General features: G+C 58.5%; 209 protein-coding genes and 4 tRNA genes (2 of these 213 cut by a window edge). 103 read left to right on the top strand and 110 right to left on the bottom strand.

The window, feature by feature from the left end; genetic code table 11:
- The 4 genes from IB250_RS20615 to IB250_RS20600 all read left to right on the top strand — a co-directional run.
- Positions 1–194, top strand: the end of a protein-coding gene (locus IB250_RS20615) for a DUF1780 domain-containing protein (protein ID WP_008008717.1). It extends 433 nt beyond the left edge of the window; only the last 194 of its 627 coding nucleotides appear in the window; its start codon lies off the left edge, out of view; its stop codon occupies positions 192–194.
- A gap of 153 nt (positions 195–347) precedes the next feature.
- A complete protein-coding gene (locus tag IB250_RS20610; RefSeq protein WP_123497141.1) occupies positions 348–521 on the top strand; it encodes a DUF3094 domain-containing protein in 174 nt (57 codons plus the stop codon).
- A gap of 60 nt (positions 522–581) precedes the next feature.
- On the top strand, positions 582–1,880 hold the full coding sequence (locus IB250_RS20605) for an NAD(P)/FAD-dependent oxidoreductase (RefSeq protein ID WP_192345403.1): 1,299 nt from the start codon (positions 582–584) through the stop codon (positions 1,878–1,880).
- A gap of 316 nt (positions 1,881–2,196) precedes the next feature.
- A complete protein-coding gene (locus tag IB250_RS20600; RefSeq protein ID WP_123497137.1) occupies positions 2,197–2,598 on the top strand; it encodes an EF-hand domain-containing protein in 402 nt (133 codons plus the stop codon).
- A gap of 107 nt (positions 2,599–2,705) precedes the next feature.
- On the opposite strand, the gene IB250_RS20595 is transcribed toward IB250_RS20600, so the two are convergent.
- The 7 genes from IB250_RS20595 to rluD all read right to left on the bottom strand — a co-directional run bounded on the left by IB250_RS20595 (position 2,706) and on the right by rluD (position 7,815).
- Positions 2,706–2,782, bottom strand: a tRNA-Pro gene (locus IB250_RS20595).
- 95 nt (positions 2,783–2,877) lie between these two features.
- Positions 2,878–2,953: transfer RNA gene (locus tag IB250_RS20590), tRNA-Lys, on the bottom strand.
- A 5-nt stretch (positions 2,954–2,958) separates the two neighbouring features.
- Positions 2,959–3,035: transfer RNA gene (locus IB250_RS20585), tRNA-Pro, on the bottom strand.
- 9 nt (positions 3,036–3,044) lie between these two features.
- Positions 3,045–3,120, bottom strand: a tRNA-Asn gene (locus IB250_RS20580).
- Positions 3,121–3,436: 316 nt separating this feature from the next.
- Complete coding sequence (clpB, locus tag IB250_RS20575; protein WP_192345402.1) at positions 3,437–6,001, bottom strand: ATP-dependent chaperone ClpB; 2,565 nt, start codon at positions 5,999–6,001, stop codon at positions 3,437–3,439.
- A 129-nt stretch (positions 6,002–6,130) separates the two neighbouring features.
- Positions 6,131–6,856 (bottom strand): peptidoglycan editing factor PgeF, encoded by a 726-nt coding sequence (pgeF, locus tag IB250_RS20570; RefSeq protein ID WP_192345401.1) that lies wholly within the window; start codon positions 6,854–6,856, stop codon positions 6,131–6,133.
- On the bottom strand, positions 6,853–7,815 hold the full coding sequence (gene rluD, locus IB250_RS20565) for a 23S rRNA pseudouridine(1911/1915/1917) synthase RluD (protein ID WP_007901932.1): 963 nt from the start codon (positions 7,813–7,815) through the stop codon (positions 6,853–6,855). The genes pgeF and rluD overlap by 4 nt, the downstream gene beginning before the upstream one ends.
- Before the next feature lie 151 nt (positions 7,816–7,966).
- On the opposite strand from rluD, the gene IB250_RS20560 reads away from it, so the two are divergent.
- From IB250_RS20560 to IB250_RS20545, 4 genes are all read left to right on the top strand, one after another.
- Positions 7,967–8,989 carry an outer membrane protein assembly factor BamD gene (locus IB250_RS20560; protein ID WP_123497129.1) on the top strand — a complete coding sequence of 341 codons (1,023 nt, stop codon included), beginning with the start codon at positions 7,967–7,969 and terminating at the stop codon, positions 8,987–8,989.
- A 136-nt stretch (positions 8,990–9,125) separates the two neighbouring features.
- Positions 9,126–9,359, top strand: a complete 234-nt coding sequence (locus tag IB250_RS20555; protein ID WP_192345400.1) for a PP0621 family protein — start codon at positions 9,126–9,128, stop codon at positions 9,357–9,359.
- Positions 9,349–10,938: a sensor histidine kinase gene (locus IB250_RS20550; RefSeq protein WP_192345399.1), complete on the top strand. Its 1,590-nt coding sequence runs from the start codon at positions 9,349–9,351 to the stop codon at positions 10,936–10,938. Before IB250_RS20555 ends, IB250_RS20550 begins: the two co-directional genes overlap by 11 nt.
- A 2-nt stretch (positions 10,939–10,940) precedes the next feature.
- A complete protein-coding gene (locus tag IB250_RS20545) occupies positions 10,941–12,281 on the top strand; it encodes a sigma-54-dependent transcriptional regulator (protein WP_192345398.1) in 1,341 nt (446 codons plus the stop codon).
- 127 nt (positions 12,282–12,408) lie between these two features.
- On the opposite strand, the gene thiO is transcribed toward IB250_RS20545, so the two are convergent.
- The 7 genes from thiO to IB250_RS20510 are packed head-to-tail and all read right to left on the bottom strand — an operon-like array spanning position 12,409 to position 19,174.
- The gene (thiO, locus tag IB250_RS20540; protein WP_192345397.1) at positions 12,409–13,509 is read right to left on the bottom strand and encodes a glycine oxidase ThiO; all 1,101 of its coding nucleotides are present in this window, start codon (positions 13,507–13,509) and stop codon (positions 12,409–12,411) included.
- A gap of 55 nt (positions 13,510–13,564) precedes the next feature.
- The gene (locus IB250_RS20535; protein WP_192345396.1) at positions 13,565–13,966 is read right to left on the bottom strand and encodes a type IV pilin protein; all 402 of its coding nucleotides are present in this window, start codon (positions 13,964–13,966) and stop codon (positions 13,565–13,567) included.
- Between the two features lie 14 nt (positions 13,967–13,980).
- The gene (locus IB250_RS20530; RefSeq protein WP_192345395.1) at positions 13,981–17,088 is read right to left on the bottom strand and encodes a pilus assembly protein; all 3,108 of its coding nucleotides are present in this window, start codon (positions 17,086–17,088) and stop codon (positions 13,981–13,983) included.
- Positions 17,078–17,539 (bottom strand): PilX N-terminal domain-containing pilus assembly protein, encoded by a 462-nt coding sequence (locus IB250_RS20525; protein WP_192345394.1) that lies wholly within the window; start codon positions 17,537–17,539, stop codon positions 17,078–17,080. Before IB250_RS20525 ends, IB250_RS20530 begins: the two co-directional genes overlap by 11 nt.
- Positions 17,540–17,550: 11 nt before the next feature.
- The gene (locus IB250_RS20520) at positions 17,551–18,258 is read right to left on the bottom strand and encodes a PilW family protein (protein ID WP_192345393.1); all 708 of its coding nucleotides are present in this window, start codon (positions 18,256–18,258) and stop codon (positions 17,551–17,553) included.
- Entirely contained in the window at positions 18,255–18,704 is a 450-nt protein-coding gene (gene pilV, locus IB250_RS20515; protein ID WP_192345392.1) for a type IV pilus modification protein PilV, read from the bottom strand. The genes IB250_RS20520 and pilV overlap by 4 nt, the downstream gene beginning before the upstream one ends.
- Positions 18,701–19,174 carry a GspH/FimT family pseudopilin gene (locus IB250_RS20510; protein WP_123497111.1) on the bottom strand — a complete coding sequence of 158 codons (474 nt, stop codon included), beginning with the start codon at positions 19,172–19,174 and terminating at the stop codon, positions 18,701–18,703. The genes pilV and IB250_RS20510 overlap by 4 nt, the downstream gene beginning before the upstream one ends.
- Positions 19,175–19,305: 131 nt before the next feature.
- On the opposite strand from IB250_RS20510, the gene IB250_RS20505 reads away from it, so the two are divergent.
- Entirely contained in the window at positions 19,306–19,854 is a 549-nt protein-coding gene (locus tag IB250_RS20505) for a GspH/FimT family pseudopilin (protein WP_192345391.1), read from the top strand.
- Here IB250_RS20505 and ispH read toward each other — a convergent pair.
- The 6 genes from ispH to murJ form a co-directional block, all read right to left on the bottom strand.
- Entirely contained in the window at positions 19,831–20,778 is a 948-nt protein-coding gene (gene ispH / locus IB250_RS20500) for a 4-hydroxy-3-methylbut-2-enyl diphosphate reductase (RefSeq protein ID WP_007901894.1), read from the bottom strand. The genes IB250_RS20505 and ispH overlap by 24 nt on opposite strands.
- A 191-nt stretch (positions 20,779–20,969) precedes the next feature.
- The gene (fkpB, locus tag IB250_RS20495) at positions 20,970–21,407 is read right to left on the bottom strand and encodes an FKBP-type peptidyl-prolyl cis-trans isomerase (protein ID WP_177318839.1); all 438 of its coding nucleotides are present in this window, start codon (positions 21,405–21,407) and stop codon (positions 20,970–20,972) included.
- 7 nt (positions 21,408–21,414) lie between these two features.
- On the bottom strand, positions 21,415–21,927 hold the full coding sequence (gene lspA, locus IB250_RS20490) for a signal peptidase II (protein ID WP_007901890.1): 513 nt from the start codon (positions 21,925–21,927) through the stop codon (positions 21,415–21,417).
- Positions 21,920–24,751, bottom strand: a complete 2,832-nt coding sequence (ileS, locus tag IB250_RS20485) for an isoleucine--tRNA ligase (protein ID WP_192345390.1) — start codon at positions 24,749–24,751, stop codon at positions 21,920–21,922. Before ileS ends, lspA begins: the two co-directional genes overlap by 8 nt.
- Complete coding sequence (gene ribF / locus IB250_RS20480; RefSeq protein WP_192345389.1) at positions 24,752–25,702, bottom strand: bifunctional riboflavin kinase/FAD synthetase; 951 nt, start codon at positions 25,700–25,702, stop codon at positions 24,752–24,754.
- A 129-nt stretch (positions 25,703–25,831) separates the two neighbouring features.
- Entirely contained in the window at positions 25,832–27,370 is a 1,539-nt protein-coding gene (gene murJ / locus IB250_RS20475) for a murein biosynthesis integral membrane protein MurJ (protein WP_192345388.1), read from the bottom strand.
- A 387-nt stretch (positions 27,371–27,757) separates the two neighbouring features.
- Here murJ and rpsT point away from each other — a divergent pair, with 387 nt between their 5' ends.
- Complete coding sequence (gene rpsT, locus IB250_RS20470; protein WP_007901883.1) at positions 27,758–28,036, top strand: 30S ribosomal protein S20; 279 nt, start codon at positions 27,758–27,760, stop codon at positions 28,034–28,036.
- 184 nt (positions 28,037–28,220) lie between these two features.
- Here rpsT and IB250_RS20465 read toward each other — a convergent pair whose 3' ends face one another.
- From IB250_RS20465 to rplU, 5 genes are all read right to left on the bottom strand, one after another.
- The gene (locus IB250_RS20465; protein WP_063342478.1) at positions 28,221–28,685 is read right to left on the bottom strand and encodes a CreA family protein; all 465 of its coding nucleotides are present in this window, start codon (positions 28,683–28,685) and stop codon (positions 28,221–28,223) included.
- A gap of 12 nt (positions 28,686–28,697) precedes the next feature.
- Complete coding sequence (proB, locus tag IB250_RS20460) at positions 28,698–29,816, bottom strand: glutamate 5-kinase (RefSeq protein WP_032830120.1); 1,119 nt, start codon at positions 29,814–29,816, stop codon at positions 28,698–28,700.
- A 123-nt stretch (positions 29,817–29,939) separates the two neighbouring features.
- The gene (gene cgtA / locus IB250_RS20455; RefSeq protein WP_192345387.1) at positions 29,940–31,163 is read right to left on the bottom strand and encodes an Obg family GTPase CgtA; all 1,224 of its coding nucleotides are present in this window, start codon (positions 31,161–31,163) and stop codon (positions 29,940–29,942) included.
- Positions 31,164–31,356: 193 nt separating this feature from the next.
- Complete coding sequence (gene rpmA / locus IB250_RS20450; protein WP_007901871.1) at positions 31,357–31,632, bottom strand: 50S ribosomal protein L27; 276 nt, start codon at positions 31,630–31,632, stop codon at positions 31,357–31,359.
- A 35-nt stretch (positions 31,633–31,667) separates the two neighbouring features.
- The gene (gene rplU, locus IB250_RS20445; protein ID WP_007901869.1) at positions 31,668–31,982 is read right to left on the bottom strand and encodes a 50S ribosomal protein L21; all 315 of its coding nucleotides are present in this window, start codon (positions 31,980–31,982) and stop codon (positions 31,668–31,670) included.
- A 240-nt stretch (positions 31,983–32,222) separates the two neighbouring features.
- Here rplU and IB250_RS20440 point away from each other — a divergent pair, with 240 nt between their 5' ends.
- The 3 genes from IB250_RS20440 to IB250_RS20430 all read left to right on the top strand — a co-directional run bounded on the left by IB250_RS20440 (position 32,223) and on the right by IB250_RS20430 (position 34,180).
- Positions 32,223–33,191, top strand: a complete 969-nt coding sequence (locus IB250_RS20440; protein ID WP_030129461.1) for a polyprenyl synthetase family protein — start codon at positions 32,223–32,225, stop codon at positions 33,189–33,191.
- 183 nt (positions 33,192–33,374) lie between these two features.
- On the top strand, positions 33,375–33,716 hold the full coding sequence (locus IB250_RS20435; RefSeq protein ID WP_010467527.1) for a zinc ribbon domain-containing protein YjdM: 342 nt from the start codon (positions 33,375–33,377) through the stop codon (positions 33,714–33,716).
- A gap of 206 nt (positions 33,717–33,922) precedes the next feature.
- Positions 33,923–34,180, top strand: coding sequence for a hypothetical protein (locus IB250_RS20430; RefSeq protein ID WP_095632313.1), 258 nt, complete (start codon positions 33,923–33,925; stop codon positions 34,178–34,180).
- Positions 34,181–34,310: 130 nt separating this feature from the next.
- Here IB250_RS20430 and IB250_RS20425 read toward each other — a convergent pair whose 3' ends face one another.
- The 3 genes from IB250_RS20425 to IB250_RS20415 form a co-directional block, all read right to left on the bottom strand.
- Positions 34,311–34,928 (bottom strand): FKBP-type peptidyl-prolyl cis-trans isomerase, encoded by a 618-nt coding sequence (locus tag IB250_RS20425; RefSeq protein ID WP_007901858.1) that lies wholly within the window; start codon positions 34,926–34,928, stop codon positions 34,311–34,313.
- A gap of 130 nt (positions 34,929–35,058) precedes the next feature.
- Positions 35,059–35,355, bottom strand: coding sequence for a DUF6482 family protein (locus IB250_RS20420; RefSeq protein WP_007901853.1), 297 nt, complete (start codon positions 35,353–35,355; stop codon positions 35,059–35,061).
- A 211-nt stretch (positions 35,356–35,566) separates the two neighbouring features.
- On the bottom strand, positions 35,567–36,055 hold the full coding sequence (locus IB250_RS20415; protein ID WP_007901849.1) for a TIGR00645 family protein: 489 nt from the start codon (positions 36,053–36,055) through the stop codon (positions 35,567–35,569).
- Between the two features lie 160 nt (positions 36,056–36,215).
- On the opposite strand from IB250_RS20415, the gene IB250_RS20410 reads away from it, so the two are divergent.
- Complete coding sequence (locus IB250_RS20410; RefSeq protein WP_192345386.1) at positions 36,216–38,045, top strand: hypothetical protein; 1,830 nt, start codon at positions 36,216–36,218, stop codon at positions 38,043–38,045.
- Positions 38,046–38,050: 5 nt separating this feature from the next.
- Here the strand turns inward: IB250_RS20410 and IB250_RS20405 are convergent, their stop codons facing one another.
- Together IB250_RS20405 and IB250_RS20400 are read right to left on the bottom strand one after the other, a co-directional pair.
- Positions 38,051–38,392, bottom strand: coding sequence for a hypothetical protein (locus IB250_RS20405; protein WP_007901845.1), 342 nt, complete (start codon positions 38,390–38,392; stop codon positions 38,051–38,053).
- A gap of 316 nt (positions 38,393–38,708) precedes the next feature.
- The gene (locus tag IB250_RS20400) at positions 38,709–41,147 is read right to left on the bottom strand and encodes a Lon protease family protein (protein WP_123497091.1); all 2,439 of its coding nucleotides are present in this window, start codon (positions 41,145–41,147) and stop codon (positions 38,709–38,711) included.
- A gap of 265 nt (positions 41,148–41,412) precedes the next feature.
- On the opposite strand from IB250_RS20400, the gene IB250_RS20395 reads away from it, so the two are divergent.
- The 4 genes from IB250_RS20395 (at position 41,413) to IB250_RS20380 (ending at position 44,989) form a co-directional block, all read left to right on the top strand.
- Entirely contained in the window at positions 41,413–41,901 is a 489-nt protein-coding gene (locus tag IB250_RS20395; protein WP_038981477.1) for a DUF3015 domain-containing protein, read from the top strand.
- Positions 41,902–42,008: 107 nt separating this feature from the next.
- Positions 42,009–43,862: a DUF4105 domain-containing protein gene (locus IB250_RS20390; RefSeq protein ID WP_192345385.1), complete on the top strand. Its 1,854-nt coding sequence runs from the start codon at positions 42,009–42,011 to the stop codon at positions 43,860–43,862.
- Positions 43,863–44,067: 205 nt separating this feature from the next.
- Complete coding sequence (locus IB250_RS20385) at positions 44,068–44,424, top strand: hypothetical protein (RefSeq protein WP_192345384.1); 357 nt, start codon at positions 44,068–44,070, stop codon at positions 44,422–44,424.
- A 70-nt stretch (positions 44,425–44,494) separates the two neighbouring features.
- On the top strand, positions 44,495–44,989 hold the full coding sequence (locus IB250_RS20380) for a GreA/GreB family elongation factor (RefSeq protein WP_192345383.1): 495 nt from the start codon (positions 44,495–44,497) through the stop codon (positions 44,987–44,989).
- 187 nt (positions 44,990–45,176) lie between these two features.
- On the opposite strand, the gene ettA is transcribed toward IB250_RS20380, so the two are convergent.
- Positions 45,177–46,841 (bottom strand): energy-dependent translational throttle protein EttA, encoded by a 1,665-nt coding sequence (gene ettA / locus IB250_RS20375; protein ID WP_008072328.1) that lies wholly within the window; start codon positions 46,839–46,841, stop codon positions 45,177–45,179.
- Between the two features lie 273 nt (positions 46,842–47,114).
- On the opposite strand from ettA, the gene IB250_RS20370 reads away from it, so the two are divergent.
- From IB250_RS20370 to IB250_RS20350, 5 genes are all read left to right on the top strand, one after another.
- Entirely contained in the window at positions 47,115–50,963 is a 3,849-nt protein-coding gene (locus tag IB250_RS20370) for a bifunctional diguanylate cyclase/phosphodiesterase (protein WP_192345382.1), read from the top strand.
- A 253-nt stretch (positions 50,964–51,216) separates the two neighbouring features.
- Complete coding sequence (gene glyA / locus IB250_RS20365; protein WP_007895259.1) at positions 51,217–52,470, top strand: serine hydroxymethyltransferase; 1,254 nt, start codon at positions 51,217–51,219, stop codon at positions 52,468–52,470.
- 277 nt (positions 52,471–52,747) lie between these two features.
- Positions 52,748–54,061, top strand: coding sequence for a C4-dicarboxylate transporter DctA (locus IB250_RS20360; protein ID WP_192345381.1), 1,314 nt, complete (start codon positions 52,748–52,750; stop codon positions 54,059–54,061).
- A 53-nt stretch (positions 54,062–54,114) separates the two neighbouring features.
- The gene (locus IB250_RS20355) at positions 54,115–54,819 is read left to right on the top strand and encodes a FadR/GntR family transcriptional regulator (RefSeq protein WP_008072332.1); all 705 of its coding nucleotides are present in this window, start codon (positions 54,115–54,117) and stop codon (positions 54,817–54,819) included.
- Positions 54,820–54,845: 26 nt separating this feature from the next.
- On the top strand, positions 54,846–55,553 hold the full coding sequence (locus tag IB250_RS20350; RefSeq protein ID WP_192345380.1) for a GntR family transcriptional regulator: 708 nt from the start codon (positions 54,846–54,848) through the stop codon (positions 55,551–55,553).
- A 130-nt stretch (positions 55,554–55,683) separates the two neighbouring features.
- Here IB250_RS20350 and yjiA read toward each other — a convergent pair whose 3' ends face one another.
- From yjiA to IB250_RS20335, 3 genes are all read right to left on the bottom strand, one after another.
- Positions 55,684–56,655 (bottom strand): GTPase, encoded by a 972-nt coding sequence (yjiA, locus tag IB250_RS20345; RefSeq protein WP_192345379.1) that lies wholly within the window; start codon positions 56,653–56,655, stop codon positions 55,684–55,686.
- 161 nt (positions 56,656–56,816) lie between these two features.
- On the bottom strand, positions 56,817–57,014 hold the full coding sequence (locus IB250_RS20340; protein WP_007895266.1) for a YbdD/YjiX family protein: 198 nt from the start codon (positions 57,012–57,014) through the stop codon (positions 56,817–56,819).
- A 14-nt stretch (positions 57,015–57,028) separates the two neighbouring features.
- Positions 57,029–59,095 carry a carbon starvation CstA family protein gene (locus IB250_RS20335; protein WP_192345378.1) on the bottom strand — a complete coding sequence of 689 codons (2,067 nt, stop codon included), beginning with the start codon at positions 59,093–59,095 and terminating at the stop codon, positions 57,029–57,031.
- Positions 59,096–59,253: 158 nt separating this feature from the next.
- On the opposite strand from IB250_RS20335, the gene IB250_RS20330 reads away from it, so the two are divergent.
- The gene (locus IB250_RS20330; protein WP_192345377.1) at positions 59,254–59,622 is read left to right on the top strand and encodes a PilZ domain-containing protein; all 369 of its coding nucleotides are present in this window, start codon (positions 59,254–59,256) and stop codon (positions 59,620–59,622) included.
- A 129-nt stretch (positions 59,623–59,751) separates the two neighbouring features.
- On the opposite strand, the gene radA is transcribed toward IB250_RS20330, so the two are convergent.
- From radA to katB, 3 genes are read right to left on the bottom strand one after another with little or no spacing between them, the layout of a single operon-like run.
- Positions 59,752–61,119: a DNA repair protein RadA gene (radA, locus tag IB250_RS20325; protein ID WP_007937264.1), complete on the bottom strand. Its 1,368-nt coding sequence runs from the start codon at positions 61,117–61,119 to the stop codon at positions 59,752–59,754.
- Positions 61,120–61,164: 45 nt separating this feature from the next.
- The gene (locus IB250_RS20320; protein ID WP_192345376.1) at positions 61,165–61,719 is read right to left on the bottom strand and encodes an ankyrin repeat domain-containing protein; all 555 of its coding nucleotides are present in this window, start codon (positions 61,717–61,719) and stop codon (positions 61,165–61,167) included.
- A 57-nt stretch (positions 61,720–61,776) separates the two neighbouring features.
- Entirely contained in the window at positions 61,777–63,318 is a 1,542-nt protein-coding gene (gene katB, locus IB250_RS20315) for a catalase KatB (protein ID WP_192345375.1), read from the bottom strand.
- A gap of 285 nt (positions 63,319–63,603) precedes the next feature.
- On the opposite strand from katB, the gene mscL reads away from it, so the two are divergent.
- A complete protein-coding gene (mscL, locus tag IB250_RS20310; RefSeq protein ID WP_007895273.1) occupies positions 63,604–64,017 on the top strand; it encodes a large-conductance mechanosensitive channel protein MscL in 414 nt (137 codons plus the stop codon).
- 44 nt (positions 64,018–64,061) lie between these two features.
- Here the strand turns inward: mscL and IB250_RS20305 are convergent, their stop codons facing one another.
- Positions 64,062–64,838, bottom strand: coding sequence for a ferredoxin--NADP reductase (locus tag IB250_RS20305; protein WP_192345374.1), 777 nt, complete (start codon positions 64,836–64,838; stop codon positions 64,062–64,064).
- Positions 64,839–65,129: 291 nt separating this feature from the next.
- On the opposite strand from IB250_RS20305, the gene IB250_RS20300 reads away from it, so the two are divergent.
- Together IB250_RS20300 and IB250_RS20295 are read left to right on the top strand one after the other, a co-directional pair.
- Positions 65,130–65,837: an autoinducer binding domain-containing protein gene (locus IB250_RS20300; RefSeq protein WP_192345373.1), complete on the top strand. Its 708-nt coding sequence runs from the start codon at positions 65,130–65,132 to the stop codon at positions 65,835–65,837.
- 191 nt (positions 65,838–66,028) lie between these two features.
- Entirely contained in the window at positions 66,029–67,153 is a 1,125-nt protein-coding gene (locus IB250_RS20295; RefSeq protein ID WP_192345372.1) for a methyltransferase, read from the top strand.
- Between the two features lie 72 nt (positions 67,154–67,225).
- On the opposite strand, the gene IB250_RS20290 is transcribed toward IB250_RS20295, so the two are convergent.
- The 3 genes from IB250_RS20290 to IB250_RS20280 are packed head-to-tail and all read right to left on the bottom strand — an operon-like array spanning position 67,226 to position 69,895.
- Positions 67,226–67,393, bottom strand: coding sequence for a DUF2474 domain-containing protein (locus tag IB250_RS20290; RefSeq protein WP_162830918.1), 168 nt, complete (start codon positions 67,391–67,393; stop codon positions 67,226–67,228).
- A 51-nt stretch (positions 67,394–67,444) separates the two neighbouring features.
- Positions 67,445–68,452: a cytochrome d ubiquinol oxidase subunit II gene (cydB, locus tag IB250_RS20285; RefSeq protein ID WP_192345371.1), complete on the bottom strand. Its 1,008-nt coding sequence runs from the start codon at positions 68,450–68,452 to the stop codon at positions 67,445–67,447.
- Between the two features lie 3 nt (positions 68,453–68,455).
- Positions 68,456–69,895 carry a cytochrome ubiquinol oxidase subunit I gene (locus IB250_RS20280; RefSeq protein ID WP_192345370.1) on the bottom strand — a complete coding sequence of 480 codons (1,440 nt, stop codon included), beginning with the start codon at positions 69,893–69,895 and terminating at the stop codon, positions 68,456–68,458.
- 544 nt (positions 69,896–70,439) lie between these two features.
- Between IB250_RS20280 and IB250_RS20275 the strand changes: the two genes are divergently transcribed.
- The 3 genes from IB250_RS20275 (at position 70,440) to IB250_RS20265 (ending at position 72,390) form a co-directional block, all read left to right on the top strand.
- Positions 70,440–71,678, top strand: coding sequence for an MFS transporter (locus IB250_RS20275; protein ID WP_192345369.1), 1,239 nt, complete (start codon positions 70,440–70,442; stop codon positions 71,676–71,678).
- A 131-nt stretch (positions 71,679–71,809) separates the two neighbouring features.
- A complete protein-coding gene (locus IB250_RS20270; RefSeq protein ID WP_192345368.1) occupies positions 71,810–72,088 on the top strand; it encodes a type II toxin-antitoxin system RelE/ParE family toxin in 279 nt (92 codons plus the stop codon).
- A gap of 14 nt (positions 72,089–72,102) precedes the next feature.
- Positions 72,103–72,390 carry a HigA family addiction module antitoxin gene (locus IB250_RS20265; protein WP_192345367.1) on the top strand — a complete coding sequence of 96 codons (288 nt, stop codon included), beginning with the start codon at positions 72,103–72,105 and terminating at the stop codon, positions 72,388–72,390.
- 6 nt (positions 72,391–72,396) lie between these two features.
- Here the strand turns inward: IB250_RS20265 and IB250_RS20260 are convergent, their stop codons facing one another.
- Positions 72,397–72,948 (bottom strand): DJ-1 family glyoxalase III, encoded by a 552-nt coding sequence (locus tag IB250_RS20260; protein WP_192345366.1) that lies wholly within the window; start codon positions 72,946–72,948, stop codon positions 72,397–72,399.
- Between the two features lie 67 nt (positions 72,949–73,015).
- Positions 73,016–73,471, bottom strand: coding sequence for a DUF4879 domain-containing protein (locus tag IB250_RS20255; protein WP_192345365.1), 456 nt, complete (start codon positions 73,469–73,471; stop codon positions 73,016–73,018).
- A 226-nt stretch (positions 73,472–73,697) separates the two neighbouring features.
- Here IB250_RS20255 and IB250_RS20250 point away from each other — a divergent pair, with 226 nt between their 5' ends.
- The 5 genes from IB250_RS20250 to IB250_RS20230 all read left to right on the top strand — a co-directional run bounded on the left by IB250_RS20250 (position 73,698) and on the right by IB250_RS20230 (position 78,641).
- Positions 73,698–74,993: an NCS2 family permease gene (locus tag IB250_RS20250; protein WP_007895297.1), complete on the top strand. Its 1,296-nt coding sequence runs from the start codon at positions 73,698–73,700 to the stop codon at positions 74,991–74,993.
- Positions 74,990–76,069 carry a tRNA (uridine(54)-C5)-methyltransferase TrmA gene (gene trmA, locus IB250_RS20245; protein WP_192345364.1) on the top strand — a complete coding sequence of 360 codons (1,080 nt, stop codon included), beginning with the start codon at positions 74,990–74,992 and terminating at the stop codon, positions 76,067–76,069. Before IB250_RS20250 ends, trmA begins: the two co-directional genes overlap by 4 nt.
- A 181-nt stretch (positions 76,070–76,250) precedes the next feature.
- Positions 76,251–77,162, top strand: coding sequence for a LysR family transcriptional regulator (locus tag IB250_RS20240; RefSeq protein WP_192345363.1), 912 nt, complete (start codon positions 76,251–76,253; stop codon positions 77,160–77,162).
- 178 nt (positions 77,163–77,340) lie between these two features.
- Complete coding sequence (gene aroQ, locus IB250_RS20235) at positions 77,341–77,781, top strand: type II 3-dehydroquinate dehydratase (RefSeq protein ID WP_123498635.1); 441 nt, start codon at positions 77,341–77,343, stop codon at positions 77,779–77,781.
- Positions 77,782–77,786: 5 nt separating this feature from the next.
- On the top strand, positions 77,787–78,641 hold the full coding sequence (locus IB250_RS20230; RefSeq protein WP_192345362.1) for a shikimate dehydrogenase: 855 nt from the start codon (positions 77,787–77,789) through the stop codon (positions 78,639–78,641).
- 95 nt (positions 78,642–78,736) lie between these two features.
- Here the strand turns inward: IB250_RS20230 and IB250_RS20225 are convergent, their stop codons facing one another.
- Both IB250_RS20225 and quiC read right to left on the bottom strand, forming a co-directional pair.
- The gene (locus IB250_RS20225; protein ID WP_192345361.1) at positions 78,737–79,414 is read right to left on the bottom strand and encodes a TetR family transcriptional regulator; all 678 of its coding nucleotides are present in this window, start codon (positions 79,412–79,414) and stop codon (positions 78,737–78,739) included.
- Between the two features lie 103 nt (positions 79,415–79,517).
- Positions 79,518–81,419, bottom strand: coding sequence for a 3-dehydroshikimate dehydratase QuiC (gene quiC / locus IB250_RS20220; RefSeq protein WP_192345360.1), 1,902 nt, complete (start codon positions 81,417–81,419; stop codon positions 79,518–79,520).
- 493 nt (positions 81,420–81,912) lie between these two features.
- Here quiC and IB250_RS20215 point away from each other — a divergent pair, with 493 nt between their 5' ends.
- A complete protein-coding gene (locus IB250_RS20215) occupies positions 81,913–83,250 on the top strand; it encodes an MFS transporter (RefSeq protein ID WP_192345359.1) in 1,338 nt (445 codons plus the stop codon).
- Here the strand turns inward: IB250_RS20215 and IB250_RS20210 are convergent.
- Positions 83,240–84,181: a DMT family transporter gene (locus tag IB250_RS20210; RefSeq protein ID WP_192345358.1), complete on the bottom strand. Its 942-nt coding sequence runs from the start codon at positions 84,179–84,181 to the stop codon at positions 83,240–83,242. The two genes, IB250_RS20215 and IB250_RS20210, sit on opposite strands and share 11 nt — an antisense overlap.
- 136 nt (positions 84,182–84,317) lie before the next feature.
- Positions 84,318–85,094 carry an IclR family transcriptional regulator gene (locus tag IB250_RS20205; RefSeq protein ID WP_192345357.1) on the bottom strand — a complete coding sequence of 259 codons (777 nt, stop codon included), beginning with the start codon at positions 85,092–85,094 and terminating at the stop codon, positions 84,318–84,320.
- A 244-nt stretch (positions 85,095–85,338) separates the two neighbouring features.
- On the opposite strand from IB250_RS20205, the gene IB250_RS20200 reads away from it, so the two are divergent.
- Together IB250_RS20200 and IB250_RS20195 are read left to right on the top strand one after the other, a co-directional pair.
- Positions 85,339–86,232, top strand: a complete 894-nt coding sequence (locus IB250_RS20200) for a neutral zinc metallopeptidase (protein ID WP_123498621.1) — start codon at positions 85,339–85,341, stop codon at positions 86,230–86,232.
- Entirely contained in the window at positions 86,232–87,191 is a 960-nt protein-coding gene (locus IB250_RS20195; RefSeq protein WP_192345356.1) for an alpha/beta fold hydrolase, read from the top strand. The genes IB250_RS20200 and IB250_RS20195 overlap by 1 nt, the downstream gene beginning before the upstream one ends.
- Positions 87,192–87,332: 141 nt before the next feature.
- Here IB250_RS20195 and IB250_RS20190 read toward each other — a convergent pair whose 3' ends face one another.
- The 3 genes from IB250_RS20190 to IB250_RS20180 all read right to left on the bottom strand — a co-directional run bounded on the left by IB250_RS20190 (position 87,333) and on the right by IB250_RS20180 (position 89,467).
- The gene (locus IB250_RS20190) at positions 87,333–87,926 is read right to left on the bottom strand and encodes an HAD family hydrolase (protein ID WP_192345355.1); all 594 of its coding nucleotides are present in this window, start codon (positions 87,924–87,926) and stop codon (positions 87,333–87,335) included.
- Entirely contained in the window at positions 87,923–88,792 is an 870-nt protein-coding gene (gene tesB / locus IB250_RS20185; RefSeq protein WP_123498615.1) for an acyl-CoA thioesterase II, read from the bottom strand. Before tesB ends, IB250_RS20190 begins: the two co-directional genes overlap by 4 nt.
- Before the next feature lie 105 nt (positions 88,793–88,897).
- Positions 88,898–89,467, bottom strand: coding sequence for a GNAT family N-acetyltransferase (locus IB250_RS20180; RefSeq protein WP_192345354.1), 570 nt, complete (start codon positions 89,465–89,467; stop codon positions 88,898–88,900).
- A 90-nt stretch (positions 89,468–89,557) separates the two neighbouring features.
- Between IB250_RS20180 and IB250_RS20175 the strand changes: the two genes are divergently transcribed.
- Positions 89,558–90,478 (top strand): histone deacetylase, encoded by a 921-nt coding sequence (locus tag IB250_RS20175; protein ID WP_008070042.1) that lies wholly within the window; start codon positions 89,558–89,560, stop codon positions 90,476–90,478.
- A gap of 281 nt (positions 90,479–90,759) precedes the next feature.
- Positions 90,760–92,001, top strand: coding sequence for a TIGR03862 family flavoprotein (locus tag IB250_RS20170; RefSeq protein WP_192345353.1), 1,242 nt, complete (start codon positions 90,760–90,762; stop codon positions 91,999–92,001).
- 96 nt (positions 92,002–92,097) lie between these two features.
- Here the strand turns inward: IB250_RS20170 and IB250_RS20165 are convergent, their stop codons facing one another.
- Positions 92,098–93,432: a DEAD/DEAH box helicase gene (locus IB250_RS20165; protein WP_192345352.1), complete on the bottom strand. Its 1,335-nt coding sequence runs from the start codon at positions 93,430–93,432 to the stop codon at positions 92,098–92,100.
- Positions 93,433–93,510: 78 nt separating this feature from the next.
- Positions 93,511–94,437: a drug/metabolite exporter YedA gene (yedA, locus tag IB250_RS20160; protein ID WP_123498607.1), complete on the bottom strand. Its 927-nt coding sequence runs from the start codon at positions 94,435–94,437 to the stop codon at positions 93,511–93,513.
- Between the two features lie 163 nt (positions 94,438–94,600).
- Here yedA and IB250_RS20155 point away from each other — a divergent pair, with 163 nt between their 5' ends.
- The gene (locus IB250_RS20155) at positions 94,601–95,053 is read left to right on the top strand and encodes an Lrp/AsnC family transcriptional regulator (RefSeq protein WP_123359120.1); all 453 of its coding nucleotides are present in this window, start codon (positions 94,601–94,603) and stop codon (positions 95,051–95,053) included.
- A 173-nt stretch (positions 95,054–95,226) separates the two neighbouring features.
- Here IB250_RS20155 and IB250_RS20150 read toward each other — a convergent pair whose 3' ends face one another.
- The 3 genes from IB250_RS20150 to IB250_RS20140 form a co-directional block, all read right to left on the bottom strand.
- Complete coding sequence (locus tag IB250_RS20150) at positions 95,227–95,838, bottom strand: PolC-type DNA polymerase III (protein ID WP_192345351.1); 612 nt, start codon at positions 95,836–95,838, stop codon at positions 95,227–95,229.
- A 21-nt stretch (positions 95,839–95,859) separates the two neighbouring features.
- The gene (locus tag IB250_RS20145; RefSeq protein ID WP_095633876.1) at positions 95,860–96,339 is read right to left on the bottom strand and encodes an NYN domain-containing protein; all 480 of its coding nucleotides are present in this window, start codon (positions 96,337–96,339) and stop codon (positions 95,860–95,862) included.
- 142 nt (positions 96,340–96,481) lie between these two features.
- Positions 96,482–97,234, bottom strand: a complete 753-nt coding sequence (locus IB250_RS20140) for a DUF2076 domain-containing protein (protein WP_192345350.1) — start codon at positions 97,232–97,234, stop codon at positions 96,482–96,484.
- Between the two features lie 178 nt (positions 97,235–97,412).
- Here IB250_RS20140 and IB250_RS20135 point away from each other — a divergent pair, with 178 nt between their 5' ends.
- The 4 genes from IB250_RS20135 to IB250_RS20120 all read left to right on the top strand — a co-directional run bounded on the left by IB250_RS20135 (position 97,413) and on the right by IB250_RS20120 (position 101,419).
- The gene (locus IB250_RS20135) at positions 97,413–98,087 is read left to right on the top strand and encodes a YciC family protein (RefSeq protein WP_192345349.1); all 675 of its coding nucleotides are present in this window, start codon (positions 97,413–97,415) and stop codon (positions 98,085–98,087) included.
- 74 nt (positions 98,088–98,161) lie between these two features.
- The gene (locus IB250_RS20130; protein WP_192345348.1) at positions 98,162–99,244 is read left to right on the top strand and encodes an endonuclease/exonuclease/phosphatase family protein; all 1,083 of its coding nucleotides are present in this window, start codon (positions 98,162–98,164) and stop codon (positions 99,242–99,244) included.
- 769 nt (positions 99,245–100,013) lie between these two features.
- Complete coding sequence (locus IB250_RS20125) at positions 100,014–101,051, top strand: type II toxin-antitoxin system RnlA family toxin (RefSeq protein ID WP_192345347.1); 1,038 nt, start codon at positions 100,014–100,016, stop codon at positions 101,049–101,051.
- Positions 101,048–101,419: a type II toxin-antitoxin system RnlB family antitoxin gene (locus IB250_RS20120; RefSeq protein ID WP_192345346.1), complete on the top strand. Its 372-nt coding sequence runs from the start codon at positions 101,048–101,050 to the stop codon at positions 101,417–101,419. The genes IB250_RS20125 and IB250_RS20120 overlap by 4 nt, the downstream gene beginning before the upstream one ends.
- Before the next feature lie 646 nt (positions 101,420–102,065).
- Here the strand turns inward: IB250_RS20120 and IB250_RS20115 are convergent.
- Complete coding sequence (locus tag IB250_RS20115; protein ID WP_192345345.1) at positions 102,066–107,390, bottom strand: ATP-binding protein; 5,325 nt, start codon at positions 107,388–107,390, stop codon at positions 102,066–102,068.
- A 430-nt stretch (positions 107,391–107,820) separates the two neighbouring features.
- On the opposite strand from IB250_RS20115, the gene IB250_RS20110 reads away from it, so the two are divergent.
- Complete coding sequence (locus IB250_RS20110) at positions 107,821–107,976, top strand: hypothetical protein (RefSeq protein ID WP_192345344.1); 156 nt, start codon at positions 107,821–107,823, stop codon at positions 107,974–107,976.
- Positions 107,977–108,183: 207 nt separating this feature from the next.
- On the opposite strand, the gene IB250_RS20105 is transcribed toward IB250_RS20110, so the two are convergent.
- Both IB250_RS20105 and IB250_RS20100 read right to left on the bottom strand, forming a co-directional pair.
- Entirely contained in the window at positions 108,184–109,044 is an 861-nt protein-coding gene (locus tag IB250_RS20105; protein ID WP_192345343.1) for an HNH endonuclease, read from the bottom strand.
- Positions 109,041–110,609: an AAA family ATPase gene (locus tag IB250_RS20100; protein WP_192345342.1), complete on the bottom strand. Its 1,569-nt coding sequence runs from the start codon at positions 110,607–110,609 to the stop codon at positions 109,041–109,043. The genes IB250_RS20105 and IB250_RS20100 overlap by 4 nt, the downstream gene beginning before the upstream one ends.
- Before the next feature lie 328 nt (positions 110,610–110,937).
- Here IB250_RS20100 and IB250_RS20095 point away from each other — a divergent pair, with 328 nt between their 5' ends.
- Positions 110,938–111,966 carry a beta family protein gene (locus IB250_RS20095; protein WP_192345341.1) on the top strand — a complete coding sequence of 343 codons (1,029 nt, stop codon included), beginning with the start codon at positions 110,938–110,940 and terminating at the stop codon, positions 111,964–111,966.
- Here IB250_RS20095 and IB250_RS20090 read toward each other — a convergent pair.
- Entirely contained in the window at positions 111,950–112,540 is a 591-nt protein-coding gene (locus tag IB250_RS20090; protein WP_192345340.1) for a sce7726 family protein, read from the bottom strand. The genes IB250_RS20095 and IB250_RS20090 overlap by 17 nt on opposite strands.
- Before the next feature lie 487 nt (positions 112,541–113,027).
- Here IB250_RS20090 and IB250_RS20085 point away from each other — a divergent pair, with 487 nt between their 5' ends.
- From IB250_RS20085 to IB250_RS20060, 6 genes are all read left to right on the top strand, one after another.
- The gene (locus IB250_RS20085; RefSeq protein WP_192345339.1) at positions 113,028–114,065 is read left to right on the top strand and encodes an ImmA/IrrE family metallo-endopeptidase; all 1,038 of its coding nucleotides are present in this window, start codon (positions 113,028–113,030) and stop codon (positions 114,063–114,065) included.
- A gap of 5 nt (positions 114,066–114,070) precedes the next feature.
- The gene (locus tag IB250_RS20080; RefSeq protein WP_192345338.1) at positions 114,071–114,742 is read left to right on the top strand and encodes a hypothetical protein; all 672 of its coding nucleotides are present in this window, start codon (positions 114,071–114,073) and stop codon (positions 114,740–114,742) included.
- Positions 114,743–115,299: 557 nt separating this feature from the next.
- Positions 115,300–116,208: a hypothetical protein gene (locus IB250_RS20075; RefSeq protein WP_192345337.1), complete on the top strand. Its 909-nt coding sequence runs from the start codon at positions 115,300–115,302 to the stop codon at positions 116,206–116,208.
- A 10-nt stretch (positions 116,209–116,218) separates the two neighbouring features.
- Positions 116,219–117,289, top strand: a complete 1,071-nt coding sequence (locus IB250_RS20070; RefSeq protein WP_192345336.1) for a trypsin-like serine peptidase — start codon at positions 116,219–116,221, stop codon at positions 117,287–117,289.
- Between the two features lie 11 nt (positions 117,290–117,300).
- Complete coding sequence (locus IB250_RS20065) at positions 117,301–119,406, top strand: S8 family serine peptidase (protein ID WP_192345335.1); 2,106 nt, start codon at positions 117,301–117,303, stop codon at positions 119,404–119,406.
- Positions 119,407–120,591: 1,185 nt separating this feature from the next.
- Positions 120,592–121,926 (top strand): alkaline phosphatase D family protein, encoded by a 1,335-nt coding sequence (locus IB250_RS20060; protein ID WP_192345334.1) that lies wholly within the window; start codon positions 120,592–120,594, stop codon positions 121,924–121,926.
- Between the two features lie 373 nt (positions 121,927–122,299).
- Here the strand turns inward: IB250_RS20060 and IB250_RS20055 are convergent, their stop codons facing one another.
- Both IB250_RS20055 and IB250_RS20050 read right to left on the bottom strand, forming a co-directional pair.
- Entirely contained in the window at positions 122,300–123,313 is a 1,014-nt protein-coding gene (locus IB250_RS20055; RefSeq protein ID WP_192345333.1) for an MBL fold metallo-hydrolase, read from the bottom strand.
- Positions 123,314–123,578: 265 nt separating this feature from the next.
- A complete protein-coding gene (locus IB250_RS20050) occupies positions 123,579–123,905 on the bottom strand; it encodes a helix-turn-helix domain-containing protein (RefSeq protein ID WP_192345332.1) in 327 nt (108 codons plus the stop codon).
- 88 nt (positions 123,906–123,993) lie between these two features.
- Here IB250_RS20050 and IB250_RS20045 point away from each other — a divergent pair, with 88 nt between their 5' ends.
- Both IB250_RS20045 and IB250_RS20040 read left to right on the top strand, forming a co-directional pair.
- Entirely contained in the window at positions 123,994–124,422 is a 429-nt protein-coding gene (locus IB250_RS20045) for a hypothetical protein (protein WP_192345331.1), read from the top strand.
- Between the two features lie 277 nt (positions 124,423–124,699).
- Complete coding sequence (locus IB250_RS20040; RefSeq protein ID WP_192345330.1) at positions 124,700–124,927, top strand: BPSL0761 family protein; 228 nt, start codon at positions 124,700–124,702, stop codon at positions 124,925–124,927.
- Positions 124,928–125,137: 210 nt separating this feature from the next.
- On the opposite strand, the gene IB250_RS20035 is transcribed toward IB250_RS20040, so the two are convergent.
- The 5 genes from IB250_RS20035 to hrpB form a co-directional block, all read right to left on the bottom strand.
- Entirely contained in the window at positions 125,138–125,569 is a 432-nt protein-coding gene (locus IB250_RS20035) for a hypothetical protein (RefSeq protein WP_225603659.1), read from the bottom strand.
- Complete coding sequence (locus IB250_RS20030) at positions 125,569–127,617, bottom strand: integrase (RefSeq protein ID WP_192345329.1); 2,049 nt, start codon at positions 127,615–127,617, stop codon at positions 125,569–125,571. Before IB250_RS20030 ends, IB250_RS20035 begins: the two co-directional genes overlap by 1 nt.
- Entirely contained in the window at positions 127,614–129,554 is a 1,941-nt protein-coding gene (locus IB250_RS20025) for a hypothetical protein (RefSeq protein ID WP_318652701.1), read from the bottom strand. The genes IB250_RS20030 and IB250_RS20025 overlap by 4 nt, the downstream gene beginning before the upstream one ends.
- Entirely contained in the window at positions 129,538–131,007 is a 1,470-nt protein-coding gene (locus IB250_RS20020; protein ID WP_192345327.1) for a site-specific integrase, read from the bottom strand. Before IB250_RS20020 ends, IB250_RS20025 begins: the two co-directional genes overlap by 17 nt.
- A 341-nt stretch (positions 131,008–131,348) precedes the next feature.
- Positions 131,349–133,850 (bottom strand): ATP-dependent helicase HrpB, encoded by a 2,502-nt coding sequence (gene hrpB, locus IB250_RS20015; RefSeq protein WP_192345326.1) that lies wholly within the window; start codon positions 133,848–133,850, stop codon positions 131,349–131,351.
- Between the two features lie 97 nt (positions 133,851–133,947).
- Here hrpB and IB250_RS20010 point away from each other — a divergent pair, with 97 nt between their 5' ends.
- A complete protein-coding gene (locus IB250_RS20010) occupies positions 133,948–134,367 on the top strand; it encodes a polyribonucleotide nucleotidyltransferase (protein WP_192345325.1) in 420 nt (139 codons plus the stop codon).
- Positions 134,368–134,396: 29 nt separating this feature from the next.
- On the top strand, positions 134,397–135,293 hold the full coding sequence (locus tag IB250_RS20005; RefSeq protein ID WP_192345324.1) for a cation diffusion facilitator family transporter: 897 nt from the start codon (positions 134,397–134,399) through the stop codon (positions 135,291–135,293).
- On the opposite strand, the gene IB250_RS20000 is transcribed toward IB250_RS20005, so the two are convergent.
- Positions 135,287–136,285 carry a DUF6515 family protein gene (locus IB250_RS20000; protein ID WP_192345323.1) on the bottom strand — a complete coding sequence of 333 codons (999 nt, stop codon included), beginning with the start codon at positions 136,283–136,285 and terminating at the stop codon, positions 135,287–135,289. The two genes, IB250_RS20005 and IB250_RS20000, sit on opposite strands and share 7 nt — an antisense overlap.
- Positions 136,286–136,720: 435 nt before the next feature.
- Between IB250_RS20000 and IB250_RS19995 the strand changes: the two genes are divergently transcribed.
- Complete coding sequence (locus tag IB250_RS19995) at positions 136,721–137,200, top strand: Lrp/AsnC family transcriptional regulator (protein WP_007894448.1); 480 nt, start codon at positions 136,721–136,723, stop codon at positions 137,198–137,200.
- Between the two features lie 187 nt (positions 137,201–137,387).
- Positions 137,388–137,597 carry a DUF2788 domain-containing protein gene (locus tag IB250_RS19990; RefSeq protein WP_007894445.1) on the top strand — a complete coding sequence of 70 codons (210 nt, stop codon included), beginning with the start codon at positions 137,388–137,390 and terminating at the stop codon, positions 137,595–137,597.
- Here the strand turns inward: IB250_RS19990 and IB250_RS19985 are convergent.
- The 4 genes from IB250_RS19985 to IB250_RS19970 form a co-directional block, all read right to left on the bottom strand.
- Complete coding sequence (locus IB250_RS19985; RefSeq protein WP_225603657.1) at positions 137,592–138,227, bottom strand: pseudouridine synthase; 636 nt, start codon at positions 138,225–138,227, stop codon at positions 137,592–137,594. The genes IB250_RS19990 and IB250_RS19985 overlap by 6 nt on opposite strands.
- Before the next feature lie 71 nt (positions 138,228–138,298).
- Positions 138,299–139,798 (bottom strand): AMP nucleosidase, encoded by a 1,500-nt coding sequence (gene amn, locus IB250_RS19980; RefSeq protein WP_162130612.1) that lies wholly within the window; start codon positions 139,796–139,798, stop codon positions 138,299–138,301.
- A 148-nt stretch (positions 139,799–139,946) separates the two neighbouring features.
- Positions 139,947–141,596 carry an acyl-CoA dehydrogenase family protein gene (locus IB250_RS19975; RefSeq protein WP_192345322.1) on the bottom strand — a complete coding sequence of 550 codons (1,650 nt, stop codon included), beginning with the start codon at positions 141,594–141,596 and terminating at the stop codon, positions 139,947–139,949.
- A gap of 75 nt (positions 141,597–141,671) precedes the next feature.
- Complete coding sequence (locus IB250_RS19970) at positions 141,672–144,056, bottom strand: hybrid sensor histidine kinase/response regulator (protein ID WP_192345321.1); 2,385 nt, start codon at positions 144,054–144,056, stop codon at positions 141,672–141,674.
- Positions 144,057–144,495: 439 nt separating this feature from the next.
- On the opposite strand from IB250_RS19970, the gene IB250_RS19965 reads away from it, so the two are divergent.
- The 4 genes from IB250_RS19965 (at position 144,496) to IB250_RS19950 (ending at position 148,016) form a co-directional block, all read left to right on the top strand.
- Positions 144,496–145,293, top strand: coding sequence for a hydroxymethylpyrimidine/phosphomethylpyrimidine kinase (locus IB250_RS19965; RefSeq protein ID WP_008012635.1), 798 nt, complete (start codon positions 144,496–144,498; stop codon positions 145,291–145,293).
- A gap of 18 nt (positions 145,294–145,311) precedes the next feature.
- On the top strand, positions 145,312–145,935 hold the full coding sequence (thiE, locus tag IB250_RS19960) for a thiamine phosphate synthase (protein WP_123498585.1): 624 nt from the start codon (positions 145,312–145,314) through the stop codon (positions 145,933–145,935).
- Positions 145,936–145,952: 17 nt separating this feature from the next.
- Entirely contained in the window at positions 145,953–147,236 is a 1,284-nt protein-coding gene (gene hemL / locus IB250_RS19955; RefSeq protein ID WP_007894429.1) for a glutamate-1-semialdehyde 2,1-aminomutase, read from the top strand.
- Between the two features lie 225 nt (positions 147,237–147,461).
- Positions 147,462–148,016, top strand: coding sequence for a tetratricopeptide repeat protein (locus IB250_RS19950; protein ID WP_008070087.1), 555 nt, complete (start codon positions 147,462–147,464; stop codon positions 148,014–148,016).
- Positions 148,017–148,128: 112 nt separating this feature from the next.
- Here the strand turns inward: IB250_RS19950 and IB250_RS19945 are convergent, their stop codons facing one another.
- The gene (locus IB250_RS19945; protein WP_007894425.1) at positions 148,129–148,458 is read right to left on the bottom strand and encodes a DUF1820 family protein; all 330 of its coding nucleotides are present in this window, start codon (positions 148,456–148,458) and stop codon (positions 148,129–148,131) included.
- A gap of 134 nt (positions 148,459–148,592) precedes the next feature.
- Between IB250_RS19945 and miaB the strand changes: the two genes are divergently transcribed.
- The 5 genes from miaB (at position 148,593) to lnt (ending at position 154,023) form a co-directional block, all read left to right on the top strand.
- A complete protein-coding gene (miaB, locus tag IB250_RS19940; protein ID WP_032830243.1) occupies positions 148,593–149,921 on the top strand; it encodes a tRNA (N6-isopentenyl adenosine(37)-C2)-methylthiotransferase MiaB in 1,329 nt (442 codons plus the stop codon).
- A 214-nt stretch (positions 149,922–150,135) separates the two neighbouring features.
- Positions 150,136–151,152 carry a PhoH family protein gene (locus tag IB250_RS19935; RefSeq protein WP_123498577.1) on the top strand — a complete coding sequence of 339 codons (1,017 nt, stop codon included), beginning with the start codon at positions 150,136–150,138 and terminating at the stop codon, positions 151,150–151,152.
- Positions 151,145–151,639, top strand: coding sequence for an rRNA maturation RNase YbeY (gene ybeY / locus IB250_RS19930; RefSeq protein WP_052967417.1), 495 nt, complete (start codon positions 151,145–151,147; stop codon positions 151,637–151,639). The genes IB250_RS19935 and ybeY overlap by 8 nt, the downstream gene beginning before the upstream one ends.
- Positions 151,640–151,644: 5 nt before the next feature.
- Positions 151,645–152,484, top strand: coding sequence for an HlyC/CorC family transporter (locus IB250_RS19925; RefSeq protein ID WP_007894419.1), 840 nt, complete (start codon positions 151,645–151,647; stop codon positions 152,482–152,484).
- A gap of 15 nt (positions 152,485–152,499) precedes the next feature.
- Complete coding sequence (gene lnt / locus IB250_RS19920) at positions 152,500–154,023, top strand: apolipoprotein N-acyltransferase (protein WP_192345320.1); 1,524 nt, start codon at positions 152,500–152,502, stop codon at positions 154,021–154,023.
- Between the two features lie 118 nt (positions 154,024–154,141).
- Here the strand turns inward: lnt and IB250_RS19915 are convergent, their stop codons facing one another.
- A complete protein-coding gene (locus IB250_RS19915) occupies positions 154,142–154,921 on the bottom strand; it encodes a YdcF family protein (protein ID WP_192345319.1) in 780 nt (259 codons plus the stop codon).
- Positions 154,922–155,027: 106 nt separating this feature from the next.
- The gene (locus tag IB250_RS19910; RefSeq protein ID WP_192345318.1) at positions 155,028–155,348 is read right to left on the bottom strand and encodes a hypothetical protein; all 321 of its coding nucleotides are present in this window, start codon (positions 155,346–155,348) and stop codon (positions 155,028–155,030) included.
- 280 nt (positions 155,349–155,628) lie between these two features.
- Between IB250_RS19910 and leuS the strand changes: the two genes are divergently transcribed.
- The 5 genes from leuS to IB250_RS19885 all read left to right on the top strand — a co-directional run bounded on the left by leuS (position 155,629) and on the right by IB250_RS19885 (position 161,744).
- Entirely contained in the window at positions 155,629–158,235 is a 2,607-nt protein-coding gene (gene leuS / locus IB250_RS19905) for a leucine--tRNA ligase (protein WP_192345317.1), read from the top strand.
- An 89-nt stretch (positions 158,236–158,324) separates the two neighbouring features.
- Positions 158,325–158,930 carry an LPS assembly lipoprotein LptE gene (gene lptE, locus IB250_RS19900; protein WP_192345316.1) on the top strand — a complete coding sequence of 202 codons (606 nt, stop codon included), beginning with the start codon at positions 158,325–158,327 and terminating at the stop codon, positions 158,928–158,930.
- Between the two features lie 39 nt (positions 158,931–158,969).
- Complete coding sequence (gene holA / locus IB250_RS19895; protein ID WP_192345438.1) at positions 158,970–160,007, top strand: DNA polymerase III subunit delta; 1,038 nt, start codon at positions 158,970–158,972, stop codon at positions 160,005–160,007.
- A 187-nt stretch (positions 160,008–160,194) separates the two neighbouring features.
- The gene (gene arfA / locus IB250_RS19890) at positions 160,195–160,359 is read left to right on the top strand and encodes an alternative ribosome rescue factor ArfA (protein ID WP_003176285.1); all 165 of its coding nucleotides are present in this window, start codon (positions 160,195–160,197) and stop codon (positions 160,357–160,359) included.
- A 62-nt stretch (positions 160,360–160,421) separates the two neighbouring features.
- Entirely contained in the window at positions 160,422–161,744 is a 1,323-nt protein-coding gene (locus IB250_RS19885) for a lytic murein transglycosylase (RefSeq protein WP_192345315.1), read from the top strand.
- Between the two features lie 129 nt (positions 161,745–161,873).
- On the opposite strand, the gene IB250_RS19880 is transcribed toward IB250_RS19885, so the two are convergent.
- The 13 genes from IB250_RS19880 to IB250_RS19820 form a co-directional block, all read right to left on the bottom strand.
- Positions 161,874–162,824: a S66 peptidase family protein gene (locus IB250_RS19880; protein WP_192345314.1), complete on the bottom strand. Its 951-nt coding sequence runs from the start codon at positions 162,822–162,824 to the stop codon at positions 161,874–161,876.
- 175 nt (positions 162,825–162,999) lie between these two features.
- On the bottom strand, positions 163,000–164,022 hold the full coding sequence (gene lipA, locus IB250_RS19875) for a lipoyl synthase (RefSeq protein ID WP_007946663.1): 1,023 nt from the start codon (positions 164,020–164,022) through the stop codon (positions 163,000–163,002).
- A 1-nt stretch (position 164,023) separates the two neighbouring features.
- Positions 164,024–164,671, bottom strand: coding sequence for a lipoyl(octanoyl) transferase LipB (gene lipB / locus IB250_RS19870; RefSeq protein ID WP_192345313.1), 648 nt, complete (start codon positions 164,669–164,671; stop codon positions 164,024–164,026).
- Positions 164,671–164,946, bottom strand: coding sequence for a DUF493 domain-containing protein (locus tag IB250_RS19865; protein ID WP_052967109.1), 276 nt, complete (start codon positions 164,944–164,946; stop codon positions 164,671–164,673). Before IB250_RS19865 ends, lipB begins: the two co-directional genes overlap by 1 nt.
- Before the next feature lie 80 nt (positions 164,947–165,026).
- Positions 165,027–166,184, bottom strand: a complete 1,158-nt coding sequence (locus tag IB250_RS19860) for a D-alanyl-D-alanine carboxypeptidase family protein (protein WP_008070106.1) — start codon at positions 166,182–166,184, stop codon at positions 165,027–165,029.
- Positions 166,185–166,366: 182 nt separating this feature from the next.
- On the bottom strand, positions 166,367–167,377 hold the full coding sequence (locus IB250_RS19855; protein ID WP_007894385.1) for a septal ring lytic transglycosylase RlpA family protein: 1,011 nt from the start codon (positions 167,375–167,377) through the stop codon (positions 166,367–166,369).
- Entirely contained in the window at positions 167,377–168,387 is a 1,011-nt protein-coding gene (gene mltB, locus IB250_RS19850) for a lytic murein transglycosylase B (protein ID WP_123498554.1), read from the bottom strand. The genes IB250_RS19855 and mltB overlap by 1 nt, the downstream gene beginning before the upstream one ends.
- A 17-nt stretch (positions 168,388–168,404) precedes the next feature.
- Positions 168,405–169,508 (bottom strand): rod shape-determining protein RodA, encoded by a 1,104-nt coding sequence (rodA, locus tag IB250_RS19845; protein WP_192345437.1) that lies wholly within the window; start codon positions 169,506–169,508, stop codon positions 168,405–168,407.
- Positions 169,509–169,539: 31 nt separating this feature from the next.
- Positions 169,540–171,435 carry a penicillin-binding protein 2 gene (gene mrdA, locus IB250_RS19840; RefSeq protein ID WP_123498552.1) on the bottom strand — a complete coding sequence of 632 codons (1,896 nt, stop codon included), beginning with the start codon at positions 171,433–171,435 and terminating at the stop codon, positions 169,540–169,542.
- 10 nt (positions 171,436–171,445) lie between these two features.
- On the bottom strand, positions 171,446–171,913 hold the full coding sequence (gene rlmH, locus IB250_RS19835) for a 23S rRNA (pseudouridine(1915)-N(3))-methyltransferase RlmH (RefSeq protein ID WP_003185785.1): 468 nt from the start codon (positions 171,911–171,913) through the stop codon (positions 171,446–171,448).
- A gap of 9 nt (positions 171,914–171,922) precedes the next feature.
- Entirely contained in the window at positions 171,923–172,417 is a 495-nt protein-coding gene (gene rsfS / locus IB250_RS19830) for a ribosome silencing factor (protein ID WP_038981377.1), read from the bottom strand.
- 72 nt (positions 172,418–172,489) lie between these two features.
- Positions 172,490–173,179 carry a nicotinate-nucleotide adenylyltransferase gene (gene nadD / locus IB250_RS19825; RefSeq protein WP_123498550.1) on the bottom strand — a complete coding sequence of 230 codons (690 nt, stop codon included), beginning with the start codon at positions 173,177–173,179 and terminating at the stop codon, positions 172,490–172,492.
- A gap of 1 nt (position 173,180) precedes the next feature.
- Complete coding sequence (locus tag IB250_RS19820) at positions 173,181–174,452, bottom strand: glutamate-5-semialdehyde dehydrogenase (RefSeq protein ID WP_192345312.1); 1,272 nt, start codon at positions 174,450–174,452, stop codon at positions 173,181–173,183.
- 189 nt (positions 174,453–174,641) lie between these two features.
- Between IB250_RS19820 and IB250_RS19815 the strand changes: the two genes are divergently transcribed.
- Positions 174,642–175,340, top strand: a complete 699-nt coding sequence (locus IB250_RS19815) for a DNA-3-methyladenine glycosylase (RefSeq protein WP_063342419.1) — start codon at positions 174,642–174,644, stop codon at positions 175,338–175,340.
- A 176-nt stretch (positions 175,341–175,516) separates the two neighbouring features.
- Positions 175,517–176,833, top strand: coding sequence for a bifunctional DedA family/phosphatase PAP2 family protein (locus tag IB250_RS19810; RefSeq protein WP_192345311.1), 1,317 nt, complete (start codon positions 175,517–175,519; stop codon positions 176,831–176,833).
- Between the two features lie 180 nt (positions 176,834–177,013).
- Here IB250_RS19810 and IB250_RS19805 read toward each other — a convergent pair whose 3' ends face one another.
- Genes IB250_RS19805 through IB250_RS19795 form a run of 3 tightly spaced genes read right to left on the bottom strand, consistent with a single transcriptional unit; the run spans position 177,014 to position 178,690 of the window.
- Entirely contained in the window at positions 177,014–177,604 is a 591-nt protein-coding gene (locus tag IB250_RS19805) for an LON peptidase substrate-binding domain-containing protein (RefSeq protein ID WP_192345310.1), read from the bottom strand.
- A 10-nt stretch (positions 177,605–177,614) separates the two neighbouring features.
- Positions 177,615–178,331 (bottom strand): LrgB family protein, encoded by a 717-nt coding sequence (locus IB250_RS19800; RefSeq protein ID WP_123498540.1) that lies wholly within the window; start codon positions 178,329–178,331, stop codon positions 177,615–177,617.
- Entirely contained in the window at positions 178,328–178,690 is a 363-nt protein-coding gene (locus IB250_RS19795; protein WP_008070142.1) for a CidA/LrgA family protein, read from the bottom strand. Before IB250_RS19795 ends, IB250_RS19800 begins: the two co-directional genes overlap by 4 nt.
- 194 nt (positions 178,691–178,884) lie before the next feature.
- Between IB250_RS19795 and IB250_RS19790 the strand changes: the two genes are divergently transcribed.
- The 3 genes from IB250_RS19790 (at position 178,885) to IB250_RS19780 (ending at position 181,839) form a co-directional block, all read left to right on the top strand.
- On the top strand, positions 178,885–179,340 hold the full coding sequence (locus IB250_RS19790) for a MaoC family dehydratase (RefSeq protein WP_123367685.1): 456 nt from the start codon (positions 178,885–178,887) through the stop codon (positions 179,338–179,340).
- Positions 179,341–179,454: 114 nt separating this feature from the next.
- A complete protein-coding gene (locus IB250_RS19785; protein ID WP_192345309.1) occupies positions 179,455–181,170 on the top strand; it encodes a C13 family peptidase in 1,716 nt (571 codons plus the stop codon).
- A gap of 27 nt (positions 181,171–181,197) precedes the next feature.
- A complete protein-coding gene (locus IB250_RS19780; RefSeq protein ID WP_192345308.1) occupies positions 181,198–181,839 on the top strand; it encodes an oxidoreductase in 642 nt (213 codons plus the stop codon).
- 127 nt (positions 181,840–181,966) lie between these two features.
- Here the strand turns inward: IB250_RS19780 and IB250_RS19775 are convergent, their stop codons facing one another.
- From IB250_RS19775 to IB250_RS19760, 4 genes are all read right to left on the bottom strand, one after another.
- A complete protein-coding gene (locus tag IB250_RS19775; protein WP_008009029.1) occupies positions 181,967–182,251 on the bottom strand; it encodes a YceK/YidQ family lipoprotein in 285 nt (94 codons plus the stop codon).
- Positions 182,244–182,876, bottom strand: coding sequence for a flavin prenyltransferase UbiX (ubiX, locus tag IB250_RS19770; RefSeq protein WP_007894343.1), 633 nt, complete (start codon positions 182,874–182,876; stop codon positions 182,244–182,246). The genes IB250_RS19775 and ubiX overlap by 8 nt, the downstream gene beginning before the upstream one ends.
- Positions 182,873–184,222 carry a UDP-N-acetylmuramate:L-alanyl-gamma-D-glutamyl-meso-diaminopimelate ligase gene (gene mpl / locus IB250_RS19765; protein ID WP_008009026.1) on the bottom strand — a complete coding sequence of 450 codons (1,350 nt, stop codon included), beginning with the start codon at positions 184,220–184,222 and terminating at the stop codon, positions 182,873–182,875. The genes ubiX and mpl overlap by 4 nt, the downstream gene beginning before the upstream one ends.
- Before the next feature lie 173 nt (positions 184,223–184,395).
- On the bottom strand, positions 184,396–186,309 hold the full coding sequence (locus IB250_RS19760; protein ID WP_192345307.1) for a sigma-54-dependent Fis family transcriptional regulator: 1,914 nt from the start codon (positions 186,307–186,309) through the stop codon (positions 184,396–184,398).
- A 296-nt stretch (positions 186,310–186,605) separates the two neighbouring features.
- Here IB250_RS19760 and IB250_RS19755 point away from each other — a divergent pair, with 296 nt between their 5' ends.
- The 13 genes from IB250_RS19755 to IB250_RS19695 all read left to right on the top strand — a co-directional run bounded on the left by IB250_RS19755 (position 186,606) and on the right by IB250_RS19695 (position 202,202).
- Positions 186,606–188,126, top strand: coding sequence for an aldehyde dehydrogenase family protein (locus tag IB250_RS19755; protein ID WP_192345306.1), 1,521 nt, complete (start codon positions 186,606–186,608; stop codon positions 188,124–188,126).
- A 265-nt stretch (positions 188,127–188,391) separates the two neighbouring features.
- Positions 188,392–189,762 (top strand): ethanolamine permease, encoded by a 1,371-nt coding sequence (gene eat, locus IB250_RS19750; protein WP_192345305.1) that lies wholly within the window; start codon positions 188,392–188,394, stop codon positions 189,760–189,762.
- A 202-nt stretch (positions 189,763–189,964) separates the two neighbouring features.
- Entirely contained in the window at positions 189,965–191,359 is a 1,395-nt protein-coding gene (locus IB250_RS19745; RefSeq protein WP_192345304.1) for an ethanolamine ammonia-lyase subunit EutB, read from the top strand.
- 8 nt (positions 191,360–191,367) lie between these two features.
- Positions 191,368–192,192: an ethanolamine ammonia-lyase subunit EutC gene (gene eutC, locus IB250_RS19740; RefSeq protein WP_192345303.1), complete on the top strand. Its 825-nt coding sequence runs from the start codon at positions 191,368–191,370 to the stop codon at positions 192,190–192,192.
- Between the two features lie 112 nt (positions 192,193–192,304).
- On the top strand, positions 192,305–192,766 hold the full coding sequence (locus IB250_RS19735) for a GNAT family N-acetyltransferase (protein ID WP_095633937.1): 462 nt from the start codon (positions 192,305–192,307) through the stop codon (positions 192,764–192,766).
- A gap of 340 nt (positions 192,767–193,106) precedes the next feature.
- Complete coding sequence (locus IB250_RS19730) at positions 193,107–193,763, top strand: DedA family protein (protein ID WP_192345302.1); 657 nt, start codon at positions 193,107–193,109, stop codon at positions 193,761–193,763.
- A gap of 6 nt (positions 193,764–193,769) precedes the next feature.
- Complete coding sequence (locus IB250_RS19725; protein WP_192345301.1) at positions 193,770–194,582, top strand: zinc-dependent peptidase; 813 nt, start codon at positions 193,770–193,772, stop codon at positions 194,580–194,582.
- A gap of 113 nt (positions 194,583–194,695) precedes the next feature.
- Complete coding sequence (ppa, locus tag IB250_RS19720; RefSeq protein WP_007894323.1) at positions 194,696–195,223, top strand: inorganic diphosphatase; 528 nt, start codon at positions 194,696–194,698, stop codon at positions 195,221–195,223.
- 233 nt (positions 195,224–195,456) lie between these two features.
- Positions 195,457–196,203: a helix-turn-helix transcriptional regulator gene (locus IB250_RS19715; RefSeq protein ID WP_192345300.1), complete on the top strand. Its 747-nt coding sequence runs from the start codon at positions 195,457–195,459 to the stop codon at positions 196,201–196,203.
- Between the two features lie 848 nt (positions 196,204–197,051).
- Positions 197,052–197,294: an exodeoxyribonuclease VII small subunit gene (locus tag IB250_RS19710; protein WP_007894317.1), complete on the top strand. Its 243-nt coding sequence runs from the start codon at positions 197,052–197,054 to the stop codon at positions 197,292–197,294.
- Positions 197,291–198,178: a (2E,6E)-farnesyl diphosphate synthase gene (ispA, locus tag IB250_RS19705; protein WP_008070181.1), complete on the top strand. Its 888-nt coding sequence runs from the start codon at positions 197,291–197,293 to the stop codon at positions 198,176–198,178. Before IB250_RS19710 ends, ispA begins: the two co-directional genes overlap by 4 nt.
- Before the next feature lie 91 nt (positions 198,179–198,269).
- Entirely contained in the window at positions 198,270–200,168 is a 1,899-nt protein-coding gene (gene dxs, locus IB250_RS19700) for a 1-deoxy-D-xylulose-5-phosphate synthase (protein ID WP_192345299.1), read from the top strand.
- Between the two features lie 150 nt (positions 200,169–200,318).
- Complete coding sequence (locus IB250_RS19695; RefSeq protein ID WP_192345298.1) at positions 200,319–202,202, top strand: TonB-dependent receptor domain-containing protein; 1,884 nt, start codon at positions 200,319–200,321, stop codon at positions 202,200–202,202.
- Between the two features lie 153 nt (positions 202,203–202,355).
- Here IB250_RS19695 and IB250_RS19690 read toward each other — a convergent pair whose 3' ends face one another.
- The 12 genes from IB250_RS19690 to nrdR all read right to left on the bottom strand — a co-directional run bounded on the left by IB250_RS19690 (position 202,356) and on the right by nrdR (position 211,380).
- On the bottom strand, positions 202,356–203,156 hold the full coding sequence (locus IB250_RS19690) for a cobalamin-binding protein (protein WP_192345297.1): 801 nt from the start codon (positions 203,154–203,156) through the stop codon (positions 202,356–202,358).
- Positions 203,156–203,575 (bottom strand): MFS transporter, encoded by a 420-nt coding sequence (locus IB250_RS19685; protein ID WP_192345296.1) that lies wholly within the window; start codon positions 203,573–203,575, stop codon positions 203,156–203,158. The genes IB250_RS19690 and IB250_RS19685 overlap by 1 nt, the downstream gene beginning before the upstream one ends.
- On the bottom strand, positions 203,572–204,189 hold the full coding sequence (ribA, locus tag IB250_RS19680; protein WP_007906827.1) for a GTP cyclohydrolase II: 618 nt from the start codon (positions 204,187–204,189) through the stop codon (positions 203,572–203,574). Before ribA ends, IB250_RS19685 begins: the two co-directional genes overlap by 4 nt.
- A gap of 279 nt (positions 204,190–204,468) precedes the next feature.
- Positions 204,469–205,182 carry a substrate-binding periplasmic protein gene (locus tag IB250_RS19675; RefSeq protein ID WP_225603655.1) on the bottom strand — a complete coding sequence of 238 codons (714 nt, stop codon included), beginning with the start codon at positions 205,180–205,182 and terminating at the stop codon, positions 204,469–204,471.
- Positions 205,183–205,229: 47 nt separating this feature from the next.
- Positions 205,230–205,733, bottom strand: coding sequence for a phosphatidylglycerophosphatase A (locus IB250_RS19670; protein WP_008073949.1), 504 nt, complete (start codon positions 205,731–205,733; stop codon positions 205,230–205,232).
- A complete protein-coding gene (thiL, locus tag IB250_RS19665) occupies positions 205,730–206,695 on the bottom strand; it encodes a thiamine-phosphate kinase (RefSeq protein ID WP_192345295.1) in 966 nt (321 codons plus the stop codon). The genes IB250_RS19670 and thiL overlap by 4 nt, the downstream gene beginning before the upstream one ends.
- A 177-nt stretch (positions 206,696–206,872) precedes the next feature.
- Positions 206,873–207,373, bottom strand: a complete 501-nt coding sequence (gene nusB, locus IB250_RS19660) for a transcription antitermination factor NusB (protein ID WP_007906833.1) — start codon at positions 207,371–207,373, stop codon at positions 206,873–206,875.
- On the bottom strand, positions 207,370–207,846 hold the full coding sequence (ribE, locus tag IB250_RS19655) for a 6,7-dimethyl-8-ribityllumazine synthase (RefSeq protein WP_003228649.1): 477 nt from the start codon (positions 207,844–207,846) through the stop codon (positions 207,370–207,372). Before ribE ends, nusB begins: the two co-directional genes overlap by 4 nt.
- A gap of 91 nt (positions 207,847–207,937) precedes the next feature.
- A complete protein-coding gene (ribBA, locus tag IB250_RS19650; RefSeq protein ID WP_007906834.1) occupies positions 207,938–209,029 on the bottom strand; it encodes a bifunctional 3,4-dihydroxy-2-butanone-4-phosphate synthase/GTP cyclohydrolase II in 1,092 nt (363 codons plus the stop codon).
- 31 nt (positions 209,030–209,060) lie between these two features.
- Positions 209,061–209,738, bottom strand: coding sequence for a riboflavin synthase (locus IB250_RS19645; protein WP_123720561.1), 678 nt, complete (start codon positions 209,736–209,738; stop codon positions 209,061–209,063).
- A gap of 47 nt (positions 209,739–209,785) precedes the next feature.
- Positions 209,786–210,919, bottom strand: a complete 1,134-nt coding sequence (ribD, locus tag IB250_RS19640; RefSeq protein WP_192345294.1) for a bifunctional diaminohydroxyphosphoribosylaminopyrimidine deaminase/5-amino-6-(5-phosphoribosylamino)uracil reductase RibD — start codon at positions 210,917–210,919, stop codon at positions 209,786–209,788.
- Positions 210,916–211,380 carry a transcriptional regulator NrdR gene (gene nrdR / locus IB250_RS19635; protein WP_007906838.1) on the bottom strand — a complete coding sequence of 155 codons (465 nt, stop codon included), beginning with the start codon at positions 211,378–211,380 and terminating at the stop codon, positions 210,916–210,918. Before nrdR ends, ribD begins: the two co-directional genes overlap by 4 nt.
- Positions 211,381–211,497: 117 nt before the next feature.
- On the opposite strand from nrdR, the gene IB250_RS19630 reads away from it, so the two are divergent.
- From IB250_RS19630 to trxA, 3 genes are all read left to right on the top strand, one after another.
- Positions 211,498–211,962 (top strand): YbaY family lipoprotein, encoded by a 465-nt coding sequence (locus IB250_RS19630; protein WP_192345293.1) that lies wholly within the window; start codon positions 211,498–211,500, stop codon positions 211,960–211,962.
- Positions 211,959–212,615, top strand: a complete 657-nt coding sequence (locus IB250_RS19625) for a class I SAM-dependent methyltransferase (protein ID WP_192345292.1) — start codon at positions 211,959–211,961, stop codon at positions 212,613–212,615. Before IB250_RS19630 ends, IB250_RS19625 begins: the two co-directional genes overlap by 4 nt.
- A 174-nt stretch (positions 212,616–212,789) precedes the next feature.
- Positions 212,790–213,662, top strand: a complete 873-nt coding sequence (trxA, locus tag IB250_RS19620; RefSeq protein WP_192345291.1) for a thioredoxin — start codon at positions 212,790–212,792, stop codon at positions 213,660–213,662.
- Between the two features lie 30 nt (positions 213,663–213,692).
- On the opposite strand, the gene IB250_RS19615 is transcribed toward trxA, so the two are convergent.
- Positions 213,693–214,040 (bottom strand): hypothetical protein, encoded by a 348-nt coding sequence (locus IB250_RS19615; RefSeq protein WP_123498496.1) that lies wholly within the window; start codon positions 214,038–214,040, stop codon positions 213,693–213,695.
- A 135-nt stretch (positions 214,041–214,175) separates the two neighbouring features.
- On the opposite strand from IB250_RS19615, the gene IB250_RS19610 reads away from it, so the two are divergent.
- From IB250_RS19610 to IB250_RS19590, 5 genes are all read left to right on the top strand, one after another.
- Complete coding sequence (locus IB250_RS19610; RefSeq protein WP_192345290.1) at positions 214,176–214,769, top strand: DUF2796 domain-containing protein; 594 nt, start codon at positions 214,176–214,178, stop codon at positions 214,767–214,769.
- Positions 214,770–214,903: 134 nt separating this feature from the next.
- The gene (locus tag IB250_RS19605; RefSeq protein ID WP_192345289.1) at positions 214,904–215,614 is read left to right on the top strand and encodes an ABC transporter ATP-binding protein; all 711 of its coding nucleotides are present in this window, start codon (positions 214,904–214,906) and stop codon (positions 215,612–215,614) included.
- Between the two features lies 1 nt (position 215,615).
- Complete coding sequence (locus IB250_RS19600; protein ID WP_192345288.1) at positions 215,616–216,881, top strand: ABC transporter permease; 1,266 nt, start codon at positions 215,616–215,618, stop codon at positions 216,879–216,881.
- Between the two features lie 11 nt (positions 216,882–216,892).
- A complete protein-coding gene (locus IB250_RS19595) occupies positions 216,893–217,411 on the top strand; it encodes a DUF3299 domain-containing protein (protein WP_123720598.1) in 519 nt (172 codons plus the stop codon).
- Between the two features lie 233 nt (positions 217,412–217,644).
- Positions 217,645–218,343 carry an OmpW/AlkL family protein gene (locus tag IB250_RS19590; RefSeq protein ID WP_123498487.1) on the top strand — a complete coding sequence of 233 codons (699 nt, stop codon included), beginning with the start codon at positions 217,645–217,647 and terminating at the stop codon, positions 218,341–218,343.
- 149 nt (positions 218,344–218,492) lie between these two features.
- On the opposite strand, the gene IB250_RS19585 is transcribed toward IB250_RS19590, so the two are convergent.
- A complete protein-coding gene (locus tag IB250_RS19585) occupies positions 218,493–219,422 on the bottom strand; it encodes an NAD-dependent epimerase/dehydratase family protein (RefSeq protein ID WP_192345287.1) in 930 nt (309 codons plus the stop codon).
- Positions 219,415–220,299 carry a sugar nucleotide-binding protein gene (locus tag IB250_RS19580; protein ID WP_032830563.1) on the bottom strand — a complete coding sequence of 295 codons (885 nt, stop codon included), beginning with the start codon at positions 220,297–220,299 and terminating at the stop codon, positions 219,415–219,417. The genes IB250_RS19585 and IB250_RS19580 overlap by 8 nt, the downstream gene beginning before the upstream one ends.
- Before the next feature lie 309 nt (positions 220,300–220,608).
- Between IB250_RS19580 and IB250_RS19575 the strand changes: the two genes are divergently transcribed.
- On the top strand, positions 220,609–224,925 hold the full coding sequence (locus tag IB250_RS19575; protein WP_192345286.1) for a DEAD/DEAH box helicase: 4,317 nt from the start codon (positions 220,609–220,611) through the stop codon (positions 224,923–224,925).
- A gap of 116 nt (positions 224,926–225,041) precedes the next feature.
- Here the strand turns inward: IB250_RS19575 and IB250_RS19570 are convergent, their stop codons facing one another.
- Positions 225,042–227,162, bottom strand: a complete 2,121-nt coding sequence (locus tag IB250_RS19570) for a mechanosensitive ion channel family protein (RefSeq protein ID WP_192345285.1) — start codon at positions 227,160–227,162, stop codon at positions 225,042–225,044.
- 358 nt (positions 227,163–227,520) lie between these two features.
- Between IB250_RS19570 and IB250_RS19565 the strand changes: the two genes are divergently transcribed.
- The 3 genes in view from IB250_RS19565 to clsB are tightly spaced (each overlapping or abutting the next) and all read left to right on the top strand, a layout consistent with a single transcriptional unit that may run on beyond the window.
- The gene (locus IB250_RS19565; protein WP_192345284.1) at positions 227,521–228,447 is read left to right on the top strand and encodes a DUF72 domain-containing protein; all 927 of its coding nucleotides are present in this window, start codon (positions 227,521–227,523) and stop codon (positions 228,445–228,447) included.
- Positions 228,444–229,241 carry an endonuclease/exonuclease/phosphatase family protein gene (locus tag IB250_RS19560; RefSeq protein WP_192345283.1) on the top strand — a complete coding sequence of 266 codons (798 nt, stop codon included), beginning with the start codon at positions 228,444–228,446 and terminating at the stop codon, positions 229,239–229,241. The genes IB250_RS19565 and IB250_RS19560 overlap by 4 nt, the downstream gene beginning before the upstream one ends.
- Positions 229,238–229,913: the 5' portion of a cardiolipin synthase ClsB gene (gene clsB, locus IB250_RS19555; RefSeq protein ID WP_192345282.1), read on the top strand. Its footprint extends 611 nt past the window's final position; only the first 676 of its 1,287 coding nucleotides appear in the window; its start codon is at positions 229,238–229,240; the stop codon falls past the right edge of the window. Before IB250_RS19560 ends, clsB begins: the two co-directional genes overlap by 4 nt.

Here is a 229,913-nt window from a genome sequence, read left to right as displayed (position 1 = left end):
GCCTCAAGCGCGAAGTGCTGGACCTCAACAGCCACTTTCCGCCGCCCACCGAATACCTGCGTCAGGGCTGGCGCTCCCTGTCGCTGGTCGGCCCGACCTTCGCCCGAGTGTTGTTCGCCCACCCGGAAGCCCCGGATTTCCTGCGCAGCAACCTGGGGCGCAGCATCGTTTTCGACGTCGGGATCAGCCTGTGAGTTCGTTGCAGGAGTTGGTCGCCGAGTGTTACAAAGTGGAATCATTCGCCATTCCCGCCGGCAACTATGCTCCGTTCCACACCGGATAGGTCGCAACATCGCTGCGCGCTGTAGCGTCTAAACATTCAGCAACGTCTACCTGACGAGGCCTTTATGACCAGCCGCCTGAACCCCGACGACCAGAAACATGTCGAAGAGTACCTGAACCTGTCCCAGCACCAAGTCGAGCGCCGGCCTTTCCGGCCGTGGATGCTCCTGGTGGTGGTGTTGGCAGTGACCATGGGTTTAGGCCTGTTGAGCCGACTTATCAGTTACCTGACGCTATGAGCTGCATCGCGCTCGCTCGGTTGACTGCACCGATTTCTTTTAGCCTTGCGAGATATCCCCATGACTCATCGTATTGTCATCGTTGGCGGCGGCGCCGGCGGTCTGGAGTTGGCTACCCGTCTGGGTAAGACTCTGGGCAAGCGCGGCACGGCCAGTGTGATGCTGGTCGACGCGAACCTGACCCACATCTGGAAACCGTTGTTGCACGAAGTGGCGGCAGGTTCCCTGAACTCTTCCGAAGACGAACTCAACTATGTTGCCCAGGCAAAATGGAACCACTTCGAGTTCCAGCTGGGGCGCATGAGCGGGCTCGACCGCGCACAGAAGAGAATCCAGCTGGCCGCCACCTATGACGAGGCAGGCCTGGAACTGGTACCGGCGCGCGAAGTGCCTTACGACTCCCTGGTGATTGCCGTCGGCAGCACCACCAACGACTTCGGCACGCAAGGCGCAGCGCAGCATTGCCTGTTCCTCGACACCCGCAAACAAGCCGAGCGCTTCCATCAGCAACTGCTCAATCATTACCTGCGCGCCCACGCCGGGCAGACCGATAAGGTCGAGCAGATTAGCGTAGCGATCGTCGGCGCCGGTGCCACCGGGGTCGAACTGGCAGCGGAACTGCACAACGCCGCCCATGAACTCGCGGCCTACGGCCTGGACCGGATCAAACCGGAAAACATGCACATCACCCTGATCGAAGCCGGGCCACGGGTGTTGCCAGCCCTGCCGGAACGAATCGGCGGGCCTGTGCATAAAACCCTGGAGAAACTCGGGGTCAACGTGATGACCAACGCCGCTGTCAGCGAAGTGACGGCAGACAGCCTGATTACCGCCGATGGCAAAGTGATCAACGCGAGCCTCAAAGTCTGGGCCGCCGGGATTCGTGCGCCGGGCTTCCTCAAGGACATCGATGGCCTGGAAACCAACCGCATCAACCAGCTGCAAGTGTTGCCGACCCTGCAAACTACACGTGACGAGAACATTTTTGCCTTCGGTGACTGCGCGGCATGCCCACAACCGGGCAGCGACCGCAACGTGCCACCGCGTGCCCAGGCCGCGCACCAGCAAGCTTCGTTGCTGGCCAAATCGCTGAAACTGCGGATCGAAGGCAAAGCCCTGCCGGAGTACAAGTACACCGACTATGGTTCGCTGATTTCGCTGTCGCGTTTTTCGGCTGTGGGTAACTTGATGGGCAACCTGACCGGCAGCGTCATGCTCGAGGGCTGGCTGGCGCGGATGTTTTACGTGTCGCTGTATCGCATGCACCAGATGGCACTATATGGCGCGTTCCGCACGGCGATGTTGATGCTGGGTAGCAAGATTGGGCGCGGGACTGAGCCGCGGCTGAAGCTGCACTAACACAACCCACTGTGGGAGCGAGCCTGCTCGCGATAGCGGTCTGACACTCAGCACATCCGTTGAATGTTAATCCCTCATCGCGAGCAGGCTCGCTCCCACATTTTTTATTCATCGCCCTGCAGATCTGTGTCTCACTGTATCTCCCCCACTGATTCCATCCCTTCGCTTACAAAGCCCCCCTTGCGCGACACAGTAGCGATACACCACGCCCGCTAAATGGCCACATCCGAGCAAGGCACTGCCTGCTTCGGTCATCGCCGCACTCACGTGGCGTCCTTTATCGAGCGGTTGTGTTGTGCAACCCAGGAGATTTGTAATGTCCCGTACCACTACTCTCAGCAAAAACACCGTTGGCCTGCTCGGCGCTGTCCTGGCCGGAGGCATGATGTTGTCCGGTTCCGTATTCGCTTCGCAGCCGCTGACTCAGGGCTACCTGCTGGCCTCGGCGGAACAGGTCGTGAAGACGCCTGAAGGCAAATGTGGCGAAGGCAAGTGCGGCGATGCCTCGATGGCCCGGACCGATACCGATGATGACGGCAAGGTATCCCGCGCGGAATTTTTGAAAGTGGCGCCCAAGGCCGATTTCGACAAGATCGACACCAACCATGATGGTCAAATCTCGGAACAAGAGGCTTTTGATAACGTGAAAGCCAACTACGAAGCCAATGGTAAAAAGATGCCAAAGGGCTTGTTCGAGCACCTGAAAGACAATAGTTAAGCCTCTGAAGGCCCAAGCCCTGCCTCTGCGTCGAGAAGCAGGGCTTTTTTGCATTTACAGCAGGCAAAAAAAAATCCCCGTATCTTTCGATACGAGGATTTTTAATATGGTCGGGGTAAGGGGATTCGAACTCCTGACATCCTGCTCCCAAAGCAGGCGCGCTACCGGACTGCGCTATACCCCGGTAAAAAAAAGGCACCTTTGAAAGGCGCCTTCTGCGAACAGAGCTTTTGGCGTCTGATCTTAAGATTCGATTCCAGCGTTAACTGGTTTCAAAAATGGTGGGTCGTGTGGGATTCGAACCTACGACCAATTGGTTAAAAGCCAACTGCTCTACCAACTGAGCTAACGACCCAAAAATGGTCGGGGTAAGGGGATTCGAACTCCTGACATCCTGCTCCCAAAGCAGGCGCGCTACCGGACTGCGCTATACCCCGGTTTGAAATTGGCTCCGTGACCAGGACTCGAACCTGGGACCCAATGATTAACAGTCATTTGCTCTACCGACTGAGCTATCACGGAACTACATATTTCAATTACAACTGGTATTTCAATTTACAACTGTGAAGCTTGCTTCACCTCTTCGACCCGATCGCATCGCTGCGTTCGTGTGTCTGAGGCGCGCTATTCTACAATCTTAAGCACCTCTGTCAACCCCCTAAATTGCTTTCAAGTTAATGATTTGCAACTTATTTCAGATTCCTGCTTGGGGAGCAGAAACCCTTCAGGGCGACTTACTGCGGGGCGCACTTTACAAGCCTTTTCCTTTGAGTTCAACAGCCTGGCGAAAAAAAGGCCTCGCAATGCGAGGCCTCTTTCAATTTGCTGCCGACGGGAATCAGACGAAAACGATTTCGTCGTTTTCCACGGTGCCCTTGGCTGTCTCGCCAGGCATGTATCGACCGGACAGAATCAGCTGCGCCAGCGGGTTCTCGATCCAGCGCTGGATCGCCCGTTTCAGCGGCCGTGCGCCATACACAGGGTCGTAACCGACGGCGATCAGCTTGTCCATCGCTTCCGGGCTCAGCTCAAGTTTCAGCTCGCGCTCGGTCAGGCGGCTACGCAGACGACCCAACTGGATCTCGGTAATGCCGGCGATCTGATCCCGAGCCAGCGGCTCGAAAATCACCACTTCGTCGACCCGGTTGATGAACTCCGGCCGGAAGTGCGTGGAAATCGCATCCATCACCGCCGCGCGCTGCGCTTCGCGATCCCCTACCAGCTCCTGGATCTGCACCGATCCGAGGTTGGAGGTCATGACAATCACGGTATTCTTGAAATCCACCGTGCGGCCATGGCTGTCGGTCAAACGGCCATCTTCGAGCACTTGCAGCAAAATGTTGAACACGTCCGGGTGGGCCTTCTCGACCTCGTCCAGGAGGATCACCGAATAAGGCTTGCGACGCACTGCCTCGGTCAGGTAACCGCCCTCTTCATAGCCCACATAGCCCGGTGGCGCACCGATCAGTCGAGCCACGGAATGTTTCTCCATGAACTCGGACATGTCGATCCGCACCATCGCCTCTTCGGTATCGAACAGGAATTCGGCCAGTGCCTTGCACAGCTCGGTTTTACCCACACCGGTCGGGCCGAGGAACATGAACGAACCACTCGGGCGATTCGGGTCGGACAACCCGGCGCGGGAACGCCGCACCGCGTTGGAGACAGCGATCACTGCTTCGTCCTGACCGATCACACGCTGGTGCAACAGGCTTTCCATCTTCATCAGTTTTTCGCGCTCGCCCTCGAGCATTTTCGCCACGGGGATGCCGGTCCACTTCGACACGACTTCAGCGATCTCTTCTTCAGTCACCTTGCTGCGCAGCAACTGGTTTTCACTTTTGCCGTGCTGGTCGACCATTTGCAGGCTGCGCTCCAGGTCCGGGATCACCCCGTATTGCAGCTCGGCCATGCGGTTCAAGTCGCCCTTACGGCGCGCAGCCTCCAGTTCCTGACGAGACTGTTCGATTTTCTGCTGGATCTGCGCCGAACCTTGCACTTCGGCTTTTTCCGAGTTCCAGATTTCTTCGAGGTCCGAATACTCACGCTCGTGACGGGCGATTTCTTCCTGCAGTTTTTCCAGACGTTTCTTCGCCGCGTCGTCGCTTTCTTTCTTCAGCGCCTGGGATTCCACCTTCAACTGAATCAAACGACGCTCCAGGCGGTCCAGCACTTCCGGCTTGGAGTCGATCTCCATACGGATGCGGCTGGCGGCTTCGTCGATCAGGTCGATGGCTTTGTCCGGCAGCTGGCGGTCGGTGATGTAGCGATGACTGAGCTTGGCCGCGGCAATGATCGCACCATCGGTGATCGCCACCTTGTGGTGAACCTCGTAACGCTCTTTCAGGCCACGCAGGATGGCGATGGTGTCTTCTTCGCTCGGCTCATCCACCAGGACTTTCTGGAAGCGTCGCTCGAGAGCTGCGTCCTTTTCTATATATTGGCGGTATTCGTTGAGCGTGGTCGCACCGACGCAGTGCAGCTCACCACGAGCCAGTGCCGGCTTGAGCATGTTGCCGGCGTCCATCGAGCCTTCGCCCTTGCCGGCGCCGACCATGGTGTGCAGTTCGTCGATGAACAGAATGATCTGCCCTTCCTGCTTCGACAGTTCATTGAGCAGGGATTTGAGGCGTTCTTCGAACTCGCCGCGGTATTTGGCACCGGCAATCAGAGCCCCCATGTCCAGAGACAACAGACGCTTGCCTCTCAGGCCATCCGGCACTTCGCCATTGATGATGCGCTGGGCCAGGCCTTCGGCGATGGCGGTTTTACCCACGCCAGGCTCACCGATCAGCACCGGGTTGTTCTTGGTGCGGCGTTGCAGGACCTGAATGGTGCGGCGAATTTCGTCGTCACGGCCGATCACCGGATCGAGTTTGCCCTCTTCGGCGCGCTTGGTCAGGTCGATGGTGTATTTGTCGAGCGCCTGACGGGATTCTTCGTGGTTGGCATCATTGACTGCCTCACCGCCGCGCAGGTTGTTGATCGCATTTTCCAGGGCTTTTTTGCTCACGCCTTGGCCCAGCAACAATTTGCCGAGTTTGCTGTTCTCGTCCATGGCGGCGAGCAGCACCAGTTCACTGGAGATGAACTGATCACCCTTCTGCTGGGCCAGGCGGTCAGCCTGGTTGAGCAGGCGCGCCAGATCCTGCGACATGTTCACGTCGCCGGTCGGATTCTGGATTTTTGGCAGCTGATCGAGAGCTTTGGTCAGCTCCTTACGCAAGCTGTTGACGTCGAAACCCACTTGCATCAGCAGGGGTTTGATCGAACCACCTTGCTGCTCAAGCATGGCCTGCATCAAGTGCGCCGGCTCAATGGCGGGATGATCGAGGCCGACGGCCAGGGATTGGGCGTCGGACAAGGCCAACTGCAACTTGCTGGTTAAACGGTCTATACGCATGGGTCACCTTCCTTTTGAGCAGGCCGGACCTATAAACATCCTGAATGAAGAAACCTGCCAGATACCGCTATAGATGCGGTCGATTCTGGGAGATTCAAGCGTCGTGGTGTTGATGTAGATCAGAGAAGTCTAGCGTTCAAGCCAGACCAAGGAGGCAAACCGTCCGGTGCGTGGACTACGGCGGTAAGAAAAGAAACGAGGATCGGTCACGGTGCAAAAACCACCACCATAAACAGCGGTAACGCCGCGAGCGGCCAGGCGCAAACGCGCCAGCTCATAGATGTCGGCCATGAACTTGCCGGCGTTCTGGCTCGGCACAAAGGCTTTGGCGGTTTCGGGCAATTGCTCGACGAAGGTTTCGCGCACTTCCGGGCCGACTTCAAAGGCTTGTGGGCCAATGGCCGGGCCAAGCCAGACCAGCACGTCTTCAGGCGGCACGGCCAGACTGTCGAGGGTCGCCTCCAGCACACCCGCCGCCAACCCGCGCCAACCGGCATGGGCGGCAGCGACGCGGGTGCCGGCGCGGTCGCAGAACAGTGCTGGCAGGCAATCAGCGGTCATCGCCGCGCAGGCGATACCGGGTGTTGCCGTCCAGCTGGCGTCAGCTGTGGCTACCAGGCTTGGATCCGCTTGAGCCACGACAATGCCGTGAACCTGCTTTAACCAGGCCGGTTGAATAGAGAAATGATCGGTGAGGCGACGGCGATTCTCGGCAACAGCTTCGGGGCTGTCGTCGACGTGATCGCCGAGGTTGAGGCTGTCGAACGGCGCCAGACTGACGCCGCCCGCACGGGTGGTAACGCAGGCTTTCACCCCGGCAGGCGCAGGCCAGTCGGGAATCAGCCAGTCACTCATCCGATGAACGCCTCACGGTCTTGCTTGAGCAGCGACAGCAACCAGACGAAATCGTCCGGCAGCGGCGATTCCCAGCTCATGCGTTTACCGGTGGTCGGATGATCCAGCTCCAGGAATCGCGCATGCAGCGCCTGACGCGGGAAATTTTTCAGGGATTCGACCATGGTCACACTAGCGGCCGGCGGAATTCGGAAACGACCGCCATAGGCAGGATCTCCGACCAACGGGTAGTTGATGTGTGCCATGTGCACGCGAATCTGGTGCGTACGGCCGGTTTCCAGCTTCACCCGCACGTGCGTGTGGGAACGGAAACGCTCGAGCACGCGGTAATGGCTGACGGCTTGCTTGCCACCTTCCATCACGGCCATGCGCTGGCGTTGCTGGCCATGGCGACCGATCGGCGCGTTGATCTTGCCGCCGGCTGTCACCACACCAATCACGATGCACTCATAGATCCGGCTTACGCTGCGGCTCTGCAATTGCGTGACAAGCTGTGTCTGCGCCTGAATGGTCTTGGCCACCACCATCAGACCGGTGGTGTCCTTGTCCAGGCGATGCACGATACCGGCGCGGGGCACATTGATAATGTCCGGCACGTGGTGCAGCAAGGCGTTGAGCAAGGTGCCGTCGGCGTGGCCGGCAGCCGGATGCACCACCAGGCCCGCAGGCTTGTTGATCACCAGGATGTCGTCGTCTTCATAGACGATGTCCAGCTCGATGTCTTGAGCGATCCATTCGCCCTGAGCTTCCTGCTCGGCAGTCAGTTCAAGAATGGCGCCACCGTGAACGATATCTCGCGGGCGGATAACCGCCCCATCCACAGTCAGGCGGCCGTCTTTGATCCAGGCGGAAAGGCGCGAGCGCGAGTGCTCAGCGAATAATTGTGCGGCGACTTGATCGAGGCGTTGGCCGCCCAATTCGGACGGCACCTCTGCGCGAAGTTCAATTTTATCGGACATGCTCAGACTAGGCGTCGGCACAGCCTTTGGTTTCGGCTGCGCGCTTGTGGTTAAATACGGCGTCTTTTGCCCCGAGGCTTTTCAACGGGGCGCTCATCATAACAGGACGGCCCCGCCCAAGACAGCGGCCGTCATAGGGACGCAAGCCGCCATGCAAGTGAAACACCTGCTGCTGATCGCCATCCTCGCATTGACCGCTGCTTGCTCATCGAAGGAAGTCGTAGACGAAAACCTGAGCGAAGTCGAGCTGTACCAGCAGGCTCAGCACGATCTGGACAACAATAGCTACACCGCCGCCACAGCCAAGCTGAAGGCCCTGGAGTCGCGTTATCCGTTCGGTCGCTACGCCGATCAGGCTCAACTCGAGCTCATCTACGCCAACTACAAGAACACCGAGCCCGAGGCTGCGAAATCCGCCGCCGAGCGTTTCATTCGCCTGCACCCGCAGCACCCGAATGTCGATTACGCCTACTACCTCAAGGGTTTGACTTCTTTCGACCAGGACGTCGGCCTGCTGGCGCGCTTCCTGCCGCTGGACATGACCAAGCGTGACCCGGGCGCCGCTCGCGACTCCTACAACGAGTTCGCCCAGCTGACCAGCCGCTTCCCGAACAGCCGCTACTCGCCGGACGCCAAGCAGCGCATGATCTACCTGCGCAATCTGCTGGCTTCCTACGAGATTCACGTTGCCGACTATTACCTGACCCGTCAGGCCTATGTCGCCGCCGCGAACCGTGGTCGTTACGTGGTGGAAAACTTCCAGGAAACCCCTTCGGTCGGTGACGGCCTGGCAGTGATGACTGAAGCCTACCAGCGTCTGCACCTGGACGAACTGGCCGCGACCACCCTCGAAACCCTGAAGCTCAACTACCCGAACCACCCAAGCCTGGTGGACGGTCAGTTCGTACCCTCGAAGGACGAAGCCGACAACCGTTCATGGCTGAGCAAGGCCACCCTGGGCCTGATCGAATCCCGTCCGCCGCTGCCGCCAGGTGAAACCCGCGCCAACCAGGACGTGCAGAGACAGTTCCAGGACGCCAAGGACTCGATTCCGAACGAGCTCAAGCCTAAAGATGAGAACGGCGATGTGATCGAAGAAGAGCAGCACGAGTCTGAAGCCAACAACGCCGACCGCTCGTGGTTCAGCTACATGACCTTCGGCGTGTTCGACTGACGCTGAGTGTTGTGCCGAGAAGGCGCCTTTCGAGGCGCCTTTTTTATTACCGGATTTCAGGGGTGAGCGTATTGCGCTGTGCGACCGACCCGTCCTTGGCTAAACTGCCAATTCACTACTCAAAAAGCAGCTCACCATGCTTCGTTTATTATTCTGTATCGCACTGATTGCCGCTGCGGTATGGCTCTGGCGCAAGTTCAAGGCCCCGGTTTCGGGCGCCAACACGCCGCGAGAGCAAGATGCTCCACCCATGGTCCGTTGCGCTCATTGCGGCGTACATCTGCCCCGCGACCGCGCGCTGAGCCTTCAACAACAGTGGTATTGCAGCCAGGCTCACCTTGAGCAAGGCCCGGGTTCCAGTGATCGCTGAGACGTCCAGTCCCGGCAACAAACAGGCCCAGCGACTGCTGCGCCTCTATCACCTCTACCGTTTAAGCATCGGCATCACCTTGGTGCTGTTGATCTCCAGCAACATGGACAGCCAGTTGCTGACGTTTGCCAATGACGACTTGCTGCGCAACGGCAGCTGGTTGTACCTGGTGCTGAATATCCTGCTGGTGGTCTTTCTGGAGAACACCCGTCGCCCGGCGCAGTTGTTCGGCCTGGCGCTGGTTGATGTCCTGCTGCTATGCGGCCTGTTCTATGCCGCTGGCGGCATGCCCAGCGCCATCGGCAACCTGTTGATCGTGTCGGTGGTCATCAGCAATACCCTGCTGCGCGGGCGCATCGGTCTGCTGATTGCGGCTGTTGGCGCCCTCGGCATCGTGGGTTTGAGCTTTCTTCTGAGCTTCAGCCACCCCACCAGTCCCAATGATTACCTGCAAATCGGCACGCTTGGTGCTCTATGTTTTGTCGCGGCATTGCTGGTGCAAGGCTTGATCCGAAGAGTTGAAGTCAGCGAAACCCTGGCCGAGCAGCGGGCCAGTGAAGTGCTCGGTCTCGAAGCCCTCAACGCACTGATCCTGCAACGTATGCGCACGGGCATTCTGGTGCTCGACGACCAACGGCGTGTGCAACTGGCCAATCACAGCGCCTTGACCTTGCTGGGGCAGGAAAAACTCGATGGCCAACTGATCGACGACCATTCGATGCCGTTGGTCGAGCGACTCCAACTGTGGTTCAACAATCCGACTTTGCGCCCGCAAAGCCTGAAAATCGCCAGCAATGGCCTGGAGCTGCAACCGAGCTTCATTGCCCTGGACCAAAGCCCGCACCACCAGACGCTGGTTTTTCTCGAAGACCTCGCCCAAATCGCCCAGCAGGCCCAGCAACTTAAACTCGCCGCCCTCGGCCGCCTGACTGCCGGTATTGCCCATGAAATCCGCAATCCACTAGGCGCCATTAGTCATGCCGCGCAGTTACTGCAGGAATCCGAGGAACTGAACGGCGCGGATCGGCGTCTGACACAGATTATTCAAGACCACTCTCAGCGAATGAATCGGGTAATCGAAAACGTCCTGCAACTGTCCCGTCGCCAGCAAACCGTGCCGCAACGGCTGGATTTGCGGCTATGGCTGGAGCACTTCGTGGCCGAAACCCGCGAGGGTGCGACCGAGCGTCAGCTAGTTCACCTGCGAATCGGTTCGGGGGACTTCACAACCCTGATGGATCCGAATCAGCTGACCCAGATTCTCGACAATCTGTTGCGCAACGCTTGGCGCCATAGTGCCCTGAACCATGATCAGGCGCAGGTCTGGCTCGAGTTGTTTATTGACCCGGACAGCCAGTTGCCGATCCTTGAAGTCCTGGACAATGGCCCCGGCGTGGCGCCGGACCAGCGCTCGCATTTGTTCGAACCATTCTTCACCACCAGCAGCCAGGGCACTGGCCTGGGGCTTTATCTGTCCCGTGAGCTGTGCGAAAGCAATCAGGCCCGCCTAGACTTCAAACCACGCCAAGGCGGCGGCTGCTTTCGCATCACCTTTGCTCACGGACGGAAACAAAGTTGAACATGAGCCCACGGCAAAAAATCCTGATCGTCGACGATGAGCCGGATATCCGCGAACTCCTGGAAATAACCCTGGGACGGATGAAACTCGACACCTTTAGTGCCCGCAACCTCGCAGAAGCGCAAGCGCTGCTGGCACGGGAGACATTCGACCTGTGCCTGACCGACATGCGCCTGCCCGACGGCACCGGTCTGGCACTGGTGCAGCACATCCAGCAGCGCTATGCGCAAGTGCCAGTGGCGATGATTACCGCCTACGGCAGCCTGGAAACGGCAATCAACGCCCTCAAGGCTGGCGCGTTCGACTTTCTGACCAAACCGGTCGACCTCACCCGCCTGCGCGAACTGGTCACCAGCGCCTTGAGTCTGCCGGCACCAGGCGGTGCCAGCAGCGTCATCGACCGTCGCCTACTGGGCGACTCCCTGCCAATGCGCAGTCTGCGCAAACAAATCGACAAACTGGCCCGCAGCCAGGCCCCGGTGTACATCAGCGGCGAGTCCGGCAGCGGCAAGGAGCTGGTCGCCCGACTGATCCACGACCAAGGCCCGCGCGCCACACGACCATTCGTGCCGGTGAACTGCGGGGCGATCCCGTCGGAATTGATGGAAAGCGAATTTTTCGGCCATCGCAAAGGCAGTTTCAGTGGTGCCATTGAAGACAAACCCGGGCTATTCCAGGCCGCCCATGGCGGCACTTTGTTCCTCGATGAAGTGGCAGACCTGCCGCTGGCGATGCAGGTCAAACTGTTGCGGGCCATTCAAGAGAAAGCCGTGCGCAGCATCGGTGGACAGCAGGAAACCGTGGTGGATGTACGCATTCTCTGCGCCACCCACAAAGACCTCGATACCGAAGTCGCCGCCGAACGCTTTCGCCAGGACTTGTACTACCGCCTTAACGTGATCGAATTGCGGGTGCCGCCCTTGCGCGAACGCCGCGACGACATTGAGCTTCTGGCCAACAATATGCTCAAGCGACTGGCCACTGGCACTGGCCAACCCGCGGCAAAACTCCACCCGCAAGCCCTCGACGCACTGAAAAGCTATCGTTTTCCAGGAAACGTGCGGGAATTGGAGAACATGCTTGAGCGGGCGCACACCTTGTGCGAGAACAAACAGATCGAAGCCAGCGACCTGCGGCTGGCCGAAGGCAACTGCAACCCGGACGGCGACGTACCGGACCTGACGCAGATCGACAATCTGGAAGCCTATCTGGAAAACGTCGAACGCAAACTCATCCTCCAGGCCCTGGAAGAAACCCGCTGGAACCGCACGGCGGCGGCTCAGCGGTTGAATCTGTCGTTTCGGTCGATGCGTTACAGGCTCAAGAAATTGGGGCTGGATTGAGGACCTCTTCGCGGGCAAGCCTCGCTCCTACAGATTGATGTCGTTCACAAACTTATTGATCGACTCAAACCTGTAGGAGCGAGGCTTGCCCGCGAAGGCGATCTGACCGACAACAAAAATCATGCGGTCAAATACGCCCGGCCGGTGCATACGGCGCAGGATCGATAATCGGTGCCCGACCCAGCATCACATCCGCAAACAACTGACACGACGCCGGCGCCAGCACCAACCCATTGCGGTAGTGCCCGCAGTTAAGCCAGAGCCCGTCAAACCCCGGCACCCGACCGATATAGGGAATCCCTTCCGGCGACCCCGGCCGCAACCCGGCCCAATGCCCCACCACCTCGGCATCCGCCAGCGCCGGAATCAACTCCACCGCCGAAGCCTTCAGGCTTTCCAGCGCGGTATCGGTCGGCGTTTTATCGAAGCCTTCATGCTCCAGCGTACTGCCGATCAGAATGTGCCCGTCGCGCCGAGGAATGGCATAACGCCCCTTTGCCAGGACCATGCTTGGAAGGAAGTCCGCCGCGCACTTGTAGAGAATCATCTGGCCTTTGACCGGCTCGACCGGCAGCTCCAGGCCCAGGCTTTTCAGCAAGTCACCGCTCCAGGCTCCCGCCGTCAAAACCACCTGATCCCCCGCAATGGCCCCCATCGAGGTCTGTACCCCGACCACCGCAGCACCTTCACGGATAAACCCGCTGACCTCGCACTGCTCATGAATCGTCACGTTCGGCAGCGCCAGCAAGGCGGCCTTGAGGGATTTCACCAGCCGTGGATTACGCACATTGGCCACATCGGCCATGTAGATCGCCCGCGAGAAACCGGCGCCCAATACCGGCACCGCATCGTGTGCCGCAGAGATATCCACAGCCCGCAGCGGACGGTTTTCCCGTTTGGCCCAGGCGAGCGCTTCGGCTTCGTCATCCAGGTCCAGCCAGTACAACCCGGTGGTGTGCACTTCAGGATCGACGCCGGTGGCAGCAAACAAATGTTCCGCCAGCTGTGGATAAAAATCCTGGGACCAGTGAGCCAACGCAGTGACCGCCGGGCTGTAGCGCCACGGGTAGAGGGGGGAGACGATCCCGCCACCGGCCCAGGACGACTCCTGACCGACATTCGAGCGGTCCAGCAGCACGACGCTCTGTACTTCGGACGCGAGATTGAACGCCGTCAGCAGGCCAATCACGCCGCCGCCGACAATCACCACTTGCTGTTGCCTGCTCATGTTCTGATCCAACCGTTAGATAGACAGAGGCGCAAAGGGCGCCCGAAAGAGAAACTCAGCGCCCCCAGCAATCCCTGGTGGTCAGGCCGGATGTTGCATTGACCATGCTTCTGACGCCGGTATTGGTGAGGGTGAAATCACCGCACTTGTCGTTCGCCATGGTCGAACCGGCCTTGCGTGTGGCCGTCAGCAAGAAAGTCTGATCGGTCAGGGTCGGGGTGATGGTATAGAAATCATTGCCGGCGCTCAGACCGCTGGCATTGGTATAGACATTATTCTTCGAATAAAAGCGCTCCAGGATCTGTGCCTGCTCGGAAAGCAGACCGGCCACCTCAGTACGGCGGCCCTTTTTTACATATTCGGTGAGGCTCGGATAGCCAATGGTGATGACGATCCCGATGATCGCAATCACGATCATGATTTCGATCAGGGTAAAACCTCGGTTGGATCTGCGCATGCCTCAACTCTCACTCACTGTATTTGTCGCCACATGATGCGACGGCCGCTGCCGCCACCGGATTTTTCCACCAGAGTGGTCACGCCACCGCCGGAGTCGTTTACAACCTTGCGGGTTGCGTCATTGACGACCGCGTTCAGGGTCGGGATACCACCGGTGAAGATCACCCCGCTGGAAATCGTGTCAGCACTATCGACCACCCCGTCGGCATTGGTATCGAGCACCGCGTAATTGAGCATCTTACCGCTGAACGCATCGAGTTCGACCAGTTTGCCGGAGCCGAAGCCGGCACAGGGGTCAACGGTATCCATACTGGCCGTGGTAAAAACGATTCGCCCTGCCACGAGACTGGCCTGATTGATCACCCGCTCCCCGGTCAGTACGTTGTTGTAGACCAGCGGCAAGTACCAGCCTTTCTTTGCCGGGTAGCTCACCTCATTCTGGCTGGTGGTGATGAATTGCCCGCTGCTGCCAGAGAACACGCCGGTCACCGCCTGCGCCTGCAAGCTGGAAGCGGTGATTTGCCCCGCGCCACCCTCCGCATCCCATACCGCGTAGAACGCCTGCAGATCCTTATTGGTCTTGTCGGCGCTCTCATTGAGTTTGCCGGTGCCGAAAAACACTTGCTTGCCGCCCGATGCATGATCGGCGAGCAGCGGTTGTACCGTGATCGGCTGAGTCGCGCCGCCCGCCGTGGTGAACAACGGCTTGCCGGAAAACGCCACACCCCAGGTGTCGGTGGTGGCGCCACTCAAATCGAACTTCCACAACCGCCCTTTCAGGTCGCCACCATAGGCAGCCTGCACCACATTCTGCGAGTTGACCCTGAGCTTCACCGACGACAGGCCGTTAGTGGCTTCTTGGCTGTCGACCACAATTTTCTTGATCAGCGAGCCGTCGCGGATATCCACCACATACAGCGCAGCCACCCCAGAGTTGCTGCCATAGCCATTGGAGATAAACGCGGCCCAGCGACCATCGGCCAAGCGTGCCACTTCAGGACGCGCATAGGCATAACCCAGATCATTGAAAACATTCGTCGTACTGGCCGTGGTCGGCGCACTGATTTCCCACAACGCGTTAATCACGTTACCGGCCGAGGCGTCGAACAGTTGCAGCGCATAGAAGGTTTTGCCGCCCGCCCCTGTCCCACCAATCGCCAGGGTTTTCCAGGCGCTGTTGAGTTGGGCATCAAACACGCCGACCTGACCGTCGACCAGATATTTGTGGCTCACGCCATTGATATAAGTGGGATCGGCGATGTAACGCAATGACGGCAGCACACTGGAGGGCATATAGCCGTAGCGTCTGACACCATTGGTCGAGTTGATGACGTTTACAAAACCGTCGTTGGCGTTCACCACCAGGCTGGCATTCATGTTGGCGGCTTTGGTAGCCAGATAGGTGCTGTAGGTAGTATCCCCTACCAGATCGGACGCGGTTTGGTCCGTGGGCGCGGCCAGTACGAGAGGCGAATTGATGATATCGCCGAGCAATACACTGCGCGCTCTCAACCCGGTTTTGTTGGTGCCCTTGCTCCACTCCACCAAATCGCTGCCTGTAATACCGACGGGCAGGCTCTGGTTGAGGGAAGTCTGTTGGACCGTAGAGAAATTGCTGTAGGCCAGGGTAACGACGGCGTTGGTCAGGGTATTCCAGGACTGGTAGGTCGGGGCGGTAGCACCGGGCACGATGGTGGTATCGGTCGTCCACAGCGCCGCGGCCGTGTTCACCGAACCCGCCGAGGTGAAGCCAAAAGACTTGATGGTGCCGCGCCAGTCCTTGGGGTCGTAGCTGGTCTGGAAGTAGCTCGAATTGCTGGTCAGGGTCGTGCCGCTGGTCACGCCGCTACCACCCGAGCCGGCCTTGGCGGTGATGTCGCTCAAGGCTGAAGACAATGCGCTGTTGAGCCCCGCACCGTCGGTCGCCTGGTAGTACTTACCCTGTCCATAGCTGGCGGCATCCGACAACATCTGGTTTGCCGTGGTGAAACCCACGGTATAGGTGTTGAGGTTCTGCTTGGGAAAATCCAGGGCGTTCCAGCCTTTTCCTGTGATGTCGGTACCCGTGGACCGCATGTCAATATCGAAGGCGAACTTGGCGATGTCATCCAGATAAAAGGTGTCACCCTCTTTGTCGCCGACGGGGTTGGCGCCATCGTTACTGCTGATACCGTCCCAGTTCGGTAACTTGCTGGTACCCAGCGGATCGTCAGTCGGAAAGGTATGGTCGAAGGTCGGCAAACCACTAGTGATTACCACGCCGTAATTTCTCTGGCAGCGATACTGAATCGGGCTGGTGTAGGTGGTAGGCGTCGAGTTGTTGTATGGCGCCATGCCACGGAAATAGCGGGTGATCTCGTAATAGGCTTCAGCCAGCGGCGTATCCGCCTGCGCGCTCAGTTCGTCGATTCCGGCGATCAGGTCGTTGTAGTTGGCATCGGCCTGAGCCTGTGTCACGGTGCCGCTGACAGCCGACAAATCACTGACCGAACGAACGATATAACCGCCGTCATTCTTATGGTTGCCGACCGCCAGGTTGAACGTCGACAGACCGATGCGCAGCGAGCGGTTGCTGGTCACTAACGTCTTGGAGACGTTGCGCGCCACATTCATCCGGTAATCATTGGGGATCGAACCATCAGTGAAATCCCGGTCAGCATTGTTCGCCAGGCTTATCAGATAGGACAGGTAATTCGCCGTATATAGGGTGTCCTCGTTCCCCACCGGATCAGGAAGCTTCAGACAAAGCGAATCCAGACCGGAAACGCTGTTCTTATAGAAACCGTACCATCCGTCCTTGTCGCATGTTCCGTGATTCAAACTCGACAAAGCAATATTGGTATCAGTCATGTCAAGGTCGCGGCCTTTCAGGCACGAACCATTCGAGAGACAAATAGCCACCGGGGTACGTGCGACCGTCGGGTCAAAACCTGCTGCCCAGATAATGCTGTTCATACCCTTCGAGTCATCGAGTAACAGCATCACATTGGGTGCCACGGCGGCGGCGTTCAACAGCGGCGAATCCGAGGGCGTGAACGCATAGGCCGGTGCCGACAGGTAAAGCCCCAACACCGTGCCGCAAAACAACCGACACAACCCGCCACGCCGCTCACTTCGCATAAATACTCTCCACCACACTGCGCGAGTTACCCGCGATGCCCACGGCGGTCACCCGGTACAACGTTGCCGAAACGTCGATCGAGACGTCGCTCGACACGTTCACGGCGCTGATGTTCTGCACCCCGTAAAAGCCGTTGCCGAAAGCGAACCAGGTCACCCCCGAGGTGGAATTGAAACCCGCGGCGGTGATGACCAACGCCTCGGCCGGCGGCGCGCACTGGCCGCTGCAAACCGGCAATGATGAATAGGTGCCCCGTTTCACCGCGCTTTCGCCGACGCGCAACGCCGCTTCCGCGCCCTGGAACGACTGGTTGCGCAGGGTCACGCTACCGGCCATTTTTTCCTGCAACGTAGCGCTCTGCATCGACGAAAGGCCGATCAACGTCAGCACCAGGAGAAATACCAGGCTGACCAACAGCGCCATTCCACGCTGAGCATGAGAAATCTTCATCGGCCCTCCCTTCATGGCAACCGATTGCGCAGAGCGACAACCACGTTATAAGTTTGATTGCGCACCCGTTTGTTCGGGTCCGTGAGGGTTAATGTCAGGCGCACACTACGAATCGACGTCATATCGGGCGGGTTGCTGCTGTAACTTAAGTTTGCAGCCGAACCGACGACACCGAAGCTCACATCGAAGGCACTGACATTGTTCACCAACACCTGCTGCACCGGCGTACCAGTGCCGACCCCCATTAGCAGTTGATTGTTGCTAAAGCTGTAAATCAGCCGTCGGATCGGAAATGCTATCTGCCCCGCGGCAGGGGGCCGAGCCCCCCTGTAAGCGGTGCCAGTGCCGGTGATGCTGGGTCCACATTCCACCGTCCAGGTCGGCGCCCCACCACTACCGCCGACATCCGCCGTCACCAGGGTCAATTTCTGGTTGGCGTTGTCCCAACTGATCGCTGATTCGCCGCCAAGGAAGACACTGCCCGAAATTTCATCGTTGATCGTCTCAAGGCAACCGAACATGCCGACCATGCGGATTTCCTGAATCATCTTGCTCAAGACGAACCGTGCATCTTCCTGCATGCCGGCGGCGGTATTCTGGCTGACGTAGGTATTTTTAGCCGCGATGAAAATCTGCGCCACCCCCAGAACCACGACCAGGCTCAATGCCAGGGCGATCAGTAACTCGATCAGGCCGAAACCTTTGCTGGCTCTGATCATGGTGTCGTCGCCGGATCAACGGTGGCGCGACTGGTGAGGACGAAACTGCGGCGCGAGTCGGCGGTATTGGCGGCCCGTGAGTCGTCCCAGGTAATGGTGATGGTGTATACCCGTTGGTTTCGGGTAATGCTGCCGGTCGCCGTGGCGCCGCCGAAATTGACGATGTTGCTGGCGAAGTCGTAAAGGTCCTGATCCCGGGCCACGCTCAGGTTGCCCGAGGTCGGTGGCGTGACGGTGTAATCCTCGCCGGAGTTGGCGCGAATGCGGTCCATCATGTCGTAGGCGATAAAACTCGCCTGACTGGTCATCCGCGAGCTGTCGGTGTACTTCAGCGCATTGAGCTGAATCGCCGCCGCGCCCAACAACCCCACGGCCAGAACCAACAACGCGACCAGTACCTCGATCAGCGTCATGCCCTCCTGTGCGCGCTTGCTCCAACCCCTCATCCGCAACTTCCACCCAATAGAATTCGTCCGTTCAAACACACATTCAGCGTCCTGCTCTGTGCCCCCAGTACATAACTGATCACAACGGCCGTGGACGGCGCCGACAAACCACCCAGATTGTTGAAATCAATAGCGGTCACTCCTGAGGTTAGCGTCAGAGTTGCACCACTGCTCATCGCTGGAACAACCCGCAATACATTGGCCGGATTGCCGGTACCGTCATAAACGGTCAGATCGCCGGTCCAGACACTGCCGCCGGCTGTCGGGCGAACCCGGGTGGTAATGCCCCGGTCGATCGCCTCAAGCCGGGCGAAATTGAGCGCGCGTTGCAGGTCGCCGATCTCGGTGTCGGCCTTGGTGCTTTGCACCGAGCGGGTAAACGCCGGAACGGCCAGGCTGATCAGAATCAGAAACACGGCGAGCGTGATCAGCAGCTCGATCAGCGTGAAACCTTTTGTACGATGATCCATCGGTGCGCTCCGTTGCCGTCGGCTATACCTGCTTCTACACGCTAGAACATTCGACCGGCAGATGTACGGTTGTTTTGCCATTACTCGCGCAGGGATCGCGCGGGCCGCAGCACTCCAGGGAAGGAGATAACATGCATCAGCAAGGTTTCAGCCTGATCGAACTGCTCATGGGACTGACAATTGTCGGGATTGTTCTGCAACTGGTCAGCCCGGCGTTCGCGGCACTGACAGAATCGAACCATCGAGAGCAGGCGGCGCAGTCGATTGTCAGTGGTATGCGTAATGCCAGAACCGCGGCTATCACACGCAATCAGAGTGTGGTGATACACGGAATCAACGGCGACTGGGGCCAGGGTTGGCGGATTATTCTGGATGTCAGCGGTAAAGGCCCGGAGGACAGCAGCAATCCGCTGTTGGTCGAGCAACAGAGCGACGCTCGAGTGCCAATTGTCGGCAATCGGCCGGTCAAGAATTTCGTACAGTTCAGCAGCCTGGGCGAACCGCAGTTGCCCAGCGGTGCCTTTCAAGCGGGGACGGTACATATTTGCGCCAGCCGCAAACCGGTCAGCCTGCACCAGGTGGTGCTGTCCCGGACCGGACGCGTCAGCCTGCGCAGCGATAAGACTGAACAGGCGCTGTGCACGGGAGGAGAAGATTCAGAGCAGGGAGCGGACGCGTAGCTCTTTAGGCATCGAGAACGTGATGTTCTCCTCACGCCCGGCCAACTCATCGGCCCCGGTGGCCCCCCAAGCCTGCAACTGCTGGATCACGCCGCGCACCAATACTTCCGGAGCGGAGGCACCAGCGGTGATGCCAATCCGCTCGACACCGTCGAACCAGCTCTTTTGCAGGTCTTCGGCGCCGTCGATCAGATAGGCCGGGGTGGCCATGCGTTCAGCCAGCTCACGCAGACGATTGGAGTTGGAGCTATTCGGGCTGCCGACCACCAGCACCACGTCGCACTCGTCCGCCAGTTGCTTGACGGCGTCCTGACGGTTTTGCGTGGCGTAGCAGATATCGTCCTTGCGCGGGCCGCCGATCGCAGGGAATCGAGTACGCAGGGCGTCGATCACGCGACTGGTATCGTCCATGGACAGGGTGGTCTGGGTGACGAACGCCAGTCTTTCAGGGTTATTTACCTGCAGCTCGGCGACATCTTTCTCGTCCTCGACCAGATAGATCGCGCCGCCATTGCTGCCATCGTACTGACCCATGGTGCCTTCGACTTCCGGGTGACCGGCGTGGCCGATGAGGATGCATTCACGGCCGTCGCGGCTGTAACGCGCGACTTCGATGTGTACCTTGGTCACCAGCGGGCAGGTAGCGTCGAACACTTTCAGGCCACGGCCTGCGGCTTCGGTACGCACGGCCTGGGAAACGCCATGGGCGCTGAAGATCACGATCACGTCATCCGGTACCTGATCCAGCTCTTCAACGAAGATCGCCCCACGGGCGCGCAGGTCTTCGACGACGAATTTGTTGTGGACCACTTCGTGGCGCACGTAGATCGGCGGCCCGAAGACTTCCAGGGCGCGGTTGACGATTTCGATCGCCCGGTCCACACCGGCGCAGAAGCCACGGGGGTTGGCGAGTTTGATTTGCATGCTGTGCCTCGTGTCTTGCGCGCAAGAAATAGTAATGCCACCTGTCATTCGAACACCGGGCTCGAAAACAGTGAAATCTTAATGTGGGAGCGGGCTTGCTCGCGAAAGCGGTGTGTCAGTCGACATTGATGTTACATGTGATGACGCTTTCGCGAGCGAGCCCGCTCCCACATTGGACCGAGTTCAGTCAGTTACAGCGCTTTGACGTTGATGATCTCGACGTCAAAGGTCAAGGTTTTACCGGCCAGCGGGTGGTTGAAGTCGATGGTCACCTGAGCGTCATCGAATTCTTTCACCACACCGGGCAACTCAGTATTGGCCGCATCGTTGAAGATCACCAGCAAGCCAGGCGACAGTTCCATATCCTTGAACTGCGAGCGCGGGATGATCTGTACGTTTTGCGGGTTCGGCTGACCAAAGGCGTTTTCCGGCTCAATGGTCAGGGTGCGTTTGTCGCCGGCCTTGAAGCCGAACAGCGCGGCTTCGAACCCTGGCAACAGGCTGCCGTCGCCAACCTTGAAGGTCGCCGGGGCTTTGTCGAAGGTACTGTCGACGGTGTCGCCGTTCTCCAGACGCAATGCAAAATGCAAGGTGACTTCCGTGTTCTGGCCAATGCGTTGCTCAGCCAATACCTGTTCAGTCATGAACGGTTTCTCCGGTCTTTTTACTTTTGAACATATCCAGTGCAAGCATCACGGCACCGACAGAAATTGCGCTGTCAGCAAAGTTGAACGCCGGGAAATACCAGCGGTTCTGCCAATGCACCAAAATGAAATCGATCACATGGCCCAAGGCAATGCGGTCATACAAATTGCCCAGCGCGCCACCCAGAACCAGCGCCAGCGCAACCGCCAGCCAGGTTTCGTTGCGCCCCAGGCGCTTGAGCCAGACTACCAGCACCGCACTGACCACGACCGCGATCAGGGCGAACAGCCAGCGCTGCCAACCCGAGCTGTCAGCCAGGAAACTGAACGCCGCGCCAGTGTTGTAGGCCAAGGTCCAGCTGAAGTAGTCGGGGATCACCACGATTTGCTGGTACATGCTCAGCGAGCCTTCGAAGTAGAACTTGCTGGCCTGATCGATGACCAGGACCAGCAAACTCAACCAGAGCCAGCTCAGCCGTCCGAAACGGCCAACGGCATTAGGCATAGTGACGAACCTCGCCAGCGCCGCTGATGTTGTCGACGCAACGACCGCAGATTTCCGGATGCTCCGGGTTCACACCGACGTCTTCACGGCAGTGCCAGCAACGGGCGCACTTGGCATGGCTCGATTTGACCACTTTGAGCTTCAGGCCGCCGACTTCGGTGACCACCGCGTCGGCCGGCGCCTGCACGAACGGTGCAACGGTGGCGGTCGAGGTGATCAATACGAAGCGCAGTTCGTTGCTCAGCTTGGCCAGGTCGGCGCTCAGCGCGTCTTCGGCGAACAGCGTCACTTCGGCTTGCAGGTTGCCACCGACGGCCTTCGCCGCGCGCTGGATTTCCATTTCCTTGTTGACCGCCACCTTCACCGCCATGATCCGCTCCCAGTAGGCGCGGTCCAGTTCGAAGCCTTCCGGCAATTCGGTCAGGCCTTCGTACCAGGTGTTGAGCATCACAGACTCGTTACGCTCGCCCGGCAGGTACTGCCACAGCTCGTCAGCGGTGAACGCCAGGATCGGCGCGATCCAGCGCACCAGTGCTTCGCTGATGTGGTACAGCGCGGTTTGCGCCGAACGACGGGCCTTGCTGTTGGCGCCAGTGGTGTACTGACGGTCCTTGATGATGTCGAGGTAGAAACCGCCCAGCTCCTGCACACAGAAGTTGTGGATCTTGGAGTAGACGTTCCAGAAGCGGTATTCGCCGTAATGCTCTTGCAGCTCGCGTTGCAGCAGCAGGGTGCGATCCACGGCCCAACGGTCCAGCGCCAGCATTTCTTCGGCCGGCAGGATGTCGGTGGCCGGGTTGAAACCGGTGAGGTTGGAAAGCAGGAAGCGCGCGGTGTTACGGATCCGCCGGTAAGCGTCTGCACTGCGTTGCAGGATCTGCTCGGAAACCGCCATTTCACCCGAATAGTCGGTAGAAGCGACCCACAGACGCATGATGTCGGCGCCCAGGGTGTCGTTGACCTTCTGCGGCGCGATCACGTTGCCCAAAGACTTGGACATTTTGCGGCCGGACTCGTCGACGGTGAAACCATGGGTCAGCAGCTCGCGGTATGGGGCGTGGTCGTCGATGGCACAACCGGTCAGCAATGACGAATGGAACCAGCCGCGGTGTTGGTCCGAACCTTCCAGGTACAGGTCGGCACGTGGACCGGTCTCGTGGCCCATCGAATGCGAGCCGCGCAGGACGTGCCAGTGCGTGGTGCCCGAGTCGAACCAGACGTCCAGGGTGTCGCTGATCTTGTCGTACAGCGGAGCTTCTTCACCGAGCAACTCGGCGGCGTCCATCTTGAACCAGGCTTCGATGCCTTCGACTTCGACGCGCTGGGCGACAATTTCCATCAGTTCGACAGTGCGTGGGTGCAGCTCGCCGCTTTCCTTGTTCAGGAAGAACGGGATCGGCACGCCCCAGTTGCGCTGACGGGAGATGCACCAGTCAGGACGGTTGGCGATCATCGAGTGCAGGCGCGCCTGGCCCCAGGCCGGAACGAATTTTGTCTCTTCGATGGCTTTGATCGCCCGCTTGCGCAGGGTTTCGCCGGTCGCAGGCTCTTTGTCCATGCCGATGAACCACTGCGCGGTGGCGCGGTAGATCAGCGGGGTCTTGTGACGCCAGCAGTGCATGTAGCTGTGTTCGATGATGCTGGTGTGCAGCAGCGCACCGACTTCGGTCAACTTGTCGACGATGGCCGGGTTGGCCTTCCAGATGAACTGGCCGCCGAAGAACTCCAGCGATGTCGCGTACACGCCGTTGCTTTGCACCGGATTGAGGATGTCGTCGTTGACCATGCCATAGGCTTTGCAGGTCACGAAGTCGTCTACGCCATAGGCTGGCGAGGAGTGAACCACACCGGTACCCGCGCCCAGTTCGACGTATTCGGCCAGGTAAACCGGCGACAGACGATCGTAGAACGGGTGACGGAAGTTGATCAGTTCCAGTTCTTTACCGGTGGTGGTCGCAATGACCGAACCTTCCCGGCTGTAGCGGGCAAGGCACGACTCGACCAGCTCTTCAGCCAGCACCAGCAGTTTGTCGCCGACGTCGACCAGTGCGTAGTTGAACTCAGGGTGAACGTTCAACGCCTGGTTGGCCGGGATGGTCCACGGGGTGGTGGTCCAGATCACGATCGAGGCGGGTTTGCCCAACGACGGCAGACCGAACGCGGCAGCCAGTTTGGCTTCGTCGGCGATCGGGAAGGCCACGTCGATGGTCGCGGATTTTTTGTTCTCGTACTCGACTTCCGCTTCAGCCAGGGCCGAACCGCAGTCAAAGCACCAGTTCACAGGCTTCAGGCCCTTGAACACGAAACCACCCTTGACGATTTCCGCCAGGGCGCGGATTTCACCGGCCTCGTTTTTGAAGTCCATGGTCTTGTACGGGTTGGCGAAGTCGCCCAACACGCCCAGACGGATGAATTCGGACTTCTGGCCTTCGATCTGCTCGGTGGCGTAGGCACGGCACAGTTCGCGGGTCTTGTCCGCGCCCAGGTTCTTGCCGTGGGTCACTTCGACTTTGTGCTCGATCGGCAGACCGTGGCAGTCCCAGCCCGGCACATAAGGCGCGTCGAAACCCGACAGGGTTTTCGAGCGGATGATCATGTCCTTGAGAATCTTGTTCAGCGCATGACCGATGTGAATCGTGCCGTTGGCGTACGGAGGACCGTCGTGAAGTACGAACTTCGGACGATCCTTGCCAATCTCGCGCAACTTACCGTACAGGCCAATGCTGTCCCAGCGCTGCAGAATCTGCGGTTCGCGCTGAGGCAGGCCGGCCTTCATTGGGAAGGCGGTGTCCGGAAGGTTTAGCGTGGCTTTATAGTCGGTCATTTAAGGCTCTTCATTAGCGATTGGCGCTAGGTGCGACAGGGCACGGGCGGCGGCGACATCCGCATTGATCGCCGTCTTAAGCGCCTCCAGAGAGGCGAAACGCTGCTCTTCACGCAGCTTGTGGTGGAAAACCACCGTCAAACGCCGGTCATACAGATCGCCGGCAAAATCTAAAAGGTGTACTTCGAGATGGGCTTTGCCATCCCCTTCGACCGTTGGCCGCACGCCGATATTGGCGACGCCCGGCCAGGTCTTGCCGTCGATGTCGACGTTGACCAGATAAACCCCGGACAGCGGCACACGACGACGCTTGAGTTGTATGTTGGCGGTCGGCGTACCGAGCTGGCGCGCCAGCTTCTGGCCATGCAGGACCCGCCCGGCAATCCGGTACGGACGACCGAGCAGCCGCTCGGCCAAGGCAAAATCGGCAGCTGCCAGGGCGTTACGCACCTGAGTGCTGCTGACACGAATGCCGTCCAGCACAACGGTCTGCGCCGCTTCGACGGTAAACCCCTGAAGGACGCCAGCCTGTTGCAGGAAATCGAAATCCCCTAGCCGGTCGCAGCCGAAACGGAAATCGTCACCGACCTCCAGATGCTGCACGCCGAGGCCGTCCACCAGAATAGTATCGACGAATTCGCTGGCGCTGAGTTTGCTCAGGCGCTGATTGAACGCCAGGCACAGCACCCGGTCGACACCTTCCAGGGCCAGCAGCTGCAGTTTGTCCCGCAGACGGGCCAGACGGGCCGGGGCGGTGTCCGGGGCGAAGAATTCTCGCGGCTGCGGCTCAAAAATCACCACGCAGCTGGGCACGCCCAACTCGAGCGCACGCTCACGCAGCCGGGCCAGGATAGCCTGGTGACCACGGTGAACACCGTCAAAGTTGCCAATAGTGGCGACACAGCCCCGATGCTGGGGGCGCAAGTTGTGGAGGCCTCGAACCAGCTGCATAACGCGCTTCTTGCTCATAAAGTGGTCGATTATAACCACACCCGGCGGCCGACGACAGGCAACACCGTAACCCAAAGTGATCGAGCCGACAAAACCGCCGGCCCGCCCGTGCTTATCGAGACAAAAGCCTCAGTTCAAGGCCTTGCGATTGAAGTCGCGCAAACGGAAGCCCATCAACAGCAACATGCCGAAATAGACCACCACGCCGGCGATCACCAATGCGCCCAGTCGCAGCAAACGCTCCAGCATATGCCCTTGCGCCCAAGCCGGCATGAAGTGCATTGCGCCCAGCAATACCGCGGACATCACCGCAACCGCCACCAACAATTTGAGCCCGAACTTCGCCCAGCCCGGTTGCGGCTGATACATCTGCTGCTTGCGCAGCTGATAGAACAACAGCCCGGCGTTGATGCAGGCGCCCGCACTGATGGCCAGGGCCAGACCGGCATGAGCCAGCGGACCGATCAGCACCAGGTTGAATAGCTGAGTGACGATCAGGGTGAAAATCGCGATTTTTACCGGAGTGCGGATGTTTTGTTGCGCATAAAAGCCTGGCGCCAGCACTTTGATCACGATAATCCCCAGCAAGCCGACGGAATAAGCAATCAACGCGCGCTGGGTCATGGTCGCATCGAAAGCGCTGAATTGGCCGTACTGGAACAACGAAACCGTCAGCGGCTCAGCCAGAATCCCCAGCGCCAGGGCGCACGGTAATACCAGCATGAAGCACAGGCGCAGCCCCCAATCGAGGATCCGCGAGTATTCGTGGCGATCCTGACTGGCATAGGTCCTGGCCAGGGTCGGCAGCAGAATCGTGCCCAGTGCCACACCGAGCACACCGGATGGCAATTCCATCAGGCGATCGGCGTAATACATCCAGGACACGGAACCGGCCACCAGAAACGAAGCAAATATGGTGTTGATAATCAGCGAAATCTGGCTCACCGAAACGCCGATGATCGCTGGCAGCATCTGCTTCATGACCCGCCAGACACCGCTATCGCGCAGACTCAGGCGCGGCAGCACCAACATGCCGATCTTCTTCAAGTGCGGCAGTTGAAACAGCAACTGAGCCAGACCACCTACCAGAACGGCCCAGCCCAGCGCCATGACCGGCGGATCGAAATACGGCGTCAGGAACACCGCAAAGATGATCATGCTGACATTGAGCAGGGTCGGCACGAAGGCTGGCACCGAGAAGCGGTTCCAGGTATTGAGGATCGCGCCGGCCAATGAAGACAGGGAGATCAGCAATATATAAGGGAAAGTGACCCGCAGCAGATCGGTGGTCAGGTCGAATTTTTCCGGGGTCGTGACGAAACCCGGTGCCGTGGCCCAGATGACCCAAGGCGCGGCGAGCATGCCCAACGCGGTGACCAACGCCAGCACCAGCGTCAGCAGGCCCGAGACGTAGGCAATGAAGGTTCGCGTCGCCTCCTCGCCCTTCTGGCTTTTATATTCGGCGAGAATCGGCACGAACGCCTGGGAAAATGCTCCCTCGGCGAAGATCCGCCGCAGCAGATTGGGCAGTTTGAAGGCGATAAAGAAGGCGTCGGTCGCCATTCCCGCACCAAATGCACGAGCGATAAGGGTATCGCGAACAAACCCCAACACCCGGGAAAGCATCGTGATAGAGCTGACAGCGGCCAACGATTTGAGCAGATTCATTGAAAGAGTTTTTGCCTGTCGATAAACAGCAGGCGAACAACGCGCCCACTTATGCGATACTCCGCGCCGCAACAGCACAGAGCCAAAGCTCGCGAGTTTACAGGTCGCACGCCGGAAAGGAATATCCAGCTCACCGCCCCCTTGAAAACGTAGCGAGCGAAGGCAAGACAAGGCGAAAGCAGGCGAGAAAGCGGAGTTGACTTTAGTCAATGAGCATTTCGAGTCTGCTTTCAACGCTGTATTGCCGAGCGCAGTAGTTTTCATGGGGTCGGAACCGGCCACTTAGCGGAACGTCTCTCCCGCCCTTGACAAGCCATCAACTCATCGGCATGATTCGCGGCCTATTTTGTTTGCTATTTCCTAAAAAGTCTTTCGAGGAGCTCGACGGTGGCCAACACACCTTCCGCCAAAAAACGTGCAAAACAGGCTGAGAAGCGTCGCAGCCACAACGCCAGCCTGCGTTCCATGGTTCGTACCTACATCAAGAATGTAGTTAAGGCCATCGACGCAAAAGACGCTGCCAAAGCTCAAGCTGCTTACGTTCTGGCTGTGCCAGTTATCGACCGTATGGCCGATAAAGGCATCATCCACAAGAACAAAGCTGCTCGTCATAAGAGCCGCCTGAATGGCCACGTAAAGGCCCTGAACGTTGCCGCTGCTGCCTAAGCGACACGCTCATTAAAAAACCGACCTCTGGGTCGGTTTTTTATTGCCTGCGATTTGGCAAACACCACGCAAAAAAATGTGGGAGCGGGCTTGCTCGCGAAGGCGGCGTAACAGTCAACATAGATGCTGAATGTCAACCAGTCTTCGCGAGCAAGCCCGCTCCCACATTTTGATCTTTGCTAGCTTATTGAGCGTGTGCCCACGGCAAAATCGGAATCGCCGTCACCGCATTCTGCGGGCTGCCTTCGATCAAACGATCGCTATAAACCAGGTACACCAGCGTATTGCGCTTCTTGTCGAGGAATCGCACCACTTGCATGGTCTTGAACACCAGGGACGTGCGCTCCTTGAACACCTCCTCGCCATCCTTGAGCTCACCCTTGAAGTTGATCGGCCCGACTTGACGACACGCAATAGATGCTTCTGCGCGATCCTCGGCCAGACCCAACCCACCCTTTACGCCGCCGGTCTTGGCGCGCGACAGGTAGCAGGTCACGCCCTCCACTTTCGGATCATCAAACGCCTCGACAACGATACGGTCGTTCGGACCGACGAACTTGAACACCGTCGACACCTGGCCAATTTCATCGGCCGAGGCCAACAACGGCATCGCCAACAACAAGCCCAATAATCCTTTTGCCACACGCATTCAGGTATTCCTTCAGACCAGAATCAGGTTATCGCGGTGAACCAGTTCCGGTTCCGCCATGTAACCCAGCAGACCGACAATCGCCTCAGACGACTGACCGATGATTTTTTGTGCTTCCAGAGCACTGTAGTTAGCCAAGCCACGGGCGATTTCACGACCGTCCGGCGCCACGCAGACCACCATTTCGCCACGACGGAAACTGCCCTGGACCAGTTTGACGCCCACCGGCAGCAAACTTTTGTTGCCCTGGGACAACGCCGTCACCGCCCCCGCATCCAGCACCAGCGTGCCGCGGGTTTGCAGATGCCCGGCCAGCCACTGCTTGCGCGCCGCCAGCATGCCACGCTCAGGTGACAACAAGGTGCCGATGCGCTCGCCCGCCTTGAGACGATCCAGCACGCGATCAATGCGCCCACCGACGATGATGGTGTGCGCACCGGAACGCGCCGCCAGACGCGCAGCGCGCAACTTGGTCTGCATACCGCCACGACCCAGCGCACCGCCCGTGCTGCCAGCCACCGCATCCAGCGCCGGATCATCGGCACGCGCCTCGTAAATCAGCTTGGCGTCGGGATTGTTGCGCGGATCGGCGTCGAACATGCCGTCGCGATCAGTTAGGATCACCAACAAATCGGCTTCGACCAGATTCGCCACCAACGCCGCCAACGTGTCGTTGTCGCCGAAACGGATTTCGTCAGTAACCACGGTGTCGTTCTCGTTGATCACCGGGATCACCTTGAGCTCGACCAGTGCGCGCAGCGTACTGCGAGCGTTCAGGTAGCGCTTGCGGTCGGACAAATCGTCGTGAGTCAGGAGAATTTGCGCAGTATGCCGGCCATGCTCGGCAAAGCTCGACTCCCAGGCTTGCACCAACCCCATCTGACCGATGGCGGCAGCGGCCTGCAACTCGTGCATTGCACTGGGTCGTACAGTCCAGCCCAAACGGCTCATGCCCGCCGCCACTGCCCCGGAGGACACCAGCACCAGCTCAACACCCGCCTCGTGCAGGGCAACCATCTGCTCAACCCAGACACCCATTGCCGCGCGATCCAGGCCTTTGCCGTCCGCCGTCAGCAAAGCGCTGCCGATCTTCACGACCCAACGCTGCGCACCTGTCACCTTGCTCCGCATCATCTTCAACCTTAGCTTGAGGACAGCACGACCCAGCGCTGCCCGTAACGTTATTCGTGACTACCGATTTCCAGATACTAAAACGCCGCTCCAGTGAGCGGCGCTTAAGTTTATCGCAACGAATCAGTCACGCACGTAAATGATTTCCGGACCGTCTTCGTCATCCACATCTTCTTCGTCCCAATCGTCGTCACCGATGTCATGGACCGACTTCACGCCACTGCGACGCAGGGCACGCTGATCGTCCAGCGCCTGCAACTGCGCGCGCGCTTCATCTTCGATGCGCTGATCGAGCTCGGCCAGCTCTTCCTTGTAGGCCGGGTCATTAGCCAGACGATCGGCACGATCTTCCAGGTAACGCATGATGTCATGGCAAAGACGCTCGGTGCCTTGCTTGGCGATCGCAGAGATCACGTAGACCGGACCGGTCCACTCCAGACGATCAACGATTTCCTTGACGCGAGCGTCGTGCTCTTCCTCAAGGATCTGGTCGCATTTGTTCAGCACCAGCCAGCGATCACGCTCAGCCAGGGACGGGCTGAACTTGGTCAGCTCGCTGACAATCACTTCAGCGGCATCCGGAACACTGGTGTCATCCAGCGGCGCCATGTCGACGAGGTGCAGCAGCAGACGAGTACGCGACAAGTGCTTGAGGAAACGAATCCCCAGGCCTGCGCCGTCGGAAGCACCTTCGATAAGGCCAGGAATGTCCGCCACCACAAAGCTCTTCCAGCGATCGACACTGACAACACCCAGGTTTGGCACCAGAGTGGTGAACGGGTAGTCGGCGACTTTCGGCTTGGCGGCCGATACCGAGCGAATAAAGGTACTTTTGCCGGCGTTCGGCAAACCGAGCAGACCGACGTCCGCCAACACCTTCATTTCCAGTTTCAGGTCGCGCTGCTCACCCGGCTTGCCCGGCGTGGTCTGGCGCGGCGCCCGGTTGGTGCTGGATTTGAAACGAGTGTTACCCAGACCGTGCCAGCCGCCGTGAGCCACCAGCAGGCGCTGGCCGGCCTTGGTCAGGTCGCCGATCACTTCCTGAGTCGCGGAATCGATGACAGTAGTGCCGACCGGAACGCGCAGCACCAGTTCCTCACCTTTCTTGCCGGTGCAGTCAGTGCTGCCGCCGTTGGAACCGCGCTCGGCATCGAAGTGCCGGGTGTAACGGTAGTCCACCAGGGTGTTGAGGTTTTCGTCGGCGACCATGTAGACCGAGCCGCCATCACCACCGTCACCGCCGTTCGGGCCGCCGTTTTCAATGAATTTTTCGCGACGGAAGCTCATGCAACCGTTACCGCCGTCCCCGGCCTTTACTCGAATCGATACTTCATCAACAAACTTCATAACAAAACGCCTCTCGCCATACGGACGAGCCGAAAAAACCTAGACATAAGACTCTTGCAAAAATGAGCGCAGCGACCTCAATCAACGACCGCCAATACAGCGCTGGAGCCCATCACAAACAGCTTTGCAAGAGACTCACCCCACAAACGAAAAAGCCCCGTCGCAAGACAGGGCTTTTCCAGCAACTACGTAATTATGCCGCGACGACGTCAGTCTTCGGAACAATGCTTACGTAACGACGACCGAAGGCGCCTTTTACTTCGAACTTGATCACGCCGTCGATTTTAGCGAACAGAGTGTGATCTTTGCCCATGCCAACGCCGTAGCCAGCGTGGAATTGGGTGCCGCGCTGACGCACGATGATGTTGCCCGGAATGATAACCTGGCCGCCATACATCTTCACGCCAAGGCGTTTGGCTTCTGAGTCGCGACCGTTACGGGTACTACCACCAGCTTTTTTGTGTGCCATGAGTTCAATTCTCCTAGTGAGGAATTAGGCTGAAATTAAGCCTGAATACCGGTGATTTTGATCTCGGTGTACCACTGGCGGTGGCCCATACGCTTCATGTGGTGCTTACGGCGACGGAACTTGATGATGCGGACTTTATCGTGACGACCTTGGGAGATCACTTCAGCCACAACGGTAGCGCCAGGAACAACTGGAGCGCCGATATTCACGTCGTCGCCATTGGCAACCAACAGAACGCGATCAAAAGTAACGGATTCGCCAGTAGCGATTTCCAGTTTTTCGATCTTCAGGTATTCACCTGGAGCAACTTTGTACTGCTTGCCACCAGTAACGATTACTGCATAAGACATGGTATTTCTCCGATAATCCTGCTCACCCAGCTCTTTATAAGAAGAGGTATTGGCTGGCATGGCTGCATAAGGCTGGAAGGCCTGTTTGCAATTGCGTAAGGCAGGTGCTGCCCAGGAAGTTCAGGGTGCGCGATTGTACGCAAGCTGCCGGGGCGATGCAAGAGGCTGTCCATCGCGCCTTGACACCCGCCGACGTGGGTCCTAGCATGCCGCGCAACCCTTCTGGAGCAACTGTCGCTGATGCAACCCCAAGCTTTCTACCGCGCGGTGGCGGACGATTTTAGCGCCGTCGACGGCATCATCAAGAAACAGCTGACTTCCCGAGTGCCGCTGGTATCGAAAATCGGCGATTACATCACTTCGGCTGGCGGTAAACGCCTGCGTCCGTTGCTCGTGCTGCTGTGCGGCAAGGCACTCGGCCGCGAAGGCGATGACCTGCGCCTGTTGGCCGCGACCATCGAGTTCCTGCACACCGCCACCCTGCTGCACGACGACGTCGTCGACATGTCCGGCATGCGCCGTGGCCGCTCGACTGCCAATGCCATGTGGGGCAACGCGCCGAGCGTGCTGGTGGGCGACTTCCTGTATTCGCGTTCTTTCGAAATGATGGTCGAATTGGGCTCCATGCCGGTGATGAAGATCCTTTCGCAAGCCACGCGCATCATCGCTGAAGGCGAAGTGTTGCAACTGTCGAAGGTCCGCGACGCCAGCACCACCGAAGAAACCTACATGGAAGTCATCCGCGGCAAAACCGCGATGCTCTTCGAAGCCTCGACCCACAGTGCTGCGGCCCTGGCCGGCGCCTCGCCGGAACAGAGCGAAGCACTGCGCACCTTCGGCGATCACCTGGGGGTGGCCTTCCAATTGGTCGACGACCTGCTGGATTACCGTGGCGATGCCGAAACCCTGGGCAAGAACGTCGGTGACGATCTGGCCGAAGGTAAACCGACGCTGCCGCTGATCTACACCATGCGCGAAGGCACTCCCGAGCAGGCCGCACTGGTTCGTCAGGCGATCCAGAAAGGTGGCATCGAAGATCTGGAAAGCATTCGCGAAGCTGTTGAAGCTTCCGGCTCGCTGGATTACACCGCGCAACTGGCCCGCGATTATGTGGCCCGTGCGATCAAGTGCCTCGACGCCCTGCCCGCCAGCGAATACCGCGATGCGCTGGTTGAGTTGAGTGAGTTCGCGGTCGCCCGCACGCACTAACTAACGCGCGCCCTGTAGGAGCGAGGCTTGCCCGCGAATGTGGTGTGTCAGTCACATTGGTGTCGACTGGTAGATCGCATTCGCGGGCAAGCCTTGCTCCTACAAAATCATGTGTCCCCCCCTCCCCTGTATAAACCCTATATAATGTGCGCTTTTTAGCCATCCCGAATCCAAGGAGCTTTAGTGAGCACGCTGCCACCCTGCCCAAAATGCAATTCCGAATACACCTATGAAGACGGTGCACAGCTGATCTGCCCCGAGTGCGCCCACGAATGGTCCGCCAGTGGCGAAGCCGAAGCGGCGTCCGATGACACCGTGAAAAAGGATTCGGTCGGCAATGTCCTGCAGGACGGCGATACCATCACCGTGATCAAGGACCTCAAGGTCAAAGGCACGTCGCTGGTGGTCAAGGTCGGCACCAAGGTCAAGAACATCCGCCTGTGCGATGGCGACCACGACATCGACTGCAAGATCGATGGCATCGGCCCGATGAAACTCAAATCCGAGTTCGTCAGAAAAGTCTGAATCTGCTGCATTCCATCCCGCGCCCGGCGTGGGATGGTGCTTCGCCCTTCCCCGAATCACCCAGCATTCCCGCGCAAAAGCCAAACGCCAGTCGTTTTGATGCTCAGCAATTCCCCCGCAGAAAAAAACACAAACCGCCAATAGGTCCTTGCTATTTGATGAATAAGAATTATTCTCATTGAAACCCATCAATGGAGATGAGACTCATGACTTATTTGATCGATGCCTGGCTGGACCGCCCACACCCCTACCTCAGAATCCTGCATCGGGAAACCGGGGAAGTTTGTGCGGTACTTGAAGAAGAAGCCTTGAACGAGCTGCAGGATCAGGGGGATCTGGACGTCAACGGTTTAAGTTCCAGCGAGCCGGTGGTGCTCAAGGAACTGGTGCGCAATCTGTTTCTGTTCTGCTATGCCCGGGCTTTGCGCCCGACCAGCGATCTGAACCATAAGATCGAACTATGAGACAACGCAAAAAACTGTGGGAGCGAGCCTGCTCGCGATGGCATCACCTCGGTTTCACGGAAAAACCGAGTTGACTGCATCGCGAGCAGGCTCGCTCCCACATTAGCCCGTCATGACGACAGGCCGGGCATTACAGAACGTCGAGCAGTTCGACGTCGAATACCAGTACGCTGTGCGGCGGAATGCTGCCAACGCCTTGAGCGCCGTAAGCCAGTTCGCTCGGCACGTACAGACGCCATTTGCTGCCAGCGTTCATCAGTTGCAGGGCTTCGGTCCAGCCAGCGATAACGCCGCCTACCGGGAATTCTGCAGGCTGACCACGATCGTAGGAGCTGTCGAACACAGTGCCGTCAATCAAGGTGCCGTGGTAGTGAGTGCGCACTTGATCTTCACGGGTTGGCTTGGCGCCTTCACCTTGAGTCAGCACTTCGAACTGCAGGCCGGAAGCCAGCGTGGTGATGCCTTCGCGCTTGGCGTTTTCAGCCAGGAAAGCCAGGCCTTCGCCAGCAGCGGCTTCAGCCTTGGCTGCAGCTTCGGCTTGCATGATTTCGCGGATCACCTTGAAGCTGGCGGACATTTCTTCCTGACCCACACGACTTGGCTTGCCGGCGAACGCGTCGGTCAGGCCAGCCAGGATCGCGTCCAGGCTAACGCCCGGAGGCGGGTTGTCACGCAGCTGGTCGCCCAACTGACGGCCAATGCCGTAGCTGACGCGGGTTTCGTCGGTGGACAGATTTACTTCGGACATGACACTGCTCCGTTGTGCGGACGGCCCTGGAACTTGCCGTGCATGCACAGCGCATCCCGGAGCGCCCGGAATCAAAAGGGCGAGCAGACTAGCACAGATGCCGTCACGTTGATGAGCCGTGTCGGCCCTGTCACGCGGAACGGAAAGTGATCGGTACCTTCAGGCTTTCCTCGGTGCTGGCACCGCACATTTCATCCTGAACCGAAGTATGCACGACGTTGAACGACAACTTGGGAAAGGCATGAAGCACTTCACGCGCATGCTCGACCGAGCGCAGATGCAATATCTCGCCGTGCGCATCGCGCAATGGATGCCCCGCGCCATGCATCCGTGCCTCCAGCACGTAAAACACGCCTTCCATCGAGATCAGGTTCAGCTCATCGACCTTTCCGGCGACGGCATACGCATTCAGCTCTTGCAGGTTCATGAGCGCACCTCAGGCAGTGGCGAGCCAGGATCTTTACATGGATATGCCTCGGCGGGCCAAAGTACAAGCTACAGACGGCACCACCCGTCTGTTTCACACCGTTTCCTGTAGGAGCGAGGCTTGCCCGCGAAGGGCCGTGTCAGTCGAAATAAGTGTTGTCTGTTACGCCGCCTTCGCGGGCAAGCCTCGCTCCTACAAAGAGTTGTGCAGATCAGTGCTTGGTCAGCTTGTCCAGATAGCCCATGGCAAATGCCGATACCACGAACGTCATGTGAATGACCACGTACCACTTCAAATGCTCGGGATCGACGTTCTTGGCGTCCATGAAGATCCGTAGCAGGTGGATCGACGAAATCGCCACGATGGAAGCTGCGACCTTCATCTTCAACGAAGACGAATCCATGGTGCCCAGCCAGTTGAGCTTTTCCTTGCTGTCGTCGATATCCAGCTGAGAAACGAAGTTCTCGTAGCCAGAGATCATCACCATCACCAGCAAGCCGCCCACCAGCGCCATGTCGATCAGCGACAGCAGGACCAGAATCAGATCCGACTCGGCCATCGAGAATACGTTAGGGATGACGTGGAAGACTTCCTGGAAGAATTTCAGTGCCAACGCCAGCAAGCCCAGGGACAAACCGAAATAGATCGGCGCCAGTAACCAGCGGGAGGCGTACATTGCATTTTCGATAAAGCGTTCCATTGAATCTCACACAAGGGGCTGGAAATGGCGGCGAGTATAACAGCCACCTGTTACACCCAGAAACCGCCGGAAAATCCGTAACCTGCGTGTGTGTGACAAAGTTTTTCTGCTAGTGTCCAGATGATTGACAGGTCAGCGACGTCGGACAGGAAGACTGGAAATGGATGTGCGATTGCCGTTAACGAGTGCCGGGCTTTGCTTCGCATTGTTGCTCGGTGGCTGCTCACCCAGCGATGAGAAACGCCAGGTCAGCCTCGAAGAAAAGATCGCACAGTTCGAACAATCCCTGGAGACGATCGAGGACCCCAAACTCAAGGATGCCGTGGCCGAGCTAGGCGGTTCCCTATTGTTACTCGAGCGCGCACAACTCAAACTCGACACCAAACCAGTGGTCACCGAATACGGCGAAGACGCCCTCGCCGTGCTCAAGCACTACCCCACACCCCAGGCCCTGGTCGACACCTACATTAACGGTCTGTTCGTGTTACACAAGGAGTCCAGCTCGGATTACCTGACCGATCTGCAACCGGTATTCCCCTTCAACTTCAACATTCCGGGCGCGTTCCTTTTTCCTCAGGGCCTGGAATGGCAATCGGTGACCCTGAGCAACAAGCGCGTCATCGCGTTCCAGCCGGAATGGTCGGAAACCGATCCCGGCATTCAGCTGAGCCCGTCGAGCTCCAACCTGACCAACCCCGATGATTTGACGGTGACCTACCCCTTCATCGAAGGCCTGGAGGTGGACAAGAAGAACCAACCACAACCGGTGAGCCTGCAAGGCAAGGTGGAAGTCATCGCCCCACGCCGACTCTACAGTTTCGACCTGACGAAAAAGGACGTCGGCCAGACTCGCACCAACGATAATCTCAGTGTCACCTTATTGAAACAGGGCAATAACTTCGCCGAAATCGAATTCAGTAACAGCGCGCCGCTGGCCCCCGAGATACGTGACATATCACTCACCCCATTGATCGTTCAGGCCAGGGACGCCACCGGGCAATTCCTCTCTCGTTCAGGTGCGATCAACGAAACCGCCGCGCAAATTGCGTTTTATCAAAAACAACTGGCGCAGATGCAACAGCAGAAGGCCTGGAGCGAAGCGTTCGAAAAACAGCTCGATGACGAGCAGCGTGCGTTTGAACAACAACAAACCCGGCATTACACCAAGGTCTACTTCAACGGCCCGATCGACACCATCGAAGTGAGCCTGCTGGACTTCTCGGCAGTCACGGTGACCCACAAGGACCTGAACCTGCCGATACGCCGCTTCGACCCGCACACCACGGAAAAAACCATCCAGCCGCTGACCTTGCCGGTGGTGGTGTATGACGACCAGGCTGCGACTTGGCTCAAGGGCGCAACGTTGAGCGAGGAGCAACTGAAAAAAAGCATCAGCATCAGTCAGTCGGTCGATGACCCAAGTGCCGCCCGCATCGAATTCAATCACCCCAGAAGCTTCAATGACGAACTGCTCGGCACCTCTTTCAATCCCGGCGAAAGCCCGGTGACGTTCTTTACCCAAGACCGCAATGGTCAGCGCGACGGGCCGATAGAGCTGCCGCCGGAGGCGTATCAGGTCGATCCGATACACGGCGCCATCACCTATGATCTGAACCTGTTTCCGGAAACACCGGCCTACGCCGTGGGCTCCATGCCGCAGTTCCTGGCGACTATCGACCAGCAAACGTACGACGCCCGCCAGTTGCCCAAAGGCCTGGAACTCAAAGGGAATGCATTGGTGGTGGATTTGAAACTGTTTCCCGCCCAGGACTGGCGTTTTTTCGCCAAGGACGACAGCGGCAATTATTTGAAAGAGATTCTGTCGGTCAGTCACGACGCGAGCGCGCAAGGCCCGGCGTTATTTGCAGTGCATTACTTCTATGGCCAGCCCACACGTCTGGAAACTTATCAGCGAACCAACCTCACCACCGTGCAATATGGGTTTGAGGTCAAACTCGACAAGGCTGAGCCAGGCAGCCTTGATCAATAGCCTGTTCAGTGCTCGGGCCGAAATTCGGGTCCGCTAAGGTTGCGGTAACGACCACCATTGATCTCTCGCAACTGGGCTTGCAGATGCAGGCACCAGATTTGCGGGTCGTCGGCCAGTTCGTAACCATGCAAGGTCAGACTTTCAACGATGGTGTCGAGGATCGATTCCGCCACGACCGGCCCACGGAACGGGCCTTGGGCCTTGATGGCAGAAGGCTGCTCGCCGGCCATTCCGGCGGCGAAGAGCAAGGTCCACATGCCCGTATCTCCCGCCAGCGGGCGGATAGCACATTCGATACGGGTCACAAGGCCCAGGCATTGACGGGTGAGACAGAGGTTGCGCGACATGGCGGCGACCCTCGGTAGATCCGGTATTCAGCCTCCACGGGAAGGCTGTCTCGATCCAGTGATTACTGTCGATATCCTTGAGCAGATAATAGAAGAAAAGTCTGGCTCGCACGCGAACCAGAATCAGAAGGTGCCGAGTGGTCACTGCGTGAATATTGACGCCATTTCGATGGCGCTCTTTTGCATTGAATACAGTCTGCAAAACACTACAGAACCTGTGGGAGCGGGCTTGCTCGCGAAGGCGGCATAACAGTCGACATTGATGTTGAATGTTAGTCCGTCTTCGCGAGCAAGCCCGCTCCCACATGGGGTTGTGTCAGGCCGGTTTGATTTCCAGCATCGCTTCCTGTGCCAACTCCTTTTCGGCTTCCTTGAGGTCTTCCTCGCTGATCATTTCCGCAATCACCCGCAAGCGTTCCACTACCCGCGCGTTGATGCTGCCTTCAGGGAATGCGCCATTCTCATCCGGCGCGCCGGCTGGCTCGCCGACCAACAGGCTCAGAGCCTCGTCGGCCTGGCGCACCGCGTAGACATGGAACTGCCCCGCGCGCACCGCCGCCAGCACCTTTTCGTCGAGCATCAGCGTGGCAACGTTGGCCTGAGGAATGATCGCCCCTTGCTCCCCCGTCAAACCACGGGCTTCGCAGAGTCGGAAGAAACCTTCGATCTTCTCGTTGACCCCACCCACCGCCTGCACTTCACCGAACTGGTTGATCGAACCGGTAATCGCGAAACACTGCTTGAGCGGGGTTTTCGACAAGGCCGAGATCAGCGTACATGCCTCCCCCAGAGACGCGCTGTCACCGTCGACATAACCGTAGGACTGCTCCAGGGCGATACTCGCGGAAATCGCCAGCGGAAATTCCTGGGCATAACGGCTGCCTAGATACCCGGTAAGGATCATCACGCCTTTGGAGTGGATCGGCTGACCGAGGTTGACCTCGCGCTCGATGTCGACGATGCCGCTGCCGCCTGGATAAACCGTGGCGGAAATCCGCGCCGGAATCCCGAAGGCCGAATCGCCGACTTCCAGTACCGTCAGCCCGTTGCACTTGCCAACAGCCGCGCCATCGGTGTCGATCAGAATGATCCCGGCCAGCATGTCATCGAGAATCCGCGCCGAAACACGCCCGGTACGGGTGGCCTTGGCCTTGAGCGCACGCTCGATGTGCCCGGCGTCGGTCATGTCGTCACCCGCCAGGTCGCGAATGAAATCCGCCTCGCTGACCAGCTGGAACAGATCGCCGATCCGCGCCGACAAACGTCCCTGATGTTCTGCCAGACGCGCGCTGTAAGTCGCCAGACGCGCCACCGCATCGGCGGTCAGCGGCGCCATGCCTTCCTCGGACGTACGGGTTTTGAGCAGCTGGGCGAACTGCTCCAGGCTCTCGTCGACCATCGGGATGTCTTCGTCGAAATCCACCAGGACGCGGAACATCTCCTGGAAGTCCGGATCGAGGTCTTGCAACGTGTAGTAGAGCTGTCGGGCGCCGATGATGACGACTTTGACCTGCAATGGAATGTGTTGCGGTGTCAGCGTCACAGTGGCCAGTCGACCCAACTCACCCAGCGGCGATTCCATTTTCAGCTTGCGCGATTGCAGGGCGCGCTTGAGCGCATCCCAGACAAAAGGCTCACTGAGCATTTTTTCCGCTTCGAGAATCAGAAAACCGCCGTTGGCCCGGTGCAGCGCACCCGGTCGCAGCTGCCGATAGGTGGTGTAGAGCGCGCCTTGGTCGGTGCTGTATTCGATGCGGCCAAACAGGTTGTCGTAGGTCGGGTGCGGCTCGAACACCACGGGCGCGCCGCCACTGAACGGATGACCGACCACCAGGCTCGGGGCGTATTGCTCTTCGAGCAATTTGCGGGCGATGGCGTCGGTCTTGCTGTCGTCCACCAGTTGCTCGACCACCGTCTTGAGCAGGTACACCTGCATTGCTTGCAGGTAACCGCAAACGCCGGCGTTTTCCGCGTACTTTTCCGACAGTGGCGCGAGCAATGGCTGCAAGGCCAGGGTGATGGTTTCTTCGTTGAGCTGACGCAGTTGATTGCTCGACTCGCGCTTCCATTGCGGCAAGCTGGCGAGTTCTTCGTTCAACCGCTCTTCCAGCCCGGCAATGTCGTCATGAAAACGTTCGCGCTCGGCTTCCGGCAACTGGGCGAACTCAGCCTCATCCAATGCCTTGCCTTCGCTCATCGGGGTGAAGGCGATGTTGCTGCTGTCGCGGTAGAGCGCGACCTCTTTCTCCAGCGCCAGACGCTCGATCACATCCAGTGCACGGTCATAACGCTGGTTGAAAGCGCGGTCGATGGCGCTTTTCTTCTGCTGATAGGACGGGTGCTCGAACACGGCCGGAAAGGTCGCCAGCAGGTTGTCGATCAAACCGTTGATGTCACCGATGAAAGCACCGGCGGTGCCCGACGGCAATTCCAACGCACGAGGCTCGCGCGGCTCATCGAAATTATTGACGTAGACCCAGTCAGCCGGGGTCTGCAGGCGCTTGCCTTCGGCCTTGAGGTAGCGTTTGACGAACGAAAACCGGCCGGTGCCGGGCTCGCCCATGACGAATACGTTATAACCGGGGCGTGGCATGGCCACACCGAACTGCAAGGCTTCGACCGCGCGTTCCTGGCCAAGCACACCGCGGAAGGGCTCCAGATCATTGGTGGTAGAGAAGCTGAACTGTTCAGCGGAAAACGGACGGGTCAGCGCTTCAGGCGCTAGACGCAAGCTGGCAGCAACAGGATCAGGCATCGGGCTTCCTTACATCAGGCGGGGCAGATAGCGGCATTCTGGCGCTGCCCGTACCTCACTGGCAAGGCGCGCGCTTAGACAAAGCGCCAACCCCGGGCCGAGCAGCTCAAAATCAATGTTTTCAACGAATGTTTCGCAAAAAGTAACGGAACCCCCGGAACGTGCCTAAACTCCAAACTGCGCGGCTGGAACGAATAACCGGCCCACTGGCACCATTAGGGGCCAGCACCCTGTCCATTGGTATGCACACAAAGAGAACATAGCTATGAAACGGATTCTTCTCGGTACTCTCTTCACCGCTGTATCCATCAACGCCATGGCCCAGGCGCCAGGCGGTCCAGACTGTGGTTGGGGCAACCTGCTGTTCGAAGGTCAGCGTGGCACCCCAGCACACTTCCTGGCATCCACCACCAACGGCACTTCCGGTAACGCAACGTTCGGTATGACCTCCGGTACCAACGGCTGCTCGACCAATGCGTCGCTGACCTATGGCGGCAAATCCTGGATCGCCATGAATGGCATGATGAACGAGCTGTCCGAAGACATGGCTAAAGGTCAGGGCGAAGCGCTGACCACTTACGCCGTGGTACTGGGCGTGGCGCCGGAAGACCGTGCGCACTTCGCCGCTGTGACTCATCAGCACTTCCAGCAGATCTTCAGCAAAGCTGACGTGACCGCTGATGACGTGCATACCAACACCCTGGCCGTGCTGAAAAGCGACCCGCGTCTGGCCAAGTACGCTACTCAAGCTTAAGCTCGATCCACCCCGCTCCTTTTGGGGAGCGGGTTTTGTTTTTTGACCTGTCGTGCTTTGGGTCTTTTCCCCGATCTCTTTTTTTTCGAAAAGCTAAGTTGCCCACTATGCTCAAACGCCTTGCCTGGCTGGCGCTCTGTGTCTGCGCCCCGCTGTCCGCCGCGCCACATATCGACAATCAACGTTTGCAGCAACTGGCCAACGACCCCTTCTGGATTTCCCTGGGGCATTACGAAACCGCCAAGCTCGGTGGCTGGCGCAGCTATGTCAGCGACAAGAAATTCTTTCTCGCCCCCGATGGCAACGAACACCCCGACCGTGAACTGGCGGCGACCGTGCAGGCTCTGTATGCCCCGGCCAGTGCAGGTGAGCAGCATGCCCAATGCGTCTATCCGGCCCGCACCCGCTGGCTCAAGGCGCAACTGGCGCTCAGCGATATGCCGACACCGGACTGCGCCGAGTTCAAGCAATGGTTCAAGGACGTTTCGCCTCATAGCGCGGTGATGATTTTCCCGGCGGCCTACCTGAACAGTCCATCGTCGATGTTTGGTCACACCTTGCTGCGCATCGATCAGGCCAATGTGCAGAGTGACAAGACATCGCTACTCAGTTACGCGATCAACTTCGGCGCCTACATCGAAGGTTCGGACAACAGCATTCTGTATGCCTGGAAAGGTCTGATGGGTGGCTATCCCGGGCTGTTCGCGTTGGTGCCGTATCAGGAAAAGCTCTCGGAATACCGTAGCCTCGAGAACCGCGATCTGTGGGAATACCGCCTGAACCTGACGCAGCAGGAAACCGAGCGCATGGTCGAGCACGTCTGGGAACTCAAGCAGATCCAGTTCGACTACTTCTTCTTCGACGAAAACTGTTCCTACCGCCTGCTTGAACTGCTGCAAGTGGCGCGACCGAACTTGAATCTGACCGAGCAATTCCCGTTGACCGCTATTCCCACCGACACGGTCAAAGCGGTGAAAGAAGCCGGGCTGGTGGAATCGATCGAGTATCGCCCGTCCCGTGAGCGTGAACTGCTGAGCCGCGCCGAGCCATTAACCGTTGAAGAGCAGGCGTGGGTGCTGAACGTCAGTGCCGATCAGACGCAATTGCAGACTCCGGCGTTCAAGGCCCTACCTCGCGACCGTCAGGCGTTGATCATCGATGGGGCTTATCGTCTGGAGCGTTATCGCGCCAACGGTCAGGAGCGTGACCCGCAACGGGCTCAACGCAGTTTCGAATTGCTACGCGCAATCAATCAAAACCCGCCCCCGGAGCTGGAAATTCCGCAACCCGGCTTGCCCGAGGACGGTCACGAATCCCGCACCTGGCAGGCCGGCATCGGCACTCGAGGCGACAAAGCCTTCGGCGAATATGGCCTGCGCATGGCCTATCACGACCTCAATGACAACATGGAAAGCTTCCCCCTCGGCGCGCAGATCGAAATTCTTCAGATGAAGCTGCGTCAATACGAAGGTAATGACTGGCAGTTGCAGCAACTGGACCTGGCGACCATCCGCTCGCTGACGCCTCGCAATGAGTTGTTGCAGCCGTTGTCGTGGCAAGTCACCGGTGGCCTGGAGCGCGTACCGGGCAAGCATGATGACGAAACCCTGGTCAGCCATGTCAATGGCGGTGGCGGCGGGACCTGGCAGCTGGGTGACGACATGCTCGGTTTCGCCTTGGGCACCGTGCGTGTGGAGCATAACAACGACTTCGCGGGTTTCATCGCCCCGGCGGCGGGCTTCAACAGCGGCCTGCTATGGAAAAACCCGCTGGGCAATTTCAGCCTGGAAGCCAAGGGTGATTACTTCACCAATGGCGAAGTGCGCCGCAGTATGAGCCTGAATCAGCAGTGGGAACTGTCGCGCAATCTGGGTGTGCGCCTGAGCGCCCAGCGCGAATTCAGCCACCTGGCTTCGCCCGAAAACGAAGTGATGCTTGAGGTGAAGTGGTATCACTATTGATCTGCCCCCTGTGGGAGCGAGCCTGCTCGCGATGAGACCATCACATTCAACATCCATGCTGCCTGTTCCACCGCCATCGCGAGCAGGCTCGCTCCCACAAGGGATTTGCGCTACCCCACAGATTAATCACAAGCCTTTCACATACACCCGACAAATCCGCTTCTAAACTTCCCTTATAGGCCGTTGAACGGTCCAGGAGTCCGGGATGTGGCGTTGCGTGGCTGTATTGGGGTTGTTGGTAGTGATCACGGGGTGCGAGTCGACCCACGAGGATCTGATCGCCAAGGGTTATCCGCCGGCATTCGCCGATGGCTTCGATGACGGTTGCAGCAGTGGCCGGCAAGCCGCTGGGGCGATCACCGGTGAGTTTCGCAAAAATGTCCCGCGTTACCTCAAGGACAAGCAATACGCCGAAGGCTGGACCGATGGCTTCCGTCAGTGCCAGGCCATGCGTGAAAACGAGGATCGTAACGAGTACAAGGACCGCCATTGGGACGAGCGCGAACGGGCCTGGCAACAAGAGAAAGACAGGGACGCCGCGCGAGCCTATCGCTCGCAATAAGTCGTTTACAGACATTCGTCGAAACTTAATGCCTGCGACCATGGCCCAAACCCTATAACGGGAGAACAGCATGAGTCGCGCCTTCGTCAATGAAGATAACGCCGCCGCGCAAGCCGATCAGCCAGTCGAACGGCAGGTCAGCGCGCAGCCCAATTACGTCACGCCAGCGGGCCTGGCGCAGCTTCAGGCAAAAGTTGCCGAGCTGCAAAGCCTGCTTGATCAGGAAAGCGCCAAAGGCGAACTGGCCGATAAGCAGCGCCAGGCCGACCTCGATCGCGACTGGCGCTATTTCAAGCAGCGCCTGCAAAGCGCCCAGGTGGTCGCACAAGCCTCCTCGACCGACAAAGTGCAGATCGGCAACTGGGTGACCTTTGCCGACGAACACGATCATAAGCAGCGCGTGCAATTGGTCGGAGAAGACCAGGCGGATGCCCCCCATGGCTTGATCAATTGGAGCTCGCCGCTGGGGCGGGCGTTGCTCGGGGCGAAAGTGGGCGATGAGGTGTTGTGGAAGCGACCGGCGGGGGATTTGATTATTGAGGTGTTGGCCATAGAGGCCGGGTAAGTTCGATGACGCCGCGATCTCACCTGTAGGAGCTGTCGAGTGAAACGAGGCTGCGATCCTTTGATCTTCCGCTTGGGATTGGAGTGGGCCTGAAAAGATCGCAGCCTCGTTTCACTCGACAGCTCCTACAGAAGAACAAAAAACGGAGCCCTGAAGGCTCCGTTTTTTCTATGCGACCAACCTGAAATCAGGCCAGTTTCTTGTGCCGTACACGGTGCGGCTGGGAAGCCGCTTCGCCGAGGCGTTTCTTGCGATCGGCTTCGTACTCGGTGTAGTTGCCTTCGAAGAACACCGCTTGCGAGTCGTCTTCGTACGCCAGGATGTGAGTCGCGACGCGGTCAAGGAACCACCGATCGTGAGAGATCACAATGGCGGCGCCCGGGAAGTCCAGCAAGGCTTCTTCCAGGGAACGCAGGGTTTCAACGTCGAGGTCGTTGGACGGTTCGTCGAGCAGCAGGACGTTGCCGCCCTCTTTCAGGGTCAGGGCCAGGTGCAAACGACCACGCTCACCACCGGACAGGTCCTTGACGAACTTCTGCTGATCGCCGCCCTTGAAGTTGAAGCGACCAACGTAGGTGCGCGACGGGATCTCGTAGTTGCCGATGCGAATCTGGTCGGAACCGTCGGAGATCTGCTGGAACACAGTCTTGCTGCCATCCAGGTCTTCACGGCTCTGGTCGACGCACGCCAGCTGTACGGTTTCGCCGACTTCGATGGAGCCCGAATCCGGTGTTTCCTTGCCCATCAGCATACGGAACAGGGTCGACTTGCCGGCACCGTTACCGCCGATCACGCCAACGATGGCGCCCTTAGGCATGGAGAACGACAGATTGTCGATCAGCACGCGATCGCCGTAGCCCTTGCTGACGTTCTTGAACTCGATGACCTTGTCGCCCAGACGCGGACCGGCCGGGATGTAGATCTCGTTGGTTTCGCTGCGCTTCTGGAATTCCTGCGATTGCATTTCTTCGAAGCGTTGCAGACGAGCCTTGGATTTGGACTGGCGGGCCTTGGCGCCTTTGCGCACCCACTCCAGCTCTTCCTTCATGGCCTTTTCGTGAGCCGATTGCTGCTTGGATTCGGCCGCCAGACGATCGGACTTGGCTTCGAGCCAACCCGAATAGTTGCCCTCGTACGGGATACCGGCGCCGCGGTCGAGCTCGAGGATCCAGCCGGCGACGTTGTCCAGGAAGTAACGGTCGTGCGTGATCGCAACCACAGTGCCCGGGAAATCGTGCAGGAAGTGCTCCAGCCAGGCGACGGAATCGGCGTCCAGGTGGTTGGTCGGTTCATCGAGCAGCAGCATGTCCGGTGCGGACAGCAGCAGGCGGCACAGGGCCACACGACGTTTTTCACCACCGGACAGGACTTCGACCTTGGCATCCCACGCTGGCAGACGCAGCGCATCGGCGGCGACTTCCAGTTGGCGATCCAGGTTGTGACCGTCGCTGGCTTGCAGGATGGCTTCGAGCTTGGCCTGTTCTGCCGCCAGTTTGTCGAAGTCGGCATCCGGTTCAGCGTAGGCCGCGTAAACCTCGTCCAGACGAGCCTGAGCGTCCTTGATCACGCTGACCGCTTCCTCGACCACTTCACGCACGGTTTTGGTCGGGTCCAGAATCGGTTCTTGCGGCAGGTAGCCAATATTCAGGTCCGGCATCGGACGGGCTTCACCGTCGAACTCTTTATCGACGCCCGCCATGATTTTCAGCAGCGTGGACTTACCCGAACCGTTGAGACCGAGTACGCCGATCTTGGCGCCCGGGAAGAACGACAGCGAAATGTTTTTCAGGATTTCCCGCTTCGGCGGAACAACTTTGCCCAGCCGATGCATGGTGAAGACGTATTGAGCCATGGAGAACCTTGGGTCAGTGACTGATGAATGATTGGAGCGCAGGCAATGCCCGGCCAGGCCATGCGCGTCGTTCGTCTGATGGGTATCAAGGCGTGCGCGCTGTCTGGGAGCTGGAACGCTCCCGCGTAACCGGCAAAGCTACCTTATTGATAGAAAGCAGTCCAGCCGAGCGGGACTGGCACTTCGCCACAACTCAAGGCATGCTAGCCGCCCTTCGGGCGTCCGGCTTATAGTGCACGTCGCGTCAGTCCAGCCAAACCGCAGGATTACAGTTTGTCTAATGTCTCTCCGCCATCGTCCGTGAGCGCGCTCAATCCTGCGACCGGCTCGCCCCTGCGCGGAACCTTGAAGGGCGCGCTGGCAGCCCTCGTGCTGTTACTGCTCGCCCTGCTGTTCTGGCAGCTGCTGGATCAGCTTCGTGAAACCCAGAAAAACCAGCGCCAATACACCATCGACTACTCCGCCGATCTGGCTGCGCAAGTCAGCCTCAACATGGCGCTCAATGCCCAGATCGCCCTCAACCTGCTACCGATCATCGAACAACCACAAAGTCCCGACGAACAGCAGGCGTTGCTGCGCAAACTGCAACAATCGCTGCCCGATCTGCGCAGCCTGGCGTTGCTCAGTCCCTCCGGGAAAATTCTCAGCGACAGTGCCGCCGACAGCCAGGACGCCAGTTACCTCGGCGAACTGGTTCAGCGTAGCCGCGCCCAGGCCCACTATTTCAGCAATGCCGACGACGGCTCAGTGGTGCATCTGCTCCTGCATCAAGCCAGCGGCAGCAGCCGCGGTTATTGGGCCCTGCGTCTGACACCGACGTTTTTCTCCTCATTGACCAAGCAGAGCGACGCCGGCATCCGCCCCCTGTGGCTGGTGGAAAACCGCATCAATCATCAGATCATCAGCCGCGATGACACCCAGCCCTCGGCCAAGCCGGCCGTGCTGACAGCGGACGAACTGGCCAACAGTGTGCTGACAGTCCCTCTGAGCAGCAGCGACTGGCAATTGCGCGGGCTGTTCGACCGCCAACGGGTGCTCGAACAACTGCTGCCGGCGTTCATCGGCAAATGCCTGCTGGGCCTGGCCTTTTCGCTGTTACCGTTCATCGCTCTGCTGAGCATTCGTCGCCGTCAACGCCTGTTGCATGAAGGCCGCCGACGCTATCAGGACATTTTCGAAGGTACCGGCGTTGCGCTGTGCGTGCTCGACCTGTCCGGACTCAAAAGTTTTTTCGACAAGGCTCAACTCAACAGCAGCGAGCAGTTGAAGGCCTGGCTCCAGACACCAGAGCAACGCCAGCAACTGCTGCAGGAACTGCGCATCACCGAGGTCAACCAGGTTGCCCTGCAACTGCTCAATGTCAATTCCTGCGATCAAGCCTGGAAACTGCTGATCGACGGCTGCCCATTGGACTGTACGGCCATCGGCAATCAAGTGCTCAAAGCGGTGCTGCACCAGCAAAAACAGCTTGAGCTGGAAATCAAGCTCCAGGATGCCAATGGTCGTGACCAGCATTTGTGGCTGGTGCTGCGTCTGCCGGAAGATCAGGCCGACTATAAGGCGGTGATCCTGAGCATCAGCGACATCACCAGTCGCAAGCTCATCGAGTTGTCGCTGCTGGAACGTGAAGGGTTCTGGTCCGACGTGGTGCGCACCGTGCCGGATCATCTGTATGTGCAGGATGTGGTCAGCCAGCGGATGATCTTCAGCAACCATCACCTGGGGCAAACGCTGGGTTACAACCGCACCGAACTGCACCAGATGGGCGAGTATTTCTGGGAAATCCTGCTGCATCCCGAAGACGCCGATTATTACCACCGCTCGCGCCAGGCCCAGCGTCACGCGGGTTACACCCAACTGATGCAATGCCAGCTGCGCTTCCGTCATCGTGACGGCAAATGGCGGCGTTTCGACATTCGCGAACAGGCCCTGGCGCGGGACAAACACGATCAGGTCACTCGCATCATCGGCGTGGCCAAGGACATCACCGAACAGATCGAAGCCAGTGAGTCTCTGCGCGACAGCGAGCAGCGTTACCGGATGCTCGCCGAAAGCATCAGCGACGTGATTTTCTCCACCGACAGCAAGATGTCGCTCAATTACGTCAGCCCCTCGGTGCAAGCCGTGCTGGGTTTCGACGCCGACTGGATATTCCAGAACGGCTGGCAATCGACCATCGCCAACCCGCAACAACTGACCGGCATCTACAGCCTGATGGACCGGGTCAGCAAAGCGCTGGATAAACCCGAACAACTGGCGCTGCTGCGCAGTCAGGTACAGACCCAGCTGTTTCTGTTCGACTGCCTGCGGGCCGACGGACGCAAGATTCCCATCGAGCTGCGTCTGGTGCTGGTCTGGGACGAACACGGTGCCTTTGAAGGTGTGCTCGGGGTCGGCCGCGACATCAGCCAGCAACGTCGGGCTGAAAAAGACCTGCGCATGGCGGCCACGGTATTCGAGCACTCGACCTCGGCGATTCTGATCACTGACCCGGCCGGCTATATCGTCCAGGCCAACGAGGCTTTCAGTCGCGTCAGCGGCTACGCGGTGGCCCAGGTCCTCGACCAGTTGCCGAATATGCTCACCGTCGATGAGCAGCAGGAAGCCCATCTGCGCTATGTGCTCAAGCAATTGCATCAGCACAGCACCTGGGAAGGCGAAGTCTGGCTCAAACGACGCAATGGCGAGCATTACCCGGCCTGGGTCGGGATTACGGCGGTACTCGACGATGAAGGCGACCTGGCCAGCTACGTGTGTTTCTTCAGCGACATCAGCGAGCGCAAAGCCAGCGAGCAACGGATTCACCGGCTCGCCTATTACGACGCCTTGACCCACCTGCCCAACCGCACGCTGTTCCAGGATCGCCTGCACACCGCGCTGCAATCGGCTGAGCGGCAGAAGTCCTGGGTGGTGCTGATGTTCCTCGACCTCGACCGTTTCAAGCCGATCAACGACTCCCTGGGCCATGCCGCCGGCGACCGCATGCTCAAGGAAATGGCCACGCGCCTGCTTGGTTGCGTCGATGATGACGACACCGTGGCACGCATGGGTGGTGATGAGTTCACTTTGCTGCTGCAACCGCGGGTCAACCGGGAGATCGCGTTGAACCGGGCGATCCACGTGGCCGAACAGATCCTCGCCAGCCTGGTGAAACCGTTCGTGCTCGAAGGCCGCGAGTTCTTTGTCACCGCCAGTATCGGCATCGCCCTGAGCCCTCAGGACGGCAGCGAACTCAGTCAGTTGATGAAGAACGCCGATACTGCGATGTACCACGCCAAGGAGCGCGGCAAAAACAACTTCCAGTTCTATCAGGCCGACATGAACGCCAGCGCCCTGGAGCGTCTGGAGCTGGAAAGCGACTTGCGCCATGCCCTGGAGCAAAATGAATTCGTGCTGTACTACCAGCCGCAGTTCAGCGGCGATGGCAAACGCCTGACCGGTGCCGAAGCCCTGCTGCGCTGGCGTCACCCACGACGTGGCCTGGTACCGCCGGGGGATTTCATTCCCGTGCTCGAAGAGCTCGGGCTGGTGGTGGACGTCGGCGACTGGGTGATCAGCGAAGCCTGCCGTCAGCTCAAGACCTGGCATCAAACCAAAGTCCGGGTGCCGAAGGTTTCGGTGAACATTTCGGCCCGGCAGTTCTCCGACGGCCAGCTCGGCACGCGGATCGCCACCATCCTCAAGGAAACCGGCCTGCCGCCGGCGTGCCTGGAGCTGGAGTTGACTGAAAGTATTCTGATGCGCGAAGTCAGCGAAGCGATGCACATCCTCGCCGGGTTGAAAAACCTTGGCCTGAGCATTGCGGTCGACGACTTCGGCACCGGATATTCATCGCTCAACTACCTCAAGCAATTTCCGATCGACGTGCTGAAAATCGACCGCACCTTCGTCGATGGCCTGCCCTCGGGTGAACAGGACGCGCAAATTGCCCGGGCGATCATCGCCATGGCCCACAGCCTCAATCTGGCGGTGATCGCCGAAGGCGTGGAAACCCACGAGCAGCTCGACTTCCTGCGTGAGCATGGTTGCGATGAGGTTCAGGGGTATCTGTTTGGCCGGCCGATGCCGGCGAGCCGGTTTGAGGCGCAGTTCAGCAATGATGCGTTGTTCATGTTTGACTGACTGATCGTTCCCACGCTCTGCGTGGGAATGCAGCCCGTGACGCTCCGCGTCACATGCCGAAGCGGACGCAGAGCGTCCAATGAGGCATTCCCACGCAGAGCGTGGGAACGATCACCTGACTCTGGCCAGCCCAGACACCGCAAATCCGGCGCATGAACACCACTTGTCTGCGACATGATGTCCTTTCATATGCCATCTAAAACCCATTGGGTTAGAATGCCCCCCTTTTCTGCCCCGATCCTTGAGGACCGCCATGTTCAGCCGTGATTTGACTATTGCCAAGTACGACGCCGACCTTTTTGCCGCCATGGAGCAAGAAGCTCAGCGCCAGGAAGAACACATCGAGCTGATCGCTTCGGAAAACTACACCAGCCCTGCGGTGATGGAAGCTCAAGGCTCGGTACTGACCAACAAGTACGCCGAAGGTTATCCGGGCAAGCGCTACTACGGTGGTTGCGAGTTCGTCGACGTGGTTGAGCAACTGGCCATCGACCGTGCCAAAGAACTGTTCGGCGCCGATTACGCCAACGTTCAGCCACACGCCGGCTCCCAAGCCAACAGCGCCGTTTATCTGGCCCTGCTGCAAGCGGGCGACACCATCCTGGGCATGAGCCTGGCCCACGGTGGTCACCTGACCCACGGTGCCAGCGTTTCGTCCTCCGGCAAGCTGTACAACGCTGTTCAGTACGGTATCGATGCCAACGGCCTGATCGACTACGACGAAGTCGAGCGTCTGGCGGTCGAGCACAAGCCGAAAATGATCGTGGCCGGTTTCTCTGCCTACTCGCAGATCCTCGACTTCCCGCGCTTCCGCGAAATCGCTGACAAAGTCGGTGCCTATCTTTTTGTTGATATGGCTCACGTTGCGGGGCTGGTCGCCGCTGGCGTCTACCCGAACCCGGTTCCATTCGCTGACGTCGTGACCACCACCACGCACAAGACCCTGCGCGGTCCACGTGGCGGCCTGATCCTGGCTCGCGCCAACGCCGACATCGAGAAGAAACTGAACTCCGCGGTATTCCCGGGCGCCCAGGGTGGCCCGCTGGAGCACGTGATCGCTGCCAAGGCGATCTGCTTCAAGGAAGCGCTGCAACCTGAGTTCAAGGCCTACCAGCAACAAGTGGTGAAAAACGCCCAGGCCATGGCCGGCGTGTTCATCGAGCGCGGTTTCGACGTGGTGTCGGGCGGTACTCAGAACCACCTGTTCCTGCTGTCGCTGATCAAGCAGGAAATCTCCGGTAAAGACGCCGACGCCGCTCTGGGCAAAGCGTTCATCACCGTGAACAAGAACTCGGTACCGAACGATCCACGCTCCCCGTTCGTCACCTCCGGTCTGCGTTTCGGTACACCGGCAGTGACCACTCGCGGCTTCAAGGAAGCAGAGTGCAAAGAGCTGGCCGGCTGGATCTGCGACATCCTGGCAGATCTTTCCAACGAAGCGGTGATCGACGCCGTTCGTGAGAAAGTCAAAGCCATCTGCAAGAAGCTGCCGGTGTACGGCGCTTAATTGCCCCGCTAAACCCCAGCAATGAAAAAACCGGTCAGTGATGGCCGGTTTTTTTTCGTCCGCCATAAAGATCTTTTGATCTTGATCGGCATTTCCTACGCGGCTTTGGCCGCTGGTCAGACCGGTCATGCCAATTTTTCTATATCCACTTGTAATCCTGAAAAAATCCAGCGTAGACTGCGCCTGCACTGGACATACCGGTAAGACCACAATAATTAAGTCCTGAATCTGATGCGCATCGCGCACGGCAGCCAGGACACCGACCAGGACTCCTCCCATGCTCAGATGGTGCTCGCGTTCAATCTTCCTTCAAGTAGTTCTCGGACTGGTGCTCGGCATCGTCTGCGGGCTGACCCTTCCCGAATACTCCGCCCAACTCAAACCCCTCGGCGACGGTTTCATCAAACTGATCAAGATGCTTATTGGTCTGATCGTGTTCTGCGTGGTGGTCAGCGGCATCAGCGGTGCCGGCGACTTGAAGAAGGTCGGACGCATCGGCCTGAAATCGGTGATCTATTTCGAAATACTGACCACCATCGCCTTGGTGATCGGCCTGGTGTTCGCCTTCACGACCGGCATCGGCAGCGGCGCGAACATTCATCTGGAGCAACTCTCCGCCGCCGACATGGGCGACATCGCCCAGCGCGGTCAGCACATGCAAACCACCGCGCAGTTCCTGATGAACCTGATCCCGACCTCGGTGATAGGCGCCTTTGCCGACAACAACATTCTGCAAGTCCTGTTGTTTTCGGTGCTGTTTGGCAGCGCGCTGAACCTGGTGGGTGAAGCGGCATCGGGTATTTCCCGGTTGATCAACGAACTCAGCCACGTAATCTTCCGCATCATGGGCATGATCGTGCGTCTGGCGCCGATCGGCGTGTTCGGCGCCATCGCTTTCACCACCAGCAAATATGGCCTGGATTCGCTGCAGCACTTGGGCAGCCTGGTCGGTCTTTTCTACATGACCTGTGTAGCGTTCGTGGGATTGATTCTCGGCCTGGTGATGCGCCTCTCGGGCCTGAAGATGTGGCCGCTGCTCAAGTACCTGCGCGAAGAACTGCTGATCGTCATGGGCACCGCTTCTTCCGACGCCGTGCTGCCACAAATCATGCGCAAGCTTGAGCATCTGGGCATCGGCAGTTCCACGGTCGGGCTGGTGATTCCGACCGGGTACTCGTTCAACCTGGATGGTTTTTCGATCTACCTGACCCTGGCCATTGTGTTCATCGCCAATGCCACCGGTACGCCGCTGGCCATGACTGACCTGCTGACGATTCTGCTGGTGTCGCTGATCACCTCCAAAGGCGCCCACGGGATTCCCGGTTCAGCACTGGTGATTCTTGCGGCAACCCTGACGGCGATCCCGGCGATTCCGGTGGTCGGCCTGGTGCTGGTATTGGCAGTGGACTGGTTCATGGGCATCGGCCGGGCGATGACCAACCTGATCGGCAACTGCGTCGCCACGGTAGCCATCGCCCGTTGGGAAAAGGACATCGATATCCAGCGAGCGAACAAAGTGCTTTCCGGTCAGGTGGGTTATACCTTCCAGCCCAGGAAACCAGTGGTCCCGGCGCATCAGCAGGAATTTTAAACTACCTGTGCCTGCCCAAGGTCAGGCACATTTATCACGACTTGGAGCGAACAGTGATTACCTCGTCAACCGTTGTAAATTCGGTGGTAGAAAAACTTCGGGCCGCCCTGGCCCGCGGTCAGTGGCGCTCCGGCGAGATGCTGCCGGGCCAGCGTGAACTGGCCGAGCAACTGGGCATTAGCCGCCCGAGCCTGCGCGAGGCGGTCATCGTGCTGGAAACCCTCGGGCTGGTGCGCTCCATGCCGGGCAAAGGCGTGGTGGTGCTGGAAGCCAATCTCAGCGACAGCCAAAGCCACGACAGCGCGGTGGCCGGGGCCAGCCTGGAAGATGTGCTGCAACTGCGCTACACCCTCGAACCCTTCATCGTCGGCCTGGTTGCACAATCCATCAGCAGCAAGGAAGTCGGGCAACTGCGTCTGACCCTGATGGACATGCGCGAAGCCCTGGAGGCCAATGACAGCGAAGCCGGGGTCAGCGCCTACATCGCGTTCCACGAAGAACTGTTCACCCTGACCTCAAACCCGATCTTCCAGAGCGTTGTGCAGCAGACCAGCAACGCCCTCAAGCAAAGCGCCGAGGTGCTACGCAATTCGCCAGAGCATCTGGCTGAACGCCTTGAAGAAAACGAAGCCGTGGTGCGGGCCATTCGCAGCAAAAACAGCGCCCAGGCCAGCGCCGAGATGCGTCGGCACATCCTGCGCGAAGGCCAGCGGATGGGCATCGAATTGAACATTCCGGATGACCACCTCGGCAGTTGACCCCCTCTTCGAACTGGAGACAGGCCATGAACAGCTTCGCCTCACCACAGATATTCACTGCCCTGCCCTTCTCCCGAACCGACACTGGGAAACTGCCGGCGGATGATCTCTATTCACGGATCTTCGACGCCATTCTCGAACAGCGCATCCATGCAGCCAGTCGTTTTACCGAAGACAGCCTGGCGCAGATGTTCAGCGCTCGACGCAGTGAGATTCGTGGCGTGCTGACGCAGTTGTCCCATCAGCAGATCATTATCCTTCGCACCCACCATCGTCCCCGAGTCGCCGCGCCCGATGCCGAGCAGATTCGCCAGACGCTGCATGCCCGACGACTGACCGAGATCACGCTGGTTCGACTGGCCTGCCAGCAACCTCACCCGCAAGACTTGAAACGCCTGCGCGCCCTGATCGACAGCGAACGCCAATGCACGGCGCGTGGTCCGGCCATTCGATTGTCAGGGGAATTTCATCTGCAACTGGCCGAAATGGCGGGGAACGCACCGTTGGCGTATTTTCTTGGCACTCTGGTGCCACTGACTTCGCTGGTGATTGCGCGGTATGACGCGCTGGCAGGTGATTATTGCGGATGGCGGGAGCACGCGGAGATTGTCGATGCAGTGGAGCGTGAGGATGTAGCGATGGCCGAAAATTTGATGACCCGGCATCTGCATTATATTGAACAAAGATTACTGAACTCTGGATCATCGACCATTCGAAACTGTGCTGCCGGGTAGATCGCTTTCGCGAGCAAGCCCGCTCCCACATTGACTTTGTGTCGTCCCGGACAGAGTGGGCAACACGGATCAAATGTGGGAGCGGGCTTGCTCGCGAAGGCGGCCTCAAACACGCTGAAGATATCCGACTTTACTCGGCTGCGACTCGGGCAAACCCCTCACGAATCTTCTCTTCCGGCAAATCATCGGCAATGAACACGATCACGCTTTCACGTATTTCATCGTCGGCCCATTCCGTATCCCAGTCGAATCCGTACAACTTCAAGACCCCCTGAAACACCATGCGCCGCGGTTCGCCAAGGATGTTCAAAACACCTTTGTAGCGCAGCAATTGCTTGCCGTGGTCTTCCAGCAGTTCGTTCATGAACTCACTGAGTTTGTCGATATCCAGCGGCTTGTCAGTGCGCAACACCAGGCTGGAAATACGGTCGATGGACGGCACCTTGCTCACCGGGCGCAAACTCACGCCACCACCGAGGTCGGCATTGAGGTTGAAGCCGCGCACGTCGAGCAGTTCGGCCAGATCAATCTTGCCGTGGTCGACCACGCGGATTGGCGCGCGACGGTTGATGCGGGTCAGGCGCTCGCTGAGGGCGGTGAAGGTCGGTTCGTCCACCAGATCCCGTTTGCTCACCAGCAAACGGTCGGCAAAGCCGATCTGTGCCTGGGCGATGGTCTGGGTCAGATGATCTTCGGCATGCTTGGCGTCGACCAGGGTGATGATGCCGTCGAGGATGTAGCGCTCGCGCAGTTCTTCGTCGATGAAAAAGGTTTGTGCCACCGGGGCCGGGTCGGCCAGGCCAGTGCATTCGATCACCAAGCGATCGAAGGCGATTTCGCCGCTGTCCAGGCGTTCGAGCAGCAGGTACAGCGCTTTGGTCAAATCGGTGTGGATGGTGCAGCAGACGCAGCCGTTGGACAGCGTCATCACTTGCACCGGCTCGTCGCCCAACAGTTGGGTGTCGATACCGGCGTCACTGAATTCGTTTTCGATCACGGCGATTTTCAGGCCGTGCTCGGCTTTGAGCAGGTGGCGCAAGAGCGTGGTTTTTCCCGCGCCGAGAAAGCCACTGAGGATTGTTACTGGAATGGGAGAGGACAAACGGGTTCTCCTGTTTCACAAAGTTAAGAAACAACACAAAACAAATGTGGGAGCGGGCTTGCTCGCGAAGAGGTCGTGTCAGTCGACATTAATGTTGAATGACACACCGCTTTCGCGAGCAAGCCCGCTCCCACAGGGATTGCATCAGCCAGGCTGTTGCATCAACAGCACTTCGGCCCACCCTTGCCACCGTAACGGGCTTCCTGACGTTCGCGAAAGAACATCTCGTAGCTCATCACCGGCTTGTCCGGGTGTTTGGTTTGCATATGCTCGACGTAGTTGTCGTAGTCGGGCATGCCGACCATCAGGCGCGCAGCCTGACCGAGGTATTTACCGAGGCGACTCAGGTCATTGAACATGGTGCAATCCTCGATTACGCATCCGGCTGAGCCTGGAACGGCGATTCTTTATCCGTACGTTCTTTGGTACCCCAGGAGGCAATGCCGACCTTGAGCGCATAGAACAGGATGCTGAACACCACAAACAGGAACAGCGCAGTCAGCGTTGCGTTGGTGTAGGCGTTATAGATTACATGCTGCATCTGCTCGATGCTCTTGGCCGGGGCCAGAATCTGCCCGCTGGCCAACGCATCGCTGTATTTCTTCGCCAACGACAGGAAGCCGATTGCCGGGTTGGCGTCGAACAGCTTGATGAAGCCTGCGGTGGTGGTGCAAATCAGCAACCACACGGCGGGCAACATGGTGACCCAGATGTAGCGTTGGCGCTTCATTTTGATTAGCACCACGGTTGCCAGCATCAGCGCGATACCCGCCAGCATCTGGTTGGAGATGCCGAACAGTGGCCACAAGGTGTTGATCCCGCCCAGTGGGTCGATCACGCCCTGATACAGCAGGTAACCCCACATTGCCACGCAACCGGCGGTTGCGATCAGGTTGGCGGTCCAGGATTCGGTGCGCTTGAGCGCTGGCACGAAGGAACCGAGCAAATCCTGCAGCATGAAACGCCCGGCACGGGTGCCAGCGTCGACCGCGGTCAGGATAAACAGCGCTTCGAACAGGATCGCGAAGTGGTACCAGAACGCCATGGTGTTTTCACCCGGCAGCACACTGTGCAGGATCTGCGCGATACCGACCGCCAGGGTCGGCGCGCCACCGGCACGCGCCAGGATCGTGGTTTCACCGATGTCCTTGGCCACCGCTTGCAGCGCTTCCGGGGTAATCGCGAAACCCCAGCCACTGACAGCTTGTGCAACAGCCACCACGTCACCACCGACGACCGCCGCCGGGCTGTTCATGGCGAAGTACACGCCTGGCTCGATCACCGAAGCGGCAACCATGGCCATGATCGCCACGAAGGACTCCATCAGCATGCCGCCGTAACCGATGTAACGAGCGTTAACCTCGTTATCCAGCAACTTCGGCGTGGTGCCGGAGGAGATCAACGCGTGGAAACCGGACACCGCGCCACAGGCAATGGTGATGAACAGGAACGGGAACAACCCACCCTTCCATACCGGCCCGGTACCGTCGATGAACTGGGTCAATGCCGGCATTTTCAGCTCGGGCATAGTGATCAGGATGCCGATCGCCAACGCGACGATGGTGCCGATCTTGAGGAAGGTCGACAGGTAATCACGCGGTGCCAGAATCAGCCACACCGGCAATACCGCAGCGACAAAACCGTAGCCGATCAGCATCCAGGTGATCTGAACCCCGGTAAAGCTGAACGCCTTGGCCCACACCGGGTCAGCGGCAATCTGCCCGCCCAGCCAGATCGAACCCAGCAGCAACGCCACGCCGATCACCGAGATTTCACCGATGCGGCCCGGGCGGATGTAGCGCATGTAAATGCCCATGAACATCGCGATCGGGATGGTCGCCATCACCGTGAAAATACCCCACGGGCTTTCGGCCAGGGCCTTGACCACGATCAGCGCCAGCACCGCGAGGATGATGATCATGATCAGGAAGCAACCAAACAGCGCGATGGTCCCGGGGATGCGGCCCATTTCTTCACGGACCATGTCGCCCAGGGAGCGACCGTTGCGGCGGGTGGACATGAACAGGACCATGAAGTCCTGAACCGCACCGGCCAGCACCACCCCGGCAATCAGCCACAGCGTACCGGGCAGGTAGCCCATCTGCGCCGCCAATACCGGACCGACCAGCGGCCCTGCACCAGCGATGGCTGCGAAGTGGTGACCGAAAAGGATGTGTTTGTTGGTCGGCACATAGTCCAGACCGTCATTGTTGATCACGGCGGGTGTCGCCCGACGAGGATCGAGTTGCATCACATTGTTAGCGATGAACAGGCTGTAGTAGCGGTACGCGACCAGATAAATGGCCACCGCGGCGACCACAATCCACAAGGCGTTGATCGCCTCGCCTCGGCGCAATGCCACTACGCCCAGGGCGCACGCTCCCAGGATTGCCAGCAGCAGCCAGGGTAAGTGGCGTAGCAGGCTATTATTATTTTTCATTTTATGATTCCAGCCAGAGTGGACAAGAAAGACAGCCATCCGGAGTTTAGCGCTACTGACGGCAAAGGCCATACCCCGACATTGATCCAGAGCCTGTCTTTGCTGGCAGGCTTTAACCATGCGGGTCTATAGTCAGCGGACATTCAGAGGATTGCGCCATGAGTGACCACCCTGCTGATCGCCGCCGCTTCAAACGTTTTGCGTTCGATGCCCGAACCGAGCTGAGCCAAGGGGAATTCATCTGGCCGGTGAAGTTGATCGACCTGTCGCTCAAGGGGTTGCTTATCGAGAAGCCCGAGCCGTGGCTGGGTAATCCAGACTGGCATTTCCTGGTTGATATTCATCTTAACGAAGAGATCGAGATCAAGATGGATGTGATGCTGACCCACGATGACCATGGTCAACTCGGGTTTGTCTGCAAACACATCAGCCTGGAATCGATTGAACGCCTGCGGCGGTTGATCGAGTTCAACCTGGGCGATCCGCAAGAGCTTGAGCGTGAGTTGGGCGCCCTGATCGAAATCTGAAGGCCAATCCCATACCCATGTGGGAGCGAGCCTGCTCGCGAATGCGGTCTGACATTCAACATTTAAGTCGACTGACACACCGCTATCGCGAGCAGGCTCGCTCCCACAGGTTTTGTATCGATCTGAAAGTTATTCGAACAACGCGTCCAATGCCTGTTCCAGGCGCGTCACGGCAATAATCTGCAATCCCGGCGGCGCCTCTTTCGGCGCGTTGCCCTTGGGCACGATGGCGCGCTTGAAGCCGTGCTTGGCCGCCTCTTTCAAGCGTTCCTGGCCACTGGGCACCGGGCGCACTTCACCCGACAAGCCGACTTCGCCGAACACCAGCAGATCATGGGGCAGCGGCCGGTTGCGCAAACTGGACATGACCGCCGCCATCAAGGCCAGGTCGGAAGCGGTTTCCAGCACCTTCACCCCGCCGACCACGTTGAGGAACACGTCCTGATCGTGGGTCGGAATGCCGCCATGTCGATGCAAAACCGCCAACAACATCGCCAAGCGATTCTGATCCAGACCGAGCGTTACCCGGCGAGGGTTGGCCAGATGGCTGTCGTCCACCAACGCCTGGACTTCCACCAGCATCGGCCGGGTGCCTTCCCACGTTGCCATGACCACGCTACCCGGGACTTCTTCCTGGGCCCGGGTCAGAAAAATCGCCGAGGGGTTGGAAACTTCCTTCAGGCCTTTGTCGGTCATGCCAAACACGCCCAATTCGTTGACCGCGCCGAAACGGTTTTTCACCGCCCGCAACAAACGCAGGCGCCCATCGGATTCGCCTTCGAAATACAGAACGGTGTCGACCATGTGCTCTAGCACTCGGGGACCGGCCAGCGCGCCTTCTTTGGTGACATGGCCCACGAGGAAAATCGCCGTGCCGCTTTGTTTGGCGTAACGCACCAGCAATGCTGCACTTTCACGCACCTGGGAAACGCCCCCCGGTGCCGATTGCAGTTGCTCGGTGAAAATCGTCTGGATCGAGTCGATCACCATCACCTTGGGCTTTTCCTGCCGGGCCGTGGCGATGATGGTTTCGATGCAGGTTTCGGTCATCACCCGCAGCTGATCCTGAGGCAAGCCCAAGCGCCGGGCGCGCATGGCCACTTGTTGCTGGGACTCTTCGCCGGTGACATACAGTGCCGGCATGCTCTTGGCGAGGTTGCACAAGGTTTGCAACAAAATGGTCGACTTGCCGATACCCGGATCACCACCGATCAACACCACCGAGCCATCCACCAGGCCGCCGCCCAGAACGCGATCCAGCTCGCTGGACGCCGTGGAGAAACGCGGAATCTCTTCGACGCTGACTTCGGCCAGGGTTTTGATCTGCGCCTGCTGGCCCGTCCAACCGGTGCGCCCGCTGGGGGCTGCGGCGCCGCCACTCTCGACCATGGTTTCGGTCAGCGTGTTCCAGGCCCCGCATTCGCCGCACTGGCCGGCCCACTTGGGGAAGGTTGAGCCGCACTCGGTGCAGCCGTACATGCGCTTGGCCTTGGCCATCTGAACTCCCGGCAAAAACCGCGATGATAGCTCAGCTCGCGCGGATCAGCGCGGCGCCGCCGTACGGATTTCACCGCTGGCCAGACGCGCGGCACTATTGCCCAGCGGATCTTCGGCGTTCATGTCCGCCCCTTTGGCCTTGAGTGCGTCCAGCAACTCAACGCGCTTGAACAAGCCGGCATACATCGCGGCAGTCTGTCCCGCGCCGTTGCGTTGGTCGGGACTGCAATGGGCGGCCAGCAAGGTCCTGGCAATCTGCACTTCGCCTTTGAAAATCGCGCCCATCAACGCCGTGTTACCGCGTTGATCCTGGGCACAGGCGTCCGCCCCGGCAGCGAGCAAACGCTCCACTGTAGCGCTCTGGCCATGATAGGCGGCCAGAATCAGTGCGGTGTAACCCTTGCTGTCGCGGGTATCGAGGGAATAGCCAGCCTCGATGAAGGTATCGAGCATCGGCACATCACCGCGTCGAGCGGCATCAAAGTAGTAATCCTGTAATTGGTCCTTCAGCGCCTGAGGGCTCTTCGAGGCTTGCACGTCAGGCCCGGCGAACACACTGAGCGACCAGCACGCCAGAAACACAGACAGATAAAAACGCATGGCGAAACTCCTTGATCAGACGGGACCTCGCATGAGGTCCCGCTTCAGGCAGATGGATCAGTCGACCAGTTTGGCCGCCAGCGCCTTGACCCGAGCCAGATCACCCTTGGCTACTTTGGCCACCCCGGTCCCGTATTCCGGGTCGGCCTTGTACAGGAAGGACAGGATGATGTGCTTGCTCTCGTCATCGGTGGTGGCCAGGGAGCCGCCGAAGCTGTCAATCAGGTCCTGACGTTCCTTCTGGTTGAACGAGCGGTACAGATCGCCGGCCTGCTTGAAGTTCTGTTCGCGCTGAATCTTCACCTGTTGCGTGCTGCCCGACAGAACCGACTGGCTGTAACGCGCGGTTGGCGGCTCTTCACGAGACAGCAGGCGACTTGGCTGGTAATTTACGCCGGTGCTGCTGGCGCCGATGTTCATTGCGCCATCCTGATTACCGTTGTTCACGGCGACTTTGGGTGAGTTGATCGGCAACTGCAGAGCGTTGGCCCCCAGACGATACAATTGAGTATCGGCATACGAGAACACTCGCCCTTGCAATAAGCGATCTTCCGAAGGTTCGATACCCGGAACTAAATTGGCCGGGGCCATGGCCACTTGTTCGGTTTCCTGGAAAACATTCGCCGGATTGCGGTTCAACACCATTTGTCCAACTTTTCGTTCAGGAACACCGGGCCAGATCTTGGTCGCGTCCAATGGATCGAAATCAAACTTGGACAAGTCTTGTGGATTTAGAACCTGGATGTACAAGTCCCACTTAGGAAAGTTGCCCTTGTTAATATTGGCGACCAAGTCGTTAGTCATATGACTGTAGTCTTGACCTTGAACACCCGTCACTTCTTTAGGGTCGAGGTTCTTTAACCCCTGCAAACTTTTCCAATGGAATTTTACATAGTGCACATCGCCTTTGGCGTTCACTAACTTGTAGGCATGTACACCGTTACCGTCCATCTCCCGATAACTGGCCGGCGTACCGGAGTTGGAATACAACTCGGTCAGGGTACGAGTGGCTTCTGGAACATGGGAGAAAAAGTCGAAACGACGGGAATCGTCGTCAAGGTTGGTACGCGGATCTGGCTTGAAGGCATGAACCATGTCTGGAAACTTGATCGCGTCACGGATGAAGAAGGTCGGAAAATTGTTGCCGACCAGGTCCCAGTTGCCGTCTGCGGTGTAGAACTTGGTGGCGAACCCCCGCGGGTCACGCAAGGTTTCCGGCGAATGGTTGCCATGGACCACAGCGGAGAAACGCACAAATACCGGCGTGCTCTGGCCGCCGGCGAACACCTTGGCCTTGGTCAGGTCACTGAGGTCGTCGGTTACGGTGAACGTGCCATGGGCGCCAGTGCCACGGGCATGCACCACGCGTTCGGGAATGCGTTCACGGTCAAAACGCTGGAGTTTCTGGATCAGTTGCACGTCTTGCAGCAGTACCGGCCCAGTCGCGCCGGCGGTTTGCGAGTTCTGGTTGTCGCCGACGGCGGCACCGTTATCGCGGGTCAAGGTCGCAGCATTGACGCAGAAGGACAGCAGGCTGGCGGTCAGAACGCCAAGGGTACAAGGGAAGGGAAAAGCCCCGAGGCCAAGGGGAGTTGTCATGGAAGTTTCCTCTGGTTTTATAAGGCGCATCCAGGTGCGCCCCACAGAGGCTAGTGACCCAAAGGCCAAAACATAAATAGAAATCCCGCACCGAGCCGATAGCGAAAAGGTTCTGGAATACCCGGTCTAGAGCGGTTAGTCGCGCGCGAATGGTGGCGCTTTGTAAACTAATTGCCGGAAGATGTGTCGATAAGAGCGAGTATTGTAAGGCGGTGTTTCGAGCGCCAGCCGTTTTGCTGATTTACACTGCGTTCACCAACCTCATCTGTAACAAGGAAATAACCTATGGGCGTGATAAGTGAGTTCAAGGCCTTCGCGGTCAAAGGTAATGTGGTCGACATGGCCGTGGGTATCATCATCGGCGCCGCCTTCGGCAAAATCGTTTCGTCATTTGTCGGCGACGTGGTGATGCCGCCAATCGGCTTGCTGATCGGTGGGGTGGACTTCAGTGATCTGGCCATTACGCTCAAGGCTGCCAACGGTGATGTCCCGGCGGTGATGCTGGCATACGGTAAGTTCATCCAGAGCCTGATCGACTTCATCATCGTCGCCTTCGCGATCTTCATGGGCGTCAAGGCCATCAACCGCCTGAAACGTGAAGAGGCCGTTGCGCCCACCCTGCCGCCGGTTCCGACCAAGGAAGAAGAGCTGCTGGAAGAGATTCGCGATCTGCTCAAGGCTCAGAACAATCAGCCCTGATGACTGATTGCCCCAAGTAACGGCGCCTTCAGGGCGCCGTTTGTTTACCAGTAGTTTTCCACTGCCACCTGGCCGGGTCGTCGACTGAGGCTCAAGTGCATGTCCCGTTGTTTGAGCAACTTGCGCGTGTCATCGATCATCTGTGGATTACCGCAGAGCATCACCCGCGAATGCTCGGCTGTCAGCGCTACACCGGCCGTCCGCTCCAGCTCGCCACTTTCCATGAGTGTCGTGATCCGCCCATTCAGGGCCCCCGGATGCTGCTCGCGGGTGACGGTGGCAATGAACTGCAGCTTGCGCGCGTATTCGGCCAGATAATCGCGCTGTGCCAGCCCTGCAATCAACTCCTGATACGCCAGCTCCCGCGCTTCGCGCACGCTGTAGACCAGGATGATTCGTTCGAATTTCTCCCACACCTCGAAGTCCTGCAGGATCGACAGAAACGGCGCCAGCCCCGTGCCTGTGGATAACAACCAGAGGTCACGGCCATCGACGAAGCGATCGAGCGTCAAATAACCAAAGGCCTGCCGGTCGACGAGCAGCGTATCGCCGACTTCCAGCCGGCTCAGTTCACTGGTGAACTCCCCTCCCGGTACGACAATGGAGAAGAACTCCAGGAACTCGTCATGGGGGGATGAGACCATGGAATAAGCCCGCCACACCGTACTGCCGTCGGCCTTGGTCACGCCCAGCCGGGCGAATTGTCCTGCACGAAAACGAAAGCCAGAATCCCGGGTGGTTCGCAGGGTAAACAGGTTTGGAGTCAACGGCTGGACGTCGAGCAGTGTCTGGCGTGTGAATTTCTCTGCACTGGCAGTCATGGGTCGCTCCATTCAACAGATAACGCCAGTGTCCCGCAAAGCAGAAGGTATAAACACCGGTGATTTGTAATGGCTTTTGCTTCACCTCACCAAACAGTAGAAATACAAATATGATATGCAGTTGATTCCTGTTGATCCGTTAGTAAGCTAAGAACTGGTTTATGCAGTTGCATATTTTTTTTTAGAGCAAAAAAATCCACCACGCATGTAGGAATTCTCCTACAATCGTGACGTGCCGGATATCGGATCCAATCAGCACCAACGACAGTAAGGCCGCCATGGAGCTACCCAATGAAAGTGTGGAAGGAGTCACAGTTAACGCAGCTTTCTTACGCTCAGAAAATAGAGACCGCGTACGAGATTTCTCTCAGTCTTGTTAAAAATCTTGGCTTTAATTTCTGTGCATTTTCAATAACATCCCAAGTAAGGGGGATACGCCGCCATACGATCAATCTGAATAATTATCCCACCGAATGGAACACAAAATATGAACAAGAGCACTTCAGCGAAGTCGACCCGATACTAGCCCATTGCAATCATTCCGAATTACCGATTCTTTGGCAGGAAGATATCTTCTGCAAGACACCCACACTGTGGCAAGCACAAAAACAGCAAGGGTTGCGCTATGGCTGGTCCCAATCCGTTCATGATGAGAACGGGCTTTGCAGCATGCTGAGCCTGGCCAGAAGCCATTGTCCGATTACGACGCATGATCTGTATAAAAATCTGGGCTACGCGTTGTTCATTAGCCGTCACTTGCATGGGCTTGTGGCGAAAGAACTGCCTGCGCCCTCAAAACCAGGCACAGTGCATTTATCATCCCGGGAAATCGAGGTGTTGAAATACTCAGCCGATGGCAAGACGGCAGACGAGGTCGCGATCATCCTCAACCTCAGTCCAAGCACGGTACAGTTCCATATACGCGGCGCCATCCGAAAATTCGGCGTAAACAACAAAATTGCGGCAGTGATCAGAGCCGCGAAAGTGGGCGTCATCTGAATCTGTTTGAATCCGCTAATCCCCGCGAGTAATCCAAGCGAAAAAACCGTACCATCTGTGATCCAGTCCTGAGTGATGCCGTGTGAAATTCCACGACGTAGTCCACTCGGAATGGCTCGCCCGTTATAAGCCTCTGCGCGGCGGGCCACTCGTTGATTATCCTCCGTTGATTACCCAGAGCCCCCCGTCTCATGCCTCTGCTCGAAACCCCCTTCGCTCAACTCGATCTGATCCGCCAGCCAGAACAGCCGAACGAACCGTTGCAAGCCTTTGATGCCGCAGACGAATACCTGCTCACTCATCTGGCCGGGCAACAACCGGCAGCCGATACCCGCGTGCTGGTGCTCAACGACAGCTTCGGCGCTTTGGCCGCCAGCCTGGCGGGCAAGGTTCGGGTGACCAGCAGCGGCGATTCGTTTCTGGCGTTTCAGGGGCTGGAAAAAAACCTGATACGCAATGGCCAGACGTTTAATGCAGTGCCGAAGGTGCCTGCCAACGAAATATTCGTCGGGCCGTTTGACCGGGTATTGATCCGGGTACCGAAAACCCTGGCCCTGCTGGAAGAGCAACTGATCCGGCTACAAGGGCAACTGGCTCCTGGCGCTCAAGTGATTGCAGCCGCAATGGTGAAGCATTTGCCACGCGCTGCGGGCGATCTGCTGGAGCGTTACATCGGCCCGATGCAAGCCTCGTTGGCCGTCAAGAAGGCTCGGCTGCTGATCGCCACGCCCCAAGACAAAGCGCCCGCGACCTCCCCCTACCCGACCCGCTATCGACTCGACGACCCTGCGATCGAACTGCTCAATCATGCCAATGTGTTCTGCCGCGAAGGGCTGGATATCGGCACGCGGGCCTTTTTGCCGCACTTGCCGAAGAACCTCGGCGCAGCACGGGTTGCCGATCTGGGGTGTGGCAACGGCGTGCTCGCGATTACCAGTGCCCTGCAAAATCCTGAGGCGCACTACACGCTGGTGGACGAATCGTTCATGGCTGTGCAATCGGCCACTGAAAACTGGCGCGCGGCGCTGGGCGATCGCGACGTGATCGTGCGGGCCGGCGATGGGTTGGCTGAGCAGGAACCTCAATCCCTGGACGTGGTGCTGTGCAATCCGCCGTTTCACCAACAGCAAGTGGTCGGCGATTTCCTGGCTTGGCGGATGTTCCAGCAGGCGCGTGAATCGTTGGTGGTGGGCGGCGCGCTGTACATCGTCGGCAATCGTCACCTGGGTTATCACAGCAAGCTGGCGCGGTTGTTCCGCGGCGTCGAGCAAGTAGCAGCCACCCCCAAGTTCGTCATTCTCAAAGCTCGCAAATAATCACGGACAAAAAAAAACCCTCCATCGCAGGAGGGTTATAAATCCGTGCCGCAAGGCAACGGGATGGGAATTTCAGTGGGTACTCAGGCCCGCGGCATTCATGAACATCCGCATTAGTGTGGCCACGATGAACAGTGCCACGACGCTGCCGGCCCAGATCATCGCCAGCCAGCCGAGTCGCTGCCAGAGCGGCTTTTTCTCGGCGGCTTCGATTTCCTGCAAATCAGGTTTGCCAGCCATCATCGTTTTCTCCTCTGCAACGGCGCAGGATTCAATGCTGCGCCGTAGTCACTAGTGGTAACCATCTTCGTGGGTGACCTTGCCGCGGAACACGTAGTAGCTCCAGAAGGTGTAGCCCAGGATGAACGGGATGATGAACAGCGTGCCCACCAGCATGAAGCCCTGGCTTTGCGGCGGTGCGGCGGCGTCCCAGATCGAGATCGACGGCGGCACGATGTTCGGCCACAGGCTGATCCCCAGACCGCTGTAGCCGAGGAAGATCAGCACCAGGGTCAGCAGGAATGGCGTGTAATGCGCATTGCGGGCCACCGCGCGAATCAGACCGTACATGGTCACCAGCACCAGAATCGGCACCGGCAAGAACCAGAACAGGTTCGGCAGGGTAAACCAGCGTGCGGCAATCTCGGCGTGGGCCAAGGGTGTCCAGATGCTGACGACGCCAATCACCGCCAGCACCACGAAGGCCAATGGCCGCGCCAGATCATGCATCTGCTCCTGCAGCTTGCCTTCGGTCTTCATGATCAGCCACGTGCAACCGAGCAGCGCGTAAGCCACCACCAGCGCCGCACCGCAGAACATCGTGAACGGTGTCAGCCAGTCAAGTGAACCGCCGGCAAACTGACGATTGACCACCGGTAGCCCATCGATGAACGCACCCAATGCCACGCCCTGGAAAAAGGTTGCGGCGATCGAGCCACCGATGAATGCCTTGTCCCAGAGGTGGCGCTTGTCGTCCTTGGCCTTGAAGCGAAACTCGAAGGCCACACCGCGAAAAATCAGCCCGATCAGCATGAAAATCAGCGGCAGGTACAACGCCGAGAGCACCACCGAATAAGCCAGCGGGAAGGCGCCGAACAATGCCGCGCCGCCCAATACCAGCCAGGTTTCGTTGCCGTCCCAGACCGGGGCGACGGTGTTCATCATGACGTCCCGATCGCTCTTGCCCTTGATGAACGGGAAGAGAATTCCGATCCCAAGATCAAAGCCGTCCATGACCACGTACATCATGATGCCGAAGATGATGATCACGGCCCAGATCAGCGGAAGATCAATACCCATGATTCAAATCTCCTTGTTCAAGCTGTGGTTGTGATCAGCGTCACCATTGTCATCGGCTGCGGACAGCGGACGGGCTGGTGTGCGTTTCTGGCCAGGGCCGCCTTCGTTGGTTTCCTTGCCTTCGTCGATCTTCGGCCCTTTGCGCACCAGGCGCATCATGTAGCCAAGACCGGCACCGAATAGCGCGAAATACACCACAACGAACATGATCAAGGTGATGCTCATCTGCACGAAGCTGTGCCCGGAGGACGCATCCGCCGTGCGCATCAGCCCATAAACCACCCACGGCTGACGGCCGATTTCAGTGGTGAACCAGCCGGCGAGGATCGCGATCAGGCCGGACGGCCCCATCCACAGCGCCAGGTACAAGAACGGCCGCGAGGTATACAGCTTGTCGCGCTTGCGCAGCCACAGACTCCACAAACCAGTGAAGATCATCAGCATGCCCAGACCGACCATGATCCGGAACGACCAGAACACGATGGTCGAATTCGGCCGGTCTTCAGGCGGGAATTCCTTGAGCGCAGGGACCTGTTTGTCCAGGGTGTGGGTCAGGATCAGGCTGCCGAGGTACGGAATTTCTACCGCGAATTTGGTCTTCTCGGCTTTCATGTCCGGCCAGCCGAACAGGATCAGCGGCGTCGGTTCATCACCGTGGTTTTCCCAGTGGCCTTCGATCGCAGCGATTTTCGCCGGCTGATGCTTGAGGGTATTGAGGCCGTGGAAGTCACCGATAACCGCCTGAATCGGGGCAACGATCAGCGCCATCCACATCGCCATCGAGAGCATGGTGCGGATCGCAGGGTTGTCCTTGCCGCGCAGCAAGTGCCAGGCCGCCGACGAGCCTACGAAGAACGCGGTCGCAACGAACGCCGCCGTGGCCATGTGCATCAGGCGGTAGGGGAACGACGGGTTGAAGATAATCGCCAGCCAGTCCACCGGAATAACCTGACCGTTGACGATCTCGTAGCCTTGAGGGGTCTGCATCCAGCTGTTGGAGGCCAGAATCCAGAAGGTCGAAATAAGGGTGCCGATGGCCACCATGACGGTAGCGAAGAAGTGCAGCTTGCGCCCGACCTTGTTCCAGCCGAACAGCATGACGCCGAGGAAACCGGCTTCGAGGAAGAAGGCGGTGAGCACTTCATAGGTCAGCAACGGTCCGGTCACCGAACCGGCAAAGTCCGAGAAGCGGCTCCAGTTGGTGCCGAACTGATAGGCCATGACCAAACCGGAAACTACGCCCATACCGAAGTTGACGGCAAAGATCTTCGACCAGAAATGGTACAGATCGCGGTAAGTGTCGTTGTGCGTCTTCAGCCACAGGCCTTCGAGCACCGCCAGGTAACTCGCCAGGCCAATGGTGATGGCCGGGAACAGGATGTGAAACGAAATGGTGAATGCGAACTGAATCCGGGCGAGATCAAGTGCCTCCAAACCGAACATAAGTCTTCCTCTGTCAGGTAATACCGGCTGAAGGCTTGCGGCCTACACCCACTGCCCCCACGGATATGGAGTGTGGCGAATTCGAATTCGTTCTTTTTGGACCATCATCACAAACGTAGGGAGTCTGGCCATCTGGCCGCCGGATCAATTCCCAAAGGGTCTTGATCTGGATCAAGCAACGTTGAAAGAGTAGTCGCATTTTTGCCGATGGACGGTGTGGTCTTTTGCCGCGTGACAGGTTGCCTCATGGATTTGGTCATGGGCTGCAATACATTTTTGGATGGGTGGACTAACTGTGGCGAGGGGGCTTGCCCCCGTTCGGCTGCGCAGCAGTCGTAAATCCGGTTACTGCGGTGTACTTGGCAGAAATGAGTTGCCTGGGTCTGGGGCCGCTTCGCAGCCCAACGGGGGCAAGCCCCCTCACCACAGGAATTTCGTATGCTCCATGGATCGGTGTCTAGCTAACTAAATTTCCCTGTCCCGCAACTTCTAGTTACAGGTTGGTGATAATCTCGCCCTTCCCCTCGCCCAGACCTGCCTTCAGATGCCCAGCCAAGCGCCCCTGCTGTTACGTCATCACCGCCCGTTTATCGCGTTCTGGCTGGCTCGGGTGTTCACCGCCAGCGGTTTTCAGATGTTGACCGTGGCCATTGGCTGGAATCTGTATCAACTGACGGGCAATGTGCTCGATCTGGGCCTGGTGGGGCTGGTGGAATTTGCCCCTCGCGTGTTGTTCATGCTGCACACCGGGCATGTCGCGGATCGCTATGACCGGCGCAAGGTCGCGGCGATTTGCCAGTCCCTGCAAGCGCTGATCGCCCTGTCGCTGGCCATCGGCAGCGCGACCGACCAGGTCACCCGGGAGATGATCTTCATCCTCGCGTTCCTGCTCGGCGCCGCCCGCTCCTTTGAAATGCCGACGACACAGGCATTGCTGCCGAGCATCGTGCCCAGCGCCTTGTTCCCGCGTGCGGTTGCCGCCGCGCAGTCTGCGCAACAATCGGCCACCATCGTCGCCCCGGCGCTTGGCGGTTTGCTCTACGCCTTCGGCAGCGTCTGGGTGTATGGCCCGACGGTGATCCTTTACCTCATCGCTTGTGCGCTGATGCTCAACCTCCCGGCCCGGCAAACACCGCTGAACAAGGGCAAGGCCACCCTGGACTCGCTGCTGGCGGGCATCCGTTTCATTCGCAGTCGCCCGGACATTCTCGGGGCGATTTCCCTGGATCTGTTTGCCGTTCTGCTGGGTGGCGCAACCGCGTTGCTGCCGGTGTTCGCCAAAGACATTTTGCTGACTGGCCCGTGGGGGCTGGGCCTGCTGCGTTCGGCCCCTGCAGTCGGGGCGCTGTTGATGTCGCTGTTTCTGGCGCGATTTGCCGTGGAGCGAAACGTCGGGCGGGTGATGTTCACGGCCGTGGGTGTATTCGGCGTGGCGACCATCGCTTTCGGCCTGTCGACTTCGTTCTGGTTCTCTCTCGCCGTGCTGGTGGTATTGGGCGCAGCGGACATGATCAGCATGGTGATCCGCGCCTCATTCGTGCAACTGGAAACCCCGGACGAAATGCGCGGCCGGGTCAGCGCGGTGAATGGCTTGTTCATCGGCGCTTCGAATCAGCTCGGCGAGTTCGAATCCGGCTTGACGGCCCACTGGTTCGGCACGGTGCCGGCAGTGGTCATGGGCGGTATCGGCACGCTGATGGTGACCGGGGCCTGGATCAAACTGTTCCCGACCCTGGCCAACCGCGACCGAATGCATGTGCCGGTGGAAGAAGTCAGGGCCTGATGTAGCTCAGGATACGGAAGTCCCCTACCTGCTTCCAAAAGACTGGAAATCAGCACAAAGCATAAATTCTCCGACCAAGTGCAATACATAGATAGTGCATCGAGTGTAATGTATCGCCTTACACTTCGAGCATGATCAAATCCTTTCAGCACAAAGGCCTTCGTGGCTTCTACGAAACCGGTTCGACTCGTGGGATTCGAGCAGATCATGCGAAACGTCTGGCTCGCATGCTGCAGTTCATGGATCGCGCAGTGGCCCCCGACGACCTCGACCTTCCGGGATGGCGATTACATCCGCTCAAGGGCGATCTGATCGAATATTGGTCACTCAGCATTTCGGGGAACTGGCGGGTTATTTTTCGTTTTATTGGTTCGGATATCGAACTGGTCGACTATCTGGATTACCACTGACAGGAGGCAGGACCATGCCCATGCACAACCCGCCACACCCTGGCGAAACACTCTTGATGGATGTATTGCCCGAGCTTGGTGTCAGCGTCACCGAACTGGCCAAGCACCTTGGATTCGCCCGCCCGCATCTTTCGCGAGTGCTGCACGGCCATGCGCCCATCAGTCCGGACCTGGCGGTACGTCTGGAGCGGGCTGGAATCGGTAAGGCCCGGATGTGGTTAGGGGTTCAGATCGACTACGATCTCTGGCAAGCGGAGCAGCGTGAGCAACCCTTCATCGAACCGATTGCTATCCACGCCTGATATTCACTAGACCACCAACTCCCCCGCCACCGTCGCCCGCGTGGCTTTGCCGCAGAGTTGCTCCACCAGCGTCAGCGCAAACTCCAACGCGGCGCCTGAACCCTGAGCGGTGATGCAGTTGCCATCGACCACCACCGGTTGATCGATGAAGTTACAACCCGACAGTTGATTGCTGACCGTGGGCAGGCAAGTCATGCGCCGTTGGCGCAAAACGCCAAAGGTTTGCAGCGCCAGTGCCGGAGATTCGGCAATACCGGCGAACAGGCGCCCGGCGGCGGCCTGGTCCTTGATCAATTGTTGCAAGGGTTGGTGGGCCGCCAAATGCTGCGCCCCTACGGCACCGCCAGGCAGCACGATCAAGTCGAAGGGTTGGGCGAGCAAATCCACCAACATCGCATCGGCGGTCAAGCGGGTGCCGCGAGCGCAGGTGAGCATGCGCCGTGCCTCGATGCTGGCCACCACCACTTCAACCTTGGCGCGGCGCAGCACATCGATCAAGGTCACGGTTTGCAGATCGTCGATGCCCTCGGCGAGGGTAATCAGGGCTCTAAAGGTCATGGGCGCGGTCCACAGGATGATCTTTAAAGCGTAGTCAGCTTTCCTGACCCTTGTTCGAGCCCAGCCGTTACTTGATGTAAAGCTGCGTCGACATCGTGTTGCCGGGGGCATTGATCGAGGTATTGCTGAACGTAAAGGTGCCGTCCTGCTTGCCCGCCAGGTTGAAGATGTACAGATAGCCGACGGTTTTTTTCCCGGCGGAGCACTCGGTCAGGTTGCCGGTATCAAAAGCACAGACAGGGGTGCGGGTGCCGTTCACCTCGAAACCGTCCAGTGCGACATGGGCTGCACGGCCGTAGCCGACCTCCAGCACATACACCTTGATGTTTGGCCCTTTGTGGTCGCAACGGGTTTGCGCCTGGCCGTCCGCAATACTTTCAAATCCACAGGATGGCGATTCGACCTTGAGCACCTTCACCTGGCTCAACGGTTGGGCCATGGCCGCAGAGACTGTTTGCGCTCCGATGAAACAGCTGAGCAGCAATCCAAATGCCGCAATCACACGCTTATTAATGTAATACATATCTACCCCCTCCCTCCCCCAAAAAAACAGCGCGCAGTATGGCGCAGTTCCCTTTTGTGCAAAACATCGACGACGATCGCAGCCATAAGCAGCCATAGCCCCACGCTGCTGGTATGATGCGCGGCTTTTTCCGACCCACAGAAAATACCCAGGCGCCTGCTGCGGCCTGTGCTTTGCTGTTGAGGTCGATACATTCACGGCGCCGGGCGCGCCACGGGGAGCAGACATGCTGGAAAGGCTGTTTCAACTCAAGGCACACAACACCAACGTGCGGACCGAGATTCTGGCGGGCGTCACGACCTTTTTGGCCATGGCCTACATTCTGTTCGTCAACCCGAGCATCCTCGGCGAGACCGGCATGGACAAAGGTGCGGTGTTTGTCGCCACCTGTCTGGCAGCGGCCATCGGCTCGGCAACCATGGGCCTGATCGCCAACTACCCGATCGCCCTCGCGCCGGGCATGGGCCTGAATGCCTTCTTCACCTACACCGTGGTCCTGCACATGGGCCACACCTGGCAAGTGGCGTTGGGCGCGGTGTTCATCTCGGCGGTGATGTTTTTCCTGCTGTCGATCTTCCGCATCCGTGAATGGATCATCAACAGCATCCCGCTGGCGCTACGCTCGGCGATTGCCGCGGGTATCGGCTTGTTCCTGGCCCTGATCGCCCTGCACAACGCCGGCATCGTGGTCAGCAACCCGGCGACCATGGTCGGTCTCGGCGACTTGAAGCAACCGGCACCGATTCTCGCGACCCTTGGTTTTGCCCTGATCGTTGCCCTCGAAGCCCTGAAAGTCCGTGGAGCGGTGTTGATCGGTATTCTGTCGGTGACCATCGTCTCCATCCTGTTGGGCTTCACCCCATTCGGTGGCGTGATGTCGATGCCGCCGTCGCTGGCACCGACTTTCCTGCAACTGGACATCAAAGGCGCACTGGACATCGGTCTGGTCAGCGTGATCTTCGCCTTCCTGTTCGTCGACCTGTTCGACAACTCCGGCACCCTGATCGGCGTCGCCAAGCGCGCCGGCCTGATGGGCAAGGACGGCCACATGCCGAAAATGGGCCGTGCCCTGATTGCCGACAGCACCGCGGCCATGGCCGGTTCCTTGCTGGGCACCTCGACCACCACCAGCTACATCGAATCCGCAGCCGGCGTGAGTGCCGGTGGCCGCACCGGCCTGACCGCCATCGTGGTCGCTATTCTGTTCCTGCTGGCGCTGTTCTTCTCGCCATTGGCGGCCAGCGTTCCAGCCTTCGCCACCGCACCTGCCTTGCTGTTCGTCGCCGTACTGATGACATCCGGCCTGGCGGAAATAGACTGGGACGACATCACCGTCGCCGCACCGGTCGTGGTCACCGCCCTGGCCATGCCATTCACATATTCCATCGCCAACGGCATCGCCTTCGGTTTCATCTCCTGGACTGCCATCAAGTTGTTGTCCGGTCGCGGCCGTGAGTTGAATTCGGCGCTGGTGATTCTGTCGATTCTGTTCGTGATCAAGTTGGGTTGGTTCAACGCATGACTTTTGATTCCCAGGCTTACGCCGTTCAGCTCGAAGAAAAGGTCACGCGCCTGCGTGATCTGCTGACCCCGTTCGGTGCTCCCGAACCCGCAGTGTTCGATTCGCCACTGAAAAACTTCCGCCTGCGTGCCGAGTTCCGCCTGTGGCGCGAAGCCGGCGAGCGCCATTACGCGATGTTTTCCCAGGAAGACAAACGCACGCCGATCCTGATCGAAGAGTTCCCGATCGCCAGCCTTCGCATCAACCAGTTGATGCCGCAGCTCAAGGCGGCGTGGCAAGCGAGTGCGGCCCTGAGCCACAAGCTGTTTCAGGTGGAGTTCCTCACCACCTTGGCCGGCGATGCGATGATTACCCTGTGCTATCACCGCCCGCTGGACGAGCACTGGCACGCAGCGGCGTCGAAACTGGCCGCCGACCTGAACGTCAGCATCATCGGTCGCTCGAAGGGCAAACGCGAAGTGATCGGTCACGATTACGTGGTCGAAAAACTCGAAGTTGGCGGCCGTACCTTCAGCTATCGCCAGCCGGAAGGCGCGTTCACCCAACCCAATGGCACGGTGAACCAGAAGATGCTCAACTGGGCGTATGACGCCCTCGGTGATCGCTCCGACGATTTGCTGGAGCTGTATTGCGGCAACGGCAACTTCACCCTGCCGCTTGCGACCCGTGTGCGTAAAGTGCTGGCCACCGAAATCAGCAAGACCTCGGTCAATGCAGCGCTCAGCAACCTGAGCGAAAACGCAGTGGATAACGTCACGCTAGTGCGTTTGTCTGCCGAAGAACTGACCGAAGCCCTGAACGAAGTTCGTCCGTTCCGCCGCCTGCACGGCATCGACCTCAAGAGCTACGAATTCGGTAGCGTGTTCGTCGACCCGCCCCGCGCCGGCATGGACCCGGACACTTGCGAACTGACCCGGCGCTTCGACAACATCCTCTACATTTCCTGCAACCCGGAAACCCTGGCGGCCAACATCGCCCAGTTGCACGACACTCACCGCATTACTCAATGCGCGATGTTCGACCAGTTTCCGTGGACCCATCACATGGAGTCCGGGGTGTTGTTGACCCGTCGTTGATCGCAGCCTCCCTATACAAATCAGCCGTCCACTGGACGGCTTTTTTGTGGGCGATCAAAGCGCCGCATCGCCTGGCCGGTGCTGAACTCGGCACTGGCAGGTGAAACACCCTTTATTTATGTGCCCTCATTTGATAAACACAGCCTTCAAACACTTCATTTGATTCCCGGTGTAATCAATCATGCAGCGACATTTCGACGATCTTCAGCTTGGCAGCATCGAACTGTTTTGCCTGGCCGCCGAAGCTGGCAGCTTTACTGCCGCGGCTCTGGTGGCAGGTGTGACCCCGGCCGCCGTCAGTCGCTCGGTGTCGCGCATGGAAGAACGCTTGGGCGTGCGGCTGTTTGCGCGTACCACCCGCAGCGTCAAGCTGACCGACAGTGGCCGGCGTTATTTCGAGGAGTGTCGCGAGGCTCTCGCACAACTGGTCGAGGCCCAGCGCGAGGTAATGGGGCAGCAGCAAGAACCTTCTGGCACTTTGCGCATCAGCATTCCCACGACCTATGCCCATCATCGAATCCTGCCCTTGCTGCCTGCGTTTCGGGCGCGCTTTCCCGCCGTGAAAGTCGAGGCACACATCAGCAATCGCAACATCGATTTCGTCGGCGAAGGCTATGACATGGCAATCCGTGTGCGGGCCATTCCCGATTCCGGGCTGATTGCACGGCCGTTGGAGGACGCCGCGCTGGTGATGATTGCCAGCCCTGATTACCTGAAGCGCGCCGGCACCCCGCAGACCCTGGATGACTTGGCTCAGCACGAATGCATCCAGTACGAACTGCCCAGCAGTGGGCGGCGGATTGCCTGGCTGTTCAACGACAACGGTGTGCCGCGGGAGATTTTGGTCGAGGGCAACTACTGCTGTTCCGATGACGTATTGGGCGGCGTGACGCTGGCAAAAAGCGGCGCGGGGATTTTTCAAACCTATCGCTTCATCGTCGAAAAGGAACTGGCGGACGGTTCGCTGGTGGAAGTGCTCGAGCCCTACGGCGGACGTTCCCGCCCCTTCACTCTGCTGTATCCGCAAAGCCGCCATGTGCCGTTGCGGCTAAGGGCGTTTATCGATTTTCTGGTTGAGCATCTGCCGCGCTGAAAAGATCGCACCTGTTGGAGCTGCCGCAGGCTGCGATCTTTTTGCGTATGTCCGATCACCGCACAAATAATCCAGGCCTGAAGCCCTCTTCAATTGACCTTATTAACCGGTTAGTACAATTTCTCTCCACAGGCTGAAACCCTCGGCCAATGCCAAAAATAATATGTGGAGAGACCCGATGTCCCCTATCGTTCTGGTGCTCAACGGCCCGAACCTGAACCTGCTGGGCACCCGTGAACCGGCGACTTATGGCCACGAAACCCTGGCGGACATTTCCGCGCTGTGCGGTCGCGCGGCCGAAGAGTTCGGCCTGACAGTGGAGTTTCGCCAGACCAACCATGAAGGCGAATTGCTCGACTGGATTCACACCGCCCGTGGCCGCTGCGCCGGGATCGTCATCAACCCGGCCGCCTGGACTCACACCTCGGTCGCCATTCGCGATGCCTTGGTTGCCAGCGAATTGCCGGTGATCGAAGTGCATCTGTCCAACGTCCATGCCCGTGAACCCTTCCGGCATCACTCCTTTGTTTCGTCCATCGCCACTGCGGTCATGTGCGGTTTCGGCAGCCACGGCTATCGTTTGGCGCTGGAGCATTTCAGCCATCGTTTGGAAGGTTAAGCGTCATGACACAGAACACCGTGGTATTGGCCGGGCTGATCGGTGCCGGCATTCAAGCTTCCCGCACTCCCGCGCTGCACGAGCATGAAGGTGACGCTCAGGGTTTGCGTTACCTGTATCGGTTGATCGATCTGGATCAATTGAAGCTCGACAGCAGTGCCCTGCCCGACCTGCTGATGGCCGCCGAACGGATGAATTTCACCGGGCTGAACATCACCTTCCCGTGCAAGCAGACGATCATCCCGTTGCTGGACGAATTGTCGCCGGAAGCCCGCGGTATTGGCGCGGTGAACACGGTGGTGCTCAAGGACGGTAAACGCATCGGCCACAACACCGACTGCCTGGGTTTTGCCGAGGGCTTTCGCCGTGGTTTGCAGGGCGTTGCTCTTGAGCGCCTCGTACAAATGGGCGCTGGTGGCGCAGGCGCGGCAGTGGCCCACGCGCTATTGAGCGAAGGCGTACAGCTGCTGAGCATTTTCGATGTGGATCAAAGTCGCGCTCAGTCGCTGGCGAACAACCTCAATCAGCATTTCGGTTTCGGTCGCGCCGTGGCCGGGCATGATTTGCCAGGCGCGTTGGGTCAGGCTGACGGCTTGGTGAATACCACGCCGATGGGCATGAAAAAGCTGCCAGGCATGCCAGTGCCGGTAGAGCTGCTTCGGGCGCAGTTGTGGGTTGCGGAGATCGTCTACTTCCCGCTGGAAACCGAACTGCTGCGCAACGCTCGCGCGCTGGGTTGCCGAACGCTGGATGGTGGCAACATGGCGGTGTTTCAGGCGGTGAAGGCGTTTGAACTGTTCAGCGGCGTGGTGCCGGATGCTCAGCGGATGCTGGCGCATTTTCAGAGCATGAATGGTTGAAGATCAAAAGATCGCAGCTCCGGCACAGGATTGGTTAAACGCCGATTCCCCTGTAAGAACTGCCGCAGGCTGCGATCTTTTAAAGGACCTGCAAATCAGGCCTGCAGGTATCGCAAAACCGACTCGCAAATCATCGCCCGATGACGCTGCTTGATGCTTTCGTCCGGCAAGTCGATCTGAAAGATCTCACCGAAGGTATGACGGTTCGACACCCGATAGAAGCAAAACGAGCTGATCAGCAGATGCACATCCAATGGATCGAGGTCGGTGCGGAATACACCTTCTTCGCAGCCGCGACGCAAAATCTCGCCCAGTGAATCGAGGATGGTGTTGTTCATTGCCTTGATCGCATCGGAGCGCTTCACATACTCGGCGTTGTGAATGTTCTCGATGCTGACGATACGCACGAAGTCGACGTTGCGATCATGGTGATCGAAGGTGAACTCCACCAACCGTCGAATCGCTTCCACCGGCGCCAGTTCGGCCAGGTGCAGACGGTTCTCGGTGCTGCGGATATCCCCGTAAAGTTTCTCCAGCACCTCGACATAGAGCTGTTCCTTACTGCCGAAGTAGTAATAGATCATGCGTTTTGAGGTGTGGATGCGTTCGGCAATTGCATCGACGCGCGCACCGGAAAGCCCCTGCTGAACGAACTCGACAATGGCCTCTTGAAGAATGTTCTCGCGGGTCTTTTCCGGATTGTTCTTGCGACTCTTGCGAGGCTCGGCAATTGGCTTTTCGGGCGCAGCGGAGAGTTCTGTAATTATTGTCATTGCGGGCTCACGGCCATCACTGCACAAGCTGGCGATTATGGGCTGCCGCGCCCAGTGAAGGAAGCCACGAGGCAGCAGTTATGTACCCGTGTTTACGATTTTCCTACAACTTTGCCTGACGTACGCCACCACTTCGCGATTTAGCCATCGCCGCCAGTCGCACTGCCACGTTGGCTGCGCCGTAACCCGCGTAGCCATTTTTGCGCTGGATGATTTCAAAGAAGAAGCGCCCTTCGAACGGCTCGGTGTACACATGAAACAGCTCGCCGCCCTGAGTATCGCGGTCGTAAAGCACGTTGAAATAGGCCAGCTCGCTGAGGAATTCATCGTCGAAATCGAAGCGTGCGGCAAGGTCATCGTAGTAGTTGAGCGGGATATCCAGCAGCGGTACGCCCGCCTCCTTCGCGCGACTGACTTCAGCAAAGATGTCGTCGCAATCGAAAGCGATGTGATGCACGCCGGAACCGCGATAACTCGACAGCGCGTGTGAGATGGCGGTGTTGCGGTTCTCGGAAATGTTCAGCGGCAGGCGGATCGAGCTGCATCGGCTGCGCAACGCGCGGCTCTTCACCAAACCATACGGGTCGGGCAGCACCACTTCATCGTCGGCTTCGAAATCCAGCAGGCTTTTATAGAACAGCACCCAACTGTCGAGGCTGTCGGCCGGCAGCGCCATCGCCATGTGATCGATACGCTTGAGGCCACCGCTGGCCACGGCCGTCGGTTGCAGATTGAAGTCGGTGCCGTAGACGTCGGCATTCTGGTCCACCAGGTAAATCAGGCTGCCGTCCGGCGCTCGCACCGCTGCCAGTTCCAGCTCATTGGGGCCAACGAGGCCGCGATAGGGCTGGCCTTTGTAAGCCACGGCACGGGCCAGCGCACTGGCGCTGTCCTGGACCCGCACGGCGGTGGCGCACAGTGATGGGCCGTGGGCCTCGAAAAAACTGTGGGCGAAGGAATAAGGCTCGCAATTGAGGATCAGGTTGATATCGCCCTGACGCAACAGGCTGACACTTTTGGAACGGTGCTGCCCGGCCTTGACGAAACCCAGCCGCTCCAACCAATGGGACAGCTTGGCACCGAGGCTTTCATCCACTGCGAATTCAAGAAACTCGATGCCGTTGTATTCGCTGGCGCTTGGGGTCTGGAACAGAGTGTCGCGATTGGCCGGGGGTGTGGCTTCCTGTTCCAGACGTTGGCGGGTTTTCTCTTCCAGGTACAGCAACGAACGCAAACCGTCGGCGGCGTTGGCCCGTGGCGGTGCGGCGCGAAAGCCGTCGTTGAAGATCTCCAGCGACAGCGGCCCGGTGTAGCCACTCTTGATGATGGGCGCAAGGAAGCCCGGCAGATCGAATTCGCCCTGACCCGGGAAACAGCGGAAGTGTCGGCTCCACTCCAGCACATCCATGGCCAAAATCGGCGCGTCGGCCATTTGTACGAAGAAAATCTTGTCGCCGGGAATCTCGGCGATGGCGCTCGGGTCGCCCTTGAGCGACAGCGTATGAAAACTGTCCAGCAATACGCCGAGGCTTGGATGATCGGCCTGTCGAACGATGTTCCACACCTGCTGATACGTGTTGACGTGTCGACCCCACGCCAGCGCTTCGTAGCCGATCCGCAAACCACGAGCGCCGGCCCGTTCGGCGAGCAGGCGCAAGTCATCGACCAGGATCTGCTCATCACCGATGGAGTCGGCCGAGGCGTTGCTGCACACCAGCACCAGGTCGGTGCCCAGTTCCTGCATCAAATCGAACTTGCGCTCGGCCCGCTCCAGATTGCGTGGCAGGCGATCGCGGCGGCAACCTTCGAAATCCCGAAAGGGTTGAAACAGCGTGATGGCGATCCCGAGATCGGCGCACATCTGCCTGATTTCCCGCGGACTGCCGTCGTAGTAGAGAAGGTCGTTCTCGAAAATCTCCACGCCGTCAAAACCGGCGGCGGCGATGGCTTCGAGTTTTTCCGGCAAGGTGCCGCTCAAGGAAACGGTGGCAATGGAACGCTGCATGTGTCGACTCCCGGTGGTGGGGACATTCTTGTTGGGCAAATTATTGGCTTGACGAATCCACACAGCAATTCAAAGTGTACTACCCGGTTAGTTTTGCGGGCGATTATCGAACACAATGGCGGTTGGCGAATTGACGATTTTTCGTCCACTGCGCAACATCGACACCACATTGAGTCCGGCCACGACCCCATGGACTCGGTTACCAAAGACCCTGAACACCACATAAAAATTTCAAAAAACGGGTACACGCTCATGCGCTTATTCAACGCCTTGTTTGCTTGCTCCACCGCCCTCACGCCGTGCCTGGCGTCCATCCGAACCTTGCGTCCTCTGGGCCGAACCGTGCCGCTCGCTGAATAACGCGTTGTCGTCAGTCCGACGAAAACACCTCAGCCGATCAATCACACCCGCGCCTGGCGCCGTCGATTGATCACGCGCCCTTGAAGTCCCGACAAGCCTCGCTTGTCAGTCATTGAACGGATGGCACATACACATGATTCCTTCTCAAAGCTCTCGCGTGGCTCCGGCCATGGGCGTCGCCACTGGCGGCATCGGCGACAAAATCCGCGGCGCCATGGCGGTCGGCAAAACCCGTTGGGGGATGCTGGCGCTGGTGTTTTTCGCCACCACTCTGAACTACATCGACCGCGCCGCCCTGGGCGTGATGCAGCCGATCCTGGCCAAGGAAATGAGCTGGACGGCGATGGACTACGCCAACATCAACTTCTGGTTTCAGGTCGGCTACGCCATCGGCTTTGTGCTGCAGGGCCGGTTGATCGACCGGGTCGGCGTCAAACGCGTGTTCTTCTGCGCGGTGCTGCTCTGGAGCCTGGCCACCGGCGCTCACGGGCTGGCCACTTCGGCGGTGGGCTTCATGGTCTGTCGGTTCATTCTCGGTCTGACCGAAGCGGCGAATTATCCGGCCTGCGTGAAAACCACCCGGTTGTGGTTCCCCGCCGGCGAGCGTGCCGTGGCCACCGGCATCTTCAATGCCGGGACCAACGTTGGCGCGATGTTCACGCCCATGCTGCTGCCGCTGATCCTCCACGCCTGGGGCTGGCAAGCCGCGTTCCTGTGCATGGCGGCGCTGGGCGGCATCTGGTTGCTGTTCTGGGGCCTGAAGTACTTCAACCCGGAAGATCACCCAAGCGTTAAACAATCGGAACTGGACTACATCCAGAAGGAAGTCGAGCCGGAACAATCCCGCGTACCGTTCTCGAAAATCCTGCGCATGCGTGGCACCTGGGCCTTCGCCCTCGCCTACTCGATTACCGCGCCGGTGTTCTGGTTCTACCTGTACTGGCTGCCGCCGTTCCTCAATCAGCAATACAACCTGGGGATCAACGTGACCCAGATGGGTATCCCGCTGATCATCATCTATCTCACGGCTGACTTCGGCAGTGTCGGCGGCGGCATCCTGTCCTCGTTCCTGATCGGTCGCGGGATCAACCCGATCAAGGCGCGATTGATGTCCATGTTCCTGTTCGCCTGCTGCATCATCGGCGTGGTCATGGCCGCCGGCTCAAGCAACCTGTGGCTCGCGGTGTTCGCCATCTCCCTGGCCATCGGTGCGCACCAGGCCTGGACCGCGAACATCTGGAGCCTGGTGATGGACTACACGCCCAAGCACATGATGAGTACGGTGTTCGGCTTCGGCGGGATGTGCGCAGCAATCGGCGGGATGTTCATGACCCAGTTGGTCGGCCACATTCTGACGGTCACCCACAACAACTACACCGTGCTGTTCACCATGATTCCGGCGATGTACTTCATCGCACTGATCTGGATGTACTTCATGGCACCGCGCAAAATTCCTACCGTCACCGCGTAAACTCCCTTCCCCCGGCAGGCCTGATTCCAGGCCTGCCGCCCTCCTCTTGTCGACGCCGTTGTTGCCACGCCGCTGCCAACCCGCTGCAGCAAATCACCACGATCCCGATCACCGTAGTCAGGGTCGGCGTGTGGGAAAACAGCCACCAGCCCAGCAAACCGGCAAAGACAATCTGGCAATAGCCGAACGGCGCCAACAACGCGGGCGCGGCGTGACGGAAGGCCTGGGTCAACAACAGATGCGCCGTCATTCCACACGCCCCCAGCGCCACCATCAAAAACCCATGCCCCACGCTTGGGACTTGCCAGAAGAACGGCACCAGCGCACTCATCACCAACGTATTGCAGAGCCCGGCGAAAAAATTGCTGGTGGTCGGGCTATCGATTTCGCTGAGCTTGCGGGTGAGCAATTGATAGAAGCAGAAAAACAGCGCTGAGCAGAACGGCAGCAACACCGCAGGCGTGAACAGTTCGCCGCCGGGATGGACGATGATCAACACTCCGATGAACCCGCAAATCACCGCCAGCCATTGCCCGCGCGTCACCTGTTCACCGAGCAGTGGCACCGACAACGCCGTGACCAATACCGGTGCAAGAAAATTCACAGCCGTGGCTTCGGCCAACGGGATGAACAACAGCGCACCGGTAAACAGCAGGCTGGTTCCCAATAAGCACAACGCCCGCATCAACTGCAGCAATGGCCGCTTGGTGCGCAGGACGCGCAACCCGGATTGCGGGAGAAAAATCCCGGCCATCAACAAGGTGTGAATCACGTAGCGAGCCCAGACCACCATAGCGACCGGATAAAACCCGCAGAGGTATTTCGACAAGGCGTCATGGCTGGAAAACAGAAAGGTGGCGACCACCACCAGCAGGATGCCTTTGAAAGGATGATTGACGCCGCAGAGCGGGGTGCTGATAGACGACGTCAAGGCGAGGTTCTCTTCTGGCGGGATAATTCCAATAATTTAGAACCCGATTCCAGATTCTTATAGTCGCAACGCCTGAAAGTGTGCGAACAGCGCACGTTTTTTTAATCGACATCCAAATCGATGGGTGCAAGCGCTATCAGCTAAAGAGTTCCGACGCCTGACTCGCTGCCGAAAGCTCTTGGGCAAACGCCAACAACGTCGGTGCCAGTTCATGCAGTCGCGCGCCCGGCATCCGCGCGCTCGGTCCGGCAATGCTGAGCACGCCGATCACTCGCCCCTGCAATGGATGACGGATAACGGCAGCAATCGCCGACGTGCCTACCGCCGAACTTTCCTCGACCCAGGCATAGCCCTGCTCCCGCGTCAGGCGCAGCCGCTCCAGCAGTTCGATGTTGGAACGTGGCGCATTGGGCCCCAGGCCCTCGGGCTTCTCGACCGCCTGGCGCTCAACCAGCGACAACGCTTCGGCATCGCTCATGCAGGCCAGCCACGCATGCCCGGAAGCGGTATAGAACAGCGGCGCATCGCGCCCCATGTCCGGGTCGTAACGCAGACCGGAACGGGCGCCCTGGGATTTGGCGATCCAGGTCTGACGCTCGCCTTCGATCACCCCCAGACGCACCAGCTCGCCGGTCTCCCGGGCCAGCCGATCCAGTACTGGCTGGACAATATCCGCACCACTGCCGGACAAGTAACGAAAGCCCATGGCGACCAGTTTGGTCGATAAGTGATAGCGCAGGTTTTGCGGATTCTGCCGCACATACCCCAAACGAATCAGTTCGGCGAGCAGACGGTGGGTCGCGCTCTTGGGAATATCCAGTTGCTCGGCCAGGGTCTGCATCGGTAAACCTTGAGGTTCACCGGTAAGGCTTTCCAGCACGCTGAAAACACGTTCGATCTGACTGCCTGCCATGGGAGATTCCAAAACGAAATTTGACTGATTCTAAAAGACAACTCGAAGGAAGCAAAATCCGGAACCTGTCCGGCAGCCGTCTTGACCGAACCTGCAGTACCCGTCCGTCCATGAAACCGCTAATGTCGCCACTTAGGAGAACCCCAGTCGCCAAGGGCTGTCAGACGACCGGACTGGCGCCATACCTACTCACCGGCAACACTCATCACCATGCGCCTTCATCAGGTAAAAAAGAGGATCCCCCATGCTTTGGAAAAAAGGCCGACGCAGCGACAACGTGGTCGATGCCCGTGGCGATGACGTCGGTGGTGGGGGCGGTGGAATGCGCTTCGGTGGAGGCAAGGGCCTGAGCCTGACGGCAATCCTGTTGATCGTCGGAATCGGCTGGATCACCGGCCAGGACCCGCTGCAGATCCTCGGCCAACTGACCGGGCAAATGAGTGAACAGTCCGCCCCGGCCCCCACCCAAACCCGCAAGGCGCCACCGGCCAATGATGAAGGGGCCGAATTCGTGCGCTCGATCCTCGGCGATACCGAAGACACCTGGCGCCAGATTTTCCAGCAGGCCGATCGACAATATAAAGACCCGACCCTGGTGCTGTTCAGCAACCGCGTCAACTCGGCCTGCGGCCTGGCGACTTCGGCGACCGGTCCCTTCTATTGCCCGGCTGACCAGAAGGTCTACCTCGATATGAGTTTCTTTCAAGAGATGTCCCAACGCTTTTCCGCCGCCGGCGACTTCGCCCAGGCCTACGTGATCGCTCACGAAGTCGGGCACCACGTGCAGACCCTGCTCGGCGTTTCCGCGAAGATTCAGGACGCTCGCCAACAGGGCCGGCAGATGGAAGGCGACAATGGTTTGCTGGTGCGTCAGGAATTGCAGGCCGATTGCCTGGCCGGCGTCTGGGCCCACAATGCGCAAAAACGTCTGAACTGGCTGGAACCCGGTGACATCGAAGAAGCCTTGAACGCCGCCAACGCCATCGGCGACGACCGCTTGCAACAGCAAGGTCAGGGCCGCGTGGTGCCGGACTCCTTCACCCACGGCACTTCGGCCCAGCGAGTGCGCTGGTTCAAGGCCGGGTTCGCACAGGGCCAGGTCGGCCAGTGCGACACCTTCGCGGCGAAGAGTCTGTGATGCGCAAGTGGCTGCTGGCTCTGCTAATCACCTGCGCAAGCACCCAGGCTGCCGAGCAAGGGGTCAAGGCGATCAGTTCCGGGCGCCTGCTGTTGAGCGCCGGGGAAATCGCGGTGAGCATGGGCCCGACACCGGAAAAAATAGAACGCGTAGTGATCATCGTCCATGGTCGATTACGCGATGCTGAAACCTATCGCCAAAGCGCCGAACGCGCTGCCGAGCAAGCCGGGCAAAGCGCGAACACCCTGGTGCTCGCCCCGCAGTTTCTCAACGAAACCGACGTCGCGAGCCAACCGGTGCCTGACAGTGTTTTACGCTGGCAAGGCAACGACTGGATGGCCGGCGGTTTATCCACCGCGCCGTTTACGCTGAGTTCCTATGCGGCGCTCGACGAAATCATCGCTCGACTGGGTGATCGGCGACAGTTTCCGGACGTGAAGCAAATCGTCATCGCCGGTCACTCCGGCGGCGCTCAGGTGGTTCAACGTTATGCCTTGCTGAGCCACCCTCAGCCAGCCCTCGAGGCGGAGGGCGTGAAGGTGCGCTATGTGATCGCCAATGCTTCGTCGTACGCTTACTTCAATGAGCAACGGCCGGTGGCGTTCAGTCACGCGAAATGTCCGAATTTCAATCGCTGGAAATACGGGCTGGCGGATCTGCCCGCCTATGCCGATGGGCAGACACCTGCGCAACTCGAAGACAACTACGTCAAACGTGACATCGTTTATTTACTCGGGCAGCAGGACATCGACCCGAATCATCCGGCGCTGGATAAAAGTTGCGAGGCCAAAGCCCAGGGTGCTTCTCGATTGATTCGTGGGCGCCATTATTTCAATTATCTGAAACGGCGCCATCCGCAAGGGTTGAGTCAGCAGCTCATTGAAGTGCCTGGGGTCGGGCACAATGGGGATGGGATGTTTACCTCGCCTGAGGGGCAGAAGGTGTTGTTCGGACAGTGAGGGTTGCGGGGCCGGGCAGTGCCCCTTCGCGAGCAAGCCCGCTCCCACAGTAGATTTTGGTGTACACAAAATCTGTGTTCACACCGATCAAATGTGGGAGCGGGCTTGCTCGCGAAAGCGGTTAACCCGACAACATATCCCTCAAGCCGAAAGCATCTGCCGCAACACCACGCAATCGGCTGCATGCCAATCCGTCAATTCCGGCCAAGGATTATCCGGCAGATTCACCAGCACCGTCCGCGTCCCCGCCGCCCGGCCGCAATCCAGATCGAAGCGGTAATCACCAACCATCACCATCTCGCTCGCCGGCACTTTCCAGGCTTCGGCCAGTTTCAGTAAACCGCCAGGATGCGGCTTGGGCGGTGCTTCATCGCGGCCCAGGACATCCTCTTCCGCAAAGCAGTCAGCCAGGCCGATAGCCTCTAGCGTGACATGCGCCAGCTCACGAGCATTGCGCGTGAGAATGCCCAGGCGATAACCGCGCCCGGCCAACTCACGCACCAGTTCCACCGCGCCCGGCGCCGGCTTCGAACCCAGCGCCAGATCCCGCTCGTGCTCCAGCAGCCACGCATGTTTGACCGCGGCTTCATCGGCCGGCAGCGCAGCGAGGTGGGTCAGGATGTCGTGTTCGGCGGGAATCGCCAACGCCACGCGAATCGCCGCGAAGTCATGCACCGCCACCGTCAAGGTGCCGTCCATGTCGAACACCCAGTGCCGCACCTCGGCCAGGCTCATGCCCAATCCTTGCGATGGCGAATCAGGCCTTCCTGAGTGACCGAAGCCACCAGTTGCCCGGCACGGTTGAACACGCTGCCACGGGAGAATCCGCGGGAATTGCCGGCCCACGGGCTGTCCATGGCGTACAGCAACCAGTCATCGGCGCGCAGGTCGGCGTGGAACCACAAGGCGTGATCGAGGCTGGCGACCTGCATGTCTTTCTGCCAGACCGATTTGCCGTGGGGCAGCATCGAGGTGGTCAGCAGACCGAAGTCCGACGCGTAGGCCAGCAGGTATTTGTGCAGCGCCGGGGTGTCAGCCAACGCACCGTCGGCGCGGAACCAGACGTATTTGACTGGGTCGGCGGGCTGCGGATTGTAGGGGTCTTTTTCAGTCACCGGCCGGACTTCGATCGGTTTCGGGCACAGCAGTTTTTCGCGCATGTGCTCAGGAATCAGGTGCGCGCGCTGCTGGGTGAGCTCCAGCTCCGACGGCAAGTTTTCCGGGCCGACTACTTGCGGCATCTCAGTCTGGTGCTGGAAGCCTTCTTCGTCGTACTGGAACGAGGCGCTGCAAGTGAAAATCGGATGGCCCTTCTGGATCGCCGTCACCCGGCGCGTGCTGAAACTGCCGCCATCGCGCACCCGATCGACCTGATACACCACCGGCAATTTGGCATCGCCCGGGCGCAGGAAATAACCGTGCATCGAATGCACATGGCGCGCCGGCTCGACGGTCTGGCTGGCCGCCGACAGGGACTGGCCGAGTACCTGGCCGCCGAACAACTGACGAAAACCCAGGTCCTGGCTGCGGCCACGGAACAGGTTTTCTTCAATCGGTTCCAGGGTCAGCAGGTCTACCAGATCTTCCAACACTTGGCTCATTCAGACTCTCCTCACACAACGCAATGCCGCGCAGTCTTGGCTGCGGCGGCCGATTCAGTTTATGGCCGGTTCAACATGAGGGCCATTGTAAACGTCCGCGCCTGCTTATCCATGCAAGGTTTGCAGCCATTGCTCACGGGTGATGCGGTACAACACGTGCGGGCGCAGGGGATGATCGGCTGCGAGCCGCGGGGGCTCGAAGTCATCTGAAGGGGCATGGTGCATGCCGATCGCTTGCATGACTTTCTCGGATGGCAGATTGGTCTTGGTGGTGAATGCCACGACCTCTTGTAGCGCCAACCGATCAAACCCGCAGCGCAGAGCGGTCCACGCCGCCTCACCGGCATAGCCCAGGCCCCAGTGCTCGCGCGCCAGGCGCCAGCCGATTTCGATGGCCGGCGTAAATGGCGCATCGAAGCCGACCACACCCAGCCCGGTAAACCCGATGAACGCCCCGGTGTCCTTGCGCTCCAGTGCCCAGAGACCGAAACCATGCTCGGCAAAATGCCCGCGAATCCGCCCGATCAACGAGGCACTTTCCAGTCGACTCAAGGGTGCCGGAAAATAACGCATCACTTGTGGATCGGCGCACATCGCCGCAAACGCCGGCAAATCCTCATCACGCCACTGCCGTAACAACAGTCGTGCGCTTTCGAGTTCCAGTATCGGCTCCATCGTGCCTTCTCCCCCGTTTCCATGCCGCAAGTCTACATCGCTGGTAGGATCGTTCACTCATTCCTACATGCCTTCCTGTATAAATCTGCCATGCCCCTGCCACTGATCTACCACGAAGACTACAGTCCCGAGTTCCCGGCGGATCACCGCTTCCCCATGGACAAGTTTCGCCTGCTGCGCGATCACCTGGTGGACAGTGGGCTGACCCGCGACACCGATTTGCTGCGCCCGGACCTCTGCCCGCCAGAGATTCTCGCCCTCGCCCATGACCCTGCATATATCGAACGCTACATGGGCGGCGAATTGTCCCGCGAAGATCAACGACGCCTCGGCTTGCCCTGGAGCGAAGCGCTGGCCCGGCGCACGGTGCGAGCGGTCGGCGGTTCGCTGCTGGCGGCCGAACAGGCACTGGAGCATGGTTTGGCCTGTCACCTGGCTGGCGGCACTCACCACGCGCATTACGATCATCCCGCCGGGTTCTGCATCTTCAATGACCTGGCGGTGATCAGCCATTACCTGCTGGAAAGTGGCCGAGTGAACCGGGTGCTGATCTTCGACTGCGATGTGCATCAGGGTGACGGGACTGCACGAATCCTGCACAACACCCCTGAGGCGATAACCGTTTCCCTGCACTGCGAAAAGAATTTTCCTGCACGCAAAGCCGAAAGTGATTGGGACATTCCGTTGCCGATGGGCATGGGCGATGCCGATTACCTGAAAGTGGTGGACGACGCACTCAACTATTTGCTGCCGCTCTACCAACCGGACCTGGTGCTGTACGACGCCGGTGTCGATGTGCATAAGGATGACGCACTGGGTTATCTGAAGCTGACAGACGAAGGCGTCGCCGCTCGCGATGAAAGCGTGATGCGCCATTGCCTGGGCCGGGATATTCCGGTGGTCGGCGTGATCGGCGGCGGCTACAGCAAAGACCGCAAAGCCCTGGCACGCCGTCATGGCATCCTCCATCACAGCGCCCAACGGGTGTGGCAGTCATCAGGTTGTCATTGATGTGTGAGTCTTTACCCACAATGCCTGTGGAACCGCCTGTGGATAACCTGAGTGAAAGGGTCTGCAGGCCATGCGGGGTGTAGGCTACAGAGCGGTGGTTGTTTTTTAACCACCTTTGAAAACACCGAAGATCAAATGTGGGAGCGGGCTTGCTCGCGAAGGCGATTTAACAATCAACATTGATATCGACTGACCCACCGCTTTCGCGAGCAAGCCCGCTCCCACATTGATCGGGGCTGATAGAATGCCCGGCTTCATTCCGCCATACCGCAGCGCATTCCATGACCCAGCCCTCCACTTCCCTCCCCCCTCACGTCGCCATCATCGGCGGCGGCCCCGCCGGTTTGATGGCGGCTGAAGTGCTGAGCCAGGCCGGGATCAAGGTCGATCTGTACGACGGCATGCCTTCAGTGGGGCGGAAATTCCTCCTCGCCGGGGTCGGCGGCATGAACATCACCCATTCCGAGGCCTACCCGGCGTTTCTCTCGCGCTATGCCGAACGGGCACCGCAGGTTGCGCCATTGTTGCGAGCCTTCGGCGCCGACACCTTGTGCCAATGGATTCATGACCTCGGTATCGAAACCTTTGTCGGCAGCTCCGGCCGGGTGTTTCCTACCGACATGAAAGCCGCGCCCCTGTTGCGGGCCTGGCTCAAGCGCCTGCGCGATGCCGGCGTCGTTATCCACACCCGCCATCGCTGGCTCGGTTGGGATGACAACAATGACTTGCGCATCGACAGCCCCGAAGGTGAAAAAACCATTCAAGCCGACGCGACCCTGCTGGCCCTGGGCGGCGGCAGTTGGTCGCGCCTCGGTTCGGACGGCGCCTGGATGTTGCCGCTGGAACAGCGCGGTGTAGGACTGGCGCCACTGCAACCAAGCAATTGCGGCTTCGAGGTGCAGGCCTGGAGCGAATTGATGGTCAGCAAATTCGCCGGCAGCCCGCTGAAAAACATCGCCATTGGCCTCAATGACGACGTACCGCGACTCGGGGAATGTGTGATCACTGCCACGGGAATTGAAGGCAGTTTGATCTACGCCCTGTCGGCGCCAATCCGCGAAGCGATCAATCAACACCGCTCGGCAACCATTCACCTCGACCTGTTGCCGGGCAAGCCTGTGGATAAAATCCAGGCGGCGCTAAGCAAACCTCGCGGCTCCCGTTCCATGGCCAAACACCTGCACAGTCAACTTGGGCTTGATGGGGTGAAAGCGGCGCTGTTGCGAGAGCTGACACCGGCCGACTGTTTTACCGATCCGGCATTGCTGGCCAAAGCGATCAAGGCATTGCCGCTGACGCTGGTGAAAACCCGGCCATTGGACGAGGCCATCAGCAGCGCAGGGGGCGTGATGTTCGAGTCGATGGATGAACGTTTGATGCTCAAGCAACTGCCCGGCGTGTTCTGCGCGGGGGAAATGCTCGATTGGGAAGCGCCGACCGGCGGCTATCTGCTGACCGCGTGTTTCGCCAGTGGGCGAGCGGCGGGGATGGGGATGGTGGAGTGGTTGAAACACCGACACTGATCGTTCCCACGCTCTGCGTGGGAATGCAGCCCGGGACGCTCCGCGTCCCTACCGAAGCGGACGCAGAGCGTCCATTGAGGCGTGATCCTCAGAGGATCAAGGCTTACGCTTGCGCGGCCCGGTATTAAACACCGGCACTTTACGCACAGGCTTGATCGAAGGCTCCGGCGCCGAAGCATCACCGCTCTCGACCCATTTACCCAGGTTGCGCTTGCCGCCACTGGAGGTCTTGGGCTTCTTCGGCTTTTTGGGCTTCTTGACCACCTGACCGCTGGCATCAGTATCCGGCACGCGGTGCTCAGGCTCGAAATCCTGCTCCATCTGGCGAGTCAACGTCTGACGGGTCAACGTCTCGATGGCCGATAGCAAATTCACCTCATCAGCACACACCAGCGAAATCGCCTGCCCGGTTGCGCCCGCACGGCCGGTGCGACCGATGCGGTGGATGTAGTCCTCGGCCACGATCGGCAGGTCGAAATTGACCACCAATGGCAAATCTTCGATATCCAGGCCACGGGCGGCAACGTCGGTGGCTACAAGTATCTGCACTTCACTGGCCTTGAAACGATCCAGTGCCCGCTGACGGGTCGCCTGAGGTTTGTCGCCGTGGATGCCGTCGGCATTGATGCCCAGGCCCTGGAGCTTTTCCACCAACGCGTCTACGCCGTTACGGGTCTTGGCGAACACCAGCACCTGCTTCCACTTGCCCTTGCGCATCAAGTGAATGAACAGCTCAGGCTTACGCTTCTTGTCCACCGTCACCACCCACTGCTTGACGGTGTTGGCAGCGACGTTGCGCGGGCTGACTTCGATGCTCAGCGGGTCGTTGAGCATTTGCCCGGCCAGCAGGCGGATCGCATCGGAGAATGTGGCAGAGAATAACAACGTCTGACGTTTCTTCGGCAATACGCGGTAAATGTTCCCCAGCTCCTCAGAAAAGCCCAGATCGAGCATGCGATCGGCTTCGTCCAGCACCAGGGTTTGCAACTGGTTGAACTTGAGCGCGTTCTGGCGGAACAGGTCGAGCAAGCGGCCCGGAGTCGCCACCAACAGGTCGACGCCCTTGCGCAGCTTCATCATTTGCGGGTTGATGCTGACGCCGCCGTACACCGCGTACGTGCTCAACGGCAGGTTCTCGGCGTACTGGCGCACGGCTTCGTGAACCTGTTCGGCCAGCTCGCGGGTTGGCACCAGGATCAATGCGCGCACGGAGTTGGCGCTGACTTTCGGCCCTTCCATGGCCAGCAATTGCAGCAGCGGCAGGGCGAAACCGGCGGTTTTGCCGGTGCCGGTCTGGGCGGCGGCCATCAGGTCGCGACCGGCCAGCACCGCCGGAATGGCTTGCGCCTGGACCGGCGTAGGGGTCTGGTAGCCGAGCGTCTCGAGAGCGCGCTGCAAAGGTTCGATCAGGCCAAGGGTGGCGAAAGTCATGGGAGTACCGTAGGAAAATTCAGCGCGGGTTTTTCAAAACAAGTGTGCAAAACAAGATGCAATGGCGCGCAGTTTACCCTAATTCGCGCGGGATTCTGTCGGCACCACTACGCCAGGCCGATCTGCACCTCGGCGCCACTGCGGCAACCCGATCAGCACCACGGCACTGATGATCACTGTCATGGCCAGCGCTTCTTCAATACCAATGGTCTCGCCAACAAATACGATACCCAGCAACACCGCCACCGCCGGGTTGACGTAGGCATAACTGGTGGCCGCTGCCGGACGCACGTGTTTCAGCAGGTACATGTACGCGTTGAAGGCGATGATCGAACCGAAGAACGTCAGATAGGCCAATGCGGCCCAACCTTCGATCGGCGGCATAGCCTCCAGATGCTCACCGCTCACCGCGCTGCCGATCAACAACACCACGCCGCCCACCAGCATTTCCACGGCACTGGCCATCGCGCCTTGTGGCAACGGCAAGTGTTTGCTCCACACCGAACCGAACGCCCAGGACGCTGCCGCGAACACCAGCAATGCCGCACCCAACGGGCTCGATTGCAGATTGGAACCGAGGTTGAGCATGGCGATACCGATCAGCCCGAGCACAATCCCCGCCCATTCGAGACGGGTATTACGCGCGCCCCAGAAATATCCACACAACAAAGTGAACAGTGGCACCGTCGCCACCGCCAACGCGGCAACGCCGGAGGCCACGCCTGTATGCTCGGCGACGCTCACCGCACCGTTACCGCACGTGAGCAGCAAAATCCCGATGATCCCCGCCGCTTTCCACTGCGCCCACGTTGGTGCAGGTGCCCCGCGCCAGCGCAGGAACGCGTACATCAACGTACCGGCGATCACGAAACGAATACCGGCGAGCAGTAACGGCGGCCAGTACTGCACGCCGATTCGAATCACCAGGTAGGTCGACCCCCAAATCACGTACAGCGCGAAAAAAGCAGCGATCAGCGGTAAGGAAAAACGGCGTATGCCAGGCATGGGCAGCTCGAGAACAAGACAAAGAGAGCCGCTATTCTAGAAAGGCCGGCGGCGGAAAATAAGTTACAAAACCTGTTTATAGCGCCGGTACACTTTTCAAAACACGGAGTTCAGCGCTATAAACCGTGTTTTCGAAAGTCAGTCTTTTTTCAGGAATGCCATGATGGACAAATACGACCGCATGCTCCTCAGCGCCCTGTTGGAAAACGGTCGTGCGTCCTACGCCGAACTGGCGCGCAAGGTGAACCTGTCCGCTCCGGCGGTGGCCGAGCGCGTGGCCAAACTTGAGGCCTGCGGGGTGATCACCGGCTACCAGGCGAAAGTCGACATGGCCAAACTCGGCCTGCCGATCCAGTGCGTCATCGAACTGCGCCTGAACCAGCACGGCAACCAGAAAACCTACGACGAACTGATCAAAATCCCACAGCTCACCGAATGCCACCGCGTCACCGGCGACCCGTGCGTGATCATGCAAGCGGCGGTGGGCTCGATGCCGGAGCTGGAAGAGTTGATCAACCGGATCGCCACGTTCGGGTTCAGCAAGACCTCGATCGTGCTGTCCAGCGCCATCGAGAAGCGCGTGCCGTTGGGGCAGTTGGAGGGGAATGGCAAATAGTTCTTCTGTAGGAGCTGTCGAGTGAAACGAGGCTGCGATCTTTTGACTTTTAAGATCAAGATCAAAAGATCGCAGCCTCGTTTCACTCGACAGCTCCTACAAGAGAATCTGCACTCAAAAAGTTGGACACCAATCAATTTTGGGGCCAGATCGGGACATCAGCGGTGTTTCTGTCAGAACCCACGATACCGCTTCAAATGCTCATTGATCTTCGCCGCCGGCACTTTCTGCAAGCTGCACAGCAAATCATGGGACAACTCCCGCAACCCATGCTTGCGCCGCAACTCTTCAGCCAAGTGCGCCGTCAGGTTGGCCGCCATTTCCGCATCGGCCATGGCCCGGTGAGCCTTTCCGGTATTGGGCAAGCTGGCGAAAGTGGTGAGGGTGCCGAGTTTGTGGTCCGGCGCGGCGGGCATCAGGCGGCGGGCGAGTAACAGCGAGCAGGCAAAGTTCTGCAAGCGTGTGCGTTTGATTCGCCCGAGTTCGTAGTCCCAGAACTTCTGGTCGAATGCAGCGTTGTGCGCCAGCAGCGGTGTGATGCCAACGAATTCATTGACCTCATTCATCACCTGCTCGGCCGAGGGCGCGGTGCGCAGCATGGCGTTGCTGATGCCGGTGAGTTGCTCAATAAAAGCCGGCACCCGCACGCCAGCGTTCATCAGGCTTTGGTAACGCTCGACGATGCGCCCCTGTTCAAGAATCACCACGGCAATTTCCGTGGCCCGGCAGCTGCTGTTCGGGGAGAGTCCGGTGGTTTCAAAGTCGATGACTGCTATGCGTTCCAAACCTGTTTCAACTCCATAAAATCAATTCTTGAGCAGCAACGCGCCTTCGATCGGCACGTAACGGCTGGCAGCGCGGATCAGCGAATTGGCCGTGAGACCGGGCACGCCATAGGCCACCGCTTGCACGCCGTGCTTGCTGATGATGCGCTCGAGCAACATATCGAAATCGCCGTCACCGGAGGCCAGCACGATTTCGTCGACATGGTCGGCGGCGTCCATGATGTCGAGGGTGATGCCCACGTCCCAGTCACCTTTGGCCGAACCGTCGCTGCGCTGGATGTAGGGTTTGAGCTTCACAATGAAACCGAGATTGCGCAGGATCTGCTGAAACTGCTGCTGCTTGCTGTCGCCACGATCGATCGCATAGGCATAGGCCTCGACGATCTGCCCTTCTTTACTGACGTCAGCCCACAGCGCAGCGTAGTTGAAGTGGCAACCATAAGCCTGACGCACGGTGTAATAGAGGTTCTGGACATCGGCGAACACTGCGATTTTTTTCACCGTACATCCTCTTTGGCGTGCCGAAGCGCGGGCAGGATCAGGCACCAGGGCCCGAAAAGTTGCCCAGTATGCCAGCCCGAAGGATTGTTCCGCGAATAATCGGCCATGTGGTGAGGGAGCAAGCTCCCTCGCCACAGATGTATCAGACGAAGGAATCGTCGTCGCCACCGAAGAACGATGAGCTGTCATCGTTATAGTCGGCGTCGGCGTATCCGCCTTGATCGCTGGAATTTTCAGCCACACGCTGATCGTCGCCCCAGCCATTGCCGCTGTCGCTCTGATCGTTGACCTGAGCCGGCTCTTCCTTGATGACTTCAACCACTTCCGGCTGCTGATGATGCTGAAACAGACTGCTGATGCCCTGCGCCAGCATCACACCACCGGCCACGCCCGCTGCGGTTTTTAATGCACCACCGAGGAAACTGCTACCGGCGGCCTGTTGTGGTGCGTAGTTTTGCTGCGGTGCGGCACCGAAGTTTTGCTGTGGCGGCTGCGAGTTGAATGACGGCCGCCCCGGTTCACGCCAGCCGCCATTCGACGGGATTGCGCTTTGAGTCGGCGCAGGTTGTGGATCACGAGATCCACTACCGAAGATGCTCGACAAAAAGCCACCGCTGCTCGGCGCCGGTGCCGTCGTCTGAGCCTTGGCCGATTGCAGTTCAGCCTGCAATTGCTGGATTTGTTGAGTGAGTTGCTTGTTCTGTTCGTCGAGGCTCTTGATGGCAGCCTCTTGCACCAGAATCGCCTGGGTCATGAAATAGCCCGCCGCTGGCTGGCGAGTCAGGTGTTCCTTGATCCGTGCTTCGGCTTGGGCGTCGCGCGGGGCTGAATCCGTTTCGGCCTGTTGCAGCCGGGAAAACAGTCCATCGATCAGGGTTTGTTCTTCGCTGTTCATGGCGACCTCATAGATTGCCGGGAATATCGTCGCCCTCATCCACGGTGGACAAGGTGCTCACCAGTAATGGGGCTGATACAGGATGTTTCAATGACCTTTACCGAACGTTTACGTTTGCGCCCCAAAGGGGTTCATCGGTTAAAGTGAGGCACCTGCTTTCGACCTGCGATACCGACTGATGAATCCGTTCGATGTACTGCGTGACTCTCTGTATTTCTTCAAGCGCAATTTGCGCCAGATCGTGCAGCTGTGCCTGCCGCTGGTGATTGTCGAGGCGCTGCTGCAACAAGTGGTCGACCACTCCACGGAGCCGGACAGTTTCCCCGGCATCAGTGTGATTGTCGGCCTGCTGGTGTATCCTCTATACACCGCCGCGCTGATCCTGTTTCTCGATGCCCGCAGCCGTGGCGAAACGCCGCGCACCCGCGACTTGCTGGCGACCTCTGCAACCCTGTGGCCGCGTTTCGCCGTGCTGACCGCCCTCAATACCCTGCTGATTCTGATCGGCCTGTCGCTGTATTTCCTGCCGGGGATCTGGTTGATGGTGACACTGGCGTTCGGCGAGTACCTGCTGGTGCTGCGCGGCCTGGCACCGCTGGCGGCGATGAAGGAAAGCCTGCGCCTGACCCGCGGGAATTTCCTGCGCATTCTGGTGTGCATTCTGTGCGTGATGGGGCCGTTGTGGGTGCTCAAGGGTGCGACACTGGCGGTTTACCCTGATCCGCAGAACCCGGTGATCTCGCTGCTGATCGACAGCGCCCATAGCTTTCTGCAGCTGTTCACCAGCGTGGTGGTGTTCCGTTTGTTCATGCTGATTAGCGATGCACCGGAGAAAGCTGACGGAGCGCTCTGAGCGCTCTACCCTTGGGCTTGGGCGCTGCTCTCGGTTATGCTCGGGATCAATTTTGTAACGCTATAAGCCGAGCCATGACCCGTCTACTGCGCTACACCCTGCTTTGCGTGCTGATTGCCATTGGCCTGATTGCTTTGCTGATCTACAGCCTGACCTGGCGCCCCCAGGCCAAGGAAGCGCTGCCGGTCAGTTGCAACGCCCAGGCGCCGACGCTGGTGCCCGGCCAGGCGCTGAAGGTGATGACCTGGAACGTCCAGTACCTGGCGGGCAAGCGCTATGTGTTCTGGAATGACCTGACCGCAGGGAACGACGAGCGCCCTACGCCTGAAGACATGGCCTTCAGCCTCGACGAAGTGGCGCGGGTGATTCGCGACGAGCAACCGGACATCGTGCTGTTGCAGGAACTCGATGACGGCGCCAAGGCCAGTGACTACCAGAACCAGTTCAAATTGCTTCAGGATCGAGTCACTGACCTGTATCCCTGCAGCGCTCAAGCCTTCGACTGGAAAGCCGACTTCGTGCCTGAACCGCCCATCTACGGCAGCGTTGGCCGGCAATTGGCAACCCTGAGCCGCTACCAGATCGAACACGCCGAACGCCTGCAATTACCGGTCGCACCGGCCAATTTCATCAACCGTCAGTTCAAGCCGAAAAACGCCTTGCTGGTCACTCACCTGCCATTGAGCAATGGCGGCCAAATGGCCGTGTTCAATACCCATCTGGAACGTGCCACGCCCCCGCTCGACGAAACCTTGCAACGCCAGGTGACAGCCGTGGCCAAGGTCCTCGACAAATATGAAAGCCGCGGCATGCCGTGGCTGATCGGTGGTGACTTCAACCTGTTGCCGTTGGGCCAGTACCGACGCTTACCCACCGAGCAACGCACGCCCTACTCCGCCGACAGCGCGCTGCATGTGCTGTGGGACAAATACCCGATGATCCCCACCAACAACGAAGCCAGCGGTATCGACCGGGCACAATGGCTGACCCACTACCCGAATGACCCGGGCTTGAACGGCCCGGACCGGACCGTCGACTACCTGTTTTACAGCCCGCACCTCAAACGGGTCCAGGCGAGGGTGAGGCAGGACGATACGTTGCGCATTTCCGATCACTTGCCGGTGATTGCGCGGTTTCTGTTGCCGGCAGCGCCTTAGGTCAAAAGCTTCGCGAGCAAGCCCGCTCCCACACTGGATCTCGGTGGTACACAAATGCTGTATTCACTGAAGATCTAATGTGGGAGCGGGCTTGCTCGCGAATGCCGCACCATTGATGCCACTGACTACTTACGCGGTTTGATCCGCGCCGTCGCCTCGGCCACCAGTGGATCATCCGGCCAGTAGTCAACTGTATCACCTAGCGCGACCTGAGATTGACACCGTAGACCGACCGGAAATTGAGGGGATACCGCCCGAAACGGTTGCTGGCCGTTGACTGTCAATCCTGTGATATCTGATTGACAGAATCGCACCCCCAAATAGTCAACATTGACAACCGCTCTGTTCGCACCCTCGCTTGACCTGCGGCATAGATTGACATCTTTCGGTCGCAGGGAAAAAAAGTCGTCCTTTTCACGCTTGCTTTGAGCGACCGAGTTGCCTCGCAATTTAGGCATTGGCAGTAAAAGCTCGTTGATGTCCCGGCCCGAATCGTGCCGAATGCACCAGCGAAGCGGCCGGGCACTCGAAACTGCTTCAGACGGCGTGATAAAACTCGTTCGGCGCGATCAATTATCCTGCCAGGAGTATCTTCTTCAGATTCTGAGCGGTGCACCATCGTCAAGGGGCGGCGGCTTTTGAAAGAGATGAACACTCCACCTAGGAAGCAGCTCTCCGACAGGAGGCATTGCGCCATCAGGTCACAAAACGGATAATCGACGGCTTTGCAAATTCAATCGCTCGAAATGATCGAATCAAGGACGAACTGATGGCCAGTAAGAACCCCTATCAAGACCTACACTTGGACATGACGAAGGTCGAAGGGTGCCTACTGACCGCTGGGGCCACAGAAATCGTATTTGATGAAAGGAATGCGCGCGAACTCAAATTTAGCTTCGTATTTGAAAATGACCGCACGATGCTAAAACTTTTTCCAAAGATTGGTGGTTTGTATACCATTGGCAAATCCACAGGCCTGACTGCTCATTTTGATAAATTTGCCGAGGCCGTGAAAAATGAGTGCTGCGTTAGTAATCAAATAAGGCTTGAGTTTACGACCAAGCTGGAAGATGACGAACTTACGGGGTTGTTCAGCTTTCTAGAATCCGAAAGAGTGAACATTGAAGAGCTGAATGAGGAAGCTCATTGCAAAGTTTTCGCTGTGGTTGGCGCGCATGGAGACAAGGTTAGGATTAAGAAGTTCAAAAATAAATCTGTGCAATTTCAGGGTAGATACTTAAGCACAGCCATTTTGATTAATGACTTCCTTTGCAATGTTTTAAGCGTCCAAGACCTGCTCACTCAGCAGATCGACACGTTTAAGATCCCTATTACGAAAGAGCAAATTAGCGCCGAGCTTTTAGATAAAATCCCAGTATCTCACGACTCAATTCATGAGCAAGTTAGAAAGCAGCTGGCATGCTCATTAGCTCTCAGCAAAATTGACATTGAGCTTGAGGACTACAGCGCTATCTCATTTCCGGCGCTTCGCGCTCTGGAAGGTTACCTTTTTGAGGTGCTTTCAGGGAACTTCAAACCGGAAAACTCCTCAAAAATGGGAGAGTATTTTGAGAGGAAGCCAGACGGAACATATGGTTTGACGGCCCTGCACGCGGAGGTCTGCGGTGAAGTCACGGCAATGGTAGCTGGGGAGTGCTACACTTATTGGCACGCAGAGCGTCATGGGACGTTTCATATGAGCACAGTTCTCGCCGCCACCAGAACGATTTCATTCGAAAATGCTCGAAGTATTTGCAATAGAGTTTGCGAGTTGATCGAAACCGGCAGCAGGAGACTTTCATTGTGAGAAATATCTTTTTGGTCGAAGGCCACCCAAGTGAGAGTTGTGAAATATCGGCGCTTGTCCTTGCTGCCGATATTGAGAGCCCACTTGAACACCTACATGATGTCGAAAAAAAGCTAACCGAATTCAATATTCATGGATTAGTTGTATTCGATCTTCTCGTGAGTCATGGCAACAAGAGAAATAGATTTTTTTCTGCCTTCTTCAACGGCAGTAAATTTGCTGATCACAACTTTAAATCTGAGCAAAACTCCTACTCCACTTATTCCCAGCTATCAGCGCCACACTTAAAAAATCACTCAAAAGAAATAAACCACATACTTTTATCAAGCGCTATGAAATACGCTATAAAAGAAGGTATTCCACTTTAAGCGATATCAGCACAGCTTTTGTGCATTCGTATCACCTCCATCCTGCAGCTCAGCTCTCTTCCCATCGCCCAAAACTCCACTTATTATCCGAGCAATACAGTCACGCTTAACTGAGTACACTCTCAGAACGCAAATCAAAACGTCATACTGATAAAGCCGGTAGAGAAAATACGGTTCACTCCATCGGTGAACGTTTTTGTCCAGTCCCATATAAACCTCATCGCGCGCGCCCTCACGGCTCACAGGCGTCGAACTTTAGGCGTAGTACCTCTCGGATTTTACGCATGAATTCCTTGCCCCAAATATAAGGCTCATCGAAGATAGGATTCGCACAAAATCGAGCAAGTTAGTTGAGCTTCTTCGCGACATCAACGCTCTATTTACAAAACTTTTTATTCGATCGTTACCGTCCGGGCATCCAACCATGCGCTGAGACGCCAAGGATTTACTGATCTTTGCGATCCGACGATCCACCGGGTTTTGCTTACCAAAAAATCAGCTAAGTCCTCACCAGCTTCCTCCGCCAATAAGCCGGCAACGACTTTAATGTCTGCATCCCGCAGCATACTTATGCCCGCTGGAGGGGGGTGACCGAACGGTTACCATAATCACACCATAGCCCTATCAACATGAATCAGCCCCGTAGTCAGCCTGATCTAACATCCTTGAAGACCTCGCTGATCTGAACAGCTGCGGCTCGCCGATCACCTAGATCTACCAGCGTATCCAGTCCACTTAATAGTACCTGGGCCACAGACACAGGAATAGGTTGAGTCCGCTCTGAGAATCGCTGAATCAGGCCTGCTAGCCGTGCTGGAAGCGTTGTACCACGCCAACCGGGTGGCATCCCGTCAGTTCGACCGAGCACATGGCCAAGGTGAGTCACAAAATGCTCAATAGGATAGGTGTCAAAGTTCCGCTCGCAGCGGGTCACAAACGAGGAAGCTACTAACGGTATCCTTCCATGATGCGCCAATAACGGGTCAGTCAACGCCAGAATCAGTGCAACATCGCTCCAATCGCCATTGGTAAACCTGGATGCATTTTGTGATTTCTTGATATCGACAAAAAAGAGAGCCCTAATCATTTGTTCAAGCTCCGAACAGTGTAAGCGTCCGTCACTCCACACCGCACTTTTCCAATCTGCGCATTCTAGAATCCGAGAAACGATTTTCTCAAGTAACGGTAAAGCCATTGTCGGAACAGTTGGCTCACTCCTGATTTTATTGACTAAGTAATCAACAAAACACTGCAGCAGCGTACAGAACGTTTCGTCATCCTTCGCCACCATCGGGGCGATAAAGCGACGATAACTTACCTCAGGGTCAAGGCTCATCGAGATACGAGCGAGGAATAGATACAACCCGTTTCGCCATTCGAAATAATCGTAAGATTTCGCCTTAAAATCTTGGCTGCCTGCACCACGTGACCAGTTGGGACAAAGGCGTTCACCGGTCCAGAGGACGAGCGAATCACACCACGTGAGAAGCAAATCCCTGGTCACGGTGTCGGCCATGAATGTCGAAATCGGTACGAGCTCAAGCACCTTTGAAAGCCATTCGCTATCCGGCTCAATAGGCGGGTACTCCCATTCCACCGTTACTGTGCGAGGCTTTGTGTTGAGCAGGCTGAATGTATTAACTCGTCTAACCTTTGGCACATCAAGCTGCAACCATGCAGGCGGCATTTCCGGCAAAGCCGCAGGTACTTTCGATTCCATTTGCTGTAGAGCATCATCAACGGCAGACGAAATCTCCGCATGGTAACGAGCCTGGTCCTCCGAACTACCACCGTGAGAAGGTCTGACCATCGATAACGAAATGGCGAGACTCAACGCCAGCCAAGCGCCGCCTGGACACGCCTCGTCAGCGCGTAACATCGCCCCCAAGGCCTCAAGCCCTATTTCTTCAAACGGGTGAGCCATGAGCTGGATAAGGCACACCTGAGCGTCAGCTTGGAATGACGGATCATGCAATAGCGCACCTAGGGCGTGAACGGTATAGAGCACAGGATGGTGGAGCAGTTTCGAGCTTCGGGGTAGGCCCAGCATAGACATAGGCATCTGGAGGACCCGCGAACAAACATCAATTGCCCAGTCAAGGTCGGCAGCATTCGCCTGACCTTGTATCAAGACCACTGCTGCTACACCGGCAATGGCGCCTTGCTGCTGAAACTCAGTAGATGTGAAGTCTGCGACGGCGGCGAACAAAGTCTCCGAGTCCAGCTGCTTTGCCCGCTCTATGGCTTGCTCAACACTTATAGCACCGTTCTGTCGGCTTTCTAGAAACTTGTCTACCCAAAGGAGCAGTTCGAAACGCCCCATCATTTCCGAACGCTGGCGGCTGAGTGATTCGATTTCGGTGCCCTTCGCCTTTGGATTGACATGCTGCACGACAATCGCAGAACCGTCCTCACTACGATGGGCAGTATAGTTTTCTATCTTTCCGATCTCGGCCCAAAGCACTGCTCTGCGTTTTAAGCTTTCCACCACAGCAGGGTTTGAACGTTCTTCCTCATAGTCAAATGACAGATCCGCAGGAAATGCCTTGATTGCCCCGGAGAGACGCAGACTCAATTCGCTCTCACCAAGCACGTGCATGGAAGCAATTGACCGCAGTTCTTGCTTAAGGCATGGCCGCGCATTCATCGCTTGCACTGCCTTTGAGTGCTCTCGATCCGTCCCTCGAAACCCGATTAGATTAGCGCCTCCAGACACCTTCGACTTGATGTCCCAGTACCAGAGCCGCTGATTCGCCAAAAGAGGAAAACTACTTTCGGAGAAATGTTGAGTTTCAAGAACAATTGCCACTGCAATAGCCAATACAGCAACGCTTTGGTGGCCTTTCAAAACATCTCTAAGGACATCATCCACGGCTTTTCCAGCCTTCAGCTGCGTAAATGCCCATGCCTCAAGCGCCATCAACCCTGTACCTAAAACGTACGACCCTGTCCCGCCTTTTACCAATGCGTACTCTCGCTCTGTTCCCCAAAACACTTGATCTCCCCAGGGAAAGCTAAGTGAAACGGGGATGGGGGTACGACATTCCTCATGGGGCAAGCACTGAAGTTGACGCCACGCCTGCGTGGCATGATTTATAAGTTGACCGACTAACGCCAAAGCTGACGCTGGCGCCATGGAAAACATCGAGTGGAACGGTTCTCTGGTCGGCGCGCTCGGGAAAAAACTACGGTGGTCAGCGATACATAACGTCCGCCAGTTATTAGCAGTATGCCCGGCCCTCCAGTACTCGCCAGACTCCTCAGAACGGCGTACGACTTCATCAGGTAGAGGTTCGAGCAGAACTCGTAACGTAAAAGCAGCCAGTTGATCAGGGCAAATGACACTTAGTCTTGGCGCAAATGAGAAAACCGCATTACTGACTGCTGCCGGCACCTCATCATCTTCTGCTTCCCAACGACTCAAATATTCTCTCGCGAACTCGGGATAGGTTTTGCTTGCTTGCAGAAGCATTTTGCGCAGCCTCGACTCGAGTTCTCTCGCCTCATCACGCTTCAGGCACTCCCAAGGACTATCTTCCGCACGTCGTTGTCGTGAGTGATTGTAAATCTCAACATCAGCAAGCCAGACGTCCACTTGGGAGATGATGGCTGCTGACACAACGTTTGGCACATGCAGTAAAGCGTTTTGCCATACCTCGAAAACGGAAGTTAAATCTGGACGAATCGAAGCAGGAAGATTACCCACAACGCCCATCAACCACTGACAGAAGCAGCGCCACGAACTGAAATCAGACGGGAATGCCATCAGATCAGCTGCCAGTAGCCGATCAGCCATATCCAGATCCGGGAACAGTTCCATACTGAAGGCCATGGGATTGGGCTTGGTCTTTTCGGCTTGAAACCAGACCGCTAGCTTCGTAACTCTTTGAGCCTCATCAGCCAACAACACCCTGCTATAGGCCGCTTGATGCGTTGCGAACGTAGGAAGTCCAAAAGGCCCCAGCATCCAGGCCCGCAACCACTGTGATCGGATGCCCTCTGTTGCTTCCAACTGGTGCAGATAGGTTCCCCAGGCCTCGCCATCCCGAAGTTCCGACTGAGATAACAGCTCTACCACCCGCCCCAGAACAGGTGGTTCTCCCACTTCTTGAATGACGGTCACCCAATCCCCTTCCTTCGAAATGAGGTACTGAAGAAACGCCCATTCAAAGTAAATATCATGGACGAATCGCACTGTTTGACCAGCACGGACAGGTCGCACGATACCGTCGGCCTCAAGCTCGGCAAGCGCTTGCGGATCGAGATCAAGCGAAGGTATGGATCGACCAAGTTTGCTTGCTCCTGCACGCGCAAGCTGCACCAGTGCATTGCGCCGTTGGCCAGCACGCGCCGCTTCGGCGCCGTACCCGCCATTCGCCCACCATCTCGTAGCGAGTTCCACCTCGGACCGAGGAGAGCTATCATCTGCGCTGTTTCTCATAATGAGAATGCCAGCAAAAAATGGACGGCGAACGATCGCTTTAACTTGCTCACTGCCGAACAGCAGCGACCTGAGAGCAGGTTGAGCGCTAGCTAATAAGTGGGCTTCGTCATCGTTGAATTCGTCAACATCAAGCACCTGAACCCCTCTGTCGAATAGCGCCCTTGGCAGCCAGGTTCGCACCGGCTCCATGCCGGTATCTCTAACAGTGGCAACCACCTTCCAGGAACTCAACAGGGGTGATGCGAGGATGGTGTTGAAAATGTCCAGTAAAACTCGACGCCCTCCCACCTCAACTCGATCAATACCGTCGATAAATAAAGTCGCCGTCCCTACTGCAGAAAGCTCGACCAGCAGATCTTCCAGCGCATGGTTTCCAATGCCACTGGCGACGGCGTACTGCGCCCACGACGCACCACTGATGCGGTCCGCTTTAAGAAAAAGAGCAGGCCCAGCTAATAGCGCGTCCTCAACGAGAGCCCTTAGCACAACGGACTTACCTGCCCCAGGCAGACCACCGATCAGAACGAAAGCACCTCGCTCCAAGGCTACGTGGCTCTGCTGAACAAAACGCTCCCGCGGGATACTTACCCCCGCAATGGTATTGATAATTTCTGAGGCAGCCAGGCTCGACTCTTCTGCAATGCGCGACGTTGCAATTCGAAAAGATGGCGCGGCCCTCAGTCGAAACGCACCGTTCAGCCTCGCTATCAGAGTTTTTCGATCAAACGAAGCGGCCACACCCTCCGAAATGCGCACCAACGCAAGCAAGCGTCTCCACAGGTCATCTACACGAAAATGCTCAGCAGGATTAAGGCTACCGGCGAGACTTACCACCGCATTGGCTTCGGTAGTGGAACCCTCGTGGAGCATCTCGAACCGCATCAGAACAAAGTGCGAGAGCAAACAGTGAGTGGCTGAATCCAACATCTCTTTTTCAACCAGTTCTCCAAGGAGCCCCCTTACGACAAGGAACTGTTTCTTTTTGTCGCCGGCAATCCCCTCAGTCATCACTTTGTTTACAAAACTGGCCGTCTCAGCATCAGCGCGTGCCCACTCACAAAGCGTCTCGAACACACGCTTGTTGGCGTCTGTGATTTCGTTAACGATCGCCCCCACACGATCAAGCCCTTTGCGGAACCCGGCAGATGCCACAGTCAGATGAGCGCGCTGGATTGTTTCTCTAAAATCCGGATTGGTTTTTGCGCCGCTGATAATCAGCTTCCGTTTGACTTGAAGGCTGAGGCGCATGTGCACATCATCAGCTCCTTCAGCATCGACGATCAGATCATCCAAGGGGTGGCCCAACGCTCCTTGCTGAACTGAAATCTTTTTGACAATACGGCCAGGTAGGCCCGCTGCAGTTGTTTCTCCCAAAAGCGCCACGGCGTAGACAGCAACTACGCCATCTTCAAAGGTGAAGCCCGCTCCACCCGTTAACTCAGGACTGGCAGGGGCTGCCTGGCCTTGGGGCTGACCTGCTGAAGACGGTTCATCAGAACATTCCGGGAACTGATCATCTATTGTCATTTTTCGTCACTTATTCGCCGCGCCCATGGGAATTCAAGAGTTTCACATACATAGTGTTTAACAGCTAACCCTCTCCCTAGCATGGATCAGCTATTCACTAGCACATCAAACAACGTTTTGTGCCCCCTTCCATTCAAAGCTTGATGCCCAATCAGTCTGCGCGAACCAATGTATTGAGCTAACGCTGCGACCAACACTTGGCTTGCTGCGATACGAAATCCGTATGCGTCCGGGCATCACGCCTTGCATGATTAGACCGGTTGCCGCGGTATAAAGGTGCGATCCTTTCTAGTGATAGAATCCGAGGCGTGAGTGCTGGATAGATCACCGTTGAGATGAGACATCTAATCGAGCACTCCCACAGCCCCGGTTTAAAGGGCTAGACCTACAGTAAGGCGTCGTTTTCGCCCACGATAAGGAAAGTATGGATATGTCAGAAATTGAGCAGGCAAAGGCGCATCGCGAGGATGGCAGCGGTGCTCAAGACCGTCGCCACGAAGAGTCAGGACAGTACCGTCGCGAGCAAGTAAGTGAAGCCGCCGAGGCAGTGGCACAACAGAGAAACCTGATCGCCAGTCTGAAGTGAAAGAGAATGCCGATAGGTTGAACAAGAACCCGCATAATGCGGGCCCTTTTTTAATTAGTGAACAGGTTTTCAATTCAACGTTAGCAAATGCCGTCTCGCAGTATTTTCAAGCCGCATTAATTTCGAAAGCCTAAACTTGCAGGCTATACAGCGAGTGCCACTCGGAGTCGATCTGGAACCTCAGCATCAAACGACACCAGATATCATTCATGTACGTGGGCTGCGAATCATTCGGTAGCCTTCAATGCAAAACCAATCCGAGTCTCTGAGCCCTTCGTACAGCGCCGTTCTCCAAGAGTTGGCGTCTCGGGCGTATCGTGATCGAAATTGTTCATCAAGATGTTGGCGGACGCCATTTGGGCCTGCACTGGCTCCCACGTTCTCAAGTGAGTACGAGATGTCTGCCATTTCGCTAGCCGCTTGTGCGACGTAAAGCTCGTTGATGCCCATCACGCGAAAGTGGTGCTGTACTCTGGCTGCGAGCACTGCACCCCATACCCTCGGGGATCGTATTGCGAAAGAAATTGTTGGAGGAGAGGATGCCTGGATCTCGACAACAAGCCACCGCTCACTTCCCAGGTCGTCATAGTAGGGGTGAAGGGTTTGTTCCTCCGCTCTTGTAGCGACTCCCGCTAGTTTGCGTTTATTGCAGTCCGAACACGCAGGAACAAGATTTACCGGTGTCAGATTGAGCTTCGGGTGGCGAGTTTGAGGCAAGTAATGATCAACTGTAGCGACAATCCTCTGAGCACACAGCGGGCAGATGCCGAACTCCGGAGCCATCCTGATCTCTTCGTAGAGAGATCTCGACGGCGACCCTTTACGGGCAAAGTGCGACTTATAGATTACCCCCATCAAATCTGCACTGAGTTGTGGGGTGACCGTAGTGCTTTCGGCGATTTCAAATAGGCGTGCGGATGAGCCTAGCTCTCGATATTCAACCTCCGAGGCTTGAATAACGGGTAACGCATCCATCAACGCTTGAGCTCGTTCAGGGATGGAGATGCCAGCAGCGCAGGTCTCGACGGTCAACGTGGCGCCAAACACAGGCGGATTTAGGCGTTTCACGGCACATCCCTTCGAGTGGTAAGGCTTCGCGCAAGGGCTCGCGCCTCGGCTCCTAACTGTCCTCTAAAATGGGTTTCGACGGCTTCAAACGTTTGACCAGGTTGGCGAGCAACGGCAGTGATGAGTTGATGAAAACCTGAATCAGTGACCTCTAAACCGAACACTTCTCGAGTTAAGACACCGGCACTTTCTCCGAAGGTCTCAATGGATGGGCGTTCAACCGCTGAATGTGTGCGGGTTCTTCTCAGCATCCAAACACAGCTTCGCGGGACTTCTTGCAGCACTACAGGAGAATGTGTCGAAATCAGGGCAACACCATTCCGAGCGACTAGGAGATCAGCTACAGCTCGAATAAAAGCCGAGAGCAACGGTGGATGCAAGTGACCTTCGGGCTCGTCTAGAACCACGAGAGTGCGCTCATCAACGAGCTCGACGAGTCGAGTGGTTGTGAGCAAAACAATGGCATGTCCCGAACTCAGCAGTCCAAAAAAGCGACTGGCGCGGCCATGCCAGTCCTCACTCTGCTCAATGAGAGTTTCAACTGCGTTTTCTGCAAAAAGTGGATCGGTGGCTAGGCTCGCTATAGCGCGTAGCCAGCGTGCCCTTTTAGGTTCGCTTTGGCATCTTTCCAGGCTTAAAACAAAATCGTTCGCTAATTCTTGGGAGCTTTTGAGGTGTTCAACAATGCGCCCATCTACTTCTCTTTGCGATCGCAGGCCAACGAAAACCGCGTTGAGCCGCATAGCAGCCGGGGGCGGCAACTCGAAGCTATCAAAAGCACTGAACGATACCGAGACCAGCCCCGAGAATGTCCATTCATCTTGATTCGTTCCTAGCCGTCGTAGTACTCCTCGTGGCGCAGATTCAGTATCTCGCTCCAGCAGAGTATTAATGATGCCTTGTACACAGCGTGTTTTACCCACCCCGTTTCTTCCTACGAGCACGTGAAGATTCGTAGGTGGTTCGGCGTTAGGAATCACTTGGAATTGCATAGTTGGTGGCGGTGGCGCTGGAACACCGCCATCTATAGGCGCCGGTGGCAGTGGAAGCGTGTATTCAAATTCAAATCGGGTCAGGACCGCGTTGCCATGTGCTAGACGGTTCAGGCGATTGCGCACGTTTTGTTCTGTCACTGAACGGAGCAATGACTCGCCCATCACCTCTTCGTTGCGATGGTTATTGAAAATTTGGAGGTCAAAGGCGCAGTCACATAGCCCTCGTAAAATAACCGCGCCAAAGCCTTGGGGTAGCGATGCAAGAGTGGCGTAATAATCCTCATCCAGGCCTAGCGAGAAAAACTGCACTGGATCGAGAGCTGGAAAACTAACTGGTAGATTCGGAGTGCGGGTTCCTGGTGGAAGAACCGAACCGCCTCGCGCTGGGAGCAGGCTAGCTTGGCCAATTTTTACGGATCCGGGAATATAGCGAACTCCCGCCGCGTCAAAAACGATAAGCCTAAATGTCGTCCGGAATTTGAACCAATCATCCCAGTGATCCACAAGAAGAAAAACTTGGGACACTACTTGAGGAGGGATCCCCTGCACTGAATCAATGACCGTAAACATGTTCCCAACCTGATGTCCATGGTTTGAGTCTTACGATCTGACGAAGTGTTTTCAATTCTCGGCTAGATCGACCCTTCCCTATACCTGGGATTTGCTGGCCCATTGTTCGCCTAATGCTAAGCCTCGGTCAATTCCGGTCGTTACAGCATTCTCATGACCTGATCACGTTCAAATCTCACTTGGCATTGGCTCGCTGTCGATTAGCCGCATTTGTTTCGAAAATCTCGCAATCATCCTTAGCCTAAAGGGCGTACCTCGACGCGCTCGCCTAATCGTTCGAGTGGACGTACCATGATGGCTAACCAGCATTATGTTCCAAGGAGAGGAAATGCCGTCCCAACACCCTAGCCACCCACCCTACATTCCCGTCATCAAATGGCAGAAGGCTGAGCAGAAAGCGCTTTCAGCTATAGGGGAGGAGCTCATCGATCACGTATGGCCATGCATTGAAGTGCGTGGTGTCACGTATCACGAACTGTTGATGTCTGAGGTGTATCACTACTGGAAAGGGACAGTGCTCGTCGACTATGCCGATCCTTCCGGCCGATTGGATGGCCGCCGGATGAAGGAGTTTGAGTCTTTCTTGGCCGTCGCCGGCGACAAAACCTATCCCATCATTCCGGTCATCGATTCCCGCGATGCTTTGGAGCTCAACGATAAAATGCAACAACTGCTCTCGACATTCGAGACAGTCGTTGTGCGCTTGAGAGCAGAAGGCTTGACCTTGTCGCAGAAGCATTTTGACCAGACAGGAAGCGCCTTCACGATGTTGAGCGGACTTAATGTGTCGCCGCGGCTGATGGTAGATCTCGGTGAGTCTCCTTCGTCATGGACCCCTGAGGTGCTGCAGTCGTTCGCGGGGAGCCTGCAGAAGCTTAAGGCCTTCGGGTACACGACCGTGCACCTTACCTCAGGTGCCTATCCAGAAAGCCTGGTCGATGTAGCGACGATGGCGGAATATGATCGAAATGACTGGAAGCTGTGGAAGGAACTGAATGCCGTCGCCCCTGAGCTTGCCCTGGGTTATTCCGATTACGGCATCCTGTCGCCGAAGTGGACCGAGGACATCCTGAAGAAGATTGCCAAGAAGGTGGCCATCAGATACACCAGGGCGAAGGACTGGCTGATCCTTAAAGCCACCGGTAAGCGCAAGCAAGACTCTATCAACCTGTCCGTCATTTTGGTCAACACATACGCTGATGACTTCAAGGGAGCGGAGTTTTCTCTGGGTGACCGTCAGATGGCGATCCGAGCGGACGACAGCGTACCAGACCGAAATAAGAAGTCAGGTGCGTCCTCGCACCTCACCGAGGCCTGGATTCATCACATTTCCTACGTCGTCAAAGAGCAGTACTGAACAGGTCGTAAGGTTCCCTTTCAACAGGAGCCTCCCCACGCCTCATTAGGAAGCTGCGAACTGTTTCCCTGAGCTCGTCCAGCGTGAGCAGTTCCGCCACACGCTCTTGAAGCATGTATAGGCTCTTGCCTCGCCACCCGCGAATAGATCCACGCTGCTCCAGGATCGACATGCACTCTTCGCGCTTAAGCAGCGTCGCGAGAACTTCAGGCTCATGCCCTTTGTTGGGCTTGGCGACTCGCACCTGCTTAAACTGGTCATCTTCATGTTCCGGGACGAGAAGGATTCCCCACCACTTGGGAAGCATGGGCATTGCCTTTTTCAGGTGACGCTCAGTGGTGACCAGAGTGACGTGGTCAAACACCCGCGCATAACGGCCGCCCTGGCCTAGCAACCGCTTAAGAGAGTCGCCTTCGCTTTTGATCTCGTAACAGTGCATGTCATGCACATCGACAACATCCGCTCGGATCTCCCCTCCGCTGAGCTGCAGCTCCTCAAGAATCATGCTCGACACGCTGTCACGAACACAGTCCAAGTGGTGCGCCAATGCTCGCTTGATCTCTGCCTCACGCATCGATGTAGCCCTGATATAAGAAATATCGCCTGTAAATAGCCGTACAGTTTAACCCATTGGATCATGTATGCCTCAATGATAAGCCAGCACCATACTTATGCAAATATGCTAATATTTAAGTATGAATCGCATAAAAGACGTCCGCCAAATTCAGCACGAGCTTCGCCAGTTTTTTGAGCGGCGGGGAGTAGTTTCAAGTTCAGGAATATCAAAGGTTACAGGGATCAACCAGTCCCAGATTCTCCGTAACCTGAACCTACAGCCGCAGCGTGTGACTAGCACACTCAAGCGCCTATGCATTTATGCAGAAATTTCAATTTACGCCGAGCAGGCTGACCCGCGCACTTCGTCTATTCTCATGGACGCCCTGACGACGGTCTGGGACGGGTCCGATCAGCATGCAAAGCGACTCGCGCAATTGCTATTTGCCCACCATAAGGCGTCTCTGTGAAAATGGTAGCTTGCAAAGCGGTAAACAGGAGGAGCTATGGATGAGGCTTCCGCCCCAGTGACAGTGAAGTCAGCGTTCAGTAGCCTGAAGGCTGCGGGGTACCCGCGATCCTATATTGAGAAACTCCTGCCCGACTGGTGGGACAATAGCCTGTTCAAAACCAGCGCCGGCGCCCTCCAGTTTGCTTTGATCCTCAAGCAACGCTTAGGGTTAGAGGCCAGCTTTGGGCTCGATGGCGAGCTGCACATCCAGGCGGATGCGCGCGGAGCTAGGTTTAAGCGCCGCTCGGATACCAAAGAGTCCGAACTCAATGTTTCTACAAGTCTGGGCGTCGCGATCGCCAAGCTGGCTTTGTTTTGTGTGAAGACGGGGTATACCCCCCCGACGACAGCCCCTAAGGCGTTGCGAGAAGAAATTCTCGAGCTAACCGGCAGAAATCATGTCGACTTCGAAGGTCTGCTCCAGTTTTGCTGGGCGCATGGCATCCCTGTGCTGTATCTGAAGGATCTCCCCAAAGCCAGCAAGCGCATAACGGGTATGGCGGTGAGCATTGATGGCCGACCGGTCATCGTCCTGGGTTTCAACAGCCCACAGCATCCGCGGCAGCTTTTTGTCCTAGCACATGAGCTTGGCCACATCCTTTGCGGTCACTTGGGTACAGACGGCGTACTGATCGACGAGGATCTCGCCGAGGTTACAGACTCACTGATCGAGGTAACGAACCAGCGCAAGGACACAGAAGAGCGTGAGGCAGACGCGTTCGCGCTGTCCCTGATTCGAAATGGGCATACCAAGCCCTTATCGACAGTGGGACGCCTAACATCGGGTACAGCGCTCGCTGCCAAAGCAGTCGTGCTTGGGCGGGAACTTGGTATAGACCCTGGGCACCTGATTCTTTCCTACGCTAAAGAGCACAATGATTGGGCTCGTGCGAATCAGGCTCTGGGATACAGTCCTTCCCAGCCCAATGCGATAGAAGTGATAGAGCGGTACTTTCGAGATGGCATCTCACTTGACGAGTTGAGCATCGAGAATCAGGAGTACCTTTTGACGATCCAGGGATTTGGTGAGTAAGCGCTTTGTACCTTATTGACAGTGACGCAGCTCGTAAGTTGTGCCAGTACCAACTCATCCACGAGCTAATCCGCGCGTTGGATTGTCGGCTGACGGATCTTGCAGTACTGCCTCAACTGCCCTTTCAGCTTCGGCTAAACAATCCGCCGGCGGCGCTGAAAAAGCTCGGCTCAGAGGAGGCCGTAGAGCTTGCCAAGGAGCTGGTTCGCCATGCCAGCCTCGTCGAGGTGCGAGTTGAGCAATCGAACTACTTTCTTGATGTTGAGCGACCAGACATTGATTCCGGAGAGGCCGTTCTGTTTGCTGCCATGTATCAAAGTCCTAGCGATTGCATGGTCAGCGGTGACAAGAGAGCATTCGTAGCACTGTCAAAAATAGACAACCATGCAGCCGTAGCAGGCATCTGGGCGCGTCTGATTTGCCTTGAGGAGGCGATCATGCTCATCCTGGAACATGGAAATTTTGACGATGTGTCAGCGAAAGTCCGCGCCCGAAATGATGTCGATAAGGCGCTTAGCTTGGCATTCGGACATTCTCGGACTGCTGATCACGCCAGCGTGAAAGAGGCCCTGAACAGCTTCGTAGCGGATCTGCAACGCGAAACGGATGGTCGATGGGTACTTCTGGAGCTCAAAAACTCGAGCCGGCGTCACACCCCGGCTAACGCTTCGGCCTGAGCCTCAAGGCTGATTGCATCACTGGAATTGAGTCGTGTTGAAGACACCTCATCAATTGAGTTTTTCCAAATGGTTTCAGCCTGGCGATTCTTCTTGGCGACTCATAGGAGTGGCGACCTATCGCATCAGTCGTTTCGCGTAACCCAAGCCCAAGCTAACAAGGCAAAGGAATGTTTTCTTTGTAAGCGTCTGCCCAACACACCTTGCATGGCTAAACGAATGTCCACTTGTGCGGCAACAGCTCAGCAATCTCGCTCGCCCGCTGCGTGGCGAGCCTGTAAATACCCCCAGTTCGAGCGCCCAAGCGCCCATGGCCGGACCTGATTTTCTACGTTCATGCGTATACGAAACACCTGACAGGCCACGATCCATAGGTCAGAAGTCGATCCTAGACTGGACGATAGCAAAACAATGGCTACAGTCTATTTACTGGCGGCCTGATCTTATCCTCGTCCATCTTCGTAGGGCTGCCGCATTCATTTAGGAAAATCATTCTTCATCTAGGGATGGGTTGAGCTATGTGGATATCGCGAATCACGCCCGTAGGTGCAATGTTGATGGGAGTTGCTGCGTTATCTGCCTGCACCGTCGACCCGACGGTCCGCTACGTAGAAGCAACTGCCCCGGGCGAGACAGCACGTCAGCCGAAACTAATCGATAGTTTCTATCGCCAGAAGAACGAGCTGACAATCGAGCTGAAAGTCGCTAAGGCCGGAGATAAACCGCCGGCGGAACCATTTGTGGTGACCAACCGCCGGCTTGAAGATACGACGCGCCGGGTCATGATACTTGGCGCCGACCCTTTTTGGACCAAGACCACGATCAACCTCACGAAGGTACCCGACACGGACTTGATAGCTACGGCGAGCTCCGACGTCACCGACCAGCGCACTGAAATTATTACGAACGTAGGCAATGTCCTGAAGGTCGTTGTACCGCTCGCAGTCGGCGCGGCCGCCAAACCCGACGGACAGCCGTGTGATGCTCTGACCGTTCGCCCCTGTGTTTGGGCTTTACCGCGAGACGATCGCGGCAACAAGAACGAGATAACCCTCAGCCCTGGTCTAACAATCGCTTGGGGTGCGGCACCAAAAACTGCCGTCCCGGTCCAAGACCCAAGTTATCAGGACTTCCTAAAGAATCCACAGCACGGGATCTTTTATTCGGCGTGCCGCGAGGTAGCCCTCACTTATGTCTCCACCGACGCCACCAATAGGACTGTATATAGCTGGCGCGGTAAAGTTGCCGACCCGAATTTCGTCGACTTCGTGGCCTTCCCTAGGACAGGGCATATTGAATTCCACAGTCAGTGCGGCGTCTCGGTGAAAAACGAGAAGGACTCGGCGGCCACGGCAGACGCCTTGATTACAGCCGCTGTGACTCAAGCGGTGGCCATCAAGGACGCCCTCGACAAAGCGGAAGAAGCCAAGGAGGCGGAGGCTAAGAAAGCGGTCGCCAAGAAATAGGAGGTCAAACATGGCTCGACCCAATGCATTCACAATTTTCTCTGCTCTGATGTTTGCAGCCATCGTAGGCTTGCCGTCCGACCGCGTCGCGCTGGCGGCTGAAACGATCAAGATAGGCCCACCCGTTAAACCTGCGGACGAAGGGCTAATGGCTCCAGTCTGGGCGCCAGGTCACCCCCCAAAAGCTGGACAGAAGCTTTCTTTTAGGTCTCTTCCGCTGAAGCTGGGGGTTACCAAGATACAACTGTCGGGCGGAACCGTTGTCGTCGATCTTCTAGACTGGCGAGCTGTGGCAGTCTCCGATATTTCAGATGGGGAAATGTGCTCGCTGACCTTAGTGGGGCCCCGTACTGTTCTGCTTGCCGCGCACTGCGTGGACGCCCACCTAGCGCCCGGCGAGGACGGCGAACCGGCGCTAACCGCCGAGGTGCGCTTTGTCGCAACTGGCAATCCTTACAAAATGAACTGCGACCTAAGCGAGGATTACTTGCGATGGAGGGTCAATGATTCGGGAGTTCCCCGCTCTGCAGCGGATTATGCGCTGTGCGAGCTAGACCGGCGCGTCGAGGACATTAAGTACGAAATGATCGCGTTAGACACAGACCTCAAGATCGCGGAGGTTGTGACGCTCGTCGGACACGGTTGCGACAGCCTCGGCCTTTCCAACGACGAGACTCACTATACCTATAAGGACGGTCACCGAGTCCTGCGAATTGGAGAGCGGCCGATCGAAGCTACTACAGTGAGTCTCAATGTAGGGAGGCCCGCTCTTTACTGGCGTACGCTTTCGGAAAGTGGGCGCGAGCCGGCTCTATGCTATGGGGACTCCGGCGGGCCGGTGATGTTTCCAAAACAGGGCGGAGCTAGGCGTGTGATCGCCGTGAATTCCGCCTTGGGAGCCACACCCACCGCTACCCATCTTCAGCCAGCTTTCTATTCCTACCTCTCACCACTTAGCACCAAGGAATTTAGAAGTTTTGTGAAACGCTGGACTGCAAAAGGTGAGGGGAAGAATCCAGCACATCCACGTGTCATTTGCGGCTTTAACCTACAATCCGGAAATCAAGGCTGCCGTATCTAGAGAGCGAACCTATGCCAGCTTCGCCTAAGTGTATGACAATACTGCTAGCCCTCCTTTTCATGGTGAACTCAAACCTCCGTGCAACGGAAGATATCCGCGTCGTTGCTAGAGCTGTCGGGGCGCTTCCGAATGCCTCTGTGGTAGCGTTTATTGCAAAGCACAGCAAGCCCACCCAACTGAATGCGAAGGAGTTTCCTGAAGCGGCCGATATGACCGCCGAGCAAACTGCGGTCCAGCTTTGTGGCATCGTAGAGGACGGTTATCTTGATCAACTGGATAACGCGAACAACTCTGTGTTGATCCCGCGCGGAATACGACTTGGTCCTCTCACTTACAACCTACTGTGGCCTGCTTGCCTACGTGTGGGCGGACCGCTCAAATACACAGCGCGCAAAGGAGATAGTTTCACTTCCATCAGGCTGCTGCTGACTGGCGAGTACGCGAATGGCCCTGGACTTAAAGCCTATTTTTTTGATAGTGGCATTAAAGTAGGCCAGACTTTTTCCTACGGTACGGTTCTGACTTTTCCTTTCGAAACTTACAGAACCTTGCTGAGGGTCGCGCCGACGCAACTTGCGGAGTTCAGTTCTGGCCTGAAGGCTGCTGGCGGGCGCGAGGTGATGGTAAAGACTGATCCTATCCGAGTCGGCCGGATCGCTCCTATAGGTAGCGGAGTGATTCAAGGGGGGAACAGTGACTGCTCATCGGATGGGACCCTGGATTATCCATTCAAACCCGAGGCGGTAGTGGCTGCCATCGAATGGTTAAAGGAACAAAACATCGACTTCAATACAGCCACGGTCGCTGTAGCAGACAATGGCTTCTTTGGCGTTCCTTGCCATACTGCAAACTGCCCGGCTATGGATGGAGACAATTTACAGCCGTCCGAACGTTTTCCTTCTGAAATATTCGCTCCTTCCGGCTTCTATGCTGGTGCGAGGGAATGGGTTGGCCCCAGATTCGTCCAGTCATCCCTCCACCCAATTAACTTCGGCAACGGTTATACGGCCATCGACGAGATCGACGAATACAGCGGGCATGGCACCCATGTAGCTGGTCTAGTGCTGGGTGGCCCGAGCTTTCAGATGCCGTCTGCCATAAATGGAAAGGCCCCACGGGACACTCTCAAGATTGGCAGCGAATTTAAGTTGCGATTGTCAATTTTTGCCTTATCTCAAGGTACCGAGGAACTGTCTATCGGCGCAGAGCAATTGCTCGACAGCTATATGCGACAGGTCAATGGTCCAGCCGTTGTCAACTTAAGCCTTGTCTTCGACACATCCTTGGAAGACTCTGTCGCCCCGACTTTCGATCGTTTGATCTCTCAAAACGGCACACGCGTTCTTTTTGTTGCCGCCGCCGGGAATCAGACCATACCTCTAGACGATGGGCGTTTACTCCCTGCATCACTTGGAGGCCCTACCCGTACAAATGTACTAACTGTGGCCTCTGTGGATGCTGACGGAACTTTGTCGGAGTTCAGTAATCGAGGTAAGGAGCGTGTAGATCTTGCCGCGCCAGGCTGCCATATTTCCTCCTGGCTCGACGCCACCAGCGAAGAAGTTCCTCTAACGGGTACCTCTCAATCCGCGGCACTGGCTTCCTTTGCGGCTGGCTTGCTCGCCGTGGTGAAACCTTACAATTTAGCCCGCGAGATCAAGAACCGATTGATAATCAGCGGTGACTTATTAGCCAACGAACCGAGCCGCAACGGGGTCGCTTCCATGTCGAGGCTAAACATCGCCAAAGCGCTGTATTTCAAGCAAGACTACATCACCTTCAAAACGCCCGAGCAAACAGAGCAGAGTTACCTTGGTAAGGTGACCCTTTTTTCGGGTGCCATGTGCAACGGCAAAGAGCGGGACTACCGGCGTTTGCGATCCTTGAAACGGATAGACTCTAGATCAGTCGTGATCTTCTCGGGAGAGCTAAATGGAGAAGTGGCCATATGTAAAGGCATCCTCAAGACCACTTTTGATGGCGTAGAGAACTCCATTCACTTTGAACCCAAGTGGGTGAAGGTCGGGGACATGTTCATACCAGTAGCGACAACGCAGGGTGCGCTGGATATCCCGGCTGAACAACTTATTGAACTGGTTAAGAAAGATCCGGATTAGTTCTCTACAAGCACCAAACGACGATCAGACTTCAGTCTAAAGGCAAATCCTGTATTTGCACGTCGACCTTCGCGGCACCAGAATTTGGGGAACAGAGACTGATCGAGGCGCTCCCGCCGGCGATTTGCACGTATCGCCGACTGTTTTTTTGGTAGACGTTTCCAAGCGGATATGAACAGCACGTCGATGTGAATCGCCCCGGGTTTCGTAGGCTACTTCGAGCTTCGAGGTAACGTCCCATAGCAGGCCCGCCACGGGGCATCTGCGTTATCTTGATGAATTTAAAGATAGAAGCGAAAAAGTCGCTCAGAGTTCTAGACTGCGGAAGACTCTGCGCTAGAGGTTCCAGCCATTACCCCTACGGGCTCAGCGCTGCGGCCTATCTGGATGGCGACCCGAACGAACCGCTCTTGATTGGCCGACCTCGTGCCAGCCAAAGCGAGAGCTTCAGCTTCGAACTGAGCGCACAACTGCCACTTCTGGGTTTTATCCTTCCTTCGGCCTTTCATAAACACTCCTGCGCTATTCAATTTTTACCTGACACGTAGTGAGGGGGAATACACGGAAACTTATCCTATTCCCATGTCGCACCTATAGAAACATCCGGTTCGACACCTGGTTGCGAAATTGCAATCCACTTGACCACCTGTTTGCATTCGACCTGACCAGTCATTTGCATTCGTTCTGACCACCGATTGCATCGGATTTGACCAGCACGCTTTACCATGATCAACAGAGAACGGCCAGAAGCGCGCTCTCAACTAACACGACGAACCTGGGCGAATCTGAGTTTCCCAAGATCGTCCGCTCCCTTCGAAAACGCCTTCTCTTGACTCATACTTCACTGAAGAAGCGACTACCATTGTGCTTAAGTAGCTCAATCATCGCCTTCGGCGCAGGGGTGGTAAATAGCAACTGCCACCCTCGGTTCTCGAACGGCCAGGCATACCAGAGAATCAATCAACCCTGAATGTGCCCCCTGCCCTGGTGCTCCGAGGAATCCGCCGAGAAAACTGGCATACGCAATTTTGGAATCTACAATTCCCTTACGAGCGCTTTTGACAATGTAACGAACCTATTTGCTCACCAGAACAAGCTGTTCGATTCGTAGCGTCCTCAGCGCATCTCGGCCAAGCTAGCAATGACTTGGCACGCTATGGAACCGCCTACAAAAGGAACATTCGAATGTCGAGACTTATTCTGGGACACACTACGGACACGACCGCCAAGATCTGGATTAGAGCATCACAACGCTGGCCAGTCGCTTTCGTTCAGTTAATCAACCCTACCAACGACAAGAAACTGGACGAGATTTCTATCCAGACCCAGGAGCCTGAGTTTTTTACCGCGGTTCATGATTTCAACGGATTGACCGCTGATACTGATTACAAGATCAAAGTTGCCTTTGCAAAATCACTTAAAGACCCGCCAGAAGCACGCATTAGGGAAGCCTATACCGAAGGCCGGTTTAAGACATTCCCGAAGACGAACAAGCAGCCTTTCACCTTTCTGCTCGGCTCCTGCAACCTGCACTCACTCGGCGTCCTGGAGAAGCCAGACGAGTCCTGGGTAACCATCTCCAGAGTCGCGGCAAAAACCCAAGCGCGTTTTATGATTCATGCCGGAGATCAGATATATGCCGATATTCCGCTCAAGCCTGAGGCCAGTCTGGAGCATTACCGGGACAAGTATCTGGACGCTTGGGATGACTGCGTCCCCGCCAAGCGGGTACTAACGGAGTTGCCGCATTACATGATCCTGGACGACCACGAGATCATTAATGACTTCGAAAATGATCGCGGGGGACTCGGCAGTACCCTGCCGCGCATCGCACTCAAAACCTATTGGGAGTTCCAGCACTCCCACAACCCGTTGACACTTGGCGCCCCCGATCAGTATTACTACAGTTTCAACTATGGCGACGTTCAATTCTTCGTACTGGATACCCGTACCTCACGCATATCCAGCCTAAACCAGATGATCGATGACAAGCAGCTCAAAAGCTTGCTCGCCTGGATGATCCAGTACAAAAACAACACTAAGTTCATTGTTACCAGCGTGCCCTTCGTGGGTGTTGTGAAGAATCCAGGGCAGGATAAATGGTGTTCCCCAGCCTATACGGCCCAACGAGAAAAAATCCTGGGACACATTCTGAAGAATGGTATCAGCAATGTTGTGTTCCTGACCGGCGATATGCACACCTCGTACTGCGCCGACATGGAAATATCTGATAGCAACGGTAACAAGGTCGTTATCCAGGAACTCATGTCCAGTCCTATCAACCAATTTACACCCGACCTTCCCTTGGAGTTCCACTATGAACCCCCCAAGACAGAATCCAGCGGTGGACTTCAGTACAAATCCACGATCAGGAAAAACTCCTACTACGGTGCTCACTCGAACGTCATGAGCATCACTGTCACCAGCGGGCAGCCCATCGAATTCGGCATTTACAGAACTACAAACGATTTGTTTAAGCCGGCGACTTCGATAAGACCTGCGATCAAAGGAAAGCTCTGAGCCGAACACAGGGTGGCTTGATGTACCGCAGCGACGAGGTATCCCGCAACTAAGGGCCACCGGTGACTCGCTGCCCCAAGCTGCAGAACCCTGACTGTTAGGACGGCGTACTGTGTGCTGTCCTGGCCGGCCAGAATCGCCGCCGACTGCTCACCAGTGGTTCGGTTCCAGATTGGGCATTCGGGCGTCCGAATGGCAAGCACGAGGGAGTGCCAATGCTGTTTGCCAGATCGGACTCGGCCCCGATTTCGACGATGGTATGCCGATGACATAGGCCAATACCAGAAAGCAGCCAGCAGCAGGAAAGCCGTAAAGTCATCCGCTGGCACGAGTAGAGTCGTCAGTCACCATCGGGTTACCGCCGGCGCGGATTTTACTCCTGCTTTGGCAGAGGTGGCAGAGCAACGTCGGTAAGCGGATAGGGTGCGACGTCGGGATATTGCAGTTTCAGGCGATCGAACAGAGGGGTTAATCCCTTCTGTGCACGCAGCAATTGCGGGTGGTGCGGATCGTTCCCGAAAAAATCTTCCCAGTGCCCTATGAGCAGCTTCCGGGGCTTAGTGATCTTCAGCAGAGCCTCGGGGTACAACTCGACCTGGTCTGTCGACGCCCCGCAGATGATCTCCACATCGACGCCCTTATTGTCCGGCAGAATAGGTGGAAAACCGTACGGTGGATTACTGGCTGAGTCCTGGTAGTGGATGCGGTAGATTACGGTCTTGAGATCATCGTCCAACAGATCGACCAGCCAGGCCATGGTGGTGCCTTCGCGCCAGCCGAACACCGTTTTGGGGAGTGTGCTCAGTACCTCATGGTCATAGTCTCCTGGCAGGAGATCGATACCTGCAAAGTGCGGTGCGTGCTGAGAGTGGATGGCAAGGAATCGGAAGTGCCCGTTACGTTCCCAGCGCTCATCATTGGACTTCACAACGACAGGTACGGCACGGCCATCCCGCTTGACCGGGATCATCTTCGCTTCCATGTTCACGAACCGACTCTTCAGTGACTCGGCGGCGAGGATGTGGCCAGCGGTGACCGGACCGTAGGCGATGGCATTGGGTGTGTACTTCTGCATGATCACAGGGACATCGAGTAGATGATCGTAATGCGAATGACCAATCAGCAGAACGGTTACGTTCTTCGTCTTCGGCATGTACTCATCGATGCGCTTATGATTGGCAGCGACCAGGATTGGCGGAAAACTTGGATTGCTGAAAGACGGTGCGAAAAGCAGTTCCTCGCCTTTCCACTTCAGCAGCCAGCCACCGACGCCGAGGTAGGTTATTTTCGGTTCGGCGAAAATTTCATGTGTGGTTGGCTCCTTTCCAGTGAGATCCTTGGCGCAGCCACCCAAGTACAACACCACAAGCAACATGACCAGACGCATCGCTATCTCTCTCTGGATTCTCCTAGAAGACTAGCGCAACGCCAGCAGAAAACCGCGTCAACCTATCAGGTGGTTCCCTCAATTTCCATGATCATGTAACAGGTCATACTTTGTCGTCGGTCATATATTCGTAGTCGAAGCGGTTTTCCTTGTCGCGGATCGACTCGCTGCCCATGCCGCACCTATAGAAACATCCGGTTCGATACCTGGTGACTTTCCACCGAGTAAGACAAGTACACCCACTTGTGACTGAGCAACAACCGGATCAACAATCCCTTAACGAAGCGTCCGAAGCTAAGCAATCGTTTGTGTCTCCGTTCGCGGCTATCAGCTCGGAACGAATTCGGGCGATCAGATCATCAATTGACAGCGTGTCATCGAGGGTCAGGTAGTAGGTCGTTAACAGAGACAATGGGTGCACCGAAAGCACTGAGGCGATTTCGTTAACTTTGTCTAGCGTGGGATTTTTGAGCCCTCGCTCAAGCGTACTAATGTACGTTCGACTGCTCACAGACGAAAAGGCCTCCTGAGACAGCCCTGCTCTGATTCGATAACGTCTCAATGTAATCCCAAAGGCTTTTCCCAGCTCCATCGATACGTCCCACAAAAGGAACGATAGAGCCCCATTGCACACCATAGAGCTACAATCTATAGTGTTCATTTCACAAGGAAAATCGCTCGTGTTGGTGACATACGCACAGGCTGAGGTACCTTTGGGGCTAATGGCTGGTAAGTCCGACATACGCCATTGGCGCTATGCAGAACTCTCATTCGCCAGCATCTGGCTTTACGTTTCTATTGGATATGTGCGCTCCGGGCACCAGCGCCAATGCACACTCCTTATGCCGGAGTTGCGCGAATTCGAGCAATTGCTCAATGATTGTGGTGACGCACTGTGGATCAACGATGTCATGGTCGTCAGTCCAGGGGACGTTAACGACAGTGGGGCGTGGATGATGGAGCGTCTCGGCACCTTAGAAGAAGCAGTCGACAAGCAGACGGGAAAATTCGTTTACATCTACGTGCTGGAGAATGGTAGGCGGTACCCCGAATCCGAACTAATCCGAAGCGATAAGCTTCGGGATCAGCGAGTGCTTTATCAACGCTAGTCGCAGCCTCACTTACTCTATGTAGATTCTGATGCGATGCCCAGTCAGTACAAATTGTATGATTGAGGACTCGACATCCCGATTTACGGCTTCGACCTAGACTCCCAGTCACTCACTGCCTTGTCTCGGTTGTCTTGATGCGTAAAGTCGAATGGGATAGTGAATTCCTGTCGTGTTCCTGCACCACGAGTTCGCAGACGCTAGGCTGATAGCCAAGCATGCTCGCAAAAGGTAGCGCAGCCATTACTTACCGGACACAAGACAGTTTGGAGGTGAAATGACAATGCCGCATGAGCGCACCCGCTCAGTGATCCAGACTCGTGACTTTCTAGTCGAGTTATCCCGCGACATGTCGTTACCAGAGCGTATTCGTCGTGACGCTGAATTTCTTTTACGCCACTATCCGACCAGAGAGGACATGGTGACGGCGGGCCGTGTCGAGGAAGACACAAACTCATTAGCAGGGCTGTTCGGGCCAGTCTTTAGCTCGCCAATTGAAGATTAGCCCCATGACACCAATTGGCCGCGCCGCAAAAGGAGCACCAGCACTTTTCGAAACGACGGGAGCCTCGTAAGCGTCCCGCCAGCAGTCGTTCAAAACTCCAGCGATAAAATCGCAAATGTGCGCGTAATAGACGGATACCATTAAGCGCTAAGCGAAGGTCCAGGAAGGTATGATTGCTGACTCTCAGTCCCGACCATCGTCAGGTAAGGATCAGCGATGCAGCCGAACCGGAAGGTTTTTGCTCTGGCGCTCAGCTAGCTCCAATTCTCTCAACCTCTCCCATAGCTGAATATTTTCCGTAAGCACACGGTCACGCTGTGTACGAACCATTACAAGCTCTTTTTCTGAAAGTGCCAACTTACGCTCCAAATCAACCATGCCTTTGGCGTCCGACGAACCGGAACCCTTATTACACTCAGCACGAAGAGCAACAATCCTTGCGAGCAGCGGTAAATGAGCTTTGCGCGACCTCTTGAGGTAGCCTCGGTCAAATCCAGCCTCAAGACTGACAATGCTGGCTGTGAGCCTGGATAGATTTAAACCAATATGTACGGGCATAACAGGCTTACCGTCTACGAGGCGTTGCAGTGCTTCCTCACAAGCAATCAACCCGGCACTCAAATTCTGACCAGATGCCATCATTAGAGCTCCACTGTATCGATAAGGCGCGATTTGAAGGCTGACATCCTTTTGATGTCATCATCCACAACTTGATATTCTCCAGAGCCTTCGGCGTAGAAAGATAACTCTTCAATCGCTTGTTCAATAGCTACCATCAATTTTTCCGGTTTAATGATTGCACCTTCACAGGACAAACATTCTGCGTAATCTCCAAGAAGAAATGAATTACAGCGGCCGACCTTCGTGCAACCACCGAGAAGAGTAGGACGGTAGCTAATCGCACCATCCTTCACGCGCTGTTCCGTATCAGCACGGACATCAAAAATGTTTATTTCACCAACTTGAAGTCGTTGCTTTTGCTTCTGCGCATATGAGCCAGTGCCGCCAAACAATGGCTCCTCACTGAAGAGCAGATCAGCAATCAACTGGTTTGCAACAGACATTGGCATCGCCATCTGAAATTCGAAAGCGAAGTGATTACTCGGCAAAACAAATTCGTTCTTCATATCGTCGTAATAACCGAAAATCGTGCGTAGACGGTCAAAATTATTGCTATAGTATCGCGCCATTTCAAGAGTCATGTGCTTAAATTGAGCTCGAAGAGAAGGAAGCGAAATAAAACCGCTGCTGCTCCCGTAAAAAGCTAAAGAGCGCCTAAATTGATGACTAGCAAATGACCAGGGCTGACCGACTGCAAATTCTTGCTCACTATAAAAATCACGGCAGGGGTCGCTCTGAGCCAACTCCGTTAAGTCCTCGGGCTTAATTGTTAACGCATTCAGCATGAGCAACTTGGTTTTTTTGAATGTAGGAGCACCGACCTCATCAAACCTCCTACTGTACCCCACTATAGTTGGATTTAGAAAAAGTGAACAAGGACCTTCTAACTCAACTGAATAAAGTTTTGCGAGACCGCGACAAATAGATCTGAGAACTTCGACCGCTTTGACAACTTCATCCGAAGCGAACCATGCACCGCCTTCTTTATAACCGGAATATTTTGTCGTCGTCGACAATACACTTACTATTTGCGACTGATCTCGCACTACCCCTTGATCATCCATTAGTTGATCTCTAACAACTTCCTGACGCAAGCAGTTATACGGCATTCGCGTGACTTCCTGATCGCGCATCCCGGTATAAAGGTGGATGACCGTCTTCGCCACATACTGGATTTTCAGTAACGCTGTCTGAACTTTGCTTTTGGAAGCACAACTAAACTCTCCAATGAACACCTCATCAAGAGCATGATCATTTATTGCTTCCGCAATAGTAGGACGAAAGTTCTTTCTTCCACCTAGCTTTTGACCTTTTTGATGTGCGAAGCTCATCCCATAATTGGGATCAGCAAAACATTCAATAAAAAACTCATACCCCTCGACTCCTTGATAAGCCTGATTAAGCAAATCGCTTAAGATGTTAATAGCATTCAGGTATATCCGTGTAGGAATTAGCGGGGTTTGCCTATATTCAGGATTCTTCAGCTCAAACTCATAAGGATTTAGTACTTTATAACCGAGCCGCGCTTCGCCTACACTCACCAACTTGAGGAGCATTCCAGATAGCACGCCTTTATTAAAACCAGTGACTTGCTCTCGAATGAAGGCCGACAGATAGGTAGGCACAGTAAATAACTGCTCTAAAGTTAAAACACCAACTAACGGCTTTTGTTTTTGCGCATAACAAAATAGCATGGCCCTGCGTAAAATCCTCCAATAATGATTGATCGTGGAGTGACTAACCTGACCAATACGTCCACCACCGCCAAAATAAATAATACAGTACAGTAGATGCTTTGCATCACTTTTGAGCGCTTTCTGCTCTTGGCCGCCGACATGAAAAACTGCATCAAAGCGTATTTTTGAAATTCTTTTTGCGGAAGGCCTGTACGGATTGAAATCCCAAACATCATCGCCGTACACTGCCGTCGCATTTCCTTTTTCGTCACGACAAAGTACGAAATTCGGGGCTGGCCCAGCATTATGCTCTGGAGCGTTATCGGGCTCGTAATGACTTAAAAAGATTTCCGTGCCGAAAACTGTTCCGACGGATTCGATAGCTGCGCTCAAAACACTACCCCCATGCTTTCATAGCGACTGAGACGCCTCTCCCAAAAAGGCGTTAGAACTCCGTTATTAAATACTTTATATTTAACAGTCTCAACGAGGCTCTTTATAGATTCGGAGCGCCTACATAGCGCGTCAATAACGAATTCAATTCTAATTGACAATTCTTTATATAACACTTCAGCATGTGAAGGGTCTGAAGCCGTCGCACGCACTGCATTTATTACATACTGTAAGCTCATAAGTTTGTGCAGGTCCTCCTCATCTGCGTGACAGGCATAGTATGTGCAGTAAAGACAGCCGTACTGGGTGGAACAGTTCGGCTCAAGCATAGTTGCCTTGATATCACTTATCGGCTTCGGATGCTTAAATCTGTCACAATGGCCCGCCGCCACCGAGACTCTATTATCCGAAACATATTCGCCGCGCTCTAGAACCATGGAGGCGGCAAGGCGCACTGATTTCCAAAAGCGGCTGAACTCAGCATCTTGCTGCTCGGGCGATGCTTCTGCATAAGTCGAAATGTTCATAGCCTCGGTGTGATTCAGCGATTGCGCTACAGTTGCGAGAGATAAGCCAGCCGAATGCTGTCCGACGCTTTTATTCTTACGCATTTCACGAGCCGAAAGATTCGGCACACTAGATCCAACAAAAACCCCAGAAATAGATCGATACAACTTAGACATAATCTCCGAAACTTTAAAATCATTGAAACCAATTAGTACACCAGCATCGTCAAAAACTGATGTTGAAAAAAACAATTGTTCAGCGTGCCTTCCATTCAGAATCCAGTCACGGAGTTTGAGGTAATCCTTTAGTAACGGCAGACCATTTTTTTGCCCAATGTTATATAGGGTAGTTTTTCCTCCGGCGCGAAATTTTACCGCTGAAAGCTCCTTCTTGAGAGGAGACCGTTCAACCTCTAAAGCATCACGATAAGTAAACTGGGCGAACTCAGCTGGCGTCGCTCCCGTAATCAACAAAAAAAGCCCAGCATAGGCTTTCGCCGCAAGTTCAGCCATGTAAAGTCTGTGCCAGTGACGATCATTATTATTGGCATTGATAAGCTTTGCCTCTGCGGACTGAATAGCACGTACAATATTGGACTCTCTTGATTTCCTGCGTCCAATTTTCTGAGCGAAATCCTTGTACTCTTCAACGGTTGCGATTCGACGCTCCCGACCATTGTAAATAGGAACTGCATTGCGAAAGGGTGTGACAGCACCACAAGTGGAAGGAAACATAACCACTTCATAATCCCTGACACTCACAACACAAGGATATGGTTTATTTCTCAAAACAAAATCACTACCGATCTGGGCAATTGACAAAAAAACGTCTTTGTATAACTTAACATTAGCATTACTTCGTACTGCGGCCCCTCGCCGAGCAACTATTTTAACGGCAGCTAGCAGAATGTAATGAAATCGCTCTGGAAATAATAATTCAATTAACCTAGTAGCCGCTCTTTGATAGCCGGAAGCAGTAACAGGGCTAATCTCTTGCATTTTTATACGATGATTGAGGTACGCCGTGTAATCTCTATATGCCTTTTGAGCTTGAATTTCGCCACCAAAAATCTCTCGATACTCCTGAGTATCTAGCCAATCAATGAACATCTCAGTTTTCTTAAACCAAAGCAGAACTGACGTCTCTCGCAAACCTACAAATGATAGTAGTAATCGAACGATTAGTTCACGGCGACTCTCAATGAATGAGGAGATCAGGACTGGTGTACCGCGATCATCTTGGCAAGCAACATTTCTACCACGAGAAGAATACGCAAGACTACCTAGATCTAACGGCTTCTTTAGTAGCCTACGCGACAATTGCACCTGTATAAGCTCAGGTTCGGCAAACTCCTGCAAAACCTCATTGAGCGTTATAATCTTCGTATTAGCGCGGTGCATTAACTGACCTTGACTATTCAATGGACTCACCTATTTTCAAAGCTTCGTAAGTCCCATTAAACAACGCACCCTCCCATACTTCTTGAGCGATTACTTTTTCATGAGTCATCGTAAACAACTTTAGATAATTTTCAGTCGTCACTCTGGACTGATGATGCATTCGCTTCTGAATAAAATCTATGTCTTCGCCTGGACGCAGCAATCCTTTTTTCACCAAAACTTGTAAGCGTTGGTAAAGTTGATAAGCGTAGGTCGCCCGCAACCAGTGAAAGGAAAAATCTTTCGGAAAATCGCCAGTAATCTTTTTAGATAGTTTTCGTTTTAGCGTATCTGTTACCTGCCCGGTCTGGGGCGATCTGATAATCGAGTATTTCGGATCACTTTTTGCCATGTAATAGCAACTGCCTTGATCCGAAAGAAACAAATACACATCCTCATCCACCATTGAAATGCCAGAGTAGCTCATCTCCAAATGCGCACGCAGCTTTCGCCTACGCTTCGACATCATTGGACTTCTAGCTAGAGTGATCAACTCTTCCGCAAGCTGCCTGGGAAAATATAACGTCTGTGCACTGTCGTTTTTCGTATCAATACCAGTACCCGGCCCAGCATGTAATTTATACGTTCCCTCGGGTAGCAACTTTTCTTCTTTAAATGCATTAAGATGTTTCAAACGCATGGTCAGAACAGTTTGCTTGCGAGCCCCAGTCATAAGCGAAGTAAGCAGAATCAAACGCTCCACTGAAGACCATTGCTTTTCGTCACTAATGGTATTCATAAACTCTCCAAGCTCTGAATTTGAAAGCGGTCTAAGGTCCTCGCCGTCTTCTCGAACGAACCCAATTGGCACTGCGCTAACCCCCGGTGTGCGCCGTGTTTGGCTGCGCTTTTCAGCCTCTATTAGCCTCGACCCTTTGGGACTATGAATAAGGAATCGGACTTGTTTTATCGTGTCGACCCTACCCATATCCAAGGCATACCAGAATTCGGAAACGTACTTATAAAAATGGTATACAACAGAAGTATGCTGATTGATCACTGCGTTACTGCGAGTACCATCATTAATCAAGTGATAGAAATATTTATAAGTAGGGCGTAGGGGAGGACGAGCACCAGAAAAATCCAGCCAATCCAAATTACTATCTTCACAGAACAAGAGATAGCTGAGAAGCTTGCTAGCACGACGCCTAACATCATCGGTTCGACGACTCAAAGGCGATTTGTTGCGCAAAAGACTTAGCAAATAGGCATTTGCTTCTTTCCAGGGACGACCATCGGTGTGAAATAGAAACGGCAGATGATATAGATCGCCGTTATCCTCTGCGCCTACTTCGTTAACCTGATACACAACCTCCGACTTAGCACCTTCTAGTATTAAGCCTGCTGCACCTGTAGTTTCGTAGACATACAAACTGGAAAAAGCATCTCGGGCCAGAGTGATGAGTATTAGACGACCTTCGTGACGCGGATTGGTAAAAGACATGACTCACCTTTGATTTGAGTGAGTCAACATTAGAGAGTCGGCCTACACGATGCATCCCTACTCGATGCACTTACTCATGGCATGAAGTTCATGCCTTACTCAGAGGGCCACGTATCAGCCCCGGTACGGTGCAACGTAACCGTCAGGCGCCTTGGATCGAGATCCTCCAGTCGTGCACTACACCGATGGACCATGGCAATCTTTTCGTGAGCATCAGGCTTAGCAATTGGCCTACGCTCCCTCCGTCGCCATGAGGGAAGCACCCAAATTTTCCGAAACTGCACACCTTGAAACCGTCAATGGCAAGCGTTACGGGGTAAGCATCCGACGGACAACGTCAATCATTTTTTGTTAAGCGATTCAACCCATGGATCAAGCTTATGGAATAGCTTCGGATACCGTCCCTTCAAATCCTTCTTCACCTCGGCATACGTACTGCGCCAGAAGTTCGCCAGATCCTGCGTCACCTGCACCGGCCGCCGTGCCGGAGACAGGAGGTGCAGCTTGACCACTTGCCGGCCACCGGCAATGCGCGGCGTCTCGGCCAGGCCGAACAACTCCTGCAAACGCACCGCCAGAATCGGCGGCTGTTCGCTGTAATCCAGACGAATCGATGAACCCGACGGCACGCTCAAATGATGCGGTGCAAGTTCTTCGAGCCGTTGCGGCAGCGGCCACGGCAACAGGTTATGAACGATGCTCGACAGGTCCAGATTGGCGAAGTGACTGAGTCGCGAGACCTTGCCCAGATACGGCATCAACCAGTGTTCGAGACTTTTGAGCAGTGCTGCGTCGCTGACATCCGGCCATTCACTCTGCTCCTTACTGCCGAGATCCAACTGACGCAACAACGCAACTCGTGCCTGCCACTGACGCAGTTCCGGAGTCCACGGCAACAGCTCCAGACCTTTACGCCGCACCAGATTCACCAACGCCTGACTGCGAGCGCTTTCATCGAGCCCGGTCAGCGGTTCGCGGCTGAGGATCAATTCGCCGACCTTGCGCTGACGCTCGGCCCGCAGCACGCCTTCGCGCTCATCCCAATCCAGTTGATCGACGCAACGCACCTGCTCGGCCAGCACCGAATCGAACAACGCCGGATCGAAATCCGTCGCCAGATAAATCCGTTCTTCACGCTGGCCCTGGCGACTGCCCAGATCAGCGATCACCAGCCACGGTTGCTTCATCAGGCTGTCTGCCTCGGCGAACAACGCTGCACGACCGTTGGCCAGACGATACTCCGCGCCACCGGCACGACGCTGTTGCGCAACCCGGTCGGGATAAGCCAACGCCAGCAACGCGCCGAGCCAGCGCGGATGTTCAGGATCGCTGACCGGCTCCGACGCTTTGCCCCGCAGATAACCGCGATACTGCCGCGACAGTTGCCGAGCCCGTTGAACACCACCCTGGACACCACGAGCAGCCCGTTCTTCGCCGGACAACAGCACCAATCGGCTGTGCAGATCCGCCCCGGCACCACGCAAGATATCCCGCTCACCGAGTAATGCCGCGACATCGCAGGCCATGTCGGCGAGATCGAGCGCCTGGCCACGTAACAGCAAATGAGCGATCCGTGGATGGGCCGGCAGTTCAGCCATGGCCTGACCGTGACGGGTCAGCGCCTCGCCCTCCAGCGCGCCCAAACGTTCAAGCAGATCTTGAGCCTGTGCATAAGCTGCTGCCGGAGGGACATCGAGCCAAACCAACTGCCCCGGCGTCACGCCCCAACGACCCAGTTGCAAGGCCAGTCCGGCGAGGTCCGCCGAGAGAATTTCCGCACTGGCGTAAGCCGCCAGTTGCTCATGCTGATCCTGCGACCACAGGCGATAACACACGCCGGGCTCCAAACGCCCTGCCCGACCTGCGCGCTGCGTGGCGCTGGCTTTGGAAATCCGCTGAGTATCCAGGCGCGTCATGCCGCTGCCGGGATCGAAACGAGGCACTCGCGCCAGCCCGGCATCGATCACCACGCGCACTCCGTTGATGGTCAGGCTGGTCTCGGCGATGTTGGTCGCCAGCACCACTTTGCGTTTGCCGGCGGGCGCCGGATCGATCGCCGCACGCTGCGCCGTCAGATCCAGTTCGCCATGCAACGGGCAGAGCAACACCTGTGTGCTATCGCCCAGCGCATCGGCGAGTTGTTGATGCACCCGACGAATTTCCGCCTGCCCCGGCAGGAACACCAGCAGGCTGCCGGTCTCATCGTTCAGCGCGTCGAGAATGGTCTGCACCACCCTTGGCTCGATAAATTCACCTGGCTGAAACGGTCGCCCCCAACGCATCGCCACCGGGTACATGCGACCTTCGCTGCGCAGGATCGGCGCATCATCGAGCAACCCGGCCAGGCGTTCACCTTCCAGGGTTGCCGACATCAACAGAATTTTCAGCGGTTGGTCGTCGCGAAACAACTCGCGGCCATTGAGGCTCAGGGCCAACGCCAGATCGGCGTCGAGACTGCGCTCGTGGAATTCGTCAAAGATCAGCAGGCCCACGCCTTCGAGCGCCGGGTCGTCTTGCAAGCGCCGGGTGAGGATACCTTCAGTGACCACTTCGATGCGGGTGTCGGGGCCGACTTTGCTGTCGAGACGAATGCGGTAGCCAACGGTTTCGCCAACCTTCTCACCCAGCTCACTGGCCAACCGCTCCGCCGCCGCCCGCGCAGCCAACCGGCGCGGTTCGAGCATCAGAATGGTCTGCCCGGCCAGCCATGGCTCGTTGAGCAAGGCCAAGGGCACGCGGGTGGTTTTACCGGCGCCGGGCGGCGCTTCGAGCACGGCTTCGTGGCGTGTAGCGAGGGCTTCACGCAGGGCGGGTAAAACTTCATCAATCGGCAAAGAAATCATGCTGGCTCCCAAACAGAGGGCCGAGTATAACGGCGTTCGGCGCGGTCCTAATTCATATCGACGATGCTTCGTTTCCAGATAACCCAGGAGATTTCATATGCGTGCTCCCTTTCGCTTGATCGGCGGTGTATTGGTCGCAACTTTGCTGACCCAGGTGACCGCCTGCGGCTCGATTTTCTACCCGGATCGTCGCGGTCAGATTGACGGCAAGATCGACCCGGCCATCGCCGCGCTGGATGCCGTGGGCCTGCTGTTTTACATCATCCCAGGCCTGATCGCCTTTGCGGTGGACTTCGCCACGGGCGCCATTTACTTCGAACCGGGCCGCACTGCTCAGGTGGCCCCGGAAAAACTCAAGGAAGCCATCGGCGCCGACGGCAAGGTCGATAACCACAAGTTGCAGACTATTCTGGAAAGTGAACTGGGCCGCAGCTTCCCGCTGGACGATCCGCGTCTGATCCAGCACAAGGGAAGCACCCAGCAACTGGCCATGTTCGGCCTGCAACCGGCTGCATAATTCGTGCATTTGAAGGAATCACAGCACTGATGACTACCCCTACCGAACACGCCCGCCTGCTGCGGCTGGCGACGCGCGCCTCGGTGGCGGTGGCGTGCATCTTGATCGTCGCCAAAGCCATCGCCTGGTGGTTGAGCGGTTCGGTGAGCATGCTCGCCGGGCTGACCGACTCAGCACTCGATGGCGTCAGCTCGCTGCTCAATCTGCTGGCTGTGCATTACGCCTTGCGCCCGGCCGACGACGATCATCGGTACGGGCATGGCAAGGCCGAATCATTGGCGGGCATGGCTCAGGCGCTGTTCATTGGTGGCAGTGCGGTGCTGATTGCCTTGCAGGCGATCGAACGGTTGAAACATCCGGAGCCGATAGGTGCTGCGTGGCTCAGCATCGGGGTGATTGTGTTTTCCCTCGCCCTGACCGTGGCCCTGCTTATGTTGCAGCATCGGGTGATCAAGGCTACCGGTTCCAACGCCGTGAGTGCCGACTCCCTGCATTACCGCTCAGACCTGCTGCTCAACGGCAGCATTCTGGTGGCGCTGGTGCTGGCCGGGTTTGGTTGGCATCAAGTCGACCCCTGGTTTGGGTTAGGGATCGCCGCCTACATCCTCTGGAGCGCCATTCATATCGCCCGGGAAAGCTTTGCGGTGCTGATGGATGAAGAGCTGCCGCCGGATGTCAGCCAGCACATGCTCGAACTGGCCTGCAGCGTGCCGGGGGTTTTGGGCGCCCACGACCTGCGCACACGAATCTCCGGCAACCAGTGGTTTGTGCAATTGCATCTGGAATTGCCGGGGGAGCTGACGCTGTCAGTCGCCCACGGCATCAGCGATCAAGCCGCCGATGCGATTCACGCCGCTTATCCGCGAGCCGAAGTGCTGGTGCACGCCGACCCGCAGGAAGTGGTGAAAGCCGCCAAGGCTCAGTAGCTCACCTGATAACCGCGACTGCTCAGGCAGTTGCCCTGGGCCTGTCGGTAGACTTGCACCACCGACGGGGCCGGTTGGTAGGTGACGGCACGCGGATCGAGACCGCTCTGCTCCACGGCCCAGCGATAACACTCGTAACCGTCCCGACTGACCTCCTCCGGCGACTGGCCGTTGGCCGGATACGCCACCACGTCATAACCACTGCTCACCGGTTGCGGCTGCACCGGTGGTTCGACCACGACGTAATCCCGAGTGCTCTCCTGATAGGCGTAATACGCGCCGGCCGCCAGGAACAACAACGCACCGCCAATCCACACTTCACGCGCGTAATCGGGCAAGTAGCTGACCCGAATCCCGCGAGGTGGCTGAACCACCACGTAACGCGGGCCTTGCGGGCGATACCAATAACCACCGGAATAGAAATAATCCTGGCCACGATACGGCACGCGGTAGTTGCGCTCCGGGAAGCGGTCGATCACGTACCCCGGGCGATACTGTGGGCCGGGGCCCCAGCCATTGCCGCGCCCATCCGGGCGACCGGGCCAGCGACGATCATCATGACGTGAGCCCTGCCCGCCACTCTGCCAGTGCTGGTTGTCATAGTTGCGCGGCTGCTCGTCCTGATAGTAGCCACGCCGGGGTTCCTGGGTCTGGCGCACGGTGTCGGGCCGGCCCTGGATCGGCAGATTGTTACCGGGTTGTTGCGGCGGTCGGCCCTGAACATTGGGATCGTGCGACGGACGGTTCTGACGCTCGCCGCCCTGATTCTGGTCGTGGGGTTCGAACTGGCGGCTGTTGTCACCACGAATGATTTCGTTGTTCTGCCGGTGTGACTGATTGTTACCGTCATGCCCCTGACCTTTGCCCTGATGATCCGGCCCGCGTTGGCCGCCATCAGGCCCACGGATTTGCGGCTCATCGGCCAGCGATTGCGCAGTGACACTCACACATAGCAAACCAACACCGGCCAAACGCCAGATGCGCGACTTCATGCTTTTCCTCACTGCGGGTTAGGGCCTGTACGTAAGACTGGGAAAGCACAGGCCGGTTCTGCAACAGGTTATCAGTCACGCAACTTATTTATTGAGGGTCGCCCATAAATTCCGGGCAAGAAAAAAGGGAGACCCGTCGGCCTCCCTTTGAGAACTTCGTCCGTGCTCGACGCTTATGACGTCGGCTCACCTCACGCCGTCTTCTGGACAGTGTGTAGCTCGGGGGTCAACACATCCCTGGTGGGGGTGGCGACCGCAGCTGGCCTGATTGGGCGAGCCGCACTGGACTGTTTGTCCGAGCAGTGATTCTGGTGATAAGAATAGGCCCGGAGCACCGGCAGAGGATTGCGAAGATTGCTCAAATAAACATCACTTGCGCAATTTTTAACTCAGGATAGATAATCCGCCGCAATAGTTATGACAAAGGCCTGATTGATGAGCAAACTCGACCGATACGACCTGAGCATTTTGGCTGAATTACAGCGCGACGCGCGCATCTCCAATCAGGAGCTGGCCGAACGCATCGGCCTGTCGCCTTCGCCTTGCTCGCGGCGGGTCAAGCAGCTGGAAGACGACGGTTACATCACCCGCCAGGTCGCCCTGCTGGACCGCAAGATGCTCGGCCTGAGCCTGACCGCCTACGTGCTGATCGGCATGGACCGCCATACTCCCGAGCGTTTCGAGAACTTCGAAGCCGCCATTCGCACCTTGCCGCAGGTGCTGGAATGCAGCCTGGTGACGGGGATGGATGCCGATTATCAGCTCAAGGTGGTGGTGCCGGACATGGATCACTATCAGAAACTGCTGCTGGGGCATCTCACCCGGATTGAAGGGGTGACCAGTGTGCGGTCGAGTTTTGTGCTTAATCAGGTGCTCAACAGTACCGAGTTGCCGCTGACTCATCTGCGCAGCTGAGGACGCCTTCGCGAGCAAGCCCGCTCCCACAGGGGAATGCATTCCAAATGTGGGAGCGGGCTTGCTCGCGAAGGCGCCGGAACAGGCGACGAATGACTGCGACACACCGACGCAGGTCAATACTCCGCCAATTCGTCGTGGCGTATACTCCAGCGCCTTTTAGCCCCGCCCACGCTGGAGATGTTCAATGGATCCTGCAGTACTCGAAGAGTGGATGATGACTGGACTGGTCAGCATCCTGATCATTTTCATGGGTTTCATCGTCTGGGATCTGGCGAAAAAATCCAAGGCCGGGCGCTTCGGCTCGTTCATTCTGTTCTTCGTACTGGGGCTGGGCGTGGCCGCGTTCGTGATCAAAAGCGTGGTCATCGGCCTGATCGAATCCGGCACTCTATAAGCGCGCCGGCACTTCCTTCCACTGGCCTTGATCGAGCCCCTCGATCGTCCAGTCACCGATTCTGACCCGCACCAGACGCAACGTCGGCAAGCCGACCGCCGCGGTCATGCGTCGTACCTGACGGTTGCGGCCTTCGCGAATCACCAGTTCCAGCCAACTGGTCGGCACGCTTTTACGAAAGCGCACTGGCGGGTTGCGCGGCCACAGCTCAGGCTCATCCAATTGCCGCGCTTCGGCCGGCAACGTCATACCGTCGTTCAGCTCGACGCCATCGCGCAATCGCTGCAACTGCTCAGTGGTTGGTTCGCCTTCTACTTGCACCCAGTAAGTCTTGGCCAATTTGTGTTTCGGGTCGGCAATTCGCGCCTGAAGCTGGCCGTCGTTGGTCAGCAACAGCAAGCCTTCGCTGTCGCGGTCCAGCCGCCCTGCCGGGTAGATTCCCGGAATCTCGATGAAGTCCTTGAGCGTCGCCCGCCCTTCGCCGTCGCTGAATTGCGTCAGCACATCAAAAGGTTTGTTGAACAGAATCAGCTTCGGCTCGGCCGGCGGCGCTTTGGCGACACGGCGCGGGGCTGATTGCGGGTTGTTCGCGCCAGGGCGACGAGAGACGGGACGAGGTGGACGAGGCATGGCGAAAAGAACATCTAACGGTCAGGGCTGCCAATGCTAGTGCCCTGACCATCAAATGACCATGAGAACAATCAGCGGAACGGCGGCTCGTCGAAGCTGCGCAGTTTGCGCGAGTGCAGCGAGTTGAGTTCGGTGCGCAACAGATCCACCGCTTCGATGCCGATCTTCAAGTGCTGGCTGACCGCGCGCTCATAGAAAGCGTTGGCCGAACCCGGCAGTTTGATTTCGCTGTGCAACGGTTTATCCGATACGCAGAGCAACGTGCCGTATGGCACCCGCAAGCGGTAACCCTGCGCGGCGATGGTGCCGCTTTCCATGTCCACCGCAACGGCGCGGGACAGGTTGATCAGCGGACGCTCCTGCGCCCAGCGCAGCTCCCAGTTACGGTCGTCATAGGTCAGCACGGTGCCGGTGCGCAGGCGCTTCTTCAGCTCGTCGCCCTTCTCACCGGTGATGTTGGCCGCCGCTTGCTGCAACGCCATCTGCACTTCAGCCAGGGCCGGAATCGGAATGTTCGGCGGCACGACGCGATCGAGAATCCCGTCGCGACGCATGTAAGCGTGGGCCAGCACGTAGTCGCCAATGGTCTGCGACTGACGCAAGCCGCCACAGTGACCAATCATCAGCCAGCAATGCGGACGCAGTACCGCCAGGTGGTCGGTGATGTTCTTGGCGTTGGACGGGCCGACGCCAATGTTCACCAGGGTCACGCCATGGCCGTCGCTGGCGATCAGGTGATAGGCCGGCATCTGGTAACGGTGCCAGACCACGCCCGCGGCAATCGCCGACGCCTCGCCGTGGTCCATGCCCTTTTCGATGATCACGTTACCGGGCAACACCATGCGCACAAAACGCGGGTCGTTGCGCAGTTGCTCCAGGCCATGAACGATGAACTGGTCGACGTAGCGGTGGTAGTTGGTCAGCAGAATCCACGGCTGCACATGGCGCCAGTCGCTGCCGGTGTAATGCACCAGTCGGCGCAGGGAGAAGTCCACCCGCGCGGCGTCGAACAGGGCCAGTGGCAACGGGTCGGTGTTTTCCCAGTCGTACAAGCCATCGGCGATGCCATCGGTGGCGGCCGACAAATCCGTACTCGGGAACACTCGCGCCAGCACCGCCGCCGTAACGCCGGAACCGGCCAGCTCATCGCCCTGCTCGACCACGTACGGATAAGGAATGTTCTGCTGGCTGACGCCGACTTCCACGGTCACGGTGAAGTCGTGCATCAACGGGACGAGTTGTTCCAGCAGGTACTTACGGAAGGCTGCCGGATGAGTGACGGTGACGCTGTAGGTCCCCGGCAATTGAACCTTGGCATAGGCGCGAGTGGTCTGTGGGACTTCGCCCTGGCAAAGGTAGGTCAGACGCAACTCGGGATAACGAAACAGAGCCCGCTGTTCAGCGTCCGGTTCGACGCGATCCTTGAGATAACGCTTGAGCGCCTGATTCAGCGCGGTGGTTGCACGCTCGTGCAAGGCAGCAAGCCGATCCACGGCTTGCTCGGCGGTTTGAACGACAATAAACGCTTCGGTCACGATCAGCTTCCTGTGTTCTGACTTGCAGACCTTCATCTTGCCTGCATCATCGCTTCACGGGAACCCTGTGGGAGCGGGCTTGCTCGCGAATGCGGTTTATCATTCAACAATGATGTTGACTGACAGGCCGCATTCGCGAGCAAGCCCGCTCCCACATTTATTTGCGTCGATCACAAAGGAGTGGTCAGAATCCTTGCGGCGTCGACCGGGCAACAATCGCTTCCACATCCAGCCCGCGCGGCAATGTTCCATACACCCGACCGGCCGAACCCAGACGGCTGGCGATAAAAGCATCACTGACCGCCGCATTCCCCGCCTCCAGCAACAACTTGGCCTGAAGCCCCAAGGCAATGTCTTCGGTGAGCTGGCGGGCGCGGTATTGAATGTCGTCGGTGTCCTTGAACGCCGCCTGCAATTGGCTGATGTGCGCCGCCAGACGTTTGTCGCCATGACCGTCGCCCAACTCGCTGAACAACACATCGAGCACGCCCGGCTCTTTCGACAGCGCTCTCAGCACGTCGAGGCATTGCACGTTGCCGGAACCTTCCCACGTCGAGTTGACCGGGGCCTCACGGTACAGACGCGGCAGGATGCTTTCTTCGACATAACCGGCGCCGCCCATGCATTCGGCAGCCTCATTGATCATCGCGGGCGCGCGTTTGCAGATCCAGTACTTGCCCACCGCCGTCACCAGTCGGGCGAATTTCGCTTCGTGATCGTCATCCAGATGATCCAGCGCCCGGCCCATGCGCAAACTCAAAGCCAACGCCGCTTCGCTTTCCAGGGCCAGGTCGGCCAGCACGTTTTGCATCAAGGGTTGCTCGCTAAGCAATTTGCCTGCGACCTTGCGGTGGGCGCAGTGATGGCTGGCCTGGGTCAGGGCCTGGCGCATCAGCGCACTGGAGCCGACCATGCAATCGAAGCGGGTCATGGCAACCATTTCGATGATGGTTGGAACACCCCGGCCCTCTTCGCCGACCATCCAGGCCAGGGCGCCGCGGAACTCCACCTCGCTGGAGGCATTGGACCAGTTGCCGAGCTTGTTCTTCAGCCGCTGTATGTAGAACTGATTGCGTGTGTCGTCCGGGCGATGACGCGGCAGCAGGAAACAGGTCAAGCCTTTGTCGGTCTGGGCCAGGGTCAGGAAGGCGTCGCACATCGGCGCCGAACAGAACCACTTGTGGCCCACCAGTTCATACGCCTGGCCCGGGCCACTGGCGCCGACCGGATACGCCTTGGTGGTGTTGGCCCGCACGTCGGTGCCGCCCTGTTTCTCGGTCATGGCCATACCGATGGTGACCCCGGCCTTGTGGGCCATACCGACGTTGCGCGGGTCGTATTCGGTGGCGAGGATTTTCGGCAGCCATTGTTTGGCCAGATCCGGTTGCAGGCGCATCGCCGGGACGCTGGCGAAGGTCATGGTCAACGGGCAACCACTGCCGGCTTCAGCCTGACTGTGTAAATAGGTCATGGATGCACGGGCAACATGGGCGCCCGATTGCGGGTCGGTCCAGGGCAAGCTTGTCAGGCCATGCTCCACCGCCGTGCGCATCAATTCGTGGTAGGCGGGATGAAACTCCACCAGATCGATGCGATGACCGTAACGGTCATGACTGACGAACACCGGTTTGTTCTGATTGGCCGCAAACCCCGCCTCCATCAGCCGTCCGCCGGCCAATGCGCCATAAGCGTCAATTCGCGACTCGGCCCAACCGGCATCGAAACGCCGCGACCACTCCTGCAAAGGCAGGTCGATGCGATAGAGGTTGGCGCCGTCCAGCGACGGCGGCTGATTGGTGACTTCGTGGGTTTCGGCGAACTGATGCAGGTTCATGACGGGGCTCCTTTGGTCAGCCAAGGGACTTTCAGTTAAGCACCGCCCCGAGGTTGAACAAAGTGGCATATCTGCCTAACTGTCGGCGCTTTCGCCTTGCCCTGGACAGAGCACCCGCCGATAGAGCGCCGCCTGTAAATCTTCGAATTTCACCGGTTTGCTCAGGTAGTCGAGCAAGGTGTCGCTTGGGCAGTAGGCTCGATCCGCACTCTGGGCGATCATGAACACGGGTAACTCGGCACAACCCGGCAAGGCGCGGATCCGACCGCAGATCGAGACGCCATCCAGTGGCGGCAGCTGACAGTGGAGCAGCGCCGCATCAACGGTTTCACGCTGCAAGAGATCGAGCGCCGCGACGCCGCTGTCAGCGGTGCGCACGCGGAACCCAAGCTTGAGCAACATGCCACGCATCACCAATTGATTGATGCTGTTGTCATCGACCAGCAACACCGTGCAGTCCTGAGGCAAACGCAGGCCGGTGGTTTGCCGGGTGATTGCGGGTGCAGATTCCACCACCGGCAACGGCAGCTCGAACTCGACGTCCAGTTGAAAGCGACTGCCGCGACCCGGTTCCGAGCGATGGCTCAGGCGCCCGCCGAGCAATTCGACCAGTTGCCGACAAATGGCCAGGCCAACACCCAAACCACCGTATTCACGGGTCATCGAGCCGTCGACCTGAAAAAAGCGTTGATACAGCGTTGCCTCGTCCAAATCGGTGAAGCCAATGCCGGTATCGATCACCGCAAAGGACAGCGCCAGCCGATCGGGCGCTACCGGTTTACCCGTCACCCGCAGCGCCAATCCGCCGACCCGGGTGAATTTGATCGCGTTATCCAGCAGGCATTCCAGGCATTGCGTCAGCTTGCCGCTGTCGCCGTGCAAACGATCCGGCAGCCCGGATGTCACCTCGACCTTGAAGTCCAGCGACTTGCTCGCCGCATTGCCATCGAACTGCAGACGCAAGGCCTCGACCACACCGCGCAAACTGAAGGTGTCCGGATAGACCTTGAGCTTGCCGGCCTGCAATTCGGTCAGGGTGAGGATGCCGTTGACCATGCGCATCATGTCCCGCGCCGAACCTGCAGCCGTTTGCTGATATTGCTCCATCTCAGGGTTCATCTCGACGGTTTGCATCAACTCCAGCGAACCGATTACACCATTCATGGGCGTGCGCAGTTCGTGGGTCAGGGTGGCGAGGAATTCGTCCTTGAGCTTGTTGCTGTGAGCCAGTTGCTGGTTCAACACTTCGAGCTTCTGACCGGCATCAAACAGCGTTTGCGCCTGTTGCTCGCGCATGGCGTTGATGCGATCGGCCAGGGCCAGGGACAGCAGCGCCACTTCGATCGCCGAGCCGATCTGGCTGGCGTACATGGTCAGGAATACGTTGGGCAAATAACCCAGCACCATCAGGGTGTTGACCACACCACCGAGCAGGAACGCCGACCAGGCAATGATGAAATACCGCGCGACCCGCAGGCCACGCCACCAGGCGAAAATCCCGGCGGCGAAAATCACCACGGTGAAAACCAACGCCAGCAACGTCGCCAGACGCAGGGCCAGGGCGTAATTGGTCATCAATGACAACCCGACCACCAGCGCACTGAACGCAATCAACGCCAGCAGCAAACGGTCGAGCCAGCGACTGTGGGTGGCCGTCTGCAAGAAGCTGCGGGCGAACTGGCTGCCGAACAATCCCGAACAGCCGATGAAGAACGGCGTCGCGGCGTTGGCCCACCAGGGGTTGTTCGGCCAGAAATACTCCACGGCCGCGCCATTCACTGACAGCTGATACAAGCCGAACGAGGCGATATAGACGATGTAATAGAAGTAGCTGGTGTCGCGCACGCTGAGAAAGATGAACAGGTTGTAGACCAGCATCCCCAGCAACACACCATAAATCAGCCCCAGCACATAGAGCCGCACCGGCTGCTCTTCGAGGTAAGCGGTGCTTGACCACAAGGTGACGGGCGCCTGAATCGAGCCTTGGCTTTGCAGGCGCAAATACACGGTTTGCGCCTGCTCGGGCGCAAAGTTCAGACCAAACAGATAGTTGTTCTGGCGGATCTCGCGAGTGGCGAACGGCAACGCATCGCCGGTCTGTCGGACCAATTGATAGTCACCGCCAGCATCGGCCAAGTACAGGTCAAGGTGATCGAGAGGCGGATAAGCCAGTTCCAGCAACCAGGTCCGTTGCGCCGACGGGTTGGTCGGGCGGTACTGCAAATCGATTTTCAGCCAGAACGCCGAACGCGAATAACCGGCGTTCAGGGTGGCTTTATCATGAGGCTTGAACTGCCCGGCCGCCGCTTGCGCACGGACATCGGCGATGGTCGCCTGACCGCCCGCGTCTTCATAAACCTGCATCGTTCGGCCCAGGGGAAGGCTCTGGGTGAACTCGTCGAATTCGACGGCGCTCGCCAGGAGGGGCAAGCACAACAGCAACATCAGCAAATAGCGCATTTAAGCCCCAGCGTGGCCTGTCCGGTTCTGTCAGGAAGCCCCCCATTCCTTTTGAGTAGACGTAAAACCGGTATTACCTGTTATTGGTTTGGATCCACTCTAGCATAGCCGTTGATGGCCATTGAACACCATTGAAATTTTTCCTGAAAAGGCTCTAGAACAAGCGTTCCAGCTCTATACATTGAGTTAGAGCTGTTGGCTTGGTCAGGTTGTGACAAGGGTACCCGGCACACATCCCTCTGTAGCAGCTGCCGAAGGCTGCGTTCAACGGCGAAGCCCGTTGCAAAATCAATCACCGTAGTGCATCAGGCTAACCGTGAACACAGGCTTGACGACCGCTACGCGGCCGAACGCAGCCTTCGGCAGCTGCTACAGGGACCGCGTCACGGTTCACGGGCCGACACCCGAAAAAACATGTTTGGTGGTAAGCTCGCGCACCATGAATATCTACAGCTCTCGCCCCGTTGTCCTCTGTCTCTCCGGCCACGACCCTAGTGGTGGCGCCGGCTTGCAGGCAGATATCGAAGCCCTGCTCGCTCAGGGTTGTCATGCGGCTCCGGCCGTCACCGCCCTGACGGTGCAAGACACCGTCAACGTCACTGACTTCCGCGTTCTCGATCGCGAGTGGGTGTTGGCCCAGGCCAACGCCGTGCTCAATGACTCCGAAGTCGCCGCCGTCAAACTGGGCATGCTCGGCTCCCTGGAAATGGTCGACACCGTGGTCGAACTGCTTTCAGCACACCCGCATTTGCCGGTGGTCTGCGACCCGGTGCTGCGCGCCGGCGGCGGCGGACGACTGGGCAAGGACGAAGTCGGCTACGCCATGCGCGAACGCCTGTTGCCGCTGTCGATCATTGCCACCCCCAACCTTCCCGAAGCTCGCATTCTCGCCGAACTGCCCGAAGGCACCGCGGACGAGTGCGCTGAAAAACTTCTGCCATTCGTCAAACACCTGCTGATCACCGGCGGTCATGGCGACGAACACGAAATACACAATCGCCTGTACAGCCGCGACGGTCGCCGCGAAACCTTTACCTGCCAGCGCCTGCCCGGCAGTTATCACGGTTCCGGTTGCACGCTGGCCAGCGCCCTCGCCGGTCGTCTGGCCCAGGGCGAACACCTCGCCAGTGCCGTGAAGAGCGCGCTTGACTACACTTGGCGCACCTTGCGTGATGCGGAGCAGCTGGGCAAAGGCCAGTTCGTGCCGCGCCGCTTGCCACTGGACTTCTGTTCGTAACGCCATGAGGCTTGTCCGATGAAACTACGTGGCCTGTACGCCATTACCGACAGCCAGTTACTGGCCGGGAAATTTCTTTCGTACGTGGAGGCGGCGCTCGAAGGCGGCGTCACCCTGCTGCAATACCGTGACAAGAGCAGCGACGAGGCCCGCCGCCTGCGCGAAGCCGAAGCCCTGCGCGATCTGTGCGAACGTTACAAGACTCATCTGATCATCAACGATGACGCCGAACTGGCCGCACGCCTGAACGTCGGCGTGCACCTGGGCCAGACCGATGGCCCGCTGATGCCGGTTCGGGCGCTCCTCGGTCGTCAGGCCATTATCGGCTCGACCTGCCATGCGCAACTCGAACTCGCCGAACAAGCCGCCAAAGAAGGCGCCAGTTACGTCGCCTTCGGCCGCTTCTTCAATTCCAATACCAAACCCGGCGCACCGGCCTGCGGCCTCGAACTGCTTGATCAGGCCCGCAGCAAATTGCATCTGCCGATCTGCGCGATCGGCGGCATCACGCTGGACAACGCTGCGCCACTGGTGGCCCACGGGGTCGACTTGCTGGCGGTGGTGCATGGCCTGTTTGGCGCCGACAGCCCGGCTGAAGTGACACGCCGCGCCCGCGCCTTTAACGAATTGTTCAAATCCTGATTTTTGAGAGCCCGATCATGTCTCGTTCCGAAACCCTGTTTGCCAATGCCCAAAAACACATTCCCGGAGGCGTGAACTCGCCTGTTCGTGCGTTCAAGAGTGTTGGCGGCACGCCGCTGTTCTTCAAACACGCCGAAGGCGCCTACGTCACCGACGAAGATGACAAGCGCTATGTGGATTACGTCGGTTCCTGGGGGCCGATGATTCTCGGCCACAGCCATCCGGACGTGCTGGACGCGGTGCGCAAACAGCTGGAACACGGCCTGTCCTACGGCGCCCCGACCGCGATGGAAACCGAAATGGCCGATCTGGTCTGCTCGATCGTGCCGTCGATGGAAATGGTGCGCATGGTCAGCTCCGGCACCGAAGCGACCATGAGCGCCATCCGTCTGGCCCGTGGCTTTACCGGCCGTGACAGCATCATCAAGTTCGAAGGCTGCTACCACGGCCACTCCGACAGCCTGCTGGTCAAGGCCGGTTCCGGCGCCCTGACCCAAGGCGTACCAAGTTCGGCCGGTGTACCGGCGGCGTTCGCCAAACACACCCTGACCCTGCCGTTCAACGACATCGACGCGGTTGCAACCATGCTCGCCGAAGTCGGCCAGGACGTGGCCTGCATCATCGTCGAGCCCGTGGCCGGCAACATGAACTGCGTACCGCCGGCACCGGGCTTCCTTGAAGGCCTGCGGACCCTGTGCGACAAGCACGGCGTGGTGCTGATTTTCGACGAAGTGATGACCGGTTTCCGTGTCGCCCTCGGTGGTGCCCAAGCCCACTACGGCGTCACGCCGGACCTGAGCACCTTCGGCAAGATCATCGGTGGCGGCATGCCGGTTGGCTGCTTCGGCGGCAAACGCAAGATCATGGAGCAAATCGCGCCACTGGGGCCGGTCTACCAGGCCGGCACGTTGTCGGGTAACCCGCTGGCGATGGCGGCGGGCCTGACCACGCTGCGCCTGATCAGTCGTCCTGGTTTCCACGCCGAGCTGAGCGACTACACCAGCCGTCTGCTTGATGGTCTGCAACAGCGCGCCGACGCCGCCGGCATTCCGTTCGTGACCACTCAGGCCGGCGGCATGTTCGGTCTGTACTTCAGCGGCGCCGACGACATCGTGACCTTCGATGACGTGATGGCCAGCGACGCCGGCCTGTTCGGGCGTTTCTTCCACCTGATGCTCGAAGGCGGCGTGTACCTGGCGCCAAGCGCCTTCGAAGCCGGTTTCACCTCGATCGCCCACGGTGAAACCGAGTTGAAACTGACACTGGACGCCGCCGAGCGTGCATTCGCCGCATTGAAATAAAGCTGCAACGCTGACGTTGGCCATTGCCAACGTCAGCTTTCACCTACATCCGCACCCTTTTTCCTGTTCATCTGCCAATAATTCCCCGCAAAGTGGGCGATATATTCCCCGCGCAGCAGAAAAACGAGTAAAGACTTTGTAAGGTTGGCCCTGCTTATTTCATAATGCGCGCTTATTGGATCCCCTCGATGGGTCCACGCGCCCCTCAGAGGTAAGTCGATTCCCATGAACCGCACCGGCCGCACCCTTGCATTGGGCTGCCTGTTGCTCCTTCAGCCCCTGCTCGCGCTCGCACAAGCAGGCGGAAACTCGTTGTTGATCCCGGCGATGGGTCGCTGCACCCTCAATACTCAGCCGCAAGACCTGACGCAAGCGCTCGCTGCCTGTCAGAAAGCGTCGGATGAAGGGGATGCGCAAGCGCAATACGAGTTGGGTGAGTTCTACTACGACGGCAAAAACGCGCCGCGCGACCTCAATCAAGCCCTGAGCTACTTCGAAAAGGCCTCGCTGCAAGGCCACGCCCAGGCGCAATTCAAACTTGGCACCATGTTCTTCCATGGCGAAGGCGTACCGGCCAATAACGTTCAGGCGTATATCGTGCTGAAAATGGCCGCGGTCAACGGCGCCGAAGAGGCGCTGGACACCGCCGACGAAGTCGCCGAAAAAATGCCCCGCGAAGATCTGGAAGTCGCTACCCAGGTACTGGGGCAAATTTTCCGTAAATACCTGATGGAATTGCAGAGCGCCGATGGGCGTACGCCGTTTTCGCCACTGCCCTGAATTCTGCGTTGGTCTTTCTGGCCTCTTCGCGGGCAAGCCTCGCTCCTACAAGGGCAGCGCGGGCCTGTAGGAGCGAGGCTTGCCCGCGAAGGGAGCGGCTCGGTCTTGAAGACTACTTCTCAGGCATCGGCATCGGAAACGGCATGACATTGCCGACCGCGCCACGGGCTTCGCTGATTTTCGGTGTGCCCAAGCGCTCGACCTCGTCGATGCGCACGATCGAATGCATCGGTACAAAACTGCGTACAACGCCTTCGAACTGAGCCTTGAGCTTCTCTTCGCTCGGATCGACGACCACTTGCGTGCGCTCGCCAAAGACGAACTCTTCCACTTCCAGGAAGCCCCACAGATCACTTTGATAGATCTGCTTGGCGTACATTTCGTACACCTGGCCTTGGTTGAGGAAAATCACCTTGTAGATTGGAGCTTCACGTTTGGTCATGGTGGGCGGGTAACACATCGGGGATAAAAATGAGGGCGCGAACTATAGCATAGCCACCGGACGCGCAACGGTAGGAACCTTGGTGCATGTTCCCTATAATGCGCGGTTCTTTGAATCACGTGATGACTCTATCCATGGCCAAGAAGCTTTACATCGAAACCCACGGTTGCCAGATGAACGAGTACGACAGCTCGCGCATGGTCGATCTGCTGGGTGAACACCAGGCCCTGGAAGTCACCGCTCGCGCTGAAGACGCCGACGTGATCCTGCTCAACACCTGCTCGATCCGCGAACGCGCCCAGGACCGGGTGTATTCCCAGCTGGGTCGCTGGCGCGAATTGAAACTGGCTAACCCGGAAATGGTCATCGCCGTCGGCGGCTGCGTGGCCAGCCAGGAAGGCGCGGCCATCCGTGATCGCGCTCCGTACGTGGACGTGGTATTCGGCCCGCAGACCCTGCACCGCCTGCCGGAAATGATCGACGCCGCGCGCCTGACCAAACTGCCGCAAGTCGACGTCTCGTTCCCGGAAATCGAAAAATTCGACCACTTGCCCGAGCCGCGCATCGACGGGCCGAGCGCTTACGTGTCGGTCATGGAAGGCTGCAGCAAGTACTGCACCTTCTGCGTGGTGCCTTATACGCGCGGTGAAGAAGTCAGCCGACCGTTCGACGACGTGATTGCCGAGATCATTCACCTGGCCGAAAACGGCGTGCGCGAAGTGACCTTGCTGGGGCAGAACGTCAACGGTTATCGCGGCACCACTCACGATGGGCGCCTGGCTGATCTGGCGGAATTGATCCGGGTAGTAGCCGCTGTCGATGGCATCGACCGGATTCGCTACACCACCTCGCACCCGCTGGAATTCTCCGACAGCCTGATCCAGGCCCACGCCGACGTGCCGGAGCTGGTGAAACACCTGCATTTGCCAGTGCAATCGGGTTCCGACCGGATCCTCGCGGCGATGAAACGCAACCACACCGCACTGGAGTACAAATCCAAACTGCGCAAGTTGCGGGCTGCCGTGCCGGGGATCTGCATCAGTTCTGACTTCATCGTCGGTTTCCCGGGCGAGACCGAAAAAGACTTCGAACAGACCATGAAGCTGATCGAAGACGTCGGTTTCGACTTTTCCTACTCGTTCGTCTATAGCCAGCGTCCGGGCACGCCGGCCGCCGATCTGGCCGACGAAACGCCGGAAGAACTGAAAAAAGAACGTTTGAACGCCCTGCAACATCGCCTGAACCAGCAAGGTTTCGAGATCAGCCGACAAATGGTGGGCTCCATTCAGCGGATTCTGGTCACCGATTATTCGAAAAAAGACCCCGGTGAACTGCAAGGCCGGACCGAGAATAATCGTATCGTCAACTTCCGCTGCGACAATCCGACCCTGATCGGCCAGTTCGCCGACGTGCACATCGATGCCGCGCAACCGCACTCGCTGCGGGGCTCGCTGATCCAATAACACCGTATTCCCCTTGTGGGAGCGGGCTTGCTCGCGAAAGCGGTGTGTCAGCCACACTAATGTCGACTGACACTCCCTCTTCGCGAGCAAGCCCGCTCCCACAGAGATCGCGTCAGACCATGAATCACATTGGTCGGTTTAAGAGCTTTCGTACCCAGGCGACTGGCGCTATCCTTGATTCATCATAATTGCCCCAGGGCGGCTAAATACGACCTTGAACGCACCCATAGAACCACATCGTTTCATCCTCGAGCCTTTTGAAGCTCGCCGCTTCGCCAATCTGTGCGGGCAATTCGACGAGCATCTGCGCTTGATCGAACAGCGCCTCGCGATCGAGATCCGCAACCGCGGAAATCAGTTCGAACTGATCGGCGAGCCCAAGCACACCACCTCCGCGGAAAACCTTCTGCGCCGCTTGTACCGGGAAACCAAAGGTACCGAGCTGTCGCCAGACATGGTTCACCTGTTCCTGCAGGAATCGGCCGTCGAGGAACTGGACAACCACTCCCCCGCCGAACCGTCCGTCGCCTTGCGCACCAAGAAAGGCATGATTCGCCCTCGCGGCTTGAATCAGGTGCGCTATGTGAAGGAAATCCTCGGTAACGACATCAACTTCGGCATCGGCCCGGCCGGTACCGGCAAGACCTATCTGGCCGTTGCCTGCGCGGTAGATGCGCTGGAACGCGAGCAGATTCGCCGTATTCTGCTGGTTCGTCCGGCGGTTGAAGCGGGCGAAAAGCTCGGCTTCCTGCCGGGTGATCTGTCGCAAAAGATCGATCCGTACCTGCGCCCGCTCTACGACGCGCTCTACGAAATGCTCGGCTTCGAATACGTGGCCAAGCTGATCGAGCGTCAAGTGATCGAAGTCGCGCCACTGGCCTACATGCGCGGTCGTACGCTGAACAACAGTTTCATCATCCTCGACGAAAGCCAGAACACCACCGTCGAACAGATGAAGATGTTCCTGACCCGCATCGGCTTCGGCTCCACTGCGGTCATCACCGGTGACATCACCCAGGTCGACCTGCCGAAAGGCACCAAATCCGGGCTGCATCATGTGATCGAGGTGCTCAAAGACGTTCCGGGGATCAGCTTCACCCACTTCATGCCCAAGGACGTGGTGCGCCATCCGTTGGTGCAACGCATTGTCGAGGCCTATGAGCGCTTCGAAAATCGCACAGCCGACGAAACGGCGAAGCCCTCTCCCAAGGACACTCGCCCCGATGCTTGAGCTTGACCTGCAACTGGCTACCGAAGCGTCTGCCCCAAGCGAAGCCGAATTCCGACAATGGTGCGAACTGGCCCTGCGCCAGCGTACTGCCGACTCCGAAATGACCATCCGTCTGGTCGACGAAGAGGAAGCCCGCGAACTGAACTTCACCTGGCGGCAGAAAGACTACGCCACCAACGTTTTGTCGTTTCCGGCCGATGTCCCCGATGAGTTTCTCGATATTCCCCTGCTCGGCGATCTGGTGATCTGCGTAGCAGTGGTGGAGCGCGAAGCGGCGGAACAAGGCAAGGAATTAAAGGCTCACTGGGCGCACCTGGTCATTCACGGCTGCTTGCATCTGCTTGGTTACGACCATATAGATGACGATGAAGCCGAAGAAATGGAAGCACTGGAACGAACGTTGCTTGCAGAGTTGGGTCATCCAGACCCTTATGCGGACGACGAAACAGACACATCCCCAATCGTAACAACAAAGGATTCAGAGTAATCGCTATGAGCGAAGATCGATCGAGCAACGGGCAGAAGTCATGGCTGGGTAAGCTCACCCAGGCTTTTGCCCACGAGCCGAAAAACCGCCAGGAGCTGCTGGAGCTGCTGCGCGATGCACATCAAAACAAGTTGCTGGACAGCGAAGCGCTGGCCATCGTCGAAGGCGCCATCCAGGTTGCAGACCTGCAAGTACGGGACATCATGGTCCCGCGCTCGCAGATGATCAGCATCAAGGCGACCCAGACACCTCGCGAGTTCCTGCCGGCCGTGGTCGACTCGGCCCACTCCCGCTACCCGGTGATCGGCGAAAGCCACGATGACGTGATGGGTGTGTTGCTGGCCAAGGACTTGTTGCCGTTGATCCTCAAGGAAAACGGCGACAGCTTCAACATCAAGGACCTGCTGCGCCCGGCTACGTTCGTGCCCGAGTCCAAGCGCCTGAATGTGCTGCTGCGCGAGTTTCGCGCCAACCATAACCACATGGCCATCGTCATTGACGAATACGGCGGCGTGGCCGGTCTGGTGACCATCGAAGACGTGCTGGAACAGATCGTCGGCGACATCGAAGACGAGCACGACGTCGAAGAAGACAGCTACATCAAGCCGCTGCCCAGCGGTGACTTCCTGATCAAGGCCCTGACGCCAATCGATAACTTCAACGAGTTCTTCGACAGCGAATTCTCCGACGATGAATTCGACACCGTTGGTGGCTTGGTGATGAGCGCGTTCGGGCACTTGCCAAAACGCAACGAAATCACTGAAATCGGCGCCTATCGCTTCCGCATCCTGAACGCCGACAGTCGTCGGATTCACTTGCTGCGTCTGACACCTATTGCCCGGTAAAAATTAAGGAAAGAAATGCACTGGATGACCCGCCCCGGCTGGCCCGGTAATTCGCTGGCCATGGCGGCCGGTGCACTCACCACTCTGGCCTTGGCGCCGTTCGATATCTGGCCGCTGGCATTGCTGGCGGTCGGTTTCTTTTACGCCGCTTTGCGTGAACTGAACCCCCGTCAGGCCTTGGGCCGTGGCTGGTGTTTCGGTTTCGGCCTGTTTGCCGCGGGCACTAGCTGGATCTACTACAGCATCCATAACTTTGGTGGCGCCTCGGTGCTGCTGGCCGGATTCTTGATGCTGCTGTTCACCGCGGCGATTGCCTGGTTCTTCGCCCTGCCCGCCTGGATTTGGGCGCGCTGGCTGCGCCGTAACGAAGCGCCGCTGGCCGATGCCTTGGCATTTGCGGCGTTGTGGGTGGGTCAGGAAGCCTTTCGCGGCTGGTTCCTTACCGGTTTCCCATGGCTCTATTCCGGTTATAGCCAACTCGACGGCCCATTGGCCGGGCTCGCGCCGGTCGGCGGAATGTGGCTGATCTCCTTCACCCTGGCCCTGACGGCTGCGCTGATCTACAACGCTGCGCGCCTGGTACGCACTGGCCGTAAAGGCTTCATCGCTGTCGGCGTGTTACTGCTGGCAGGCCCATGGTTGGCCGGCATGGCGCTCAAGGAACATGCCTGGACCAGCCCGGCAGGCGCACCACTGAGCGTCGCGGCGATTCAGGGCAACATCGAACAAAGCATGAAGTGGGACCCCTCGCAGCTCAATGCGCAGCTGGCGCTGTACCGCGACATGAGTTTCAGTTCCAAACGCGTCGACCTGCTGATCTGGCCGGAAACGGCGGTCCCGGTGCTCAAGGAGTCCGCCGAGGGCTATCTGAACATGATGGGAAGTTTCGCCGCCGAGCGTAAATCCGCGTTGATCACTGGCGTGCCGATTCGCCAGGAACTCCATCACGAGAAGCGCTATTTCAACGGCATTACCGTCGTCGGTGAAGGCGATGGCACTTACCTGAAGCAGAAACTGGTGCCGTTCGGCGAATACGTGCCACTGCAAGAAGTCTTGCGCGGCCTGATCGCTTTCTTCGACCTGCCGATGTCCGACTTTGCCCGTGGGCCGGCCGATCAAGCGCTGCTGCAAGCCAAGGGTTATCAGATTGCGCCGTTCATCTGCTACGAAGTGGTCTACCCGGAATTCGCAGCCAGCCTCGCTGCCCGTAGCGATTTGCTGCTGACCATCAGTAACGACACCTGGTTCGGCACCTCGATCGGCCCGCTGCAACACTTGCAGATGGCGCAGATGCGCGCACTTGAAGCCGGCCGCTGGATGATCCGCGCCACCAACAACGGCGTGACCGGCCTGATCAACCCGTTTGGCCAGATCACTGTGCAGATCCCGCAGTTCGAACAAGGCATTCTGTATGGCGAAGTGGTGCCAATGCACAACCTGACGCCGTACCTGCAATGGCGTTCGTGGCCGTTGATCATCATTAGCGTGTTGTTATTTGGTTGGGCGCTGGTGGCCAACCGGATGGCGAAGACCGTTTAAAAGCTTCGCGAGCAAGCCCGCCCCAACATTTGATCCTCTGTGAACACATAATGTGTGAACGAAAGAGATTGAATGTGGGAGCGGGCTTGCTCGCGAAGACGGCATCACAGGCACAACATCAATCAGCGTCAACATCGCCTCGATAAAACAACGAATACCCGATCTGCCCCACCGCCTCATTCATCAACTGCCCGCTCTGCCAGATCGATTTGAACTCCGGCATCCAGCCACCCAGCGGCCGGGCATTGTCCACGCCTAAAAACCCCACTGGCGCGGGCACTACCTCAAATCCGGCCTGCTGGAAACTCCAGACCGCTCGCGGCATGTGCCAGGCCTGAGTCACGACCACCACCCGCTTGATCCCCTCCGGCAACAACACCTGAGCGCTGAATTGCGCGTTTTCCCAGGTCGTGCGGCTGCGCCCTTCCTGCCAGCGTACCGTCACGCCAAAATCGTCGAGCAATGAGTCCGCCATCAGCTTCGCTTCGGTCGGTGGAGTGCCGTAATGCAGGCCGCCGCTGGTCAGAATCGGCAAGCCGGACGCCTTGGCCAGGCGCGCGGCATAACGCTCGCGCCCCAGGCCTACACCGGTCGGCTGATCAACGCCCCAGGCCGGATCGCCCCGCTCACGCCCTGAACCCAGCACCACGATCGCGTCCGCCCGTCGGCCCAAGGTTGCCCATTCCTCGCGCGCCAGCGGCGACTCGCGCTCCAGCGACTTGGCACTCCACTCCACCACGACCGGCAGGCTCATCAACCAGAAGCCGCCCACGCCCAAGATGAAACACACCCCCGCCAGCCTCGGCCTTGAGCGGCGCCACCACCAGGCAAGTACCAGCAGCAGCAATAAAATGCCGGGTGGCAGAAGAAGTTGTTTAATGAAATAACGAAAAGGCATCGGGCATCTCCATAGATGCCCGAAGCCTAGGTGGGTTGACGCAATGCGACAACAAATGTGGAAGGACTTTGTTTCAAAAAACCATTTTCCATGGCTTCAAGTGCCCTTACTTGAATTGCAAAGACCGGACCTTTCCCGCGCCTTTGCCGGGTGCCTTATCCTTGAGCCAGATGATCTTGGCCGAACGTGGTGCCTCGAGTTGCTTCACTGCTGCTGACAAGCATCCCTGCGTTTCACGTTCACTACGATCCAGATAGGCCTTGACCAGTTCAAACTCTGCGGGGCTCAAACCACGCAGCTCCAGCTCCAGGGGACGCTCATCACGCAGCCGTCCGGCAGTTTTGGCCGTATCCAGCGCCATTGCGAGACGGTCTATCAGTTTTTCGTACAGCTCCGGTTTTGTAGCTTTTTGCTGTGACTCAACCATCCATCACCTCATTGAAGATAAGACTCACTCCCCTTTTAGAGCTTAGCCTCGCTGAAAAAACCGGCTGAGTGCCGCGACCAACGGCCCTCGGAGCGGGTATTGGCCACGTCCTTGCGTGTAATCAGGGTTTCCCTCGGTAGAGTGCGGTCATGTATGCTACGGCGCTTCCTGTAACTCCACTTCCAGCTCGCCTGGGCACCGAAACGCCGATTTGGCGTTATCACCGTCCAGCGTTGCATTGAAGAGGATTAGGCCACCCCTATTCAGTTCAAAAGTAGCCATGCACGAACAATATCAGCCCCGTGAAATCGAAGCCGCCGCCCAGTCATTCTGGGACGAGCAAAAGTCCTTTGAAGTCAGTGAACAGCCAGGCAAGGAGACGTTCTACTGCCTGTCGATGTTCCCTTACCCCAGCGGCAAGCTACACATGGGGCACGTGCGCAACTACACCATCGGCGACGTGATCTCCCGCTACCAGCGCATGCAAGGCAAGAACGTCCTGCAACCCATGGGTTGGGACGCCTTCGGCATGCCGGCGGAAAACGCCGCGATGAAGAACAACGTAGCGCCCGCCAAGTGGACCTACGAAAACATCGCCTACATGAAAAGCCAGCTGCGCAGCCTGGGCCTGGCGGTGGACTGGTCGCGCGAAGTGACCACCTGCAAGCCTGATTACTACCGCTGGGAACAATGGCTGTTCACTCGCCTGTTCGAAAAAGGCGTGATTTACAAAAAAAGCGGCACTGTGAACTGGGACCCGGTCGACCAGACCGTTCTGGCCAACGAGCAAGTGATCGACGGTCGCGGCTGGCGTTCCGGCGCGCTGATCGAAAAGCGCGAAATCCCGATGTACTACTTCAAGATCACCGCCTACGCGGATGAGCTGCTGGAAAGCCTCGACGAACTGACGGGCTGGCCTGAGCAGGTCAAGACCATGCAGCGCAACTGGATCGGCAAATCCCGCGGCATGGAAGTGCAGTTCCCGTACGACGTCGATTCCATCGGCGAAGCCGGCGCACTGAAAGTGTTCACTACCCGTCCGGACACCCTGATGGGCGCAACCTACGTTGCGGTGGCCGCCGAACACCATCTGGCGACCCTGGCCGCGCAGAACAACCCTGAGCTGCAAGCGTTCATCGCTGAATGCAAGGGCGGCAGCGTTGCCGAAGCCGACGTCGCCACTCAAGAGAAAAAAGGCCTGCCGACCTCGCTGTTCGTCGAACACCCGCTGACCGGGGAGAAACTCCCGGTGTGGGTCGCCAACTACGTGCTGATGCATTACGGCGATGGCGCGGTCATGGCTGTTCCGGCTCACGACGAACGTGATTTCGAGTTCGCCACCAAGTACAACCTGCCGATCAAATCCGTGGTGCGCACAAGTTCCGGCGACACCAACCCGGCGCCTTGGCAGGATGCGTACGGCGAGCACGGCACGCTGATCAACTCCGGCGAATTCGATGGCCTCGACTTCGCAGGCGCCTTCGACGCCATTGAAGTGGCGCTGATCAAGAAAAACCTCGGTGCCTCGCGCACCCAGTTCCGCCTGCGTGACTGGGGCATCAGCCGTCAGCGCTACTGGGGCTGCCCGATCCCGATCATCCACTGCGACACCTGCGGTGATGTGCCGGTCCCGGAAGATCAACTGCCCGTGGTGCTGCCGGAAGACGTCGTACCGGACGGCGCCGGTTCGCCACTGGCGCGCATGCCCGAGTTCTACGAGTGCACCTGCCCGAAATGCGGCGCTGCAGCCAAGCGTGAAACCGACACCATGGACACCTTTGTCGAGTCCTCGTGGTACTACGCCCGTTACGCCTCGCCACACTATGAAGGTGGTCTGGTGGAAAAATCGGCGGCCGACCATTGGTTGCCGGTGGATCAGTACATCGGTGGCATCGAACACGCCATTCTTCACCTGCTTTATGCGCGCTTCTTCCACAAGCTGATGCGTGATGAAGGCCTGGTGAGCTCCAACGAGCCATTCAAGAACCTGCTGACTCAGGGCATGGTGATCGCCGAGACTTACTACCGTCGCGAAGCCAACGGTGCCTACACGTGGTTCAACCCGGCGGATGTCGAACTTGAACGCGACAGTAAGGCCAAGGTCATTAGCGCCAAGCTGATCGCAGACGGCCTGCCGGTGGAAATCGGTGGCACCGAGAAGATGGCCAAGTCAAAGAACAACGGCGTCGACCCACAATCGATGATTGACCAGTTCGGCGCAGACACCTGCCGCCTGTTCATGATGTTCGCCTCGCCACCCGACATGAGCGCGGAATGGTCCGACTCCGGCGTAGAGGGTTCGCACCGCTTCCTCAAGCGCGTCTGGCGCCTGGCTCAAGCGCACGTCACTCAGGGCCTGCCGGGCAAACTGGACGTCGCCAGCCTGAACGACGAGCAAAAAGCCATTCGCCGTTCGATCCACCAGGCCATCAAGCAGGCCAGCCACGACGTCGGCCAGAACCACAAATTCAACACCGCCATCGCCCAAGTGATGACGCTGATGAACGTGCTGGAAAAAGCCGCGCAAAGCACCGAACAGGATCGCGCACTGATTCACGAGGGTCTGGAAACCGTAGTCCTGCTGCTGGCTCCGATCACCCCGCACATCAGCCACGAACTGTGGCATCGCCTGGGTCACGCCGATCCGGTCATCGATGCCGGTTGGCCGGTGCTGGATGAAAGCGCCTTGGTACAGGACAGCCTGCAGCTTGTCATTCAAGTCAACGGCAAGCTGCGCGGCCACCTCGAAATGCCGGCCAGCGCCAGCCGCGAAGAAGTCGAGGCGGCCGCACGGGCCAACGAAAACGTCCTGCGCTTCGTCGATGGCCTGACTATTCGCAAAGTGATCGTAGTGCCCGGGAAACTGGTCAATATCGTCGCCAGCTAAATTGGATCGGGCGCCAGGTGATGCCTGGCGCCGAGTAAAACCTTTCGGGCCGCTTGACCGGCCCACATGGTTTCAAGGGGAGCAACATGATGATCAAACGCAATTTGCTGGTGATGGGCCTTGCAGTCCTGCTGAGCGCCTGCGGTTTCCAGCTGCGCGGCACCGGCACCACTGAACTGGCGATCAAGGAACTCGATCTGAGCGCCCGCAATGCCTACGGCGAAACCGTAACGCAATTGCGTCAGGTGCTGGAAAGCAGTGGCGTCAAGGTCTACAGCGGCGCACCTCATAAACTGGTGCTGACCGATGAGCAGGAAAGCCAGCGCATCCTCAGTTACGCAGGCGCCGGTCGTACTGGCGAGTACCAGATGACCATGGTGCTGAACTACGACATCCGGGGTCAGAGCAACCTGCCACTGCTGAGCGACAAGCTCGAAGTGCAGAAAGTCTTCATCCATGACGGCAACAACCTGGTGGGTTCCGACCAGGAAGCCAACGATGCCCGCAAGGAAATGCGTCGTGAACTGGTTCAACGCATGATGCTGCGCCTGCAACAGCTCTCCCCAACTCAGTTGGAACAGCTGCAGCAGACCGCTGATGCCAGGGCCAAGGCTGAAACCGACGCGCTGGAAGCGGCACAGAAAGCTGAAGCGCAGACGCCGCGTCAGTCGCCTGTCGAACTGCCGCAGCAATAAGCCTTACGGGGCGCTCAGGCGCCCCGTTTGCCTCTTCTTATGAAACTCGCCCCCGCCCAACTCGCTAAACACCTGCAAGGTGCCCTCGCGCCGGTCTACGTCATCAGTGGCGATGACCCACTGCTGTGTCAGGAAGCCGCCGACGCCATTCGCGCGGCTGCCCGCCAGCAAGGTTTCGATGAACGCCAGGTCTTTGCCGCCGACGCCAGTTTCGACTGGGGTACGCTGCTGCAGGCCGGCGCCAGCATGTCGCTGTTCGCCGAAAAACGTCTTCTGGAACTGCGTCTGCCCTCCGGCAAACCCGGAGACAAAGGCGCCGCGGCACTTATCGAATACTGTTCGCGCCCCGCCGAAGACACGGTGTTGCTGATCAGTCTGCCCAAGCTTGACGGCAGTGCGCAGAAGACCAAGTGGGGCAAGGCGCTGGTCGAAGGTCCGCAGACCCAGTTCGTGCAGATCTGGCCCGTGGACACCAACCAGTTGCCGAACTGGATCCGTCAACGCCTGTCCCAGGCCGGGCTTTCCGCCAGCCAGGACGCTGTCGAACTGATCGCCGCACGGGTCGAGGGCAACCTGCTGGCTGCCGCCCAGGAAATCGAAAAGCTCAAGCTGATGGCCGAAGGTGGCCAGATCACCGTCGAAACCGTGCAAGCAGCGGTAGCCGACAGTGCGCGTTTTGATGTCTTCGGCTTGACCGATGCGATTCTCAATGGCGAGGCCGCTCACGCCCTGCGCATGCTCGAAGGGTTGCGCGGCGAAGGCGTCGAACCGCCGGTGATTCTCTGGGCGCTGGCCCGGGAACTGCGTCTGCTGGCCAACCTGTCGTTGCAATACAGCCAAGGCGTGCCGCTCGACAAAGCCTTCAGCCAGGCCCGACCGCCAATCTGGGACAAACGCAAACCGTTGATGAGCAAAGCGCTGCAACGCTATTCGGCACAACGCTGGGCGCAGTTGCTGTTGGAAGCCCAGCGCATCGATGCGCAGATCAAAGGCCAGGCGGCGGGTTCGCCGTGGATGAGTCTGAGTCGGTTGACGCTGTTGATGGCCGGGCAGAGATTGTCGTTGCCCGCAGAGTAATGTTTTTGACCCATAACGGCCATTCGCGGGCAAGCCTCGCTCCTACAGAGATCGTGTGTATTCCTGTAGGAGCGAGGCTTGCCCGCGAAGGCGTCCGAAAGGTCCTACACAATGTAGGGACTAGACAAAAACTTTGCTTCGGCAGATTATTCCCCCCGCAAAACCCACTCACTTGCGAGAGATCATCATGAGCAAAAAGCCATCTAAACATGGCCCCAACAAGGCCAAATCCATCATCGCCCAGCCACTGTTCCGCAGCCGTCAGGAACGAGCCGGCAAGGGCAAAGGCAGCTACCGCCGCGAAGCCTTCCAGTCTAACAGCTGGGAGGCTTCTTACTTTCTGGCGGCCTGAAAGGCAAGCCATCGCTCAACATGTTAAGGTCTGCACCTGATTCGTATCCTCTGGACCTGTGCATGCCCCTTTGTATTTCCCGTCGTTGGCCTCTTCGCCAACTGATAGCTGCCTCCAGCCTCGTTCTGCTTGTCGCCTGCGCGGAAAAACCCACCGCTGCCGACGCCCAACCGCTTCAGACCCGCACCGTTGCGACGGCCCCTGCGGTCATTCCGCCGGTGGTTCCAACCGGTGAAAATCTCGACATCCTGCCTACCCAGACCTTTGCCGAATGGCAGGCGGGTTTCCGTAAGGACGCCCTCGCCGCCGGCATTCGCGCCGACCTGTTCGATCGTGCTTTTGCCAATGTCAGCGTGGACGACAGCGTGATCCGTGCCGACCGCAGCCAACCGGAATTCACTCGCCCGGTGTGGGAGTACCTCGATGGCGCGCTGTCGCCGCTACGGGTGCGCAAAGGTCAGGCGCTTGTCGGCGAGCACGCCGACATCCTGCAAAGCATCGAACAGCGCTACGGCGTCGACCGTCAGGCTCTGGTCGCGGTGTGGGGCATGGAAAGTAACTTTGGTCAGTTCCAGGGCAGCAAGTCGGTGATCAATTCCCTGGCGACCCTGGCTTATGAAGGTCGACGTCCGGGCTTTGCTCATGCGCAACTGATCGCGGCCTTGCAAATCCTGCAACAGGGCGATATCGCCCCCGAGAAAATGCTCGGCTCCTGGGCCGGCGCCATGGGCCAGACCCAGTTCATTCCGACCACCTACAACACCCACGCCGTAGACTTTGACGGCGATGGCCGCCGCGACATCTGGAACAGCTCTGCTGATGCATTGGCCTCGACCGCGCACTACCTGCAAAGCTCCGGCTGGCAGAAAGGTCAGCCCTGGGGCTTCGAAGTACAACTGGCGAGCGGCTTCAATTACGTCCTGGCCGATGGCGCGATTCGCAAGAGTGTGGCCGAGTGGCGACAACTGGGGGTAACCCTGCCCAATGGCGGCCAGGTTCCGGCAGGCTCCGAACACCTGTCGGCCGCCCTGTTGTTGCCAGCAGGCTATCGCGGCCCGGCGTTCCTGGTCCTCGATAACTTCCGCGCGATTCTCAAGTACAACAACTCTTCGTCCTACGCCTTGGCCGTGAGTCTGCTGTCCGAGCGCTTCAATGGTGGCGGTTTGATCAGCGGTCTATGGCCAAAAGATGACTTGCCGCTGAGCCGTACCGAGCGAATCGAGCTGCAAAACCTGCTGAGCGCCCAGAACTACGACGCAGGGACCGCCGACGGGATTATCGGCGCCAATACCCGCAAAGCGATCCGCAGTGCGCAGCAGTCGTTTGGCTGGCCGGCGGATGGTTATCCGACGCACAAGTTGCTGGAAGGGTTGCGTAGCCGATAGTAAGACGAATGGCTGATACCGCTTTCGCGAGCAAGCCCGCTCCCACAGTTGACCGAGTTCTTTGATGAAAACGCGGTCGAATGTGGGAGCGGGCTTGCTCGCGAAGACTGACTGTCAGGCGATGAATTCCTAAGCCTTGATCACCACATCCTGCTCCAACCCCAACGCCTTGTCCCCCGCATCCAGCCTGACCAGCGCGCCCATCGGCAGCGTCAAATTCGGATCACAATGCCCGCTACGCCATCCGGCCAGCACGGGGATGCGCAACGGCGCAAAGGTCTGCTTGAGCAACTTCTTCAGGGCGATCGCATCAACCCCTGCCACATCCCCCACCAGAACCCCACGCAGCTTGTGCAACGTGCCGGCCAGACGCAAATGAGTCAGCAGCCGGTCGATGCGATACAGCGGCTCGTTGATGTCTTCGATGAACAGGATGACGCCCTCGGCATCGATCTCGTAAGGCGTGCCCATGGTCGCGGCGATCATCGACAGATTGCCCCCCAACAAGCGCCCGTGAGCGATGCCGGGCTCGATGGTGGTCAACGGCCAGGCCACCGGGTGAGAAAGCACACTGCCCGCCTTCACCTGCCCGCGCAGCATGTTGAAAAACGAGAACTCGGTGGGTTGCTGCTTGTCACCCAGCAGGTCCGCGTTGAGCATCGGGCCGTGAAACGTCACGAAGCCTGCATAACGACTGATGGCCAAGTGCAGCGCAGTGACGTCGCTGTAACCGATAAACGGCTTGGCGTTGTTGCGCAGTAATTCGAAATCGATGCGATCAAGCAAACGCGGCGTACCGTAACCGCCACGCAGACAGAGAATGGCATCGACCTCTCTGTCGGCGAATGCGCCATGCAAGTCATTGAGCCGCACATCATCACTGCCAGCCAGATAACCGTCTTGCTCATAAACGCCGGGAAACACGCGCAGCGAATAGCCGCGAGCGCGCATCCAGCCGATGGCTTTATCGGTGTCCAGCGCTGCGGGGCCGGCGGGCGCGATCACGCCAATCAGCCCTGTAGGCGGCAAGGCCGGAACGGGGGCATGAGGACAAAGGGTGTGGGTCGGTCGAGCAGTCATCCATGATTCTCCCTGTGAACGCTTCAGCACACAGTAGTCAGGAACGGGAATAAACAGAAGAGGGTCAATCGCACCACGGTTTGCAGGAAAAGACTGTAATCGCCGTGGGCACTGCTAAAAAAAGGCCCGCAAGGCCTGGAAGCCTTGCGGGCCTTTTTTTGCTCTCAAAACGGGATCAGGACGACATCAGCTCGGCCTTGACCAGTTTCGCCTGCTCGTCAGCGTGGTACGAGGAACGTACCAGCGGCCCGGAAGCAACGTTCTTGAAGCCCATCTTGTAACCTTCCTCGGCGAACCAGGCGAAGGTGTCCGGGTGTACGAAGCGCTGGACCGGCAAGTGGCTGCGGGACGGTTGCAGGTACTGGCCCAGGGTCAGCATGTCAATGTCGTGTTCGCGCATGCGCTTCATGACTTCGATGACTTCTTCGTCGGTTTCGCCCAGGCCCAGCATCAAACCGGACTTGGTCGGAATGTGCGGCATCATCTGCTTGAAGCGTTGCAGCAGGGTCAGCGACCACTGGTAATCCGAACCCGGACGCGCAGCCTTGTACAGGCGCGGCACGGTTTCCAGGTTGTGGTTGAACACATCCGGCGGCTCGGCGGCGGTGATTTCCAGCGCGACGTCCATGCGGCCACGGTAGTCCGGGACCAGGGTCTCGAGCTGCACGTTCGGCGACAGTTTGCGGATTTCGCGGATGCAATCGGCAAAATGCTGGGCACCGCCGTCACGCAGGTCGTCGCGGTCTACCGAGGTGATTACGACGTACTTGAGTTTCAGGTCGGCGATGGCAATGGCCAGGCTTTCCGGCTCGTTGACGTCCAGTGGCTTCGGACGACCATGACCAACGTCGCAGAACGGGCAGCGACGGGTGCAGATGTCACCCATGATCATGAAGGTCGCGGTGCCGCCGGAGAAGCACTCGCCCAGGTTCGGGCAGGACGCCTCTTCGCACACGCTGTGCAGCTTGTGTTTACGCAGCAGGGCCTTGATGCGGTCGACCTCCGGGGAAACCGGGATGCGCACGCGAATCCAGTCGGGTTTCTTCGGCAGTTCAGTGGTAGGGATGATCTTCACCGGGATGCGTGCAACCTTCTCGGCGCCGCGCAGCTTGACGCCGGCTTCAACCTTGGCACGCGGGGCCGGACGCTCGGTGACATCGAGCGTCGGGATCATGGTTTGCACTGCATCAGTAGTCATATCAGTCGATTCCGCCCGTTAGGGTCGTCTGCTCAGCATAGTCGAGGTGTTTGACGAGCTGCGCGCGCAGCCGGGCACTTACCTCGGCAAATTCAATCGATCCTGCGTGATCGCTCAGCTGGGTCATCGCCAGCCCGGCGTAGCCGCAGGGATTAATCCGTCGAAACGGTTCCAGGTTCATATCCACGTTCAAGGCCAGGCCATGAAAGGAGCAACCGTGTCGGATCCGCAGACCCAGAGAAGCGATTTTCGCGCCATCGACATAGACACCCGGCGCATCCGGCTTGGCCACCGCGGTCACGCCGTAGCTGGCCAGCAGCTCGATCAGGCATTGCTCCATGCGGCTGACCAGATCACGCACGCCGAACCCCAGCTTGCGCACGTCCAGTAACAGGTAGGCCACCAGTTGGCCGGGACCGTGATAAGTCACCTGACCACCGCGATCAACCTTCACCACCGGAATATCTCCCGGCAGCAGCAGATGCTCAGCCTTGCCGGCCTGCCCCTGGGTGAACACCGGTGGGTGCTCGACCAGCCAGATCTCGTCCGCAGCATCGCTGCCACGTTCGTTGGTGAAGCGCTGCATGGCATGCCAGACTGGCTCGTAAGCCATCTGACCGAGCTCGCGAAAGCCCAGCGTGCCAGACATCACAGCACCATGTGCACGAAGCCGGTAGCCCGCAACTCGCTGTTGATGTCGTACAGCTGTTCCTGGCCGGTGGCGATGATGTGCAACTGGATGGTCGTGTACTTGCCGTTGGTACTCTGCCGTTCGGCAAAGGTGTTGTGGTCAACGGTCGCGTGTTTCTCAAGGATCGCGATGATTTTGTCCCTGAAACCCACGCCGGTGTCGCCAATTACCTTGATCGGGTAATCCGCGCAGGGGAATTCGATTTTTGGTGCCTTTACTTCAGTGTCTGTCATGGCGTAACGGCCTCGTAAGCCGTGGCAACGGACATGGCCCCGCTCCGGATTGGAACGGGGCCATGCAGGTCCACACTAATTCAGTTGAACAAGCCGTAGAAGAATAGACGGATGCTATCCCACATGCGGCGGAAGATACCACCCTCGTCGACCGCGTCCAGAGCGATCAGGTCGGCGCTGTGCACCACTTTGTCGTCCAGTTTCACTTCGACTTTACCGATCACATCGCCCTTGGCGATTGGCGCGACCAGTTGCGGGGTCATGGTCATGCTGGCGGCGAGCTTTTTCAGCTGGCCTTTTGGCAGGGTCATGGTCAGGTCTTGAGCCAGGCCGGCCTTGACTTGATTGGTGGTGCCTTTCCAGACAGGTGCCTGAGCCAGCTCGGCGCCTTTCTGATAGAAGGTCTGGGTTTCGAAGAAGCGGAAACCGTAAGTCAGCAGCTTCTGGGTTTCAGCAGCACGGGCCACTTCGCTGTTGGTGCCGAACACCACGGCGATCAGGCGCATGCCATCACGTACGGCCGAAGACACCATGCAGTAACCGGCTTCGTCGGTGTGACCGGTTTTCAGACCGTCGACGGTCTTGTCACGCCACAGCAGCAGGTTGCGGTTAGGCTGCTTGATGCCGTTCCAGAAGAACTCTTTCTGCGAGTAGATCGCGTAGTGAGCCGGGTCTTCGTGAATGATCGCGCGGGCCAGCACAGCCATGTCGTGAGCCGACGAGTAGTGCTCCGGGTTTGGCAGACCGGTCGGGTTCATGAAGTGGCTGTTGGTCATGCCCAGGTCGGCCACGGTTTTGTTCATCATGTCGGCGAACGCGTCTTCGCTGCCGGCGATGTGCTCGGCGAGCGCAACACTGGCGTCGTTACCCGATTGAATGATGATGCCGTGCAGCAGATCACTGACGGTGACTTGCGAACCCACCTTGATGAACATCCGCGAACCGCCGGTACGCCAGGCGTTCTCGCTGACGGTCACCGGATCGTTTTCGCCGATCTGGCCACGACGGATTTCAAGGGTCGCGATGTAAGCGGTCATCAGCTTGGTCAGGCTGGCCGGTGGCAGACGCTGGTCACCATTGTTCTCTACCAGCACGTTGCCGCTGCTGGCGTCCATGAGTACATAGGCTTTGGCGGCCAGTTGCGGTGGCGACGGCATTATCTCGGCCGCGAAAGCCGCGGGCGAGAGAAGCAGCGGGACTAGCAGGCACAGGCGTTTGGCAAAGGTGGTGATGTTCATCCGTCTCTCGAAATCGCTAATGGAAACTGCCCTAGGGCAAAACTAATCAGACAACTCTCGAAAAAGTTGTCGCGTGTTCAGTTGCTCACTCTGCAACCCTTGCCGGGCTTTTGTTCTTCAACGAGCCAACAACCCGGTTCGCCCCCCAAACCGCAAGCGAACCGTCAAACAAGAACCAGGTACTACTCGGCGCTGACCAGGCTCGGCGAACCGAGATTGGCCAGCCGCACGCTGTTTTGCACTTGCTGGATTTCACCCGGCGAGCCGATCGGCCCCAGGCGCACCCGATGCAGTGTCTGTTGGTTACGCACGATCGAGCTGATGAACACCGGAGCGCTCACCATCCCGCTGAGCTTCGATCTCAGGAGCTCTGCAGCGTCCGGGTTGGCGAACGCGCCCACCTGCAGATACTGGCCAGAGGCTGGTACAGAAGCGTTTTTTTTTGCATCGATCTGCACGGGCACTACGGCCGCGGCGTGTTGCTGCGGCGGCGGCGTCCATTGCTCGACGGTGCCGGCCGATGCCGTCATCACCGGGGCACTATTTTGTGCGACTTTCGGCTCGTTAAGCATTAAAGGCGCCGGGCGCCCTTTGGCTGCCCACCATTGCTGCGGGTCGATGCCTTCGACCTTGACCCGCGCCGTACCGGTTTCGGCATAGCCGAGTTTCTTGGCGGCCGCGTAGGACAAGTCGATGATCCGGTCCGAATAAAACGGCCCGCGGTCGTTGACCCGCAGGATGACCGTCTTGTTGTTGTCCAGGTTAGTCACCCGAACGTAACTGGGCAGTGGCAGGGTCTTGTGCGCTGCGCTCATGCCGTACAGGTCATACACTTCGCCGTTGGCGGTGTTCTGGCCATGGAATTTGGTGCCGTACCAGGACGCAGTGCCCGACGCCACGTAGGTCCTGGATTCTTGCATCGGGAAATAAGTCTTGCCCAGCACCGTGTACGGGTTGGCTTTATAAGGACCGCTGTGCAGGGTCGGCGTGGCATCTGGAATGCGCGTTACGTCGACGTCCCACCAGGGTGCGCCATCCTTGTGAGCCCGGTTGATATCCAGGCCAGGTGCCGAACGAACGGCGGTCGGGGACTTCTGAGCCGGCGCGCGACTGGTCGAACAACTGGCGACCAGAACCGTCAACGCGGCGAATGCCATGAGCTTCAGGGGTTTATTCATAGGCAATGCCCGCATTACTTGACGCCCCGTGCTTGGACCAGCTGTTCAGACAGTTGATGTACGGCCATGGCGTACATCACGCTGCGGTTATAACGCGTGATTGCGTAAAAATTCGTCAGACCCATCCAGTATTCAGGGCCATTGTCACCTTCCAGGCGGAAAGCCGTGACCGGCATATCATCGCGCAGCGCATCATGACTCGACCAGCCCAGCGCCCGCAACTCCCCGACAGTTTTCGTTGGCTCGATACCTGCGGTCAAACCTTCATCTACCTGATCTCCACGCACATCGGCGCGGCTGACCACAGGTTCGCCGGCGACCCAGCCGTGACGCTTGAAATAACTGGCGACGCTGCCGATGGCATCATCCGGGTTGGTCCAGATATTAATGTGGCCGTCGCCGTCGAAATCCACCGCATAGGCGCGAAAACTGCTTGGCATGAATTGCGGCAAACCCATGGCCCCGGCGTAGGAGCCTTTGAGGGTCAACGGATCGACCTGCTCTTCACGGGCCAGTAGCAGGAATTCACGCAACTCCTTGCGGAAGAATTCGGCACGGGGAGGATAGTCGAAACCCAAGGTGGACAAGGCATCGATCACCCGGAAATTGCCGGTATTTCGACCAAAGAAGGTCTCCACGCCGATGATCGAGACGATGACCTGCGCCGGCACACCGTATTCCTGCTCGGCACGAGCCAGGATCGCTTCGTGCTGACGCCAGAAGTCCACGCCACGGGCGATGCGCGCATCGGTGATGAACATCGGGCGATATTCTTTCCACTGTTTAACCCGTTCGGCGGGCTTGGAGATCGCGTCCAGAATCGACTGTTTGCGCTCGGCTTCGCGGAACACGCCCATCAGCTGTTCACCGGCAAAGCCATAGTCGCGGGTCATTTCACCGACGAACTCGGCCACCTGCGGTGAGCCTTCGTAATCGCCGGCCCACGCTTGCTGCGCGGTACCAAGGATGCTTACCAGGCCGACCCACGGTGCGTATCGAGTCGCCCAGCCACGCATTACTTGCATTGAAATCTTCACCTTATTCAAACCTGTGCGATCCACTTGCGATGGGTATGGATCGACATCAAAACCCCAAACGCTGACAGTAGCGTCACCAGCGAAGTTCCTCCGTAGCTAATGAACGGCAACGGCACCCCCACAACCGGCAACAGGCCACTGACCATACCGATGTTGACGAAAACGTAAACAAAAAACGTCATGGTCAGGCTGCCCGCGAGCAATTTGCCGAACAATGTCTGCGCCTGGGCGGTAATCACCAGCCCGCGACCGATCAACAACAGGTAAATCAGCAACAATGCGCAGATGCCCACCAGGCCAAACTCTTCGCCCATCACCGCAATAATGAAGTCGGTGTGGCTTTCCGGCAGGAAGTCCAGGTGCGACTGAGTACCAAGCAACCAACCTTTGCCGAACACGCCACCGGAACCGATGGCTGCTTTCGACTGAATGATGTTCCAGCCCGTGCCCAACGGATCGCTCTCTGGGTCGAGGAAGGTCAGGATTCGCTGCTTCTGGTAGTCGTGCATGATGAAGTACCACATGCCGATCGCCACCGGCACAGCCGCGGCAATCACGCTGAGAATCCAGCGCCAGCGCAGGCCGCCCATGAACAGCACGAACGCGCCACCGGCGAGAATAAGCAGCGAAGTGCCGAGGTCGGGTTGACGCACGATCAGAATGAACGGCAACCCGATCAGAAACAGACTGACGCCCACATGCTTGAGTTGCGGCGGCAAGGTGCGCTTGGACAGGTACCAGGCGATGGTTGCCGGCATCAGGATCTTCATGAATTCCGAGGGCTGGAAGCGGATCACCCCGGGAATGTTGATCCAGCGCGTGGCACCCATGGCGTTGTGGCCCATGACATCCACCACCACCAGCAACAGCACGCCGATCACATAACCGACCGGCACCCAACGGGCCATGAAGCGCGGCTCGAACTGGGCGATGACGATCATCGACACCAGGCCGATGCCGAAGGAAGTGGCTTGCTTGGCCAGCAGATCCCAGCTTTTGCCGCTGGCCGAATACAGCACGAACAGGCTGCCGGCAGCCAGGGTCAACAGCAGGATCAGCAACGGGCCGTCGATGTGCATGCGTTGCAACAGCGTCGCACGGCGACGCATCACATCCTCGCTGGAGAGGATGCGATCGAAATTACTCTTCACGGGCCGTAGCCTCCGCACTGATAGGGCTGGCGTATTCGGCTTTCAGTCGGCCGTCCTGGTCCAGGAGCCAGGCGTCCATGACTTGACGCACCACTGGCGCGGCGACGCCGGAACCGGACTCACCGTTCTCGACCATCACCGACACCACGATTTGCGGGTTGTCGGCCGGCGCGAAGCCGACGAACAAGGCGTGGTCGCGGTGACGCTCCTGAACCTTGGAGCGGTCGTATTTTTCGCCCTGCTTGATCGCGACCACCTGGGCCGTACCACTTTTGCCGGCAATCCGGTATTGCGCACCAATGGATGCCTTGCGCGCCGTACCGCGGGCGCCGTGCATCACCTGCTGCATGCCGTGGTTGACCTTGGTCCAGTCCGACGGGTCGCGCAGAATGATGTCCGGCATCGGATTTTCGTCCACCGGCTTCGCACCTTCGAGGGTCTTGGCCAAATGCGGACGATTCCACACACCCTTGTTGGCCACCAGCGCCGTGGCCTGCGCCAACTGCAACGGAGTGGACTGCATGTAGCCCTGACCGATCCCGAGAATCAGCGTTTCGCCCGGGTACCAGGCCTGACGACGGGTCGCGCGCTTCCATTCCCGGGTCGGCATCAACCCCGGCGACTCTTCGAACATGTCGAGGGAGACCTTCTGACCAATACCGAATTTGCTCATGTAAGCCGACAACCGATCAATCCCCAGCTTGTGCGCCAGGTCATAGAAGTAGGTGTCGTTGGACCGCATGATCGCCGTGTCCAGATCCACGTAACCGTCGCCGGTACGGTTCCAGTTACGGTATTTGTGATCGTAATTGGGCAGTTGGTAGTAACCGGGGTCGTAGACCCGGGTCGATGCGGTGACCACGCCCGCATCCAGGCCGGCAATCGCCACCGCCGGTTTAATCGTCGAGCCCGGCGGGTACAGACCGCGCAACACGCGGTTGAACAGTGGCCGGTCGATGGAATCGCGCAACTCGGAATAGGCTTTGAAACTGATGCCGGTGACGAACAGGTTCGGGTCAAAACTCGGCTGACTGACCATCGCCAGGACTTCGCCGGTTTTCGGGTCCAGCGCCACTACCGCGCCACGACGACCGCCGAGCGCGGCTTCGGCGGCTTCCTGCAATTTGATGTCCAGGCTCAGGACGATGTCCTTGCCGGAAATCGGCTCGGTACGTTTGAGCACCCGCAACACGCGGCCACGGGCGTTGGTCTCGACTTCTTCGTAACCAACCTGACCGTGCAGCTCGGGCTCGTAAAACCGCTCGATGCCGGTTTTACCAATTTGATGGGTGCCGCTGTAACTCACCGGATCGAGCGTCTTGAGCTCTTTCTCGTTGATCCGCCCCATGTAACCCACTGAGTGCGCAAAGTGCGCGCCCTGCGGGTAATGACGCACCAGTTGCGCGACCACTTCCACACCGGGCAGACGGAACTGGTTCACCGCGATGCGGGCGATCTGCTCTTCGGTCAGCTCGAACAGGATGGGCACCGGCTCAAACGGTCGGCGCCCCTGACGCATGCGCTTCTCGAAAATCACCCGGTCCTCGGGCGTCAGCTCCAGCACTTCAACGATCACGTCGAGCACTTGCTGCCAGTCACCGGAGCGTTCGCGGGTCATGCTCAGGCTGAAGCTGGGCCGGTTATCGGCCACCACCACGCCATTGCGGTCGAAGATCAACCCGCGAGTCGGCGGAATCGGCTGCACATGGACGCGGTTGTTTTCCGACAGTGTCGAGTGGTACTCGTACTGGATCACCTGAAGGAAATACAGCCGCGCGATCAGCACGCCAATCAGCGCCACCACTGCAATGGCCCCGAACACGACGCGGCCACGCACCAGACGGGCGTCTTTTTCGTGGTCCTTGATGCGGATCGGCTGGGGCATGAGGGCAGAACTACTTGTGGTAAGGGTGGCCGGACAGGACTGTCCAGGCACGATACAGCTGTTCGCCGATCAGAATCCGCACCAATGGGTGCGGCAGCGTCAACGGCGACAACGACCAGCGTTGATCCGCCCGGGCACAGACTTCCGGCGCCAGCCCTTCGGGGCCGCCGACCATGAAATTCACCGTGCGCGAGTCCAGCCGCCAGCGATCGAGTTCGACCGCCAGTTGCTCGGTGCTCCAGGGCTTGCCGTGGACTTCGAGGGTGACAATGCGCTCGTTCGGCCCGACCTTGGCCAGCATGGCCTCGCCTTCCTGACGGATAAAGCGCGCCACGTCGGCGTTCTTGCCGCGGGTGTTGAGCGGAATTTCCACCAGTTCCAGCGCCAGCTCGGACGGAAGACGCTTGGCATATTCATGCCAGCCTTCTTCCACCCATTTGGGCATGCGTGAACCGACGGCGATCAGTCGCAGTCGCACAGCGGTCCCTTATTGCTGGTCTTTGTTGAGCTTGATGAAATGCTCATGGGTGTTTTCCGGGCTGTGGTGCGCGGCGCTGCCGGCACGGCTCTGCTCGGCACCCTGCCACAAACGCTCCAGGTCATAGAACTGGCGCGCGCTGGCAGTCATCATGTGCACGATGACGTCGTCCATATCCAGCAGCACCCAGTCGCTGTCGCCCTTGCCTTCTTCACCCAACGGCTTGACGCCCTGGGCCTTGACCGCTTCGCGGACCTTATCCAGCATCGCGCCGATCTGGCGGTTGGAAGTACCGGTAGCGATGATCATGAAATCAGTGATGCTCTGCTTTTCACGAACGTCGATCACCAGAACATCCTGGGCCTTGACGTCTTCCAGGGCCGCTACGGCCACCTTGACCAGCTCTTCGCCGCGCAGTTCCGGGCCGGTATTGGCCACTACTGGCAGCGGAGCGCTCTTGAACGTGCCCTTGCGCTTTACTTTGTTTACGTCTTTGTCAGTCATATAAAACTCGTTTTGCTCGTGTGTTCGGGCGCTTCGATACACGCATTCACGTGCCTTGAAGCGCGCCCTTTTTCAGTTCGACGCACGGTAAAGCCCGTGCGCATCGATGTAGGCCAGGACCGCGTCGGGCACCAGGAAACGTACCGACTTACCGCTGGCCAGCAGTTGACGGATCTGGGTGGCGGATACCGCGAGCGGTGTCTGCCAGACGAATGCAATCTGTCCGCTCGGCCCTTTGAGGGCCAGCGGGTCGCTCACCGAGCGCGCTGCCAGCAGGTTGCGCAAGGCATCCGGCGGTTCGCTGTCGGCATCCGGGCGTTGCAGCACCAGGATGTGGCAATGCTGGAGCAACTCTTCCCAGCGGTGCCAAGTGGGCAGGCCGCAAAATGCGTCCCAGCCCAAAAGTAGAAAAACCTGGTCCGGGGCGGCCAGTTCGGCGCGCATCAGTTCCAGGGTGTCGATGGTGTAGGACGGTTTGTCCCGCTGCAATTCGCGGGCGTCCACTACCAACGGTGGCACACCGGCCACCGCGCACTTGACCATCGCCAGACGGTCCTTCGCCGACACCTGCGGCGTACCGCGATGAGGAGGCCTGGCACTGGGTGTCAGACGCAACTCATCGAGCGCCAGCGATTCGGCGACTTCCAGCGCACCGCGCAAATGGCCGATGTGCACCGGGTCGAAGGTCCCGCCCAGTACGCCAATGCGTCGAGGCTGGGGCTCGCTGGCGGTCACCTGGGCTGACGGGTCGAGGTCGCCCAAGTCAGAGCGACTCCTGGCCGCGCAACTGACCGTCACCGACCACGATGTACTTCTCGCAGGTCAGCCCTTCGAGGCCCACCGGGCCGCGGGCGTGCAGCTTATCAGTAGAAATGCCAATCTCGGCACCCAATCCGTATTCGAAGCCATCGGCAAAGCACGTCGGCGTATTGATCATCACCGAAGACGAATCGACTTCAGCCACGAAACGCCGGGTATCGGCCAGGTTTTCGCTGACGATCGAATCGGTGTGATGGGAGCCGTACTTATTAATATGCTCAATGGCCTGATCCAGACCGTCGACCACACGGATCGAGAGGATCGGCGCCAGATATTCGGTGTGCCAGTCTTCTTCAGTGGCCGCAACGGCCTCGATGATCGCCCGTGTACGCTCGCAACCGCGCAGCTCGACGCCTTTTTCGCGGAACTGGGCAGACATCGATGGCAGGAAATCCTTGGCGACCGCTTGATCCACCAGCAGGGTTTCCATGGCGCCACAGATGCCATAACGGTAAGTCTTGGCGTTGAACGCGATGCGCTGGGCTTTCGGCAGATCGGCGTGGGCGCTGACGTAGACATGACAAATGCCGTCCAGGTGCTTGATCACGGGCACGCGGGCATCGCGACTGACCCGTTCGATCAGGCCACGACCGCCACGGGGCACGATGACGTCGACGTATTCGGGCATGGTGATCAGCGCGCCAACGGCGGCACGGTCGGTGGTTTCGACCACTTGCACCACGGCGGCCGGCAGCTCGGCCTCGGCCAGGCCGCGCTGGATGCAGGCGGCAATGGCACGGTTGGAATGAATCGCCTCGGAGCCGCCACGCAGGATGGTCGCGTTGCCAGACTTCAGGCACAGGCTGGCGGCATCGATGGTCACGTTCGGCCGTGATTCGTAGATGATCCCGATCACGCCCAATGGCACGCGCATCTTGCCGACCTGGATGCCCGACGGGCGATAACTCATGTCGCGGATCGCACCCACCGGGTCTGGCAGTGCAGCGACCTGCCGCAAACCGACGATCATGCCGTCGATGCGCTCCGGGGTCAGCGCCAGGCGTTCCAGCAGAGCAGGCTCAAGACCGTTGGCGCGGCCGGCGGCCAAATCCAGTTCATTGGCAGCGGTCAGCTCGTTGCGTGCAGCGTCCAGCGCATTGGCGGCCGCCTGCAAGGCGCGGTTTTTCTGCGCGGTGCTGGCACGGCCGATCACGCGGGAAGCTTCGCGGGCGGCGCGACCCAAACGGGTCATGTAGTCAAGAACGGACTCAGTCATGGTCTGCAATGGTCTTTGCTAAGGTCTTGGTAAAGAGTAAAGCGGCAGATTATAGCTGTCGCGTCCCGGGACTAACAGCGGTGACAGGCGGATGGTCGAAATGGAGGGCAATTTGCCGACGTTCAGCCGTGATTAAGCCGCATATTGTTATCATCACGACTCAATCAGCCCTGATAAACGCTGTTCATCATGACCAACTTGCCTGTTTCTGCATCCACTACGCGCCAGCCCACGGGGCTGCCGGATGCATTTTTCGACCGCGATGCCCAAACGCTGGCCCGGGATTTACTGGGCAAGATCATCCGCCATAAGGTCGGCGACCTGTGGCTCAGTGCCCGGATCATCGAGACCGAAGCCTATTACTGCGAAGAAAAAGGCAGCCACGCCTCCCTTGGCTACACAGAAAAGCGTAAGGCTTTGTTTCTGGATGGCGGCCACATCTATATGTATTACGCCCGCGGTGGCGATTCATTGAACTTCAGCGCTCAGGGCCCCGGCAATGCAGTGTTGATCAAATCCGCCTATCCGTGGGTCGATGAACTGAGCGGGCCAGCGAGTCTGGCGCAGATGCTATTGAACAATCCCGATGCCCGGGGCCGCCCTCGCCCCTCACAAAAGCTGTGTGCCGGGCAGACGCTGCTTTGCAAGGCGCTGGGGCTGAAGGTGCCGGTCTGGGACGCCAAGCGCTTCGACCATGAAGTACTGCTGGTGGAAGATGTCGGGCCGGCGCCCGGCCACATTATCCAGACCACACGCCTGGGCATTCCCCACGGGCGCGACGAACACTTGATGTACCGTTTTGTTGATGCGGCTTACGCACTTTATTGCACGCGCAACCCGCTGCGCCGGGGGCAGGTCGAAGGGCGCGATTATTTTTTGCTGACGTGAACGATGAAAATCCAGTGTGGGAGCGGGCTTGCTCGCGAAGGGGCCCTTTCAGTCGATATTAGTGCCGCCTGACACTCCGCCTTCGCGAGCAAGCCCGCTCCCACATGAAATCTGTGGTGTTGTGAAGATTGCGTTTGTCCCTTGAGGCCAATTGATTATTCAATGGAGTTGTTTTTATGGGCCCATGGCTCGATAGCGTGACCGGTTGGCTGACGGTCAATCCGCAGTGGTTGGCCGCGGCAGTGTTCATCGTGGCTTGCATTGAATGCCTGGCGATTGCCGGGCTGATCGTGCCCGGCACGGTCTTGTTGTTTACCGTCGCGGTGCTGGCCGGCAGTGGCGCGTTGTCATTGGGTGAAACGCTGCTACTGGGTTTCCTCGGCGGCGTGCTGGGTGACATCGTTTCGTACTTTTTAGGGCGCCATTTCCACCAGAACATCCGGCGTCTTCCGGGGTTGCGCCATCATCCGGAATGGATGGCCGGGGCCGAGGCGTATTTCCAGCGTTATGGCATTGCCAGTCTGTTGGTTGGACGCTTTATCGGCCCGCTGCGGCCGATGCTACCGATGGTTGCCGGGATGTGTGACATGCCCTTCCCGCGCTTCGCCGTCGTCAGCCTGTTGGCTGCCGCAGGCTGGAGTCTCGCCTATCTCCTGCCGGGCTGGGCCACCGGGGCAGCGATCCGCTTGCCATTGCCGGAAGGTTTCTGGCCTGAAGCCGGGATTGTCGCCGGCAGCATTGCGGTGATGGTCGGTCTGAGCGCAAACAGCAGCCTGCGCCGCCATCGCCGGGCGACCATCTGGATCAGCAGCATGAGCCTGTCGATCCTGATCGGCCTGTTCATTGGCTATCCGCACCTGACCGCCCTCGACCAAGGATTGATGACCCTGATACAGGAACACCGCAGCCCGCTGCTCGATGAAGTGGCCGTGGTGTTCACGCTGATCGGTGAATTGCGCAACATGTTTATGCTCAGCGCGCTGCTGACCGTCTTGCTGTTGCTGACACGACAATGGCGACACGCGCTTTTCGCCGGCGGCACTTTGCTTTTCACCGCGCTGGGCAACACCGCGACCAAGCACTTTTTCGCCCGTGTGCGCCCGGAAGTGCTGAGTGATCCACTGACCAGCTACAGCATGCCCAGCGGCCATGCCTCGGGCTCTTTCGCATTGTTCTTGACGCTCGCGGTGCTGGCCGGTCGCGGACAACCGCCGCGCATGCGCCTGACCTGGTTATTGGTGGGCTGCTTGCCGGCGCTGATGATTGCCTTGTCACGGGTGTACCTGGGCGCGCACTGGCCGACCGACGTGCTGGCCGGCGCGATGCTGGCGGCGTGCGTGTGCGCGGCCAGCCTTTGGCTGACTCAACGCCAGACTTCGCTCAACGCCATGCCGCCGAAAATCTGGTGGCTGGTACTGCCGTCGTTGGTGGCGTTGTTCGGTTTCTTTGTGTTGAGGCACATGCCGCATGCGATGTTGCGGTATGCGTATTGATGCCGTAACCCTGTAGCAGCTGCCGAACCTGCGAGGCTGCGTTCGAGGACGAAGTCCTCGCAAATCCTGCTTATGCGGTTTGCCTGAAAGACCGCGTTGTCTGGTTTTTACGACGGCTTCGCCGCCGAACGCAGCCTCGCAGGCTCGGCAGCTGCTACAGGTGCGATCTTTTAGCGGACGTCAGGCAAACAACTCACCCTGCAACTCATCCAGCAACGCCTGAATCGCATCCAGCCGCTGCTGCGGATCATCGAGTTGCAGCAGGTTTATCTTGTCCACCTCGGCAAACGGCAACAGGTACGCCAACTGGTTGGCCAGCGACTGCTGCCCCGTCGCTTCGGTGCCCATGTTCAGCGCTTCGACCATCGGATGTTCCGCCAAGGCCTTGAGCAGCGCGACCAGGTCGGCGTCTTCATCCTGTAGTGGTTGTTCGGGTTCATCTTTGAGCCATTCGACTTCGGCGACGATCAACTGGTCGCGCTGCACCTCGGTGCGCACCACATGAAAGCGTCGCCCGCCTTTCACCCGAATGCCCAGCAGGCCATTGTCTTGCTGATGGAAATCGGTGATCAGCGCCTCGCACCCTACCCGTGCGTAGCCTTCGGGGGCGATGCCGACTTCCTTGCCGTCGAGGATGCACACCACACCGAAACCGCCGCCCTGTTTCATGCAGCGACCGATCATGTCCAGGTAGCGCGCCTCGAAGATCTGCAAGTCGAGGATGCAGTCCGGAAACAGCACCGTGTTCAGCGGAAAAAGCGGCAGACTCATAGACATTTCCTTACACCACCATCGACACCGCCAACGGCAGGAACACCGCCGTGGCTACGCCCATCAGACTCATCGCCAGCGCCGCAAAGGCACCGCATTCTTCACTCTCCTGCAAGGCCACCGAGGTGCCGACCGCATGAGCGGTCATGCCCAGGGCCATGCCTCGAGCCTCTGGGCTGTGGACACCGAGACGGGTCAAAAGACTCGGCCCGAAGATCGCCCCGATTACCCCGGTAATCAACACGAACACCGCCGCCAGTGCCGCGACGCCACCAATCTGCTCCGCCACCAGCATGGCAATCGGCGAGGTGACCGATTTGGGTGCCATGGTCATCAGGATCATGTGTTCGGCGCCGAAGCCCCAGCCCAGCAACACACCCATGCCCGTGGCGACCACGCCGCCTATCACCAGCGTAGTAAATATCGGCCAGAACAACTGCCGGATCCGCCGCAGATTGAGGTACAGCGGCACCGCCAGCGCAACAGTGGCCGGCCCGAGCAAGATGCTGAGGATCTCGGTGCTCTTGCGATATTCGGCGTAGCTCAGGCCGCAACCCACCAGGACAACGATGACCAGCAACATGGAGACCAGAACCGGTTGCAGAAAAATCCAGCGGGTTTTCTCGTAGGCCGCCAGCACCAATTGATACGCGCCCAACGTAATGCCGATACCGAACAATGGATGATGAATCACCGCCGCCCAAGCGCCCTGCCAATCGAAAATCATTGGTCGTCCTCGCGATGCGCGTGACGCTTGACCAGGCGCTGCATCAATACGCCGGCGAAGGCCATCGATAGCAGCAGCGACAACACCAGCGCACCGGTGATCGCCCAGAAATCCGCGGCGATATCGGCGGCGTAAACCATCACGCCCACCGCTGGTGGCACCAGCAGCAACGGCAGATAACGCAGCAGGCTGCTGGCCGCGAGGTTCAGCGGCTCGCCGACTTGACCGCGAATAATCAGATATCCCAGCAGCAACAGCAGGCCAATGATCGGCCCCGGTAGTACCGGCAAAAACAAATGGTTGAGGGCGGTGCCGAGCAATTGAAAAAGCACCAGCCAGGTCAGGCCACGTAACAACATCCATTCTCTCCCACGCGTGCTCCCCACAAAGAAGGGACCCGGCATTATAAGCACGCCAACGCTATGAATCGGCATTCGCCAAAAGCATGGATAGTTGACCGGAGCAATTTGCCATGTTGATCTAAAGTGGTTCGCAGGGAGGTCAAATCCCCCCACTCGAAAACTATAAAACCGATGACCCAAGGAGAGTCTCAATGCCCTATGTTCCAGTTGCAGAGCTCAAAGATTATGTCGGCAAGGAACTCGGACGTTCCGAATGGCTCACCATCGACCAGGAACGCATCAACCTGTTCGCAGAAGCCACAGGTGATTATCAGTTCATCCATGTCGACCCGGTCAAAGCCGCGCAAACACCTTTTGGCAGCACCATCGCCCATGGTTTCCTGTCGTTGTCGCTGATCCCCAAACTGATGGAAGACATCCTCATCCTGCCCGAAGGCGCGAAGATGGTGGTCAACTATGGTTTGGACACTGTGCGTTTCATCCAGCCTGTGAAGGTCAATTCCAGGGTGCGACTCAAGGTTGACATGAACGAGGTCATCGAGAAAAAACCCGGCCAATGGCTGCTCAAGGCCACCGCCACGCTTGAAATCGAAGGGTCAGACAAACCGGCATATATCGCCGAGCCACTGTCCCTCTGCTTCGTGTAAAGCATCCCGGATGCGAAGCAGCTCACGCTGTTTCGCGCCGTGTCTGTGCCGTGTCTCTATAAATGCGACACATAGCTGCGGCATACTCGGTCGCCTAATTGCCCGGATCCCGCTATGCGCTCACTTGCACTCCTTGCTTTGACTCTATTGCTCACCGCTTGCGGCGATGGCGAATCGCTGTTGCCCCCTGATGCCCGCCTGCCGGATGGCGGACGCTATCGCGGTGATCTGGTCAATGGTTTGCTGCAAGGTGAAGGCCGCATCGATTACCCGAACGGCAGCTGGTACGCCGGCCAGTTCGACAAAGGCCAATGGCATGGCCAGGGCGAATGGCATGGCAGCAACGGCGAGGTCTATCGCGGGCAATTCCAGCAAGGGCTATTCGACGGCCAAGGCACGCTGACCACCACTGGCAGCAGCTACACCGGCGGTTTCAAGGCGGGTCGACGCGACGGTGAAGGCACCCTCAAAGAAAATGCCATGACCTACCGCGGCGAATTCAAGGCCGATCAATATTCAGGGCTCGGTCGTCTGGAACTCGCAGACGGCAGCCAGTACCAGGGTCAATTCGCCCATGGCAAACCCAACGGCGAAGGCCAGCGCAGCGATGCCAGCGGCAATCTGTTCACCGGGCATTTCGCCGACGGTCAGCTGGAAGGCAATGGCACCTTCAACAGCGCCGATGGCGATATCTATGTCGGCGGCTTCAAGAACAATCAACTGCACGGCAAGGGCCGCTACGAGAACGCCGATGGCGATGTCTGGCTCGGTCACTTCAAGGAAGGCGTGCTCAGCGGCAAGGGCGAGTTGATCGGCGCCGATGGCAGTCACTACATCGGTCACTTCAGCGACTGGCGTTTCACCGGTCAGGGTCGCTTGAACCTGGCCGATGGCAGTTTCTATATCGGCCAGTTCGACGGCGACAACTATCAGGGCCGAGGTACTTTGGTGCTGACCGATGGCACGGTGCAGAGCGGCACCTGGGTCAACAGTCAGCGCGTGCGCGACGCCGACGGCAAGCTGCTGCCCGACCCTCTCGAACTCGGCTTGTTGGCCCAAGGGCGCTTGCTCGACGATGCACTGGCCAACGTGCCGGCCTCAACCCCGGCGGTCGAACTGTACACCTTGACCCTCGGCGGCGATGGCAAGCAGAGCGTGTTCCTGCGCGAGTCCGACTACGTCGCCAACATGCTCGCCAGCCGTTTCGGCGCCTTCGGTCAGATCCGCCTGGTCAACCATCGCGATCACCTCGGCGACCGGCCGATGGCCACCCGGGAAAACCTGCGCCGCGCCGCCCAGACCCTGGCCGAACGCAGCGGCCCGGAAGACCTGCTGTTCATTTACCTGACCAGCCACGGCACCAGCGAACACGAACTGGTGCTCGACCAGCCACGCATGGAACTGGCCGACCTGCCCGCCGACGAACTCGCCGCCGTCCTCGCGCCCCTGAAAAAGCGCGACAAAATCATCGTGATTTCATCCTGTTATTCCGGCGGCTTCATTCCCGCTCTCAAGGACGAACGCACCCTGATCATGACCGCCTCGCGCGCCGATCGAGTGTCCTTTGGGTGTTCGGAAGAAGCCAACTTCACGTACTTCGGCGACGCGCTGTTCGCCCAGGCGCTGAACCAGACCGACGATCTGGAGCAAGCCTTCAAACTGGCCAGTGCCACCGTGGCCGAGCGCGAACTGGCCGACAGCTTCGAAGCTTCCGAGCCACAGATCTGGGCGCCGAAAACCGTTCTCAGCCACTGGCAGCTGTTGCGCAAACAACAGGCACGAAAGGCACTGCAAAGTGTCTCTATCAGCAAGGATGAAAAGAGCAACTAAGCTGAATAGTATCAAGGGGGAATGACTATGTACTTGACGCCTCAGCATGTATTGCTTGCCGGAGCTACCGGGTTAACCGGTGAACATTTGCTTGACCGTCTACTCAACGAGCCAACGATTACACGGGTATTAGCCCCCTCACGCCGGCCACTGGCCGAGCATCCTCACCTGGAAAACCCGGTCGGCGACCCGGCGGTGTTTTTGCCGCAATTGAACGGTCGCGTCGACATTGCCTACTGCTGCCTCGGCACCACGATCAAGCAGGCCGGCTCCGAGGAAGCGTTTCGCGCGGTGGACCTGGACATGGTCGTAACCTTCGCCAAACGTGCGCGGGAAATGGGCGCACGGCACTTGATCGTGATCAGCGCCTTGGGTGCCGATCGCAGATCCTCGATTTTCTACAACCGGGTCAAAGGCGAGATGGAACACGCATTGCGCGCGCAGAATTGGCCGCAGCTGACCATTTGCCGGCCTTCGCTGTTGTTGGGCGATCGCGTCGAGCCGCGACTGGCCGAGCGGGTTGCCGGCCCATTGTCGAAATTGATTCCGGGCAAATACCACGGCATCGAAGCCTGCCAACTGGCCCGCGCCATGTGGCGCCTGGCGCTGGAAGAGCAGGATGGCGTGCGGATTGTCGAGTCGGATGAGTTGCGCAAGTTGGGAAAATAATTCAGCGGCGCCCAAACGGACGCCTTCGCGAGCAAGCCCGCTCCCACATTGGATTTGTGAATGACACAGATCAAATGTGGGAGCGGGCTTGCTCGCGAAGGGCGCAACATCGATTCAACGCCGAGCGCTACAAACCACCGGTCGCTTGAAAACTCACGCCAATCACCGTCAACAACGACAGCGGCAACAGCAGCGTGTCGAGCAACGCACTGGCCGGCAGGTCAACACCCGGATAACTCGGCGCTTCGGCGCCAAATCGGTCCATGGCGCAGCAACCGCCGTTCATCGCATACAAATCCAGACGCGTCCCCGAATACACCACCGGCGCTCCAGGCTTGGCGGCATCGAGGGTGCGCGCGGTGGCGCAGCCCGCCAATTGCAAAGCCAACAGGATGATCAGCAGCTTATTCATCGCTGCTCAAATGGTGTTCGCCCCAACGCGGCAGCATGTCTTGCGGGATATTCAAACAGTTGAGAATTCGCGCCACGACGAAGTCGATCAAGTCATCGATAGTCTGCGGCTGGTGATAGAAGCCCGGCGACGCCGGCAAAATCGTCACGCCCATGTTCGACAGCTTGAGCATGTTCTCCAGATGAATGCTCGAATACGGCGCCTCGCGGGGCACCAGAATCAGCTGGCGGCGCTCCTTCAAGGTCACGTCGGCAGCCCGCTCGATCAAGTTGTTGCAGGCGCCGGTCGCGATAGCTGACAAGGTCCCGGTGGAACACGGCACCACCACCATCGCCGCTGGCGAGCCAGAGCCCGACGCCACTGGCGACATCCAGTCTTCCTTGCCATACACCCGAATCTGCCCGGCGGCGGCGCCGGTGTATTCCGTGAGGAAGGCTTGCATCATCTGTGGTTTGGACGGCAGCGAGACATCGGTCTCGGTGGCCATCACCAGTTGCGCTGCCTTGGAAATCAGGAAGTGTACCTCGCGGTCTTCACGCACCAGGCAGTCGAGCAGGCGCAAGCCGTACTGGGCGCCCGAAGCGCCGGTCATCGCCAGCGTGATGCGTTCCGGGCCGTTGTTCATTGCAACGCCTCGGCGAGTTTGCCGTGCAGGCCGCCGAAGCCGCCGTTGCTCATGATCACCACATGAGTACCGGGCTGAGCCTGGCTCTTCACGCGCTCGATGATGCCTTCCAGCGAATCGCTGACGATCGACGGCACAGTGCACAACGCCGCAGTGGCGCCCAGATCCCAACCGAGGTTGGCCGGGGAATACCAGATCACCTGATCGGCATCGACCACACTTTCCGGCAAGCCATCACGGTGCGCGCCAAGCTTCATGGAGTTGGAGCGCGGCTCGATGATCGCGATCAGCGGCGCATCGCCAATGCGTTTGCGCAGACCGTCGAGGGTGGTGGCGATGGCGGTCGGGTGGTGAGCAAAGTCGTCGTAAATGGTGATGCCACGCACTTCCGCGACCTTTTCCATCCGCCGCTTCACGCTTTTGAACGCGCTCAGTGCAGCGATACCCATCGACGGCACGACGCCGACATGACGTGCGGCGGCCAAGGTGGCCAAGGCGTTGGCGACGTTATGCTGACCGGTCATGTCCCACTCGACCACGCCTTGAACGGCGCCTTCGAACATCACTTCGAATTTCGAGCCGTCTTCACTGAGCAGTTTGACTTGCCACTGACCGCCGGCACCGGTGGTTTGCACCGGGGTCCAGCAGCCCATTTCGATAACCCGCAGCAATGCCGGTTCGGTGGTCGGATGGATCACCAGGCCTTCGCTTGGAATGGTCCGCACCAAATGGTGGAACTGCCGCTCGATGGCCGGCAGATCGGGGAAGATGTCAGCGTGATCAAACTCAAGATTGTTCAGGATCGCCGTGCGCGGACGGTAGTGAACGAATTTCGAGCGCTTGTCGAAAAATGCGCTGTCGTATTCGTCGGCTTCAATGACGAAGAATGGCGTATCACCCAGACGCGCCGACACCGAGAAATTCTGCGGCACGCCGCCGATCAGGAAACCCGGGCTCATGCCGGCGTGCTCCAGGACCCAGGCAAGCATGCTGCTGGTGGTGGTTTTGCCGTGAGTGCCGGCGACGGCCAGCACCCAGCGGCCTTGCAACACGTGATCGGCCAGCCATTGCGGGCCGGAGACGTACGGCAGGCCTTTGTTCAGCACGTATTCGACGGCCGGGTTGCCGCGGGACATGGCATTGCCGATCACCACCAGGTCCGGGGCCGGATCGAGCTGCGCCGGGTCGTAACCTTGGGTCAACTCAATGCCCTGGGCTTGCAGCTGAGTGCTCATTGGCGGATAGACGTTGGCATCGGAGCCCGTCACATGATGGCCCAGCTCTTTGGCCAGAACCGCCATCGAACCCATGAAAGTGCCGCAGATACCAAGAATATGAATGTGCATAGTCGACCTCGTAAAACATGGCCGCAGGTTAGCGTAGGGAGGGGAAATTCGCACTCAGAGTTTGAAATCACCGCAGAACCTGTAGGAGCGAGGCTTGCCCGCGAAGGCGTCCTCGCGTACGCCAAAAGCTTCGCGGGCAAGCCTCGCTCCTACAAAGTCAGGATCCGGTGTATCTAGCGGGCGATACCGTGTTTGCGCAGCTTTCTGTAGAGGGTATTGCGGCTCACGCCCAGCTGTTCGGCGGTGTGCGTCATATGCCAGCGCTGCTGTTCCAGCACCGTCAGCAATGCCAACCGCTCGGCATCGTCCAGCGGATACTCGGAAGGTTCTTCAACCGCCGACGCCGTCACCGGTCGGGCCTGGCGAATCGTCGCCGGCAAATCCTCCAGCCCGATCCGCCCGCCGTCACACAACGCTGCCAGGGTCCGCAGCACATTGCGCAGCTGCCGCACGTTCCCCGGCCAGGCAAAATCCAGCAAGGCCTGCCGCGCCGGGGCATCAATCAGCACCGTCTCCCCGCCCGCTTCTTCGGCCAGCAAAAAGTCGAGCAACTGTGATTTGTCAGCGCGCTCACGCAGCGCCGGCAATGCGACCTCCAATCCATTGAGCCGGTAATACAAATCCTCGCGAAAACTGCCGTCCTGCACCCGTTCAAGCAGATTGCGGTGGGTGGCGCTGATGATCCGTACATTGACAGGTTCCGGCTCACCGCCAATCGGCACCACCTGACGGTCTTCCAGCACCCTTAATAGCCGGGTCTGCATGCTCAGCGGCATGTCACCGATTTCATCGAGGAACAACGTCCCGCCATCGGCCTGCTGCAGCTTGCCGCGCATGCCTTCCTTGCGGGCACCGGTGAAGCTGCCGCCGCGATAGCCGAACAGTTCGCTCTCGATCAGGCTTTCGGGGATCGCCGCGCAATTGAGGGCAACGAACGATTTTGCTGCCCGTTGACTGGCCTGATGCACGGCTTTGGCGAAAGCTTCCTTGCCTGAGCCGGTTTCGCCATTGATCAGCAACGGCACGTCCCGTTCAAACACGCGCAAGGCCTTGCGGAAATCCTCCTGCAACGCGGCATCGCCCAGGCAAATGCCTGACAAGCGCGGACGCTCGGCGACCATCGGGCTTTGCACCACCGGCACCGGAATACTGCGCGGCTGCCCGCGCAATACGGCAAACAACCGCCGCCCGTCACGGGTGCGCAATGGCCAACTGGCGCTGGCATTGGCGCTCGCACGGCCAAGCAACTCATCCAGCGAGCAGTCGAAAAACGCCTCCACCGGTTTGCCCAACAGCCCACCACGAATATGCCCCAGCAAATTCAGCGCACTCTGGTTGACCGCACTGATCCGCCCTTCCCCATCGAACGCCAGCAACCCTTCGCTGAACAGCCCGACGGATTCGGCCTGCAGGTGAAAACGCAGCAACCATTGATTGTCGAAGTAACGCAGGAAATAGCAGCTCTCGATCATCTTCGCCGACAGATTGACCAGGGCCATGGTGTGGAACTGGCTCTGACGCGAAACCTCGTGACGCGCCGAAGACACGTCGAGCACCGCCAGCAGCTCGCCGTGCGGATCGAACACCGGGCTCGCCGAGCAGGTCAGGCCGGTGTGACGCCCCCGAAAATGTTCGTCTTGATGGATGGTCAGGGATTGGCGCTCCACCAGGCAGGTGCCAATGCCGTTGGTGCCTTCGCAGGCTTCGCTCCAGTCGGCGCCAAGCCAAAGGCCGGCGCGCTCGAAAATCTTCCGTTCGGTGGGCGCGGTGACGCAGTTGAGGATCACCCCGCGAGCATCGGTCAGCAGCACCGCGTGGCCAGCGCCGGAAAGTTGCTGGTGGAGGCTGGTCATTTCGGTGCCGGCGATCTGCAGCACTTGCTGCAAACGTTCGCGGCTTTCCAGCACACGACCATGCTCCAGCACCGTCGGCGCCATGGTCAGGGCCGGGTCGAGGTGATAATCCTCAAGACAACGCAGCCAGGAACGGGCGATGGACGGATCGCTGCCGGGACCGTGCAGGTGGGATTTGCCTTGGGTCACGGTCAGCACTTGCTGGGCATGGCGACTCAAATGGTTATCGTGCATTTCTTATTATTCTCCCCGAGCGGTTTACACCCCCTGTTGTGCCGAGCATCCTCCAGCGTGACGTGTATTGCAATGCTGGCGAGCCCGTCCCGTCACACGTTGCGCCAGAAGCGGTACAAAGTGTCACAGGGACCGTACCGAAACCGTCACAGCCAGAGTCCACCGGTCCGACAAAAACTGCGCAAGGCCTTGATTTACCTGACCTGCAACGCAGTGGCCCGACCTTTGCTCTACGCTTAATGCAGCGCTTTAGCGCGTCCTCCCTTATAAGCACAAAAGCCAAGGAGAAACCCATCATGCGTTACGCTCACCCCGGTACTGAAGGCGCTATCGTTTCGTTCAAGAGCAAATACGGTAACTACATCGGCGGCGAGTTCGTCGCGCCTGTCAAAGGTCAGTACTTCACCAATACCTCGCCGGTCAACGGCCAACCTATTGCCGAATTCCCACGCTCCAGCGCCGAAGACATCGAAAAGGCCCTGGACGCTGCCCATGCCGCCGCCGATGCCTGGGGCGCCACGTCCGCCCAGGCACGCTCGCTGGTCCTGCTGAAAATCGCCGATCGCATCGAACAGAACCTGGAGGTGCTGGCGATCACCGAATCCTGGGACAACGGCAAGGCCGTTCGCGAAACCCTCAACGCCGACATCCCGCTGGCCGCCGACCATTTCCGCTACTTCGCCGGTTGCATCCGCGCCCAGGAAGGCAGCGCCGCCGAGATCGACGGCAACACCGTGGCCTATCACATCCATGAACCTCTGGGCGTGGTCGGGCAGATCATTCCGTGGAACTTCCCGATCCTGATGGCCGCCTGGAAACTTGCCCCGGCCCTCGCCGCCGGTAACTGCGTGGTCCTTAAACCGGCTGAGCAAACCCCGCTGGGCATCACCGTGCTGATGGAACTGATCGGCGACCTGCTGCCACCCGGCGTGCTCAACGTGGTGCAAGGCTTCGGCAAAGAAGCCGGGGAAGCCCTGGCCACCAGCAAGCGCATCGCCAAGATCGCTTTCACCGGTTCGACCCCGGTCGGCTCGCACATCATGAAATGCGCCGCCGAAAACATCATTCCGTCCACCGTGGAGCTGGGTGGCAAGTCGCCGAACATCTTCTTCGAAGACATCATGAGAGCTGAGCCAAGCTTCATCGAAAAAGCTGCCGAAGGCCTGGTGCTGGCATTCTTCAACCAAGGCGAAGTCTGCACCTGCCCGTCCCGCGCCTTGGTGCAAGAGTCGATCTACGACGAGTTCATGAAAGTGGTCATGAACAAAGTCCTGCAAATCAAACGTGGCGACCCGCTGGACACCGACACCATGGTCGGCGCCCAGGCATCCGAGCAGCAATTCGACAAAATCCTTTCGTACCTGGAAATCGCCAAGGGCGAAGGCGCCGAGTTGTTGACCGGCGGCAAAGTGGAAAAACTCGAGGGCAGCCTGGCGACCGGGTATTACATCCAGCCGACCCTGCTCAAGGGCACCAACAAAATGCGCGTATTCCAGGAAGAAATCTTTGGCCCGGTGGTGAGCATCACCACCTTCAAGGACGAAGCCGAAGCCCTGGCCATCGCCAACGACACCGAGTTCGGCCTGGGCGCCGGCCTCTGGACCCGCGACATCAACCGCGCCTACCGCATGGGCCGCGCCATCAAGGCCGGTCGTGTGTGGACCAACTGCTATCACCTGTACCCGGCTCACGCCGCGTTCGGTGGTTACAAAAAGTCCGGCGTCGGCCGTGAAACCCACAAAATGATGCTCGATCACTATCAGCAGACCAAAAACCTGCTGGTGAGCTACGACATCAATCCGTTGGGCTTCTTCTAAAAACCGGAGGCGATACAGGTAGTTCTGTATCGCCCTTCGAACCGCCTTCGCGAGCAAGCCCGCTCCCACATAGGATTTCCGGCGTGCCCACTATCAGGCACACCACCCCCCCAATGTGGGAGCGGGCTTGCTCGCGAAGACGCCCTCAATGACACACCAATTATCGCCCTGATGCTCTGGCACGGGCTTTGCGTGCCCGAATTACACGAAAACGCCATACCCGAAAGTCCAACAGATCAAACAATAAAAAAGACAGAGAGGACTTATGACTTCTACTACACAGCTCAAACCCACACTCGGCACCCTGCACCTATGGGGCATTGCCGTCGGCCTGGTGATTTCCGGCGAGTACTTCGGCTGGAGTTACGGCTGGGGCACCGCAGGGACCCTGGGTTTTCTCGTCACCGCCCTGATGGTGGCGACGATGTACACCTGCTTTATCTTCAGTTTCACCGAATTGACCACCGCCATTCCCCACGCTGGCGGGCCGTTTGCCTATAGCCGCCGGGCCTTCGGCGAAAAAGGCGGACTGATCGCCGGCATTGCGACCCTGATCGAATTCGTCTTTGCGCCACCGGCAATTGCCATGGCTATCGGCGCCTACCTCAACGTGCAATACCCGGAACTGGACCCGAAGATCGCCGCTGTTGGTGCCTATTTCGTGTTCATGGGCTTGAATATCCTCGGCGTGAGCATCGCTGCCACGTTCGAATTGGTGGTCACCGTGCTGGCGGTCGCCGAGTTGCTGGTGTTCATGGGCGTGGTCGCACCGGGCTTCAGCTTCAGCAATTTCGTGCTCAATGGTTGGTCGGGTTCCAACGAATTCACCATGGCCTCGATTCCCGGCATCTTTGCGGCAATTCCTTTCGCGATCTGGTTCTTTCTCGCCATCGAAGGCGCCGCCATGGCCGCCGAGGAAGCCAAGGACCCGAAACGCACGATTCCCAGGGCTTACGTCAGTGGCATTCTGACCCTGGTGTTCCTGGCCATCGGCGTCATGGTGATGGCGGGCGGTGTCGGCGACTGGCGCCAACTGTCGAACATCAACGATCCGCTGCCTCAGGCGATGAAAGCCGTGGTCGGCAATAATTCGACCTGGATGCACATGCTGGTCTGGATCGGCCTGTTCGGCCTGGTGGCGAGTTTCCACGGGATCATCCTCGGCTACTCGCGACAGTTCTTCGCCCTGGCTCGCGCCGGTTACCTGCCCAAAGGGCTGGCCAAACTCTCGCGCTTCCAGACGCCGCACCGGGCGATTCTGGCGGGCGGCGTGATCGGCATCGCGGCAATCTACAGCGACGGCCTGGTCAACCTGCAGGGCATGACGCTGACGGCGGCAATGATCACCATGTCGGTATTCGGCGCCATCGTGATGTACATCATCAGTATGCTGAGCCTGTTCAAATTGCGTAAAACCGAGCCGAACCTGGAACGCACCTTCCGCGCACCGGGTTACCCGATCGTGCCGGGGATCGCGCTGTTTCTGGCCGTGGTGTGCCTGGTTGCGATGGCGTGGTTCAACACCTTGATCGGGTGTGTGTTCCTCGGGTTCATGGCGGCCGGTTACCTGTATTTCCAACTGACGGCCAAGCAGCGTTCCGATGCGCCGGCGGATGCAATGCTCGAAGGCGTCTGAGTTGCACCGGCGCCGGGCTGATTCCCGGCGCCTGCCATATTGAAGTGCACAGAGATCCAATGTGGGAGCGGGCTTGCTCGCGAATGCGGTCTGACATTCAACATGTGTGGTGGATGACACTCCGCCTTCGCGAGCAAGCCCGCTCCCACAGGGGCTCGGCGGTGCATTTGAGTTATTTACTGAATCAGGAGGACACCGCCCCATGGCCGTATTTGCCCATACCGTCGGCGCCCAGACCTACCGCTTCGACAGTCTCAAAGACGTCATGGCCAAAGCCAGCCCGGCGCGCTCGGGGGACTTTCTGGCCGGCGTTGCCGCCCTCAACGATGGTGAGCGGGTGGCCGCGCAGATGGCCCTGGCTGACATCCCGCTGACTCACTTCCTGCAGGAAGTACTGATTCCTTACGAGGCCGATGAAGTCACCCGGCTGATCATCGACACCCACGACAAGCAGGCTTTTAAAGCGGTCAGCCACCTCACTGTCGGTGGCTTACGCGATTGGCTGCTCAGCGACGCCGCCGACGAACAGAGCCTGCGTGCCCTCGCCCCGGGCCTGACCCCGGAAATGGCCGCTGCCGTGTCGAAGATCATGCGCGTGCAAGACCTGGTACTGGTGGCGCAGAAAATCCGCGTGGTCACGAAATTCCGCGGCACTCTGGGCCTGCGCGGCCGACTCTCGACGCGCCTGCAACCCAATCACCCCACCGACGAACCGGCCGGCATCGCCGCGAGCATTCTCGACGGCTTGCTGTACGGTAACGGTGACGCGATGATCGGTATCAACCCGGCCACCGACAGCATCGCTTCGATCTGCGCCATGCTGGAAATGCTCGATGCGATCATCCAGCGTTACGAAATTCCTACACAGGCCTGCGTGCTGACCCACGTCACCACCTCCATCGAGGCGGTGAATCGCGGCGTTCCGCTGGACCTGGTATTTCAGTCGATCGCCGGCACTGAAGCGGCCAACGCCAGTTTCGGTATCAACCTCAACGTCTTGCAGGAAGGCTATGACGCGGGCTTGAGCCTGAATCGCGGCACGTTGGGCCAGAATCTGATGTATTTCGAGACTGGCCAGGGCAGCGCCTTGTCGGCCAACGCCCATCATGGCATCGATCAACAGACCTGCGAAACCCGCGCCTATGCTGTGGCACGCCATTTCAAACCGTTTCTGGTGAACACCGTCGTAGGCTTCATCGGCCCCGAATACCTCTACAACGGCAAACAGATCATCCGCGCCGGCCTCGAAGACCATTTCTGCGGCAAGTTGCTGGGCGTGCCCATGGGTTGCGACATCTGTTACACCAATCACGCCGAGGCCGATCAGGACGACATGGACACCCTGCTGACCCTGCTGGGCGTGGCCGGGATCAACTTCATCATGGGCATCCCCGGCTCTGACGACATCATGCTCAATTACCAGACCACGTCGTTCCACGACGCCCTCTACGCCCGCAAAACCCTGGGCCTGAAACCGGCGCCGGAGTTTGAACTGTGGCTGGCGAACATGGGCATTTTCACCCAGGCAGACGGCCAAATTCACTTCGGCGACAACCTCCCGCCGGCCTTCCGCCAAGCCATGGCGCAACTGGGATGAGTATTGAGATGGATAAACCACCTGTCGATCCGCAAAACCCATTGCTGGAACTGCGTCGCCTGACCCCAGCACGTATTGCCCTCGGTCGTACAGGCACCAGTATGCCGACCAGCGCGCAGCTGGATTTTCAGTACGCCCATGCACAGGCCCGGGATGCGGTGCACCTGCCGTTCGACCACAGGGGGCTGAATTCGCAACTGGCCGAGCGTGGGCGTGAGAGTTTGCTGTTGCACAGCGCCGCCACGGACCGGAACAGCTATCTGCAGCGCCCCGATTTGGGGCGCAAGTTGAGTGATGAGTCGGCGCAGACCCTGCGCGACTACGCGCTGAGCCATCCTGGCGGCATCGATTTGGCCGTTGTGGTGGCCGATGGCCTCTCGGCATTGGCCGTTCATCGCCACACCTTACCGTTTCTGGCGCGCATGGAAGAACAGACAGCCGCTGAGGGTTGGTCCCTGTCGCCGGTGATTCTGGTGGAACAGGGCCGAGTTGCAGTGGCCGACGAGATTGGCGAGCTATTAGGCGCGAAAATGGTGGTCATTTTGATCGGCGAACGCCCCGGCTTGAGCTCGCCAGACAGCCTGGGGTTGTATTTCACCTATAATCCCAAAGTCGGACTGACAGACGCCTATCGCAACTGCATCTCGAATGTCCGGCTCGAAGGCTTGAGTTACGGCATGGCGGCACACCGCTTGCTGTATTTAATGCGCGAAGCCTGTCGGCGGCAGTTATCGGGGGTCAGTCTGAAGGACGAAGCCCAGGTTCAGACGCTGGAGTCGGACATTGGTGCGGATATGAAAGGTAATTTCCTACTGAGCCCGTCGGATACCTGAACCGTTTCCGCATTGCGTTTCTATTCAGGTTTCAGGCAGGATCGATGCACGGCCGCCAGGGTTTCCCGTCGCCGTCACCACGTAAGACAGCCACTTGAAGACGAGACCTACCATGCGGATTATTCAAGCGACCCTCGAACACCTCGACCTGCTGACCCCGTTGTTCGTCAAATATCGTGAGTTTTACGGTTCCCTGCCGTATCCGGACTCGTCCCGGGCGTTCCTCGAGAAACGCCTGCGCCGCAAGGAGTCGGTGATCTACCTGGCCCTGGCCGATGACGACAACAACAAACTGATGGGTTTTTGTCAGTTGTACCCCAGCTTTTCGTCTCTTTCGCTTAAACGCGTGTGGATCCTCAACGACATCTACGTCGCCGAAGACGCCCGTCGCCAGTTGGTGGCCGACAACCTGATCCGTACCGCGAAAAAAATGGCCAAGGAAACCAATGCCGTGCGCATGCGCGTTTCCACCAGCAGCAACAACGAAGTCGCGCAGAAAACCTACGAATCCATCGGGTTCAGGGAAGACACCGAGTTCAAGAACTACGTGTTGCCGATCAGTGAGGAGCTGTAAGCACGGGGCCTTTGTGGCGAGGGGGCTTGCCCCCGCTCGGCGGCGCAGCCGTCGTAAAACCTGAGCATGCGGTGTATCTGAAAAACCGTGACTACCTGGTTTAGGGGTCGCTTCGCAGCCCAACGGGGGCAAGCCCCCTCGCCACAAAGATTGTGCAATGCCAACAGGCCTATGATCGTTCCATCGACATCCCTCGCTACAAACTCGAGGCGTTTTTCACTTCTCTCCCCGTATAATGCCCATTCTTCCGGCTCGTAAGAAAAATCACACTTAGCTGTAGTCTTACGCGAAGCCATCCGCACAGGCCTGCAGAGTCGGGCCATCACCACAGGTGCTTTCCATGGATTTCAACCCGATCGACCTTATCCTGCATCTCGATGTTTACCTCGACCTGCTGGTAACTAACTACGGGGCATGGATTTACGCCATTCTGTTTCTGGTGATCTTCTGCGAAACCGGTCTGGTGGTGATGCCGTTCCTGCCGGGCGATTCCCTGCTGTTCATCGCCGGCGCCGTGGCGGCCGGTGGCAGCATGGACCCGGTGCTGCTGGGCGGCCTGCTGATGCTGGCGGCGATTCTCGGTGACAGCACCAACTACTTGATCGGCCGCACCGCCGGCGAAAAGCTGTTCAGCAACCCGAACTCGAAAATATTCCGCCGCGACTATCTGCAACAAACCCACGACTTCTACGACAAGCACGGCGGCAAAACCGTGACCCTGGCGCGCTTCCTGCCAATCATCCGTACCTTTGCCCCGTTCGTCGCCGGTGTTGGCAAAATGCCTTACCCGCGTTTCTTTGCCTTTAGCATCCTTGGCACCATCCTCTGGGTGGGCGGCTTGGTAACCCTCGGCTACTTCTTCGGCAACGTACCGTTCATCAAGAAGAACCTGTCACTGCTGGTAGTGGGCATCATCCTGCTGTCGCTGCTGCCGATGATTATCAGCGTGATCCGCAGCCGCCTCGGGAATGCCGCGTCCAAAGCCGAACCCCGCTGACTCACGATGTGGTCCCTTAGCGCCTGGCGACGCCGGCGCACCTTGGCCAGGCATCCGATTGCCGACGACATGTGGCAACGGGTGCGCCATCACCTGAGGTTTCTCGATGGCATCAGCGCAGCCGAAGACCGCTGGCTGCGCGAAGCCTGCGTATTGTTTCTGCAAGATAAACACCTGACCGCCCTGCCCGGCGTCGAGCTTCACCAGGAGCAACGCCTGCTGCTCGCCGCCCAGGCCCAATTGCCGCTGCTGCATCTGGGCGATCTGAACTGGTATCAGGGCTTTCACGAAATCATCCTCTACCCCGACGATTTCCTCAGCCCCCAGCGCCATCGCGATGCCAGCGGCGTCGAACACGAATGGGACGGCGAACACAGCGGCGAAGCCTGGCAGCAAGGCCCGATCATCCTCGCCTGGCCTGGCGTGATGGCCAGTGGTGGCTGGGAAGGCTACAACCTGGTGATCCACGAACTCGCGCACAAACTCGACATGCTCAACGGCGACGCCAATGGCTTGCCACCGCTGCATACCGATATGCGCGTCAGCGACTGGGCCAGCATCATGCAAGAAGCCTATGACGACCTCGACCGGCAACTGGACCGCAACCCCGACGCCGAAACCGCCATCGACCCCTACGCAGCGGAAAACCCCGCCGAGTTCTTCGCCGTCACCAGCGAATACTTCTTCAGCGCACCGGACTTGCTGCACGAGACTTATCCACAGGTCTATGAGCAGCTGAAGCTGTTTTATCGGCAGGACCCATTGGCCCGATTGCAGCAACTTCTGGCCGAGAACCCTGTCTATCAGGCACACGACTAAGGTCTACACGACCTCTGGCGCATGGCAACGGTGGCAGAATATGCCTATAATCGCCGCCACTTTTTGGTCAATCCGGCCAAGTTTTTCTGGTCAACTAACGGGGGCACCGCCCAATGAGCTACAGCAAGATTCCGGCTGGCAAAGACCTGCCGAACGACATCTACGTCGCGATCGAGATCCCGGCCAACCACGCGCCGATCAAATACGAAATCGACAAAGACAGCGATTGCCTGTTCGTTGACCGTTTCATGGCCACCCCGATGTTCTACCCGGCCAACTACGGTTACATCCCCAACACCCTGGCCGACGACGGTGACCCCCTCGACGTGCTGGTCGTGACCCCTTACCCGGTTGCCCCAGGCTCGGTAATCCGCGCGCGTCCAGTCGGCATCCTGAACATGACCGACGACGGCGGCGGCGATGCCAAAGTGATCGCGGTTCCACACGACAAGCTGTCCCAGCTGTACGTCGACGTGAAGGAATACACCGACTTGCCTGCGCTGCTGATTCAGCAGATCGAGCACTTCTTCGCGAACTACAAAGATCTCGAAAAAGGCAAATGGGTCAAGATCGAAGGCTGGGCCGGCGCAGATGCCGCCCGCGACGCGATCACCAAGTCGGTTGCTGCCTATAAAGGCTGAGAAGCCGCGGTAAGCTTCTAGCTGCGACGTTTGAAGAAGAACCCCGGTTGATCCGGGGTTTTTTGTGCGCGCTTGCAAAGCCTCTTTTAAACCGGTCGCTTAACGCTTGGGTGCATTGGTTTTTTCTCGTTTAATTTCCACTAAAAGCGCCTTACATCCAGTCTTAAATTTCCCTCGAAATTTGAACGGATCGTTTATTCAAACCCCCGTCCTGCGCCAGTAGACTCGTGTTTATGAAAAAGAACACTAGCGGCCCACGGTTTAAAGCACTCCTTGAAGCAGCGAAAATCACAACCACTGGATTTGCCGCTTTCTTCGACACGGAAGCGCAAAATATCCACAACTGGTACACCCGAGGTGTGCCCGCCTACCGCATGGAAGAGGTCGCCAGACTACTGTCTGTAAACAGCGACTGGCTGAAAACCGGTGAAGGCCCGAAAGAGTCCTCACGCCTGCGCGTACTCGACGAGTCCGGCAACACCTTCGATGCCCAGGCCATCCGCGGCATCTACACGGTGATCGAGCCCATCGACGTCGAATTGCCCTTCTATATAGAAACAGCCACCGCCCCGGGCTCCAACAAAACTCACGTCGTCAAAGACCCCAGCCAATCCGTCCGCCTGCCTCGCAGCCACCTCGACTCTCTGGAAATCAAGCACGCTGACGCTATCTGTACCCACATGATCGGCAACAGCATGGGCGAAAAGATTGAAGATGGCTCGACGCTTGCGATCGACCGTGGGCTGACTCAGGTTATTGATGGGGAAATTTATGCGATCGAGCATGACGGGATGCTGCGGATCAAATACCTGCACCGGATGCCGGGGAATGCGTTGCGATTGCGCAGCTATAACAAAACCGAGTATCCAGACGAGATCTTCAGTGCCGAGCAGATCGATAAGCAAAACATCAGGGTATTGGGGTGGGTATTCTGGTGGTCGACGCTCAACAAACGCCGGCCGTCGGTGCCGTTCCTCTAGCACGCAACCCTATGATCCATTGTGGCGAGGGGGCTTGCCCCCGTTCGACTGAGCAGCAGTCGCAAACCATTCAATATGGCGGTTACCGGGTTTACGACTGCTTCGCAGCCGAACGCAGCCTTGGGCAGCTGCTACATCTCGCCACAATCCGCTCTACTCCGCATGCCAAGCTGGGAATTCCTCAAAAAAATCAGTATGCTGCGCCCCACATTTGCGCATCGACCCTTCTTCAGGCTCCGATCGCACCGACAAGGCAGATGACTTTCTCGCCAAGTCCCACAGCCGGACGCAAGATCCGGGTGTACGTTTTGAAGGCTGGCGCGGTTTACCAAAAATAAACCAAGCCAGTCCCCGAGAAGCCGGCCACAAGCCGGCTTTTTAATGTCTGAAAATAAATCCTGAATATGCTTTGACCGGCAGCCCATTGCAAATGGGGTCGAGTCCAGACCGCGATGTTGCGCGATTCGGTCGCAGCCGGGCGTGGGCGACACCTGTCGATGGCTGGCCGGTGAGCCGAATGGCATTTTTAATCGGCCCATCCCAGTTCAACTATCCCGATGACTCAACAGATTAATCATGATCGATACCGCGCAGTGGCGAGGGGCTTGTCGGAACGACGCATCGCCCCGTTCGGCTGCGAAGCAGTCGCAAATTGCTGGATGCGGTATGCCGGAAGAAACGCGGTGTCTGGTTTAGGGGCCGCTCCGCGCCCCCAGCGGGAGCAAGCTCCCTCGCCACAGGGTGTGTTTTCACCCGGAAACTGCAGCGTCATAGACCCCACTCATTTGCCCATAACCCCTATGTCTGCTAGTGTCGCGCCGGTTTAACGTCAACCGGAAATAGCCGCCATGGCCCGCAAAAAAGCTGCACTGGATTTCGAACAATCCCTCGCCGACCTGCAAACGCTGGTGGAGCGTCTGGAGAACGGCGAATTGTCGCTGGAAGACTCGCTGACCGCTTTCGAGCAGGGCATCGGGCTGACCCGCGATTGCCAGGCGGCGCTGGCTCAGGCCGAGCAGAAGGTTCAAGTGCTGCTCGAGCGTGATGGTGAGCTGGCCGAGGAACCCTTCGACGCGGATCAGCCAGAATGATTGCGGCGTATTCGGCCACCAGCCAGGCTCGCGTTAACGCGGCACTGGAAACCCTGTTCAACCCGCCGAGCCCCGAGCTCGCACGCCTCTACGAAGCCATGCGCTACAGCGTGATGAACGGTGGCAAGCGCGTGCGCCCATTGCTGGCTTACGCCGCGTGTGAGGCGTTGGGCGGTAAGGCCGAGCAAGCCAATGGCGCGGCCTGCGCGGTGGAGCTGATCCACGCCTATTCGCTGGTGCACGATGATTTACCGGCCATGGACGACGACGATCTGCGTCGCGGCCAGCCGACGACGCATAAAAAATTCGATGAAGCTTGTGCAATCCTCGCCGGTGACGGCTTGCAGAGCCTGGCCTTCAGCGCCCTGCTCGACCCACGCCTTAGCAGTTGCGACGCCGAAACCCGTCTGCAGATGGTCAGCGCCCTGGCGTTGGCAGCCGGTCCGGCGGGCATGGTCGGCGGGCAAGCTATCGATCTCGGTTCGGTGGGTCTGAAGCTCGATCAAAAAGCCCTTGAATACATGCACCGGCACAAGACCGGCGCGTTGATTGAAGTCAGCGTCAAGCTCGGTGCCCTGGCCAGCGGTCATGCCGCGAAGGACGAACTGAAGTCCCTGCAGAGTTATGCACAGGCCATTGGCCTGGCATTTCAGGTCCAGGACGACATTCTCGACGTCGAAAGTGACACCGAAACCCTCGGCAAACGCCAGGGCGCCGACATCGCCCGGGACAAGCCGACCTACCCGGCCCTGCTCGGTCTCGACGCGGCCAAGGCCTATGCCCTGGAACTGCGCGACCAGGCCCTGCACGCGCTGCGACCGTTTGACGCGGCGGCCGAGCCATTGCGCGATCTGGCCCGGTACATCGTCGATCGCCGCAGCTGACGGCGTATCCGCCAAAAAAAACCAACGCGTGGGCAGGGGGCGATGCATCAGGTAAACTGCCGCATCTTTTATACCTATAACGATTCGCCTGATGCCCACGACGTTTCATGAGATTCCCCGCAAGCGCCCGACCACGCCCCTGCTCGACCGTGCCAACACGCCGGACGGCCTGCGCCGGTTAGGCGAAGCCGAGCTGGAAACCCTGGCTGATGAGTTGCGCCTGGAATTGCTCTACACGGTCGGTCAGACCGGTGGGCATTTCGGTGCCGGCCTGGGCGTCATCGAGCTGACCATCGCGTTGCATTACGTCTTCGACACCCCGGATGACCGGTTGGTGTGGGACGTGGGTCATCAGGCCTATCCGCACAAAATCCTCACCGGCCGTCGCGAGCGCATGAGCACCCTGCGCCAGAAGGACGGCGTTGCCGCCTTCCCGCGTCGTTCCGAGAGCGAGTACGACACCTTTGGCGTCGGCCACTCCAGCACCTCGATCAGCGCAGCGCTGGGCATGGCGATTGCCGCCCGCCTGCAACACAGTGATCGCAAGGCGATCGCGGTGATCGGCGACGGCGCACTGACCGCCGGCATGGCCTTCGAGGCGCTGAACCACGCGCCGGAAGTGGACGCCAACATGCTGGTGATCCTCAACGACAATGACATGTCGATCTCGCGCAACGTCGGCGGGCTGTCGAACTATCTGGCGAAAATCCTTTCCAGCCGCACTTACGCGAGCATGCGCGAAGGCAGCAAAAAGGTCCTGTCGCGCCTGCCCGGCGCCTGGGAAATCGCCCGTCGTACCGAAGAATACGCCAAAGGCATGCTGGTTCCCGGCACGCTGTTCGAAGAGCTGGGCTGGAATTACATCGGCCCGATCGATGGCCACGACCTGCCGACCCTGATCGCCACCCTGCGCAATATGCGCGATCTGAAAGGCCCGCAATTCCTGCACGTGGTCACCAAAAAAGGCAAAGGCTTCGCTCCGGCGGAAGTCGACCCGATCGGTTACCACGCCATCACCAAACTCGAACCCCTGGACGCCCCGGCCAACCCGCCGAAGAAAGCCGGCGGGCCGAAGTATTCCGGTGTGTTCGGTGAATGGCTGTGCGACATGGCCGCGGTCGATCCGCGCCTGGTCGGGATTACCCCGGCGATGAAGGAAGGCTCCGACCTGGTGGCCTTCAGCGAGCGCTTCCCGGAGCGCTATTTCGACGTCGCAATTGCCGAGCAACACGCCGTGACCCTCGCCGCCGGCATGGCCTGCGAAGGCGCAAAACCGGTGGTGGCGATCTATTCGACCTTCCTGCAACGCGCTTACGACCAGCTTGTGCATGATGTGGCGGTGCAAAACCTTGACGTGCTGTTCGCCATCGACCGTGCAGGCCTGGTGGGCGAAGACGGCCCGACGCACGCGGGTAGCTTTGACCTGTCGTTCCTGCGTTGCATCCCCGGCATGCTGGTGATGACCCCGAGCGACGAAAACGAACTGCGAAAAATGCTCAGCACCGGCCACCTGTACGACGGCCCGGCGGCGGTGCGTTATCCGCGCGGCACCGGCCCGAATGCGCCGATCGCGAAAGACCTCGAACCGATTGAAATCGGCAAGGGTGTCGTCCGCCGTCAGGGCAACAAAGTCGCCCTGCTGGTGTTCGGCGTGCAACTGGCCGAGGCACTGAAAGTCGCCGAGAAGCTGGATGCGACCGTGGTCGACATGCGTTTCGTCAAACCGCTCGACGAAGCACTGGTTCGCGAAATCGCTGGCAGTCACGAACTGCTGGTGACCATCGAAGAGAACGCCATCATGGGCGGTGCCGGTGGTGCGGTCAGCGAGTTCCTCGCCCGCGAAAACATCCTCAAGTCGGTGCTGCACCTGGGCTTGCCGGACATTTACGTCGAGCACGCCAAGCCTGCGCAAATGCTGGCCGAATGCGGGCTGGATGAGGCAGGGATCGAAGAAGCGGTGCAGCAGCGCCTGCAACTGCTCAACTTGTAAACCCGACCCCCTGTAGGAGCTGCCGAAGGCTGCGATCTTTTGATCCTGATCTTCGGCGGCTCCAAACCTGAAAAAACAGAATCAAAAGATCGCAGCCTTCGGCAGCTCCTACGGGGGTTGCGTCGTATCTGAATTCATCTCGGATCATCCATGAAACTCTCCCCTTTTGCCCTGGCGCTGACCCTCCTGCCGGCCGGCCAACTCTTGGCCGACACCTTCGAACGCGACCAGGCCCTGAAACTGCCGGACGTGCTGATCAGCGCCAACCGTCAGGTCGAAGCGCGCAACGACAGCAGCGCCGCCAACACCGTGTTCACCCGCGACGACATCGACCGTCTGCAGCCGAGCAGTGTCACTGACCTGCTGCGCCGGGTACCGGGCGTACAGGTCGGGCAAACCGGCGGGCGCGGCAGTCTGCCGGGGGTCTACATTCGTGGTACCAAGTCGGCGCAAAGTCTGGTGTTGGTCGACGGCCAGCGCATCGGCAACTCGACCTCCGGCGACAGCAACCTGCAACACATCAATATCGAACAGGTCGAGCGTATAGAAGTGCTGCGCGGTTCGCGTTCAGTGATTTACGGCAGCGATGCGATTGGCGGGGTGATCCAGATCTTCACCCGCCGTGGTGGCGAACAAGGCTTGCAACCCCGCATGCACGTGGGGGTTGGCAGCAATCAGACCTGGGAACGCAGCCTTGGATTGTCTGGTGGCGATGGGCAGACACACTTCAATCTTGGTGCCAGCCTCGATGAAACCGCAGGCATCAATCGCACTCACCAGTCTTATCCCAGTGATGGCGATCACGATGAATACCGCAATAAGTCGGTCAGCTTAAGCCTGAGTCACGCCCTCGCCGATGACATCGAAGTCGGCGCCAATCTGCTGGATAACCAGGGCAAAAGTGCCTTCGACAACCCGTTCGGCCGCTTTGACATGAACACCTTTGAATCGGTCCAGCAGCAGCCCTACAGCGAGTTCGCTGTGAGCAGCGTCAGCAGTTACGTCGATGCGCGCATCAACGACGGCTGGAAAACCCGCGTCGAATTCGGCCATAGCGAAAACCGTGAGAAGACGCTCGACAAGCTCAGCGACGAGCGCAGCGTGTTCAACACCTACCGCGATTCGGTGAACTGGCAAAACGACCTGACCCTGGATGAACGCAACAGCCTGATCCTCGGCGGCGACTGGTACGAAGACCGAATCAACAGCAGCACAGCGTTCGACGAAGACAGCCGCTGGAACCGTGCAGCGTTTATCCAGCATCGCTATCAAGCCGACAGCTTTTCTACCGAACTGGGCCTGCGTCGCGACCAGAACCAGCAGTTCGGCAGCCAGAACAGCTGGAGCGGCACGTTCACACTGCCGCTGAACCCGGACAACGATGTGCTGTTGACCTACAGCGAAGGCTTCCGCGCGCCGACCTTCAACGACCTGTACTACCCGGATTTCAGCAATCCGGATTTGAAACCCGAAACCTCGAAAAGTTATGAGTTGCAATGGCGCAGTCAGCTGACAGAAACCAGTCGCCTGGAAGCTTCGCTGTACCGCACCGATCTGCAAGACGCGATTATTTTCGGCAGCAACAACCGCCCGGCAAACGTCGCTTCGGCGCGGATCAACGGTTTCGAAGCGGCCTTGAAACAAGAGCTGTTCGGCTGGCAGAGCAACCTCGGCGTGGCGATCATCGACCCGCGGGATCGCGACAGCGGCCACACCCTCGCCCGTCGTGCACGGCGGACTTTGAGCCTGGACCTGGATCGGCAGTTCGACCGGCTCGGCCTCGGTGCCAGCTGGCAAGCGGTGAGCAGCAGTTATGACGACGAGAACAACCAGCAGCCGTTAGGCGGGTATGCGTTGTTGGGGTTGCGCAGCAGTTGGGCGCTGAATCGAGAGATCAAGCTGGAATTGAAGATCGATAACCTGCTGGACAAGGGCTACAGCCGGGCGTTGTACAGCCATGATGGCAGTCAGTATGGGTATCGCGAGGAAGGCCGGGCGTGGATGTTCGGGGTGACCTGGACGCCGGATATTTGAAGCCATCACCCGATCACTGTGGCGAGGGAGCTTGCTCCCGCTCGGTTGCGTAGCAGCCGCAATCCAAGCTGACTCGGTCCACCTGAAAAGAACTCGTCGGCAGGTTTTGGGGCCGCTTCGCAGCCCAACGGGAGCAAGCTCCCTCGCCACAGGTTAGAGGTCAGGCGCGATTAGCTGGCACAACTTGGCCGTCGCTTCGATCATCTGCCCACTCGGCCGCTCCAGGCCTTTGTCCGTCACCAACAGCAATTGCCCCCGCGCCACCGCGGTTACCTGAGGCCAGCTCTTCCACGCATCGAGCTGCGCCTGATCACTGGCCAGAATCACCTCGGGATTGCGCTGCAACACCGCCTCCACACTGACCTGCGGTGCAGGTTGCGTCAGGTCGGCAAACACATTGCGCGCCCCGCACACCGCTAGAGCATCGCTGATGATCTGCCCACCGCCCACGGTGTACAGGGGCCGATCCCAGACTTGATAAAACACCCGTATTGGTTCATCCCTTCGATAACGCTGGCGCAGGGAGTCGAGTCGTTGACGCAGATTTTCGGCCAATGAAGCGCCACGCTCCGGTCTTCCGAGCTGCGTAGCGATCACTTCAATCTGGGCGGCAAGTTGTTCGAGGTTGTGGGGTTCGGCGACATAGGTGGGAATGTTCAGCCGTTTGAGCTGCTCACGCTGGGCCGGCCCCACACTGCCCGGCCACAACAGCAACAGATCGGGCTTGAGGCTGAGCAGTCGTTCCATGTCCAACTGGCCGTAGTTGCCAACGGAAGGAATGTCTTTGAGCTCAGCGGGACGTTCGCCAGCATCCAGCACACCGACCAGAAGGTCAGCCGAGTTCAGCTCAACGACAATCTCAGAAAGCGACGGTGCCAGACTGACGACCCGTTCAACCGCAGCCGCCGAACCACTGACGGCCAGCAGCAACACCGCCAGCCAGACGCTGCGCATCAGCCGAGTTGACGCGGGATACGGTAGAGGTAGAACAGCACCGTGGTCGACAGCGCCAGCAGCACCAATGGAACGGCTTCAAGACCGACGAATACCGCCAGCGCACCAATCCAGGCGGGCAGGCCAGCGACCAGAAACGCAGCACGGCGTTTCGCGGCCAGGGCAATCCAGGCGCTGGGTTCTTCAGGAGTGTCGAGGGCTTTCTGGGTAGCGATCAGTGCGTGCTTGTAACCGCCAAAGAACTTCAGGCTGACGAACATCGAGGCCACACCGGCGATGAACAACGGCATGGCCAGCACCGGCAGAATCGCCTCGCTCTGGCCGAATACGCCGTTGATCACGAACAGCGGCACCAAAGCCAGCGCCAGGTATTGCCACCAGTTGACGGACAGTCGCCGCCGTACCTGACCGCGGGTCACGCCCGGTCAACCTCGCCCTGATGCTCGTTGCCCATCATATGGTCGAGCTTGCTCGCCTTGGTCGCCAGATAGAGTTTGTTGTGCGGGTTGTGCCCGGTGTGCAACGGCACGCGCTCGGCAACCACGATGCCCATGTCGGTCAAGGCTTTGACCTTGCGTGGGTTGTTGGTCATCAGACGCAGGGACTTCACGCCCAGGTGCTCCAGCATCGGCAGGCACATGGCGTAGTCGCGCTGGTCGGCGGCAAAACCCAGACGCTCGTTGGCTTCAACGGTATCGGCGCCGCCGTCCTGCAATTCATAGGCGCGGATCTTGTTCAGCAGGCCAATGCCGCGACCTTCCTGACGCAAGTAGAGCAACACGCCACGGCCTTCACGGGCGATCGCCTGCAGGGCGGCCTCGAGTTGCGAACCGCAGTCGCAGCGCTGGCTGAACAAGGCATCGCCGGTCAGGCATTCGGAGTGCAACCGGCCGAGTACCGGAGCACCGTCGGCAAACTCACCCAGGCTCAGTACGACGTGCTCGCGCCCGTTCTCTTCGTCGAGAAAGCCATGCATGGTGAATTGCGCAAAAGGCGTTGGCAGCTTGGAAGCGGCGACAAAAACGACAGGCACCGGTGTGCTCCTGATCTATAAGTACTGAAGATTCGCAGAGGCGGCATTGTAACAGCACGTTCCTACAGACGCTTAGGCTGAATTATGGGGCATAACGATCAAAAAGTTTGATCGTCGGGTCGACGCGATACATCCCTGTAGCAGCTGGCGCAGCCTGCGTTCGGCGGCGCAGCCGTCGTGAAACCTGTCGACTCGGTCAATCTGACACACCGCAGCGCCTGAATTTACGGCGGCTTCGCCGCCGAACGCAGGCTTCGCCAGCTGCTACAAGAGCTGCATTCAGTTCGAGTCAAACGGATAGGGTTGCTTCCAGCGTTCGAAAATCGGTTTCAACTGGCCGTTTTTTACCAGCACTTCCATGCGCTGATCGAACAGCGCCATCAACGTGCGAGCCCGAGGTGTATCGGCGAAGCACAGGTAAAGCGGCAATTCCGCAATATGCGTGCGGCGAAACTGCGACGTGTCCGTGACTCGGCTAAGGACGTAATCGACTTCGGTCAGTGCATCGATGTAATAGTCGGCGCGATTGTGGGTCAGCATGGACGCAATTCCCGTCCGCCGCACGACTTCGTTATAGCGCTGCACATTGGGTAGATAAGCCTGATATTTATAGCCGCGTACCCAGGCCAATCGGTAGCGGCCCAAGGTATCCAGGGTCGGCGCCGGATTGCTGGCCAAGCCCAAGGCGTAGATGTGGTCGGTATCGAAATTCCATCGTGGATAAAGCAGGTCGCTCGCCTCCTCCCGATAAGAACCGACACAAGCGTCCACTTCCCCACGCTGGGCCAAGCCCATGGCGCGCGTATAAGGTTCGGTTCGAATATCCAGTTTTACGCCCGCCGGCTCGAAGACTTTGCGTAATACCTCCCAGCCCAAACCCTGACCATCGGCGGCGGTAAAGTCTTCCCAGGCTTCGCTGGCGAGGTGAATCACGGAGGGCGTCGTCGGTGCATCCTCCGCCTGGGCGAACGAGCAAAATAGCGCGAAAACCATCAGCAGCAACCCGCGTCGCGCCACCCCCGGTTCTCTCACTTGGCGCCTCAGACGAAAAACCACACCAGCCCTTGCATCGCCAACCACGCAAATACGCCTGCCAGCACGTCGTCGAGCATGATCCCGACCCCACCGTGCACATGCCGGTCGATCCAGTGAATCGGCCAGGGCTTGAGGATGTCGAAGAAGCGGAACATCAGGAACCCCGCCAACAACCAATACCAACCTTCCGGCACCAGCCACAGGGTGATCCACATCCCGACCATTTCGTCCCAGACGATGCCTTCATGGTCGTGCACGCGCAAATCATCGGCGACCTTGCCGCACAGCCAGAAGCCGAACAGCATGGTGATGCCGAGCATCAGCCAGTAGCCCCAGTCGGGCAGCATCTGCCACAACGGAATGAAGGGTAACGCCACTAACGAACCCCAGGTGCCCGGCGCTTTTGGCAGGGTGCCCGAGCCGAAGCCGAACGCCAGGAAATGCCATGGGTTGCGCCAGACCGACGGCGGTACGAACTCCGCCGGGACCTGTTTGGGATGATCTGTCACGGTGTCTCCCGAAAATGTTGATAGCCCCGGATTGGCGGGGTGATGTCGTGTCCGTCGGCGTCCAGCAGTGTCACGCCCTGCCCTGCAACCACCTGCCCCAGCACATGGATCGGCCAGCCGTCCGCCAGCAATGATGGCAACTCGGCGGGCGGCAAGGTGAAGGCCAGTACGTAATCGTCACCGCCACTGAGGGCGGCTTGCTCAGCGCCAGACTGACCAAGGAAGGCCAGCAGCGCCTTCGACAACGGCAGCTTACTGCGCTCCACCTGAACCCCGACTTTCGACGCCAGGGCAATATGCCCACAGTCGGCGAGCAGGCCGTCGGAGATGTCCAACGCCGCAGTGGCTCTGCCGCGCAACGCCATGCCCAGACCAAGCTGCGGTTGCGGTGACCAGTAATGGGCGCGCAACGGATCAGCAATGGCTGCGTCAGCCATTCGCTGACCGAGTACCAACGGCAATGCACCCGCGCCGTTCCCCAACTCACCGCCCACGCAGAGCAAATCGCCCGGCTGTGCGCCGCTGCGGGTCAACGCCAGGCCGGCCGGCACCCGACCGAACACAGTCATGGTCAGGCTCAACGGCCCGCGGGTGGTATCGCCACCCACCAGCGCCACGCCGCAATTTTGCGCCATGAGGTTCAAACCACGGGCGAAGGCTTCCAGCCAATCGGTGGTCACCGTCGGCAAGGTCAGGGCAAGGGTAAAGGCAATGGGAGCGGCGCCCATGGCGGCCAGATCACTGACAGCCACAGCCAGCGAGCGCTGACCGAGCAGAAACGGGTCACAGGGGTCTGCGAAATGCACACCGGCCACGAGCGTGTCGGTGGAAATGGCCAACTGTTCCCCGGGAGGAACAGCCAGCAAGGCGCAGTCATCGCCGATCCCCAGAGCAACGCCTTCGCCGCCCTGCGCACAAGGCGCGGCGGCGAAGAAATTGCGGATCAGCTCAAACTCGCCCATCAGGTATCCTGTCTCACCAATGCTGTTCCTTTTTTAGCGGCGTCTGTTGTCGCCAGTCTGCGTTGCCGCTCCTCGCCATAGCCAGCTATGACTCGTCGCGGCGCCTTGTCTGACAACAACAGCCACTCGCCAAAAAAGGAACGCATCGGCGAGACAGGACACTGCTTCAAGCGCTGGTTAGCGCTTGAACGCCTTCACTTCGGCTTCACGCAGGCGCGGGGCCAGCTTGTCGAGCACGCCGTTGACGAACTTGTGGCCGTCGGTGGAACCGAAGACCTTGGCCAGTTCGATACCTTCGTTGATCACAACGCGGTACGGCACATCAACGCGCTCGAGCAGCTCCCAGGTGGACAGGCGCAGAACGGCCAGTTCAACCGGGTCCAGCTCTTCGATGGTGATGTCCAGGCATGGCGCCAGTGCGGCATCGATCCGGTCCTTCTGAGCCGGAACCCCATGCAGGATTTCACGGAAGTAGGCGCCGTCGACATCGCTGAAATCGTTATCGACCCGAAACTGCGCTTCGATCTCGTTCAGCGACTGCTTGGCCATGTGCCATTGGTACAGCGCCTGAGTCGCGAGCTGACGGGCTTCGCGACGCTTGACGCTTTTCGATGGCTTGCCGGCATCCGCAGGCTTTGGATCGCGCGGGTTGAAACGATCACTTTCGTCGCTAATCACTTGGCCTCCAACTGCGCCAGCAGGCTGACCATTTCCAGAGCGGACAGGGCAGCTTCAGCACCTTTGTTACCGGCCTTGGTGCCGGAACGTTCGATGGCTTGTTCGATGGAATCAACGGTCAGTACGCCGAAAGCGACCGGTACGCCGAACTCCATGGACACCTGGGCCAGGCCCTTGGTGCATTCGCCCGCCACGTATTCGAAGTGCGGAGTACCGCCACGAATGACTGCGCCCAGGGCGATGATTGCCGCGAACTCGCCCTTCTGAGCGACTTTCTGCGCAACCAGCGGGATTTCGAAGGCGCCAGGCGCACGGATGATGGTGATGTCGCTTTCGCTCACGCCATGGCGAACCAGGGCATCAACTGCACCGCTGACCAGGCTTTCAACGACGAAGCTGTTGAAACGGCCCACTACCAAAGCGTAGCGGCCTTTAGGGGCAATGAAGGTACCTTCGATGGTCTTCAGGGTCATTCGTTAGATCTCTTAAAGAGCCGGGACGCGTTTTCTACGCATCCCTCAGTGATGTGTTAACCGCGAATACAGGCCCGCAAATTGCCGGTCATTATTCGGAGGGCACGTATTCTACAACTTCCAGATCGAAACCGGATATCGCATTAAATTTCATTGGCGCACTCATCAGGCGCATTTTGCGCACGCCCAGGTCGCGAAGGATCTGCGAACCGGCACCGACGATGCTGTAGGTGGTCGGTTTTTTCACTGCGCTGTGATCCGCGGTTTCGCGGATATGCGCCAGCAACACATCGCCATCGAGCGGGTGACCGAGCAACAGCACCACACCGCTGCCAGCCTCGGCAACCGCAGCCATGGCGGCGCGCAGGCTCCAGCGGCCTGGTTGCTTGACCATCAACAGGTCACGCAGCGGGTCCATGTTGTGAACCCGGACCAGCGTCGGCTCTTCGGCGCACACGGTGCCCAGGGTCAGGGCCATGTGCACGTCGCCTTCCACCGAATCACGGTAGGTCACCAGGTTGAACTGGCCCAATTCGCTGTCCAGCGGCTGCTCGGCAATCCGCTGAACGGTACGTTCGTGGATCATCCGGTAGTGAATCAGGTCGGCGATGGTGCCGATCTTGATGTTGTGTTCGGCGGCAAAGGCTTCGAGTTCGGCACGACGGGACATGGTGCCGTCGTCGTTCATCACTTCGCAGATCACACCGCTCGGCTCGAAACCGGCCATGCGCGCCAGGTCGCAGGCAGCTTCAGTATGACCGGCGCGGGCCAGCGTACCGCCGGCCTGGGCCATCAGCGGGAAGATGTGGCCGGGGCTGACGATGTCTTCAGCCTTGGCGTCTTTGGCGGCAGCGGCTTGCACGGTGCGTGCACGGTCGGCCGCGGAGATACCGGTGGTCACGCCTTCGGCGGCTTCGATGGACACGGTGAACTTGGTGCCGAAACCGGAACCGTTGCGTGGCGCCATCAATGGCAGCTTGAGCAGTTCGCAGCGCTCGCGGCTCATCGGCATGCAGATCAGGCCACGGGCGTGCTTGGCCATGAAGTTGATGTGTTCAGGCTGGCAGCACTCGGCGGCCATGATCAGGTCGCCTTCGTTCTCGCGGTCTTCGTCATCCATGAGGATGACCATCTTGCCTTGGCGGATGTCTTCAACCAGTTCTTCGATGCTATTGAGCGCCACAAGGCACCCCCCTTCTTTCGAAATTTGAGCTTCAGGATTTGAGGTAGCCGTTGGCGGCCAGAAAACTTTCGGTGATGTTACTGGACGGCCTTTGCGAAGAGTCAGACTCTGCGGCTTTATCGCCTAAAAGCAGGCGTTCCAGATAACGTGCCAGCAAGTCGACTTCAAGATTCACCCGGCGGCCTGGCTGGTACGACGCCATGATGGTTTCGCTCAGGGTGTGCGGAATGATGGTCAGCAAGAACTCGGCGCCATCGACTGCGTTCACGGTCAGGCTGGTGCCGTCGACGGTGATCGAGCCTTTATGGGCGATGTACTTGGCCAGGTCTTTCGGGGCACGGATGCGGAACTCCACAGCGCGAGCATTCTCGGTACGGGCAACCACTTCGCCCACGCCATCGACGTGACCACTGACCAGATGCCCACCCAGACGCGTGGTCGGGGTCAGGGCTTTTTCCAGATTCACCGGGCTGCCGCTTTTGAGGTCATTCATAGCGGTGCAATCGAGGGTTTCGCGACTGACGTCCGCCGCAAAGCCATTGCCCGGCAATTCAACCGCGGTCAGGCACACGCCATTGACGGCAATGCTGTCGCCCAGTTTGACGTCGCTCAGGTCGAGCTTGCCGGTTTCTACGTAAACCCGCACATCTCCGCCTTTTGGGGTCAATGCACGAATACTGCCGATGGATTCGATGATGCCGGTAAACATGGAGTCCTCCTCGAGAACAGAGCCAGCGCTAGAGCAATGGCCGGGAATTATACGCTCGCCAATGGCACAGGGATGGCAGTGACTCGCCAGTCATCGCCAACCGCGCGGATTTCGGTGATTTTGAGCTCGGGCGCGTCTTTCATCTGCGCCAGTGGCCAGTCCAGCAAGGGTCGGGCCGAGGAGCCGAGAAACTTGCCGGCAATGAATATCTGAAACTCATCCACCAGCCCGAGCTGGGCAAACGCGCCAGCCAGTCGTGGGCCGGCCTCGACCAGCACATCATTGACGCCACGGTTGGCGAGTTCGACCAGCAACCGATGCAGATCGACCTGGCCATCATCGCCCGGCACGATCAGGCATTCCGGGCCGTTGGCGTACTGTTCTTCCACCGCGACACACGTGGCGACCAATGCCGGACCGGCCTTGAAGAACGGTGCATTCAGCGGCACCCGCAGGCGACCGTCGATCAGCACGCGAAGCGGCGGACGGCTCATGGCCAAGGCCGTTTGTTCAGCGTCCAGACCCAACTCGTCGGCACGTACGGTCAAGCGCGCATTGTCCGCCAGTACCGTGTCGGCGCCGGTCAGCACCACGCTGGCCTGGGCGCGCAAACGCTGTACCGCCGAACGCGCCGCCGGCCCGGTGATCCACTGGCTCTCGCCGCTTTCCATCGCCGTGCGACCGTCGAGGCTCATCGCCAACTTGACCCGCACGAACGGCAAGCCATGTTCCATACGTTTGAGGAAGCCTTGATTGAGCTTGCGCGCCTCGCCTTCCAGCACGCCGCTTTCAGTGGCGATACCGGCCTGGGCCAGACGCTGCAGACCGCGACCGGCGACTTCCGGGTTCGGGTCCTGCATCGCCGCAACGACGCGCGCCACACCGGCATTCACCAGCGCATCGGCGCAGGGCGGCGTACGGCCGTGGTGGCTGCAAGGTTCGAGGGTCACGTAAGCCGTGGCGCCCCGCGCCTTGTCGCCAGCGACGCGCAGGGCGTGGACTTCGGCGTGCGGTTCGCCGGTGCGCACATGCCAACCTTCGCCGACAATCTGCCCGTCACGCACCACCACGCAGCCAACCCGGGGGTTGGGATGCGTCGTGTAATGACCTTTGCGCGCCAGTTCCAGGGCCCGGGCCATGTAATGCGCATCGAGGATGGCTTGTTCGGGAGGTGTGGTCATTCTTTCACCGGCTCACGGGCGAGGCGATCGATCTCTTCGCGGAACTCGTTGAGGTCCTGGAAGCGTCGGTACACCGAAGCGAAGCGGATATAGGCGACTTCATCAAGCTTCTTCAGCTCGGCCATCACCAGTTCGCCGACCACGAGGGATTTGACCTCGCGTTCGCCGGTGGCGCGCAGCTTGTGTTTGATGTGCACCAGCGACGATTCGAGGCGCTCGACACTCACCGGGCGCTTCTCCAGCGCCCGCTGCATACCGGCACGGAGTTTTTCTTCGTCGAACGGCTGGCGACTGCCGTCGGTTTTGATCAGGCGCGGCAACACCAGTTCAGCGGTTTCGAACGTCGTGAAACGTTCGCCGCAGGCCAGGCATTCACGCCGGCGGCGCACCTGTTCGCCCTCGGCGACCAGACGCGAGTCGATGACCTTGGTGTCGTTGGCACCGCAGAAGGGACAGTGCATGGTGGCAGGCAACAAAAAATGGGAGGGCCATGGTAGCGCATCCCCGTGGCAAGACAAGCCATAGGGTTTGCGGTATACAGACTGGCTGTCTATGGATTTCGCTTGCTGGAGCCGCCAATGTCTTTACGACCACTCATTTTGCTCAGTCTTTTCAGCCTGTTGGTGGCCTGTGGCAGCGATGCGCCCAAGCCCCAGCCACCAACGCCCGGCCCTGCACCGCAACAGGCGCAGAAGAAAGCCAAGGCCTCGACCGAACTCGGCCCCCTGCCGGCTTATCAACGTGAATTGAGCGGCACTCTGCAGGGCGTGCCGGCCGGTGCCGAAGTCGAACTGGCGTTGCTGGTGATCGACGAAAAGGATCGTCCGCAACTATTGCTCGCCAGTGCCAACCTGATCGGTACCAATCAAGTGTTGCCATTTCGCCTGCGCTTCAACCCCGAGTCCTTTCCAGCCGGTGCCCGTGTCGAGCTTCGTGGTCGCGCCAGCCAGTCCGGACAGTTGATTCTGCATCTGCCGGCGCAAATGATCACACAGCCAACCACCCAGGCATTGGGTCAGCTGCAATTCGTCAAAGCGCCATGATTGCACCGCTCGACCTGCAACAGGCGTTGGGTGAACTGCTTGGTGATGCACAGCTTGTAGCCTGTGAGTTACCCGGCACCGAGCTGAAACTGTGGCTGATCGATGGCGACAATATGGATCGCGCCTTCAGCCCGGAAGAAACCCGGCGCATTCTTCACGAACCGCCGTATTGGAGTTTCTGCTGGGCCAGTGGGCTGGCCGTGGCTCGCTATCTCGCCGAGCACCCGCAATGGGTCGAAGGTAAACGGGTGCTGGATTTCGGCGCCGGCTCTGGGGTCGCCGGGATTGCGGCGGTGAAAGCCGGGGCACTGGAAGTGGTGGCCTGTGACCTGGACCCGTTGGCGATTGCCGCGTGTCGGGCGAATGCCGAACTCAATGGCGTGCAACTCAGCTACTCGACGGACTTTTTCACCGAGGCCGATCGGTTCGATCTGATTCTGGTGGCCGACGTGTTGTACGACCGGGAAAATCTGCCGCTGCTCGATGAGTTTCTCAGCCGTGGCCGGGAGGCGTTGGTGGCGGATTCGCGCGTGAGGGATTTTCGCCACCCGTTGTATCAGCGCATTGAAATGCTGGAGGCAATGACCTTGCCGGATCTGGCCGAACCCGAAGAGTTTCGGCATGTGAGCCTCTACCACGCGCGGCGCGCTTGAAGTCGCCAAAGGATCGCAGCCTTCGGCAGCTCCTGCGCCGTTCGCGTCTTACCCCGGCCGTATGCGTTCCGCGTCGTGCGCGTGTGAACCCGATCCTGTAGGAGCTGCCGAAGGCTGCGATCTTTTGCGCCAGCCCTTATAGTGAGCATATTCACGCTTCCAAAGAGATCCCCCATGAGTCAGGAAACGCCGTACATTTTCGACGCCACGACTGCCGATTTCGACCAGTCGGTGATCGAGAACTCTTTTCACAAACCGGTGCTGGTGGATTTCTGGGCCGAATGGTGTGCGCCGTGCAAGGCCTTGATGCCGATGTTGCAAACCATTGCCGAGAGCTATCAGGGCGAGTTGCTGCTGGCCAAGGTCAATTGCGACATCGAGCAGGACATTGTTGCGCGTTTCGGCATTCGCAGTCTGCCGACTGTGGTGCTATTCAAGGACGGTCAGCCGGTGGACGGTTTTACCGGTGCACAACCGGAATCGGCTGTGCGCACGATGCTCGAACCCCACGTGCAAATGCCGCCGCCCGCCGCGGCCGACCCGTTCGAACAGGCTCAGGCGCTGTTCGATGACGGCCGTTACGCCGACGCCGAAGCCACCCTCAAAGTATTACTGGCTGAAGACAACACTAACGCCAAGGCGCTGATCCTCTACGCCCGCTGCCTGACTGAGCGCGGCGAACTGGGTGAAGCGCAAATCGTGCTCGACGCGGTCAAGACCGATGAGCACAAGGCTGCCCTGGCCGGCGCCAAGGCGCAGATCCAGTTCCTCGGTCAGGCCAGGGATTTGCCGGATGCAGCAGACCTGAAAGCACGTCTGGCAAAAAATCCGCAGGACGATGAGGCCGTCTATCAACTGGCGATCCAGCAACTGGCCCGTCAGCAATACGACGCGGCGCTGGATGCCTTGCTGAAGCTGTTCATCCGCAATCGCAGCTACAGCGAAGGCTTGCCGCACAAGACCTTGCTGCAAGTGTTCGAACTGCTGGGCAACGATCACCCGCTGGTGACCACGTACCGTCGCAAGTTGTTCGCTGCTCTCTATTAACGATCAAAAGATCGTAGCCTTCGGCAGCTCCTACGCTGGCTTATGCCAGCTGTACAGCGGCGTATCCCCGCCGCTCACCACTTTGACGTCTGCACAGTGGCGCAAGCGCACCAACAAGCGCTTGCCCGCCGCTGCGCTGCCCGTCAACCCTTCCAGTTGCTCCAGCAAATCCGGCCCGCTCAATTGTCCGGCCTTGCGTAGCAACTCTTGGGCGATCTGCCACAGCGCATCGTCCTGATTCACCGGTTTGGCGGGCGCAACACTGGCCTCGGGTTTTGCTGCCTGCAACTGCGCACCGAGTTGCGCCCAGTCGCCTTCATCGAGCTCCAGTGTCAAATCCACCGGCCAGTCGCCGATGCTTCCGCGTATTCGCAACATAAGTCTGCTCCTGCCCATACCTGACTCCCATGCTCCCATGGGTCTTGCGCAACGCCAAGCAGACGGTCAAACTCTCCGCACTTTCGTTATAAGATTACATAACAAACTTTTCATTTTACTCTCCGGAGATCCGTCATGCGCCGTCTGCTGCTCGCTTTGCCGTTTGCCTTGTTGCCGCTGGCTGTCGCCCATGCGGCGGTCGAGCATGATCACGATCATGATGAACATGGCAGCCTTAGCGCCCACGAACATGGCGTCGGTCGCCTGAATGCGGCGCTGGATGGCCAGACTCTGGAGCTGGAGCTGGAAAGCCCGGCGATGAATCTGGTGGGTTTCGAACACGCCGCCACCACTGACGCCGACAAGGCCAAAGTCACCGCCGTCCACGCGCAGCTGGAAAAACCGTTGGTGCTGTTCAACCTGCCGAAAGCCGCCGGTTGCGTGGTCGCGACTCAGGAACTGGAAAGCCCGCTGTTCGGTGACAAGCCGGATGCCGATGACCATGATGAAGAAGAGGCCAAGGATGGTCATGAGCATCACCATGACCACAGCGAAATCCATGCCCATTACCAATTCAGCTGCTCGGCTCCGGGCGCACTGAAGACCCTGGACCTGGCGAATATCTTCAACACATTCCCGGCCACCCAGAAGATTCAGGTACAACTGATCAGCCCGAGCGGGCAGCAAGGGATTGAAGTAACAGCCAAGGCTGCCGCCCTGAAATTCTGATCCGACACTAATCCAATGTGGGAGCGGGCTTGCTCGCGAAGACGGCAGCACATATAGCAATGATGTGACTGACACACCGCTTTCGCGAGCAAGCCCGCTCCCACAGGGTTCACCACCAACCTGACCGGTTTCACATGACCCAAGCACTCATCGAACTGTCCGGCCTGAGCTTCAGCTGGCCCGGGCATCCGCCGTTGCTGGACATCCCGGCGTTCCGCCTGGAACCCGGTGAAACCCTGTTCCTCAAAGGCCCCAGCGGCAGCGGCAAGACCACCCTGCTGGGCCTGCTCGGCGGTGTGCAAAAGCCTGATCGCGGCAGCATCCGCCTGCTCGGCCAGGAGCTGACCGAACTCTCTGCCGGTGCCCGCGACCACTTCCGGGTCGATCACACCGGCTACATCTTCCAGCAGTTCAACTTGCTGCCATTTCTCTCGGTACGCGAGAACGTCGAGTTGCCCTGCCACTTCTCCAAACTGCGAGCAGAACGGGCGAAACAGCGCCACGGCAGCGTCGATCAAGCCGCGGCCACCCTGCTCGCCCACTTGGGCCTGAAGGATGAAAACATCCTCAGCCGCCGCGCCGATTCGCTGTCCATCGGCCAGCAGCAACGGGTCGCCGCCGCACGTGCGTTGATCGGTCAGCCGGAACTGGTGATCGCCGACGAACCGACCTCGGCGCTGGACTACGACGCCCGCGAGAACTTCATTCGCCTGCTGTTCGCCGAATGCCGCGAAGCCGGGTCGAGCCTGTTGTTTGTCAGCCATGACCAGAGCCTCGCGCCGCTGTTCGATCGCCACCTGTCGCTGGCCGATCTCAATCGCGCCGCCACCCCGTCCGAGGTTTGAGATGTATTTGTTTCGTCTAGCCATGGCCAGCCTGGCTAACCGTCGCTTCACCGCGATCCTCACCGCGTTCGCCATCGCCCTGTCGGTCTGCCTGTTGCTGGCGGTGGAGCGAGTGCGCACCGAGGCCAAGGCCAGTTTTGCCAGCACCATCAGCGGCACCGACCTGATCGTCGGCGCGCGTTCCGGCTCGGTGAATCTGCTGCTGTATTCGGTGTTTCGCATCGGCAATGCCACCAACAACATCCGCTGGGACAGCTTTGAACATTTCGCCAACAACCCGAAAGTGAAGTGGGCGATCCCGATGTCCCTCGGCGATTCCCATCGCGGATATCGGGTGATGGGCACCACCGAGGCGTACTTCGAGCATTACCAGTACGGCCATCAACAGCACCTCGAACTGGCCGACGGCCGTGCCTTCGCCAGCGATCCGTTCGAAGTGGTGCTCGGCGCCGAAGTGGCCGATGCGCTGCACTACAAGCTCGGCGACAAACTGGTGTTGGCCCATGGCGTGGCGGTGATCAGCCTGGTCAAACACGACGACAAACCGTTCACCGTGGTCGGTATTCTCAAACGCACCGGGACCCCGGTGGATCGCACGCTGCACATCAGCCTCGGCGGGATGGAAGCGATTCACGTCGACTGGCACAACGGCGTGCCGGCACGTGGTAACGGGCGGATCAGTGCCGATCAGGCGCGCAACATGGACCTGACGCCACAAGCGATCACTGCGTTCATGCTCGGCCTCAACAGCAAGATTTCGACGTTTGCGCTGCAACGGGAGATCAACGAATTCCGTGGCGAACCGATGCTGGCGATCCTCCCGGGCGTGGCATTGCAAGAGCTGTGGAGTTTGATGAGCACGGCGGAAAAAGCCTTGTTCGTCGTCTCGCTGTTCGTGGTGCTCACCGGGTTGATCGGCATGCTCACGGCGATTCTCACCAGCCTCAATGAACGACGCCGCGAAATGGCGATTCTGCGTTCGGTGGGCGCGCGGCCGTGGCATATTGCGACCCTGCTGGTGCTGGAAGCCTTTGCCCTGGCGTTGTCCGGAGTGATTGCCGGTGTGGCGCTGCTGTATGTGTGCATCGCGGTGGCGCAGGGTTACGTGCAGGCGAATTACGGCTTGTACTTGCCGCTGGCCTGGCCGAGTGAATATGAATGGACGTTGCTCGGTGGCATCCTGATCGCCGCGCTGCTGATGGGCAGCGTGCCGGCCTGGCGTGCTTATCGCCAATCCTTGGCCGATGGCCTGTCGCTCCGACTATGAGGACGTTAATGATGCCCCGCGCTGTGCTTGCGCTATTGATGCTGGTTGCCCTTCCGCTGTGGGCGGCCGAGCCGAAGGACCTGACCTGGTCGGAAATGATCCCGCCGGATGCCGCGCCAGAAGTGCCGAACATGACGCCGCTGCATGACCTGTCGAAGATGAGCGATGCGTTGTCCGCAGAATCGGCCCCGGCCGCCAAGCAGGACATGCCGAATGCGCCGGTGGTGAAGAGCCTCGACGGCAAGAACATTCGCTTACCGGGGTACATCGTGCCGCTGGAAGTCAGTGAAGAAGGTCGCACTACCGAGTTTCTGCTGGTGCCATATTTCGGCGCCTGCATCCACGTACCGCCGCCTCCGTCGAACCAGATCGTGCATGTCAAAAGCGAAGTCGGCGTGAAGCTTGATGAGCTGTATCAGCCGTACTGGATCGAAGGGGCGTTGCAGGTGAAAGCATCCACCAGCGAGTTGGCGGATGCCGGGTATCAGATGGAGGCGGACAAGATTTATGTGTATGAGCTGCCGGAGTGAATCCGGCAATTCTGTGTCGCTGTCAGGCCGCCAATCGCGAGCAGGCTCGCTCCCACAGGAGATTTGTGTTGATGCACAGATCCAATGTGGGAGCGAGCCTGCTCGCGATGAGGCCCTTGAAGGTTCCGCAAAAATCAAGGCCATCACTGTTTCATTGAGCTGAGTCAAAAGACCGTATCAGTTGGATCCCTACCATTGGACATCGAACATTTTTAACGTCCTTTGGAGCCCCCATGCACAAGTCCAAGCTCTGCGCTTCGCTGTTCGCCCTCGCGCTCGCAGCCCCGCTCGTCCATGCTCACACCGCCGGTGACATCATCGTTCGGGCCGGTGCGATCACCGTCAACCCTGAAGCCGACAGCTCCAGCGTCAAGGTCGATCAGGGCCCGCTGAAGGGCGCCGATCTGGGTGGCAAGGCCACCATGAGCAGCGACACCCAACTGGGCTTGAACTTCGCCTACATGATCACCAACAACCTGGGGATCGAACTGCTCGCGGCCTCGCCGTTCGAGCATGACGTGAAGCTCAAAGGCACCGCCCTCGGCGCCGCCAACGGCAAACTCGGCACCCTCAAACACCTGCCGCCGACCCTGAGCCTGGTCTACTACCCACTGGATTCCAAGTCCGCGTTCCAGCCGTACATCGGCGGCGGTATCAACTACACCTGGATCTACGACGAGCACGTCGGCAGCGAAGCCGCCGCCAACGGCTTCAGCAACTTCAAGGCGGAAAACTCCTGGGGGCTGGCCTGGCAGGTCGGTGCCGATTACATGCTGACCGAAAACGTAATGATCAACGCCCAGGTGCGCTACATCGACATCGACACCACCGCGACCGTGGAAAACAACGCCGTCGCACCGGGCACCCGGGCCAAGGTCGACGTCGATGTGGACCCGTTCATTTACATGGTGGGTTTGGGTTACAAGTTCTAAACCCGTTGCAAAAAAGGCGCCTCGACAGGCGCCTTTTTCATTGATCGTTCCCACGCGCAGCAAAGGAATGCCTCACCGGACGCTCCGCGTCCGCTCTTGGGACGCGGAGCGTCCCTGTTTGCATTCCCCACGCGGAGCATGGGAACGATCTATCGTCCCAGCAACCGCGCCAGGCCGACGCTCATCGGCGTCTGCTGCGGGTAGGTAAAGCGCTCCAGCAAACGCCGGTTATTCGCCCGTGAATGGCGGATGTCGCCGGAGCGCGCCGGGCCGTAGCTCACGGGTGGCAGCTTGCCGACCACCGCTTCAAGGGCTTCAAGCATTTGCTTGAGGGTCGTCGCCTGATTCCAGCCGACATTCACGGCGCCAACCTCGACCTGTGGCTTCTCGATGGCTTGCACCAACACGTCCACCAAATCCTCGACATAGACAAAATCCCGAGTCTGCTCGCCATCGCCAAACACGGTGATTGGCAAGCCTTTCTGCGCGCGCTCGCTGAAAATGCTGATCACCCCGGAATACGGCGAGGATGGATCCTGGCGCGGGCCGAAGATATTGAAGAAGCGGAAAATCACCGGTTCCAGACCATGCTGGCGACGATAGAAATCGAAGTAATGCTCGCTCGCCAATTTGTCCGCCGCGTACGGCGTCAACGGCGCCTTGGGCGTGTCTTCGTCGATCGACTCGCCTTCGCCATTATTGCCGTAGACCGCCGCGCTGGATGCGAACAGCACCCGTTTGACGCCGGTCTGACGCATGGCTTCGCAGACATTCAGCGAACCGATGAAATTGCTCTGGTGAGTCTTCACCGGATCATCCACCGAAGCCTGCACCGAGGCCACCGCGGCCAGGTGCGCAACAGCACTGCAACCGACCATCGCCTGCGCCACCAATGCGGCATCGGCGACATCGCCCACGATCAGTTCGACGAGGGGATTGTCCAGCGGCAGGTTGCTGCGTTTGCCGGTAGAGAGGTCATCGAGAATGCGCACCGAATGCCCTTTGGCAAGCAAGGCGTCGGTCAGGTGCGAACCGATGAAACCGGCGCCGCCGGTGATTAAAACAGGGCTGTCAGCCATGGCGATAAAACCTATCCAGTAAGCCCGGGAGTGCCGCGCGCCAGGCGCGGGGCTTGATCCCGAAAGTGTGCAGAATTTTCTTGCAGGCCAGCACCGCGTGTTGCGGTTCTTCGGCGGCGTCGGGCCGCGCGGCGTGAGCCTGGGCGGTCGGTGCTTCGATGGCCAACGGGTGCAGGGCCCGTGCTTCGGTAAGAATCGCCTGCCCCAGTGCCAACGGTGTGGTCGCCTCATGCCCGGCGTAGTGGTAAGTGCCCCACAGTGGCGCCGCGCAATCGAGTTGCTTGAGCACCGAAATGATCACCCGGGCGGCATCGTCCACTGGCGTCGGATTACCGCGACGGTCATCGGCCATCAGCAGCTCTTCAGCTTTCTCGGCCCGGGCCAGGAACCGCCCGAGGGTGCCATCGGGGCTGTCATCGAGCAGCCAGCCGAAACGCAGCAACACATGCTGCGGACAGGTGGCGCGCACGCTTTGCTCGATTCGCCACAAGGCCTGACCGCGCAGGCCCAGCGGTACCGGTTCGTCTTTTTCGCTGTAGGCGGTCGCCCGGGAGCCATCGAATACGCGATAACTCGACGGTTGCAGCAGCACGATGTTGTGATGCTGGCACAGTTCGGCCAGCCGTTCGATGGCTCGCTCCTGCCCGGCCAGACGCTGTTCGCTGACGGTTTCCGCCTGGAACCAGTCAAAATAGTAGGCGAGATTGATCAACGCATCCGGACGGGTATCGTCGAGCAGTTGCGTCAGGCTCGCGGCGTCCCAGCCGTCTTGTGGTGGGCGGGGGGCGAGGAAACCGATGTCTTCCTCCGCACCGAGGCGAATCAGCGCCTGCCCAAGGGCATTTCCGCCGCCCAGTAACATAAGGCGCATTCGCATAGAGTCAGCAGGCCCAGTCTGATTGGAACGATGGCTTTATCGACAGCGCCCGCAGGCGATGTCCTCAATAATTGCCGGAATCGTTGCATTTTGCGGGTTTAGTGCGCAACCGTCATCCGTAAAGTGTAGATCGCCCGGATTTGCGGTGCTGCAACCGGCCCCATCGCGAGCAGGCTCGCTCCCACAAGGGATGTGTGGCGCATACAAATCCAATGTGGGAGCGAGCCTGCTCGCGATGGGGCCATAAGGATCGACCCAGATCCTGAGCGGTACTTGCATCTTCCCGCCCCCACCCGCATAAATTACCCCATGAATCTGCCCATCCCCACGGACGCTGCTCTGGCAGGCTTTCACCCCGCCGTCAGCGCCTGGTTCAGTAACACCTTCGCAACGGCCACCGCTGCCCAGGCCCGGGCGTGGCCGTTGATCCGCCAGCGCCGCTCGACCCTGATTGCCGCGCCCACCGGTTCCGGCAAGACCCTCACTGCATTCCTCGCCGTGCTCGACGATCTGGTCCATCGTGGCCTGGAGAGCCCGGACGGCCTGCCGGACGAAACCCTGGTGGTCTACGTTTCGCCGCTCAAGGCGCTGTCCAACGACATCCGGATCAACCTGCAAAATCCGCTGGCCGGCATCACCGAACAGCTGCGGGTGATGGGTCTGCCCGACGTACCGATCAGCACCGCCGTGCGCACCGGCGATACGCCGCAAAAAGAGCGTTTGGCCATGCGCAAAACCGCGCCGCACATTCTGGTGACCACCCCGGAATCCCTTTATGTGCTGCTCGGCTCCGACTCCGGCCGGCAAATGCTCGGCACCACCCACACGGTGATCGTCGACGAAATCCACGCCATTGCCGCCAGCAAGCGTGGCAGTCACCTGGCCCTGAGCCTGGAGCGTTTGCAAGCGCTCTGCTCGCAACCGCTGGTGCGTATCGGCTTGTCCGCCACGCAAAAACCCATCGAAGCGGTCTCGCGCTTTTTGGTTGGCCGTGATCGCGACTGCGACATCATCGACATCGGCCACGCCCGTCCACGAGATCTCGATATAGAGGTGCCGCCCGTGCCGTTGTCGGCGGTAATGGCCAACGACATCTGGGAACTGGTCTATGACCGACTCGCCGCCCTCGCCCGTGAACACCGGACCACGCTGATTTTCGTCAACACCCGACGCCTGGCCGAACGTCTGAGTCGGCACTTGAGCGAACGCCTCGGTAAAGACGCGGTAGCGGCCCACCATGGCAGCCTGGCCAAAGAGTTTCGCCTGGACGCCGAGCAACGGCTCAAGCGCGGCGAACTGCAAGTGCTGATCGCTACCGCTTCGCTGGAATTGGGGATCGATATCGGCGACGTCGATCTGGTGTGCCAGATCGCTTCGCCACGCTCGATTGCCGGTTTTCTGCAACGGGTCGGCCGCTCCGGCCACCAGGTCGGCGGCACGCCCAAGGGCCGATTGTTTGCCACCACCCGCGACGACCTGATCGAATGCGCCGCCCTGCTCGATTGCGTGCGCCGTGGCGAGCTCGACACGTTACTGATCCCCGAAGCGCCGCTGGACGTGCTGGCCCAGCAGATCATCGCCGAGGTCAGCTGCCAGGAATGGCAGGAACAGGCGCTGCTGGAAATGCTGCGAAAAGCCTCGCCTTACGCCACGCTCGACGAAAAGCACTATCAGGCATTGCTGCAGATGCTCGCCGAGGGCTACAACGGGCGCCTGGGTATTCGCAGCGCTTACCTGCACCGGGACGCCGTAAGCCGCACCCTGCGCGGCCGTCGAGGCGCCAAACTGACTGCCGTGACCAGCGGCGGGACGATCCCGGACAACGCCGACTACAGCGTTTTGCTGGAACCGCAGGGGCTGAACATTGGCAGCGTCAACGAAGACTTCGCGGTGGAAAGTATCGCCGGGGATATCTTTCAGTTGGGCAATACGTCGTATCGAATCCTGCGGGTCGAAACCGGCAAGGTCCGGGTCGAAGACGCCCAGGGTCAGCCGCCGACCATTCCGTTCTGGCTCGGGGAAGCACCGGGGCGCAGTGATGAACTGTCGTTCGCCGTGGCCCGCCTGCAAGCGCAACTCGATGAACGACTCGGCGCCACGCCCGGCAACCTTCAGCCAGCCGTCGACTGGCTGACCGAGGTACTCGGTTTGAACCTCGCCAGTGCCGAGCAATTGGTTGATTACCTGGCCCGGGCACGACTGACCCTCGGCGCCTTGCCGTCGCAAGACACGCTGCTGATGGAGCGGTTTTTCGATGAGTCAGGCGGTACGCAGCTGATCATCCACTCGCCGTTCGGCAGCCGCATCAACCGCGCCTGGGGCCTGGCCCTGCGCAAGCGTTTCTGCCGCACGTTCAACTTCGAATTGCAGGCTGCCGCCAGCGAGGACGCCATCGTGTTGTCGATGTCCACCGGTCACAGCTTCGAGCTGGAAGATGTCTGGCGTTACCTGCACAGCAACAGTGCCGAGCACATCCTGATTCAGGCGGTACTCGAGGCCCCATTGTTCGGCGTGCGCTGGCGCTGGAACGCTGGCGTCGCCCTGGCGCTGCCGCGCTACAGCGGCGGACGCAAAGTAGCGCCGCAAATCCAGCGAATGAAAAGCGAAGACCTGATCGCCAGCGTGTTTCCCGATCAGATCGCCTGCGTGGAAAACCTCGCCGGCGAGCGCGAGATTCCCGACCATCCGCTGGTGGAACAAACCCTCGACGATTGCCTGCACGAAGCCATGGACAGCGAAGGCTGGCTGACATTGTTGCGGCGCATGGAACAGGGCGACATCCGCCTGATCAGCCGTGATCTGCCAGCGCCCTCGCCACTGGCGGCGGAGATTCTCAGCGCCCGCCCCTACACCTTTCTCGACGATGCGCCGCTGGAAGAGCGCCGCACTCAGGCAGTGCTCAACCGCCGCTGGAGTGATCCGCAGTCCACCGATGATCTCGGTGCGCTGGACGCAGAGGCGATTACTGCGGTGCGTGATGAAGCCTGGCCTACGCCCACCGGCATCGATGAAATGCATGAAGCGCTGATGAGCCTGGCGTGCATCGCCGATAACGAGGCTCAGGCCAATGCGAATTGGCTCGATTGGCTGAATGCCCTGGCCGACAGTGGCCGCGCCAGCCGTTTGCAAATCAACGCAGAGAAATCGCTGTGGTTGGCACTCGAACGGCTGACCTGCCTGAGGGCGATTTATCCACAAGCCATATTGGCGCCACCGTTGGAGGCGTTACCCGGTTTCGATGAAATCTGGGAACCGGGCGAAGCCATCCTGGAAGTGATCCGCGCACGGCTCAGCGCATTTGGCCCGTTGCCGCTGAAAGCGATTGCCGAACCGCTTGGTTTACCGCCGACTCAAGTCACTCAGGCCCTGGCGCAACTGGAACGCGAAGGCTATGTTCTGCGCGGGCAATTCAGCCCGGGCACCCGCGAGGAAGAATGGTGCGAACGGCATCTGCTGGCGCGGATTCATCGCTACACGGTCAAACGGCTGCGACGGGAAATCGAGCCGGTGGCGTTGCAGGATTTCATGCGTTTTCTGTTCGACTGGCAGCACCTTTCCGTCGCGAGCCAAGGCCAGGGCCGCGCGGTGTTGCCGGCGATTATCAGCCAGTTCGAAGGCTACCCCGCCGCCGCTTCGGCGTGGGACAGCGACATTCTGCCGGCGCGGCTCAAAGACTATTCGGCGAGCTGGCTGGATGAGTTATGCCGCAGCGGAAAACTGGTGTGGACCCGCCTGACCACGCGCAACAAGAGCACCAGCATCGCATTGCGCAGCACGCCGATTCTATTGCTGCCGCGCAGTCAGGTCGGATTGTGGAGCAGCTTGACCGAACAGACGCCGGTCAGCGAGCTGTCGCCCAAAACCCAAAAGGTCCATGAAGCGCTCAGCCAGCACGGCGCACTGTTTTTCGATGAGCTGATTCACGAAGCCCATTTGTTGCGCTCGGAACTGGAAATCGCCTTGCAGGAACTGGTCGGTGCCGGGCTGGTAAACGCCGACAGCTTCGCCGGCCTGCGGGCACTGATTACCCCGGCCAGCAAACGCCAGAATCGCAGCAGCCGACGCGGACGCGGAGCGTTTGTCGGCGGCATGGACGATGCCGGACGCTGGGCGTTGCTGCGCCGCGGTGCTGCCAGGCCGATTGTGGATAAGCAACGACTGGCGCCCACACCCAGCGATACCCTGGAACACATCGCCATGACCTTGCTGCGCCGTTACGGCGTGGTGTTCTGGCGCTTGCTGGAGCGTGAGGCGGACTGGTTGCCGAGTTGGCGGGAATTACTGCGCACGTTCCATCGGCTCGAGGCCAGGGGCGAGATTCGTGGCGGACGGTTTGTCAGTGGCCTGGCGGGGGAACAATTTGCGCTGCCCGAGGCGATTCCATTGCTGCGCGAAGTCAGGCGGCGACCGCATGATGGAAATCTGATCGCGGTGTGTGGGGTGGATCCGCTGAACCTCGCCGGCACCCTGTTGCCGGGCGCGAAAGTGCCGGCACTGGCGAGCAATCGACTGGTGTATCGCGACGGCTTGCCAGCCGCCGCCGAGATCGCCGGCAAGCAGCAGTTCTGGCTGGAGCTGGATCAGCAGGCCAATGCCGAATTACACAACAAACTCACCCGACATTGATCGTTCCCACGCTCTGCGTGGGAATGCAGCCAGGGACGCTCTGCGTCCCAAAACGGACGCGGAGCGTCCAGTGAGGCATTCCCACGTGGAGCGTGGGAACGATCAGTTAGATGGTGTTATTGGGTACGTGGCTGATCCGGCAACAACACCGGCGACTCCTCCCGCGTCGGCCCATCATCTTCCGGTTCATCCACATGCCTTTTGGGAATCAAAAACTGCTGTGGATAAGTCTGCGCGAAATGCACCCATGGGCTGTTATCCACAAGCTTTTTCAACCGCTGATTGAACGCCCGACTCACCGCATATTGCCCACCCGACACGGTACGAAACTGCGCCGTCAACACCACGCCGTTAAGGTCCATTTTGTCGACACCGAACACATCCAGCGGCCCTTGCAGGTTGTACTTGAGAAACGCATCGTCACGAATCGAATCCCCAGCCTCGCGGATCAGTTCTATGGCCTTGTCGACATCGGTGTCGTAGGTGAACTGAACCGAGAAAAATGCAAATGCAAACTGCCGTGATTGATTGGTCACGGCCTTGATCTGACCGAACGGCACCGAGTGCACAAAACCCTTGCCGTCGCGCAGGCGCAGGGTGCGAATGGTCAGGCCTTCGACAGTGCCGGCGTGGCCGGAATCGAGCACCACCCAATCGCCGATCGACAAAGTGTCTTCGATGATGATGAACAACCCGGTGATCACGTCCTGCACCAGTTGCTGGGAGCCGAAACCAATCGCCAGACCGACCACCCCCGCACCGGCCAGCAGCGGCGCGACGTTGATCCCCAGGTTGGCCATGGTGGTGATCGCGCAAATCACCACCAGGATGATTTTGATCGCGTTGCGCAGCAGCGGCAGGATGGTTTTCACCCGCGTGCTCGGCTGGCGCGCCGAGCGTTTGCTGACCGGCGGTTTCAAGGCTTCCTGAATCGCGGTATCGAGCACCACCCAGAGCAACCACGTCACCAGAAAAATCATGCCGATACTGCTTAACGAATTACTGATCGCTCGGCCCACGGAGTTGCGTTCAGCAAATTCGAACGGCGACACGCCCCAGATTCGCCCGAGGATTTCGATGAACACCACGGCCATGACGATGCGCAGCAAGGCGTGAAGCAAGCTGAGAAAACGCTCCTTGTAAGCACTGCTGCGCTGGATCGCTTCGGCCCGGCGTGACTTGAACAAGTGCTGGAAAATCGTGCTGAGAAACACCATCGCGATCAGCAGCACGGTGGTGAATAACGCACAGCGCAGGGCCTTTTGATTGTCCTCGCCGACGCCGATCAGGTTGATCGCCGAGACCAGCACCATCAGCAGTATTGGCCAGTACCAGAGCCCGGAAAAGATTCGCAGGGACTCCTGCAATGAGGGCTGTTTGAGGCGCTGGGCCAATGGGCGGTTACGGATCAGATGCGCCACCGGACGACGCAGACGAATCACCAGCAAACCGAAGATGATCGACGCGAACAGCCCAGTGAAGACCGCGATGCTGCTGGTGATGTTGCCGCCCAATTGCCGGGCGATCTGCGGGCTGGTCAAGGCATCGCTCAGCGCCGCAAGAAAGCCAATCATGAACAACGGTCTGGGGCAGTAGTCACGGATGATCTGCACCGCCGGGCGCTTATGACCGGTGTTGAACATGACGATCACGCAGAGCAGCATAGAGGTCGAGAAAATGCCGCTGCTGGTGGCGTAGGCGAAACACAGCGCCAGGGCGCGACCGACCGAAGCCTGCAGGAACTGGCTGGCATAGAGGGTCAGCGGCAGACAGATCACGGCGGGCAAGGTGAAAGGCATCAAATACTTGAGCAGGTCCTGGCTGCGCTCGCGCGTTCGCAACCACCGGCCCAGGTTCAAATGCCTGGCCAGAATGCCGCCGAGCACAGTGAGCAAGGCAAACGTGCCGAGCCACACACCGGACAACAACAGGAAGTCAGCGGCCACCCCCCAAGAAGAACGGGACGATGGCTGATTCACCAGTTTGTCCACTTCATCCGCCGCCCGATCGGCGCGCAGACGCCAGGCGTCCACCAGATTTTGATTGAGATCGAGTTTGTCCTGAACGTCGTCGATGCTGGAGCTGATGGCCCCGAGCAGGCCGCCCTGGACCAGCGGCTCAGCCTTGGCGGGCTCTTCGGCTGCAGCAGGAACGCCTGGCAACGTGGCGGCTTCCAGTTCGTTGCTGCCCACAAACAGCAACGCCCCCAGTAGTATCGCGGTCTTGAACTTGAACAAAACGCGGAGCTCCTTCACAAGGGTCTGTAAGGAACTGATTGGCAAATGGCGGCCAAGTTCGGTTTTGGACCATCAGATATCGAACACTACAGATACTTTGTGGCGAGGGGGCTTGCCCCCGTTCGGCTGCGAAGCAGCCGTAAATCCAGCAAATACAGTGGGTCAGGAGGAACCAGTCGACAGTTTTTGGGGCCGCTTCGCAACCCAACGGGGGCAAGCGTTCACATAGCCCTGTAGGAGCTGCCGAAGGCTGCGATCTTTTCGCGTTACCGTCCGTAGCCCCATCGAAACTTTCTCGCCCGCCCGGCAGTCATCAAAAGACAGAGGCTGTCCGAGGGCTACATAGACGGGAGGCGACATGGCGGCGATTCATATTGGTATTTCAGGCTGGCGCTACACGCCTTGGCGGGGGGAGTTCTACCCGAAGGGGCTGACCCAGAAGCGCGAATTGCAATTCGCTTCACGGGCAGTGAACAGCATCGAAATCAATGGATCGTTTTACGCCCTGCAACGGCCCGAACGTTACGCCCAGTGGTACGCCGAAACCCCGGCGGGCTTCGTGTTCAGCGTCAAGGCGCCGCGTTTTATCACCCACATCAAGCGCCTGCGGGACATTCATAAGCCGCTGGCGAATTTCTTTGCCTCCGGGGTACTGGAACTCAAGGAAAAACTCGGCCCGATCCTCTGGCAATTCCCACCCAACTTTAAATTCGACCCGCAATTGTTCGAAAGCTTTCTCGAACAATTACCCCACGACACGGAACAGGCCGCCGCCCTCGCCCGCCAGCATGAGCCACGCCTGAACGGTCACGCCAGCATGAAGGCTTACGGCAAAAAACCGCTGCGCCATGCCGTGGAAATTCGCCACGAAAGCTTTGTCGATCCCGCTTTCGTCCGTCTGCTCAAACGCTACAACACCGCGCTAGTCATTGCTGACACCGCCGGCAAATGGCCGTATCGCGAAGACCTCACCAGTGATTTCGTCTATTTGCGCCTGCACGGCGCCGAAGAACTCTACGCCAGTGGTTATACCCCCCAAGCACTGAAACGCTGGGGCGACCGGATTGAGGCCTGGTATCACGGACAGCAACCAGCAGATTCGCAATTGATCGCGCCTCGGCAAAAACCCAAGACACGCAGATCCCGTGAAGTGTTCTGCTATTTCGATAACGACATCAAAGTCCGCGCGCCCTTCGATGCCCGCCGTCTGCTTGAACGTTTGCATCTCGACAAAGACCTTGCCACCGCACCCGGTGAGCCCGTTGCCGAAGGAGTGCTGCCATGAGCATTCCCGAACCGGTCGGCACGACGGATGAACAGCAGCCCATTATCAGCGCCGTGAGCCGTTTTACCGTGCTGACGGTCAACACCCACAAGGGTTTCACCGCGCTCAACCGGCGCTTTATCCTGCCCGAGTTACGCGAGGCGGTGCGCAGTGTGTCCGCCGACGTGGTGTTTTTGCAGGAGGTCCATGGCACCCACGAACATCATCCACAGCGCTACCTCAATTGGCCGGCGATGCCACAGTACGAATTTCTTGCCGATACCCTGTGGCCGCAATTTGCCTATGGGCGCAACGCGGTCTATCCGGCAGGCGATCACGGCAATGCGCTGTTGTCGAAGTTCCAGATCATTCGCCACGACAACCTCGACGTTTCCATCAGTGGCCATGAAAACCGTGGAATCCTGCATTGCGTGCTGCGGATGCCCGGCGATGGTCGGGAAGTGCATGCCATTTGCGTCCATCTGGGGCTTCGCGAAAGTCATCGCAAGGCACAACTCAAGCTGCTGATCCAACGTATGGAAGAGTTGCCGGAAGATGCCCCGGTGGTGATCGCCGGCGACTTCAACGATTGGCGCCTGCGCGCTGATGCGCAGCTCAAGCCCTGCGGCTTGCGTGAAGTCTTTGCCGAGTTGCATGGCAAACCGGCGCGTAGTTTCCCGGCGCGCTTGCCTGCGTTGCGCCTGGACCGCATCTACGTGCGCAACCTCAAGGCCAGCCATCCGCAAGTACTGGCGGCCCGGCCCTGGTCACACCTTTCCGACCATGCACCGCTATCGGTGGAGATCGAGCTATGACCGGCCCATTGATGGAAAAAACCACGATCGAACACGTTTCCACACCGCCGCCCGTACGTGAGCCGGCGGTTGTTAACGTCGTATACGGTTGGCACGGTAACAACCGGGTCCAATTGCTGGAGAACGGTGAGGAATACTTTCCACGGGTGTTTGAAGCGCTGCGCCAGGCCCAGAGTGAAATCCTGCTGGAGACCTTCATTGTGTTCGAGGACAAGGTCGGCAATGAGCTGCAGAAAATCCTGATTGAAGCGGCTCAACGCGGTGTGCGCATCACCGTCAGCCTCGACGGTTTTGGTTGTGGCGAACTGAGCACGGAGTACCTCGCAGCCTTGAGCAACGCAGGTGTACGCCTGCAAATATTCGACCCCGCGCCGCGTCACTTTGGCATTCGCACCAACTGGTTCCGCCGCCTGCACCGCAAGATTGTGGTGGTCGACGGCACGATTGCGTTCCTCGGCGGAATCAACTTTTCCGCCGACCATTTGGCCGACTTCGGCCCCGAGGCCAAACAGGATTATTCGGTTGAAGTGCAAGGCCCGGCGGTGGCCGACATTCATCATTTCGCCTTGCTGCAAAGCGGTCGCCCGGCCCGGGCCAAGTACTGGTGGCAACGCCGCAGACAGAGGCGCGCAGAACTGGCGGTCAGCGATCATGATGGTCAGGTGCGGCTGG

The organism is Pseudomonas sp. PDM09, assembly GCF_014852305.1.
GTDB lineage: Bacteria > Pseudomonadota > Gammaproteobacteria > Pseudomonadales > Pseudomonadaceae > Aquipseudomonas.
The sequence above is the reverse complement of the archived record's forward strand: the minus strand, read 5'-3'. Positions and strand labels throughout refer to the sequence as shown.

What these genes read in the sequence shown, in the direction of transcription:
- IB250_RS20610 (WP_123497141.1), top strand. Translation starts at nt 348, where the DNA reads ATGACCAGCCGCCTGAACCCCGACGACCAGAAACATGTCGAAGAGTAC.
- IB250_RS20605 (WP_192345403.1), top strand. Translation starts at nt 582, where the DNA reads ATGACTCATCGTATTGTCATCGTTGGCGGCGGCGCCGGCGGTCTGGAG.
- IB250_RS20600 (WP_123497137.1), top strand. Translation starts at nt 2,197, where the DNA reads ATGTCCCGTACCACTACTCTCAGCAAAAACACCGTTGGCCTGCTCGGC.
- clpB (WP_192345402.1), bottom strand. Translation starts at nt 6,001, where the DNA reads ATGCGTATAGACCGTTTAACCAGCAAGTTGCAGTTGGCCTTGTCCGAC.
- pgeF (WP_192345401.1), bottom strand. Translation starts at nt 6,856, where the DNA reads ATGAGTGACTGGCTGATTCCCGACTGGCCTGCGCCTGCCGGGGTGAAA.
- rluD (WP_007901932.1), bottom strand. Translation starts at nt 7,815, where the DNA reads ATGTCCGATAAAATTGAACTTCGCGCAGAGGTGCCGTCCGAATTGGGC.
- IB250_RS20560 (WP_123497129.1), top strand. Translation starts at nt 7,967, where the DNA reads ATGCAAGTGAAACACCTGCTGCTGATCGCCATCCTCGCATTGACCGCT.
- IB250_RS20555 (WP_192345400.1), top strand. Translation starts at nt 9,126, where the DNA reads ATGCTTCGTTTATTATTCTGTATCGCACTGATTGCCGCTGCGGTATGG.
- IB250_RS20545 (WP_192345398.1), top strand. Translation starts at nt 10,941, where the DNA reads ATGAGCCCACGGCAAAAAATCCTGATCGTCGACGATGAGCCGGATATC.
- thiO (WP_192345397.1), bottom strand. Translation starts at nt 13,509, where the DNA reads ATGAGCAGGCAACAGCAAGTGGTGATTGTCGGCGGCGGCGTGATTGGC.
- IB250_RS20535 (WP_192345396.1), bottom strand. Translation starts at nt 13,966, where the DNA reads ATGCGCAGATCCAACCGAGGTTTTACCCTGATCGAAATCATGATCGTG.
- IB250_RS20530 (WP_192345395.1), bottom strand. Translation starts at nt 17,088, where the DNA reads ATGCGAAGTGAGCGGCGTGGCGGGTTGTGTCGGTTGTTTTGCGGCACG.
- IB250_RS20525 (WP_192345394.1), bottom strand. Translation starts at nt 17,539, where the DNA reads ATGAAGATTTCTCATGCTCAGCGTGGAATGGCGCTGTTGGTCAGCCTG.
- IB250_RS20520 (WP_192345393.1), bottom strand. Translation starts at nt 18,258, where the DNA reads ATGATCAGAGCCAGCAAAGGTTTCGGCCTGATCGAGTTACTGATCGCC.
- pilV (WP_192345392.1), bottom strand. Translation starts at nt 18,704, where the DNA reads ATGAGGGGTTGGAGCAAGCGCGCACAGGAGGGCATGACGCTGATCGAG.
- IB250_RS20510 (WP_123497111.1), bottom strand. Translation starts at nt 19,174, where the DNA reads ATGGATCATCGTACAAAAGGTTTCACGCTGATCGAGCTGCTGATCACG.
- IB250_RS20505 (WP_192345391.1), top strand. Translation starts at nt 19,306, where the DNA reads ATGCATCAGCAAGGTTTCAGCCTGATCGAACTGCTCATGGGACTGACA.
- ispH (WP_007901894.1), bottom strand. Translation starts at nt 20,778, where the DNA reads ATGCAAATCAAACTCGCCAACCCCCGTGGCTTCTGCGCCGGTGTGGAC.
- lspA (WP_007901890.1), bottom strand. Translation starts at nt 21,927, where the DNA reads ATGCCTAATGCCGTTGGCCGTTTCGGACGGCTGAGCTGGCTCTGGTTG.
- ileS (WP_192345390.1), bottom strand. Translation starts at nt 24,751, where the DNA reads ATGACCGACTATAAAGCCACGCTAAACCTTCCGGACACCGCCTTCCCA.
- ribF (WP_192345389.1), bottom strand. Translation starts at nt 25,702, where the DNA reads ATGCAGCTGGTTCGAGGCCTCCACAACTTGCGCCCCCAGCATCGGGGC.
- murJ (WP_192345388.1), bottom strand. Translation starts at nt 27,370, where the DNA reads ATGAATCTGCTCAAATCGTTGGCCGCTGTCAGCTCTATCACGATGCTT.
- IB250_RS20465 (WP_063342478.1), bottom strand. Translation starts at nt 28,685, where the DNA reads ATGCGTGTGGCAAAAGGATTATTGGGCTTGTTGTTGGCGATGCCGTTG.
- proB (WP_032830120.1), bottom strand. Translation starts at nt 29,816, where the DNA reads ATGCGGAGCAAGGTGACAGGTGCGCAGCGTTGGGTCGTGAAGATCGGC.
- cgtA (WP_192345387.1), bottom strand. Translation starts at nt 31,163, where the DNA reads ATGAAGTTTGTTGATGAAGTATCGATTCGAGTAAAGGCCGGGGACGGC.
- rpmA (WP_007901871.1), bottom strand. Translation starts at nt 31,632, where the DNA reads ATGGCACACAAAAAAGCTGGTGGTAGTACCCGTAACGGTCGCGACTCA.
- rplU (WP_007901869.1), bottom strand. Translation starts at nt 31,982, where the DNA reads ATGTCTTATGCAGTAATCGTTACTGGTGGCAAGCAGTACAAAGTTGCT.
- IB250_RS20440 (WP_030129461.1), top strand. Translation starts at nt 32,223, where the DNA reads ATGCAACCCCAAGCTTTCTACCGCGCGGTGGCGGACGATTTTAGCGCC.
- IB250_RS20430 (WP_095632313.1), top strand. Translation starts at nt 33,923, where the DNA reads ATGACTTATTTGATCGATGCCTGGCTGGACCGCCCACACCCCTACCTC.
- IB250_RS20425 (WP_007901858.1), bottom strand. Translation starts at nt 34,928, where the DNA reads ATGTCCGAAGTAAATCTGTCCACCGACGAAACCCGCGTCAGCTACGGC.
- IB250_RS20420 (WP_007901853.1), bottom strand. Translation starts at nt 35,355, where the DNA reads ATGAACCTGCAAGAGCTGAATGCGTATGCCGTCGCCGGAAAGGTCGAT.
- IB250_RS20415 (WP_007901849.1), bottom strand. Translation starts at nt 36,055, where the DNA reads ATGGAACGCTTTATCGAAAATGCAATGTACGCCTCCCGCTGGTTACTG.
- IB250_RS20410 (WP_192345386.1), top strand. Translation starts at nt 36,216, where the DNA reads ATGGATGTGCGATTGCCGTTAACGAGTGCCGGGCTTTGCTTCGCATTG.
- IB250_RS20405 (WP_007901845.1), bottom strand. Translation starts at nt 38,392, where the DNA reads ATGTCGCGCAACCTCTGTCTCACCCGTCAATGCCTGGGCCTTGTGACC.
- IB250_RS20400 (WP_123497091.1), bottom strand. Translation starts at nt 41,147, where the DNA reads ATGCCTGATCCTGTTGCTGCCAGCTTGCGTCTAGCGCCTGAAGCGCTG.
- IB250_RS20395 (WP_038981477.1), top strand. Translation starts at nt 41,413, where the DNA reads ATGAAACGGATTCTTCTCGGTACTCTCTTCACCGCTGTATCCATCAAC.
- IB250_RS20390 (WP_192345385.1), top strand. Translation starts at nt 42,009, where the DNA reads ATGCTCAAACGCCTTGCCTGGCTGGCGCTCTGTGTCTGCGCCCCGCTG.
- IB250_RS20385 (WP_192345384.1), top strand. Translation starts at nt 44,068, where the DNA reads ATGTGGCGTTGCGTGGCTGTATTGGGGTTGTTGGTAGTGATCACGGGG.
- IB250_RS20380 (WP_192345383.1), top strand. Translation starts at nt 44,495, where the DNA reads ATGAGTCGCGCCTTCGTCAATGAAGATAACGCCGCCGCGCAAGCCGAT.
- ettA (WP_008072328.1), bottom strand. Translation starts at nt 46,841, where the DNA reads ATGGCTCAATACGTCTTCACCATGCATCGGCTGGGCAAAGTTGTTCCG.
- glyA (WP_007895259.1), top strand. Translation starts at nt 51,217, where the DNA reads ATGTTCAGCCGTGATTTGACTATTGCCAAGTACGACGCCGACCTTTTT.
- IB250_RS20360 (WP_192345381.1), top strand. Translation starts at nt 52,748, where the DNA reads ATGCTCAGATGGTGCTCGCGTTCAATCTTCCTTCAAGTAGTTCTCGGA.
- IB250_RS20350 (WP_192345380.1), top strand. Translation starts at nt 54,846, where the DNA reads ATGAACAGCTTCGCCTCACCACAGATATTCACTGCCCTGCCCTTCTCC.
- IB250_RS20340 (WP_007895266.1), bottom strand. Translation starts at nt 57,014, where the DNA reads ATGTTCAATGACCTGAGTCGCCTCGGTAAATACCTCGGTCAGGCTGCG.
- IB250_RS20335 (WP_192345378.1), bottom strand. Translation starts at nt 59,095, where the DNA reads ATGAAAAATAATAATAGCCTGCTACGCCACTTACCCTGGCTGCTGCTG.
- IB250_RS20330 (WP_192345377.1), top strand. Translation starts at nt 59,254, where the DNA reads ATGAGTGACCACCCTGCTGATCGCCGCCGCTTCAAACGTTTTGCGTTC.
- radA (WP_007937264.1), bottom strand. Translation starts at nt 61,119, where the DNA reads ATGGCCAAGGCCAAGCGCATGTACGGCTGCACCGAGTGCGGCTCAACC.
- IB250_RS20320 (WP_192345376.1), bottom strand. Translation starts at nt 61,719, where the DNA reads ATGCGTTTTTATCTGTCTGTGTTTCTGGCGTGCTGGTCGCTCAGTGTG.
- katB (WP_192345375.1), bottom strand. Translation starts at nt 63,318, where the DNA reads ATGACAACTCCCCTTGGCCTCGGGGCTTTTCCCTTCCCTTGTACCCTT.
- mscL (WP_007895273.1), top strand. Translation starts at nt 63,604, where the DNA reads ATGGGCGTGATAAGTGAGTTCAAGGCCTTCGCGGTCAAAGGTAATGTG.
- IB250_RS20305 (WP_192345374.1), bottom strand. Translation starts at nt 64,838, where the DNA reads ATGACTGCCAGTGCAGAGAAATTCACACGCCAGACACTGCTCGACGTC.
- IB250_RS20300 (WP_192345373.1), top strand. Translation starts at nt 65,130, where the DNA reads ATGAAAGTGTGGAAGGAGTCACAGTTAACGCAGCTTTCTTACGCTCAG.
- IB250_RS20295 (WP_192345372.1), top strand. Translation starts at nt 66,029, where the DNA reads ATGCCTCTGCTCGAAACCCCCTTCGCTCAACTCGATCTGATCCGCCAG.
- IB250_RS20290 (WP_162830918.1), bottom strand. Translation starts at nt 67,393, where the DNA reads ATGGCTGGCAAACCTGATTTGCAGGAAATCGAAGCCGCCGAGAAAAAG.
- cydB (WP_192345371.1), bottom strand. Translation starts at nt 68,452, where the DNA reads ATGGGTATTGATCTTCCGCTGATCTGGGCCGTGATCATCATCTTCGGC.
- IB250_RS20280 (WP_192345370.1), bottom strand. Translation starts at nt 69,895, where the DNA reads ATGTTCGGTTTGGAGGCACTTGATCTCGCCCGGATTCAGTTCGCATTC.
- IB250_RS20275 (WP_192345369.1), top strand. Translation starts at nt 70,440, where the DNA reads ATGCCCAGCCAAGCGCCCCTGCTGTTACGTCATCACCGCCCGTTTATC.
- IB250_RS20270 (WP_192345368.1), top strand. Translation starts at nt 71,810, where the DNA reads ATGATCAAATCCTTTCAGCACAAAGGCCTTCGTGGCTTCTACGAAACC.
- IB250_RS20265 (WP_192345367.1), top strand. Translation starts at nt 72,103, where the DNA reads ATGCCCATGCACAACCCGCCACACCCTGGCGAAACACTCTTGATGGAT.
- IB250_RS20260 (WP_192345366.1), bottom strand. Translation starts at nt 72,948, where the DNA reads ATGACCTTTAGAGCCCTGATTACCCTCGCCGAGGGCATCGACGATCTG.
- IB250_RS20255 (WP_192345365.1), bottom strand. Translation starts at nt 73,471, where the DNA reads ATGTATTACATTAATAAGCGTGTGATTGCGGCATTTGGATTGCTGCTC.
- IB250_RS20250 (WP_007895297.1), top strand. Translation starts at nt 73,698, where the DNA reads ATGCTGGAAAGGCTGTTTCAACTCAAGGCACACAACACCAACGTGCGG.
- trmA (WP_192345364.1), top strand. Translation starts at nt 74,990, where the DNA reads ATGACTTTTGATTCCCAGGCTTACGCCGTTCAGCTCGAAGAAAAGGTC.
- IB250_RS20240 (WP_192345363.1), top strand. Translation starts at nt 76,251, where the DNA reads ATGCAGCGACATTTCGACGATCTTCAGCTTGGCAGCATCGAACTGTTT.
- aroQ (WP_123498635.1), top strand. Translation starts at nt 77,341, where the DNA reads ATGTCCCCTATCGTTCTGGTGCTCAACGGCCCGAACCTGAACCTGCTG.
- IB250_RS20230 (WP_192345362.1), top strand. Translation starts at nt 77,787, where the DNA reads ATGACACAGAACACCGTGGTATTGGCCGGGCTGATCGGTGCCGGCATT.
- IB250_RS20225 (WP_192345361.1), bottom strand. Translation starts at nt 79,414, where the DNA reads ATGACAATAATTACAGAACTCTCCGCTGCGCCCGAAAAGCCAATTGCC.
- quiC (WP_192345360.1), bottom strand. Translation starts at nt 81,419, where the DNA reads ATGCAGCGTTCCATTGCCACCGTTTCCTTGAGCGGCACCTTGCCGGAA.
- IB250_RS20215 (WP_192345359.1), top strand. Translation starts at nt 81,913, where the DNA reads ATGATTCCTTCTCAAAGCTCTCGCGTGGCTCCGGCCATGGGCGTCGCC.
- IB250_RS20205 (WP_192345357.1), bottom strand. Translation starts at nt 85,094, where the DNA reads ATGGCAGGCAGTCAGATCGAACGTGTTTTCAGCGTGCTGGAAAGCCTT.
- IB250_RS20200 (WP_123498621.1), top strand. Translation starts at nt 85,339, where the DNA reads ATGCTTTGGAAAAAAGGCCGACGCAGCGACAACGTGGTCGATGCCCGT.
- IB250_RS20195 (WP_192345356.1), top strand. Translation starts at nt 86,232, where the DNA reads ATGCGCAAGTGGCTGCTGGCTCTGCTAATCACCTGCGCAAGCACCCAG.
- IB250_RS20190 (WP_192345355.1), bottom strand. Translation starts at nt 87,926, where the DNA reads ATGAGCCTGGCCGAGGTGCGGCACTGGGTGTTCGACATGGACGGCACC.
- tesB (WP_123498615.1), bottom strand. Translation starts at nt 88,792, where the DNA reads ATGAGCCAAGTGTTGGAAGATCTGGTAGACCTGCTGACCCTGGAACCG.
- IB250_RS20180 (WP_192345354.1), bottom strand. Translation starts at nt 89,467, where the DNA reads ATGGAGCCGATACTGGAACTCGAAAGCGCACGACTGTTGTTACGGCAG.
- IB250_RS20175 (WP_008070042.1), top strand. Translation starts at nt 89,558, where the DNA reads ATGCCCCTGCCACTGATCTACCACGAAGACTACAGTCCCGAGTTCCCG.
- IB250_RS20170 (WP_192345353.1), top strand. Translation starts at nt 90,760, where the DNA reads ATGACCCAGCCCTCCACTTCCCTCCCCCCTCACGTCGCCATCATCGGC.
- IB250_RS20165 (WP_192345352.1), bottom strand. Translation starts at nt 93,432, where the DNA reads ATGACTTTCGCCACCCTTGGCCTGATCGAACCTTTGCAGCGCGCTCTC.
- yedA (WP_123498607.1), bottom strand. Translation starts at nt 94,437, where the DNA reads ATGCCTGGCATACGCCGTTTTTCCTTACCGCTGATCGCTGCTTTTTTC.
- IB250_RS20155 (WP_123359120.1), top strand. Translation starts at nt 94,601, where the DNA reads ATGGACAAATACGACCGCATGCTCCTCAGCGCCCTGTTGGAAAACGGT.
- IB250_RS20140 (WP_192345350.1), bottom strand. Translation starts at nt 97,234, where the DNA reads ATGAACAGCGAAGAACAAACCCTGATCGATGGACTGTTTTCCCGGCTG.
- IB250_RS20135 (WP_192345349.1), top strand. Translation starts at nt 97,413, where the DNA reads ATGAATCCGTTCGATGTACTGCGTGACTCTCTGTATTTCTTCAAGCGC.
- IB250_RS20130 (WP_192345348.1), top strand. Translation starts at nt 98,162, where the DNA reads ATGACCCGTCTACTGCGCTACACCCTGCTTTGCGTGCTGATTGCCATT.
- IB250_RS20125 (WP_192345347.1), top strand. Translation starts at nt 100,014, where the DNA reads ATGGCCAGTAAGAACCCCTATCAAGACCTACACTTGGACATGACGAAG.
- IB250_RS20115 (WP_192345345.1), bottom strand. Translation starts at nt 107,390, where the DNA reads ATGACAATAGATGATCAGTTCCCGGAATGTTCTGATGAACCGTCTTCA.
- IB250_RS20110 (WP_192345344.1), top strand. Translation starts at nt 107,821, where the DNA reads ATGTCAGAAATTGAGCAGGCAAAGGCGCATCGCGAGGATGGCAGCGGT.
- IB250_RS20100 (WP_192345342.1), bottom strand. Translation starts at nt 110,609, where the DNA reads ATGTTTACGGTCATTGATTCAGTGCAGGGGATCCCTCCTCAAGTAGTG.
- IB250_RS20095 (WP_192345341.1), top strand. Translation starts at nt 110,938, where the DNA reads ATGCCGTCCCAACACCCTAGCCACCCACCCTACATTCCCGTCATCAAA.
- IB250_RS20090 (WP_192345340.1), bottom strand. Translation starts at nt 112,540, where the DNA reads ATGCGTGAGGCAGAGATCAAGCGAGCATTGGCGCACCACTTGGACTGT.
- IB250_RS20085 (WP_192345339.1), top strand. Translation starts at nt 113,028, where the DNA reads ATGGATGAGGCTTCCGCCCCAGTGACAGTGAAGTCAGCGTTCAGTAGC.
- IB250_RS20075 (WP_192345337.1), top strand. Translation starts at nt 115,300, where the DNA reads ATGGGAGTTGCTGCGTTATCTGCCTGCACCGTCGACCCGACGGTCCGC.
- IB250_RS20070 (WP_192345336.1), top strand. Translation starts at nt 116,219, where the DNA reads ATGGCTCGACCCAATGCATTCACAATTTTCTCTGCTCTGATGTTTGCA.
- IB250_RS20065 (WP_192345335.1), top strand. Translation starts at nt 117,301, where the DNA reads ATGCCAGCTTCGCCTAAGTGTATGACAATACTGCTAGCCCTCCTTTTC.
- IB250_RS20060 (WP_192345334.1), top strand. Translation starts at nt 120,592, where the DNA reads ATGTCGAGACTTATTCTGGGACACACTACGGACACGACCGCCAAGATC.
- IB250_RS20055 (WP_192345333.1), bottom strand. Translation starts at nt 123,313, where the DNA reads ATGCGTCTGGTCATGTTGCTTGTGGTGTTGTACTTGGGTGGCTGCGCC.
- IB250_RS20050 (WP_192345332.1), bottom strand. Translation starts at nt 123,905, where the DNA reads ATGGAGCTGGGAAAAGCCTTTGGGATTACATTGAGACGTTATCGAATC.
- IB250_RS20040 (WP_192345330.1), top strand. Translation starts at nt 124,700, where the DNA reads ATGACAATGCCGCATGAGCGCACCCGCTCAGTGATCCAGACTCGTGAC.
- IB250_RS20035 (WP_225603659.1), bottom strand. Translation starts at nt 125,569, where the DNA reads ATGATGGCATCTGGTCAGAATTTGAGTGCCGGGTTGATTGCTTGTGAG.
- IB250_RS20020 (WP_192345327.1), bottom strand. Translation starts at nt 131,007, where the DNA reads ATGTCTTTTACCAATCCGCGTCACGAAGGTCGTCTAATACTCATCACT.
- hrpB (WP_192345326.1), bottom strand. Translation starts at nt 133,850, where the DNA reads ATGATTTCTTTGCCGATTGATGAAGTTTTACCCGCCCTGCGTGAAGCC.
- IB250_RS20010 (WP_192345325.1), top strand. Translation starts at nt 133,948, where the DNA reads ATGCGTGCTCCCTTTCGCTTGATCGGCGGTGTATTGGTCGCAACTTTG.
- IB250_RS20005 (WP_192345324.1), top strand. Translation starts at nt 134,397, where the DNA reads ATGACTACCCCTACCGAACACGCCCGCCTGCTGCGGCTGGCGACGCGC.
- IB250_RS20000 (WP_192345323.1), bottom strand. Translation starts at nt 136,285, where the DNA reads ATGAAGTCGCGCATCTGGCGTTTGGCCGGTGTTGGTTTGCTATGTGTG.
- IB250_RS19995 (WP_007894448.1), top strand. Translation starts at nt 136,721, where the DNA reads ATGAGCAAACTCGACCGATACGACCTGAGCATTTTGGCTGAATTACAG.
- IB250_RS19990 (WP_007894445.1), top strand. Translation starts at nt 137,388, where the DNA reads ATGGATCCTGCAGTACTCGAAGAGTGGATGATGACTGGACTGGTCAGC.
- IB250_RS19985 (WP_225603657.1), bottom strand. Translation starts at nt 138,227, where the DNA reads ATGCCTCGTCCACCTCGTCCCGTCTCTCGTCGCCCTGGCGCGAACAAC.
- amn (WP_162130612.1), bottom strand. Translation starts at nt 139,798, where the DNA reads ATGAAGGTCTGCAAGTCAGAACACAGGAAGCTGATCGTGACCGAAGCG.
- IB250_RS19975 (WP_192345322.1), bottom strand. Translation starts at nt 141,596, where the DNA reads ATGAACCTGCATCAGTTCGCCGAAACCCACGAAGTCACCAATCAGCCG.
- IB250_RS19970 (WP_192345321.1), bottom strand. Translation starts at nt 144,056, where the DNA reads ATGCGCTATTTGCTGATGTTGCTGTTGTGCTTGCCCCTCCTGGCGAGC.
- IB250_RS19965 (WP_008012635.1), top strand. Translation starts at nt 144,496, where the DNA reads ATGAATATCTACAGCTCTCGCCCCGTTGTCCTCTGTCTCTCCGGCCAC.
- thiE (WP_123498585.1), top strand. Translation starts at nt 145,312, where the DNA reads ATGAAACTACGTGGCCTGTACGCCATTACCGACAGCCAGTTACTGGCC.
- hemL (WP_007894429.1), top strand. Translation starts at nt 145,953, where the DNA reads ATGTCTCGTTCCGAAACCCTGTTTGCCAATGCCCAAAAACACATTCCC.
- IB250_RS19950 (WP_008070087.1), top strand. Translation starts at nt 147,462, where the DNA reads ATGAACCGCACCGGCCGCACCCTTGCATTGGGCTGCCTGTTGCTCCTT.
- IB250_RS19945 (WP_007894425.1), bottom strand. Translation starts at nt 148,458, where the DNA reads ATGACCAAACGTGAAGCTCCAATCTACAAGGTGATTTTCCTCAACCAA.
- miaB (WP_032830243.1), top strand. Translation starts at nt 148,593, where the DNA reads ATGGCCAAGAAGCTTTACATCGAAACCCACGGTTGCCAGATGAACGAG.
- ybeY (WP_052967417.1), top strand. Translation starts at nt 151,145, where the DNA reads ATGCTTGAGCTTGACCTGCAACTGGCTACCGAAGCGTCTGCCCCAAGC.
- IB250_RS19925 (WP_007894419.1), top strand. Translation starts at nt 151,645, where the DNA reads ATGAGCGAAGATCGATCGAGCAACGGGCAGAAGTCATGGCTGGGTAAG.
- lnt (WP_192345320.1), top strand. Translation starts at nt 152,500, where the DNA reads ATGCACTGGATGACCCGCCCCGGCTGGCCCGGTAATTCGCTGGCCATG.
- IB250_RS19915 (WP_192345319.1), bottom strand. Translation starts at nt 154,921, where the DNA reads ATGCCTTTTCGTTATTTCATTAAACAACTTCTTCTGCCACCCGGCATT.
- IB250_RS19910 (WP_192345318.1), bottom strand. Translation starts at nt 155,348, where the DNA reads ATGGTTGAGTCACAGCAAAAAGCTACAAAACCGGAGCTGTACGAAAAA.
- leuS (WP_192345317.1), top strand. Translation starts at nt 155,629, where the DNA reads ATGCACGAACAATATCAGCCCCGTGAAATCGAAGCCGCCGCCCAGTCA.
- lptE (WP_192345316.1), top strand. Translation starts at nt 158,325, where the DNA reads ATGATCAAACGCAATTTGCTGGTGATGGGCCTTGCAGTCCTGCTGAGC.
- holA (WP_192345438.1), top strand. Translation starts at nt 158,970, where the DNA reads ATGAAACTCGCCCCCGCCCAACTCGCTAAACACCTGCAAGGTGCCCTC.
- arfA (WP_003176285.1), top strand. Translation starts at nt 160,195, where the DNA reads ATGAGCAAAAAGCCATCTAAACATGGCCCCAACAAGGCCAAATCCATC.
- IB250_RS19885 (WP_192345315.1), top strand. Translation starts at nt 160,422, where the DNA reads ATGCCCCTTTGTATTTCCCGTCGTTGGCCTCTTCGCCAACTGATAGCT.
- IB250_RS19880 (WP_192345314.1), bottom strand. Translation starts at nt 162,824, where the DNA reads ATGACTGCTCGACCGACCCACACCCTTTGTCCTCATGCCCCCGTTCCG.
- lipA (WP_007946663.1), bottom strand. Translation starts at nt 164,022, where the DNA reads ATGACTACTGATGCAGTGCAAACCATGATCCCGACGCTCGATGTCACC.
- lipB (WP_192345313.1), bottom strand. Translation starts at nt 164,671, where the DNA reads ATGTCTGGCACGCTGGGCTTTCGCGAGCTCGGTCAGATGGCTTACGAG.
- IB250_RS19865 (WP_052967109.1), bottom strand. Translation starts at nt 164,946, where the DNA reads ATGACAGACACTGAAGTAAAGGCACCAAAAATCGAATTCCCCTGCGCG.
- IB250_RS19860 (WP_008070106.1), bottom strand. Translation starts at nt 166,184, where the DNA reads ATGAACATCACCACCTTTGCCAAACGCCTGTGCCTGCTAGTCCCGCTG.
- IB250_RS19855 (WP_007894385.1), bottom strand. Translation starts at nt 167,377, where the DNA reads ATGCGGGCATTGCCTATGAATAAACCCCTGAAGCTCATGGCATTCGCC.
- mltB (WP_123498554.1), bottom strand. Translation starts at nt 168,387, where the DNA reads ATGCAAGTAATGCGTGGCTGGGCGACTCGATACGCACCGTGGGTCGGC.
- rodA (WP_192345437.1), bottom strand. Translation starts at nt 169,508, where the DNA reads ATGCGTCGCCGTGCGACGCTGTTGCAACGCATGCACATCGACGGCCCG.
- mrdA (WP_123498552.1), bottom strand. Translation starts at nt 171,435, where the DNA reads ATGCCCCAGCCGATCCGCATCAAGGACCACGAAAAAGACGCCCGTCTG.
- rsfS (WP_038981377.1), bottom strand. Translation starts at nt 172,417, where the DNA reads ATGACTGACAAAGACGTAAACAAAGTAAAGCGCAAGGGCACGTTCAAG.
- IB250_RS19820 (WP_192345312.1), bottom strand. Translation starts at nt 174,452, where the DNA reads ATGACTGAGTCCGTTCTTGACTACATGACCCGTTTGGGTCGCGCCGCC.
- IB250_RS19815 (WP_063342419.1), top strand. Translation starts at nt 174,642, where the DNA reads ATGACCAACTTGCCTGTTTCTGCATCCACTACGCGCCAGCCCACGGGG.
- IB250_RS19810 (WP_192345311.1), top strand. Translation starts at nt 175,517, where the DNA reads ATGGGCCCATGGCTCGATAGCGTGACCGGTTGGCTGACGGTCAATCCG.
- IB250_RS19805 (WP_192345310.1), bottom strand. Translation starts at nt 177,604, where the DNA reads ATGAGTCTGCCGCTTTTTCCGCTGAACACGGTGCTGTTTCCGGACTGC.
- IB250_RS19800 (WP_123498540.1), bottom strand. Translation starts at nt 178,331, where the DNA reads ATGATTTTCGATTGGCAGGGCGCTTGGGCGGCGGTGATTCATCATCCA.
- IB250_RS19795 (WP_008070142.1), bottom strand. Translation starts at nt 178,690, where the DNA reads ATGTTGTTACGTGGCCTGACCTGGCTGGTGCTTTTTCAATTGCTCGGC.
- IB250_RS19790 (WP_123367685.1), top strand. Translation starts at nt 178,885, where the DNA reads ATGCCCTATGTTCCAGTTGCAGAGCTCAAAGATTATGTCGGCAAGGAA.
- IB250_RS19785 (WP_192345309.1), top strand. Translation starts at nt 179,455, where the DNA reads ATGCGCTCACTTGCACTCCTTGCTTTGACTCTATTGCTCACCGCTTGC.
- IB250_RS19780 (WP_192345308.1), top strand. Translation starts at nt 181,198, where the DNA reads ATGTACTTGACGCCTCAGCATGTATTGCTTGCCGGAGCTACCGGGTTA.
- IB250_RS19775 (WP_008009029.1), bottom strand. Translation starts at nt 182,251, where the DNA reads ATGAATAAGCTGCTGATCATCCTGTTGGCTTTGCAATTGGCGGGCTGC.
- ubiX (WP_007894343.1), bottom strand. Translation starts at nt 182,876, where the DNA reads ATGAACAACGGCCCGGAACGCATCACGCTGGCGATGACCGGCGCTTCG.
- mpl (WP_008009026.1), bottom strand. Translation starts at nt 184,222, where the DNA reads ATGCACATTCATATTCTTGGTATCTGCGGCACTTTCATGGGTTCGATG.
- IB250_RS19760 (WP_192345307.1), bottom strand. Translation starts at nt 186,309, where the DNA reads ATGCACGATAACCATTTGAGTCGCCATGCCCAGCAAGTGCTGACCGTG.
- IB250_RS19755 (WP_192345306.1), top strand. Translation starts at nt 186,606, where the DNA reads ATGCGTTACGCTCACCCCGGTACTGAAGGCGCTATCGTTTCGTTCAAG.
- eat (WP_192345305.1), top strand. Translation starts at nt 188,392, where the DNA reads ATGACTTCTACTACACAGCTCAAACCCACACTCGGCACCCTGCACCTA.
- IB250_RS19745 (WP_192345304.1), top strand. Translation starts at nt 189,965, where the DNA reads ATGGCCGTATTTGCCCATACCGTCGGCGCCCAGACCTACCGCTTCGAC.
- eutC (WP_192345303.1), top strand. Translation starts at nt 191,368, where the DNA reads ATGGATAAACCACCTGTCGATCCGCAAAACCCATTGCTGGAACTGCGT.
- IB250_RS19735 (WP_095633937.1), top strand. Translation starts at nt 192,305, where the DNA reads ATGCGGATTATTCAAGCGACCCTCGAACACCTCGACCTGCTGACCCCG.
- IB250_RS19730 (WP_192345302.1), top strand. Translation starts at nt 193,107, where the DNA reads ATGGATTTCAACCCGATCGACCTTATCCTGCATCTCGATGTTTACCTC.
- IB250_RS19725 (WP_192345301.1), top strand. Translation starts at nt 193,770, where the DNA reads ATGTGGTCCCTTAGCGCCTGGCGACGCCGGCGCACCTTGGCCAGGCAT.
- ppa (WP_007894323.1), top strand. Translation starts at nt 194,696, where the DNA reads ATGAGCTACAGCAAGATTCCGGCTGGCAAAGACCTGCCGAACGACATC.
- IB250_RS19715 (WP_192345300.1), top strand. Translation starts at nt 195,457, where the DNA reads ATGAAAAAGAACACTAGCGGCCCACGGTTTAAAGCACTCCTTGAAGCA.
- IB250_RS19710 (WP_007894317.1), top strand. Translation starts at nt 197,052, where the DNA reads ATGGCCCGCAAAAAAGCTGCACTGGATTTCGAACAATCCCTCGCCGAC.
- ispA (WP_008070181.1), top strand. Translation starts at nt 197,291, where the DNA reads ATGATTGCGGCGTATTCGGCCACCAGCCAGGCTCGCGTTAACGCGGCA.
- dxs (WP_192345299.1), top strand. Translation starts at nt 198,270, where the DNA reads ATGCCCACGACGTTTCATGAGATTCCCCGCAAGCGCCCGACCACGCCC.
- IB250_RS19695 (WP_192345298.1), top strand. Translation starts at nt 200,319, where the DNA reads ATGAAACTCTCCCCTTTTGCCCTGGCGCTGACCCTCCTGCCGGCCGGC.
- IB250_RS19690 (WP_192345297.1), bottom strand. Translation starts at nt 203,156, where the DNA reads ATGCGCAGCGTCTGGCTGGCGGTGTTGCTGCTGGCCGTCAGTGGTTCG.
- IB250_RS19675 (WP_225603655.1), bottom strand. Translation starts at nt 205,182, where the DNA reads ATGGTTTTCGCGCTATTTTGCTCGTTCGCCCAGGCGGAGGATGCACCG.
- thiL (WP_192345295.1), bottom strand. Translation starts at nt 206,695, where the DNA reads ATGGGCGAGTTTGAGCTGATCCGCAATTTCTTCGCCGCCGCGCCTTGT.
- ribE (WP_003228649.1), bottom strand. Translation starts at nt 207,846, where the DNA reads ATGACCCTGAAGACCATCGAAGGTACCTTCATTGCCCCTAAAGGCCGC.
- IB250_RS19645 (WP_123720561.1), bottom strand. Translation starts at nt 209,738, where the DNA reads ATGTTTACCGGCATCATCGAATCCATCGGCAGTATTCGTGCATTGACC.
- ribD (WP_192345294.1), bottom strand. Translation starts at nt 210,919, where the DNA reads ATGACCACACCTCCCGAACAAGCCATCCTCGATGCGCATTACATGGCC.
- nrdR (WP_007906838.1), bottom strand. Translation starts at nt 211,380, where the DNA reads ATGCACTGTCCCTTCTGCGGTGCCAACGACACCAAGGTCATCGACTCG.
- IB250_RS19630 (WP_192345293.1), top strand. Translation starts at nt 211,498, where the DNA reads ATGTCTTTACGACCACTCATTTTGCTCAGTCTTTTCAGCCTGTTGGTG.
- IB250_RS19625 (WP_192345292.1), top strand. Translation starts at nt 211,959, where the DNA reads ATGATTGCACCGCTCGACCTGCAACAGGCGTTGGGTGAACTGCTTGGT.
- trxA (WP_192345291.1), top strand. Translation starts at nt 212,790, where the DNA reads ATGAGTCAGGAAACGCCGTACATTTTCGACGCCACGACTGCCGATTTC.
- IB250_RS19615 (WP_123498496.1), bottom strand. Translation starts at nt 214,040, where the DNA reads ATGTTGCGAATACGCGGAAGCATCGGCGACTGGCCGGTGGATTTGACA.
- IB250_RS19610 (WP_192345290.1), top strand. Translation starts at nt 214,176, where the DNA reads ATGCGCCGTCTGCTGCTCGCTTTGCCGTTTGCCTTGTTGCCGCTGGCT.
- IB250_RS19605 (WP_192345289.1), top strand. Translation starts at nt 214,904, where the DNA reads ATGACCCAAGCACTCATCGAACTGTCCGGCCTGAGCTTCAGCTGGCCC.
- IB250_RS19600 (WP_192345288.1), top strand. Translation starts at nt 215,616, where the DNA reads ATGTATTTGTTTCGTCTAGCCATGGCCAGCCTGGCTAACCGTCGCTTC.
- IB250_RS19595 (WP_123720598.1), top strand. Translation starts at nt 216,893, where the DNA reads ATGCCCCGCGCTGTGCTTGCGCTATTGATGCTGGTTGCCCTTCCGCTG.
- IB250_RS19590 (WP_123498487.1), top strand. Translation starts at nt 217,645, where the DNA reads ATGCACAAGTCCAAGCTCTGCGCTTCGCTGTTCGCCCTCGCGCTCGCA.
- IB250_RS19585 (WP_192345287.1), bottom strand. Translation starts at nt 219,422, where the DNA reads ATGGCTGACAGCCCTGTTTTAATCACCGGCGGCGCCGGTTTCATCGGT.
- IB250_RS19580 (WP_032830563.1), bottom strand. Translation starts at nt 220,299, where the DNA reads ATGCGAATGCGCCTTATGTTACTGGGCGGCGGAAATGCCCTTGGGCAG.
- IB250_RS19575 (WP_192345286.1), top strand. Translation starts at nt 220,609, where the DNA reads ATGAATCTGCCCATCCCCACGGACGCTGCTCTGGCAGGCTTTCACCCC.
- IB250_RS19565 (WP_192345284.1), top strand. Translation starts at nt 227,521, where the DNA reads ATGGCGGCGATTCATATTGGTATTTCAGGCTGGCGCTACACGCCTTGG.
- IB250_RS19560 (WP_192345283.1), top strand. Translation starts at nt 228,444, where the DNA reads ATGAGCATTCCCGAACCGGTCGGCACGACGGATGAACAGCAGCCCATT.